We start from the raw sequence: 225161 nt of genomic DNA, 5'->3' as shown, positions 1-225161 counted from the left end.
CCCGCCTCTTCGGCCGGTAGCAAACCCAGCCCCACCGGCAAACCCAGCCCCGCCGACAAACCCGGCCCCACCGACAAACCCAGCCCCGCCGGCGTTTGAGGCGCGGGGGTCCGGGGGCAGCGCCCCCGCAACGGGCGCCGGACCCGACGGGGGCCGGGGCTCGCCCCCGGTGGGGGCACCTCCCGGCGGTAGCCGGGGGAGGAGAAAGGGCGGGGCGGGGAGACGGCCCCGCGCAGCGGCACCCACCTCCACCCCGGAGGGCCCCGGCATGGTGCCCTACCAGCCGGTAAGGCACCATGGGCCGCCCAGCCCACCCGCACCACCCCACCCCCATCTCGGAGGAACACATGGCCACCCCCAAGCCGGAGACCCTCGCCGCCTTCGAGGCCGCCAAGGGGTTCATGCCCGTACGCGAGGGCCTGGCCCTGTACGAGGCCGCCGCCGCGGCAGCGGCACTGGGGCTGCCCCTCCTGGAGGTCGGCACGTACTGCGGCCGCTCCACCATCCTGCTGGCCGACGCCGCCCGCGAGGCCGGCGTGGCCGCCATGACGGTCGACCACCACCGCGGCAGCGAGGAGCAGCAGCCCGGCTGGGAGTACCACGACCCGACCGTGGTGGACCCGGAGGTCGGGCTGATGGACACCCTCCCGACCTTCCGCCGCACCCTCCACCGGGCGGGCCTCGAGGACCACGTCATCGCGATCGTGGGCCGCTCCCCGCAGGTCGCCGCGGCCTGGGGCGGCAAGCTCGGCCTGGTCTTCATCGACGGCGGCCACACCGACGAGCACGCCACGGGCGACTACGAGGGCTGGGCCCCGCACGTCGCCGAGGGCGGCACGCTCGTCATCCACGACGTGTTCCCGGACCCGGCCGACGGCGGCCAGGCCCCGTACCGGATCTACCTGCGCGCCCTGGCCTCCGGCGCCTTCGAGGAGATCTCGGTGACCGACTCCCTCCGCGTCCTGCGCCGCACCGCCCCGGGCATCTGAGGACGGCGGGGCCGGCCCCAGGGGCCCGGAGGGCCAGGCCACCGACCCGCCAGGGTCATTCGGCATATCCGGCCATATAACGGGATAACCGCACCACGCCCCCGTATGGCCCACGGTCCGCGCCGCCGGCCGGCGGCCGGTCTAGCATCGCGACGTGCCCTACGACGACAGTCCCCCATCCCCCGAGTCCGCCTCCTCGGTCAGCCCGGAGCGGCGGTGGTTCGCACGCCGCTCCGGCCTCGCCGTCGGAGCCGCCGTGCTCGCCCCGACCGCCCTGGCGGGGTGGGTCCTCGTACAGGTGGCGACCGGGGCGGGGGCGGACGACGCCCGCCCGCCGCGGATCGTGATGCCGGCCGCCTCCCCCGCGGACGGCGCGGCGGCGACCCCGAGCTCCGCCCCCGCCGAGAGCCCCGCCGAAGGCCCCGCCAAGAGCCAGAGCCCCGCCAAGGGCCCGCTCGCCGGCAAGACCGTGGTCATCGACCCCGGCCACAACACCGGCAACTTCAAGCACACCTCCGAGATCGACAAGAAGGTCGACATCGGCACCAACCGCAAGGAGTGCGACACCACCGGCACCACCACCAACTCCGGCTACATGGAGGCCGAGTTCACCCTCGACGTGTCCCGCCGGCTGCGGACCGTCCTGGAGGCCAAGGGCCTGAAGGTGGTCCTCACCCACCAGGCCGACCGCCCCTTCGGCCCCTGCATCGACGAGCGCGCCCGCATCGGCAACGAGGCCACCGCCGACGCCGTGGTCTCGGTCCACGCGGACGGCGTCTCCGAGGGCAACCGCGGCTACCACATCATCCTCCCGGCCAAGGTCAAGAGCGGCGCCGCGGACACCGCCAAGATCGTCGGCCCCTCGCGGGACCTCGGCGAGCGGATCGCCTCGAACTTCGCCCGGACCACCGGCTCCGCCCCCGCCAACTACCTCGGCAGCGGCACCGGATTGGTCGTCCGCGACGATCTCGGCGGACTCAATCTCTCGACGCAGCCCAAGGTGTTCATCGAATGCGGCAACATGCGTGACGCCAAGGACGCGGCGCTGCTGACGAGTCCGGAGTGGCGGCAGAAGGCGGCCCAGGGCATCGCGGACGGCATCGTCGGCTTCTTGGGCGGGTAGTCCCACCGGGACAGCCTGCCGCCCCGATCCTCTCGGCCGCGGGGAACCTCCGTACCATGGTCCCGCCCGCCCCGCTCCTGAACGTGCGACCGCGGCACCACGAGACGACCGAGACCGAGAAGGACACCTAAGACGTGAACATCCGCTCCCTCACTCGAGGCGACGGCGTGGTGATCGGAGCAGCGGCGCTGCTGTTCATCGCCTCGTTCCTCGATTTCTACTCCGCGACCGGCCTCGACCTGCCGAGCGTGTGGGACACCGACGTCTACCGTCTGGCGCTTCCCACCATCTTCCTGCTCGGCTTCATCGCGGCCGGCCTGATCATCGCGGCCCGCTTCCAGCCGGAGACCCGGAAGCTCGCGGGCCTGCCCCTGGCCGCGTGGGGGACGGTTCTCGCGGTTGCCGCCGCCTGGTCCTCCCTGTGGTCCCTGATCACCAGCCCCAGCGGCGCCGACCTCGGCGCGGGCTGCATCATCGCCTTCCTGGCCACCCTCGCGCTGGCCGGTGTGGCCGTCGCGGGCAGCAAGGTCCCGGCGCTCGCCGGCGCGCTGGTGCCGGAGGCCAAGCCCGTCGCCCCCGCGCCGTACGGGGCGCAGCCCCAGCCCGGCACCGGGTACGGCTACCCGGGCGGCCAGCAGCCGCAGCCGTACGGGGCCGCCCCGCAGCCGGTCCCGCCGTACGGCGGCACCCCGGCCCCGGCCCCGGCGCCGGCGCCGCAGGACCAGGCGCCCGCCCCGGCGGGGGACTTCACCCCGTTCTGGTTCGCGGTGCCGGTGGCCCGCCCCCTCTTCCCCGAGGACGGCTCCCCCACCCCGATCGCCGAACTCGCGCCGGGCACCTGGTACCTGGCGGTGGACCAGCGCGGCCCCGCCACGCTGATCGCGCAGACCCAGGACGGCCGCCGCGGTGTCCTGAACGACACCTCGGGCATCCAGCGCGGCTGACCCCGCGCCCGACGGCCGGTGCAGCGCCCCGACGGCCCCCCGCCCTTCCGGGCGGGGGGCCGTTGCCCTACAGTCACCTGACGCATCGTCAGATATGGCTGTGGCGCGGCACGCACGGCGCCACCACGGCATCGCGGAGGGGACGTACATGCGCCTCGGACTCGCACTCGGCTACTGGGGCCGCGGCCCCGACCCGGCCCACCTCGACCTCGCCACCGAGGCCGAGAACCTCGGCTACGACTCGGTGTGGACCGCCGAAGCCTGGGGTTCGGACGCCTTCACCCCGCTCACCTGGATCGCCGCGCACACCTCGCGGATCCGCCTCGGCACCGCCATCGCGCAGATGGCCGCCCGCTCCCCCACCGCCACCGCCATGCACGCCCTGACCCTGGACCACCTCTCCGGCGGCCGGATGATGCTGGGCCTGGGCCTCTCCGGCCCCCAGGTGGTCGAGGGCTGGTACGGGCGCCCGTTCCCCTCGAGCCCGCTGACCGCGACCCGCGAGTACGTCGACGTCGTCCGCCAGGTGATGCGCCGCGAGGCCCCCGTCGCGCTCGACGGCCGCTTCCACCAGCACCCGTACCTCGGGGAGGACGGCACCGGCATCGGCAAACCGCTGAAGCCCATCACCCACCCGCTGCGCGCGGACCTGCCGCTCCTGCTGGGCGCGGAGGGCCCGAAGAACATCGCCCAGACGACCCGGATCGCGGACGGCTGGCTGCCCCTGTACTGGTCGCCGACCCGCACGGACGTCTACCAGGCGTCCCTGGCCGACGTCCCCAAGGGGTTCATGATCGCCCCGATGGCCCGGGCCAAGGTCTGCGACGACCTCGCCGAGGGGCTGCTGCCCGTCAAGGCGATGCTCGGCTTCTACATCGGCGGGATGGGCCACGCGGCCCGCAACTTCCACGCCGACCTGATGGCACGGATGGGCTACGAGGAGGAGGCCCGCCGCATCCAGGAGCTGTTCCTCGCCGGGCGCCGGGAGGAAGCGGTCCTCGCCGTCCCGGACGCGTTCGCCGACGAGATCTCCCTGATCGGCCCGCGCGAGCGGATCGCCGAACGCCTCGAGCTGTGGCGGGGGGGCCCGGTCACCGACCTCCTCCTGACAGCCCCGGACCCGCACACCCTGCGCGTCCTGGCAGACCTCAACGCCTAAGGCGCGTCCGTCTCCGCCTGCGGGACGGCCTCCAGCAGCTCCTGCAGGTCCAGCGGCATGACGGCGATCTCGATGCTGCCGCCGCCCTCGCCGGTCCCGCCGTCCCCGCCGGTCCCGTACGTGCACGCCACGATCCGCGATCCCGGGTTGATGGAGATGCCCTCCTTCACGGACGGCGCCCGCACCCCGGTGGCCCGGCCGCCGGGCAGCGGTACGGGCTCACCGCGCCGGGGCACCCAGCGGGCCCCGCCGGGGCCGGGGAACACCCGGCCCATCCGCCAGCGGCCCGCGCCGGCCGGGTGCCGGGCCATGCACGGGATCCCGTCCGGGCTCCCGGCGGCGACCCGCTGCCGGTGCCTGCGCCGGACGAGCCACCCGACGCCGACGGCGGCGGCCGCAAGGGCCAGGAACTCGATCATCCGCCCATTGAAGCAGGCGGGCAGACCGGCAGGCCGGACGGGCGGCGCTGCCCGGCCGGCCTGCGGCGTGAGAAGGGCCTATCCGCCGTTCAGCTGGGAGAGGCTCGGGACCTTGTCGGTCACCGTGGCGCCCGCACCCTGGCCCGCGTCCTTGACGCCGTTGATGACGTCCTCGAACGAGCTGATGTCGCCGTCGCCCGCATCGCCCTTGCGCAGCTTGGAGCCCAGGCCCTTGAGGGACGCGATGCCCGCCGTCAGCGGGGCCACCGCCTTCGACAGCAGCGGGTCGCCCTTGGCGTTGTCCGCCGCCGCCTTCAGCCGGTTGTACGCGAAGGCGCCTGCGAGGCCCGCCTTGATGAGCGCGAACGTACGGCCCTTGGCGCCCTTCTTGAACTTGCCCGCGCGGTACGGCTTGATGATCCACTGGTACGTCGCCCCGGCCGCGAGACCCGCATTGGCGACGAAGCGTGCCTTCGAGAACTTCTGCTTCTCCGCCGGGGTACTGGGCGTGGGCTCGGCGGCGGGCACCTCGTCGGTGACTTCCTGCGCGGCAACCGCCTCCGCGGCGAGCACCTGCGCGGCGAGCGCCTCGACGGCAACCGCCTGCTGCGCGGCCACGGATACGGGGACGGCCTCCCGCTGGCCCCTGCTGCCGCCGGCGCCGCTGCTGCTGCACGCGGTTCCTCCTGCGACCAGCGCGGTGGACACGAGCAGCGCCGTGAGGGCGCGGCGGAGCCGGGAAGTGCCGGGTATGGACACGCTGGGTATGGACTCGCTGGGTTTGGACACGTTGACCTCCGGGGAGTGAGGTGTCTCCCGCAGAGTCACCCGGGCCCCGGCGATCCGCCACTTGGGGGACCCGTTCGGGTTTGCTTCGCCCAGTCGGGGCAAGACGCGCAGCATGCGCACACACACCCGAGTACACGCCCGCGGAGGCGTTCAGGCCGGCCGGGTCGTCGCCGCGGTGGCAGACGTGCTGGCCTTCGTGATCGCCTTGTGGATCCTGCTGTATTTCCTCGACGCCAACCGGGGCAACGGCCTCGTGGAGTTCGTCCACGACGCCGCCACCTGGCTGGCCGGCTGGTCCTACGACCTGTTCACCTTCGACCGGGAGTGGGTCCAAGTGGTGGTGGGCTACGGCGTGGCGGCCGTGGCGTACCTCGTCATCGGCCACCTTGTCGCGGGCCGGCTCTACCGCCAGTGACCGCGAGTTCCCGTACGGGCAGGCCCCGTCCGCGGTGGCCTGCCCCCTTCTTGCCCGCAGCGCGCAGCGCGCGGCGCGCGGCGCGGCCTAGCGGCAGCAGTCCGGCTCGAGTCCGGACGGCAGCTCCAGCCCTCCGAACACCGCCCCGGTGGCCTCGTCGCCGCCCAGCGCGGCCACGGCCAGCAGCAGCGACCCGGCCGTCCAGGTCGTCTGCTCGACCGGCCACACCGCCTTGTCCTCGAAGACGTAGCCCGTCCAGTACATGCCGTTGTCGGCGCGCAGGTGCGTGATCGAGCGCAGGATGTCCAGCGCCCGGTCCGACTCGCCCGTCGCCCACAGGGCCAGGGCGAGCTCGCAGGACTCCCCGCCCGTCACCCACGGGTTCGGCAGGACGCAGCGCACTCCGAGGTCCGGGACGACGAACTCGTCCCAGCGCTCGTCGATCCGCGCCTTCGCGTCCGCGCCGGTGAGCGCGCCGCCCAGCACCGGGTAGTACCAGTCCATCGAGTAGCGGGACTTGTCCAGGAACCGCTCCGGGTGCCGCCGGATCGCGTGCCCGAGGGCACCCGCCGCCAGCTCCCAGTCCGGCTGGGGCTCCTCGCGGTGCTCGGCGATCGCCAGGGCGCACCGCAGCGCCTGGTGGATCGAGGAGGAGCCGGTGAGCAGCGCGTCCGTGACGGGGCTGCCGTCGGCCTCCCGCTTCCAGCCGATCTCGCCGCCCGGCTGCTGGAGCCCGAGCACGAACTCGGTCGCCGCGTAGACGACGGGCCACATGCGGTCCAGGAACGGGTCGTCGCCGGTGGCCAGGTAGTGGTGCCAGACCCCGACGGCTATGTACGCGACGAAGTTGCTCTCCAGGCTCGCGTCCTGCGGCTCGGCGGTGTCCACCCCGTCCGGCCGGTCGGCGTAGGCCGCGTACCAGGAGCCGTCGGCGTTCTGGTGCCGGGCCAGCCAGTCGTAGGCCCGCCCCGCCGCCTCGTGCTCGCCGGCCGCGTCCAGCGCCATCGCGGCCTCGGTGTGGTCCCACGGGTCGAGGTGGTGCCCGCGGAACCACGGGATGGCCCCGTCGGAGCGCTGCGCGGCGAGGATGCCGGCCACCGTCCCGGCGGCCTCCTCGGCGGTCAGCACCCCGTCCAGGACCAGGCGTTCGGTGCGCCCGGGCGAGCTCACTTCGCTGCGCCGACGGGAAGGTGCGGCTTCGTCGCGTACGCCACGAAGCTCTTGCCGATGAGCGGGTTGAGCGCCTGCTCCGCGAGCCGCGTGGCCAGCGGCTTCTTCATGATGTCCCAGACCAGCAGCTTGTGGTACGCCTTCACCGGCAGCGCCTGGTCGTTGTCGACGCCGAACGCGCACTTGAGCCACCAGTACGGGGAGTGCAGCCCGTGGGCGTGGTGCGTGCCGTACGGCTTGAGGCCCGCGGCCTTCATCTTGCCGAGCAGCTCGTCGGCCTTGTAGATGCGGATGTGGCCGCCCTCGACCTCGTGGTACGCGTCGGAGAGCGCCCAGCAGATCTTCTCCGGGCCGTAGCGCGGCACGGTGATGGCGATGCGGCCGCCCGGCTTGAGGACGCGGACCATCTCGGCGAGCACGCCCTTGTCGTCGGGGATGTGCTCCATCACCTCGGAGATGATGACGACGTCGAAGGAATCGTCGGGGAAGGGCAGGGCCAGCGCGTCGCCCTCCATGGCGGTGGCGGTGGCGCCGGCCGGGGCCTCACCGGCTTCCTTCATGGCGGCGAACCACTTGGCGACCTCGCGGATCTCCTCGCCGTTGCGGTCGACTGCGACCACCTGGGCGCCGCGCCGGTAGCACTCGAAGGCGTGCCGGCCGGCGCCGCAGCCCAGATCGAGCACACGGTCGCCTGCGGCGAGCGGGAACCGGGAGAAATCGACGGTCAGCACGGGGTCCTGCCTTCGCGGTCGCGGGGGTGTTCGGGGGTGGTGTGGAAAAGGCGGAAGGTCACCGCGCGCGGCGGGCGCGGCCGGCTGCCTGCTCGATGGCGGCGCGGTAGTGCGCGGCGGTGCCCTCGGCGGCTCTGGCCCAGGTGAACCGGGCCAGCACCCGCTCGCGTCCGGCGGCGCCGAGGCGGGCCCGCAGCGGCGCATCGCCCAGCAGCCGGCCCAGTGCGGCGGCCAGCGCGCCCGCGTCGCCGGGCGGCACCGCGAGGCAGGTCTCGCCGTCGGGGCCCGCGACCTCGGGGATCGCGCCGCCGGTGGTGGCGACCAGCGGGGTGCCGGTGGCCATGGCCTCGGCGGCGGGCAGCGAGAAGCCCTCGTACAGCGACGGCACGCAGGCGACCTGTGCGCTGCGCACCAGGTCGACGAGCTCGGCGTCGGTGATGCCCTTGACGAAGCGGACCGCGTCGTGGAGCCCGTACGAGTCGATCGCACGGGCGACCGGACCCTGCTCGGCGCGCTTGCCCACGACGACGAGGTGGGCGTCGGGCTGCTCGGTCCGCAGCTTCGCGAGCGCCTCGACGAGGTGGACGAGCCCCTTGAGCGGGACGTCGGCGCTGGAGGTGGTGACGATCCGCCCCGGTACCTCGGCGACGGACGCGTCGGGCGACCACAGGTCGGTGTCGGCGCCGATGTGGACGACGTGGATGCGCTCGTCCCGCACGCCCAGGTGCTCGGCGATCTCCTGCCGGGAGGATCCGGAGACGGTCAGTACGGAGGGCAGCCGGCGGGCGACCCGTCCCTGCATCCGCGTGAAGGCGTACCAGCGCCGGACGGAGAGCCGCTTCTTGCGGTCCTTGGCGGCGTCGAGGTCGAGCTTCCGGTCCACCGTGATGGGGTGGTGGATGGTGGTGACCAGCGGCGCGCCGAGGTCGGCCAGCAGGCCGTAGCCGAGCGTCTGGTTGTCGTGGATGACGTCGAACTCGCCCGCGCGGGCGGCGAGGTGGCGCCGGGCCCGCAGCGAGAAGGTCAGCGGCTCGGGGAATCCGCCGGTCCACATGGTGGCGACCTCGAGCGCGTCGATCCAGTCCCGGTACTCGTCGCGCTTCGGCGTACGGAACGGGTCGGGCTGCCGGTACAGGTCGAGGCTCGGCAGTTCGGTGAGCGTGGCGCCGGTGTCGAGGACCGGGTACGGCTGCGCGCCGATGACCTCGACGGAGTGCCCCAGCCTCACGAGCTCCCGCGAGAGGTGCCGGACGTAGACGCCCTGGCCGCCGCAGAACGGGTTCCCCTTATAGGTGAGGAGTGCGATGCGCAACGGGCGGTCGCCGTCGGTGGCGGAACCCGCGAAAGGGCTCGTCACCATGGCCTCAGCGGTCACTCTCGGCCCCCTTCTCCCTGCACTTTCGCCGGAGCGTAACCGCTCGCATAATGTAGAACAAGTTTCAGACTTGATCCGTCGAAGACCATTGAATCTACCGGCCGGAAACCACACCGTAAGAGGCGGAGCAGGTGATTCACGCCACGGCTCCGGCGCCTGACATGCTGGCTGTCGATCACCGGCCGATCGCCTGCCGATCACGATGTGAACAGCCCGGAAATCAGCACCGCAACGACACGGAACGCCATGGAACGGGACAGATGACAGCGGATGCGAAAGCCGTCGCCACGACGGCGTCCCCTCCCCTGACGGAGCGCCAGGAGGCGCGCCGCCGCCGGATCCTGCACGCCAGCGCCCAGCTGGCCAGCCGGGGCGGTTTCGACGCCGTCCAGATGCGGGAGGTCGCGGAGGCGGCCGGGGTCGCGCTGGGCACCCTGTACCGGTACTTCCCGTCCAAGGTGCACCTGCTCGTCGCGACGATGCAGGACCAGCTCCAGCACATGCACACGACGCTCCGCAAGCGGCCCCCGGCGGGCGACGACCCCGCGGCGCGGGTCGCGGAGACCCTGATGCGGGCCTTCCGCGCGCTGCAACGGGAGCCGCAGCTCGCCGATGCGATGGTCCGCGCCCTGACGTTCGCCGACCGGAGCGTGAGCCCCGAGGTGGACACGGTGTCCCGGCTGACCACGGCGATCATCCTGGACGCGATGGGCCTGGACGCCCCGCCGACCGCGGAGCAGCTCTCCGCGGTCCGGGTGATCGAGCACACCTGGCACTCGGCACTGATCACCTGGCTCTCGGGGCGCGCCTCGATCGCCCAGGTAAAGATCGACATCGAGACGGTGTGCCGCCTGATCGACATGACGGCGCCGCCGGGCGCGGGCGGGGCCGCCGGGACTGCCGGGACCGCGCGAAAGGCCTGATCCCGCCGTACGCACGCAGCGGCCCCGGGCAGCGGCCGGTGTCCGCCGCCGCCCGGGCCGCCGCTCGGCGCCTCTTCGGTCATTCCTCCGGGGGGAACACCGCCTCGCCGGTGGCCGCCAGGGTGATCATGATGGCCTCCACCGGGCAGCCCTCCGCCGCCGTCAGGACCGGCTCGTTCGCGTCCGTCTCCGGATCCCGCGGATGCGACTGGCGCGCCGAGTCCAGCACGAAGCCCTCCGGCGCGTGGTTCACGCACATGCCCGAGCCGATGCAGACCCCCCGGTCCACCTCGACCTGCCAGCGGTCCCCCATCAGGCACCCGCCGCGTAGCCCGCCGGCAGGTGGATCATCTTGTGCTCCAGGTACTCGCTCAGCCCCTCGGGCCCGAACTCCCGCCCCACACCGCTGTTCTTGTAGCCGCCGAACGGCCCCAGCATGTCCAGGCTGAAGGTGTTCACGTTGAACGTGCCCGTCCGCACCTGCCGCGCGAAGTCGATGCCGTGCTCGACGTCCCCCGTCCAGACGCTGCCGCTCAGCCCGAACTCCGAGTCGTTGGCGACCCGTACCGCCTCCGCCTCGTCCCCGTACGGGATCAGGCAGACGACCGGCCCGAAGATCTCCTCGCGGGCGATCCGCATCGAGTTGTCCACGTCCCCGAACAGCGTCGGCTCCACGTACCAGCCCCGCTCCAGCCCCGCCGGGCGGCCGCCGCCCGCCAGGACCTTCGCACCCTCCTCCTGGCCGATCCGGATGTAGTCCAGCGACCGCTGCTGCTGCCGCCTGGCCACCAGCGGCCCGAGCTGCGTCGCCGGGTCCAGCGGGTCGCCGACCACCAGCGCGCCGGCCGCGGCCGCGAGCGCCTCGGCGACCTCCTCGTACCGGCTGCGCGGGGCGAGCACCCGGGTCTGGGCCACACAGGCCTGCCCGTTGTTCATCCAGGCCGCCGGGACGATCCCGGCGATGGTGGACTCGAGGTCGGCGTCCGGCAGGATCACGGCGGCGGACTTGCCGCCGAGTTCGAGCGTGACCCGCGTCAGGTTGCGGGCGGCGACCTCCATCACGCGCCGGCCGGCCGCGACCGAGCCGGTGAACGCCACCTTGTCGACGCCGGGGTGGCCGACCAGGTACTCGCTGACCTCCCGGTCGGCGGGCAGGATCGACAGCACGCCCTCCGGCAGCCCGGCCTCGCGGGCGATGTCGGCGAGGATGTACGAGTCCAGCGGCGACTCGGGGGACGGTTTCAGGATCACCGTCGACCCCGTCAGCAGCGCCGGAGCCAGCTTCGCGGCGGCCACGAACTGCGGCACGTTCCACGGTATGACGGCCGCGACCACGCCCACCGGCTCCCGGCGCACCAGGATCGGCCCGAGCACCCCCTGGCGGTGCTCCTCGTACGGGTAGGCACGCGCGACCTGGATCGCGGCGTCGTAGACCATCATCGGGCCGAGCGCCTGCGCGAGGACGCTCCAGGAGTACGGGGACCCGTTCTGCGAGCTGATCGACCGGGCGATCTCCTCGTGCCGGACGGCGATCGCGTCCTTGATCCGGGTGACGACGGCGATCCGCTCGTCCAGGGACATCCGGGGCCAGGGGCCCTCGTCGAAGGCCCGGCGGGCGACCGCGACAGCGCGGTCCACGTCCGCGCGGGAGGCGTGCGGGACGCTGCCGATGACCTGCTCGGTGTGGGGGGAGACGATCTCGATCGTGTCGGTGCCCAGCGGATCCGTCCACTCCCCGCCGATGAACAGGTGTCCGTGTTCCACGAGCTCGGTCATGGCTGCTGCCTCCTGCGGCTTGGCGTTCCCGAACTGATACCAGTTCTAGTTCTAGGAGTCCACGGCCAGGACGGAACGGCCCGGAAGATCCAACGAGGGGTTACGACTAGTCAGAACGGGCAGCAGATGGTCGACTTGGGCGACTACTGCAACACGTTCTCGTAAGAGTGAGCCGGGCGGCGCAGGCGCGGCCGGGCGCAGACAGGGAGCCCTCATGCCGCAGGACACGCCGCCGCAGGCCGCACCGCCCACCGGACCCGGGGCCACGCCCCCCGTCACCCCGGCCGCCGCCCCGGCCATCACCCCGGCCGTCACCCCGCACGTCACCGACCACGGCGGCGGCGTCCACGCCATCAAGGTCCCGATCCCCGACAACCCGCTCGGCCACACCCTCGTCCACGTCCTCGACACCGACCGCGGCCCCGTCCTCGTCGACACCGGCTGGGACGACCCCCAGTCCTGGGACACCCTCGTCGCCGGCCTCGGCGCCCTCGGCATCCCGGTCGCCGACGTCCACGGCGTGGTCATCACCCACCACCACCCCGACCACCACGGCCTGTCCGGCCGGGTCCGCGAGGCCTCCGGCGCCTGGATCGCGATGCACGCCGCCGACACCGAGGTCGTCGTACGGACCCGCTCCGCCGAGCCCGGCACCTGGTTCGACTACATGAGCGAGAAGCTGGCCACCGCCGGAGCCCCCGAGGAGCACGTCGCACCCCTGAGGGCCGCCCGCGCGAGCGGCCGCATGCTCCCACACACACTTCGGCGTGGGAGGGGCCCCCACCTGCCGGGACTCCGGGCCGCCGTCCCCGACCGGGAGATCGTCCCCGGCGAGCTGCTCCCCCTCGCCGGGCGGCGGCTGCGCGCCATCTGGACCCCGGGGCACACCCCCGGCCACGTCTGCCTGCACCTGGAGGAACAGCACCCGGCGAACCTCCCCGGCAACGGCCGCCTCTTCTCCGGGGACCACCTGCTGCCCGGGATCTCCCCGCACATCGGCCTCTACGAGGACCCGTCGTCCGAGCGGGTCACCGACCCCCTCGGCGACTACCTCGACTCCCTCGAGCGGATCGGCCGCCTCGACCCCGCCGAGGTGCTCCCCGCCCACCAGCACGCCTTCACCGACGCCCCGGCCCGGGTCCGCGAACTGCTGCGCCACCACGAGGACCGGCTGACCGGGCTGTGGGAGCTGCTGGCCGAGCCGCTGACCCCGTGGAGGCTGGCGGAGCGCATGGAGTGGAACCGGCCCTGGGAGCAGATCCCGTACGGCTCACGCAACATCGCCGTCTCCGAAGCAGAGGCCCATCTGCGGCGGCTGGTGAAGCAGGGCCGGGCCGAGGCGGTCCCGGGCAGCGACCCGGTCACGTACCGCGCACTGTGACGGCAGGCCCGCCGGTAAGGGGCGCTGCGGGCCGACGCCACCCTTCCGGACTGCTACGGGCCGGTACAGTAAGCGCGTCGTCCACCCTTCCGTACGGGAAGAAGCCGGTGAAATTCCGGCGCTGACCCGCAACCGTGACCCGCCCCGGCCCCGCCGGGGCGGGGAGCCGGACCGCCCCGTACGCGAGGTGCGCGGCTCGCGCCGCCGGAGCCCCCGGCGGCCGGCACCGTCGAGGTAAACGGGGCCGGAGCCCGGTGCCCTGTGCGCGCCTGCCTCCTGCTCCCCAGCACGAGAGGCACCCGCCCCCATGAACGTCCGCCGCAGCGCCGCCGCGCTCGCCGCCTCCGCCGTGCTCTGCGTGGGCGCCGCCCCCGCAGCCCTCGCCGCGCCCTCCCCCTCCGCCCCGCCGGCCCCGGTGATCCCGTCCGGGCTGTTCGGCAAGAACGACCCGACGTACGACGGCGTGTGGCGGCAGTCCTTCGCGCTGCTGGCCCAGCAGACGGTCGGCGTCAAGCCGGCCAAGGAGGCCGTCGCCTGGCTCGTCGGCCAGCAGTGCGCGAACGGCGGCTTCGCCTCCTTCCGCGCGGAAGCGGGTACTGCCTGCGACGACAAGACGATGTTCGACACGAACGCCACCGCGATGGCCGTGCAGGCGCTGAAGGCGCTGGGCGGCCAGGACGCGGCGGTGAAGAAGGGCGTGGACTGGCTGAAGTCCGTCCAGAACGAGGACGGCGGCTGGGCCTTCGTCCCCGGCACCCCGAGCGAGGGCAACTCCACCTCCCTCGTGATCAGCGCGCTGGCCGTGGCGGGCGAGACGCCGGCCGAGGTGAAGTCGAAGGCCGGCAAGTCCGCGTACGAGGGCCTGCTCGCCTTCCAGCTGGGCTGCGCCGCCGAGCCGGCCGCCGACCGGGGTGCCTTCGGGTACCAGCCGGCCGACGGCAAGCTCCCGGCCAACGCCGACGCCACGGCCGCCGCGGTCCTGGCCGGCCTCGGCCAGGGGTCGCTCGTGGCCCCCGCCTCGACGGACACCCCCGCGACCGCCCTCGCCTGCCCGGCGGGCGTCACCGACCCGGCGACCGCCGCCCAGGGTGCGGCCGGCTACCTGGCCGAGACGCTGAAGAAGGACGGCCACCTCACGGCCGTCACCCCCGGCGCCGACCAGCCGACCGCGGACACCGGCAACACCGCCGACGCGGTGATCGCGCTGGCCGCGGCCGGGCACACGCAGTCCGCGGCGGGCGCGCTGGAGTGGCTGAAGGCCAACTCGGCGCAGTGGGCCCAGGGCAACCCGGCCGCGCTCGGCACCCTGGTGCTGGCCGCACACGCGACGGGCACGGACCCGAGGTCGTTCGGCGGCACGGACCTGGTGACCGCCCTGAACGCAACGGGCCCGGCCCAGCAGACGGGTGAGTCGGCAGCGCCGAAGCCCAAGGAGGACTCGAAGTCGTCCGACGGGAACGTGTGGTGGATCGTGGGCGCGGGCCTGGCCGCCGGCATGGGCATCGGCGTCCTCCTGAGCGGCCGCCGGAAGAAGAACCAGCTCTGATGCGCCGCAGCCTGACCCCGTCGGCCCTCGCGTTCGGCATCCTCCTGACCCTCTTGGCGACCTCGCCCGCGCTGGCGGCGGGCTACCGCTACTGGTCGTTCTGGGAGGGTTCGGGAGGCCAGTGGCAGTACGCCACGCAGGGCCCCTCGACGGCCCGCCCGGCGGACGGCGCGGCCCTGGGCTTCCGCTTCGCGGTGAGTCAGGACGCGGCGGCCGAGGCGGCGAAGCCACGCGCGGCGGCCGACTTCGCGTCGGTCTGCGCAGCCACCCCGCCCGTGGAGGGCCGCAAGCGGATCGCCGTGGTGGTCGACTCCGGCGTCCCGGCGGACGCCCCGGCGGGCGACACCCCGCCGCAGGACACCCCGCGCACGGCCTGCGCCCAGGTCGCCCCGGACGCCACGGCGGCCGAGGCCCTGGCGCAGGTCGCCAAGCCGCTCCGCTACAACAGCGCGGCGCTGCTGTGCGCGGTGTCGGGCTACCCGAAGCAGGGCTGCGGCGAACAGATCGCCGACGCGGAACCCACGCCGACGCAGACGGCGCCCAAGGACGGAGGCCCGTCGGCGGGCCTCCTGGCAGGCCTGGCGGCGGTGGCCGCCCTGGCGGCAGCCGCAGTCTGGCAATCCCGCCGCCGCCGGCGATGACCCCCGACACCCCCCACCCCACGGGCTCCGCCGGGGCCACCGCCCCGGGCGGGCCCCGCCGGATTGCGGCGCGGGCGGAGGGTGCGGGTCGGACCCGCCGGCCCGCAGTCGGCGACGTGATCCCGGCCGGGCCCGGGCCCGCCGGGGCGGGCGACCCCGGGTCCTGGCCGACGTACGGGAAAAGCCGGGTCCGCCGCGCGGCGGCGCCGCAGGCCCGTCGGGGGAACGCCCTGCACGCGGGAGCGTGGTGGCTCTGGGCGCTCGGCCTCGCCACGGCCGCTTCCCGCACCACCAATCCCCTTCTCCTCGGCCTGATCGTCGGCGTGGCCGGCTACGTCGTTGCCGCCCGCCGGACCTCCGCGCCCTGGGCGCGTTCCTACGGCGCCTTCCTCAAGCTCGGCCTGTTCGTCATCGGGCTCCGCCTCCTCTTCTCCGTGCTGCTCGGCTCCCCGATCCCCGGCGCGCACGTCCTGCTCACCCTCCCCGAGCTCCCGCTCCCCGGCTGGGCGGCCCAGGGCATCCGCATCGGCGGCCGCGTCACCGCCGAGCAGCTCGTCTTCGCCTTCTACGACGGCGCCAAGCTGGCCACCCTCCTCGTCTGCGTCGGCGCCGCGAACGCCCTCGCCAATCCGGCGCGGCTGCTGAAATCCCTCCCGGCCGCCCTCTACGAGGCCGGCGTCGCCGTCGTCGTCGCCATGACCTTCGCGCCGAACATGGTCGCCGACGTCGCCCGCCTGCGGACCGCCCGCCGCCTGCGCGGCCGCCCCACCGGCGGCGTCAAGGCGATCCTCCAGATCGGCCTGCCCGTCCTGGAGGGCGCCCTCGAGCGCTCCGTCGCCGTCGCCGCCTCGATGGACGCCCGCGGCTACGGCCGTACCGCGCAGGTCCCGCCCGCCGTCCGGCACACCACCAACGTCCTCACCCTCGGCGGCCTGCTCGGCATGTGCGCGGGCACGTACGGGCTGCTCGCCGCCGAGGGCGCCGCGTACGGGCTGCCGGTCCTGCTCATCGGCCTCTTCCTGGCCCTCGCGGGCCTGCACCTCGGCGGCCGGCGCAGCATCCGGACCCGCTACCGGCCCGACCGCTGGGGGTGGCGGGCGTGGCTGGTCGCCGGGTCGGGTGCGGCCGTCGCGGCCGTCCTCATCCATGCCGCGGCCGTGGACCCGGACGCCCTCCTCCCCGGCGTCGTCCCCCTGGTCGCCCCCACGCTCCCGCTGTGGCCGGCGACGGCGATCCTGATCGGCCTGCTCCCCGCCCTCGTGGCGCCCGTACCTCCGAAGGAAACAGCACTGTGATCCGCTTCGAGCAGGTGTCGGTCACGTACGACGGCGCGACGGAGCCCACCCTCCGCGACGCCGACCTGGTGATCCCGGAGGGCGAGCTCACGCTCCTGGTCGGCCCGTCGGGCGTCGGCAAGTCGACCCTCCTCGGTGCGGTATCCGGCCTGGTCCCGCATTTCACCGGGGGCACGCTGCGGGGCCGCGTCACCGTCGCCGGCCGCGACACCCGCACCCACGAGCCGCGCGAGCTCGCCGATGTCGTGGGCACGGTCGGCCAGGACCCGCTCGCGCACTTCGTGACGGACGTGGTCGAGGACGAGCTCGCCTACGGCATGGAGTCCCTCGGCCTGGCCCCGGCCGTCATGCGCCGCCGGGTCGAGGAGACCCTGGACCTGCTGGGCCTGAACGAACTGCGCGACCGCCCCATCGCCACCCTCTCCGGCGGCCAGCAGCAACGGGTCGCGATCGGCTCGGTCCTGACCCCGCACCCGAAGGTCCTGGTCCTGGACGAGCCCACGTCGGCGCTGGACCCGGCGGCCGCCGAGGAGGTCCTGGCGGTCCTCCAGCGCCTGGTCCACGACCTGGGCACGACGGTCCTGCTGGCGGAACACCGCCTGGAACGCGTCATCCAGTACGCGGACCAGGTCCTCCTCCTCCCGTCCCCCGGCGCGGCCCCGGTCCTCGGCAGCCCCTCCTCGATCATGGCCGTCTCCCCGGTCCACCCCCCGGTGGTGGCCCTGGGCCGCCTGGCGGACTGGTCCCCCCTCCCCCTCTCGATCCGCGACGCCCGCCGCCGGTCCGCTCCACTCCGCTCCCGCCTCACCCTCGCCACCTCCACCCCTCAATCACCGCCGGCACCGGCTCAACCGTCCCCACCCCCGCCCCGCCCGGCGTCCCTCCCCCCTCAGCCCGCCGTATCCCAACCGCCCTCCCCTCAGCCCGCCCCGGCCCAGCCGGAGTCCCCGATCCCGTCGGGCGCCCCGGCTCCGCCGCACCATCCAGCCCCGCCGGCGTTTGAGGCGCGGGGTCTGGGGCGGAGCCCCAGGATCGGGAAGGGGCGGGGTGGGGAAGAAGCCCCGCGCAGCGGCCCCGTCCCCCGCCCCGGCATCCTGGCCCGGCTGCTCCGCCGGAGCGAGCCGTCCCCCCGCCCCGCGACCGGGACCGGTCCCGCCACCGGAACCGGCAGCGCGCCCGCGCCCGGAGCCGGCACAGGCACCGGCACCGGCACCGCCGATCCGGCCCCCGTGGCCAAGGCCACCGCCCTCTCCCTCCGCCGCGGCCGCGCCGAAGTGCTCCACGGCATCGACCTCTCCGTGGCCCCCGGCGAGACCATCGCCCTCATGGGCCGCAACGGCGCCGGCAAGTCCACCCTCCTCGCCACCCTCATCGGAACGCTCGCCCCCACCACCGGCACGGTGGCCGTCGGCGGCCGCACCCCCCACCGCACCGCCCCGCAGGAGATGGTCCGCCGCGTCGGCCTCGTCCCGCAGGAACCCCGCGACCTCCTCTACGCCGACACCGTGTCCGCCGAGTGCTCCGCCGCCGACGCCGACGCCGGCGCGGCCCCCGGCACCTGCCGGGACCTCGTCTCCGCCCTGCTCCCGGACGTCCCCGACGACACCCATCCCCGGGACCTCTCCGAGGGCCAGCGCCTGGCCCTCGCCCTGGCCCTCGTACTCACCGGCCGCCCCGCGCTGCTCCTGCTCGACGAGCCCACCCGCGGTCTGGACTACGCCGCCAAAGCCCGCCTGATCGAGATCCTCCGCGGCCTCGCCGCCGACGGGCACGCCATCGTCCTCGCCACCCACGACGTGGAGCTCGCCGCCGAGCTGGCCCACCGGGTGGTGATCCTCGCCGGCGGCGAGATCGTCGCGGACGGCCCGACCGCCGAGGTCGTCGTGTCGTCCCCGGCCTTCGCCCCCCAGGTGGCCAAGATCCTGGCCCCGGGCCACTGGCTCACGGTGACCCAGGTCGCGAAAGCCCTGGCAGAAGCCGAGGCCAAGGCAGAGGCCGAAGCCGAAGCCGAGGCCGAAGCCGAAGCCGAGGCCGAGGCCGAAGCCGAGACCGAGGCCGAAGCCGAGACCACACCATGAGCACCCCCGCCCGCCCCCTCCGCATCGGCCCCCGCGCCGCCATCGCCCTGCTCCTCGTCACCCTCATCGGCATCGCGGCCTTCGGCTGGCCCCTCCTCGCCGACCGCCAGTCCGGCCTCGCCCACTCCCAGGACGCCCCCTGGCTCTTCGCGGCGCTGCTCCCCCTCCTCGTCGCCGTCGTCGTCGCGACCATCGCCGACCAGGGCATGGACGCCAAGGCGGTGGCGATGCTCGGCGTGCTCGCCGCGGTCGGAGCCGCCCTCAGACCGCTGGGCGCCGGCACGGCCGGCCTGGAGCCGATGTTCTTCCTGATGGTGCTCAGCGGCCGCGTCCTCGGCCCGGGCTTCGGCTTCGTCCTCGGCTCGGTCACGATGTTCGCCTCCGCCCTGCTCACGGGCGGGGTCGGGCCGTGGATGCCGTTCCAGATGCTGGCGATGGGCTGGTTCTCGCTGGGCGCCGGGCTGCTGCCCGGCGCGATGGGGGTCCCCCCTGCTCGAGCGAAGCCGAGAGCTTGGGGGAAGATCCGGGGCCGGGCGGAGCTGCTGATGCTGGCGGCGTACGGCTTCGTGGGCTCGTTCGCGTACGGCACGGTCATGAACCTGCAGGGCTGGGTGCTCCTGCAGGGCATGGGCCAGGGCATCTCCTTCCACCCGGGGGATCCGGTCGCCGCCAACCTGGCCCGCTTCGCCGCGTACTGCGCGGCGACCTCGCTGGGCTGGGACCTGGGCCGGGCCGCGCTGACCGTCGTACTGACGCTCGCGGTCGGCGGCACGCTGCTGAAGGCGCTGCGGCGGGCGGTGCGAAAAGCGGCGTTCGAGGCGCCCGTTTCCTTCGGTTCGGGTTGAAAGTGGCCCGGCGCACACACCATTTCGTGTAACGAACCACCACGGAAGGTGACATTCGGGCCTTGTCCCGGTGACTCACCCCATAGGACCCACGTCACATACGACGCGGGGTAGTAGCCCTCAAGGCCCCCTCCCTCGACCCGGAAACCGGCCCTCACCTGCGAGAACGCCGGCGCCCCCACCCCCGGCCCGACGGCCCCCGGCTGCGAGGGCGGCTAGTAATCGGGGTCGTTGCCAGAGCCTCGGGGACCTGGCTAACTGGTGTTGTCGCTACGGCGGCCGGGGTCTTCACCCCCCGCCCGACGAACCCCTCTCCTCTGCGTGAGTGGCTCACGCATGTCCCCGACATGCCCGCGACCGTCCCTGTCCCCTGCGGAAGGTTTCATCCGTGTCCCACGTCATCCGTCGCATCGCCGCCTCCAAGAAGGCCCTCGCCGGCTCCATCGTCGCCCTGGGCGTCGCCGGCACCATGCTCGCCACGGTTCCCGCTCAGGCGGCCCCGACGAGCGCCAAGGCGATCGCGCACCAGATGATCAAGGACCCGGCCCAGTTCGCCGCCTTCGACAAGATCATTTCCCACGAGAGCGGCTGGGACCACACCGCCACGAACGCCTCCTCGGGTGCGTACGGCCTGGCCCAGGCCCTGCCGGCCTCGAAGATGGCCTCCGCGGGCGCGGACTGGAAGACCAACCCGGCCACCCAGATCAAGTGGGGCCTGGACTACATGAACTCCCGCTACGGCAGCCCGGTCGGCGCCTGGAACTTCTGGCAGGCCAACCACTGGTACTAAGCCACCGGTAAGCGCTTTGCCGCACGAGCAGTGCGAAGGCCCCGGTGGCCGGACCTCCCCAGGTCCGGCCACCGGGGCCTTCTGTTTCCCATCCCACAGGGTTCAGGGCACGCGGTGCTCACCGCACGCGCTCACGCGCCGTACGCGCCGCCCGCGCTCACAGCCGCTGGATGATCGTCCCGGTCGCCAGCGCGCCGCCCGCGCACATGGTGATCAGCGCGAATTCCTTGTCGCGGCGCTCGAGCTCGTGCAGCGCGGTGGTGATCAGCCGGGCTCCGGTCGCGCCGACGGGGTGGCCGAGCGCGATGCCGCCGCCGTTGACGTTGACCTTCTCCAGGTCCTGCTCGAAGACCTGGGCCCAGCTGAGGACGACCGAGGCGAAGGCCTCGTTGATCTCGACCAGGTCGATGTCCCTGAGGGACATCCCGGCCTTGCCGAGCACGGCCCGCGTCGCGTCGATCGGCCCGTCGAGGTGGTAGTGCGGGTCGGCGCCGACCAGGGTCTGGGCGACGATCCGGGCGCGCGGCCTGAGCTTGAGCGCGCGGGCCATCTTGCGTGAGGCCCACATCACGGCGGCGGCCCCGTCGGATATCTGCGAGGAGTTCCCGGCGGTGTGCACGGCGGTCGGCATGACCGGCTTGAGCCGGGCCAGCGCCTCCATGCTGGTGTCGCGCAGCCCCTCGTCGCGGTCGACGAGCCGCCACATGCCCTGCCCTGCGGCCTGCTCCTCCTCCGTCGTCGGGACCTGGACGGCGAAGGTCTCCCGCTTGAACCGCTCCTCGGCCCATGCGGTGGCGGCCCGCTCCTGGGAGAGCAGCCCGAGCCGGTCGACGTCCTCGCGGGTCAGGCCCCGGTGGCGGGCGATCCGCTCGGCGGCCTCGAACTGGTTCGGGAGGTCGACGTTCCACTCGTCCGGGAAGGGCTTGCCGGGGCCGTGCTTGGAGCCGGAGCCCAGCGGCACCCGGCTCATCGCCTCGACGCCGCAGGCGATGCCGATGTCCATGACACCGCCGGAGATCATGTTGGCGACCATGTGGTTGGCCTGCTGGGAGCTGCCGCACTGGCAGTCCACCGTGGTCGCGGCGGTCTCGTACGGCAGGCCCATGGCGAGCCAGGCGTTGCGCGCCGGGTTCATGGACTGCTCGCCGGCGTGGGTGACGGTGCCCCCGACGATCTGCTCGACGCAGTCGGGCTGGATTCCGGTCCGGGCGAGGAGTTCGCGGTACGTCTCGCCGAGCAGGTAGGCGGGATGGAGGTTGGCGAGCGCGCCCCCGCGCTTGCCGATGGGGGTGCGTACGGCTTCGACGATGACGGGTTCCGCGGCCATGAGCTCGTCCTCTCCTGCACTGTGCCGGCGCGGCGGGCCGTCCCGGCGCCCCGCCCGAACTAGTACGCGTTCTAGTTCTCCTCGCAGTCTTATGACCCGGAGGCCCGGCACGCAAGGGTCTTGCACGCGGCTTACACGGATTCCACACGCAACAGTTGACGCGAGGGCCCTTGTCACTTCTGGAACTCGTTACTACCTTCAAGCCAACTTCTGATGGGCCGTCAGACTTTGGAGTCGCCCGATGCCCTGTCCCGCGCTGCCCGAAGGCTTCGACGCCACCGACCCCGACCTCCTCCAGGACCGGGTCCCCTTCCCCGAGTTCGCACAGCTGCGGCAGACCGCACCCGTGTGGTGGTGCCCCCAGCAGCGCGGCATCACCGGCTTCGACGACGAGGGCTACTGGGTCGTCACCCGGCACGCGGACGTCAAGTACGTATCCACGCACCCGGAGTTGTTCTCCTCCACCACCAACACGGCGATCATCCGCTTCAACGAGCACATCCAGCGCGAGCAGATAGATGCCCAGCGTCTGATCATGCTGAACATGGACCCGCCGGAACACACCCGCGTACGCCAGATCGTGCAGCGCGGTTTCACCCCGCGGGCCATCCGCGGCCTGGAGGAGGCCCTGCGCGACCGGGCCCGGAAGATCGTCGCGCAGGCGCTGGAAGCCTCGGCCGACGGCAGCTTCGACTTCGTCACGCAGGTCGCGTGCGAGCTCCCGCTGCAGGCCATCGCCGAACTGATCGGCGTACCGCAGGAGGACCGCCTGCGCATCTTCGACTGGTCGAACAAGATGATCGCGTACGACGACCCCGAATACGCGATCACCGAGGAGGTCGGCTCCAACGCGGCCGTGGAGCTCATCGGCTACGCCATGAACCTCTCCGCCGCCCGCAAGGAGTGCCCGGCCAAGGACATCGTCACGCAGCTGGTGGCGGCCGAGGGCCAGGGCAACCTGGGCTCCGACGAGTTCGGCTTCTTCGTGCTGCTGCTGGCGGTCGCCGGCAACGAGACCACGCGCAACGCCATCAGCCACGGCATGCACGCCTTCCTGACCCACCCCGACCAGTGGGAGCTGTACAAGGCGACGCGGCCGGCGACGGCCGCCGAGGAGATCGTCCGCTGGGCCACCCCGGTGGTGTCCTTCCAGCGCACCGCCACCCAGGACACCGAGCTGGGCGGGCAGAAGATCAAGGCGGGCGACCGGGTGGGGCTCTTCTACTCCTCCGCCAACCACGACCCCGAGGTGTTCACCGACCCCGACCGCTTCGACATCACCCGCGACCCGAACCCGCACCTGGGCTTCGGCGGCGGCGGCCCGCACTTCTGCCTCGGCAAGTCCCTGGCCATCATGGAGATCGACCTGATCTTCAACGCGCTGGCCGACACCCTGCCCGACCTGCGGCTGACCGGCGAGGAGCCGCGCCGGCTGCGCGCCGCCTGGCTCAACGGCATCAAGGAGCTCCGGGTCAGCCACGGTTGAGCACGTGTCGTCCGTGGCCGTACCGGTTCCGCGGCGGCAGGGGCCGCTCCTCCCACGCCCCGGCCCCTGCCGTCCACTGGAACGCCGCCGAGGGCGCGCCCGGCGTGCGGACGGGGCGCATCGGGGGCGCACGTATGCCGGATTGTTGACTTCCGGACCATTGTCCTGAGACCGGTGGGGCGTCACACTGCGCGGATGAACCTTCACGCTGCCGATACAGACACCGCTCACCGGGTGGATGCCCGCTGGCAGCGGCTGCCCACGACGTGGCGGCTGATCCAGGAGCGCGGCGGGCCCGAAACGCTCTGCCGAGGTGTCATCGAGCTCATCGAGGCCGCCTCCGCGCAGCCGCAGCTGCGCCGGCTGTACCCGTTCACCCGCCAGTGGACCCTGTGGTTCAGCTCCCGCACCCGCCACCCCTTCGACGTGGAGGCACCGGCCGTCGAGCCCATGCCCGACGGCCGCTTCCGGGTGCGCAGCCCCAGCCTGACCACCGTCATCGCCGAGACCGACACCGCCGAGGCCGCCATCGCGCTCGTCGTGGACCGGCTCTCCGCGGGCGGCGCGGCGGTCCGCTGATCGCCCCGGGTGGCGCAGGGGCCGCCGACGGCGGATCCTGACAGGACGCGGCGATCCACCGAAGGGGTGCCGGGGCGGGCACACGGCCTGCCCCGGCACCCCTTCGCGCTGCGGAATCCGCCCGTCGGGCGTGGCTGCTCAGGCCCGGCTGCTCAGGCCCGGCTGCGCGTGGCGGCGCCCACCCGCTCCGGCTCGCGCGGCCGCGGCACGCTCAGCCCGGCCGGCAGGACGGCGCCGCGCGGCCCCGACAGCACGTACACGAGCCCGAACCCGGCGCTGATGACGACCGCGCCGCCGACCGCGTCGAGCACCCAGTGGTTGGCGGTGGCGACGATCGCGCACACCGTGATCAGCGGGTGCAGCGCCCCGAGGAGCTTCTGCCAGCCCTTCGGCGCGAGCGTGATGATCACGATCCCGCACCACAGCGACCAGCCGAAGTGCAGCGAGGGCATCGCCGCGTACTGGTTGGAGATCGCGGTCATCGCCCCGTACTGCGGATGGGCCAGATCCTGCGGCCCGTGCACGGTGTCGATGAAGCCGAGTGCGGGCATCAGCCTCGGCGGCGCCAGCGGGTACAGCCAGAAGCCGACGAGCGCGAGGACGGTGGCCAGGCCCAGGGAGGCGCGGGCCCAGCGGTAGTCGCCCGGCCTGCGCCAGTACAGCACCGCCAGGATCGTCAGCGGCACCACGAAGTGGAACGACGTGTAGTAGAAGTTGAAGAACTTCTCCAGCCAGGGCAGGTTCACGACGGCGTGGTTGACGGCGTGCTCGATGTCGATGCCCAGCGCCCGCTCGACGGCGTGGATCTGACTCCCGTTCCCCTCGGCGACGCTGCGGCTGCTCGGCGCGGCGGCCCGGATGTGCGAATACAGCGAGTACCCCACCCGTATCAGCAGCAGCTCCAGCAACAGGTTGGGGCGCGACAGCACGCGCCGCCAGAACGGCATCAGCGGCACCCGCGACCACCGGGCGGCGGACGGCCGGCTGTACGCCGTCGCGACGGGCTCGCGCCAGTACGGCGAGGACCGCGGCAGGAACGGCACCGCGCAGGCCGCCGCCAGCGCGGCGAGCAGCAGTACGTTGTCCCGTACGGGGGCCAGCGCGGCCAGGTTGGGCAGCAGCACGTCGCTGGGCAGGGTCATGGCGAGCACCACGGCCACCGGCCACACGGGCCGGTCCGCCGCCCGCCTGCCGACCTTGCCGGCCACCGCGAGCAGCACCCACAGCAGCTGGTGGCGCCAGCCGGTCGGCGCCACGGCGACGGCCACGCAGCCGGTGACGGCCACGGCGAGCAGCAGCTGGCCGTCGCGGGCGTAGCGGGCCGCGCGGCGCAGGCCGACCCAGACGATCCCGGCCGCAAGGGCCACGTACAGCAGGATCTCGAGGGGGCCGCTCAGGCCGAGCCGCAGCAGCGCGCCGTGCACGGACTGGTTGGCGAGGCTGTCGGGGGCGCCGCCGAGGCCGGTGCCGGCCAGGTGGTGGACCCAGTACGTCCAGGAGTCGCGCGGCAGGGCCGCCCAGGACAGGGCGGTGGCCGCGGCGAACGTCACGGCGGCGGCCTTGGCGGTGGGGCGGCGGCCGGTCAGCCACAGCAGCGGCGCGAACAGCAGCAGGGCCGGCTGGAGCGCGGCGGCGAGGCCGACGAGGAAGCCGGCCGGGCGCTCGCCGGGCACCCGGAACACGGCCAGCAGCACCAGCAGCACGGGCAGGACTGCGGTCTGGCCCGGCGAGGCGGCCGCCCGGACGGGCAGCGACACCATCATCAGGCCGACCAGCACGGGCGCGGCGAGCAGCGCGGTGCGCCGCGGCACGGGGTCGGGCAGGCCGCGCGCGGCGACCAGCCCGACGGCGGCGACGAACAGCAGCGTCACACAGGTCCAGGCCACCTCCAGGGAGGGCGCCGCAAGCCCGAGGAACGGCCTCAGGACCATCCCCGCGAAGGGGGTCCCGGTGAACTGGCCGCCGTCGTAGAGCGAGCCGGGAAAACTGCTGGGGAGCTGGAACTCGCTGAGCCACTCGCCCGGTGGCACGCGCAGCACTGCGGCGGCCTGTCTGACGGCGAGGACACCGGCCAGCGCCCACAGGAGGAACCGCGCCGCCCCCAGCCTGCCGCTACCGCCTATGACCCCGGCATGTCCGTTCGCACCACCGTGCTCTGCCGCGTTAGCCACGCCTCGCCGGCCTCCCGCCCTGTTGACCGCAACCTTGACTTCGCCTGGCTGCCGCGTTTCGTGCACCACTTCATTACCTGGGAGGACGATATCCCGCACGGGATCCCTAGGATGGCGGGCATGAGCATCGTGAAGATCAACGCACTGACCGTGCCTGCCGAGCAGCGGGAAGTACTGGAGCAGCGGTTCGCCTCGCGGGCGGGCGCCGTGGAGGGTTCGGACGGGTTCGAGTGGTTCGAGCTGCTGCGTCCCGTCGAGGGGACGGACCAGTACCTGGTGTACACGCGGTGGCGGTCGGAGGAGGACTTCCAGGCGTGGATGGAGGGGCCCATGAAGGCGGCCCACCAGGGCGGCGGCGCGGGCGCGGGCTCAGGCACGGGTGAGCGGCCGAAGCCGGCGGCTTCCGGTTCGACGGTGTGGTCGTTCGAGGTCGTGCAGCAGGCGGCGCCGAAGCCGCAGGCCTGAACCGGGGCGGGGCGAGGAGGTCCGGGGATCAGCCCCAGAAGCGGTCCTCCTCGTCGATGTCCTGCGTGCACTGGTCGACGTCGGTGATCTTCCCGCCGACGATCGTGAAGAAGAGGCCGCCCTGGATCTCGATCCCGTGGTCGCCGCGGTCGCCGCGCGCCGTGTGGAAGGTCATGCCGTGGCCGCGCCCGTCGACCAACACCGAGTGCAGATCGACCTGGAAGGTGCCGTTCGTCTCCTCGCCGAACCTCCGGTACAGGTCGAGGACGGCTTCACGGCCCTTGTGGTGCCCCGAGAGCGGGTTGCTGCCGGGCACGTGGTGGATGACGTCGGCCGTCATCAGCGTGCCCAGCGTCTCCATGTCGCCCTTGCCGAAGGCCTCGTAACCGCGGCGGATCAGGGCAGCGTCAGGGTGCTCGGACATGGCGTTTCACGCCCTCCATCTGAGTGATATGCGTCTTTTCCTATCATCGGCCCGTACCTGTGGATATTCCACGCGGCGAGCCGCGCACGGACTCCACAATGGCGCCATGAACATCAACAGCACGAGCAACAGCTCCACCGTCGCCACACCCCGCGAGGCAGGCAACTGGACCGTCGTCGCCGAGCACTTCGCCACCGCCGACGCCACCACGCTGCGCCGCGCGTACTACGCGGAGGTCGCCGGCCGGTACTGGAAACGGTCCGTCACCGAGGCCGAGATCGACAAGGGCCTGCGGGATGACCCGGACGACGGGCTCGTCCCGCCGACGGGCCGGTTCGTGGTCGGCCGATTGGACGGCAGGCCTCTGGCCTGCGGCGGCATACGGCTGCTCGACCCCGTCACCGCCGAGCTCACCAGGGTGTACGTGGACCCTGCCGCCCGCGGCACCGGCGGCGGGGCGGCCCTGCTCGCCGCCCTGGAGGACGAGGCCCGCGCGCTGGGCGCCGAGCGGGTCCGGCTCGACACCCGGTCGGACCTGGTGGAAGCCCGGGCGTTGTACGCGCGGCACGGGTACGCGGAGATACCGGCGTACAACGCGGGCCCGTACGCGGAGCACTGGTTCGAGAAGCCCATGGTCTGAGCCCGGTCGGCGTCCTGCCTGCCCGCCCGTCGGGGTCAGTGCGCGGCGTGGTCCCGGCGCGGCGAGGAGTCGTAGGGCTCCTCGGCGTCGGATCCGCAGAGCTCCGCGTTGATCTCCTTGACCAGCTTGACCAGGTCGGTCGGGCGGTCCGGGCCCCACCAGTCGCCGAGCAGCTCGGCGAGCGACTCCTCGCGGGCCTCGGCCAGCTTCTCGGCGTGCTCCCGCCCGCGCCCGGTCAGGACCAGCGGCAGTCCGTCCCGTACGGCGAGTCCGCGCTCCTCGATCTGGCGGGCGGCGTCCGTGATCACCTTCAGCGGCACGGTGGTCCGTTCCGCGAGCATCGCGGGCTCGGCCGAGCCGTACTTCTTGATCCGCAGCAGCAGCCAGCTGGCCGCGGGCAGCAGGTCGAAGCCGGCCTTCTCGGTGATCTTCTCGTAGACGTGGCGGCGGCCCTCGCGGGTCCCGAGGACGGTCAGCGCGCGGGCGACCTCGTCGTGGGAGGAGCGGTGGACGGGGTTGGAGGCGAGGGTCTCGGTGACGTCGGGAGCGGTCACCGAGCCCCGGAGCACGTCCTCCTTCAGGAACCAGGCGACGACGAAGGCGACGAGGACGACGGGCACGGCGTAGAGGAAGACGTCGGTGATGGAAGAGGCGTACGCGTCGAGCACGCGGGGCCGCAGCTCGGCGGGCAGCCGTTCGATGGCCCGCGGATCGGCCTCCACCAGCGCGGCCGAACCGGGCGGCACCGGAAGCCCGGTGAAGGCGGTGGCGAGCTTGCCGTCGAGCCGGTTGGTGAAGACCGTTCCGAAGATCGCGACGCCGAAGGAGGCACCGATGGAGCGGAAGAACGTGGCGCCGGAGGTGGCGACGCCGAGATCGGCGTAGCTGACGGCGTTCTGTACGACCAGTACCAGCACCTGCATGACCAGACCCAGTCCGGTGCCGAAGACGAAGAAGTAGATGCTCATCTCCCAGGTGCCGCTGGTGCGCTGCAGCTGGTGCAGCAGGAGCAGCCCGATCGCGGTCACGGCCGTGCCCGCGATCGGGAAGACCTTCCACCGTCCGGTGCGGCTGACGATCTGGCCGGAGACGGTGGAGGAGATCAGCATGCCGAGCACCATCGGCAGCATGTGGACGCCGGACATGGTGGGCGAGACGCCCTGGACCACTTGGAGGAACGTCGGCAGGTAGACCATCGCGCCGAACATCGCGAAACCGACGACGAAGCTGATCACCGAGCAGAGGGTGAAGGTGCGGATCCTGAACAGCCCCAGCGGCAGGACGGGTTCGACGGCCCGCCGCTCGACGAAGAGGAAGACGGCGAGCAGTACGGCGCCGAGGACGGCCAGGCCGACGATCCGGGCCGAGCCCCAGCCCCACGTGCCGCCGAGGGAGGCGACGAGCACGAGGCAGGTGGCGACGCAGGCGATGAGGAACGTGCCGAGGTAGTCGATGACGTGCTTCAACCGCCGCACGGGGATGTGCAGGACCGCGGCGATGACGACGAGCGCGACGAGACCGATGGGGAGGTTGATGTAGAAGACCCAGCGCCAGGACAGGTTGTCGACGAACAGGCCGCCCAGCAGCGGTCCGAGGACACTGGTCGCACCGAAGACGGCGCCGAAGAGGCCTTGGTACTTGCCGCGCTCGCGGGGCGGGACGATGTCGCCGACGATCGCCATCGACAGCACGATGAGTCCGCCGCCGCCCAGGCCCTGCAGGGCGCGGAATCCGATGAGCTGCGGCATGTCCTGGGCGAGCCCGCACAGCGCCGATCCGATGAGGAAGAGCACGATGGCGCCCTGGAACAGCTTCTTGCGTCCGTACTGGTCGCCGAGCTTTCCCCACAGCGGCGTGGCGGCGGTGGCGGCCAGCATGTACGCGGTGACGACCCAGGACAGGTGAGCCATCCCGCCCAGCTCGCTGACGATCGTCGGCAGCGCCGTGGAAACGATCGTCTGGTCGAGGGCGGCGATGAGCAGGCCGAGCAGCAGGGCGCCGATGGAGACGAGAACCTCGCGGGAGGTGTGTTCGGCGGCCGGGCCGGACTTCTGCGGGTGGGGAGCGGGGTCCGCGGCGTCCGCGGTCACGTCCTGAGCCATCCGTTCCTCCTCGGGCCGGATCAACATGTCCATCCTGAGCGGTGTGGCCGGTTATGGCCTCTCGGGCGGGTTGGGCATGCCCCGGAGGGTCTGCATAATCGCAGGCAATGGCCAGGGAGGGATTCCAGTGAGCGCTGAGCGCTGTCCAGAATGCGGCGCCGTGGGCGTCGACTGCGGGTGCGCGCCGGTGGCCGGTTTCGAGCCACTGCGCATCCGTCCGTACGTGACGCTTCCCGACCCCGGCCAGTCCGACGCCCCGCCGCCCCCGCAGCCGGTGCGGGGCGTGGTGGCCGGTCCCGCGGGCGGGTACGCCCGTCCCGTCGAGACACCGCCGGGCGACGACACACCGGCGTACGGCATACCCGTGGCCTGGCCGGACGCGCCGCCGCAGGCGCTCTGGCCGGCCGAGACGGTCCAGCTCCGGGCAGCCACCCCGGCAACCGGTACGAGGGGCGGGGGGAGGGGAGGGGGAGGGGGCCCCGAGAAGCGGACCGGCCCGTCCCGCCGACGGCGGCTCCCGACGGTCCTGGCCGGCGCCGGCACGGTGGTCGCCGTCGGCACGGCGGCCCTGGCGCTGGGGATGCTCCCGCGCTCCGGTGACAGCGACACCGTCCTGCTGGACGCCAAGCCCTCCGCGCCCGCCGCGAGTCTGGCTCCGGCCGGCCCGACGCAGCCGGCCGCCACGAGCAGCCCGTCCCGCTCGGCTTCGCCGTCACCGAGCGCCTCCAAGTCGGCATCCCCCTCCGCCTCGCCCACCGCCTCCCGCACCTCGCCGCGCCCGTCCCCGACCCCGTCGGCGAGCGCGAGCAGCAGCAGCAGCAAGCCGAGCGCCCCGGCACCACCCCCGCAGGCACCGACGCTGCGGTACGGGGATACGGGCGCGGAGGTGGAGAAGATGCAGCGGCTCCTGGCGGGGCGGGGTTACTACCGCGGGAAGATCAACGGCAGGTTCGACAGCCGCACGGAGGACGCCGTCTCGGAATTCCAGTGGCAGAACTACATCGACGAGGACTGGGGCGTCTACGGTCCGCAGACGCGTCGGGCCCTGGAGGGCACGGGCTGATTCCTCGCGGAGTGGCGCGGACCGCCCCATGTTTTGTATCGTGTGGAAACAAAGTGGTTCCGCCCGCACTCCCTGACCGGTGGGCGGAACCGCTTGTTCTCTTTCCCGCCCCGTCTGGAGCACCGCCGATGTCGGCCAGCACCACCACCGCACCCGTCGTCCTCACCGCCAAGGCCCTGCTCCTGGACATGGACGGCACCATCGTCAACTCCGACGCGGTGGTCGAGCGTTGCTGGCGCGACTGGGCGGTGTCCCACGGGCTGGATCCGCAGGAGGCCCTGAAGGTGGTCCACGGCCGCCAGGGCTACGCCACGATGGCCATCCTCTTGCCGGAGCGCCCGATGGAGCTCAATTACGCCGAGAACACCGTGATGCTCGCCCGCGAGACCGCCGACACCGCCGGTGTGGTCCCGGTCGGCGGAGCCGCGGAGTTCATGGCTGCGATCGACGGACTGCCGCACGCCCTGGTCACCTCCGCCGACGCGGCCCTGGCCACGGCCCGGATGACCGCCGCCGCCCTGCCGATGCCCGAGGTACGGGTCACGGCCGAGTCGGTCCAGGCCAGCAAGCCCGACCCCGAGGGCTTCCTCAAGGGCGCCGCAGAACTGGGTATGGACCCCGCGGACTGCATCGTCTTCGAGGACTCCGCAGCAGGCATCGCCGCGGGCCTGGCTGCGGGCATGCGCGTGATCGGCATAGGCCCCCGGGCCGCGGCCCACGCCCCGACGGCCCACGTCCCCGACCTCACCTCGGTCCGCGTGACCACCACCCCGGACGGCTCGATCCACCTGACGCTGACGCCGGAGGCCTGAGCCGGGCTCGGCGTCGGGGTCGGCGTTCGGGGTCGGCGTTCGGGGTCGGCGCGAGCCGCTGACTCGGCGACGGAGAAGCCGGTGGGGGCTTCGGGGGTCGGTCCGCGTACGCCGCGTTGAAAGCCGGCGGGGCCTGCAGGGCCAGGGTCCATGTAATCCGGGCCGGGAAGGCCGGCCGGGGCCTCCGGGTCGAGGTCCGCACACTCCGCGCCGGGAAGGCCAGCCGGAAGATCCGGGGCAGGGTCGTTGCACTCCGCATCGGAGGTCCCGGCCGGGGCCTCCGGGTCGAGGTGCGCACACTCCACGTCGCAAGGGCCGGCCGGGACGCCGGGGTCGGGGTCCGCGCACTCGGCGTCGGGAGAGCGTCCGGGGGCGTCCCGCCAGTCCACCGTCCTTCCGGTGCGGTCCGGGCCGTCAAGGGCGCTCCTCCTTCGTCGTCGCGTCGCTTCGCGATGGCCTACGGCCACCCTTGACTGCCCGGCCCGCCCCGGAATGCCAAAGACTGTCGGGAAGCCCCCGAAGGATGGCCAGGGGGTTCAGGGTTCCGATAAGCCCCGATCAGAGATGCCGAGCAGGGGCCCCTGTCCATCCGCACCCGGACCACCGAGCCAGGCCAGTGACAGGGCCGCGGGGAGGGGCATGCCTCCCTGAAGGGCCCATATCTCAGGGGCCCCGGGGCAGAGCGGGGTCAACCTGCACCAGGCAGCGGCGAGATGACCAGACCGGTAGCCGTAGGCCCGCGGGCGCACCAAATCGCTACGCGCTTCGCCCGGCTTGGCGTCCGGCGACCGTCCGGGGCTGGTCATAAGCCGCCCACGATCTCCATTCCCACAAGCAGTCTCGCGGCGATCAGCCCACCTGGGGCCGGCCACAAGCCGCCCACACTCCGCGTGCCACCGGTCCGCCGGGCGCCCGACACCTTCCTTTCGGCCTACCCGACCCCCATCGCGGCCGGCCTGCCCCCACTTGGCGCCTGTACGGACGACGAAAGCCCGCCGCGGGGCGGCCCATGGCCCTCGCTACGCGACCCACAGCCGCCACCTGCCGACTTGGACCCCGCCTCGACCATCCACGTTCGGGGCGGATGGGCGCCCCATCTGCGGCCGCACGGGGGCCTCTCCAGCCTGTCGGGACGTTCCACGGACTCCACAGGGCGCCACAGAACCCATTCACCCTGCACCGGAGGCGAATCCAAGGGCAAGAAGGCGCCTGACGGAGTCTGGTGGGGGATTTCTCAGCCTCATGCTCCGGCAAGCGCCGAATCATCTCCCAACCGGGCGCCAAAATGGGACAAACATCCCGCAGTCGCATCGTCAGGGACGTCTGCAGCGATCGTGGGCGGTATATGTCCAGTCCCAGACGGGGCGGGGACGCCAAGCCGGGCGAAGCGCGTAGCGATCTGGCGCGTCCGCGGGCCCGGCTGCACCGCAGCGCCGTCTCATCGCCGTCTGGTGCGGCTTGACCCTGTCCGGGTCCGGAAAGGGTGCCACTGGGCCCTCGAGGGCCCGTGCCCTCCCCGCGGCCCTGTCACTGGCCTAGCTCGGTGGTCCTGGTGGGCTGGGTGCGGATGACAGGGGCTGCCGGGCGGCATCTCTGATCTGGGCAGGTCGGAATCCGAACCCCCCGGCCATCCTTCGGGGGCTTCCCGACAGTCTTTGTCTTTCCGGGGTGGGCCGGGCTGTCAAGGGTGGAGCGCAGCGACATCGCGAAGCGACGCGAACGAAGAGAGCGCCCTTGACGGGCCGGACCGCACCGGAAGGACAGTGGACTGACGGGACGCCCCCGTACCCACTCCCGATGCCGCCCGGCCGGAACCCCGCCCACCGAGACCCCATCCACCGCGACCCCGACCGGCCCGCTCACGCCGAGCACGCCAGACCCCGCCGCACCACGTATCGCACAGCCCCCAACCACCCCCTATTGCCCCACCCGCCCGTCGATCCGCTCGCGCAGGAAATCGGCATGGCCGTTGTGGCGGGCGTATTCCTCGATCATGTGGACCAGGACCTCGCGGAGCTCCATCGGCTGTCCGCCGCCGTCGCCCACAACGCCCAAGTCCGGGGCTTCGGCCACCAGCTGTTCCGCGAAGGCGACCTCGGTCCGCCAGGTGGCCCACGCGTCCGCGACCACCGCCGGGTCGGCCACCGCCTCCGTGAAGTCCGCCGCCGGATCCTGCGCCGAGCGGTAGTGCCGTCGTACGTCCTCGCCCGCCATCACCTGGCGGAACCAGTACTGCTCCACCCCCGCCAGGTGCCGTACGAGCCCCAGCAGGGAGAGGTTCGACGGCTCCACCGAGCGGCGGGCCATCGCCTCGGCGCCGAGTCCGGCGCACTTCAGCTCCAGCGTCAGTCGCTGGTCGCGCAGGTAACCGGCGAGGACGGCGCGTTCGCCCTGGAAGCCGCCATCAGTGCGGGTGTCCTCGTCGGGGTGGACGAACATGTTGGACCAGCCGAAGCGTCGGTCGGGTTCGGGCTCCCGCCCGGCCGTCGGCGGTACGGGTACAGGCCCGGGCGCGGACGCGGAGTCAGTGCTGTCGATCACGCCCGCGAGCGTGCCCCGTACGTCCGCCTCCCGCAACGGGATAGCCCCGCACCCTGTCCGCACCCGCGTACGCACCTCCGTCCGCACCCCCTCCGCACCCCCCTCAGCCCGCGATGGCCTCGTACAGCGAGAACGCGGCCAGCGCCGCCATCACGCCCGCCGCGACCTTCGTGATCAGGCGCAGCGGCACGTACTTCATGAGGGTCTTCCCGCCCAGGATTCCGATGCCCGCGACCGCCCACAGGGCGAGGACGGCGCCGATGCCGACCGAGACGGGGTTGTCGTAGCGTGCGGCGAGGTTGGCGGTCATGATCTGGGTCAGGTCACCGAACTCGGCCACCAGGATCAGCATGAATCCGGCACCGGAGACCTTCCAGAAGGACTGGTCGGCAGGCGCCTTGACCTCCTCGTCCCCGTCGCTCTTCTTCAGGAGCAGCATGGCCGCGCCCGCGAGGAAGAGGACTCCGACGACAGCCTGGACGAGCCGGTGCGGGAGGAGGGTGAGCACGCTGCCTGCCGCGATGGCAAGTGCGACGTGTACGGCGAAGGCGGCGGCGACGCCTGCGAAGACGTACGAGGCGCGGTAGCGGGTGCCGAGCATCAGGCCGGCGAGGGCCGTCTTGTCGGGGAGCTCCGCGAGGAAGACGACTCCGAAGGCGATCGCCGTGACGGTGATGCTGAAGGTGCTGCTGAACACGGGGGCGGAACCTCAATCGGTCGGGCAGGACGCCGTCGATACCGAGAGACCTGGGGTGTTTCAGGGGTCGCTTCGGCTCGGCGGCGCCCTGACTGCATCCACGCACCCGCGTGTGGACGGGTGCAGATGAACAGAAACAGGACACTGCGGCCGAAGGTCTCGCTGGCCGGCCGCTGCGTGCGGCCTGCCTCCGGGCGCCGGCTGGGGTGACCCAGCAGTATGTCGACGGTCCGGCGAAGAGCTACTCCCCTTCTGCTCCCCACAGAATACGCGACGGCCCCCGCCGCCCGAAATAGGCCCTTGGTCCCCTCTTGGCTCCGCCCCGCTCGCCACATCCGGCCCACCCGCTCGACAGCACACCCGGCCGCACCCGCTCCACCTCCACCCCACTTCCCGCCCGGAAGCATAACTTCCGCTTGATTCCGGGGAGTTGTCCGCACACAGACCTGACGTGCTCATGTCGCAATCCTGTAACCTTGCGCCCGCCGCCACGCAATCTGGCGCCGCCACCATGGCCGCGCCCCTCCGGGGCCGACCAGCCACATCCCCCCACCCAGGGAGCCCTCTCATGGCCCTCAAAACCCTCATATCCACTGTCTACGCGCGTCGAGTCGGCGTGCTCGCGTCAGCAGCCACGCTCGCCGCCCTCACCTCCCTCGTGAACGCGCCCGTCGCCCAGGCCGCCCCGCCCACCCCCATCAGCGCCGCGGCCGCCCGCTCCTACCTCGCCACGGTCACCCCGAAGACCGAGGGCTCCCTCAGCGGCTACAGCCGCAGCCTCTTCCCGCACTGGAGCACCGTCTCCGGAACCTGCAACACCCGCGAGACGGTCCTCAAGCGCGACGGCGTCAACGTCGTCACCGACTCGGCCTGCGCCTCCGTGAGCGGCAGCTGGTACTCCGAGTACGACGGCGCCACCTGGACCGCCGCCGGCGACCTCGACATCGACCACGTCGTCCCGCTCGCCGAGGCCTGGCGCTCCGGGGCCAGCTCCTGGACCACCTCCACGCGTCAGCAGTTCGCCAACGACCTCACCCGCCCGCAGCTCATCGCGGTCACCGACAACGTCAACCAGGCCAAGGGCGACCTCGACCCGGGCAAGTGGCTGCCGCCGCGGACCGCCTACCGCTGCACGTACGCCCGCATGTGGGTCCAGGTGAAGCAGTACTGGGCCCTGAGCATGGACTCCGGCGAGAAGACGGCCCTGGTGAACATCCTCAACGGCTGCTGATCCGCCGACGGGGCCGGGCCGAACCGGAATCCGACCGGAGGCCGAACCGGCCACCCGACCGGCTGCCGACCCCGCCGCCGACCAATCACCCGGCCTTTCCCCCGCCAGGGGGAGGCCACGCTCCCCCTCCCCGTCGTACCGTGATCGAAAGGGCTACGGAGGAGGGGGAGTTGCATGGCCGGATTGCGTCTGGGGCCGCTGCTTCGCTATGTCGACTGGGACACGGGCGGTTCGGCCACGATATGGGTCGAGGCCGACCGCCCGTGCACGGCCGAAGTGCGCTGCGCCGACGGGGCCGGCGGCAGCGTGCATACCTTCCAGGTCGCCGGGCACCACTACGCCCTGGTGCCGGTGACCGGCCTGACCCCGGGGAGCACCACGGCCTACGAGGTGCTGCTCGACGGCGCGCAGGTCTGGCCGCCGGCGGGGACGGCCTTTCCGCCGAGCACGATCACCACGCCCGCCGTCACGGCAGCCGGGCGGCCGGCCCCCGGGCTGCGGGTGACGTTCGGGTCGTGCCGACAGGCTGCGCCGCCGGCCGACCGGCACGGGCCGCACGGTCCGGATGCCCTCGACACCCTCGCGGCGCGGCTGGCCGCCGATCCGGACGAGGTGCGGCCGGATGTGCTGCTCCTGTTGGGCGACCAGGTGTACGCGGACCAGCTGTCGCGGGAGACCAGACAGTGGATCGCGGCCCGTCGGGACCTGCGGGATGCGCCCGGCGCGCAGGTCGCGGACTACGAGGAGTACACACGGCTGTACTACGAGTCCTGGCTCGACCCGGAGATCCGCTGGCTGCTCTCCACCGTCCCCAGCCTGCAGATGTTCGACGACCACGATGTCGTGGACGACTGGAACACCAGCGCGGCCTGGCTGGCGGAGATGCGGGCGACGCCGTGGTGGCAGGAGCGGGTGCTCAGCGGGCTGATGTCGTACTGGGTGTACCAGCACCTGGGCAATCTCTCGCCGGCCGAGCTCGCGGCCGACCCGTTGTACGAGGCCGTACGAAAGACCCCGGACGGCACGGATGCACTGCGGGCCTTCGCCGCCGCGGCGGATGCCGATCCGGGCTCGGTGCGCTGGAGCTACCGGCGCGACTTCGGCCGGTCGCGGCTGCTGATGGTGGACACGCGGGCGGCGCGGGTGCTCGCGGAGGACGGGCGGGCCATGCTCGATCCGGCGGAGCAGCAGTGGCTCCGCGACAACGCCCTCGCCGGGCACGGCGGTTACGACCACCTCCTCATAGGGTCGTCACTGCCGTGGCTGATGCCGCCGCTAATACACGACGCGGAGGTGTGGAATGCCGCGCTGTGCCGCGGTGAGCGGGGGCCGCGGTGGGCGCGGATCGGGGAGGATCTGCGGCGGCGCAGCGATCTGGAGCATTGGGCGGCGTTCCCGGCCTCGTTCTCGGCGCTCAGCGATCTGATCGAGGAGGTCGGGACGGGGCCGCGGGCGCCGGCGACGGTGTGTGTGCTGTCCGGGGACGTGCATCATGCGTATGTGGCCGAGCCCCGAATACCCAGTACGGCGCGGGTGTTCCAGTTGACGTGCTCGCCGGTGCACAACTCGATCCACACGGTGGTGAAGTGGGGCTTCCGGCTGGGCTGGTCACGGGCGGGGCGGTGGCTGGGGCGCGGGTTCTCGCGGCACGGGCGGACGGGGCGTCCGCCGCTGAGCTGGCGTCGTACGGGTGGGCCGTGGTTCGGGAACCAGCTGATGACGCTGGCGCTGGCGGGCCGGTCGGCCCGGCTGCGGCTGGACCAGGCGCACAAGGCCCGGAAGGGACAGCAGCGGGCCCGGCTCGTGACGGTCCTGGACCGAGAGCTGACGGCAGCGGACTGAATAAGGCAGGGGGCCGGTCGGCACGACCGGAACCGCCGGCGAAGCCGCACCGGAACTCACTGCCCGAGAAGGACAGACGGGGCTGACACACTGTGGGCCCGGGAAGCCCCCGGGCGTACGGCGCACCAACGCCAGGCGTACGCTGTATGGCTGTCAAGCCGCCCCTGCCGCTCCCCCGCGACGTCGCGGCGCTTCACGCCGAAGCACGTCAATCGGACTGGGGAGTCCCGCTTTGTTTGAGACTCTGGGGTCGCTGACCACGAGCCCATGGATCTACGCCGTGGTGGCGCTGTCCGTCGTGCTCGACGTCTTCCTGCCGGTACTGCCGAGCGGGGTCCTGGTGATCACCGCTGCGGCGGCTGCGGCAGCCGCCGGGGCGGCCGGGCCGGTGCCGGTTCCGGCACAGGTGCCGGACATCCTGGCGCTGTTGGTGATCGCCACGACCTCGTCGGTACTGGGTGACATGGCCGCGTTCCGGCTGGCCCGGCGCGGCGGGGCCCGGCTGGACCGCGCCATCGCCCGGTCCCGCCGCCTCACCCGGGCCCAGGAACGCCTGGGCGCGGCCCTGGCCCGCGGCGGCGGCGCCCTCGTGGTGATCGCCCGCTTCGCGCCGGCCGGCCGCTCGGTGGTGTCCCTGGGCGCGGGCAAGACCCACCGCAAGGCCATGGAGTTCCTGCCCTGGTCGGTCCTGGCCGGCATGGCCTGGGCCGGGTACAGCGTGGCTCTGGGCTACTTCGGCACCCAGTGGCTCGGCGCCGCCTGGCTCGGCACGGCGGTCTCCGTGATCGCCCTCTTCGCCGCGGGGGCCCTGGCGGCCTTCGTCGTCCGGCGTCCCGCCCCGACACCGGCGTAGCCCGCAGCCCGCTCGTACCCGATTCCCCCGGGCGGAGCAGCGGCTCACCCGTTCACCCGGCCCCGATCGCCGCCCCGGGCCCGGGCTCCTAGCGTCCACATCACGGTGCGCAACCGAATCCGCGTCACATCCGTGGCCTGGCCGTGCCGTTTCGAGGAGCCCGAGGAGTTCTCTCCATGCCCGCCAAGCCGCTCGCCCAGCTGCCGAACCACCGCCTCCTTGCGAGGGTCGCGGCCGCGACCCTCGTCCTCGCCGCGGCCACTCCCCTCACGGTCGCTTACGCCGCCTCCCCCTCCGCCGGCGTCTCCCCCACCGCCGTCGCCCCCGGCGGGCGGGTCAGCCTGAACGTCACCGGCTGCGGGACCAAGACCGGCCTTGCCTCGTCCAGCGCCTTCGGCGACGTACGTCTGACGCCGGGCAACCTCGAGGCCACGAACCTCTTCGGCAACGCCACCGTGTTCAGCAACGCCAACACCGGCGCGCACTCCGTCACTTTCGAGTGCGGCGGCGCCGGTGGCCAGCGCGTCACCGTCTCCCTCCAGGTCACCACGGGCGCGGCACGCGGCGGGCTGGGCGGCAGCATCGGCGCGATGAGCCCCGGCCGGATCGCCCTGGGCGGCGCGATGGCCGCAGGCGCGCTGGGCACCGGCATCTGGGTACTGCGCCGCCGCTCCCGCATGTCGTAACCCGGTCGGGGCGACACAGCCCCGAGCCCACGATGCCACTGCCGCCGGCGCACGCCGAGTCGTCCGTACGGGACCCGCACGGGCAAGCCGTACTCGGCGCCGCCCCGGACGACCACCACGGGGCGGGGCGAACCTAGGCGGTGGTGGCCGCCAACGCGCCTCTGACCTGCAGTCCGTCCAGCAGGTCCCGCGTGGCCTCGGCGATCGCCTCCACGGCGGCCTCGAAGACCTCCTGATTGTGCGCGGCGGGCGCCCGGAACCCGGACACCTTCCGTACGTACTGCAGCGCGGCGGCGCGGATCTCCTCCTCGGTGGCCTTCTCGGGGATGGCGGGCGGGCGCAGGGTCTTAATGGAACGGCACATACCCCCACTATCCCGCTACTGCGGCAGCTCGGCCCCGGACAGTTTCATGATCAAACCGGCTTGCAGCCGCGCCCGCAGCACGGGATCCGTGACCTCGTCGAGCAGCTCGACGGCCTGCTGCATGGCGGCGGCGGCCCGCCGGTCCTCGCGCAGGGAGGCGGTCTGATCGGCCATGTGCCTGAGCGCGATGTCGGCCCGCCGGTGGAACAGCTGGCCGACGAGCGTGACGACGACGCCGACCGAGCTCATCACCACGCCGAGGTACAGATCCCCACTGCTCTCGGCCTTCCACACGGCCAGCGCCACCCCGAGCAGCAGTATGGCGGCGCCGGCCCCGGCGAACCGCTGGCTGGTGGCGAAGCTGCTGCGCGCCTGCGTCAGCCCGTACGCGTAGTACTCCACGAGCACGGACGTGAATTCGGCGTCCGCGTGCCCCTCCCGCCCGGCCGGTATCCCCCCGACATCGGCGTACTTGGGATCCCCGACGACCGCCGCAGGCCCCGCCACCCGCGCCAGCAACCGCGCCCGCTCATCATCCCGCCGCTTCTCGAACCCTTCCCTGGCCATGCGGTCCAGTACGACGTACGCCACGCCGCCGGCCACGATCGCCAGCAGCCCTACACCCCCCACCACCCACTCACCCATCCCCCGACGATCGCACGGGCCCTCGACGGGCCGTCAAGACTCCCGCGGCAGTGAACTGTGCAGTGAGGGCTGGTGACTTCGCCGGTGCGACCACGCCGTGGCTCCGCACGGACCGGCCGGTCGGAGGGAACTGCCGTCGTTGATGTCACGTACGGACGTCAGGAAGGCGCTTGCCGGGTTCCCCGGAAATCTGCAACCTTCCTGGGCGGCGGGATCGCCGCCGCCATCGGCACGACGGTGACGCTGAACAGCACCCCGGTCACCGGCAACGACGTCACCAGTACCAACGGGCAGGGCGGCGGCATCGCGCAAGCCGGAACCATCACGCTGTACAGAAGCCAGGTCACGGGCAACACCGACACCGGTACCAATGCGACGGGCGGCGGCATCTACAACACTGTCGGCTCGGTGCAGCTCAACAGCAGCCCGGTCACCGACAACACTGCCAACGGCACGAACTCCCGCGGTGGCGGCATCTTCAATACGAGCGCCGGCACGGTGACTCTCACCGGTAGCTCGGTAACGAACAACCGGGCGCTGGGATCGGGTGCAAACGGTGGCGGCATCTTCAACGCCAGCGGCACGGTGACGCGGAGCGCCAGTCCCGTCACCGGCAACCAGCCCAACAACTGTGGTAGCCCCAGCACCGTACCCGGCTGCTCCTGATCGTCCGGGACACACAGTGCGAGGCGCTGCTCGGCGCGATCGTCCCTGACCGTCCCCGTTGATGTCAGATGGGGATGCCGAAGGCCCCCAACCGTGATCGGTTGGGGGCCTTCGTACTGGTGGGCGTGGACGGTTTCGAACCGCCGACATCTGCTTTGTAAGAGCAGCGCTCTACCCCTGAGCTACACACCCGTGGATGAGTGGACAGCCTACATGGCAGGCAGACCCCCCACGCAAACCCGCATCCGTGGGAGAGAATGGACCGGGGCATGGCGGAGGCGGTACGGGAGAGGGATTGTGACGACGGCATCCCGGCGGTGGTTCGGCGGGCGGGACGAGAGTCGGCGGGCGGATGCGCAGGCGGCGAAGGATGCCGCCGCGGCCGCGTTCTACGAGCTGGATACCGCACAGCGGGATCTGCGCATTTCCATGGAGACCATCGCGGCCGCCGACGGGTCGCCCGCGGCCCGGCAGGCCGGGGAGGGGTTCGCCGCGCTCGGGCAGCGGATCGACCAGGTCAGTCACGTGTACATCGAGGCTGTGGATGCGCACGACCTGGATCGCGTCGATCTCGAAGGGTCCGTCGCCGCGCGGGCGCGGGAGCAGCTGACGCGGGCGCGGGACGAGCTCGTACGGGTCAAGGGCGAGCTGGACCGATTCGCGCTGGGGCTGCAGCCGCTGCTGGACAAGGCCGAGACACAGCTGGCGCGGGTGGCGCCCGCCCGGGAGCGGGCCAGGGCCGCGCTGCTCGCGGCGAGCACGGCGCTGGACGACGTACGCGGCAAGGGGATGCGGGCGGACGAGTTCGCGGCGCGGCTGGCCGCGCTGGGGCCGGAACTGACCCTGCTGAACCAGGGTGCCGCGCAGCACGGGGTGCAGGAGACCGTGCAGCGCGCGGACCGGATCCTGCGTGACGCGGAGGCGATACGGGCCGAGGTGGCGCGGCTCCCGGAGCGGGCCGCGGAGATCGACCGGCGCCTGGTGAGCCTGCGGACCCGGGCGCAGGCGCTGCGCAACCGGGCGGACCGGGTGGATCCGGTCCTCAGCGAGCTGCGCCGGCGGTTCAGTGCCGCGTGCTGGCAGGACCTGCAGCAGGTGCCCGACCAGGCCGTACGGGACGTGGCGCGGGCCGAGGAGCAGCTGACGGAGGCCGCGCGGGCGCGGGAGGAGCAGCGCTGGGCGGACGTAGGGGCGCTGGTCGAGTCGGTCCGGGGTGCGCTGGATGCGACCGACGAGGCGGTGTCGGCCGCGCAGGACCGGCTGTCGCGGCTGGAGGCGGTGGCGCGGGACCCGCAGGCGGAGGTGCAGCGGACCCGCTTCGCGATCCGGGATGCGCAGCGGCTGGCGATGGAGGGCCGCAGTGTGCCCGATCCTCGGCATGCGCGGCCGCTGGACGAGTCGGTGGCCCGGATGGAGCGGGCGCTCGCCGGGCTGGAGGAGCGGCATCCCGACTACTGGCATTTCCTTCAGGAGATGGAGCAGGTGCGGGGAGATGTGGGGCGGGTCGTCTCCGATATCCGCGGCGGGCGCGGGAGCGGATGAGGCCGGCCCGCGGGAGCGGCTGAGGCCCGCGCTTGTCGCGGGGTGGGCATGGGCGGATGCTGGGAGGTGGCTGGAACAGAGCCTAGGAGGGCGTGATGGCTGCCCACATTTCGCATACGTCTCGTGCGTCCGGCGCACCCGGCGCGAGCGCACCCCCCGTGACCGCACCGCATGCGGCCTACGGGTGTCACGAGCCCCATGAGCACTACGCTCCGTACGTGTCCCATGCGCCGATCGAGCTCCCCGCACCGCACGTCCCCTACCTGGTGCGGCGCATCGCGCATCCCGTCAATGCCCGGCTCGACGAGCACCTGCCCTCCGACCACAAGCTCAGCAAGGTGTACCGGGTGGGCGCGGGCCTGACGGGTCTGCTGCTGGTCGTCTTCGGGATCCTCGGGCTCATAGACCAGATCGGGTTCTTCGACACCGGCGGCGACCGGGTGCTCACGCTGAACACCAACGGCGCGCTGAGCGTCCTGTCGATCTGCATCGGGCTGCTGCTCTTCGTCGGGATGGTGATCGGCGGGAACTTCGCCTCCACCCTCAACATCGTGCTGGGACTGGCTTTCATCGCCAGCGGGTTCGTGAACCTGGCCCTGCTGGACACCGGCCTGAACTTCCTGGCCTTCAGGATCCAGAACGTGCTGTTCAGCTTCATCGTCGGCGTGATGCTGATGTGGTTCGGGATGTACGGGCGGGTGGGCAGCGCCCTGCCGCACGACAATCCGTACTGGCGCGCCCGCAACCCCGAGCAGGCCGCACGGGAGGACCGGGCACGCGCCGCCGTCCTGCACGGGATCTGAGACTGCGGCGGGGCCGGCTCCGAGGGACTGCGGCGGGGCCGGCTCCGAGGCTGTGGCGGGGGCGTCCCGCTCTGTAGCCTTGGGCCATGCCTCGTTACGAATTCCGCTGCCGGACCTGCGACGACACCTTTGAGATCAGCCGGCCCATGGCCGAGTCGTCCGCTCCCGCCGACTGCCCGGCCGGGCACGCCGACACCGTCAAGCTGCTGTCCGCCGTCGCCGTGGGCGGGACCAGCAGCGCCCCCGCCCCGTCCGGCGGAGGCTGCTGCGGTGGTGGGGGCTGCTGCTGACCCGGCGCAACCGGCGCTACCGGCGCTTGCGCGACAGGGTGATGCCGTCCGAGATCGCCAGCAGGACCGACTCCATGCGGGAGTCGGCCGCGACGTGGTCGTTGTAGGCGCGCACGCCCGCCGCCGAGCCCTTGGCGGACTCGTCCAGGACCGTGCCGTGGAACAGCGTGTTGTCCGTGACGATCAGCCCGCCCGGGCGCAGCCGCGGAACGAGCTCCTCCCAGTACGCGATCTGGCTTTCCTTGTCCGCGTCCACGTACGCCATGTCGATGTGCGGCTCCTGCGGCATGGCGCGCAGGGTGTCCAGCGCCGGGGCGATCCGCAGGTCGATCCGGTCGGCGACGCCCGCCGCCTCCCAGGCCTCGCGGCCGTACGCGGTCCACTCCTCCGAGACGTCGCAGGCGACGAGCGTGCCGTCCGCAGGCAGTGCCTGGGCCATCGACAGGGTCGAGAAGCCGGTGAAGGTGCCGATCTCGACGATGTGCCGGGCGTCCGTCAGCCGGACCAGGAAGGCCAGCAGCGGGCCCTGCTCCTCCGCCGACTGCATGCCGGCCACGTCCGGGAACTTCTCGTACGTCGTCGCCACCAGCCCCCGCTGGATCTCGTCCAGCGGGGGGTTGTGGTCGAGCATGTAGCGGTACAGCTCGTCGGTGATCTTGGTGCTGTTGCCCTTGGTCATGCGCCCAGTGTGCCGACTTCGCCGCCCGGGCGGACACCCTGCCGGGCGACCGCCCGGGCGAATGCGCGCAGGATTTCCTCGCCCGCCAGGACGCCCGCCGTGGCCAGGGGCGTGACCGTCGGCGCGGTCCAGCCCGCGTCGGCCAGCTCGCCGTGGCCCGGGCGCCAGGACGCGTCCGCCGCCAGCAGCAGGTCCGCGTCCAGCAGGGAGTCGCCGGCGGCGAGGGTCGTGGACGCGCCGGTACGGCGGGCCACCTCGTGCATGGCCGCGCTCTTCGTCAGCGGGCGCGGCACGGCGTAGATCTTGCGGCCCTGGAGGGAGACCGTCCAGCCGCGGCCGTCGGCCCATTCCGTCAGCGCCTTGACCCACTCTTCCGGGACCAGGGCGCGTTCGACGACCAGGTACGCGAACAGGTCTTCCGCGACCCGCGCCTTGCGCAGCCACGCCGGGTCCGCCGTGGCCAGCAGGTGCCCGTGCACCTCCTCCAGCGGGGCGCACTCCTCGGCCAGCCGCGCGGCCACCTGGCGCCGCCAGTCCCGGTCCGGGACGCCGTCGACGAGCAGCTGCCCGCCGTTGGCGCAGATCGCGTACGTCGCCGGGCGCCCGGGGAAGCGGATGCGCTGGTACTGCTTGCGCGTACGGGTCGTGGTCGGGACGAACACCACCGCGGGATCGGCGGTCAGCTCGGCCAGCAGCGCCGCAGCCGTCTCCGTCATGAACGACAGCGGCTTGCTCTCGTGCACCTCGACGCACAGCAGCCGCGGGGCCACCGGGTCGGGCATGGTCAGGCCGAGCGCGGCCGCCGAGTAGATGAGCGTGCGGTCGAGATCACTGGCTACCAGGACAGTCACTTGGAGGCCACAGCCTTTCCGTCGGCGCCCGTGGCGCCGCGCGTGAACCGGGGATGGATGAGTCCTACACACGTGTAAGGGAGCCCGTCGACCTCTTCCACCGGCACGCCCCGCTGCTCGGCGAGCAGCCGTACGTGGTCCAGGTCGGCCCCGGCGCCGCGCTGCGCCAGGATCTTCCACGGCACGCGCCGCAGCAGCACCCGCGTCGTCTCGCCGACACCGGGCTTGACCAGGTTCACGTCGTGGATGCCGTACTCCTCGCTGATCCGCTCGACCGCCGCCCAGCCCTCCCAGGTGGGCGTGCGGTCGGCGGCGAGGAGCTCCTTGACCTCGGCGTCGACGGCCTCGGCCACCTCGCCGAAGCGGGCGGAGACGGCGTCGATGAAGCCGGTGGAGACATCGGCTCCGGCGAGCTCGCGGTAGAACTTCGCGCCGTGGAAGTCGGCGGGCCCGACCAGGTCGGACCTGAGCACCGTACGCGAGATCAGTCCGGACACGGTGGAATTGAGGCAGGCGGAGGGGATCAGGAAGTCCTCGCGGGTGCCGTACGTGCGCACGCAGGAGCCGGGGTCTGCGAGGACCACGATCTCCGGATCGAAGCCCGGGCCCCCTGCTTCCTTCCCATGGGCCGCCAGCGCCGCCGCCAGCTCGCGCGTGATGGCGCCCTTGCCCGTCCAGCCGTCCACGAAGACCACGTCGGCGGGGTCGTGGTGGGCGGCCAGCCAGCGCAGTGCGTTGGGGTCGATGCCGCGGCCGCGCACGATGGAGACGGCGTAGTGCGGCAGGTCCAGGCCGTGCCGGGCCTGGGCCCAGCGGCGCATGAGGACGCCGACGGGGGTGCCGGCGCGGGCGAGCGAGACGAGGACCGGGGAGGGGGACCGCTCGGCGAGGACCGTCTCGGTGACCGTGCCGACGGCCCGGGCCATGCGGGCGGCGGACGCGGCCAGCGCGCTCCGGTACAGCTCCTGGTACTGGGGGGACGGCTGGTACTCGACGGGCAGCGATTCTGCGTAGTGTGCGCCGCCCGCCTGGATGGCCTCCTCGCGCTCCTCGGTCGGGGCCTCGAGCGCCACGTCGGAGAGGTCCTGGAGCAGCCAGCCGCAGTCCTCGGCGGCGTACGAGGAGAAGGCGGGTCCGCGCAGGGGCTCGGGCAGGATCGGCTCGGGCATGATCGGCTCCCGCCGGTCGGAGGAAACGTCGGGGGTGTACGAGGGGACCACCGCGAGCAGGACCCGGCCGGTGTGCGGGGCGAGGCGGGCGAGGAGCCCGTCGGGGGCGTGCAGCGCACCGGTGTCCCCGTGGGTGTCGACGACGGCGACGACGGTGTCGAAGCCGGCGCCCGCGACGTTGTAGGCGTACCGGTCGCCGGGCCCGTCGGCCGGGGTGTCGTGGGCGGGGAAGACGAGCCGGGTGCGGATGGCGTAGCCGGGGTCGTCGACGGCGAGCACGGGCGAGCGGGTGGTGGTAGAGAACCGGACCCCGGCCGCGGCACCCGACTCCTCCAGGGCCCGCGCGAGGCGCAGCGGCGCGTACATCAGCTCCTCGTTGCCGAGTACGAGGACCCTCCCGGGCTCGGCTCCGAGTGCGTCGGCGAGCTGCCGGGCCAGCGCGGGCAGGGCCGCCTCGAGCCGGGCGCGGTGCTCGGGGGTGAACCCGTGCCGGCCGCCGTCGGGGACCCCGTCGGGCCAGTCGAGCGCAACACGCCCGACCGGAGCGGCAGCCGAAGTCGAAGCCGAAGCCGCCGCAACGGCCGTGGAGGAGCCCGCGCCCTGCTCCTCGTACTCCTCGACCAGCGCCTGCCCCTTGGCCAGGACCCCCTCGGGGAGGTGCACGGTGCCGGAGGCCAGGGCTATCAGGTCGACCCGCGCGCCGAGCTCGGCGGCGAAGGCGGTGAGCCGGTCGCGGTCGGCCGGGGAGCGCATGTCGACGAGGGCGACGACCACGTAGTGCCCGCGGGGGTGGCGGGCGTGCAGGTCGCGGATGGTGTTCAGGACCGTGTTGCCGGTGGAGAACTCGTCGTCGACGAGGACCAGCGGCCCGCTGCCGGCCAGCAGCTTCGGGTCCTCCGGCAGCAGCAGGTGCGAGGTGGCGTGCGAGTGGGCTTCCTCGAACCCGCCGGCGGGCTCCACGCCCGGCACGGGGCGGCGGGTGGAGTGCAGGTAGGGGGCCGCGCCGAGGCCGTCGGCCACGCAGTGGCCCAGCCCGGTCGCGGTCTCCGCGTACCCGAGGACCACCGCGGAGGCGGCTTCGTCGCCCAGCAGGGCGCGGACCCGCTCGCCGAGTCCGTGTCCGGCGGCGTAGACGGCCTCCGGGGACTGCGGGACGTGCTTGCCCAGCACCTGCGAGACCAGCAGGTGGGCCCGCTTCGGGTTGCGCCGCAGCGCCAGCCCGAGCAGCTGGTCCAGCCGTGGCGACCCCGGGTCGCCGGCCTCCTCCAGGCGTACGCCCAGCCGGTCCGCGACCCAGGTTCCCGACCACACCGCGTCGATCGTCTTGCCTCTCTCCGTGTTCGACCTGTTCAAGCCGTTCAAGCTGTTCAACGTGTACGAGGGACTCAAGGGCGGGCTCACACCTGAAGCCCGGCCGTGAGCAGGTCGACGAAGCCGACCTCCTCCTTCGCCACACCGAAGACCTCGGCGCGCAGCATGGTGCGCTCGGCCCAGGCCCGGTGGGGCTTCACTTCGTTCATCTTGTTCGTGTAGGCGGAGCGCATGACTCCGCCGCCGCCGCGCTCGGGGCGCAGGATGTCCTGGGCGTCGCTGAACTCCTCGTGGGAGACCACCGACAGTGCGTGGACGGGTGTGACGTGGGCGGGGTGGATGCAGGTCTTGCCGAGGAGTCCGTTGGCCCGGTCGAGTTCGATCTCGCGCAGCAGCCCGTCGAGGTCGTGCTCGATGAGGGTGGTGCGCAGTTCCTCGGCGCCTTCCTGGAGGAAGGGGCTGCGGCGCAGCTGGGGCTTGAAGAGGCGCTGCTGGCTGCGGAAGTACTCCCAGACGGGTCCGGTCACCGTGAAGCCGGTGCCGTCGGCGCGGCTGAGCACGTTCACCACGTCGGCGATCACTCCGGCGACGATCTGGACGTCGTAGGCGGTCATGTCCGGGGTGCGGCGCAGTCCGTAGACCGAGCAGAAGTCGGTGACGCCGAGGCGCAGGGCCAGGACGCGGTCGCGGTACCGGTTCACGGTGCGGGAGATGCCGGCGAGGGCTTCGACGCGGGTTTCGAGGTGGAGGAGGTCGGGGGTCTCCAGGACGGGCATCGCGTACAGCGGGTGGTGTCCGCTTTCCGCCTCGGCCTGGGCGACGGCATCGAGAAAGGCGGTTCCGCGCTTCTCGGTGAATTTGGGGAGTACGAATCCGGCCAGTCTTCGTGCGGAGCCGCCGAGGCGGTGCACGAGGTCGGGTATCTGCTCGGGGGTGCGGACCCGGATGAAGAGGAGCGGGAGCTCCCCGCCGTCGGCGTCGAGGGCGGCGAACTGCCGGACGAGGTTGTCCTCGGCGTCCGCGACCTCGGCGTCGCTGATGGAATCCTCCAGGCAGAGGACCATGGAGACGACTCCGCGGCCGGCCTGCTTGTGGACGTCCCCGGCGAGCTGGGGGCGGGTGGCGGGGCTGTAGAGGGTGGCACCGAGGGCGGCGGCGAGGATGCGGGCGGGCGAGGCGGCGGTGAACTCGGCCGGCTCCTGGTGGAAGAGGTCCTTACGGACGGTGGGCGATACGTGCCCAAAGTGACGCATGTGCTTCCCCCGTACTGCCTCGGCGGCCCAACTGGCATGGCCGGTAATAGTACGTACGAATATGAGTCAAGAGTTCCTCAAGCACATGAAGTTCAGGTAACCCTCTTGCACCATGCCCAGGTCTTTCGTCCGGGACAAGGCCCTGCGGGGGGCCGCGTTGTTCCGCGCCGCCCCGGGAGGGCAGGATGACGGGCATGACGCACGCGATGCAGAAGGGCTCGAACATCCCGGTGACCGCCGTGGCGGTCCGGGCGGTGCTGCGCTGGACCGGCGGCCCCGAGGTGCCGGACGTCGACGCCTCGGCGCTGCTCGTGGGCCCGGACGGGCGGGTGCGCTCGGACGAGGACTTCGTGTTCTACAACCAGCCCCGGCACCCCTCGGGATCCGTCTGGCGGCTCGGCAAGAAGCAGCTCGGCGACGGGATCACCGACGCCGTGCAGGCGGACCTGCGTGCGGTGCCGCCGGTCGTGGACCGGATCCTGGTGGTGGCCTCGGCCGAGGACGTGCCGTTCGAGCAGGTCCGGGACCTGCGGATCCTGCTGTACGACGCCACCGCGACCGGCGGCTCCGAGCCGCTGGCCTACTTCGACGTACGGCCCGAGACCGGCGCCGAGACGGCCCTGATCTGCGGGGAGCTGTACCGCCGCGGCGACGGGTGGAAGTTCCGCGCACTGGGCGAGGGCTACTCGAACGGCCTCGTCGGGCTGGCGACCGACCACGGGATCTCCGTCGACGAGAACGCCCCCGAGGCCTCGTCCGGGGCCGCCCCCGCCGCCGGGCCGACCGCCGAGCAGACGGCCGCGATGCGCCCGCCGACCCCGCCGGCGCCGCTGACGCAGGCCCCGCCGGCCGCGCAGCCGGCGTACGGGTACCCGCAGCCGGTGTCCCCGGCCCCGGTGCCGGTACCGGGCGGCGACCCGACGTTCCGGCTGCCGGTGCAGGGCCCGCAGTTCATCCGCCGCTGACGCGCGCCTGACCGGGGCCCGCACCGGGGCCCCCGCCCGGGCCCCCGCCCGGGGCCCCGCCCGGGGTCCCGGTCAGGCCTTGGCGCTCTTGTAGCCCCGCCCCCACTGCAGGCCCCACCCGTACAGCCGGTCCAGCTCGGCCTGGAACCCGTACACGAACTTCACCTCGCGCCGCACGATCAGCTCGCCCTTGACGTGCTCCAGGGTGAGCACCGCGCAGGAGCGGGCCTGCGGCTGCCGCTCCTCCAGCGGGATCTCGATCCGCGGACCGTTGATCGGGTACAGGGTGACCATGGCGTGCGTCCGGTCGAAGGCCGGGGTCTGGTCGTAGATGTAGACGAACACCAGCAGCCGCTTGATCTCTTCGGCGTGGTCGAGATTGACGAAGACCGTCTCCCCGGAGGGCGCCCCGAACCGGTCGTCGCCGCTGAGCTTCACGTACGGCGGGCTGTTGATGTCGCCGTGGAGGTTGCCCAGCGGCTGGACGACGCCCCGGGTGCCGTCGGCCAGCTCGTAGAGGCAGCCGAGGTCCAGGTCGACGTTGACCATGCCCTGGGTGTGCGCCTGCACCATGTCGGGCTTGAACAGCTTGAACGGGTGGCGCAGGAGCCGGCTGCCCTCGCCGCCGCTGCGGCCGCCGATGTCCGAGCTGCGCATGCGCCAGGACAGGTTGACCCGGAGGTTGCCGTGGACCGCCCCCTGTTTGGTGAGCGACACCGTCGGATGCCGCTTGGTCAGCTCGATCGCCGCCGAGGCGCCGCCCGAGTCGAACTGCAGGGCCCGGCTGCCCCTGATCCCGTCGAAGAATCCCATTCCCCTACCCCCCTCATGCTGTGCGGACAGCGCTTTGCGGACTGCGCGGCCTACGCGGACGGGGCGGCCGGAAGGTCCGCAGACCAGCCCGGCCGCCCCGCAGATGGAGCGTTCCGCATTACCGCCGTGATCATGCCTCGGCGGCGGAACCCTCCAGTTCCAACCGCTTGTTGCGGCGCACCGAGGACCAGAAGGACCAGGCGATGAGCAGCACGCCGACGAGGCCGGTGATGACCTCGTGGATCTCGTACTGGATGGTGACGAGCAGGATCACGGCGAGCGCGCCGATGGCGTAGTGCGCGCCGTGCTCCAGGTAGACGTAGTCGTCGAGGGTGCCCTGGCGGACCAGGTAGACCGTGAGCGACCGGACGTACATGGCACCGATGCCGAGGCCGAGGGCCATCAGCACGATGTCGTTGGTGATGGCGAAGGCGCCGATGACCCCGTCGAAGGAGAAGGAGGCGTCGAGGACTTCGAGGTAGAGGAACATGAAGAACGCGGCCTTGCCGGCCATCGCGACGGCCGTGACGGGCTTGCCGCTCTTCTTGGCCGCTTCCTCGGCCTCGTGCTCGGCCTCTTCCTCTTCTTCGAGGCGGTTCTCGAAGTAGCCGGAGAGACCACCGACGATCATGTACGTGATCAGGCCGGCGATGCCGGAGACCAGGACGGTCTCCGCCTTGTCCACGTGGGCCCCGCCGTGCTGGTGGGCGTTGACGGCGAAGGTCATGGACGTGATCAGCAGGGCGATCAGCGCGATGCACGCCGAGAGCATGTCGATCTTGCCGAGCTTGGCCAGCGGGCGCTCGAGCCACGCGAGCCACTTGATGTCCCGGTCCTCGAAGATGAAGTCGAGGAAGATCATCAGCAGGAACATGCCGCCGAAGGCCGCGATCGCCGGGTGGGCGTCCGTGACCAGCTGCTCGTACATCTCCTTGTCGTTCAGCGCCAGGTCGACGGCCTCGATGGGGCCGATGCCTGCGGTGATCGCGACGATCACGACGGGGAAGACCAGGCGCATGCCGAACACGGCGATCAGCACGCCGATCGTGAGGAAGATCTTCTGCCAGAAGGCATTCATCTTCTTCAGGATTCCGGCGTTGACCACCGCATTGTCGAAGGACAGCGAGATCTCAAGGATGGACAGGATCGCGACGATCCCGAATCCGGTCCACCCCCCGTAGAACACCGCTGCGACCAGACCGAGCGCAGTGACTGCGAACGACCAGCCGAAGGTTTTGAGAACCACTGGCACCCCATCGTCTTGTACGGCTTTACGAAACGTTGACCCCGAAGTCTAGAGCGATGCCCCGGAGCCCCGACGCGTACCCCTGCCCCACCGCTCGGAACTTCCATTCGCCGCCGTACCGGTAGACCTCGCCGAAGATCATCGCGGTCTCGCTGGAGGCGTCCTCGGTGAGGTCGTAACGGGCCAGCTCCTGGCCGTCCGATTCGTTCACCACGCGAATGAAGGCGTTGCTGACCTGGCCGAAGCTCTGGCGGCGGGCCTCCGCCTCGTGGATCGAGACCGGGAAGACGATCTTGTCGACCTCGACCGGCACCTTGGTCAGGTCGATGATGATCGATTCGTCGTCGCCCTCACCCTCGCCGGTGAGGTTGTCCCCCGTGTGTTCGACGGACCCCTCGGGGCTTTTCAGATTGTTGTAGAAGACGAAGTACGCGTCCCCCAGGACCCGGCCGTCGCGGCACAGCAGCGCGCTGGCGTCGAGGTCGAAATCGGCCCCCGTGGTCGAGCGCGCGTCCCAACCGAGACCGACCAGGACCCGGGTGAGGTTCGGTGCGGCCTTGGAGAGGGAGACGTTGCCCCCCTTGGCGAGTGTGACGCCCATGTTGTGGTCCTCCCCGGACGACGTGGTGATCGCGGCGCGCCCGCGTGGCGGGCCGGTGGTGCATCCCGGCCGGTGATCTCGGCCGGTGGATCGTTGCAAAGCACGTCCGGCGCCGTACACACAGTGCACGGCGCCGGACGGGTGACTGCTGGCGGGCTCGGCTCAGACGTTGACGCCGAAGTCCTGGGCGATGCCGCGCAGGCCGGAGGCGTAGCCCTGGCCGATGGCGCGGAACTTCCACTCCGCACCGTTGCGGTACAGCTCGCCGAAGACCATGGCGGTCTCGGTCGACGCGTCCTCGGAGAGGTCGTAGCGGGCGAGCTCGGAGTTGTCGGCCTGGTTCACCACGCGGATGTACGCGTTGCGGACCTGCCCGAAGCTCTGCTGGCGGCTCTCGGCCTCGTAGATCGAGACCGGGAAGACGATCTTGGCTACATCGGCCGGGACGCCGGCCAGGTTCACCTTGATGGCCTCGTCGTCGCCCTCGCCCTCACCGGTGGTGTTGTCACCGGTGTGCTCGACCGAGCCGTCCGGGCTCTTCAGGTTGTTGAAGAACACGAAGTTCGAGTCGCTGGCGACCTTGCCCTGGTCGTTGGTCAGGATCGCGCTGGCGTCGAGGTCGAAGTCGACGCCGGTGGTGGTGCGAGCGTCCCAGCCCAGACCGACGATGACCGCCGTCAGATTCGGCGCGGCCTTGGTCAGCGAGACGTTTCCGCCCTTGCTGAGGCTGACTCCCACGGGTCCTCCATTGGGTTCATGTGTGGGGCGGTGCCCCGTCGTGCGGTTTCTACCGGGATCAACGTTTCGATCCTAGTGACGGGTTCCCGCCTGCCGGCGTCTTTCCCGGTGAACAGCTGCCGGAACCCGCTGGAAGTGCACCAAGTGCCCGAGGTCCCCGACGGGGCTCGGAGGCCGACTCGGAGCCTGGCCCGGAGGCCGGCTCAGAGGCTGTCGAGGGCCTTGATGTACTCGTTCAGGTCACGCGCGTCGGGCAGGCCGTTGACGACCGTCCAGCGCACGATGCCGTCCTTGTCGATGATGAAGGTGCCGCGCACCGCGCAGCCCTTCTGCTCGTCGAAGACGCCGTACGCGCGGGAGGTCTCGCCGTGCGGCCAGAAGTCCGACAGCAGCGGGTAGTCCAGGTTCTCCTGCTCGCCGAAGACCCGCAGGGTCGGCACGGAGTCGTTGGAGACCGCGAGGAGCTGGACGTCCTCGTTCTGGAACCGCGGCAGCTGGTCGCGCAGCTCGCACAGCTCGCCGGTGCAGACCCCCGTGAAGGCGAACGGGTAGAAGAGCAGCACCACGGCCTTCTCCCCCCGGAAGTCGGAGAGCCGCACGGTCGCGCCGTGGTTGTCCTTGAGCTCGAAGTCCGGGGCCTTGCTGCCGACCTCGATCGCCATCTGTCGCATCCCTTCGTTCCTGCATCCCTGCATTGGGCTGTTCGGGTGGGTCCAGCCTATGGGGATCAGGTGCCCGGAACGCACGCACCCCGCCGACCGGGTTGGAATCCGGCCGACGGGGTGCGTGTCCGCTTGGCTGCGGGGCGCGGCTCAGCGCTTGGACTTGGCGGCCTTCGGCGTCACCAGCTTGGTGGAGGTCCACTCCTTGCCGACGGGCAGACCCTTGGCGAGGGAGAGGCCGGCGGTCTCGGCGGCCTCGCTGATGTCGCTGGCCTCGACGTAGCCGTCACGGCCCGTCTTGGGGGTCAGCAGCAGGATCAGTGCGCCGTCCTCGACCAGCTCGGTCGCATCGACCAGGGCGTCCGTCAGATCGCCGTCCTCGTCGCGGAACCACAGCAACACCGCGTCGGCGACGTCGTCGTAGTCCTCGTCGGCGAGATCGCTCACGAGCTTCTCGACGGTTTCACGGAATTCCTGATCGACGTCCTCGTCGTAGCCGATCTCCTGGACCACCTGTTCGGACTGGAAACCCAGCCGGGCGGCCAGGCTCTCCGCGTGGTCCGCGGTCGCGCTCACGGGGTGCCTCCTGCTCATGTTCGGTGAATGTCTTCGGCGGCGCGCGTACGCGCAGCATTGGGCGTAGTCCACACGGGCGCGGCGGATCGCGCAAGTACCCGGCCGCCGAGACCGTCGAAACGGTGACGATTACGGCCGTCTCGCCGCAACTTTCAGCCTTCCCGCGCGGACGTCTGGTGATTCATCCCACACCATTCCAGCTCATTCGGCATCATCGGCGACGCTAACGGCTTTCCTACCTGTTTGAGGGACGAACGGCCTTACGAACCCTCTGATCATCTTGGGCGTAGGGTTGCGGTTTGGCCGGACCGGCCGCCGACTGCGCCCCGAATCGCCGCGGACTCCGGTGATTACCCAGTGGTACAGGTGACGATTCCGACCGAGAGTAAGACGATGGGAGGCGGCGAAACCCCATGGCACGACTCCCCTGACAGCGAAGGAACAGCGTGGCTTCCGCATCCGATCGCAATCCGATCATCATTGGCGGCCTGCCGAGCCAGGTCCCGGACTTCGATCCGGAGGAGACGCAGGAGTGGCTCGACTCCCTGGACGCCGCCGTCGACGAGCGGGGCCGTGAGCGCGCCCGCTACCTGATGCTGCGGCTGATCGAGCGGGCCCGCGAGAAGCGCGTGGCCGTGCCCGAGATGCGCAGCTCGGACTACGTCAACACGATCGCCACCAAGGACGAGCCGTTCTTCCCCGGCAACGAGGAGATCGAGCGCAAGGTCCTGAACGCCACCCGGTGGAACGCGGCCGTCATGGTCTCGCGCGCCCAGCGTCCCGGGATCGGCGTCGGCGGCCACATCGCCACGTTCGCCTCCTCCGCCTCCCTCTACGACGTGGGCTTCAACCACTTCTTCCGGGGCAAGGACGAGGGCGACGGCGGCGACCAGATCTTCTTCCAGGGCCATGCCTCGCCCGGCATCTACGCGCGCGCCTACCTCCTGGACCGACTCTCCGAGCAGCAGCTCGACGCGTTCCGGCAGGAGAAGTCGAAGGCCCCGTACGGCCTGTCCAGCTACCCGCACCCGCGGCTGATGCCGGACTTCTGGGAGTTCCCGACCGTCTCGATGGGCCTCGGCCCGCTCGGCGCGATCTACCAGGCCCGGATGAACCGGTACATGGAGGCGCGCGGGATCGCCGACACCTCGAAGTCACACGTTTGGGCGTATCTCGGCGACGGCGAGATGGACGAGCCGGAGTCGCTCGGCCAGCTGTCGATCGCGGCGCGCGAGGGCCTGGACAACCTGACCTTCGTCGTGAACTGCAACCTGCAGCGGCTCGACGGCCCGGTGCGCGGCAACGGCAAGATCATCCAGGAGCTGGAGTCGCAGTTCCGCGGCGCCGGCTGGAACGTCATCAAGCTGATCTGGGACCGCTCCTGGGACCCGCTGCTGGCGCAGGACCGCGACGGCATCCTGGTCAACAAGATGAACTCGACGCCGGACGGCCAGTTCCAGACGTACGCCACCGAGACGGGCGCGTACATCCGCGACCACTTCTTCGGCGACGACCAGCGGCTGCGGGCGATGGTCGAGAACATGAGCGACCAGCAGCTGCTGCACCTGGGCCGCGGCGGCCACGACCACAAGAAGATCTACGCGGCGTACGCGGCGGCCAAGGCCCACAAGGGCCAGCCGACGGTGATCCTGGCGCAGACGGTCAAGGGCTGGACGCTCGGCCCGAACTTCGAGGGCCGCAACGCGACGCACCAGATGAAGAAGCTGACGGTCGACGACCTCAAGCGCTTCCGCGACCGCCTGCACATCCCGATCACGGACGCGCAGCTGGAGGACGGCGCCCCGCCGTACTACCACCCGGGCCCGGGTTCGCCGGAGATCCAGTACATGCACGACCGCCGCAGCTCGCTGGGCGGCTACGTGCCGACCCGCGTGGTGCGCGCGAAGCCGCTGCAGCTGCCGGACGACAAGACGTACGCGGCGGCCAAGAAGGGCTCGGGCCAGCAGTCGATCGCCACGACCATGGCGTTCGTGCGCATCCTGAAGGACCTGATGCGGGACAAGGAGATCGGCAGGCGCTTCGTGCTGATCGCCCCGGACGAGTACCGCACGTTCGGCATGGACGCGTTCTTCCCGAGCGCCAAGATCTACAACCCGCTGGGCCAGCAGTACGAGGCGGTCGACCGCGACCTGCTGCTCGCGTACAAGGAGTCGCCGACCGGCCAGATGCTGCACGACGGCATCTCGGAGGCGGGCTGCACGGCCTCGCTGATCGCCGCGGGTTCGGCGTACGCGACGCACGGCGAGCCGCTGATCCCGGTCTACGTCTTCTACTCGATGTTCGGTTTCCAGCGCACGGGTGACCAGTTCTGGCAGATGGCCGATCAGCTGGCGCGCGGTTTCGTGCTGGGTGCGACCGCCGGCCGGACCACCCTGACGGGTGAGGGCCTGCAGCACGCCGACGGTCACTCCCAGCTGCTGGCGTCGACCAACCCGGGCTGTGTGGCGTACGACCCGGCGTACGGGTACGAGATCGCGCACATCGTCCAGGACGGCCTGCGGCGGATGTACGGCCCGGAGTCCGAGGACGTCTTCTACTACCTGACCGTCTACAACGAGCCGATCCAGCACCCGGCCGAGCCGGCCGGTGTCGACGTGGACGGGATCCTCAAGGGCATCCACCGGGTGTCCACGGGCTCGGCGGGCTCCATCGGGGCGCAGATCATGGCCTCGGGCGTGGCGGTGCCGTGGGCGCTGGAGGCCCAGCGGATCCTGGCCGAGGAGTGGAACGTCCGGGCGGACGTCTGGTCGGCGACCTCCTGGAACGAGCTGCGCCGCGAGGCCGTCGAGGTGGAGGAGCACAACCTGCTCCACCCGGAGGAGGAGCAGCGCGTTCCGTACGTGACGCGGAAGCTGTCGGGCGGCGAGGGGCCGTTCGTGGCGGTCTCGGACTGGATGCGGTCCGTCCCGGACCAGATCTCGCGGTGGGTGCCCGGCGCGTACACCTCGCTGGGTGCGGACGGCTTCGGCTTCGCGGACACGCGCGGCGCGGCCCGGCGCTTCTTCCACATCGACGCGCAGTCGGTGGTGCTGGCGGTGCTGACCGAGCTGGCCAAGGAGGGCAAGATCGACCGTTCCGCGCTGAAGCAGGCCGTGGACCGGTACCGCCTGCTGGACGTCTCGGCGGCCGACCCGGGCGCGGCGGGCGGCGACGCGTAGCACGGCGCGGGCAAGCGTCAACGCGGGTCCTCGGCAGTGCCGGGGGCCCGCTTCGCTTTACCTGTTCCTTACGATGTTCCGTATGAAGGAACCCTCCCGCCAGCTGCGGTGGGAGCGGCGGAGCCAGACCCCGCTGCTCGTGCTCGCCGCGGCCTTCACCGTCGCGTACGCCGTACCGATCGTCGCGCCCGACGCGGACGCGGTCGTGCACCGGGCGTGCACGCTCACCGAGTGGGTGGTGTGGGGCGCGTTCGCCGCCGACTACCTGATGCGGCTGGGCCTGTCGACGGCGAAGAAGGCGTTCGTCCGGACCCACTGGCTGGACCTGGGCGCGGTGCTGCTGCCGATGCTCCAGCCGCTGCGGCTGCTGCGGCTGGTGTCCACGCTGCTGCTGGTGGGCCGGCGGGCCCGGATGGCCCCGCAGATCCGGCTGACCACGTACGTGGCCGGGGCGGTGGTCGGGCTGCTGATGTTCGGCTCGCTCGCCGTGCTGAGCGTGGAGCGGGACGCGCCCGACGGCAACATCAAGAACCTGGGCGATGCCGTGTGGTGGAGCTTCACCACGATGACGACCGTGGGGTACGGGGACCACTCCCCCACCACCGGGCTCGGCCGGGTGCTCGCGGTGGGGCTGATGCTGTCGGGGATCGCCCTGCTCGGTGTGGTCACCGCCAACATCGCGGCCTGGTTCATCTCCCGCTTCGAACGCGACGACCGGGTGGAGCGGGCGCAGACCGCCGCGATCGCCGAACTGGCCGCGGAGGTACGGGCGCTGCGCGCCGAGATCGGGCGCCTCGGCGCGGCGGCCGCCCCGGGCGCGGGAGCCGACGTACCGGCCCAGGTGCCCGAAACGGCCCCGGCGGCGGGCGCCTAGCGCTCCCACACCTTGAAGGCCCTGACCAGGTAGAGCGATTGGGGCAGCTGGACCCCGTCGCCCGGGTAGGTCTGGAACTCGCCGGTCTCGGCGCACTCGGCCGACTGGTAGGTGGTCACCGGCCGCCCGGTGCGGTTGACCAGCGACTGGGCGCTGGTCCCGGCGGGCAGTGCCGTACAGCTGTTGACGTCCATGGTGCTCAGCTCGTGGGCGTGGCGGGTGCCCTTGAACTCCGGCTTCGCCCACAGGCACAGCTGCCCGGCGGCGCAGGCGGGTGCCTTGCCCGGCGGCGGGCCGGCGGCGTGTGCGGTGCCTGCCGTGCTCGGGACGAACGCGGCGAGGGCCAGGACGGTCGCGGCGAGGGCGGTGGTGGACCGTGCGGGTGAACTCGTACGCATGACAGGTCAACTCCTTGTGGACCAGGGCTCCCCGGACCGGTTCCGGAGCGCCTCGGACCCCACGCTGACCTGCGAGGACGGCCGGGCGGAAGGGGCCGCGGGCGGGTCCACCCTGATAGGCGACGGCCCCGCCGGAACCGTCCCGCGGGGCTCTCGTACGGAGTCGGTTGACGCCTGTGCGGTGAGCTGTGGTGGCGGGGGCGGCTGCACCGGCTGCCGGCTTGTCCCCGATCGGGTTGCCGGCCGGGGCGGCCGCGGCGGCCGCTGCCCTCACCAACGGCTTAACGGGACGGTGGCTGCCAGGTCCGTCACGGGTAACCTGACCGCTCACTCGGCGTCGGATTCGGCATGCGGAGCATGCGGGAAGGACACCCCCGGTGATGACCGACGAGCGGCCGGTGCCGGCGCCCGGGCTGCGCGAACGCAAGAAGCGGCGCACCCGGGACGCGCTGCTGCGCGCCGCCCTCCTCCTCTTCGTCGCGCAGGGGTACGAACGCACCACCGTCGACGAGATCACCGACGCCGTGGACGTCTCCCAGCGGACCTTCTTCCGGTACTTCGCCAACAAGGAGGAGGCCGCCTTCGCCGTCCAGGACCTGGTCGAGTCGCACTTCGTCGCCGCGCTGCGCTCCCGGCCGCCCGCCGAGGGCCCGCTCGAGGCGCTGCGGGGCGCCGTGCTCGGCGCCTGGGACACCCTCGACGAGGCCCTGTGCGACGTGGTCCCGGTCGACCTCTACATGCGCACGTACCGGCTCATCGAGTCGACCCCGGCGCTGCTCGCCGTCCACCTGCGCCGCTCCACCGGGATGGAGGAGCGGATCGCCCGGCTGATCGCCGAGCGCGAGGGGCTGGACGTGGACACCGACCCGCGGCCGCGGCTGGCGGTCGCCGCGTTCTACGGAGTGATGAGGGTCACCGGGCGCCTGTGGGGGCAGGGAGAGGACGCCAGCGTGGCCTCGATCCGGCGGATGGCCGAGGCCTGCCTTGACCAGATCGGCCCGGCGCTGGCCGCGGACTGGCGCTGAACCTCCGTACGGGGTCCCACGGTCGGCCGTGAACCCGGTCACCCTGGGCGCCGTGCCCGGATCCGGTCTCCTACGCTGGTCCCAGTGAACCTGCCCGGCCTCGCCCACTCCCCCGCCGTCGGCGCCGACCCGCGCCCCGCCGCCCTGCGCACCCTGCTCGCGCTGGCGGTGGTCTTCATCATGCTGGCGACCACCGGCTGGACCGCCGTGCACCGGCCCGACGCCGGGACCTCCCTGCGTGCCGCCGCCCTCGCCTCCTGGTCCACGGCCCGGATCGACGGCCGGCCGGTGCCGCCCGCCGATGCCCCGGTACGGACCGTGGCCCGGTTCTTCGCCGAGCTCGACGGATCCCAGCGGGCCCGGCTCGCCGAGGGGTACCCCCTGGTCGTCGGGAACCTCGACGGGGCGCCGGCCGCACTGCGCTACCGGGCCAACCTGCGGGGCCTGGAGCAGGCCGAGCGCGTGGAGGAGGCCCGCAGCCGGGACGTCAGCCTGACCCCGGCCGACCGCACCACGGCCGGCCGGCGCTCCCACCGCTTCGCATCCCTGGCCCTGCCGGGCCGGCAGATCCTCGCCTTCGACCCCACCGGCGGCGGCCGCGTCGCCGAGGTGTTCGGCGACCTCGACCGGGCCGGCCGGATCTCGGTGGTCGTCCCCGGCGTCGACACCGACGTGCTCACCTTCGAGCGCACGCAGCGCCGCCTCACCGCGCCCGTCGGCATGGCGCAGTCGCTGTACGAGGCCCAGCGCGCGGCGGCTCCCGACAGCCGGACCGCGGTCATCGCCTGGGCCGGCTACACCGCTCCCACCGGGGTCGGCGTGGACGCGGCGACCGGCCGGATGGCGGTGGACGGGGCCGTACGGCTGGAGTCCCTGGCCGCCGCGCTGCCCGGCGACGCGAGCGTGGCGCTGTTCTGCCACAGCTACGGCTCGGTGGTGTGCGGGGTCGCCGCGCACGCGCTGCCGGAGCGGGTGACGGACGTGGTGGTGGCGGGCAGTCCCGGGATGCGCGCCGGCTCGGCGGCCGAGCTGCACACGTCGGCGCGGGTGTGGGCGACGCGGGACGCCGGGGACTGGATCGCCGACGTACCGCACCTGGAGGTCGGCGGGGTCGGCCACGGGGCGGACCCGGTGTCGCCGGACTTCGGGTCGCGGCTGCTGTCCTCGGCCGGGGCGAAGCTCCACACCGGCTATTTCGAGCCAGGTACGGGATCCCTGGACAACTTCGCCAAAATCGGAACCGGTGCGTTCGGTTCCGTCGTGTGCGCGACCGGCGACGATGCGTGCCGCCGTGGAATTTCCGGGACAGACGGGGACTGACACGTGTAGAGCCTCGGAAAACGGGCTCTGCATCGAGGGGGACGCGCAGGGGTACGTCCCCTTACGATGTGCCGCATGGGTGATGTACTGGCCGGAAACCATGCCGTCTGGGAGTTCGACTCGGACTCGGTGCTCATCCGCTTCGCACGGGGGATAAGAACGCCGAGGACTCCGAGACTCCTGCACGCCCTCGGGGCGCGGCGGATCCCCTTCGAGGCGTTGTCGGGGGTGAGCGTGAACGCGACCGGTTCCGGGGGGAAACGGGACGCGGTGGTCCTGCATGCCGTGCCGCGGACGGGCGCGGATCCGCTGATGGAGGCCGCCGCCGGGCAGTTGCGGGCGGCCTGCGATCCGTACCGGCTGGTGCTGCCGGGGGACCGGGCCGCGCAGGCGGCCGAGTTCGCGGACGCCGTACGGGCCCGGCTGGGCCCGGATGCCGCCGATCCGGCGGAACGTTTCCTCGTCGAGGTGCCGCAGCCGCCGCTGCAGCTGAAGGCGTACGACGCGCGGCTGGGTTTCGACGGCTCGGCCGTCACCTTCCACTGGTCGCGTACGGGCGCCACGAGCACCAAGTGGAAGGCGGGCGACCAGCGTTACCCGCTGTCCGCGCTGACGGGCCTCGAGTGGAGCTCGCCGGAGGCACCGGGCGGCCACCTGCGGCTGCTCCCGCGGGACGCCACCGGCGACCCTCGGCCCGACCACGACCTGGCGGCCGCGGTGTTCGGCGTCGGGTACGGGGCGGTGCACGAGTCGCTGCCGTTCGCGGCGGCCGTCCTCGCCGCCCTGCGCAGCCGCACCCCGGTGGCCACGGTCCCGGCGGCCCGCACGGACGAACGCCTGCACCACCTGAGCGAGCTGTACAGCGCGGGCCTGCTGACGGACGCGGAGTACGCCGCCCTGCGCGACCGCTTCGCCGCCGACGCCTGACCTCCGCCGGCCACCGCACCGGCCACCGCACCGGGGGGCACCCCGGCGCGGTGGCTGCGGGCTACTCCTCGCGGGCCGCCGAGGTCGAGCTCATGTCCGGGTAGCGGTCGCCCGCGACCTGGGCGGCGATCGGCTCCAGCAGGGCCAGCTCCGCCTGCGTCAGGGTGATCCGGGTCGCCGCGGTGTTCTCCGCGAGGCGGCTCGGCCTGCGGGTGCCGGGGATCGGGACCACCGTCAGCCCGTGCACCCGCGCCTGCTCGTGCACCCAGGCCAGCGCGATCTGCGCCGGGGTCGCCCCGTGCGCCTGCGCGATCTGCCGCACCGGCTCCAGCAGCGCCGCGTTGGCCTTGGCGTTGTCGCCGGTGAACCGCGGCTGGAAGGCGCGGAAGTCACCCGCCGACAGCTCCGCCGCGTCCGTGAACGCGCCGGTCAGGAAACCGCGCCCGAGCGGGGAGTACGGCACGAAGGCCACGCCCAGCTCCGCCGCCGCGCCCACCGCGCTGCGCTCCACGTCCCGGCTGAACAGCGACCACTCCGACTGGAGCGCCGCGATCGGGTGCACCGCGTACGCCTCGCGCAACTCGGCGCCGGTGACCTCGCTGAGCCCCAGGTGGCGCACCTTCCCCTCCTGCACCAGCTCGGCCATCGCGCCCACCGACTCGGCGAACGGCACGGCCGGGTCGCGCCGGTGCATGTAGTAGAGGTCGATCACCTCGGTCCCCAGCCGGCGCAGGCTGTCCTCCACGGCCCCGCGGATGTACGCGCGGTCGTTGCGGATGCCCCGGTACTGCGGGTCGTCGGTGCGCTCGATGGCGAACTTGGTGGCGAGGGTGATCCCGTCCCGGTGCGCGGCCACGAACGGCGCGAGGAACTCCTCGTTGCGGCCGCGCCCGTAGACGTCCGCGGTGTCGAAGAGGGTGACCCCGGCGGCGAGGGCCGCGTCCAGGGTCTCGCGGGCGGCTGCCTCGTCGGTGTCCCCGTAGAACTCGCTCATGCCCATGCAGCCGAGGCCCTGGACACCGACCCGCGGGCCGCCCTTGCCGAGTTCGGCCTGCTCGATGGTGGTGTTCTTCGTCATTGCTCTTTCGCCTTCCCCGCGGTCGTGACCGTGGCGTACATGCCGATCTTGAAGTCCAGTACGGCGAGCGCGTCGGTCAGCTCCGTGATGCGCGTGCGCACCTCGCGCCGCGTCTGCTCCAGCAGTTCGCGGCGCTGGTCGACGGTGTGCTCGCCCTCGCGCACGAGTTCCGCGTAGCGGACCATGTCGGCCACCGACATCCCGGTGGCGCGCAGCTTGCCCACGAAGGCCAGCCAGTGGAGGTCCTTGTCGGTGAACCGGCGCTGTCCCGAGTGAGAGCGGTCCACGTGCGGCATCAGGCCGATCCGCTCGTACCAGCGCAGGGTGTGCTGGGTCAGACCGGTCCGGGCCTCGACCTCGCTGATCGTGTACCGCGTCTGCGTCAGGCTCATGGCGACCACGCTAAAACCTTGGAGTGCACTCCAAGCAAGTAGGCTCGGCCGCATGGAGAGCGTGGAAACCCTGCAGAGCCTGCGGATCATCGAGAACTGGCCGGTTCCGACCGCCGCGGCGGCCGTCGTACGCGCCGACGGGAGCCTGGCCGGCTCCCACGGGCCCGTCGGCCACCGCTTCGCGCTGGCCTCGGTGACCAAGCCGCTCGCCGCGTACGCCGCACTCGTCGCGTACGAGGAGGGGGCGATCGAGCTGGACGAGCCGGCCGGCCCCGAGGGCTCGACGGTCCGTCACCTGCTCGCCCACACCAGCGGGCTGGCCTTCGACGAGCACCGCGCGATGGCGGCGCCCGGCACGCGCCGGCTGTACTCGAACGCCGGTTTCGAGGTGCTCGGCGACCACATCACCAAGGCCACCGGCATCCCCTTCGCGGAGTACGTGCACCAGGCGGTGTTCGAGCCGCTCGGCATGGCGTCGACGACGCTGGAGGGCTCGCCCGCCAAGGACGGCGTCTCGACCGTCTCCGACCTGGTCCGGTTCGCCGCCGAGCTCCAGGCGCCCCGGCTGCTCGACGTCCGTACGGTCGCGGAGGCCACCTCCGTCGTCCACCCGGGCCTCAAGGGCGTGCTCCCGGGGTACGGGATCCAGTCCCCCAACGACTGGGGGCTCGGCCTGGAGATCCGCGACGGCAAGGCCCCGCACTGGACGGGTGCCTCGTCCTCGCCGCGCACGTTCGGCCACTTCGGGCAGGCCGGCACCTTCCTGTGGGTGGACCCGGACGCGCGCGCCGCGTGTGTGGCACTGGCCGACCGCGCCTTCGGCCCGTGGGCCGTGGAGGCCTGGCCCGCGTTCACCGACGCGGTCCTCGCCGAGCTCGCCGGCCGCTGACCGGCCAGGGCTGCTCACCCTTAGGGCAGCTCCCAGATCAGCAGCTCCCCCGGGGATCCGGCGACGATCTCCAGGCCCGGCTCGCCGGTGATCCGCGCCGCGTCCCCGGGTCCGAGCTCCTCCCCGTCCAGGCGCAGGTCCCCGCGGACCACGTGCAGGTAGACCCGCTCCGCCGCCGGTACGGCGATCCGCTCGCCCGCGCCGGGCCTGCGGACGTGCAGGACGGCGCCGGCCGCGGGGACCTCGTACGGGGTGTCGTCGCAGATCCCGCGGACGAGCGTGTACGAGGGCTCCCCGCCGGAGGCGAGGGGCGCGAGCCACATCTGCACGAAGCGCAGCGGCACCGCGCCGTCGTTGCGCTCGATGTGCCGGGCGCCGGATCCGGCGCCGAGGTGCTGCACGTCGCCGGGCCGGACCACGGTGCTCTCTCCGGTGCTGCCCTTGTGCGTGAGCTCGCCCTGGACGACCCACGTCACGATCTCGGTGTGGCTGTGCGGGTGCTCGTCGAAGCCGGCGCCCGGGGGGAGGGTCTCCTCGTTGCAGGCCAGGACCGGGCCGAAGCGCACGTTGTCCGGGTCGTAGAACCGGCCGAAGGAGAAGGCGTGCAGGGTGGTGATCCCGCTGTCCGGATCCCCGCCCCCGTACCGGTCGGCCCCGCGGCGTACGTCAATCATGGGGGTCACCGTAGCCCCCCGGCGGAACGCCGCCGTGGGACCGGACTCCGCGCCGCCGTCCCGATAAGGCAGTCTTGTCCCGTGCCCCAAGCCGAACGTGAGCATTCCCCCGCGCATCCCGCTCCCGCCCATCCGCACGCCGCGACGCTGCGCCGACTGGAGAAGTCCTCCGGCCGGCTCGCCGCCAACGCGATCGCCCGCATGGACGAGACCCTGCCGTGGTACCGGGCGATGCCCCCGGAGAACCGGTCCTGGATCGGCCTGGTCGCCCAGGCCGGCATCGCCGCGTTCACCGAGTGGTTCCGGCACCCGGAGACCCCGCAGGCGATCTCGACGGACGTCTTCGGGACGGCTCCGCGCGAGCTGACCCGGGCGATCACGCTACGCCAGACCGTGGAGATGGTCCGTACGACGATCGAGGTCATGGAGGCCGCGATCGAGGAGGTCGCGGCCCCGGGCGACGAGTCGATCCTGCGCGAGGCGCTGCTGGTGTACGCCCGGGAGATCGCGTTCGCGACGGCCCAGGTGTACGCGCAGGCCGCCGAGGCGCGGGGGGCGTGGGACGCCCGCCTGGAGTCCCTCGTCGTGAACGCGGTGCTGTCCGGCGAGGCCGACGAGGGTGCGCTCTCGCGGGCCGCGGCGCTGGGCTGGAACTCGCCGGAGCACGTGTGCGTGGTGCTGGGCACCGCACCGGAGGGCGACAGCGAGCTGACGGTCGAGGCGATCCGGCGCGCGGCCCGGCACCACAAGCTGCAGGTCCTCACGGGTGTGCTCGGTGACCGCCTGGTCGTGATCGCGGGCGGCAGCGACAACCCGATCCAGGTGGCGAAGTCGCTGATCGGGCCGTTCGCGGCGGGTCCGGTGGTGGCGGGGCCGGTGGTTCCGGACCTGCTGAACGCCACCAAGTCCGCGCAGGCCGCGGCGGCCGGGCTGAAGGCGGGCACGGCCTGGCAGGACGCCCCGCGGCCGGTGCTTGCGGACGATCTCCTGCCGGAGCGAGCGATCGCCTCGGATCCCTCCGCCCGGGAGCAGTTGGTGGAGGAGATCTACAGACCGCTGGAAGAGGCGGGGTCGGCTCTGCTGGAGACGCTGAGCGTGTATCTGGAGCAGGCGAGCAGCCTGGAAGGGGCGGCGCGGATGTTGTTCGTGCACCCGAACACGGTGCGCTACCGGCTCCGACGTGTGACCGACGTCACCGGCTGGTCGCCGTCCGATGTCCGCTCCGCGTTCACGCTGCGGATCGCCTTGATCCTCGGGCGTCTGGCCGACGGCGATCAGCAGTCCTAGACTTTTGTCGGACATCAACAATTACCCCGACGGTTCTTCGTCCCTGTCCCCACGGGCGGGCGGGACCATCCACAAGAGAGAGTGTGAGGGTGCTCGTACTCGTCGCTCCCGGCCAAGGCGCACAGACGCCCGGCTTCCTGACTCCCTGGCTCGACCTCCCCGGCGCCGCTGACCGCGTCGCCGAGTGGTCCGACGCCATCGGGCTCGACCTTGCCCACTACGGCACGAAGGCCGACGCGGACGAGATCCGCGACACGGCGGTGGCCCAGCCCCTGCTGGTGGCCGCCGGTCTGCTGTCCGCTTCCGCGCTGGGCTCCCGTACGGCCTTCGGTGCCGTCGCGGGCCACAGCGTCGGTGAGATCACCGCCGCCGCGTACGCCGGTGTGCTGTCCGACGTTGACGCGCTGTCGTTCGTACGCACCCGGGGCCTGGCCATGGCCGAGGCCGCCGCCGTCACCGAGACGGGCATGGCCGCCGTACTCGGCGGCGACCAGGACGTGGTCGTCGCGCACCTGGAGAAGCTGGGGCTGACCCCGGCGAACATCAACGGTGCCGGCCAGATCGCGGCCGCGGGCACGATGGAGCAGATCGCGGCCCTGGTGGCCGAGAAGCCCGAGGGCTCCATCAAGGTCGTCGCCCTCAAGGTCGCGGGCGCCTTCCACACGCACCACATGGCTCCTGCGGTCGCCACGCTGGAGAAGGCCGCGCAGGCCCTCACCCCGGCCGACCCGGAGCTGACGTACGTCTCGAACAAGGACGGCCACGTCGTCACCGCGGGCGCCGACGTCGTCGCCCGCCTGGTCGGCCAGGTCGCGAACCCGGTCCGCTGGGACCTGTGCATGGAGAGGTTCCGCGAGCTGGGCGTCACCGGGATCATCGAGCTCAGCCCGGGTGGCACTCTGACGGGTCTGGCCAAGCGTGCGCTCAAGGGCGTACCGAACGTGGCCCTGAAGACGCCGGACGATCTCGAAAAGGCCGCGGCACTCATCGCCGAGCACGCGGCCTGAGAGAAGGAGCCCACACAGCATGTCGAAGATCAAGCCTGCCAAGGGCTCTCCGTACGCCCGTATCCTCGGCGTCGGCGGCTACCGCCCGACCCGCGTGGTCTCCAACGAGGTCATCCTCGAGACGATCGACTCGTCGGACGAGTGGATCCGCTCCCGCTCCGGCATCGCGACCCGGCACTGGGCCTCGCCCCAGGAGACCGTCGCCGCGATGTCCGTGGAGGCCTCCGGCAAGGCGCTGGCCGATGCGGGTGTCTCGCCGGAGCAGATCGGTGCCGTGATCGTCTCGACGGTCTCGCACTTCAAGCAGACCCCGGCCGTCGCGACCGAGATCGCGCACCGGGTCGGAGCGGTCAAGCCGGCCGCGTTCGACATCTCCGCGGGCTGCGCCGGCTTCGGATACGGACTGACGCTCGCCAAGGGCCTCGTGGTGGAAGGTTCCGCCCAGTACGTCCTCGTCATCGGCGTGGAGCGGCTGTCGGACCTGACCGACCTGGAGGACCGCGCGACGGCCTTCCTGTTCGGCGACGGCGCCGGCGCCGTGATCGTCGGCCCCTCGGACGAGCCGGCCATAGGCCCCACGGTGTGGGGTTCCGAGGGCGACAAGTCCGAGACGATCAAGCAGACCGTGCCGTGGGACGAGTACCTCGGCAAGGACGGCGGCGAGAAGTTCCCGGCCATCACGCAGGAGGGTCAGGCGGTCTTCCGCTGGGCCGTCTTCGAGATGGCCAAGGTGGCCCAGCAGGCGCTCGACGCCGCCGGGATCACCGCGGACGACCTGGACGTCTTCATTCCGCACCAGGCAAACATGCGGATCATCGACTCGATGGTGAAGACTCTGAAGCTGCCGGAGCACGTCACGGTCGCCCGTGACGTGGAGACCACCGGCAACACCTCGGCCGCCTCGATCCCGCTCGCTATGGAGCGGCTCCTGGCGACCGGAGCGGCGAAGAGCGGCGACACCGCGCTCGTCATCGGCTTCGGGGCGGGACTCGTCTACGCCGCGACGGTCGTTACCCTCCCCTAAGGCCCGGGATCCACATCCCGACCCTGCTTCACCCCAGTTAGCTATAGAAGGAGCGCCACATGGCCGCCACGCAGGAAGAGATCATCGCGGGCCTCGCGGAGATCGTCAACGAGATCGCCGGCATCCCCGTCGAGGACGTCGAGTTCGGGAAGTCCTTCACCGACGACCTGGACGTCGACTCGCTCTCCATGGTCGAGGTCGTCGTCGCCGCCGAAGAGCGCTTCGACGTCAAGATCCCGGACGAGGACGTCAAGAACCTCAAGACGGTCGGCGACGCCGCGGACTACATCCTGAAGCACCAGGCCTGAGCCTGACGAGCGTTTGTCGCCACCCGGCGGTGGCGCCGTGACAATTCAGCACCCCCTGAGACGTGGAGAAAGAATTCCTGTGAGCCCGACCAATCGCACCGTGGTCGTCACCGGTATCGGCGCAACCACTCCGCTGGGTGGCGACAGCGCTTCGACCTGGGAAGGTCTGCTCGCCGGTCGTTCCGGCGTCAAGCCCCTCGAGGGCGAGCGCTTCGCCGAACTCCCGGTCCGTATCGCCGCCCCGGTCGCCGTGGACCCGAGTGAGGTCCTGCCGCGCCCGCTGGCCCGCAAGCTGGACCGCTCGGCCCAGTTCGCCGTCATCGCCGCCCGTGAGGCCTGGGCGGATGCCGGCTACACCGCCCCGGCGGGCGAGGACGCGGCCATCGCGCCCGAGCGCCTGGGCACCGTGATCGCCTCCGGTATCGGCGGCGTCACCACCCTGCTCGACCAGTACGACGTACTGAAGGAAAAGGGTGTGCGCCGGGTCTCCCCGCACACCGTCCCCATGCTCATGCCGAACGGCCCGTCGGCCAACGTCGGCCTGGAGGTCAACGCCCAGGCGGGCGTGCACACTCCGGTCAGCGCGTGCGCCTCGGGCGCCGAGGCCATCGGCTACGCCGTCGAGATGATCCGTACCGGCCGCGCCGACGTGGTCGTCGCGGGCGGCACCGAGGCGGCGATCCACCCGCTGCCGATCGCCGCGTTCGCCAACATGATGGCGATGTCCAAGAACAACGAGAACCCCCAGCAGGCCTCCCGCCCGTACGACAAGGCCCGTGACGGCTTCGTCCTCGGCGAGGGCGCGGGCGTCGTCGTCCTGGAGTCCGCCGAGCACGCCGCGGCGCGCGGCGCCCGGGTCTACTGCGAGGTGCTGGGCCAGGGCCTGTCCGCGGACAGCCACCACATCGCGCAGCCTGAGCCGACCGGCCGCGGTGTCGCGGCGGCGGTGCAGAACCTGCTCGACAACACGGGTCTCGACCCGGCCGAACTGGTCCACCTCAACGCGCACGCCACGTCCACCCCGCAGGGTGACACGGCCGAGCTGAAGGCCCTGCGCAAGGTCCTGGGCGACGACCTCGACCACATCGCGATCTCCGCGACCAAGTCGATGACCGGTCACCTGCTGGGCGGCGCCGGCGGTATCGAGACCGTCGCGACCGTGCTCGCGCTGTACCACCGGATCGCCCCGGCGACCATCAACGTCGACGAGCTCGACGAGGGCATCGACGCGGACATCGTCGTCGGCGAGCCGCGCAAGCTGCCGGCCGAGGGCCCGATCTCCGCGATCAACAACTCGTTCGGCTTCGGCGGCCACAACGTGACGCTGGCCTTCCGTAGCGTCTAGTCGGCGAGGCAGTACGTACGAAAAGGCCCGCCCGGCACTCGCCGGGCGGGCCCTTTCCGTATGCCCCGAAACTCAGACGACCTGGTGGAGCCAGCGGACCGGGGCGCCCTCGCCCGCGTAGCGGAAGGGCTCCAGCTCGTCGTCCCAGGGCTTGCCGAGCAGTTTGGCGATCTCCGCCTCCAGGTCGGTCTCGCCGCGCGCCGACCGGGCGAGGGCCGCGCGCAGCCGGTCCTCGGGGATCAGGATGTCGCCGTGCATGCCGGTGACGGCGTGGAAGATGCCGAGCTCCGGGGTGGAGCTGTAGCGCTCGCCCTCGGCGGTCGGGCAGGGTTCCGCGGTCACCTCGAAGCGCAGCAGGTGCCAGCCGCGCAGCGCGGAGGCGAGCTTCGACGCGGTGCCCGCTTCGGCCTGCCAGGAGAACTCGGCTCTCCAGGTGCCGGGGGAGGCGGGCTGCCTGATCCAGTCGAGGTTCACCCGCACCCCGAGCACGCCCGCAACAGCCCATTCCACGTGCGGGCAGAGCGCGCGCGGTGCGGAATGCACGTACAGAACTCCACGTGTCGTCACCGGGACCTCCAGTGTGGGACGAGGTCGGGAATAAACTCCAGAAAACGGACAGTATGTGACGTGATGTAATGTAACGGAAATTATTTGACATTGCGCCACGGGACCTGCGGCCGAAACGCCACGGGAAAAAGCTACCGTGCGCCAGGGGTCATGGTGTGACGTACGGTCGGTCCGAGGCCGCCAAACACAGAGCATTCACTCAGCAGGACGCCCCCGGAGGACGTGGGGCGACGAGGAGGGGACCACCCGATGTGCACCACCGCCCTGCGCCGCCGCGCGCGCCGGACTCTCGCGGGCGCGGGCGCGGCGGCGGTCCTCCTGGCCGGGGCGCTGACCGGGTGTCAGTCGGGCGGGTCGGCCACGGAGGGTGAGCGGGGGGCGCAGGCAGGGCCGCGCTGGAACACCGCGCCCGCGTCGGTCGCCGCCGTCGGCGACTCCATCACACGGGGTTTCGACGCCTGTTCGGTCCTGGCGGACTGCCCGGAGGTCTCCTGGGCCACCGGCAACGACCCCGCCGTCCACTCCCTCGCCACCCGGCTGCTCGGGGAGGCCGAGGTGCCCGCGCGCAGCTGGAACTACGCGGTGACGGGCTCGCGGATGGCGGACCTGGCAGGTCAGCTGGCCTCGGCCGCGGAGCACAAGCCCGACCTGGTCACGGTGATGGTGGGCTCGAACGACGCCTGCCGCCCGTCGGCTTCTTCGATGACGCCGGTGGCGGATTTCCGTGCCGCGTTCGAGAAGGCCCTCGCGGGTCTGCGGGCGGCCTCCCCCGCGTCCCAGGTGTACGTCTCCAGCGTGCCGGACTTGCAGCGCTTGTGGGAGCAGGGCAAGGACAGCCCGATGGTGCGGCAGATCTGGAAGCTGGGGATCTGTCAGTCGATGCTGGCGGATCCGCTGTCGGCGGCGTCCGGGGCCACGGCCCGGCGCGAGCAGGTGCGGGCGCGGGTGGTCGAGTACAACGAGGTGCTCCGCGAGGTCTGCAAGAAGGACGCGCTGTGCCGCTACGACGGCGGTGCGGTGTTCCAGTACCCGTTCGCCGCAGACCAGTTGAGCCGCTGGGACTGGTTCCACCCGGGCAAGGACGGGCAGGCCCGGCTCGCGGAGCTGGCGCACCGCCAGGTGACGGCGGCCGAGCCGCCGCGCTGACGGACCGGCAGGGACGGCCGGGGACCGGGGGCGGGTGTCAGGGCCCGCCCCCGGTCCGGTTCATGGGTGATTTCCGGCCGGCCCTGGAGGTCTAAGCGGCCTCGGGGAGGCCGCTTAGACCTCCAGGGTCGCCGTGAGCCGCGTGTCGCCGTGGGCGCGGCTCGCGCGGACCTCGTACGCGCCGCCGATCCGCTGCCAGCCGCGGGCCTCCTCGTCCCAGATCTCGAAGGCCCGGGCGGGCAGGGCGATCTCGGCCTCGACGCTCTCCCCGGGGCCCGCCGCGACGCCCGCGAAGGCGGCCAGCCAGCTCGCCGGGCGTTCCACGGCCGCGCTCTGCGCGCTGCCGGACGCCGTGGCGACGGGGGCCAGGTAGAGCTGGACGACCTCACGGCCGGGCCGGGTGCCGGTGTTGGTGACGCGGACCCGGGCAGTGGTGCCGGTGACCTCGAGGGACTCGTACGCCCAGTCGGTGTAGCCGAGGCCGTGCCCGAACGGGAAGGCGGGGGCGACGCCCTGGGCCTCGTACGCCCGGTAGCCGATGAACAGCCCCTCGCGGTACTCCAGCCGGCCGTCGGTCGGGACGACCTCGGTGACGGGCGCGTCGGCGAACCGCGCGGGCCAGGTGGTGGGCAGCCGCCCGCCGGGCTCCGCGTGCCCGAGGAGTACGTCGGCCAGCGCGGCCCCGCCCTCCTGCCCGGGGAACCAGGTCAGGAGTACGGCGGCCACCTCGTCCCGCCACGGCAGTTCCACCGGGGATCCGGCGTTGACGACGACCACGGTGTTCGGGTTGGCGGCGGCGACGGCCCGCACGAGGTCGTCCTGACGGCCCGGCAGGGCGAGGTCCCGCCGGTCGAAGCCCTCGGACTCCACGCCCTCGGTGGTGGCGACGACCACGACGGCGGTGTCGGCGGCGCGGGCGGCGGCCACGGCCTCGGCGATCAGCTCGTCGGCGTCGCGCCGCGGGCCGAGGTGGAGCAGCGAGAACATGATCGCCTTGAGCGGCAGGGTGGTCATGTCGGGGACCTGGAAGGTCAGCGAGACCTCGACGGCCTCGCCCTCGGTGAGACCGACGCGGGCGCGCTCGCTGGGGGCGCCGAAGAAGGCCTCGAACGGGTCGGCCTCGTTGCCCATCGCCTGGACGCCCTCCCAGCGGGTCTCCCCGCCGACGGCGAGGGCGAAGGCGCCGAGTCCGCGGGTGCCGAAGGTGTGCTCGCCGCTCTCGCGCGGCACGAACGTACCCGTGACCTCGATGCTCGCCATGGTCTCGTACGAGACGCCCGCGGGCAGGTCGTCGCCGATCCACTGGACCTGGCCGGTCGGCAGGCTGCCCTCGCCGAGGACGGCGCCGGAGGCGTCGCGGCAGACCGCGCGGAGCTCGAAGCCCTTGTCGGCGGGGCCGGCTTCCTCGCTGGGGTCGGCTCCGACGGTGAAGGTCAGGGCCCCTTCCGGGAGGGCGGCGGTCAGCCCGTCCAGCGGGGAGACGATCCGCTCGGGGAACACGGTGGCCGAGCCGCCGCCGAGGACGCGGGCGTCGCGGCCGGCGGCCCCGATCAGGGCGACGGTGCGGCCGGGGGCGGCGTCCAGCGGCAGGGCGGGCCGCTCGCCGGACACGGTCTCGTTGCGGACGAGGACGAAGCCGCGGGCGGCGATCTCCCGGGCCAGTGCCTGGCCGTCGATCGGGGCCGGGATCTCGGTGACGGCGGCGAGGCGCAGGACGTTGCGCACGGCCTCGTCCACGGCGGACTCGGGGACCTCGCCGGACCGGACGGCCTCGGCGAGGGCGGGCCCGTAGACGGTCTGCGGCCCGGGCATGGCGACGTCGAGGCCGCCGAGGATGTCGCCGGTGGTGGAGCGGGCGGCCATCCAGTCGGAGACGTTGTACCCGTCGAAGCCCCATTCGCCGCGCAGGACTTCGTTCACGAGGTAGCGGTGCTCGCTCATCGTCGTGCCGTTGACCTGGTTGTACGCCGTCATGATGCCCCAGGGGTGGGCGTTCGCGACGATGGCCTCGAAGGGGGCCAGGTACAACTCGCGCAGCGGGCGCGGGGTGATGACGCTGTCGACGGTGAACCGCTCGGTTTCGGCGTCGTTGCCGACGAAGTGCTTGACGGTGGTGCCGACGCCGCCGTCCTGGACGCCGTTCACGTAGCCGGTTCCGATGGCGCCGGTGAGGTACGGGTCCTCGGAGTAGCACTCGAAGTGCCGGCCGCCGAGCGGGGAGCGGTGCAGGTTGACGGTGGGGGCGAGGAGTACGTGGACGCCCTTGCGGCGGGCCTCCTGGGCGAGGAGGCGGCCGGCGCGGCGGGCGAGCGCGGGGTCCCAGGCGGCGGCGAGCGCGGTCGGGGAGGGCAGGGCGATCGAGGGGTCGTCGGCGGTCCAGCGCACGCCGCGGACGCCGATGGGGCCGTCGGACATGACGAGGGACTCGAGCCCGATCCCGGGGACGGCGGGCAGGGACCACATGTCCTGGCCGGCCAGCAGCCGGGCCTTGGTGTCGAGGTCGAGTTTGCCGAGCGCCGCCTCTACGGCGTCGTTGCGGACCTGATCGGCATCGGTCACGGCCGTGCCTCCTCGTTGAGTGCGTGCGGGTGCATGCGGCGGGGTGTGGTGCGGGTGCCGCGGGGGTGCCCCCATCGTGGACCCGATACCGGTAGAGCGGTAGGGTTCGTAATGTGTTCGTGATATTCCGATAACGTACGGAGGGCGCCGCCGACGAGGCGGGCACGGCGTGAACGGGAGAGGTGCCGGGGCGATGGCCAGGGCGAGAAGTGAGGAGCGGCGCGGCGACATCGTGCGCGCGGCGGTCGAGGTGATCGCGGAGCGCGGCTACCGCGGTGCGTCGCTGGGCGCGGTGGCCGAGCGCGTCGGCCTGACCCAGCAGGGGCTGCTGCACTACTTCCCGACCAAGGAGGCGCTGCTGGTCGCGGTGCTGGAGGAGCGCGACCGCTGGGACACCGGCGGCGGCTCGCGCGCCTCGGCCGGCGCCTGGCGCCTGGACCTGCTGGCCTCGCTGGTCGAGTACAACGCCATGCGCCCCGGGATCGTGCAGACCTTCTCGGCGCTGCTGGGCGAGAGCGTCACCGACGGGCATCCGGCGCGGGAGTTCTTCACCGAGCGCTACGCCCAGGTACGCGCCGAGATGACGCAGGTGCTGCGCGCCGAGTTCGGCGACCGGCTCCCCTCGGGCCTGACCCCGGAGCAGGCGGCCCCGCTGCTGACCGCGGTCATGGACGGGCTTCAGTACCAGTGGCTGCTCGCGCCGGAATCGGTGGACATGCCGGCCGCCTTCCGCTCGTTCCTGACCCTGCTGCGGGGGCCGGAAGCGGGCTGACCGCGGCCCAGGGGGCGTCGTCGAAGTAGCGCCGGCCGCCCGTGCGGGCGGGGCCGGCCCCGCCGGCCTGGGGGCACCTCCCAGCGGTAGCTGGGGGAGGGGCTTTGACGAAACTCCCTAGGGGCGACCCAGGAGCGGGTCGTGGACCGCGCAGGGCGGGCGCCGGGCGGGGGCGGGGATCCGGTAGTAGACCCGGTCGCGCAGGCGTCCCGTCCAGGGCTCCTGCTCCGAGCGCCGCTTGACCAGGAGGTGGCGGCTGCTGCCCGCCTGCAGGTGGGTGCGGTAGGCGTCGAGCAGCGGGTCCGCGGGGCCGAGGAAATCCCGGATCTGATCCTCCACCAGGCAGAACGGGCAGTCCGGTCCGGGCACGAGGTGGAACTGGCGGCCCTCGGGGTGGGCGTCGTCGGCGAAGGCGGTGAGGGCGAGCGAGCCGCTGAACATGACGCACACGCCCACCACCTGGGGGCCGGGGGCGTTCGCCGCCTGGAGGACCAGGCCGCGGAAGGCTTCGGCGTCGACCCGCTGGATCCGGGCCATCAGGGTCCGCATCGCCGCGAGCAGGCCGTGGACGGCGGCCACCAGGGACACGAGGGCGACCGCGACGACGCCCCAGGGCGGGCCGGTGGCCGCGAGCAGCCACAGCACGCCGGCGTTCAGGACGGCCATGAGGAGCACCGCCACCCGCAGCCCTGCCCCGCTCGTGCGGACCACGCGGTACGACACGACCAGGAAGGCGCCGGCGAGGACCGGTTGGATCCAGTCGGGCATCAGCCGATCCTCCGTCAACTCCGGTGAGCAAGCGGGCCGTTACAGCATCACCCCGGCCCCGCTCCCCCGTCGACCCCCGGGTGGACGTAGGAGCGGCCGACCGGCCTGGCATCCTGGACCCGTGAAGATCGCCGCAGCCCAGCTCACCTGCATCCCGGCCGACATACCCGCCAACACGCAGCGGAGCCTCGCCCTCGCCGCGGAGGCCCGGGAGCAGGGCGCCGAGCTCGTCGTGTTCCCCGAGTTCACGCTCACCGGCTACGAGCTGGAGGCCATGGCCGCCGACCCCGGCCTGTGGATGGCGGACGCCGACGATCCCCGCCTGGATCCGCTGCGCTCCGCCGGTATCGCCGTCGCGGTCAATGTCGCGCTGCGCACCGCCGGGCCGCTGCCCGCCATCGCGACCCTGGTCTACGGCGCGGACGGTCGGCACGTGACGACGTACGCCAAGCAGCACCTGTACGGGCACGAGCAGGGCGGCTTCGCGGCCGGCGAGAGCCAGGGCCGCTTCGAGCTCGGCGGGATCCGCTTCTCCCTCGGCGTCTGCTACGACAACCACTTCGCACGGCTCACCGGCCGCGCGGCGGCGGACGGCTGCCGGGTGCACCTGGCGAGCTCCCTGTACGGGACGGGCGACGGGATCCGGGAGCGGGCCACCGTGTACCCCGGGATCGCCGAGGAGCACGGCCTGTACGTCGTCCTCGGCAACCACGTGGGGCCGGCGGGCCCGTGGACCGGCTGCGGCCGCGCCGCGGTCTGGGCCCCGGGCGGCGCGCTGCTGGCCGAGGCGGACGACCGTACGCCCTGCGTGGTGACGGCCGAGGTCGGCGCCTGACGGCCCGGCAGTCGGCCCCGCCACCCGGGGTCGACCGGGGTCAGCCGATCGCCGGCACCTTCGAGTGCCGTCCCGAGCGCGTGCTGCCGTTCCGCTCCGCGGGATCCTCCCCCGGAGCCGGCTCGCGGTCCCGCACCAGCGCCGGCAGCACCAGGGCGAACGCCGCCGCCGTGTACACGCCGGTCCACAGCATCCAGCCGCCGGGCGGGACCCAGTGCGCCGAGAACGGCACCCAGGAGCCACTGGTGCCGACGGCGAAGCGCCGCAGCGTCCAGAAGAACGCCGCCGCGTTCGCCAGCGCGAGCCCGGCCGCACCGAAGCCGGCCAGCCTGCGCCACGGGAAACCCTGCTCGGGCGCCCGGCTCGCGCAGATCAGCACCGCCATCAGCGGCAGGCCCACGGCGAACGGCAGCAGGTAGCGGCCCTGCCAGACCATGCCGAGCTTCTCCGCCTGCGAGGCCTGGGCGACCACCGGCACCACCACGATCGCCACCAGCATGCCGATCAGCGCCACCGCCTCGCGCAGCCGGCCGTACGCCAGTCCCAGCGCGGTGAGCACCGCGATCACGCCGAGCCAGACCAGCCAGGTGAAGGCGGGTGCGGGGGTGTCCAGCCAGCCGAAGTAGCCGAGCATCTGGTGGACGTACGTCTCGGCGTTGCCGAAGGTCTGCCGGGCGGCTTCCTTGGCGGTGAGCGTCTTGGGCGTGTTGATCACCGAGTTGTCGGGGTGCGCCCCGGCCCAGAGCAGCGCACCGGCCGTGGCCACGCCGAGCAGCGCCGTCCAGACCCACAGGGCCCTGCGGCGCAGCACCGAGCGCAGGACGCCGCGGTGGGCGAGCAGCAGGCCGAAGAAGACCGCGCCGGAGAACCAGATCAGCCCGAGCGGGCGGATGTTGATCAGCACCAGTCCGCCGATGCCCACCCGGGCCAGCCGCCGGTTCAGCAGCCGTGCATCGGGCGACATGAGGATCGACAGCAGGGCGGTCCAGACGAGGATGCCGGCGGCGATCTCACCGCCGCTGGGGTTGACCATGCCGGCCATGTACAAGGTCATCGGCGTGGCCGCGGTGAACACGCCGAGCAGCGCCACCGAGCGACGGCGCCGCCACTCGGCGGCCGTGACCACTGCGCTTGCCAGCAGCGCCGAGCAGAGCGCGGCCGACATCAGCCGCATCAGGTACAGCCCGTGCGGGCCCTTGACCAGCAGGCTCGGCCAGCCGGTCGCCAGGTAGTAGGCCGGGTGGTAGCGGCCGGCAGCGGTGGTGACCTGGACGGTCTTCTCGGAGTGCCCGAGCTTCGGCGCGCAGGAGGCGGGCTTCTCCTCGTGCCAGGCGTAGCACTCGTGCTGCTTGGGGAGCTGCTTGTACCACTCCGGGAGCTGCACCCCGGTCTCGGCGAACTGGCCCTCGATGCCCGCCACCATGTGCGGAACCATCACCTCGGGGCCGCCGATCTGGCCCCGGGCGACGGCGGCCGCGCGGATGAAGTGGGCGTGCTCGTCGGGGGAGCCGCCGAGCGGGGTGGCTGCGGACCAGGAGGCCGCGAGCGTGAAGAACAGCGCGAAGGCGATGGCCCAGAGCCGCTTGGGGGTCCGGGCCGACCAGTCGGCCAGGCGCTTCAGTGCGGAGATCATCGCTTCCCTCTGATCATCGGATGTAGCTCAGCCAGCTCTGGTCGCCGTCCTTGGAGCACTCGCCCTTGGGCGCGAACTTCGGGCACTTCCCGTCCTGCTGCCGGATGGTGTGCGAGACCCAGGGCAGGATCCGGTAGGTGCCGTCCTGCGCGGGCATGTAGCGGTCGGACATCGAGGAGGAGACCGTGCCGAGCAGCAGCAGGAGGGCGCAGAGGGTTCCGATCACGGCGCCCTCGCGGCCGGGGAAGCCGGTACGGCCCGTGGCGGGCGCGGACGCCTCGGATGCCTCGGATGCAGGTGCGGCTGCCTCGGGCGCCGTGCGCCGCTCGGCCAGCTTCAGCGAGACCAGGTGCGCCACCAGCGCGCAGAGGATCAGACCGCAGTAGAGCAGCTGGTTGTTGGTGCGCGTGTACAGCTGGACCGTCTGCGTCTCGTACATGTGCGAGGCGATGTACATGCGCATCACCCACGCGCTGATGAACATCGCGGCGATGGTGACGACCAGCGGCTTGCGCAGGCCCAGCCAGATCGCGGCGCCCAGGCAGAGGAAGGTCACGAGGGCGAACAGCCCGACCCCGCCGAACTCCCCCGGCGGCGGCCAGTCGCCCACCTTGCCGGGCATGTCCGTACGCCACATCAGGTAGTAGGCAGGGTCGGTGAAGTTGTCGAAGCGGAAGTTGTAGTCCTTGGTGGTCTGCCCTTCCTTCAGCATGACCATCAGGTAGCGCCCGGCCACCACGAGGAAGGCCGCCAGGGTCGTGCCCATGAACGCCGCGCCCTTGAGCCGGCCGGTCTTCCAGGGGAAGTACAGCAGCGCGGCGAACAGCACGCCGGCCGCACTCCACAGGAACCAGCCCGAGTACGTGAGGAACAGCACGCCCAGCAGCACGCCGAACCCGGCGCCCTTGAGCAGCAGCGGCCGCCAGCCCTCCGTGCCGCTGCGGCGCAGCGCCAGCACCATCGCCACCAGCACCGGGACCAGCAGCACGAGCACCGTCTGGCTGTACGGCTTGTACGAGTCGATCAGCGCGAACGCGGGCACGACACCGAAGGCGAGCGCCCGGACCGGGCTCAGCAGCATCCGCCAGGCGAGGTAGACCAGCGGCCCGAAGGCGGCGGCGCCGAGGATCTGCAGGTCCTTGAAGGCGTACGCGGTGTTGCCGCCGTGGAACCACTCGGCGTAGTAGCCGAGGGTGTAGAGCGGCATCGGCGGGTAGACCGGCGAACCCGAGGGCTGCCCGTTCGCGACGGCGTGGGCCCATTCGACGATCCGGCCGCTGTCTCCGTTGAGGCCGAACATCGGCCACGGCGTGCCCAGCAGCGCGACGACCGCGCCCGCCGCGACGAAGCCGCTGGCCAGGCCGGCGATGGCCGCGGCGGCAAGACGGGTGGCCAGGTCGAAGTGGCGCCCGCCGCGCAGCCGCATCGCCAGCACCACGGCGGCGACGAACAGCAGCCCGATCAGCGCGAACCGCAGCTGGATCGCGGCCAGGCCGCTGACCTGCGCGATCCGGTTAAGCGGGTTGAGCCTCATGCCGCGCGCCAGGAGCGGGAGGACCAGTGCCGCGGCGAACGCCACGGCGGCCTCCAGCAGCAGGAGCCCGCTGCGGGAGCGCAGTGCGCGCCGCGGGGCCGGGTCCGAGGATCCGGAGCTGCCGGGGGCGTGTGCGGCCGGTCCGCTCGGGGGGCCCGGGCGCACGGCCGCCGACCCCTCGGTACTGACTGTCACTGACGGTGTCCCTACTGCTGGTCGGTACTCGGCGCGACGGCCGGTCGTCGTTCTCGGCAAGCCACTGCCCGGCTCCGGGCCCGCAGGTCCGGAGATCGGACGCGGGCGGCGGACTCAAGGACGGTGTGGGACAGCCTCGGCTCTTGCCGCCACGCATACTATCGGGCCGCCTGTGGCGAGCGGGGGTCCCGTGACGGCGGCCGGGACCGCCCGGGAACGGCCCGCGGCCCGGTGTGAGGCGCAGGTCAGTCGAGGGCCCCGAAGCCGGCGAGCAGGAAGAGCAGCACCCAGCCGCCCAACGACAGCCAGCCGAGCACCAGGCCGATCGTCGCGGGCCCGGCGCCCTCGTCGCCGCGCGCCCGGATCTGCGCCTTGGCGATGTGCCCGGTGATCACGGCGCCCAGGCCCGCGGCGCCGAGCGTCGGCAGGCTGAGCACACCCAGCGCGAGCGAGGTGATCGCCATCCCGTTGACCGGGCGGGGCGGCACGGGCATGGGCAGCGGCCCCGGCGGCGGGCCATAGCCGGGCGGCAGCACCGGTACCGCGGCGCCGAACGGGGCCACCATCGGCCCGGCCGGCAGGTCCGCGACCAGCTGCGCGAGCTGCCCGTACGTCTGTGCCTTGTACGCCGCGTCGAAGCGCTGCCCGTACTCCTCGCGGGAGAGCCGGCCCTCCGCGAAGGCGGCCTTGAGCACGTCCACCGTCCGGTCGCGGTCGGTGTGCGAGGCGCGCATCGCGGACTGCGGGGTGTGCGCGGGCTGCCACGGCTGCCCGTAGGACTGCTGCTGTGGGCGGACCGGGTACGGCTGCCCCCACGGCTGTTCTGCCATCCGGCCACCTCCGAAGCGCCTGCGCGCGGTGCGCGTCCGTCCAGGATGGAGGACGAACGGGCAACGGCGATGGTTGCGGTGCCCCCGGCCGACAGCTGTGACGAGACCAATGCCTGCGCCGCGGGCGGCGGGTGCGATGGCGGATGTGATGAGGTGGCGGGCATGACCGACTTCGAGACGATCACGGTTCCGGCCCACCTGTGCGGATATCCCGGGGTGGCCTTCGGCGGCTACGTGGCCGGGGTGCTGGCCGCGCGGGCGGCCGCGGAGACCGTACGGGTGGACTTCCGCCGACCGGTGCCCACGGACGCCCCGGTCCGGCTCGCCCCGACCGCCGACGGCGGCGTCCGGCTGGTGGACGGCGAGCTCCTGCTGGCGGCGGCGGCCCCCGCCGATCCGGCCGTCGAGGCCCCCGAACCGCCGTCCTGGGAGCAGGCCCGGGCGGCGGCCGACGCCTACCGGGCGGCGCCTCCGGACGGGATGGTCGACTGCTTCGGCTGCGGTCTGCACCGCACGCCCGCCACGGGCCTGCGCCTGCACTGCGGCCCGGTGCCCGGCAGCGCCCTGGTGGCCGCCGCCTGGACCCCCGGTCCCGGACTCGGCGGCGCGGACGGACTGCTGCCGCCCGAGCTGGTGTGGGGCGCGCTGGACTGCCCGGGCAACGCCGCCGGCCGGCTGCTCGACGACCGGCGGGCCGGTGCGGTCACGGCCGCCCTGACCGCGCGGCTGCTGCGGCCGGTGCCGGTCGGCGCGGGCCTCGTCTCGTACGCCTGGCTGCTCGGCAGCGAGGGCCGCAAGTACCGCGTGGGCACGGCCCTGGCCACCGCCGGAGGCGATCTGTGCGCGGTCGGCGAGGCCCTGTGGGTGGAACCCCGCACCCAGGCCCAGCCCCAGCCCTAGCCCCGGATCGAGACCTGGACCTGGACCGAGACCTGGGCCGACTGCTGAGCCGGCCCGGGGACACGGTGCTTGGTCCCCCATGCCCCCAGGGCTTCCAGGGCCGTGTTGAGCTCCTGGCCCGGCGGGGTCAGCGAGTACTCCACGCGCGGCGGGACCTCGTCGTAGACCTCGCGGTGGACTATGCCGTCCGTCTCCAGTTCACGCAGCTGGGCCGCGAGCACCTTCTCCGAGATCCCCGGGACCAGCCGGCGCAGTTCCCCGAAGCGGCGCGGCCGCTGCTCCAGCTCCCACAGGAGCGACACCTTCCACTTGCCGTCGATCACGGACATCGCCGCGGCCACACCGCAGTGATCCGCCCCGGGCCTTCGCGTCACCGACATCGCGCACCCCTCCCCACCTGCTCGCTCACCTGGGAGTAACCACCCACTCCGAAGTGCGTACTTGAGCGCCTCTCGGCCTGCCACCAGGCTAAACGGCATGACCGACAACACCGTGACGAAGCACCCGCTGACCCTGCTCGGCCTCGGCGACATGGGCACCGCACTCGCCCGCACCTGGCTCGCCGCCGGGCATCCCCTCACCGTCTGGAACCGCACCGCCGCCAAGGCCGAGGCGCTCGCCGCCGAAGGCGCCGCCGTCGCCGCGAGCCCCGCCGAGGCGGTGGCGGCGAACACCCTGGTCGTGCTCTGCCTGCTGGACGACGCCAGCGTCGGCTCGGCCCTGGACGGCATCGACCTGACCGGCAAGGACCTGGTCGACCTCACCACCGGTACGCCCGCCGAGGGCCGGAGGCGCGCCGCCTGGGCCGAGGCGCGCGGGGCCCGGTTCGTGGACGGCGGGATCATGGGCACCCCGGCGATGATCGGCGTCCCCGCATCCGGCGCGTACGTCTTCCACAGCGGCTCCCGCGCCCTGTTCGACACCCACCGCGCCGCCCTGCAGGTCCCGGCCGGTGCCCGGTTCGTCGGCGAGGACCCCGGCCACGCCGCGCTGTTCGACATGGCTCTGCTGAGCGGGATGTACGGGCTGTTCGCCGGTATTTCGCACGCCTACGCGCTGATCGAGGGCGAGGACATCGCACCGAAGGAACTGGCGCCGCTGCTGTCCGAGTGGCTGGGCGCGATGGGGTTCTTCGTGGGCAACGCGGCCGACCGGCTGACCTCCGGGGACTTCACCACCGGCGTCGTGTCGAACCTGGCCATGCAGGTCGCGGGCAGCGGAACCCTGCTGCGCACCGCCGAGGAGCAGGGCGTCAGCGCCGAGCTGATCACCCCGTACCTCGAGCTGATGCGGCGCCGGCTGGCCGCCGACCCGGTCGCGCACGCAGGCGAGGACACGGTCGGCGCGATCACCCTGCTGAAGCGGTAGCCCCGCGGGACCGGCGATCTACGAGCGAGCGGTCTACGACGAGCGGTCTACGAGTACGCGGGCGGCGGCGGTCCGAAGCCTTCGGCCGCACCCCCGGCCGGAGCCTGTGCGTCCCCGGAGGCGGCCGCGTCGGTGTCGGTCTTCGGGTCGGCGGCCCCGGCCGCCTGGGCCTCGTCCTCCCCGGTCAGGTCCCGGACCATCAGGGTCGCCCCGGCCACCGCACCCGGCATCAGGAACACCGCCACCAGCGGCACCAGGAACGCCAGCACCAGCGGGACGCCGAAGCCGAGCACCAGCATCCGCCGCGTCCGCAGCAGGGTGAGCCGGTCGGCGAGTTCCACCCCGCGCCGCTGCAGCGCGACGGCGGTGAGCTCCTCGGCGAGGAAGAACCCGGACACGCAGAACCCGATCGCCGGGATCACGGTCTGCCCGATCACCGGGATGAACCCGAGCCCGAAGAGCAGGATCCCGTACAGCAGCACGCGGACCAGCACCTTCAGGCTGTCCCGGGCCGAGATCCACAGCTCCCGCCAGAGCGGGAGCCCGGACTCCCGGGCGTCGCCGCCCTCGCTGCGGTCGACCTGCTCCGAGAGGGACTCGTAGAACGGCTGGCCGATCAGCAGGGTCACGGCGGTGAAGGTGATGACCGCCACGAAGAGCCCGAGGCTGAAGAGCAGGGCGGTGAGGAAGCCCCGGAACAGCCCGAGCCACGGCGAGGACCAGCCGTCGGCGAAGGGGGTGGCCCAGGCGGTCAGGTCGTCGGCGCCGTAGCCGAGCCCGACCAGTGCGCCGGCGTACAGCACCAGCGAGACCAGCCCCGGCAGCAGGCCGAAGCCCAGCCAGCGGCCGTGTCGCAGCACCCATCTCTGTCCGGCCAGCAGGTAGCCGAATCCCCCCGCAAGATCACGCATGGGTCCAGTCTAGGACCGGCCGCACACGGCGAAGGCCGCACCCCGGGATCGGGGTGCGGCCTTCGCGGAGCGCGAGCCGGATCAGACGGCGAGCTCGACCGTGATGTTGCCGCGGGTCGCCTTGGAGTACGGGCAGACCTGGTGGGCCTTCTCGATCAGGTCCTTGGCGGTGGCGGCGTCCACGTTCGGGATCACGGCGGAGATCTTGACGATGATGCCGAAGCCCTCGTCGTTCTTGCCGATGCCGACCTCGGCGGTGACGGTGGCACCGGAGACGTCCGCGTTCTCGTTGCGGGCGACGACGCCGAGGGCGCCCTGGAAGCAGGCGCTGTAGCCGGCGGCGAACAGCTGCTCCGGGTTGGTGCCGGCGCCGCTGCCGCCCATCTCCTTCGGCGGGTTCACGACGACGTCGAGCTGGCCGTCGTTGGTCGCGACGCGGCCGTCACGGCCGTTCTCGGCGGTGGCGACAGCGGTGTAGAGAACGTCGGTCTGCTGGATGGACATGTGAAGAGATCCTCCTGGTAATCGCCGTGACTCGCGCCCACGATCACGACGGTGTGCAGTGAGCCTAACCGGTGAAGGAAACGATCATCTTTCCGGTGTTGTCGCCGCGCAGCATGCCGAGGAAGGCCTCGGTCGCGTTCTCCACGCCCTCGACCACGGTCTCGTCGGCCACGAGCTCGCCGGAGCGCAGCCAGCCCGCGACGTCCTGGACGAACTGCGGCTGGAGCCCGGCGTGGTCGCCGACCAGAACGCCCTGCAGGCGCAGCCGCTTGCCGATGACCAGGGCCAGGTTGCGCGGGCCGGGGGTCGGCTCGGTGGCGTTGTACTGGGCGATCGCCCCGCACAGGGTGGCGCGGCCGTGCACGTTCAGGGAGGAGATGGCGGCCTCCAGGTGGTCACCGCCGACGTTGTCGAAGTAGACGTCGATGCCCTCGGGGGCGGCTGCCTTCAGCTGCTCGCCGACGGGGCCGTTCTTGTAGTTGAACGCGGCGTCGAAGCCGTACTTCTCCGTGAGGAGCGTCACCTTCTCGTCCGAGCCGGCCGAGCCGATCACTCGAGCGGCGCCCTTGATCTTCGCGAACTGACCGACGAGGCTGCCGACCGCACCCGCCGCGCCGGAGACGAAGACGGAGTCGCCCTCCTTGAAGGACGCCACCTCGAAGAGGCCGGCGTAGGCGGTCAGGCCCGGCATGCCGAGCACGCCGAGGTAGGAGGAGAGCGGCGCGAGCGAGGCGTCGACCTTGGTGGCGTGCTTGGCGTCCCCTGTGGCGTACTCGCGCCAGCCGAGGCCGTGCAGCACGTGGTCGCCGACCTCGAAGCCCTCGGCGGCGGAGGCCACGACCTCGCCGACCGCGCCGCCGTCCATCGGCTTGTCGAGCTGGAAGGGCGGGATGTAGGACTTCACGTCGTTCATCCGGCCGCGCATGTACGGGTCCACGGACATGTACAGGTTGCGCACCAGGATCTGGCCGGGGGCCGGGGCCTTGACCTCGACCTCGCGCAGGGCGAAGTCCTCGGCGACGGGCCAGCCCTGCGGACGGCGGACGAGGTGCCACTCGCGGCTGACGGCAGGGATCTCAGACATGTGCGCTCCCGAATCGAGGAATCGACGAATACTTCAGTAGGTGAAACAACCATGCGCCTGGATATTTCATGTTGTCAAGTAAATGGGTACTCTGGATCCATGCCCAGTCGTCGTGCAGATCCCCTGACCCTTGAGGTTGTCGAGCTCATCGGCTCCGTCGTGGCCCGCTACCACGAGGAATACGAGCACGCGGCAGCCAGCCACCAGCTCACCGGCGCCCAGGCCCGGGTGCTGAACCTGCTGTCCCTGGAGCCGATGCCGATGCGGCGGATCGCGCAGCAGCTGAAGTGCGAGCCCTCGAACATCACGGGCATCGTGGACCGGCTGGAGTCGCGCGGCCTGGTCGAGCGCAGGCCGGACCCGGCGGACCGCCGGGTCAAGCTGGCCGCGCCGACGGAGGAGGGCCTGCAGACCGCGGACCGGCTGCGCGAGTCGCTGGACTTCGCGCGCGAACCGCTGGCCGGGCTGTCCACGGCCGAACGGGCGGTCCTGCGGGACCTGCTCAAGCGGATGCTGGGCTAGACGTCCGATCGCTCAGCGGATGCCGGACCAGGCGTCCGGTCGCTCAGCAGAAGAACCAGAGGAAACAGCCCTGGGTCGGCGACGGGCTCGGGCTCGGCGTCGGGGACGGCGGCTGCGCCGTCCGGGAAGCGCTCGGCGAGGGCTTCCCCGACTGACCGGGCTTTACGGACGGCCCGTGCCCGGTGACACCCTTCGTCGGCCCCGTCTTGCCCGACGCGGAGGCCGACGCCGACGGACCCGGCTCCGGCGTCCCCTCGGCAGACGCCCCGGGTCCGGCCGACTGCGTTCCGCCCGCGGTGGCCTTCGCGGACCCCGAGGCCTTCACCGGCTTCAGCGCCGAAGGCGCGCCGGGAGTCCCTTTGCCGCTCGGCAGCGGAGCCGGGTCCTGCGGGCCGTTCCCGTCGGTGAGCACCACCTCGGCGGCCCGGTCGGTCTTCTGCCCCTCGGTGACGACCCGTGCGAGCACGACCGTGCCGCCGACCGCGAGCACCAGGCCCAGCCCGACCGTCAGCATGGTCCGGCGGCGCCGGCGGTGCGTGGAACGGCGCCGCGCACCGGCCCGGCCGCCGTGCGCTCCGGACAGCACGACGATCGAGTCCGCGAACGGGTCGGCGGGCTCTTCCGGCCGTGCGGAGCCGTATGGGGCTGCGGGCACGGGAGGCCCACCGGCGGCGGCGGGCGGCAGGTACTCGACAGGGGTTCCGCACCCGGCGCACGCCAGGGCTCCGTTGAGGTGCCTCCGACAGGCGTGGCAGTAGTCCATGACGTCCGCACGCTACGTGGTTCCACGCAACATCCGTATCGCGGGTTCGTGGAGGTCCTGTGTGGAATCGTTTCCTCCATGACTGCGTCAACGCCCTCGGGACCCTTCGGTCCGGCCGCCTTCCAGCTGGTGCTGCTGCGCCGGATGGCGGACTTCCGGCCGGACCTCGCCGAGGAGGCGCGACGGCGGCTCGGCGCCTCGCTCGCCGAGCAGCGGGAGGCGAACAAGCGCTGGCAGGCGATGGTCCGGTCCCCCCGCGCCCGCGGGGCGCTGGCCCGCTACCGCTCGGTGCTCGGCCCGCCGGAGTCCACGGCCGCCCGCACCATCGGCGACCTGGAGTGCGAGGCCCTGCTGTGGCCGGTGCCGCTCTGGCCGGACCTGCGCTTCGAGGTGCTGGCCGCGCCGGACGGGGCGGTGTGGAACGAGTGGCTGGTACGGGCCCCGGGCGCGCGGGGGCCCGTACTGGAGACGCCCGAGGACCTGCGGCCCTGGTCGGCCACGGTGGACGAGGTGGCGCGGGCCTTCGCCCCGGTGCGCCCGATGGAGGGCACCGCGCCGACCCGGTGGCGGCTCGCGTTCACCGCGCAGGGCCGGCCGTGCGTGGCGGAGTTCACGTACGGCCTGCTCCAGCGCGTCGCGGTCGACGGGGTCGAGGTCTGAGCGGGAGGGTCCGGGCCGCGAGTTCTACGAGGCGAGGAAGGACCGGACGCCCGCCGAGGTGGCGTCGTCCCCCAGCAGGTCGTTGTGCCGGAGGCAGCCGACCGGCGTGTTGGCGGCCCCGGCGAGCGGGACGCTGTTGTCCGGATTGACGACCTCGTCGCAGTTCGACCAGAAGGTCGCGTACTTCACCGCGCCCGGGGTCTCGTCCCCCGCGTTCAGGTTCTTCACGACGTACGAACCGGGCGTCATGTCCCGGCACGCCTGGTCCCACAGGGCGCAGGCCCACGCGGTGGAGGTGCCGTGGCTGGGTCCGGCCAGCGAGACCCAGTGGTCCACGGTCGCGGCGCCGCCGCCGAACTTCAGGTACCAGCGGCCGACGAGCGAGCCTAAGGAGTGCGTCACGATGTCGACCTGCGCGGCGCCGGTCTGCCGGCGGACCTGGTCGACGTACGCGCCGAGCTGCCCGGCCAGCACCTCGTTGACGGACCGGTGCGTGTCGTAACCCCAGGAGAAGAGCTCCGAGTCGGTGTACCCGGCGGCGCGCAGGTCCTCGCGCAGGCCGCCCCAGACGCCCGGGTCGGCGTTGTAGCCGTGGACGAAGACCACCGGGTTGTGCGGCTGCACAGCGGCGGCGGCCTGCGCCGGAAGGGGCGCGAGGAGCGCCAGGCAGAGCGTCACGAGCGCCAACAGTCTCTGGCGGGGCGTCAGCATGGGGTCCCCTTTACCTTGTTACGCACGAGTAGCGCGGACGGTGCGGGCATCGTGGTGCCTGTCGGTACAGAAATCCACCCCCGTGCAGCACCTCTCACCCCGTGCGCCACACCCGGCCGGAGCAGCCCAACGGGCGATATGCACCATTCGCCCGAGAAGATATGAAGTGCAACCGGCAGTCGCCGGTCTTCTTGCGCCAGCGCTCTCGGGAGGATCTGCCGTGACCGTCAGTCTTGAGCAGTTGCGCCGCTGCCACGTCGCCGTCGACCTGGGAGCAGCCAGGACCCGTGTGTACGTCAAGGGCGCCGGCCTGGTCGTCGACGAGCCCAGCGTCGCCGCCGTGAACACCCGCACCGGTGCACTCATCGCGGTCGGGTCCTTCGCCGAACGGATGACGGGCCGCACGCCCGACTACATCCGCGTCGTACGCCCCGTCTCCGGCGGCACCGTCGTCGACATCGAGATGGCCCAGCGGATGCTGCGCCACCTGCTCGGCGAGAAGCTGCGGCGCGCCCTGCGCCGCAAGCCCCGGCTGCGGGCCGCCGCCTGCACCCCGCACGACGCCGACCCGCTCGCCCAGCGCGCCGCGGTGGAGACGATGGTCGGGCTCGGGGCCCGGCGCGTCGAACTCGTCGACACCCTGATCGCGGCGGCCGTCGGCTGCGGCCTGCCCGTGGAGCAGCCGACCGCGACGATGATCATGGTGTGCGGGGCCGCCGCCACCCAGATCGCCGTCCTCTCCCTCGGCTCGATCGTCACCGCCCAGCGGATCCCGGTCGGCGGCGAGGCCATCGACCACGCCGTCGTCCAGCACCTGCGCCACGCGCACGAGCTGATGCTGCCCAGCCAGGCCGTCCGGCCGCTCCAGGTCGCACTGCACGGCAACGGCATCACCGGCGGGGGCCCCACCTCCACGCTCATCCACGGCCGTGACGTGGCCACCGGACTGGCCCGCTCGGTCCACGTCGACACCGCCGCCGTACGGGATGCCATCCACACCCCGCTGACCGCCGTGCTCGACGGCATCGGCAAGGTGCTGCGGGACTGCCCGCCGGACCTGGTCGCCGACCTGACGGACCGGGGGATCATGATGGTGGGAGGCAGCGCCCTGCTGCCGGGCCTGGACCAGATGCTGCGCGACGCCACCGGCATGCCCGTCGCCATCGCGGAACGGCCGGACGTGTGCGCCGTGCTCGGTCTCGGCATGATGCTCGAAGGGAAGATCGCCCCGATGGTCCTCAACCCGCTGGCCGAATGACGAACGCGGTGCCCGAGCCCGCCGGTCCGGACGGTCCCGGGCAACGGGCCCGGCTGCCCGTACTCCTGGAGGCGGTGCTCAGCGTCGGCTCCGAACTGGAGCGGCAGACCACCCTCCAGCACATCGTGGACTCGGCGAGCGAGCTGTGCACGGCCCGGTACGGAGCGCTCGGGGTCGTCGACCCCGAGCGCCTGCGCCTGACCGAGCTGTACACGGCCGGGCTGAGCGAGGCGGAGCGCGCCGCGATCCCCCGCCTGCCCGACGGGCGTTCGGGCCTGATCGGCGCGCTGGTCACCGATCCGCGCCCGCTGATGCTGAAGGACCTGTCGAAGGATCCGCGCTCGGCGGGGTTCCCGCCGGGCCATCCCCCCATGCGCAGCTTCCTGGGCGTCCCGATCCGGGTCCACAAGGAGGTCTTCGGCAACCTCTACCTCACCGAGAAGGTGGGCGGCGGGCCGTTCACCGAGGAGGACCTCGCCCTCGTACGCGTCCTGGCCTCGCAGGCGGGGATAGCGATCGGCAACGCCCGGCTGTACGAGACCGCGCGCCGCCGGGAGCGCTGGATCGAGGGCGCCGCCGCCGTCACCACGACCCTGCTGGCAGGCCGGCCGGCCATGGACGCGCTGATGTGCGTGGCCGAACGGGCCCGGCTGCTCGCCGACGCGGCGGCCGGCGTGGTCCTCCAGCCGACTCCCGAGGGCGGCATGGAGATCGTGGCCGCCTCCACGCACGGGGACCCCGGGGACCTGGTCGGGACGGCGATCGCCCCCGGTTCGCCGGTGCTGGAACAACTCCTCGGCGGGGAGCCGGTCTTCATAGAGGACTCGGCCACCGACCCCCGGATGACCACACACGTCCGCGAGCGCTTCGGCCCGAGCATGATGCTCCCGCTCCAGAGCGGCGGCCAGCTGATCGGCACCCTCGCCCTGCCGCGCGCCCGCGGCGGGCGCCCGTACGACGCCGTGGACCGGCTGCTGGCCTCACAGTTCGCCTCCCAGGCCGCGCTGGCCCTCGTACTGGCGGACGCGCAGCACGACCGGGAGCAGCTGGCGGTCTACGAGGACCGCGACCGGATCGCGCGGGACCTGCACGATCTGGTGGTCCAGCGGCTGTTCGCGACGGAGATGATGCTGGAGAGCACGAAGAAGCGGTCGGCGGCCGCGCCGTCCGGGGACACCGTGGGCGACGAACTCGGCCGGGCGGTGGACGAGCTCGACTCCACCATCCAGGAGGTCCGCACAGCCATCTTCGCCCTCCAGCAGCCGCCGACGGATGCCCCGACGACGTTCCGCGGCCGGGTCCTCCGGGAAACGGGCGGGGCGGCGGTCCTGCTGGGCTTCCAGCCGTCGGTCCACTTCGCGGGCGCGGTGGACGCCCTGCTCCGCGAGCCGGTGGCCGGCGACCTCCTGTCCGCCCTGCGCGGCGCCCTGGCCGCGGCCCACCGCCGCTCGGAGGTCACCTCGATCCAGGTCGAGGTGGACGCCGCCCCGACCCGGGCCCGCCTGAAGGTCACGGACGACGGCCGCACGGAGTCGGGCACGCGGGGGACGACCCTGCGCTGGGAGTCGGCGCTCTAGGGGGCGCCCGGCGGCCGGTGGGCCGCCGCTGCCCGCAAGGCGATCCGGGTGCTGGACTGAGCCACCCCGGCCTCCCGCTTGAGCCGGCGCAGCAGCGCGTCGAGCGCGGCGGGGTCGGCGGCCCGGGCCCGTACGAGGTAGTCGTACTCCCCGGTCACATGCACCACTTCGGTGATCCCGGCAAACGTGGCGACTTTCCGCTCGAACTCGTCGTTGGAGGTGTCCTGCCGCAGGCTCAGATCGATGAAGACCACGAGCCCGCCCCGGGTGTCGGCGGCCGGATCCACGATGACGGTGAACCCGCGGATCACCCCGTCCCGCCGCATCCGGCGCACCCGGTCGGCGGTGGCGTTGGCACTGAGCCCGACGCTGACTCCGAGATCGCGGTACGAGATCCGCGCATCCTGCTGCAGGATGCCGAGGATTTCCCTGTCGAGGCGGTCCATACCGCGATTCTCGCAGTCAGTGCCGATATACGCCGCTGCGCGGACGCCCCCACCCCTCACCCTCCCGTTCCATGAACGAATTCCTCTCCCCCGCCTTGTCGGGCGCGGTCGCGGGCCTGGGCGTGGCGATGCCGATGGGTGCCATGAGCGTGCTGCTGCTCCAGGAGGCGATGCGGAACCGCCGCACGGCGATGGCCGCGGCGGCGGGCATCGCCACGGTCGACCTCGCCTACGCGGCCCTGGCCACGGCGCTGGGCCCCTGGGTGGCCTCCCACGTCACCCCGATCGAGGCCTGGATCCGCCTGGCCTCGGCGGCAGTCCTCCTCGCGATCGCGGCCCACGGCCTCCGCAACTCCGCGGCGTCGACCCCACCGCCACTCGCGGCACCGCACCCGGCCCACACCTCCGCCCCACGGCCGCTCGCGCCCCGAGGCCCGGGCCACGGCCACGGCCACGACCCTTCGGACCCGTCACCCCTTCAGACGCCCGATCCGGGGCGCAGCCCCGAACCCTCAGCCCCGCCGACGCTTGAGGCACGGGGTCCGGGGCGGAGCCCCGGTTTCGGGAAGGGGCGGGGTGGGGAACTGCCGCCCGCAGGGCCCGAACCCACCGACCGGCCTGACCCTCGGCCCGCGCCACACCCCCTGGCCGGAGCCATGGCGGGGACCGGGCTCGAGCCACGGGCCGGAGCCGGAGCCGTCGGGGCGTTCGGGCGGTTTGTTGGGCTTACCGCCGTCAATCCCACCACCGCCCTCTACTTCGCCGCCCTCACCACCGCCCAGGCCTCCACCCTCACCACCCCCACCACCGCCGCCGCCTTCCTCATCGGCGTCGCCGCCGCCTCCCTCCTCTGGCAGCAGACCCTCGTGGCCCTCGGCGCCTTCGCCGGCCGCAAGGTCTCCCCTGCCGCCCGCGCCTGGACCTTCCGCCTCGGCTACGGCCTCGTCGCGGCCTACGCCCTGAAGATCGCCCTCCCCCTCCCCCACCTGACGTGACCGGGCCCAAAGGGGCCTCCCCCGCCCGACAGCCACCCCCTAGGGTGATTCCGTGACGACGACCCGCCTCTCGGCCCGCGCAGCCATCGCCTCCGTGACCGACTCCGGCAGCTTCGCCGAACTCCCCACCCCTCACCGGGAATCGGCCCCCGACGGGCCTCTCACCTGGGCCGGCTACGACGACTCCCGCGCCCGCGCCGCCGCACGCACCGGCGAGGAGGAGTCCGTCGTCACCGGAACCGCCCTCATCGGCGGCCGGCAAGCCGCCGTGATCTCCTTCGAGTTCGGCTTCCTCGGCGGTTCCCTCGGCGAACGCACCGGAGACCGGCTCGAAGCCGCCTACACGTACGCACGCGAACACCGCCTCCCCCTCGTGTCCCTGATCGCCACCGGCGGCTCCCGCATGCAGGAGGGCATGCTCGCACTGACCCAACTCCAGCGTGTGGCCCGCCAGTCCGTCCTGACCCGCGCCGCCGGGCTCCCGCAGATCGCCGTCCTCCGCGATCCCACCACCGGCGGCGGCTGGGCCACGCTCGGCGCCGGGGCGGACGTCGTGCTCGCACTCCCGGGTGCGCAGGTCGGCTTCGCGGGCTCCCGGGTCCGGCCGGCGGACGCGGACCCGGCGGCGTACACCGCCGAGGGCCAGTACGCAGCCGGGCACGTCGACGCCGTCGTCCCCGCCGCCGAGCTGCCCGCGACCCTGGCCGGCTGGCTCCGCGTCCTGGCCGCGCCCCGCTCCGTCGAGCCGGTCGAGCCGCCGGCGGCACTGTCGGACGTACCACCCCCGGCCGGCGGCTGGGACGCCGTCCGGCAGGCCCGCCACCCGGACCGGCCACGCGCCGAGGCGTACCTCGACGCGTACTTCGCGCTCCGCCTCCCCCTCTCCGGGGACCGGGCGGGCGGCACGGACCCCGGGATGCTGTGCGGATTCGGGCTGCGGGAGGGGCGGGCCGTCGCGTACGCCGCCCAGTGCGGCACGGCGACCCGTCCGGCGGGCTACCGTACGGCGGCCCGCGTGATCCGCCTCGCGGACCGCCTCGGCATCCCCGTACTCACCCTGGTGGACACCCCCGGCGCGGCCAACGACGCCGCGGCGGAACACGCCGGCGCCGGAGCGGCCATCGCCGACACCTTCGCGGCGGTCGCGGCTGCCGGGGTCCCGGTGACCACCCTCCTGATCGGCGAGGGGGGCTCGGGCGGCGCCCTTGCGCTGGCCGCGCCGGGGAACACCTGGGTCACCCCGGACAGCTACTTCTCGGTGATCGCCCCCGAGCTGGCGGCGGCCATCCTCAAGCGCCCCCCGTCCGAGGCGCCGTCCACGGCGGACCAGCTCCGCATCCGCCCCCAGGACCTGGTCACCCTCGGCGTCGCACGCGGCGTGGTCGGGCCCGCCTGAGCGAACCGCCGTCGCCGGCCCCCGCGTTGTCAGAGGCATCGGCCAGGATGTCCGTCATGACGGACGGAATAACCTGGCTGGCAGCCCCGCATTCGATCGCCTTCGGCGGATACAGCGTGGTGATGGCGCGCGGACTCACCCCGGAGCAACTCGTCGGGCGGCTCACCGAGACCGTGCTCGGCCCCCAGCACACGGCCGTACCGGTCGGGGACCTCACCGGAGACGGCCTCCTCGAGCTCATGGTCGACAGGCACGGGAGCGAGTGGGACTCCATCGGTCTGCGCTACGGCCGGTGCGGCGACTGGTCTTACACGGTCGCCTACGGGGGCTGGATGGGCGAGTTCGGCGGCGGGCCGCCGCTCTCCCGCGGCGGCGTGGACATCTGCCACCTGGAGTTCGAGGAGGAGAACGGCAAGCCGGTCCCGCCTCAGTTCGCCTACGTCCACGACGAGGTCGTGCTGAGCGCCTTCAACCTGCACCTGGACGGCTCTTGGGGCTACGACGGTGTTGTCGGCGAGCCCGAGGTGGCCTCCCGCGTCCAGGCCGAGCTGACCGCCGCCGGCCTCCCGGACGAGGAAGCGGACCACAGGGACGTCCACCTCACCGCCCTGGGGATCGTGGAGCGCCACTTCGGCCTCTCGCTGCCCCGGGACGCGATCGTGACCGGCACGCTTCCGGCCGTACTCCTGGAGCGGGCGTAGCTCCCTGACCGGCCGCCGCTTCCGCCGGCTCCCGTTCACACCCGCCCGGACCGTGCGAACCGTGCCGGACTGATCCCCACGTACCGCCCGAAGTGCCGCGTCAGATGCGCCTGGTCGTAGAATCCGGCAGCCACGGCCGCCGCGGCCGGACGCATCCCTGCCAGCAGCAGCCGCCGCGCCCGGGCCACCCGCCGCCCGGTCAGGTACGCGTGCGGCGGCAGCCCGTACGCCTTCCGGAAGCTGCGGATCAGGTGCGTGGGATGTACGTGTCCCAGCACCGCCGACGCCTCCTCCAGGGTGATCCCCTCGACCACCCGCGCGTCGAGCAGCTCGCGCAGCCGTACGGCGAGCCCCGCGCCCGGCGCGCCGCCGGGGGCGGCCTCCCGGCCCGCCAGCCGGATCCACAGCCGCTCCCGAACGAAAGCCAGCCGCGATTCCGCCTCGAAGCCCTCCGCCGGCGACTGCTGCGAACCCAGCGCCAGGTGCAGCCCGTGTACGCGCTCCAGCAGCGCGCGGTCGAACAGCAGCGGCGTGCCGACGGCGGCGCCGGTCAGGTGCTCCGGGAGGACGGAGGTGTCGAGGTAGAGCACCCGCTTGCGGAATCCGGCCTCGGTGACGGTTCGTCCGTCGTGCGCGACCCCGGGCGGCAGCAGGACCACCGCGTCCGAGACCCCGACGCCGTGCCGCTCCCGGTCGAGCGCGAAGTCGACGCGGCCGCCGTCCAGGATCATCAGCGCCCAGGTGTCGTGGACATGGGCCGGGTACGCGTGGTCGGTGAAACGGGCGTGGAAGACCTCGGCGATGCCGGCAACCGACGGCTGCCAGGCGGAGACGGTGCTGCGCGGACGGATCGCGGCCATGCCAGGAACGTACAAGACGGCCCCCGCCCCCTCCGGCAGTCTCTCCCCATGACAACGCACCCGATGCACCCCGTGAACATCGCGCGGAAGCTGTCCGCGTTCGACGAGCAGTGGGCCCCGCGCCGCATCGCCCGGATCAACGACTACGAGGTCAAGGCCGCCAAGCTCCAGGGCGAGTTCGTGTGGCACACCCACGAGGACACCGACGAGATGTTCCTCGTCGTCAGCGGGACCCTCACGATCCGCCTCCGCGACGGGGACGTGGTCGTCGGCCCGGGCGAGCTGTACGTCGTACCGCGCGGGGTCGAGCACTGCCCGGCGGCGGACGAAGAGGTCTCGATCCTGCTGTTCGAGCCGACCGGCACGGCCAACACGGGCGATGCGGGCGGCGAGCGCACCCGGGAGCCGGTCGACGCCTGAGCCGTCCCGGGGCCTCACGCGTCATGCGGCACACATCACGGGGCATGCATCGGGCTGCACGCATCAAGCCTCGTGCATCATGCCTGCGGCGACCTCGCGTCGTACCGGGCGAACCCGCGCCAGCGCAGGGCCAGCAGGAGCAGCACCAGCACGCACCCGAGCCCGCCGCCCGTGATCGCCATGGTCGGGGAGGTCCGGTCGGCGACGGTCCCGGCGAGGAAGTCCCCGAGCCGGGGCCCGCCCGCGACGACCACGATGAACACGCCCTGCAGGCGGCCGCGCATCTCGTCCGGCGTCGCGGCCTGCATCATCGTGGACCGGAACACCATGGAGATGGTGTCGGCGCAGCCGGCCAGTGCCAGGAAGAACAGCCCGAGCCACAGGTTCCGGGTGAGTCCGAAGACGGCGATGGCCAGCCCCCAGGCGGCCACGGAGATCAGGATGGCCAGCCCGTGCCGGCGGATCCGGCCCTGCCAGCCGGAGAACAGCCCGCCCAGCAGCGCCCCGACGGCCGGCGCGGCCACCAGCAGGCCGACGGTCTTGGCGTCGCCGCCGTACCAGAGCACGGCGATGGCCGGGAACAGCGCCTTCGGCTGGGCCAGCACCATGGCGGCCATGTCGGAGAAGAAGGTCATCCGGATGTTCGGCCGCGTCCCGAGGAAGCGCAGCCCGTCCAGTACCGAGGCCCGCCCCCGCTTGCCGCCCTCCCGCTCGGGCAGCATCGCGGGCAGCCGCCACATCGCGTAGAGGGCGGCGCAGAACGTGACGGCGTCGACCAGGTAGGCGGCCTGGTAGCCCCACCAGCCGACGATGAGCCCGCCGAGCACCGGGCCGATCATCGTCCCGGAGGTCATCGTCACCGAGTTCAGCGCGTTGGCGGCGGGCAGCTGCTCGGCCGGCAGCAGCCGCGGGATCATCGCGGACCGGGCGGGCCCGTTGAGGGCGCCGCAGACCGCCTGGAGCGCGACGACCGTGTACAGCAGCCAGACCCGGTGGTAGTCGAGGAGCGCTGCGCCGGCCAGCGCGACCGACAGGGCCGTCAGGCCGAGGGAGCTGTACAGGCCGAGCTTGCGCCGGTCCACGGTGTCGGCGATGGCCCCGCCGTAGAGCCCGAAGACGACGAGCGGGACGAGGGAGAAGAGTCCGACGAGCCCGACCGAGAAGCTGGACCGGGTGATGTCGTAGACCTGGAGCGAGATCGCGAGGGCGGTCATCGCCTGGCCCATCCAGGAGATGGTGCCGCCGACCCACAGCCGCCGGTAGTCCGGGGACGTGCGCAGCGGGGTCAGGTCCGCGAAAATCCGCGTCGCGCGTCGGGTGGGGGTGGTGGGCGTGGGGGTGCTCGTACCGGTCACAGCGGATGATAACCGGCGGCCGTTCGGCGGCCCCAGGCATTAATCGGACCTGAACCGGGCCTGAGCCGGGCCGTCCCCCCGGCACGAGCCCGTCCCCGCACCCCGTCCCCGCACCCCGTCCGCACCCGGTCCGCACCCCGGCCGGTTCCCGCACGCGCACCAGTCGCCCCACCCGGATCCGCGGTCTCAGACCGGGCCGGGCCTTGCCGGTAACTCGCCACTGTCACAGGACATTTGACTGAATCGGCGTGCGCTCCTCGCCTCGTGTTCAGCTCATGATGAAAAGACTCGTATGTCCAGGGAGGCGTAGTGATCGAACCTGGCAACAGCACCACGAGCACCGGCAGCGGGGACAACGGCGTCCACGCGACCCCTCTCACGGCCCCGCTGACCGTCGGCGTCGAGGAGGAGTTCCTCCTCGTCGACGCCCGCACCTTCCGGGTGGTCCCGGCCGCCCCGCTCGTCCTGGCCACCGCCGCGGGCCTGCCCCACGAAGTGCACCCCGAGGGCACCCGCTACCAGGTGGAGATCTCCACCCCGGTCGCCGATTCGGCGCCCGTCCTGCGCGAGGAGCTCGCCATCCTGCGGCGCACCCTCGCCCGGGCGGCCCGCGCCCACGGCTGCCGGCTGCTGGCCGCGCCCTCGCCGGTCGTGGCCGTGGAAGGGCCGCTGCACCTGACCGACGACGAGCCGCGCCAGCGCGAGCAGCACCGCCGCTTCGGCGCGCTCACCGACACCCTCGTCAGCTGCGGCCGCCACATCCACATCGGCACCCTCGACGTGGACACGGCGGTGGCGGTGTCGAACCGGGTCAGACCATGGCTGCCCACGCTGATCGCGCTGGCCGCCAACTCGCCGTTCTGGGGCGGCCGTGACACCGGTCACGCCAGCTGGCGGGCGATGGCCTGGTCGGGCTGGCCCTCGGCGGGCCTGCCCCCGCACTTCACGTCCACGGCCCACTTCCGGCGCTCGGTGCAGACCCTGCTCGGCTCCGGGGCGGCCCTGGACACGAAGATGGTCTATTGGGACCTCCGCCCGTCCGGGCACTGGCCGACGCTCGAGATCCGGGCGCCCGACATGTCCCCGGACATCGACACGGCGATCCTCCAGGCCGAGCTGGTCCGCGCCCTGGTGGCGACCATCCTGCGGGACATCGCGGAGCAGCGTCCCGAACCTGCGCTGCGGGACGACGTACTGCGTCTCGCGCGCTGGCGGGCGGCCCACGACGGGCTGGAGGGCTTCGGCCTCGACCCGTACACGGGGGCCGAACTCCCGGCGGCGGACCTGGCGGAGGCCCTGCTGGAACTGGTCGCCCCGGAACTGGCGGCGTCGGGCGAGCTCGACCACGCGGCCAAGACCCTGGCAGGCCTCTTGCGCGACGGCTCGGGCGCCCACCGCCAACGCGCGGCATTCGCCCGCCGCCAGGACCTGAACGACGTACTGCGCCACTTGGCGGACGAAACGGAGAACTTCTAGCCCCGGCAGACGCCCCGGCAGACGCACCCGGCTCCGGCCCGTTGCGGACCCCGGGGCCTCTGCCCGGTCTCACCACAGGACGTGGAGCCGTTCGGGAACCCTTTTGATGTTGCCCGTCCGCCAGACCAGCTGGTCGACGGGCAGCGCCAGCCGCAGCCCGGGCAGGCGTTCCAGGAGCGCGCCGAGGGCCTCTGCCGCGTGCACGCGGGAGATGGCCGAGGCCGGGCAGTAGTGGCGGCCGGCGCCGAAGGACAGATGGGCGTTGGGTGCGCGGTCGATGTCGAACGTGTCGGCGTCCTCGAACCGATCCGGGTCACCAACCAGCCAACATGGATGACTACGCTTCGGACACTTCTGAGATTGACCTCCGGCAGGTGGCGGACGAGATTCACGAATTCCTGACCCTCAACGAATCGGATCAACTGCTCAAGAAGTCGGCGGCGACGCTTGGGCTCAGCATTCTCCCGCCACAGGGCGTGCGGCTGCGTCAATGGCTTACGGATGTGCGGCAGGATCTTCTCCACGAATCCCAGCGATGAGCCGCGAGTGGACACGGCTTACCCGCAGACCCGGTGCGCGAGGGATTCACGCACCGAGCCTGCTCCGGGGGTGCCGTGTTCTCGCCTCTCGGTCACCGGGGCGGCGGCGTGCTGTCGCTCTCGTCGAGGCCGTGGCGCTGCCGGCCTCGCTGGACCGCGTTGGCCAGGAGCCGGGCCGCGACACCGAGCAGCAGCAGATTCAGCGTGATCTGTCCCGTCGTCAGCAGCCGGGCGGTTTCGCTGCGCGCGGTGATGTCCCCGAACCCGACCGTGCTGAACACGGTCATCGCGAAGTACAGCGCGTCGGTGCGCGACAGGGGTTCGCTGAAGCTGCCGGGCTCGCTGTGCTCCAGCAGGAAGCAGGCCGTGGCGTACAGCAGGACGAACAGCGGCACGGTGATCGCCATGGCCTCCATGGCTTTCAGCCCGGGCCGCGGGGACAGCGTGATCCTGTGGATCTGCAGGGCCAGGAGCACTGCCACAGCCGCGATACCGATGACGAGAGCGAGGACGGTGGTGGCCGTGAAGGCCGAGTCCATGGGCATCAGGTAGTAGGCGGTGACGAGGAGTGTTGCCGTCACCAGCGAGCGCACCGAGGCCAGCAGTGCCTGCCGTCGGCGACCACGCGAGTTCCCGTTCACGACTCCACCCCGACCTCGGCACATGCCCTGACTTCAATCTCTCCGCTGCTACGGGTGCTGCGCGGCAGGCGCACCAGGAGGTCACCGGCATGGCCGCGCGCCTGTCCGCAGCCCATCGGCGCGGCAAGTGTTCGGGTGGGGCCACAAGGGTGGCCGCGAGAGGAACCGGAAGGGGCGCACGGTGTCGCGAACCGGGTCCGGGGCGATCCGGGTCCGATCATAAGAACGGCCCGTACGGCCCCGTAGTCACCGAGGAGTGGGTGATGACCGCTTCCGGCTCCAGCCACCGGAAACCATCGACCGGCGGGTGGGACGTCCGCCTGTACCGGCGGTGGATCGGCTACAACACGCTCGCCTTCATCACCGTCCTGACCGTCGGGTTCCTGCTGGTCCTGCTGGGCAACGACGTCCTCCACATGAACCTGGCCAGCCACAACGTGATCCTCGCGCTCGTGATCGCGACCCTGGGCGCCGCGCTGTTCGGCGGGGTCCTGGGAGCACTGCAATGGCTGGTCGTCAGGGAGCGGGTCCCCGTGCCCCGCAAGGTGTGGGTCACCTCCAACGTCGGTCCGGCGCTGCTCGCATGGCTGGTGGTGATCATGCCCGCCGTGATCGGCGCGCAGGACTCCCACCAGACGGTCTCGACGGCGTACCTGCTGGCCGCCAGTCAGAGTCTGGCCCTGGGGCCACTGCTGGGCCTGTCGCAGTCACTGGTCCTCCGCAAGGTCACCACGCGCTGGAAGTGGTGGATCGGAGCGAACCTCGCCTCCTGGCTCATCGTCGACGCCGTCATCTTCCTGCTCTCCCGATGGGCCGCCGATCTCAATGTCCTCACCGGCGACGGATCGCTGATCGAGGTCTACCTGACCCTGATCGCCACCACGCCCCTGACCGGCAGGGCCCTGCTGTGGGTACTGGCCCCCTCGGCCCTCACCACCGCCCGCCCAGCACAGTCACCGTGACCACACCCAAGCCGGAACAAATCCGGGTTCACCGGGCCGCCGACGCCTGTCCCCTGGCTCGTCCCCTGGCTCGTCCCCTGGGGGGCGATGGCGCCCGAGTCGCGGCCACAACCCCTTCGCCACCGACTGACAGCAAACAAAAAAACCCAGGTCAGAACGTTTCTTCTGACCTGGGGTGCAGTGGGGCGGGTGGGACTCGAACCCACGGCCGACGGATTATGAGTCCGCTGCTCTAACCGGCTGAGCTACCGCCCCTTCACGGCGTGGCGCGTACATGTGTGCGCGCCGTCTGCCGCAGCATAGCCGCTCATACGATCTCCTGCCTCGGATGCCTCGCATGATCGGCTTCGCCTGCTGAGGGAGACCGTTCTGAGGGCTGCCCGGTTCCAGGACCAGGGCAAAAAGAAAGAGGACCCGCACGAGGTCCTCTTCTTTCACGCTCCCCCGACTGGACTCGAACCAGTAACCTGCCGGTTAACAGCCGGCTGCTCTGCCAATTGAGCTACAGGGGACTGCGCTCCCCCGACTGGACTCGAACCAGTAACCTGCCGGTTAACAGCCGGCTGCTCTGCCAATTGAGCTACAGGGGATTGCTGCGGTGCGCCGAACAGCCCACCTCCGGCCTTGCCGGGGGGCGAGCGCCCGTTGCGAGTCATAGATTAGCGCAAGCAGGGGGGTGCTCCGCCAATCGGTATCGCCAGCCGGCCGGGCACCACACGACGAAGGGTGGCAGGCATGCGGTACAAGGTCACGTTCGTGGTCGGACTGGCCCTCGGGTACGTGCTCGGAACCCGCGCGGGGCGCGAGCGCTACGAGCAGATGAAGAAGTCCGCGCGGGAGATCGCGCAGAACCCGGCGGTGCGCAATGCCGCCGAGTCCGCCGGCCAGACGGGCCGCGAGTACGCCGGGAAGGCCTTCGCCGCCGTGAGCGACAAGGTCGGCAACGCGGTCCCCGCCTCCCTGGCCGGGCGGGTACGGGGTCTGCGCGACCGGGCCGGCGGCGGCTCCGAGGACGACTGGGGCACCAGCAACACCTGAGCCGGAAGGTTCCCCTGGAGCCGGACGGGATCCGGCGCCTCCGGGCGGCGGATCCCGGCCCGGCGTGCGGCAGAATTCTCCGTATGGGGATAGTCGCCGGGCTGGACAGTTCTTCCGCCTTCACTCGCATCGTCGTCTGTGACACCGACACGGGTGCCGTGCTGCGCCAGGGGTACGCACCCCATCCGCAGCCGGCGGGCGATCCCGAGAGCGTCCACGCCCACGAGACCGACCCGCAGGCCTGGCTGCTCTCCCTCGGCGAGGCCGCCGGCGGCGGGCTCCTCGAAGGGGTCCAGGCCATAGGGGTCTCCGCGCAGCAGCACGGACTGCTGCCCCTGGACCAGCAGGGCGCCCTCGTACGTCCGGCCCTCGTCGGCAACGACAAGCGCGGCCAGGTCGCCGCCGCCGACCTCATCGAGGCGCTCGGCGGCCGGCACGCCTGGGCCGAGGCCGTGGGGTCCGTCCCGCAGTCCGCGCAGCCGGTGGCGAAGCTGGCCTGGCTGGCCCGCGCCGAGCCGGAGGCGGCCCGGCGGGTGGCCGTGCTGATGTCCGCGCACGACTGGCTGGTCTGGCAGCTGCTGGGCCGCCCCGCCCGGCGGACCACCGACCGGGGCGGCGCCTCGGGCACCGGGTACTGGTCGGCGGCCACCGGTTCGTACCGCCCCGACCTGGTCGAGCTGGCGCTCGGGCACATGGCGCTGCTGCCCGAGGTGCTCGGGCCGGCCGAGGCCGCCGGGATGACCCCGGAGGGGCTGCTGATCTCCGCGGGCACCGGGGAGACCATGGCCGCCGCGCTCGGTCTGGGCCTCGGGCCCGGCGACGCGGTCGTCTCGCTGGGCGCCTCCGGCTCGGTGATGGCCGTGCACCACGAGGCGCTGTCGGAGCCGGGCGGGCTGATCACCTCGCTGGCCGACGCCAGCGGCATGCACCTGCCGGTGGTGAACACCTCCAATGCCGTACGGGCCCTGCGCGGCACCGCCGAGCTGCTGGGCACCGATCTCGAGGGGCTGTCCGCGCTCGCGCTCAAGTCGACGCCGGGCGCGCACGGGCTCGTACTCCTCCCGTACCTGGAGGGTGAGCGCACGCCCAACCTGCCGCACACCGCCGGGACCCTGTCCGGGCTGCGCCGGGACTCGATGAAGCCGGAGCACCTGGCCCGGGCCGCGTTCGAGGGCATGCTGTGCGGGCTGGTCGATGCACTGGACGTGCTGCGTTCGCGCGGGGTCGAGATCCGCAGGGTGTTCCTGCTGGGCGCGGCGGCCGAGCTGCCCGCCGTACAGACGGCAGCTCCGGGGCTGTTCGGCACGCAGATCGTCGTTCCGGCGCCGGCCGACTACGCGGCGCTGGGCGCTGCGCGCCAGGCGGCCTGGGCTCTCGGGGTGCAGCAGGGCACGCTGGCCCCGCACAACCCGCCGGTGTGGCCGGGCCCGGCGGCACAGGTCTTCGAGCCGGGCGAGGAGTACCCGGCCTGGCAGGCGGTGCGCCAGCAGTACATCGCGACGCGGGAGCAGATCCACCCCGGGGCATTCCAGGGGTAGAGCCGTCCTCCTCTCGGGCGCTGGTCCTACTGCCGTCGCAGTAGGACCCGCGGCCGGTCTACTCCTTTTGACCGGCCTTTGCGAAAAGCGGTGGGGATCGGAGCCGGGGTGGCCGAAGATGGGGTGAACCCCACGAACTGCCGACCGGAGCCTGCGCGTGCTCATACGACTTCTGCGGACCCATCTGAGTCCGTATCGGAAACCGATCGCCCTCCTGGTCCTGCTGCAACTGCTGCAGACCAGTGCGAGCCTCTACCTCCCCACGCTGAACGCGGACATCATCGACAACGGTGTCGTCAGCGGGGACACCGGCTACATCCTGCGCTTCGGCGCCCTGATGCTCGGCGTCTCCCTCGTCCAGCTCGGGTGCAACATCGGCGCCGTCTACTTCGGCGCCCGTACCGCCGCCTCCGTCGGCCGCGACATCCGCGCGTCCGTCTTCGACCGGGTGCAGAGCTTCTCCGCGCGGGAGCTCGGCCAGTTCGGTGCGCCCTCGCTGATCACCCGTACGACGAACGACGTGCAGCAGATCCAGATGCTCGTGCTGATGACCTTCACGCTGATGGTCTCCGCGCCGATCATGTGCATCGGCGGCATCGCCATGGCCCTCTCGCTCGACGTGAAGCTGTCGGGCGTCCTGCTGGCCGTGGTCCCCGTCCTCGGCCTGTCGGTCGGCGCGATCGTCTTCAGGACGCGGCCGCTGTTCCGGAAGATGCAGGTCCGCCTGGACACCGTGAACCGGGTGCTGCGCGAGCAGATCACCGGCAACCGCGTCATCCGCGCGTTCGTCCGCGACGAGTACGAGAAGGACCGGTTCCGGGATGCCAACGCGGACCTGACCGGGGTCTCCCTCGCAGCCGGCAAGCTGCTCGCGCTGATGTTCCCGACCGTGATCGTGGTCGTGAACATCTCCAGCGTCGCCGTCATCTGGTTCGGCGCGATGCGCATCGACAGCGGCGGCATGGAGATCGGCCAGCTGACGGCCTTCCTCGCCTACCTGATGCAGATCGTCATGTCCGTGATGATGGCCACCTTCATGTTCATGATGGTGCCGCGCGCCGAGGTCTGCGCCGAGCGCGTCCAGGAGGTCCTGGACACCGAGTCCAGTGTGGTCCCGCCCGTCGACCCGGTCCGGGGGCTCCTCGCCCGCGGGCAGCTGGAGCTGCGCGGCGCCGACTTCCGCTACCCGGGCGCCGAGGCCCCGGTGCTGCGCGGGGTGGACCTGGTGGCCCGCCCCGGCGAGACCACGGCGGTGATCGGCTCCACCGGCAGCGGCAAGTCCACGCTGCTGGGCCTGGTTCCCCGGCTGTTCGACGCGACCGGCGGCCACGTGCTCGTCGACGGGGAGGACGTCCGCCGCATCGAGCCGGAGCTACTGGCGAAGACGGTGGGCATGGTCCCGCAGAAGCCGTACCTCTTCTCCGGAACCGTCGCCTCCAACCTGCGGTACGGGCGTCCCGACGCCACCGACGAGGAGCTGTGGCACGCGCTCGAGGTGGCGCAGGCGAGGGACTTCGTGTCCGAACTGGAGGGCGGTCTGGACGCGCCCGTCACCCAGGGCGGAACGAACGTCTCCGGAGGCCAGCGCCAGCGCCTGGCCATCGCCCGCACGCTGGTGCAGAGCCCGGAGATCTATCTCTTCGACGACTCCTTCTCGGCCCTGGACTACGCGACGGACGCGGCGCTGCGCGCGGCGCTCGCCCGCGAGACCGAGGACGCGACGGTGGTCATCGTCGCGCAGCGGGTCTCCACGATCCGCGACGCCGACCGGATCATCGTGCTGGACGAGGGCCAGGTCGTGGGCGAGGGGCGCCACCACGAGCTGATGGCCGACAACGAGACCTACCGGGAGATCGTGCTCTCCCAGCTGACGGAGGCGGAGGCCGCATGAGCGGGCCCGGAGGACGGATGATGATGGGGCCGGCCGAGCGGTCCCTGGATTTCAAGGGCTCGGGCAAACGGCTGCTGCGCCAGATCGCGCACGACCGGGCCAAGCTGTGGGGCATGGTCGTCGCCGTCGTCGGCAGCGTCGGCTGCTCGGTCATCGGCCCGAAGATCCTCGGCGAGGCCACCGACCTGGTGTTCGCGGGCATCGTCGGCCGGCAGATGCCGGCCGGGATCACCAAGCAGCAGGCGCTGGACGGGCTGCGTGCCAAGGGCGAGGGCGGCACGGCGGACATGCTGTCCGGCACCGACTTCACCCCCGGCGAGGGCATCGACTTCGGTGCCGTCGGGGTCGTGGCGATCTGGGCGCTGGTGGTCTTCACCCTCGCCGGTCTGCTGATGCTGGTCGCGACGCGGCTGTCGAACCACATCATGAACGGCACCGTGTACCGGATGCGCGAGGAGCTGCAGGGGAAGCTGTCGCGGCTGCCGCTGTCGTACTTCGACCGGCAGAAGCGCGGTGAGGTGCTCAGCCGGGCCACCAACGACATCGACAACATCGGGCAGACGCTGCAGCAGACGATGGGTCAGCTGCTCAACTCGCTGCTGACGATCGTCGGCGTGCTGGCGATGATGCTCTGGATCTCTCCGCTGCTGGCGCTGGTCGCCCTGCTGACCATTCCGGTCTCGGTCTTCGTCGCGGCGAAGATCGGCAAGAAGTCGCAGCCGCAGTTCGTGGCGCAGTGGAAGTCCACGGGCGCGCTCAACGCGCACATCGAGGAGATGTACTCGGGCCACGCGCTGGTCAAGGTCTTCGGCCGGCAGAAGGAGTCCGCGGCCGTCTTCGCCGAGCAGAACGAGGCGCTGTACCGGGCCTCGTTCAAGGCGCAGCTGGTCAGCGGGATCATGCAGCCGGTGATGTTCTTCATCTCGAACATCAACTACGTGCTGGTGGCGGTCGTCGGCGGTCTGCGGGTGGCCTCGGGCACCCTGTCGATCGGTGACGTGCAGGCCTTCATCCAGTACTCGCGCCAATTCTCGATGCCGCTGACGCAGGTCGCGTCGATGGCGAACCTGGTCCAGTCCGGTGTCGCCTCGGCGGAGCGGGTGTACGAGCTGCTGGACGCGGAGGAGCAGGAGCCGGACGCCGAGGTGCCGGAGCAGCCGGAGCAGCTGCGCGGCCAGGTCACGCTCGACAAGGTGGCCTTCCGGTACGAGCCGGACAAGCCGCTGATCGAGAACCTGTCGCTGAGCGTCGAGCCCGGCCACACGGTCGCGATCGTCGGCCCGACGGGCGCCGGCAAGACCACGCTGGTCAACCTGCTGATGCGGTTCTACGAGGTCACGGGCGGCGAGATCGCCCTCGACGGGGTGGACATCGCGAAGATGACCCGCGAGGAACTGCGCAGCGGCATCGGCATGGTGCTCCAGGACACGTGGCTGTTCGGCGGCACCATCGCGGAGAACATCGCCTACGGTGCGTCGCGCGAGGTCACGCGCGCCGAGATCGAGGAGGCGGCGCGGGCCGCCCACGCGGACCGGTTCATCCGCACCCTGCCGGACGGCTACGACACCGTGCTGGACGACGAGGGCGCGGGCGTCAGCGCGGGCGAGAAGCAGCTGATCACCATCGCCCGGGCGTTCCTGTCGGACCCGGTGATCCTGGTGCTCGACGAGGCGACGAGCTCGGTGGACACCCGTACCGAGGTGCTGATCCAGAAGGCGATGGCCCGACTCGCGCACGGCCGTACGTCCTTCGTGATCGCGCACCGGCTGTCCACGATCCGCGATGCGGACGTGATCCTGGTGATGGAGAACGGCTCGATCGTGGAGCAGGGCACGCACGAGGAGCTGCTGGCGGCGGACGGCGCGTACGCGCGGCTGTACGCGGCGCAGTTCGCGCAGGCGGTGGCCGAGGTCGACTAGCGTCGGCCGTCGTGCCGTTCGCCGGTGGTGCCAGGGGGTGCCCTCTCAACAGGGGGCACCCCTTCTCCGTACTCAGTCCAGGTAGCCGCGGAGCTGGTCGGCGAAGGCGTGGTCGCGCAGCTTGTTGAGCGTCTTGGACTCGATCTGCCGGATCCGCTCGCGCGTCACGCCGAAGATCCGTCCGATCTCCTCCAGGGTGCGGGGCCGGCCGTCGGCCAGGCCGTAGCGCAGCTGCACGACCTTGCGCTCGCGCTCGCCGAGCGTCGACAGCACGGCTTCCAGGTGCTCGCGGAGCAGGAAGAACGCCGCGGACTCCATGGGCGAGGCCGCATCCCCGTCCTCGATCAGATCGCCGAGGGCGACATCGTCCTCCTCGCCGACCGGCGCGTGGAGCGACACCGGCTCCTGGGCAAGGCGCAGCACCTCCAGGACCCGCTCGGGGGTCAGCTCGAGGTGGACGGCGACCTCTTCGGCGGTGGGCTCGTACCCGCGTTCCTGGAGCATGCGGCGCTGTACGCGCACGACGCGGTTGATCAGCTCCACGACATGCACGGGCACGCGGATGGTGCGGGCCTGATCGGCGAGGGCCCGCGACATGGCCTGCCGGATCCACCAGGTGGCGTAGGTGGAGAACTTGTACCCGCGGGCGTAGTCGAACTTCTCAACGGCCCGGATGAGCCCGAGGTTCCCCTCCTGCACGAGGTCGAGCATGGTGAGCCCGCGGCCCACGTAGCGCTTCGCGACGGAGACGACGAGCCGCAGGTTCGACTCGATGAGCCGCCTCTTGGCCATGCGCCCCATGACGACGAGCTTGTCGAGGTCGAGGGCGAGCCGCAGGTCGAGGCCGGGGGTGTTGCCCAGCTTCTCCTCGGCGAAGAGTCCGGCTTCGACGCGGCGCGCGAGCTCGACCTCCTCGGCGGCGGAGAGCAGCGGGATCCTGCCTATCTCGCGCAGGTACTGCCGGAACAGGTCGGCGGAAGGGCTCGCTCCGCCGCTGTCCGCGCGCCGGCGCGGCTCGGGCACCTGCTCGGTCAGCTCCAGCACCTCGGGCTCTTCGGGCTCCTCGTCCACGGCGTCGACCTCGGGCTCTTCACCCGCAGTGGCCTCGGGGTCATGGGCGGGCGGGCTCACGTTGACGGTCAGGATCTGGGTCTGCACGGGGGCGACCTCCAGGGCTCCGAGGACGGGGGCACCGCACCTCAGTGTGGGGTACGACACATCACTGCCACGAGGGGCGTGCGAGCACTTTCTGAGTCCGGTGCGTGACCGGATGGTTACCCCCCGCCGGGAATCCCGATGCGGACCGGACGCATGTCCGAGAAGATCGATACCCCGCACGGTGCCCACCTGTCGTGGAACGCGCGGCGGGTCCTGGCCGGGGGCGCGCACGAGCGGTTCGTGACCCAGCGGTGGCGCGGCACGGCGGCGGGGGCGACGGCGGCGTGCGACGCGCTGGCCGCTGCGCTCGGCTCGGCCGGGTACGAAATCCACTCGGAGGAGCGGGAGTTCGTGCTGTACGACAGCAACCTGTCGGTGGACGACGGCTGGATCGTGGAGGGGGCAGCCGCATGAGCGGCGGGGCCATGGGAACGGGAGCGCGATGAGTACGCGGCTCAGCGCGCGGATGCTGGACGGCATTGCAACGGCGGCCGACGGGCGTGCCGGGGTCTCGGCGTCGGTGCGGTCTGCGAGGACATCTGGACGTACGACCGGGTGCCGGGGCGGCGGATGGTGCCTGCCCTGGTCCGTGCCGGGGCTGCCGGCCGGGCAGGTACAGCCGGACTTCGTGTTCAACGAGCACCTCCCGGCGGAGCCGGTGCCGGTCGAACTCGACTGCGGGGCCCTCGTACCGGCTGCGTCGCCCGCGCTCTCGCCGGCCTGGAAGCTGCTGTGGATCCTCAGTGACGGGCATCCACAGGGCAAGGACCTCTACGACGCGGTCCTGCCGGCCGAGTGGTGCCCGCTGCCTTACGGGCTGCTCCAGGACGTGTTCCGGCTGGCGGGCGAATGGCCGATGCCCAACCGGGAGGTGGAGCTGCAGGACTTCGCGAACCTGGCCGAGGCCGCGTACCCCGGCACGGAGTGGGAGCACTTCGAGACCGAGTACCCCCACCCGGCATCGGCCGGCGAGGCGGCCTTCGTGGAGCGGCTGGTCGAGGCGCTGCGCCGCCCGGCATTCGGCTAGGTGCCCTCCTGCGCCGGCTCGACGCGGACCGCGCAGACCTTGAATTCCGGCATGCGGGAGATGGGGTCCAGGGCCGAGTTGGTCAGGGAGTTGGCGCGGCCCTCGCCCGGCCAGTGGAACGGCATGAAGACCGTGTCCGCGCGGATGGTGTCCGTGATGCGGGCCGGGGCCACGGCGCGGCCGCGGCGGGAGACGACCGCGAGCGGGGCGCCGTCGACCACGCCGATACGGGACGCCAGGCGCGGGTGGAGTTCCACGAAGGCCCCGGGGGCGGCCGCATTGAGCTCGTCCACGCGGCGGGTCTGGGCACCCGACTGGTACTGGGCGACCACGCGGCCGGTGGTGAGCAGGACGGGGTACTCGGCGTCCGGGATCTCGGCCGCGTCGCGGTGGGAGACGGGGACGAAGCGGGCCCGGCCGTCGTCGGTGGCGAACCGGTCGAGGAACAGGCGCGGGGTGCCGGCGTGGGAGTCGTCCGGGCAGGGCCAGAAGACGCCCTGTTCGGCCTCGATGCGGGCGTAGGAGATGCCCGAGTAGTCCGCGGGGCCGCCGGCCGAGGCGCGGCGGAGCTCCTCGAAGACCTCCTCGGGGGCGGTGGGGAAGCCTTTCTCGATACCGAGGCGGGATGCCAGCCCGTGCAGGACCTCCAGGTCGGTGCGCACCCCCGGCGGCGGGGTCAGGGCGCGGCGGCGCAGCAGGACGCGGCCCTCCAGGTTGGTGGTGGTGCCGGTCTCCTCCGCCCACTGGGTGACGGGGAGGACCACGTCGGCGAGGGCCGCCGTCTCGGAGAGGACCACGTCCGCCACCGCCAGGAAGTCCAGGGAGCGGATGCGGTCCTCGATGTGGGCGGCGCGGGGGGCCGAGACCACCGGGTTGGAGCCCATGAGGAGGAGGGCCTTCACCTCTGTGCCGAGGGCGTCGAGGAGTTCGTACGCACTGCGGCCGGGGGCGGGCAGGCTGTCGGGGTCGACGCCCCAGACCTCGGCTACGTGCGCCCGCGCCGCGGGGTCGGTGAGCTTGCGGTAGCCGGGGAGCTGGTCGGCCTTCTGGCCGTGCTCGCGGCCACCCTGGCCGTTGCCCTGGCCGGTGAGGCAGCCGTACCCGGAGAGCGGGCGGCCGGCGCGGCCGGTGGCCAGGCACAGGTTGATCCACGCGCCGACGGTGTCGGTGCCCTTGGACTGCTGCTCGGGCCCGCGGGCGGTCAGGACCATCGCGGAGGACGGTGCGCAGAACAGCGAGACCGCCTCGCGGAGTTTCGGAACGGGCACACCGGTGATCCGCTCCACCAGCTCCGGCCAGTGCGCCATCGCCGCGGCCCGGGCCTCCTCCCAGCCGGTGGTCCGCTCGGCGATGAACTCCTCGTCGGTGCGGCCTTCGGAGACGACCAGGTGCAGCAGGCCCAGCGCGAGGGCCAGGTCCGTCCCGGGGCGGGGGGCGAGGTGCAGGTCGGCCTGCTCGGCGGTCCGGGTCCGGCGCGGGTCGATGACGATCAGCGTGCCGCCGTTCGCCTTGAGCTCGGTGAGGTAGCGCAGGGCGGGCGGCATGGTCTCGGCGAGGTTCGAGCCGACGAGGATGACGCAGCCGGTCCGCGGGATGTCCTCCAGGGGGAAGGGGAGTCCGCGGTCCAGTCCGAAGGCGCGCTGGTGGGCTGCTGCGGCCGAGGACATGCAGAAGCGGCCGTTGTAGTCGATCTGCGAGGTCCGCAGGGCGACCCGGGCGAACTTGCCGAGCGCGTAGGCCTTCTCGTTGGTCAGCCCGCCGCCGCCGAACACGCCGACGGCGTCGGGCCCGTGCGTACGGCCCGTGCGCGCGAGGCCCTCGGCGACGGTGTCGAGGGCCTCCTCCCAGGTGGCCGGCTCCAGCCGTCCGGCGTGGGTGCGGACGAGCGGCCCGGTCAGGCGCACCCGGGAGGAGAGCACGGCGGGGGCGGTACGCCCCTTGCCGCACAGCGCACCCCGGTTCACGGGGAAATCCGCCCGCTCCTCCACCACGACGCTCGCGCCGCCCGGCTCGGGGCGGAGGTTCATCCCGCACTGCAGCGCGCAGTACGGGCAGTGCGTGGCGGTGGCGGAGTCCGGGGTGTGCATACGGCCCAGCCTGCGGCGGCGGTGTTACGCGGGCCGCCGCCTCCGGTTACACCTCCCGTACGGGCACCTCAGCGTGCCCGCGGACGCCCGGTGAGGCCCGCCGGACAGCCGTGAGGGCCGCCGTCGCCCGGTCGACGCCCACCGCTGCCTGCCGCTGCCTCCCGGCGGAGCCGGCCGCGTCCGGTCGGGGCCGCTGCTACTGGCCGGTGAGGGTCCGGACGGTCAGGCCGGCGGTCCAGCCGCCGTCCACCGCGAGTTCGGCGCCGGTCATGTACGCGGCGGCGTCGGACAGGAGGAAGGCGACCGCCGCGGCTATCTCCTCCGGGGCGCCCACGCGGCCCATCGGGGCGCCGGGGAAGTTGCCCTCGCCCGGCTGGATGCCGACCGGGGCGGTCATCGGGGTCAGCGTCATCCCCGGGTGCACCGAGTTGACCCGGATCCTCGCCTCGGCGAGCTCGACCGCGCCGATCTTCGACAGGCCGCGCACGCCCCACTTGGAGGCCCCGTACCCCGCGGTGAGCGCCAGACCGGTGAGCCCGGCCGCGGACGAGATGTTGACGACGGAGCCGCCGCCGTTCGCCCGCAGCAGCGGTATCGCGGTCTTGATGCCGATGAAGGTGCCGACCAGGTTGATCTCGACGACCCGGCGGAAGTGTTCGACGCTCTCGTGCTCCAGGAGCTGCCCGGTGGGTATGCCGGCGTTGTTCACGAGCCCGTCGATCCGGCCGAACTCGGCCACCGCGTGGTCGAGGGCGGCCTGCCAGTCGGCCTCGCTCGTGACGTCGTGCTGCAGGAACCGCGCCGCGCCGCCCAGCTTCTCGGCCGTCTCCGCGCCCTCCGCCTCCAGCACGTCGGTGATCAGCACACTGCCGCCGCCGTCCACGACGGCCTGCGCTGCCGCCGCGCCCAGCCCCCGGGCTCCCCCGGTGATGACGACGGCCTTGCCGCTCAGATCCACAACAGCCACGGTTCCACACCCCTGACAGCGAGACGGACCCACTCGTGTATGACTAATCGGCATAGACAGCCGACGGCGCGTCAGTTTGCCAGAGCACCCAGGGCCCGCGACACCCCCGGTTCCTTCGGCCCCATGAACCGCGGTTCCGGCTTGAAGGCCGCGTCCAGCACTGCCTTGCCGGCCGCGAAGACCTCGCGCGTGCCGCCGTAGTACCAGGTCGAGTCGTGCTCGTCGTCCACCCCGACCCCGTACGCCTCCACGCCCGCCGCATCGCACAGCGCGACGGCCCGGCGTATGTGGAAGCCCTGGCTGATCAGCACGGCCCGCTTCACCCCGAAGATCTCCTTGGCCCGGACACAGGAGTCCCACGTGTCGAAGCCGGCGTAGTCGCTGACGATCCGGTCGCCCGGCACCCCGTGGGCGGTCAGGTACGTCCGCATCGCGTCGGGCTCGTCGTACTCGGTGCGGCTGTTGTCCCCGGTGACGAGCACGACCTTGGCCTTGCCGGTCCGGTACAGCTCGGCCGCCGCATCGAGCCGTCTGGCCAGATACGGGGTCGGCCGCCCGTTCCACAGCCCCGCCCCGAACACCACCGCCACCTCGGTGGCCGGCGCATCGGCCGTGCTCCGCAGCCGGTCCGCGGCCACCGCATGCGTCCATGCCGACGGCAGCAGCGCCAGCACGAACGCGGCCACCACCGCCTGGACGGCCCGCCGCCGCCCCGCCACCGCCCCCGTCCAGCCCGGCATCAGCTTCAGCTTCATGGTCGATCCCCCCGTTGCGCCACACGTCGTTCGCACACATTGACGATCTACGCCCGGCCCCCAGTTCCCCCTCCCCCGCCTTTCACTCGGACGAATGAGCGGGTGAGCACACGGAAAACACCCGTCACCCCCGCGCAATGCCCACGCAACCTCCGGCCCGCAGGATCGGTTCATGACGGAGCTGGTGCACCCTCCCGAGTCCCTGTCCTTCCCCTTTCCCCCCGCCACGGCCACGGAGCTGCTGACCCGGATCACCACCCAACTCGGCATGCAGCTCAGCGGACTGCGCCCATGGCACACCGCGGGGGGCCGGTCCGACGGAGTCCGCCCATGCAGCCCACCCTCGTCGCCGTCGCCCACGGCAGCCGCGACCCCCGCGCCCTCCCCACCGTCCTGGCCCTCCTCGACCGGATCCGCGAGCTCCGGCCCCGCCTCGACGTCCGGCTCGGACACGTCGAACTGAACCGGCCGCTGCTCGGCGAGACCCTCGCGGACACCACCGGCGCGGCCGTGCTCGTCCCGCTGCTCCTCGGCCGCGGCCACCACGTCAAGCGGGACCTCCCTGCGGCGGCCGCCCGCGCCGCCCACCTCGACACCCGCGTCGCCGCCCCGCTCGGCCCGCATCCCTTGCTGGTCGAGGCCCTGTACGAGCGCCTCATCGAGGCCGGCTGGGCCCCCGGCGCGAGTACGGCCGTCGTACTCGCCGCCGCCGGCTCCCGCGACCCCGAGTCGGCGGCCGACACCCGCCGCACCGCCGCCCTGCTCTCCGAACGCCTGGGCGGCGCGGCCGTCGTACCGGCCTACGCCTCCGCCGCGGCCCCCACCGTCCCCGACGCCGTCCGCGCCCTCGCCGCCCGCGGCCACCACCGGATCGCCGTGGCCTCGTACTTCACCGCCCCCGGCCGCTTCGCCGCGCAGAGCGCCGCCGCCGCGCCCGGCCCGGCGGCCGCCCCGCTGGGCGACCACCCGGCCCTGGCCCGCCTCGTACTCCAGCGCTACGACGAGGCGCTGGCCCGGCAGCAGAGCCCCCTGGCCGCCCCGGCCGCCCTGACCCCCCTGAAACTGGCCACCGCATAAAGACCGCGTTGGCGCGGATTGCTCAGATTGGTCGCATTGTCGGTGCTTCCGGTTACCGTCTGAGCATGGAAGGCATGGAAGGCACCGCCAGCGCACCCGTCCGTCACCTCGACCCGAACGGCCCTTACGACGCTTCCGACACCGAGCGCTGGGCCGCCGAGCCCGACAAACGGCCCGGCCGGACCGCCTTCCAGCGCGACCGGGCCCGTGTACTGCACTCCGCCGCGCTGCGCCGCCTCGCCGGGAAGACCCAGGTGGTCACCCCCGGCAGCCGCTCGTACGACTGGGACGCCAGCCCGCGCACCCGGCTGACGCACTCCCTGGAGTGCGCCCAGGTCGGCCGCGAGCTCGGCGCGGCCCTCGGCTGCGATCCCGACCTCGTCGAGGCCGCCTGCCTCTCGCACGACATGGGCCACCCGCCCTTCGGGCACAACGGCGAGGAGGCGCTGAACGAGTTCGCCAAGGACTGCGGCGGCTTCGAGGGCAACGCCCAGTCGCTGCGCCTGCTGACCCGCCTGGAGCCGAAGCGGTTCGTGCCGGACCCGACCACCGGCGAGCTCGTCAGCGTCGGGCTCAACCTCACGCGGGCCTGCCTGGACGCCGCCACCAAGTACCCGTGGGCCCGCGGCGGCCACCCCACCGACCCCGACTCGGTCAAGTTCGGCGCGTACGACGACGACCTGCCGGTCTTCGAGTGGCTGCGGCGCGGCGCGCCCGCGGACCGCAAGTGCTTCGAGGCCCAGGTGATGGACTGGTCTGACGACGTGGCCTACTCCGTCCATGACTTCGAGGACGGCCTGCACGCCGGACACCTCGACCCCAACCTCCTCTTCGCCGAACCCGAGCGCACCGCCATCTGGCGGGTCGCGATCGGCCGTTACGTGCCGGCCGACACCGAGCCGGAGGAGCTGCGCGAGGCTCTCGACCGGCTGATGGAGCAGGAGTGGTGGCCGCACGGGTACGACGGATCGGCCGTCGCCCAGGCCCGTCTCAAGGACGCCACCAGCCAGCTGATCGGCCGGTTCTGCCTGGCCGCCGAGGGCGCCACCCGCGAGGCGTACGGGTCCGGCCGGCTGACCCGGTACGCGGCCGAGCTGGTCGTCCCGCGCGAGGCGCGCAACGAGTGCGCGGTCCTCAAGGCCGTCGCCGATCTGTACGTGATGCAGCGCGACGAGCAGGAGCGGCTGCGCGCCGACCAGCGCATCGTCCTGGCCGAACTCGCCGAGGCGCTCAGCGCCCGCGCACCCGAGGGACTGGACCCGCAGTTCCGGGCGATCTTCGACACCGCGCCCGACGACAGAGCCCGCAAACGCGCGGTCATCGACCAGATCGCGGCGCTCACGGACGCCTCTGCGCGCTCCCTGCACGCCCGGCTCACGCGGCGCACGCGCCGGTCCGAAGGGTGAGCCGATCGGGCCACTCCCCCTTCACGCGGCAGGCTCAGTGCGGGACGCTCGCATGTGGTCGCATGTGGCGGAAAGGTTATGAGGAGGCATCAGGTGGTCGACGCACACCGGACATTCGTCATCGTCGGCGCAGGGCTTGCCGGAGCTAAGGCGGCCGAGACGCTGAGGTCCGAGGGGTTCACCGGGCGGGTGATCCTGATCGGCGACGAGCGCGACCATCCCTACGAACGGCCCCCGCTGTCCAAGGGGTACCTCCAGGGCAAGGAGGAGCGCGACAGCGTCTTCGTCCACGAGCCGTCCTGGTACGCCCGGGCCGATGTCGAGCTGCACCTCGGCCAGCCCGCGGTCCACCTGGACCGGGAGGCCAGGAAGGTGGTCCTCGGCGACGGCACGGCGCTGCACTACGACAAGCTGCTGCTGGCCACCGGGGCCGAGCCGCGCCGCCTCGACATCCCCGGAACGGGCCTGGCCGGGGTGCACCACCTGCGCCGGCTCGCCCACGCCGAGCGGCTGAAGGGCGTACTGGCCACCCTCGGCCGGGACAACGGGCATCTGCTGATCGCCGGGGCCGGCTGGATCGGTCTGGAGGTCGCCGCCGCGGCCCGCGGATACGGGGCCGAGGTCACCGTGGTCGAGTCGCTGGCCACCCCGCTGCACGCGGTGCTCGGCCCGGAGATCGGCCGGCTCTTCGGGGACCTGCACGCCGAGCACGGGGTCCGCTTCCACTTCGGTTCGCGGCTCACCGAGATCATCGGGCACGACGGCATGGTGCTCGCGGCCCGGACCGACGACGGGGAGGAGCACCCGGCGCACGCCGTGCTGGCGGCGATCGGGGCGGCGCCGCGGACCGCGCTCGCCGAGACCTCCGGGCTGGCCCTGGTCGACCGGCAGCACGGCGGAGGCATCGCCGTGGACGCCTCGCTGCGGACCAACGACCCGAACGTGTTCGCCGTCGGGGACGTGGCCGCCGCGCACCACCCGCTGCTCGGGACCCGGCTGCGGGTCGAGCACTGGGCGAACGCGCTCAACGGCGGCCCCGCCGCGGCGCGGGCGATGCTGGGGCAGGAGGTGTCGTACGACCGGGTGCCGTACTTCTTCTCCGACCAGTACGACGTGGGCCTCGAGTACTCCGGGTACGCCCCGGTGGGCGGCTACGACCAGGTGCTGATCCGCGGCGACGCGGCCAAGCGGGAGTTCATCGCGTTCTGGCTGTCGGACGGGCGGGTGCTGGCCGGAATGAACGTGAATGTGTGGGATGTCACGGAGCACATCCAGGCCCTGATCCGGTCGAAGGCACAGGTCAACCGCGAGGCGCTGGCGGACCCATCGATTCCGCTTGACTCCCTGCTGCCGGCCGAGGGGGCCTGACGGGTTTGCCGGCGCCCGGCCGTAGACTTCACGGGTGGCAGGACGGATCAACGACGACGACGTGAAGGCGGTACGGGACGCGGTCCCGATCGACGCCGTGGTCTCCGACTACCTCCAACTGCGCAACGCGGGCGGCGGCAACCTCAAGGGCCTCTGCCCCTTCCACGACGAGAAGTCCCCGTCCTTCCAGGTCAGCCCCAGCAAGGGTCTCTACCACTGCTTCGGCTGCCAGGCGGGCGGGGACACCCTCGACTTCATCATGAAGATCGACCACCTGTCGTTCTCGGAGGCGGTCGAGCGCCTCGCGGGGCAGGCCGGCATCACCCTGCGGTACGAGGAGGGCGGCTACACCGCCGGCACCAGCGGGCGCGGCGAGCGCATCCGGCTCGTCGAGGCGCACAAGGCGGCCGCCCAGTTCTACGTCGAGCAGCTGGGCAGCGCCGAGGCGGAGATCGGCCGCAGGTTCCTGGCGGAGCGCGGCTTCGACCAGGCCGCCGCCGAGCACTTCAGCGTCGGGTACAGCCCGGCCGGCTGGGACCACCTGACCCGCTTCCTGCGCGGCAAGGGCTTCAGCGACAAGGAGCTGATCACCTCCGGCCTGGCCCAGGACAGCCGCAGCGGCAAGCCCATCGACCGCTTCCGCGGCCGGCTGATGTGGCCGATCCGCGACATCAGCGGCGAGGTGGTCGGCTTCGGCGCCCGCAAGCTGCGCGACGACGACAACGGGCCGAAGTACCTGAACACGCCGGAGACGGCGATCTACAAGAAGTCCCAGGTGCTGTACGGCATCGACCTGGCGAAGAAGGAGATCGCGAAGACCTCGCGGGCCGTGGTGGTCGAGGGCTACACGGACGTGATGGCCTGCCACATGGCGGGCGTGACGACCGCGATCGCGACCTGTGGCACCGCCTTCGGCGGCGACCACATCAAGATCCTGCGCCGCCTGCTGATGGACAACGCGACGGCCGAGGTGATCTTCACCTTCGACGGCGACGCGGCCGGCCAGAAGGCCGCGCTGCGCGCCTTCGAGGACGACCAGAAGTTCGCCGCCGAAACCTCCATCACCATCGCCCCCGGTGGCATGGACCCGTGCGACCTGCGCCTGGCGCAGGGGGACGCGGCGGTGTCCGGGCTGGTGGAGGCGCGGACCCCGCTGTTCGAGTTCGCGCTGCGGCACATCGTGGCCCGGCACAACCTGGAGAACCCGGCGGGCCGGGCGGCCGCGCTGGACGAGGCGGCCCCGGTCGTCGCCAACATCAAGAACATCGCGATCCAGCACGAGTCGGCGGTCCAGCTCGCGGGGATGCTGGGCATCCGGGACGAGCAGTTCGTCGTCAAGCGGGTCGCACAGCTGGCGCGCTGGGCGCGGGACCGGGGCAACCAGCCCGGCGGGCAGCAGCAGGGCCGCGGCCGGTCCTCGCACGCGCCGTACGAGGCTGCGCCGGCGCCCTCCGGCCCGGCTGTGGGCGGACCGGCGCTGAACCTGCGCAGCCCGGCACACCGCACCGAGCGTGAGCTGCTCAAGCTGGCGCTGCAGCGGCCGGCCCTGGTCTCGCCGGCCTTCGACGCGTACGGGGTGGACGAGTTCACCGCCCCTCCGTACGGGGCGGTCCGCGAGGCCATCCAGGCCGCGGGCGGCGCCTCCCTGGGCACCGACGACTACCTGGCCCGGGTCCGCGACGCCGCGCCGAACGACACGGTCCGCGCGCTCGTCACCGAGCTGGCGGTCGAGGCCATCCACACCAAGACGGTGGACGAGGTGTACGCGGGGGTCCAGCTGGTCCAGGTCCGGCTGCGCGCTGTCGACCGCCGGGTCCACGAGATCCAGGGCACGATGTCGCGCCTGGGCTCCCAGGCCCCGCCGGAGCAACTGGCGGCGGTCCAGGAGGAGCTCTGGGTGCTCCAGCAGTACGGCCAGCGCCTGCGCAACCGCGGCGCCGAGGGCCTGTAGAGCTCTCCTCAGCTCCGTCTGAACCAGTCGCCGCCCGCTATCTCGGTGCCGGACTCGCGCAGCCGGCGGGCCAGCAGCGGGGCCGCCAGGTAGACCCAGGCGGGGGTCCGGGTGCCGTCCGGGCGGACCGCGTTCCGGCGGACCCGGTCGTAGACGTTCAGCGGCCGGTCGGGGCCGTGGTACTCCTCCAGCCGGTCCAGTTCGGCCAGCAGCCTCTCGTACGCGCCGGGCGCCGGGGTGACCAGCTCGCCGACGATCTCCGATCCCGGGTGCTGGACGGCGTACGGGTAGCCGGGACCGTCGTACAGGAGCGCATCCGGGAGCCGCGCGGGCTCCTCGGCGGCCGTGCGGCCCCGCAGAAACAGGGCGTGGTTGACCTCCCCGGGGCGCAGGGTCCCGTACACGAAGAAGGGGAGCTCGGCGGTCATCCGGCCGTCACCTCCTGCGCGACCCACGCCAGGTAGTCCGCGCTGCCCTGCACCACCGGGGTGGCGATGATCTCCGGCGTGTCGTACGGGTGCCCGGCGGTCAACCGGGCCTCCAGGGCCGGGTAGGCGGCCGTGGTGGTCTTGAACAGCACCTGCCACTCCCGGGAGGTCTCCAGCGCGTCCTTCCAGTGGTAGACGGAGGTCACCGGCCCGGAGATCTGCGCGCAGGCGGCCAGCCGCGACTCCACCGCGGCGCGGGCGAGCGCCCCGGCCGCCTCCGCCGAATCGACCGTCGTCAGGACGGTGAGCACCCCGAGCACCGGATGCACCGGATGCACCGGATCCAGTGGCGGCTGCGGCGGCGATGGCCGATCGGCTGATGTCACGGGAGCCCTCCCTCGGTCACGGCGAACAGCGTGCGGTCCGGGACTTTGGTCCCGAGTCTGCCTGCGCCCTTCCACCGTACGCACCGCTGTTACACAACCTCCCGGTGGCCGTGACCGTCGCCCTCTACCGTCGGTTTGTCCTCCCTCAGACCCCTTTGGCCCGGCCCCTCATGAAGCGACCCACCCGACAGCTCGCCGCCGTCCTCCTGTGCGCCTGTACCTGTGCACTCGCCGTCGGCGGCTGCGCCGCGCCCGGAGGGCTCGGCGCCGGTGAGCCCGCGCCGCCCGTGTCGGCCCAGCCGCAGCCCGAGTCGCTCTGGCCGCTGTGGACCGACCACACCCCTGCGGCGCCCGGTAAGCCGGTCGGCACCCGGGAGCCCCCGCCGCAGCCGCTGAAGAACGCGCCGGAGGTGGGGCCCGGCGGGCTGCCCGCGGTCGACGTGAAGGACGTCGTACAAGCCGACAAGCAGATGAAGCCGTTCGCCTCGAAGGGGTGGATCGACGCGCCCGGCAAGGTCGGGATCCGCCCGCCCCTGTACCGCGACCTCACGGGCGACGGGAAGCCGGAGCTGATCGTCGCCGCCGACGCGCAGACCGGGCGCACCGCGCTGACCGTGTACACCGCGGAAGGCACCCGGATCGTCCCCATCCTGTTCACCGTCGGCCGACGGATGGCCGCCGAGTCCATCGGCGGCGACCTGCTGCTGCGCACCGCCGCCGACGACGGCTCCGAGCAGGCCGTCCGCTACCACTGGGACGGCGAGCGGATGCGGGTCGTCAGCGACGAGCGGCGCTACAGCAAGTCCGAGGCGCACTGCGACAGCGGGCAGGTCCCCCGGCCGAAGCGCACCGACAGGTTCGGGGAGGTGTGTGAGTGAAGCCCGGCCTGATCCGCTGCCGCCACCTCCTGCGGGCCCTCGGCCTGCGCTGGAAGATCTCCGCCCTGCTCGCGGCCGGCTGCTCGCTCGTCGCGGTGACCATCGGCGTGCTGATCCACGAGGCGCGGGCCCGGCAGGTGGGCGAGGCCGCGCGGGAGAGCGCCGTCGCCCAGCTGATCCGCGTACGCCAGGTGTACGAGCTCACCGGGCGGCTGGACGACGACAAGGTCGGCGAGGCCGATGCGTGGATCGACTGCCCCGGCCTGCCGGAGCCGCTGCGCCGGGCGGCCCTCGCGGGGCAGCGCACCACCTACCTCGACCTGTCCGGGTCCGATCCGGCGGTGTGGGCCGCGCGCCCGGTCGGCGGCGACCACGTGCTGTCCGTACGCCGGTCGCTGGCCGGCGAGCAGGCCGAACTGGCCGATCTGGACAAGCAGCTGGCGGCTTCCGGGGCCGGTGTCGTGACGCTCGCGGCGATCGGCGGGGCGCTGCTGGCGAGCCGGCTGAGCAAGGACCTGCGGACGGCGGCCGAGACGGCCCGCCGGATCAGCGAGGGCGAGCTGGACGCGCGCATCGGGGCGTCGGGCGTGCCGGGAACCCGGAACGAGGTCGCCGAACTGTCCTCGGCGGTCGACACGATGGCGGCCAGTCTGCAGCAGCGGCTGGAGGCGGAGCAGCGGTTCACGGCCGATGTGGCGCACGAGCTGCGGACACCGCTGACGGGGCTGCACACCGCGGCCGAGCTGCTGCCGGCGGGGCGGCCGACGGAGCTGGTCCGGGACCGGGTCGCGGCGCTGCGGACGCTGACCGAGGACCTGCTGGAGGTCGCACGGCTGGACGCGCGCCGGGAGGAGGCGCAGCTGGCGGTGCACGCGCTGGGTCCGCTGGTCGCGACGATCACCCGGCGGGCGGGGGTGGCGGCGGAGGTGGTCGGGGCGGACTGCCCGGCCCCGGTCCGTACGGACGTCCGCCGCCTGGAGCGGATCCTGACGAACCTGCTGGTCAACGCCCGCCGCCACGGCGGTGACCCGGTCACGGTGATGGTCTGCGGGAACTCGGTGACCGTACGGGACTGCGGTCCGGGCTTCCCGGCGAAGCTGCTGCGGGAGGGGCCGCAGCGGTTCCTGACGGGTGCGGCCGAACGGGGTCAGGGGACGGGGCTGGGTCTGACCATCGCCTTCGGCCAGGCGCAGGTGATCGGCGCGCGGGTGACGCTGTCCAACCCGGCCCCGGCGGGCGCGGCGGCGACGGTGACGCTCCCTGCGGGCTGAGCCCCGGCCCGGGCCCGGCCCGAGCCCCGTACGACCCCCGTACGAGCCCCGTACGAGCCCCGGCCCGGGCCCGGCCTCACCCGGACGGGGTGGGTCACCTGAACGGCCGAAACCAGGGGCCGTGACCTGCGGCAAAGGTCGCCCGCCGGGCAGATCTGACGAAACATCAGCAGGCGGGCCGCGGCCCGGCCGGGTTTCCTCGGGAACACGACCCCGCGTCTCCAGGAGTCCCCATGCGCCGACGCACCGCCCACGTGCTCACCGCCACCGCGCTGACCGCCGCCGCGTTCACGGGCCCGGTCGCCGGCGCGGTGGCCGCCGCGGAACTCGGCACGGCGGCCTTCGCGCCCGGCGACTTCGCGAAGCTGGAGGTGTGGCCGAAATCCGCCGCCCCCGGGGCGAGCGTCACCGTGAACACCACCGCGTGCGGCTCGGGCAGCCATGCCGACGGCGATGCCACCACGGTCGGCGGCGGCCGCTTCAAGCTGGTGCCCGGCACCCACAAAGAGGTGGTCATCGGGCAGTTCCAGATCGCCCGCGGCACCCGCCCCGGCACCTACAACATCGGCGCGACCTGCGCCGACGGCAAGTTCGCCACCGGCGACCTGGTCGTCACCGAACGCGGCCCGCAGGGCCACGTCCGCACCGGGGTGGGTGGCGGGACGACCACCACCGTCGACCCCACCAAGATCACGGCGGGAGCGGCCGTGCTGGCCGCCGCCGCCGTCGGCGGTACCTGGCTCCTGCGTCGCCGGGCGAGCGGCACGCGGAGCTGACGGGCGCCCACCGCGGCTGCGGCCGCGGTCCGACCGGTACCGTCCCCCGTCGCCCGCCCCGCGAGGTCCCCCCGTTCGCGGGGCCGGGCGACGGCCTGCCACACGGAACACGGACCCGGAACACAGCCAGGGGGCACCCATGGGCAGAGGCCAGGCCGGCCGCGGCGGGCTCGTCGCGCTCACCGCCTGTGTCGGCATCTGGCTCGTCGGCAGCGGATCCGGCCAGTCCGTCGGGCCTCCGCTGCCCTCCCCCGCAGAGGCGCTGAGCGGCCGGGCGAGCTACCCCGGCAGCATCGCCCCGCTCCCCGGATCCCCGCCGACCCGGATCCGGATCCCGTCCATCCGGGTCGACGCCCCGCTGACCGGGCTGGGTCTGGGGCGTGACGGCAGCATCGAGGTGCCCCCGCCCGCGCGCCGCGACCTGGCGGGCTGGTACCGGGACGGCACCACCCCCGGCGCCGTCGGCACCGCCGTCGTCGTCGGGCACGTCGACCACGCCGCCGGCCCGGCGGTCTTCTACCACCTCGGCGCACTGCGCCGCGGAGCCGCGATCGAGGTGCCGCGCGCGGACGGACGTACCGCCGTGTTCACCGTGCACGCGGTCGAGGTCTACGAAGCCGACCACTTTCCGGACACCCGCGTGTACGGGCCCTCGCCGCGCGCCGAGCTCCGGGTGATCACCTGCGGCGGGGGCTTCTCGCCGCGTACCGGCTACCAGGGCAACGTGGTCGTCTTCGCCCACCTCACCGGCACGTACTAGCGGGGAGCGGCGAGCGGGGACCGGTCGGACCGGTCAGCCCCACTGCTCCAGACCGAGCTTGATCACCAGCGCGCCGACCACGGTCAGCAGCACGCCACGGACGAACCCGCTCCCCTTCTTCAGCGCCATCCGGGCCCCGATCATGCCGCCGGCCAGGTTGAACACCGCCATCAGCGCGGCCAGCTGCCACAGCACCATGCCCTGGTACGCGAACATCGCGAGCGCCCCGGCGTTCGTGCAGCAGTTGACGATCTTGGCGGTGGCGGAGGCGGTGACCAGGTCGAGGTGGAGCAGCGCGGTGAGGGCGAGCACCAGGAAGGTGCCGGTTCCGGGCCCGATGAGCCCGTCGTAGAAGCCGATGCCGAGGCCCGCGAGCCCGATGGCGAGCAGCACCCGCTGCCGGCTGACCGGCGCGGTCGACGGTGCGGTGCCGAAGCCCGGCTTGAAGATCACGATGCCCGCGACGACCACGAGCACCCCCATGATCAGCGGGCGGAGGGCGTCCTTGCTGATCCCGCCGGCCAGCGCGGCACCGCCCATGGATCCGGCGAGCGCGGCCAGGCCGATCCGGACGGCGATCTTCACGTCCACCGGGGCCTTGCGTACGTACGTCACCGCCGCGCCCGCGGTGCCGACGATGGCCACGGCCTTGTTGGTGCCGAGCACGGCGGCGGGGTGGGCGTTCGGCAGGCCGAGGAGCAGGGCGGGCAGGAGCAGCAGCCCGCCGCCGCCCACCACCGCGTCGATCCAGCCGGCCGCGGCGGCGGCCACGCACAGCACGATGATCATCGTCATAGATATGTCAGGCACGCCCACGACCCTATGAAGCCGATCGGTGCAGGACCCATCAATCCCCGGAAACTTGCGCAAAGGTTGAGCTTTCCCGGGCCGGCACCCGGTCCGGAGCCACCGGAGCCGCCGGGTCCACCGTCGCCGTCAGCACGGTCGCGGCCAGCACGCTGGCCAGCCCCAGCCCGGCGGCGAGCCGTCGCGGGGCGGTACGGAGGCCAGCGCGGCGGCGCCCGCCCGCAGCGCGGAGGGCCGGCGCGGCTTGCGGTGCCGGGCCTGCGCCCTGCGGGCCGACGGAACGGGAGCGGCGAATGCAGCGGCCCCGACCGGTACGGACAGGGGAACGTGCAGCGGGTGACGCATGGCGCGGCGGCCTCTCGGAAGCAGGTCGGGGTCAGAAGCTGAAGCACTCGGAATGGATGCGTCCGGCCGGTACCCCGGCCCGCAGCAGCGCGCTCTGCGTCGCCTCGGCCATCCCCGGCGGCCCGCAGAGGTACACGTCGTGCTCGGCCAGGTCCGGCACCAGCGCGAGCAGCGCCTGCGGGGCCAGTGGATCGTATGCAGCATCCGAGGACCCGAGCAGGTAGTGCAGCCCGGCCTGCCGCTCGGCGGCGATGGCCTCCAGCTCGGACCGCAGTACGAGGTGCTCCTCGGCCCCGGCCCGGTAGAGCAGGGTGATCTCCCCCGGCCCGCCGGGCAGCGTCTCGAACAGCGCCCGCATCGGGGTGATGCCGACTCCGCCCGCGATCAGCAGCACCTTGGGCCGGGTCCGCCGGGCGGCGGTGAGCGCCCCGAACGGCCCGGTGGCGATGACCCTGGTCCCGGGGCGCAGCCGGCGGATCCGGCGGGAGTGCCCGCCGAGCGCCTTGACGGTGATCCGCAGGGCGTGGCCTTGGACCGGCGCGGACAGCGAGAACGGCAGGGCGGTGTGCCACAGCCGCCTGTGCTGGGGGCACCTCCCAGCGGTAGCTGGGGGAGAACCGCCAGCGCAGGAACTGGCCCGGCTCCGCGCGCAGTTCCGCCAGTCGCTCCCCGTACACGACGACGGAGACGACCCCGGGCCCCTCGACCCGTACCTCGCCCACCCGCAGCGCATGCCGCAGGGCCTGCCGTACGGGGACCACTGCCCGGTACCAGAGCAGCAGGACGGCGACGGTGGCGTGGGCGAGGGCCCAGAACCAGCCCGCCAGGGCGAGATCGGGCCCGGCGAGCTGGTGGCCGAAGCCAGGGAGGCGGCGAGATAGACGAGAAGGTGCACTCCGCGCCAGGTTTCGTGGCTGACCCGGCGGCGTACGGCCCGGGCGGAGCTCACCCCGACGGCGGTCAGCAGGGCGGTCCCGGCGAAGGCGGCGGCCACCGCGGGGTAGCCGAACAGCTCCCGGACGGCGGAGACCACGTCGACGCCCTGGTGGGCGGCGTATCCGCACAGGGCGAAGAGCGCGTGCCCGAAGCAGAGCAGCAGCACGTGCCGGCCGCCCAGCGCGTGCCAGCGGGCGAGCCGGTCGGCGCCGACCCCGTGCTCGACGGCGGGCACCCGGGCCATCAGGCAGAGCAGCACCAGCACCCCGTACCCGGCGAGCAGGCCGGTCAGCTGGGCGGCGGTCGCGAACAGCGCGTCGAGCCGGGCGGAGGGACGCACCTGGGCGGCCCACAGCACCGCCACCACCCCCGCCCCGCCGAGCATCCCGCCCCTGACCCGCACCGCCGCATCTCGCATGCGGATCACGCTAAGGGCGGCCCGAGGGCCGCTGAGCTGCCCGAACCGATCCTTAAGCCGCCCTTGAGGGACGCCTCACCGACCCTTAACCAGGGCGCTGAGGTGCGCGTTCCGTCCGGGTAACAACGGCGATGCGGCGGGGAAACAGCGGCCGCGCACGCTCATGCCATGACATCGGAGCAGCAGCGTGTGGTGGTGATCGGCGGCGGCCTCGCGGGCCTGCGGCTCGCTGCGCGGCTGGGCGCGGGTACGGGTACGGGTACGGGTACGGGTGCCGGTACGGGTGCCGGTACGGATGTGACGGTCCTCGGCGAGGAGCCGCACGTCCCGTACAACCGGGTCCTGCTGGCGGACGTGCTGGCGGGCCGGTACGCACCGGAGGTGACCGCCCTCCCGGCCCCCGGGCCGGCGCTGCGGCGCGGTGTCCGGGCGGTCCGCATCGACCGCGCCGACCGGACGGTCCACTGCGACGACGGCAGCACGGAGCGGTACGACACGCTGGTCCTGGCCACGGGCTCCAACGCGGTCCTCCCGCCGCTGCGCGGACTGTTCGAACCCGAGGGGCGGGAACTGCCCGACGGGGTCCACGCGTTCCGCACCATGGACGACTGCCTGGCCCTGTCGGCCGCCGTGGCCGTACGGGACGGCGTGCGCGCGGTGGTGATCGGCGGCGGCCTCCTCGGCGTCTCCGCGGCCCGCGCCCTGGCCGAACGCGGCGCCCAGGTGGTCCTGGCCCAGCAGGGCGAACGGCTGATGGAACGCCAGCTGGACGCGGACGCCTCGGCGCTGCTGCACACGCACCTCACCGCCCTCGGCATCGAGATCCACACGGAATGCCGGGTCCGTGGCCTGACGACAGCGCAGGACACCGGCCGGCGGCAGGTCACCGGGGTCGAGTTCGCCGACGGGTACCGGCTCGATGCCGATGTCGTCGTGCTCGCCTGCGGCGTAAGGCCCCGGACCGGGCTCGCGCTCGCCGCCGGGCTCGAGGTGCGCACCGGGATCGTCGTGGACGACCGGCTGCGGACCGGCGACCCCCGTATCCACGCCATCGGCGACTGCGCCGAGCACGCCGGCCGGGTGTACGGCCTCGCGGGCCCCGCGCTGGAGCAGGCCGACGCCCTCGCCGCGCAGCTGACCGGCACCACCGGTACCACCACCGCCGCCGCCCCCCGATACACCGGAACCCGCGCCCTCACCCGCCTCACCCTCACCACCGCCGGAGGCACCGGAACCGGAACCGGCCCCCTCGATCTCGCCGCCTTCGGCGAGACCACCCCGCTCCCCGGCGACGACGTGGTCCGCCTCGCCGACGCCACCCGCCGGACCTACCGGAAGGTCGTCGTCCGCGGCGACCGCCTCGTCGGCGGCGTCCTCCTCGGCGAACTCTCCAGCGTGGGCGCCCTCGCCCGCAGCTGGGAGGACCAGGAGGACCTGACCGACCTGTTCCACCTGCTCACCGACGACGGAGGCTCCTGATCATGGCCGCAGCCACGCCCACGCCCACTCCCGCCATCGTGCTCATCGGCCACGGCATGGTCGGCCAGCGCTACCTCGAGGCACTCGCCGAGCGCGGGGCCACGGCCACGCACCGGATCACCGTGCTCTGCGAGGAGCCCCGGCCGGCCTACGACCGCGTTCACCTCACCTCGTACTTCTCCGGAAGCACCCCCGAGGACCTCTCCCTCACCCCCGCCGGCTTCATGGAGCAGCACGGGATCGAGCTGCACCTCGGCGACCCCGCCGAGTCCATAGACCGCGAGGCCCGTACCGTCACCTCCCGCTCCGGGCAGGTGTTCCCGTACGACGTGCTCGTCCTGGCGACCGGCAGCTACCCCTTCGTGCCGCCCGTCCCCGGCAAGGACGCCCCCGGCTGCTTCGTCTACCGCACCATCGAGGACCTGTTCGCGATCGAGGAGTACGCGAAGACCCGCACCAGCGGCGCCGTCGTCGGCGGCGGCCTCCTCGGGCTCGAGGCCGCCGGCGCCCTCCAGGGCCTCGGCCTCGCCACCCGCATCGTGGAGTTCGCCCCGCGCCTGATGCCCGTCCAGATCGACGACGGCGGCGGCGCCGCCCTGCTGCGCACCATCGAGTCGATGGGGCTGACGGTCCACACCGGCGTCGGCACCCAGGAGGTCGTCACCGGCGAGGACGGCCACGTCAGCGGAATGCGGCTCTCCGACGGCTCCACCGTCGACACCGACCTCGTCGTCTTCTCCGCCGGGGTCCGCCCCCGCGACCAGCTCGCCCGCGACGCGGGCCTGACCGTCGGCGAGCGCGGCGGCATCAGCGTCGACGCCCGCTGCCGCACCTCCGACCCGCGCGTCTACGCGATCGGCGAGTGCGCACTGGCCACCGACGGCCGCGTCTACGGACTGGTCGCCCCCGGCTACGAGATGGCCGAGACCGCCGCCGAGGACCTCCTGGGCCGCGACAAGGAGTTCACCGGAGCCGACCTCTCCACCAAGCTCAAGCTGCTCGGCGTGGACGTGGCCTCCTTCGGCGACGCCCACGGCGCCACCCAGGGCAGCCTCGACGTCGTCTACTCCGACTCCCGCTCCGGCGTCTACAAGAAGCTGGTCGTCTCCCCCGACGGGGTACTGCTCGGCGGGGTCCTGGTCGGCGACGCCGACTCGTACGGCCTGCTGCGACCGCTCACCGGCAGCGTCCCGCCCGTCAGTCCCGACCAGCTGGTCCTGCCCGCCGGCCTCGGCGCGCCCGTGGCGCTCGGCCCGTCGGCGCTCCCCGACTCCGCGGTGATCTGCTCCTGCCACAACGTCACCAAGAAGGCGATCACCGCCTGCGCCACGCTCCCCGAGGTCAAGCAGTGCACGAAGGCGGGCACCGGCTGCGGCAGCTGCCTCAAGGTGATCGGCCAGCTGCTGCCCGCGGCCGCCGACAAAGGGCTGTGCGACTGCTTCCCCTTCACCCGCGCCGAGCTCTACGAGATCGTCCGTACCCGTCGGCTGACCTCGTACGAGCAGCTCCTCGACGGCCACGGCCGGGAGGCGGCCCGCGGCGGCGACGGCTGCGAGGTCTGCAAGCCGACCGTCGGCTCGATCATCGCCTCGCTCGCCCCCACCCTCGGCGCGAGCGGTTACGTCCTCGACGGGGAGCAGGCCGCCCTCCAGGACACCAACGACCACTTCCTCGCGAACCTCCAGCGCAACGGCTCGTACTCGGTCGTCCCGCGCATCCCCGGTGGTGAGATCACCCCCGACAAGCTCATCGTGATCGGCGAGGTCGCCCGCGACTTCGGGCTCTACACGAAGATCACCGGCGGCCAGCGCATCGACCTCTTCGGCGCCAGCGTCGACCAGCTCCCGCGGATCTGGGCCCGGCTCGTCGAGGCCGGGTTCGAGTCCGGCCACGCGTACGGGAAGGCCCTGCGCACGGTGAAGTCCTGCGTCGGCCAGACCTGGTGCCGGTACGGGGTCCAGGACAGCGTGCGGATGGCCATCGACCTGGAGCTGCGCTACCGGGGCCTGCGCGCCCCGCACAAGCTCAAGTCGGCGGTGTCCGGCTGCGCGCGCGAGTGCGCGGAGGCGCAGAGCAAGGACTTCGGGGTGATCGCGACGGCGAACGGCTGGAACCTGTACGTCGGCGGGAACGGCGGGGCCACCCCGCGCCACGCGGACCTGCTGGCCCAGGACCTGTCCGACGCCGAACTGGTCCGGCTCATCGACCGGTTCCTGATGTTCTACATCCGCACGGCGGACCGGCTGGAGCGCACCTCGACCTGGCTGGACCGGCTGGAGGGCGGCCTGGACCACCTGCGGGACGTGGTCGTGCACGACTCGCTCGGGCTGTGCGCGGAGCTGGAGTCGCTGATGGCCGACCACGTGTCGCACTACCGCGACGAATGGGCCGAAACGCTCCAGGACCCGGAGCGGCTGCGCCGGTTCGTGTCCTTCGTCAACGCGCCGGGCGCCCCCGACCCGACCGTGAAGTTCGTTCCCGAACGCGACCAGGTCAAGCCCGACCTGACCATTCTCAACATCCGGCCCCTGGAGGCCGTGGGAGGCACCCGATGACCGTGGAACTGCATGTGACCGAAGGCTGGCTGACGGTGTGCGAGCTGTCCGACCTGACCCCCGGACGGGGGGTGGCGGTCCTGCTGCCCGACGGGAGCCAGGCTGCGGTGTTCATCGGCCGCTCGGGCGGTATGTACGCCATCGACAACCAGGACCCGTTCACCGGGGCGGCCGTGCTCTCGCGGGGGCTGGTCGGATGCATCGACGGCAAGCCGTTCGTGGCCTCGCCGCTGCTGAAGCAGCGCTTCGACCTCGCCACGGGGCGCTGTCTGGACGACGAGGAGGCGGCGGTCCGGACCTATCCGGTGCGGACCGCCGTGACCTCCGGCGCGGTGGCGTAGCAAGGGCGTGGGGCGGACTTGGCGGGTGCGTGGCGGGGCGTCAGCCCTGGACGGCCGCCGGGTCCATCCAGACGTACTCCCAGACGTGGCCCTCCAGGTCCTCGAAGGCGCGGCCGTACATGAAGCCGAGGTCCTGGGCCGGGCGGGGCTCGGTGCCGCCCGCCGCGAGGGCGGCGTCGACCACCTCGTCGACCTTCTCCCGGCTGTCCGCGCTCAGGGCGAGCATGACCTCGGTGCTCTTGGTGGCGTCCGCCACCTCCTTGGTGGCGAAGTCCTTGAACCGGGCCTCGGTCATCAGCATCGCGAAGATCGTGTCGCTGATGACGAGGCAGCCGGTCGACTCGTCGCTGAACTGGGGGTTGAAGGAGTAGCCGAGCTTGCCCCAGAACGCCTTGGCGGCATCGATGTCCTTGACCGGCAGGTTGACGAAGATCATGGTGGGCATCTCGGTCCCTCTTCTCTCGTGTGGTGTGCTTTCGAGAGATAGACCGGGGGCGCCGGGAAAACTCATCGCTCCCGCGAAAACTTTTCCGATGATCTCCGGGGGCGGCCAGCCGAGGCCCGTCACCGCAGGTCAGGCCGTGGAGCGGAGCTCCAGCGCGGCCAGCGGTACGAACCCGCAGGCGTCCTCCCTCCGGAGCAGCGCGGGATCCGGCCCGGCCAGCCGCCGGTGCAGGGCCAGCGCGATCCGCTCGCCGGTCGCCTTCGCCCGCTCCGCGGTCGGCCCCCGGTGCAGGCCGTCGACGGTGGCGTGCCACAGCTGCACCCAGCGCCCGAAGTCCTCGGCGGTCAGCGCCCGCGCCGCGTGCAGGGCGGCGTGCGGGGCGAAGGCGTCGCGCCGGTAGTCGGCCGTGCGGAACAGGGCCCGCTCCCAGAAGTCGGTGATCCGGGACAGGTGGACCTCGAGGTCCGTCCCGGCGATCTCGGTGAAGAACGGCCCGATGCGCCGGTCGGCGAAGGCGGCGGTGTAGAAGCGGCGCAGCACGACGGCGAGGTCGGCGCGGCCGGAGATGTCGTTGTCCGCGGCGAACTGGTTCATTGCTTCACCATCCTTGCCGAAGCGGCGTCCCTCCAGGGCGGAAAGTCCCGCGGTTCGTCACATCGTGCGGAGCGAAACATCGTGCGGATCGAACGCAAACCGGTCGCCCCCGCGTCACGCCGCGTTGAGGCTGCGGCAATTCGGCCCTCGTAGGGTCCTGTGCGCGTGCGACTCCGCGCCTGACCGGGTGCGGTGCCCCTCCTCCCACAGGAGTGACCGTGGAACGTCGTACCTTCCTGCGCGGCGCCGTCATCGGCTCCTCGGCCGCCGCCTTCGGCGGCACGCTGACGCACGGGGCCGCCTACGCGGCGCCCGCCCAGCCCGGCGCGGGGCCCTACGGGGCCCTCGGCGCGGCGGACGCGAACGGCATCCAGCTGCCCACGGGCTTCAGCAGCCGGGTGATCGCCCGGTCCGGCCAGAACGTCGGCCCCACGAGCTACAAGTGGCACAGCGCCCCCGACGGCGGCGCCTGTTTCACGGACGGCACCGGCTGGATCTACGTCTCCAACTCCGAGATCAACCCGTCCGGCGGCGCGAGCGCGGTGAAGCTGAACTCCTCCGGGGCGGTCACCGGCGCCTACCGGATCCTCTCCGGCACCCGGCAGAACTGCGCCGGCGGCAAAACCCCGTGGAACACGTGGCTGTCCTGCGAGGAGGTGAGCCTGGGCTACGTCTACGAGACCGACCCGTACGGGGTGAACGCGGCCGTGCAGCGGCCGGCTCTGGGCCGGTTCAAGCACGAGGCCGCGGCCGCCGACCCGGTGCGCCAGGCGATCTACCTGACCGAGGACGAGACCAACGGCTGCTTCTACCGGTTCCTGCCCACGGCCTGGGGCAACCTGTCCTCCGGCACCCTCCAGGTGCTGGTGGCCGGCACCGCCACCTCCGGCTCCTTCACCTGGGCGAACGTGCCCGACCCGGACGGCTCGCCGACCACGACCCGCACCCAGGTTTCCGGTGCCAAGCACTTCAACGGCGGCGAGGGCTGCCACTACGCCGGCGACATGGTCTGGTTCACCACCAAGGGCGACAACCGGGTCTGGCAGGTCGACCTGGCGAGCGGCACGTACGAACTGGCCTACGACGACTCGCTCGTGCCCGGCGGCGCGGCCCCGCTGACAGGCGTGGACAACGTCACCGGGTCCTCGTACGGGGACCTGTACGTGGCCGAGGACGGCGGCAACATGGAGATCTGCGTGATCACCCCGGACGACGTGGTCGCCCCGTTCCTGCGGATCACCGGCCAGTCCTCCTCGGAGATCACCGGCCCGGCCTTCTCCCCCGACGGCACCCGGCTGTACTTCTCGAGCCAGCGCGGCACGACGGGCAGCTCCTCCGGCGGCATCACGTACGAGGTGACCGGACCCTTCCGGGTCTGACGGTGGCCCTCCCCACGGCCCCGGACCGCGATTGCCGGTCCGGGGCCCGCGGGCGGCTACGAGGCCACCGCGCCTCCCTTGAGGAGCGCGGCCCCCAGCGGGGTCACCGTGTGCAGGACGGCGTTGCCCCGGCGCAGGGTGGTGACCAGGCCCGCCTCGCGCATCACGCAGGCGTGCTGGCTCGCGGAGGCCAGCGAGACCCCGGCCCGGCGGGCCAGCTCGCTGGTGGTGGCGCCGTCGCCGATGGCCCGCAGCACCACCGAGCGGGTGTGCCCGACGAGCTTGCCCAGCGTGCGCTGGCGCTGCTCCTCCAGGGGCCGAATCGATTCGCCGCCGGTGGGCGCCGAGGCAAGCTGCGCGGCGGCCGGGTAGACCAGCACCGGGGGCAGCTCCGGGTCGTGCAGGGTCACCGCGGTCTTCCGGCAGAAGAACGACGGCTGGAGCAGCAGCCCGCGCCCCCGCAGCCGTACGTCGCGGTCCACGGGGTAGTCGCACTCCAGGACCGGAGCCCGCCAGCGCAGCATCGGCGGCAGCGAGGCCAGCAGCTCGTCGGCGCCGCCGTCGAGGAGGGCCCGGCCGCGTGCGGCCCGCTCGGCCTCGATCTGGGCCTGGATCTGCGTCCAGTACGGCTCCACGGCCGCCCGGTGGTAGCCGCGCAGCTCGCCCAGCAGCCTCGGCAGGTGCTTGGTGCCGCCGTCCATGAAGTCCCGCAGCCGCCGCGGGACCGGCGCGTCGGCGCCTCCGCTCACGGCCGAGGGCATGCCGAACGCGGCCCCCACGCCCGTGCCCGCGCCCAGCAGCGTCAGCTCGCGCCGCATCCGCTCGGGGCGGATCCCGCGCAGGGCGTCGAGTCCCACGTCCCACCCGTACTGCCCCTCCACAGGGGTCAGGAAATCGGGAAAATACCCGCGACTCGGTATGAGCGCACCAAGTAAACGTGTTTCACTATTCAACCTGCTCCGGGTTTCCGTACGCCATTCACCGAAGAGCCGGGCATCGCGCCGGTCTCTTAAGCGGTGAAAACTCAGAATCGTTTCCCACAACGCATCGGGACGCCCTGCCATCCGTACGCGTGCCAGGTCCACTCCAGTGAAATGGATACGCAGCACCGAACCCCCACCTGTGCAACCGCAATCCCCCCGCCCCATGAGTATGCATGCCGTCACACGACGTCACCACGCCCTTTCGGCCACAGTTGAAACCCCTTTCGGCGGGGGCGTGACAACCGAAATCCTGTACTCCGCCAGGGACACTCCAGTGCGACCGAAACGCTCCGTGAAGGCCGTGGGGGGCTTTGCGGGGCCTGGCGGTCGGTCGCACCGGGAAGCGCCGACGTGCCTGGCAGATTGACAGCAGGCGGTGGACGGGTGGGGATCCGTCCACCGCCTGCTGGCGTAAAGATTTGTTGAACAACAAAAAATGGGCGCGTCCGCCCTCGGGGGTCAGGGAACCCGGGGGCGGACGCGCAGTCAGCAGGCCCTGTCAGGGCCGTGGAGGGGTCAGCGGCTGTCGCTGCCCTTCGCCTCGGCGGCGGCCCGGCCGGCCTCCAGGCGCGCCACCGGAATCCGGAAGGGCGAGCAGGAGACGTAGTCGAGACCGACCTCGTGGAAGAAGTGGACGGACTCCGGGTCGCCGCCGTGCTCGCCGCAGACGCCGAGCTTGAGGTCGGGGCGGGTGGCCCGGCCGGCCTGGACCGCACTGCGGACCAGCGCGCCGACACCGTCCTTGTCGATGGTCTCGAACGGCGAGACCCCGAAGATGCCCTTCTCCAGGTACGCGGTGAAGAAGCTGGCCTCGACGTCGTCGCGGGAGAAGCCCCACACCGTCTGGGTCAGGTCGTTCGTGCCGAAGGAGAAGAACTGCGCCGCCTCGGCGATCTGCCCGGCCGTGAGGGCGGCGCGGGGCAGCTCGATCATCGTGCCGATGGTCAGCTTGAGGCTGGTGCCGGTCGCGGCCTCGACCTCGGCGATGACCGCGTCGGCCTCCTCGCGGACGATCTCCAGCTCCTGGACGGTGCCCACGAGCGGGACCATGATCTCGGCGCGCGGGTCGCCCTTGGCGTTCTTGCGCTCGGCGGCGGCCTCGGCGATCGCCCGGACCTGCATGGCGAACAGACCGGGGATGACCAGGCCGAGACGGACACCGCGCAGACCCAGCATCGGGTTCTGCTCGTGCAGCTTGTGCACGGCCTGGAGCAGGCGCAGGTCGTTCTCGTTGGCGTCCTTGCGGGCCTCGGCGAGGGCGACGCGCACCGACAGCTCGGTGATGTCGGGCAGGAACTCGTGCAGCGGCGGGTCGAGGAGGCGGACGGTGACGGGCAGGCCGTCCATCGCCTCGAACAGCTCGACGAAGTCCTTCTTCTGCAGCGGCAGGAGGGCGCTCAGTGCCGCCTCGCGCTCCTTGTCGGTGTCCGCGAGGATCAGGTGCTCCACCAGCTCGCGGCGCTCACCGAGGAACATGTGCTCGGTACGGCACAGGCCGATGCCCTGGGCGCCGAAGCGGCGGGCGCGCAGCGCGTCCTCGGCGTTGTCGGCGTTGGCACGCACCCGCAGCCGGCGGACGCGGTCCGCGTACGCCATGATCCGGTGCACGGCGGCGACCAGCTCGTCGGCGTCGTCGGCGCCGGCGTGCATGCGGCCCTCGAAGTACTCGACGACCGGGGACGGTACGACGGGTACCTCACCGAGGTAGACCTTGCCGGTGGAGCCGTCGATGGAGACGACGTCGCCCTCTTCGACGACCGTTCCGCCGACCGTCATGCGGCGGCGCTTGGTGTCGACCTCGAGGTCCTCGGCGCCGCAGACACAGGTCTTGCCCATGCCGCGGGCGACGACGGCGGCGTGCGAGGTCTTGCCGCCGCGGGAGGTCAGGATGCCCTCGGAGGCGATCATGCCGTCCAGGTCGTCGGGGTTGGTCTCGCGGCGGATCAGGATGACCTTCTCGCCGGAGCGGGACCACTTGACGGCCGTGTACGAGTCGAAGACGGCCTTGCCGACCGCCGCACCCGGGGAGGCGGCGATACCGCGGCCGAGCAGGGTCGTCTTGGCGCCCTCGTCGAAGCGCGGGAACATCAGCTGCGCCAGCTGGGCGCCGTTGACGCGCTGGAGGGCCTCGGCCTCGTCGATCAGGCCCTGGTCGACGAGCTGGGTGGCGATCCGGAAGGCGGCACCGGCGGTGCGCTTGCCGACGCGGGTCTGCAGCATCCACAGCTGGCCGCGCTCGATGGTGAACTCGATGTCGCAGAGATCCTTGTAGTGGGTCTCCAGCGTCGTCATGATCGTCATGAGCTGGTCGTAGGAGGCCTTGTCGATCGCCTCGAGGTCCGCCAGCGGGACGGTGTTGCGGATGCCCGCGACGACGTCCTCGCCTTGGGCGTTCTGCAGGTAGTCGCCGTACACGCCGGCGTGGCCGCTGGCGGGGTCGCGGGTGAACGCGACGCCGGTGCCGGAGTCGGGGCCGAGGTTGCCGAAGACCATGGAGCAGATGTTGACCGCGGTGCCCAGGTCGCTCGGGATGCGCTCCTGGCGGCGGTAGAGCTTGGCGCGGTCGGTGTTCCACGAGTTGAAGACCGCCTCGACGGCGAGGTCCAGCTGCTCGCGGGCGTCCTGCGGGAACTCGCGGCCGGCCTGCTTGGCGACGATCTTCTTGAAGCGGGCGACCAGCTTCTTCAGGTCGGCGGCGTCGAGGTCGGTGTCGACGGTGACCTTCTTGGCGGCCTTGGCCTCGTCGAGGGCTTCCTCGAAGAGCTCGCCCTCGACCCCGAGGACGGTCTTGCCGAACATCTGGATGAGGCGGCGGTACGAGTCCCACGCGAAGCGCTCGTTGCCGGCCTGGGAGGCGAGGCCGACGACGGACTCGTCGGAGAGGCCGATGTTGAGGACCGTGTCCATCATGCCGGGCATGGAGAACTTGGCACCGGAGCGCACGGAGACCAGCAGCGGGTCGTCCGACTGGCCGAGCTTCTTGCCCATCTTCGCCTCGAGGGCGGCCAGGTGGGCGCTGACCTCGTCGCGCAGCGCGGCCGGGGCCTCACCGCTGGCGAGGTAGACCTTGCAGGCCTCGGTGGTGATGGTGAAGCCGGGAGGGACCGGCAGACCCAGGTTGGTCATCTCGGCGAGGTTGGCCCCCTTGCCGCCGAGAAGGTCCTTGAGGTCGCGGTTTCCCTCGGTGAAGTCGTAGACGAACTTCTGATCTTTGTTTTCCGACACGGGTCTCGACTCCTCGAGGACTCGGTGGCTGCCCTGACGGCCAGGAACATACCCAGATCGAAGGCTTCTGGGTACGTCCACTTGGTCGTCATACGGCTGTAACCACTCGTGCGCCAGCAGATCGAAAGTAACCGATGAGTAGCCAGAACCTACGAAGAGCGTTCACCTCCCGAAGGATCAAGAGCCTCTTGAGGCTTGTTTCCGCTCGGATGAGCGATCATCGATACATTTGCGTTCAAGTCTTGAACAAACAAAGGGTGGCACCCAGTGCCACCCTTTGGAAGTCTTACCCGTGATTTTCGCGCTCATGTGAGCGCAACCCCACCCATGCGTGGCGTATGTCACGCCGCCGGCGGCATAATTTGTCAGCTGTTTCTCAGCCTCCGGACGTGTCCAGTTCGGCGTCCTCGCTCACCCCGGCACAGTCGTACGGATCCTTCAGCCAGCCGTCCGGCAGGACAACCCGGTTGTTTCCGGACGTCCGGCCGCGGGGGCCGTCCGCGCTGTCGGGCCACGGCTGGTCCAGGTCGAGCTCGCTCAGATGAGCATCCAGCTCGGCCAGGGACGAGGTGACCGCCAGCCTCTTCCGCATCTCGGAACCCACCGAGAAGCCCTTGAGGTACCAGGCCACGTGCTTACGGAAGTCGATCACCCCGCGCGCCTCGTCGCCGATCCACTCGCCCAGCAGCTCGGCGTGCCGGTGCATGGTGGCCGCGACCTCGCGCAGCGTGGGCTTGTGGAAGTCTTCGGGGCGCCCCTCGAAGGCCGCCACCAGGTCGTTGAACAGCCACGGGCGGCCCAGGCAGCCGCGCCCGACGACCACGCCGTCGCAGCCGGTCTCGCGGACCATGCGCAGCGCGTCCTCGGCGCACCAGATGTCGCCGTTGCCGAGCACGGGGATCTCGGGCACGTGCTCCTTGAGCCGCGCGATGGCGTCCCAGTCGGCGGTCCCGCCGTAGTGCTGGGCGGTGGTGCGCCCGTGCAGGGCGATGGCGGTGACGCCCTCCTCGACGGCGATCCGGCCGGCGTCCAGGTAGGTGAGGTGGTCGTCGTTGATGCCCTTGCGCATCTTCATGGTGACCGGCAGGTCGCCGGCGCCCGCGACGGCCTCGCGCAGGATCGCGCGCAGCAGGTTCCGCTTGTACGGGAGCGCGGAGCCGCCGCCCTTGCGGGTCACCTTGGGGACCGGGCAGCCGAAGTTCAGGTCGATGTGGTCGGCCCGGTCCTCTTCGACGATCATGCGGACCGCCTTGCCGACCGTCGCCGGGTCGACTCCGTACAGCTGGATCGAACGAGGCTTCTCGGTCTCGTCGAAGTGGATCAGCTGCATGGTCTTCTCGTTGCGCTCGACCAGGGCGCGGGTCGTGATCATCTCGCTCACGAACAGCCCCTTGCCGCCGCTGAACTCGCGGCAGAGGGTACGGAACGGGGCATTGGTGATGCCGGCCATGGGGGCGAGCACCACGGGGGGCTGCACGGTGTGCGGGCCGATCGCGAGCGGCGGGGGGAGCGTGGTCATCCCCCCATTGTCGCTTAGCCGAAGCACAGCACGCATTTCTTTAGTTAGGCGTACTATCGTAAGCATGTCCGAACCGAGCCGCCGCAGGAGGATGCTGGTTCTGGCGATCTGCTGCATGAGCCTGCTCATCGTCAGCCTCGACGTGACCGTCCTCAATGTCGCCCTGCCCTCGATGCGCCGTGAGCTGGACGCCTCCGTCGCCGGTATGCAGTGGACGATCGACGCGTACACGCTGGTCCTGGCCTCACTGCTGATGCTGGCGGGCTCCACGGCGGACCGGATCGGGCGCCGCAAGGTCTTCGCCGCGGGGCTCGTCGTCTTCACGGCGGGTTCGCTGCTCTGCTCGCTGGCGCCGACCTTGGAGTGGCTGATCGCCTTCCGGATGGTCCAGGCCGTGGGCGGCTCGATGCTCAACCCGGTCGCCATGTCGATCATCACCAACACCTTCACGGCTCCGCGCGAGCGGGCCCGCGCCATCGGCGTCTGGGGCGCGGTGGTCGGCATCTCCATGGCCGTGGGCCCGCTGATCGGCGGGCTGCTCGTGGATTCGGTCGGCTGGCGCTCCATCTTCTGGATCAACCTCCCGGTCGGGCTGCTGGCCTTCGCGCTGACCCTGCGGTTCGTCCCGGAGTCGCGGGCCGGACACCCGCGCCGCCCGGACCCGGTGGGCCAGCTGCTGGTCATGGCCCTGCTGGGGTCCGTGACGTACGGGATCATCGAGGCGCCGACCGCCGGCTGGAGCTCGCCGGTGATCCTCGGCTGCACGGCCCTGGCCGTGGCCTCGCTGGCCGGGCTGCTGTTCCACGAGCCGCGGCGGCCGGAGCCGCTGATCGACCCGCGGTTCTTCCGGAGCGCTCCGTTCAGCGGCGCGACGGTGATAGCGATCAGTTCCTTTGCCGCGCTGTCCGGGTTCCTGTTCCTGAACACCCTGTACCTGCAGGACGTACGGGGGCTCAGCGCGCTCGACGCCGGGCTCTACATGCTGCCGATGGCCCTGATGACGTTCCTCTGCGCACCGCTGTCGGGCCGACTGGTCGGCAATCGGGGGCCGCGGCCCTCGCTGCTGATCGCGGGGACGGCGATGGCGGCGAGCGGGGTGCTGTTCGCCGCCTTCTCCGCGGAGACCTCGACACCGCTGCTGTTCACCGCGTACGTGCTGTTCGGGCTAGGCTTCGGCATGGTGAACGCGCCCATCACCAACACGGCGGTCTCCGGGATGCCCCGGGCCCAGGCGGGGGTCGCGGCCGCGGTCGCCTCCACCAGCAGGCAGACCGGCGGCACGCTGGGCGTGGCCGTGATCGGCGCGGTCCTGGCGGCCGGGACGGCGGGCGGCGCCGATTTCGTCGAGGCGACCCGGCCGGCCTGGTGGATCATCACGGGCTGCGGGCTGCTCGCACTCGTCGTGGGCGCCGCTACCAGTGGCCGGTGGGCCATGGGGACGGCGGCGCGGACCGCCCGGACGCTGGAGCGGACGGCCATGGCGTCCTCGCAGGCGGCCGGAACTCCGCCGCGCGGCTGACGACCGGGCAGGCTGTCCAGGAGGCCGTCTACTCGCCGCAGTTGAAGTCGTCGGCGTTCGAGTCGATCCGGGCCAGCAGGCCGCGCAGTGCGTCCTGGTCCTGCGGCGAGAGCGCGGCGAACATGGAGAGTTCGACCTCGTCGAGGGCCGCGTTCGTCTTGGCGAGGGCGGCCGATCCGGCCTCGGTGATGGCCACGTTGTGGCGGCGGCGGTCGGCCGGATCCCGGCGGCGCAAGGCGAGGCCCTCGCCCTCCAGGTCGTTGAGGATGCCGACCAGCACGCTCGGGTCCACCTCGAGCTGCTCGGCGAGTGCCCGCTGGCCGATGGGGCCGTCCTCCAGGCGCATCAGCGTCATCGCGTGCCGTGGGGGGAGCCCGGCCGCGCTGAGCGCCTTCTTCATGCGGGTCTCGGTGATCGAGCCGTGCCAGGCCAGCAGCAGGCCCAGCCGCTGCGGTGGGTGCGGAGACTCCTGAGCTGCCGTCATATCAGACATCGTAACAACCGGGGAATGGTTGCGTAGGCTCGATCGTTGATGCTATTCAATGATTTGACACCCCCGATCGTTGGAGCTCCTCATGTTCATTGCGTACGCCGTCGTCGCCAGCCTGCTCGCACTCGTCCTGGTCGCGTCCGCCACGCTCACGCTCCGGCGCAACGACGCGATCGTGGCGAGCATGCAGAAGGTCCGGGTCCCCGACGCCTGGCTGCCCCGGCTGGCCACCCTGAAGGCGGCCGGCGCGACAGGCCTGGTCGCAGGCCTTTGGGTGACTCCGCTGGGCGTGGCCGCGGCGGTCGGCGTGACCCTCTACTTCATCGGCGCGGTCATCAGCCACCTGCGCGTGAAGGACTTCGAACTGGCCCCGGCGGCCATCCTCGCCCTGGTCGCCGCGGCGGCGCTCGCCCTGCGGGTGGCGGCCCAGTAACCCTGACGGGTGACAGATATTGAAATCTGTCACCCGTCATGCCATGGTTGTTCCATGACCAAGAACGAGAACACCCGCACCCTCGGCTCGACCGGCCCCTCCGTCTTCCCCCTGGGGCTGGGCTGCATGGGCATGTCCGCCCTGTACGGGGAGGCCGACCGCACCGAGTCGATCGCGACCATCCACGCCTACCTGGACGCCGTGCCCACCGGCGCGAGTGCGCTGCTCGACACCGGCGACTTCTACGGCATGGGGCACAACGAGATGCTCATCGGCGAGGCCCTGCGCACCGCGCCCGCCGCTGCCCGGGAGCAGGCACTGGTCAGCGTGAAGTTCGGTGCCCTGCGCACCGTCGAGGGCGGATTCACCGGCTACGACGGCCGCCCCGAGGCCGTCAAGAACTTCCTGGCCTACTCGCTCCAGCGCCTGGGCCGGGACCACATCGACATCTACCGGATCGCCCGTGTCGACCCGGCCGTCCCGATCGAGGAGACCATCGGCGCCATCGCCGAGGCCGTCGAGGCCGGGCACGTGCGGCACATCGGCCTCTCCGAGGTCGGCGCGGACACGCTGCGCAGAGCGGCGGCCGTGGCCCCGATCGCGGACCTCCAGATCGAGTACTCGCTGATCTCCCGCGGCATCGAGGAGGAGATCCTGCCGACCGCCCGCGAGCTGGGCATCGGCGTCACGGCGTACGGGGTACTGAGCCGCGGTCTGATCAGCGGGCACTTCAGCCGCGACCGGGAGCTGGCGCCGGGCGACTTCCGCGGGATGAGCCCCCGATTCCAGGGCGAGAACCTGCAGCGCAACCTCGATCTGGTCGACGCCCTGCGCAAGGTCGCGGAGGACAAGGGGGTCAGCGTCGCCCAGACCGCGATCGCCTGGGTGCTCTCGCGCGGCGAGGACATCGTGCCGCTGGTGGGCGCCCGCCGCCGGGACCGGCTGTCCGAGGCACTGGGTGCCATGGACGTGGAGCTGACCCCTGCGGACCTGGCGGCCGTCGAGGAGGCGGTCCCGGCGGGAGCCGCGGCCGGCGAGCGGTACCCGGAAGCGCAGATGGCCCACCTCGACAGCGAGCACTGAGCGGGCGGTACGGTCGTACTCATGCCCCCCGCAGCTGCCGAGCCCCTGACACCCGAGCGCATCCTCGAGACCACCGAGGAGGTGCTGCGCCGCTACGGCCCCACCAAGGCGACCGTGGTGGACGTGGCCCGCGCCCTGGGCGTCAGCCACGGCAGCGTGTACCGGCACTTCCCGTCGAAGGCGGCGCTGCGCGAGGCCGTCACCGACCGCTGGCTCGCCAAGAGCGTCGTCCGCCTGGATGAGATCGCCTCCGCCCCCGGCGCGGCCGCGCCCTCCAAACTGGAGGCCTGGCTGGAGGCGTTGTTCGAGGCCAAGCGGCACAAGGCCGGTGACGACCCGGAGCTGTTCGCGACGTACACGGTGCTGCTCGCCGAGAACAGCGGTGTGGTGGACCACCACCTGAGCCAGCTGATCGACCAGTTGGGCCGGATCATCTCCGAGGGTGTCGAGGCAGGCGCGCTCAGTGCGCCCGACGTGCCGGCCGCCGCCCGGGCGGTGTTCGACGCCACCGGCCGTTTCCACGATCCGCAGTACGCGGCCGACTGGCTCTCGCCCACGATCATCACGGAGTTCGAGGCCGTCACCGCCCTCGTGATCCGGGGCCTGCGCGCCTGACCGGGTCGGCAACGCACGCAACGCAACGTCCGGAACCAGCCGCTCCGGACAGCTTGATGATCATTTTGGGCGCGTCTGGCTTGTCTGTCCCCCGTCAAACTCCATACGGTCCCCCTACCGCACTTCATCAGGCACGTTCCAGGGGGAACCTTGTCCGCTCAAGCAACTCAGGCAGTGCAGCCCGGGCCTCCGGCCCGTTCGGGTGGCGCCGCCGCCCTCGGCTGGATTCTGACCATCGGCCTCAACGTGGTCGCGCCGATCCTCACGTACAACCAACTGCACGACCACGGCTGGAGCGAGTTCGGCGCGCTGCTGGCCAGTGGCGCCTGGCCGCTGCTCGACAGCGCCATCATGGTGGCCTGGCGGCGCAAGCTCGACGAAATCGCCATCATCACCCTGGTGTTCCTGGTGATCACTGCCGTGGTCCCCTTCGTGGGCGCCCAGTCCGCCCAGGCCCTGCTGGTCAAGGACTCCTTCGTCACGGGCCTGTTCGGGCTCATGTGCCTGGGGACGCTGCTCGCGCCGCGGCCGCTGATGTTCTACTTCGGCCGGAAGTTCGGCACGGACGGCACCCCTGCGGGCGTGGCGTACTACAACGGCCTGTGGCGGTTCGAGGGCTTCCGCACCGCCCAGCGCCGCATGACCCTGGTCTGGGGCGTGGTCTACCTCATCGAGGCGGCGGTCCGGATCGTCCTGTCGTTCGTCCTGGACACCTCCACCATGGTGGCCCTCAGCCCCTTCATGATCTACGGGACGCTCGGCGGCCTGGCCCTCTGGACGGTCCGCTTCGTCAAGCGCACCAAGGCGGAGGGTGAGAAGCGGGCCGCCGCCGCGGCCGAGCAGGCCGGGGGCTCCGCGGCCTGACCGGGCCGTCCGCGCTACACGTGAAAAGACCGGTGGCCCGGTGCGCGATCAGCGCACCGGGCCACCGGTCTTTTCAGGCGGGACCTAGCAGCCGAGCAGGCGGCTGCCGAGGTAGCTCTGGATCTGGTCCAGGGAGACGCGCTCCTGCTTCATGGTGTCGCGCTCGCGCACGGTCACCGCGTTGTCGTCCAGGGTGTCGAAGTCGACGGTGACGCAGAACGGCGTACCGATCTCGTCCTGGCGGCGGTAGCGGCGGCCGATGGCGCCCGCGTCGTCGAACTCGATGTTCCAGAACTTGCGCAGGTCGGCGGCGAGGCCCTTGGCCTTCGGCGACAGCTGCGCGTTGCGGGACAGCGGGAGCACGGCGACCTTGATCGGGGCCAGGCGCGGGTCGAAGCGCATCACGGTGCGCTTCTCCATGACGCCCTTGGCGTTCGGGGCCTCGTCCTCGTTGAACGCGTCGAGCATGAAGGCGAGCATGGCGCGGTTGACACCGGCCGCCGGCTCGATGACGTACGGGGTGTAGCGCTCCTTGGACTCCTGGTCGAAGTACACGAGGTCCTGGCCGGAGGCGGCGGAGTGGGCCTTGAGGTCGAAGTCGGTGCGGTTGGCCACGCCTTCGAGCTCGGAGAACTCACTGCCGCCGAAGTTGAAGCGGTACTCGATGTCGGCGGTGCGCTTCGAGTAGTGGGACAGCTTCTCCTTCGGGTGGTCGTACCAGCGGATGTTCTCCTCGCGGATGCCGAGGTCGCGGTACCAGTTCCACCGCTCCTGCATCCAGTACTCCTGCCACTGCTCGTCCTCGCCCGGCTTGACGAAGAACTCCATCTCCATCTGCTCGAACTCGCGCGTGCGGAAGATGAAGTTGCCCGGCGTGATCTCGTTGCGGAAGGACTTGCCCATCTGCGCGATACCGAACGGGGGCTTCTTGCGCGAGGTGGTCTGCACCTGGGCGAAGTTGGTGAAGATGCCCTGGGCGGTCTCGGGGCGCAGGTACGCCTTCGAGCCGGTGTCCTGCGTCGGGCCGAGGTGGGTCTCCAGCATGCCGGAGAACTGCTTCGGCTCGGTGAACTGGCCCTTTACGCCGCAGTTGGGGCAGTTGATGTCGGCGAGACCGTTGGCGGGCACGCGGCCGTGCTTGGCCTCGTACGCCTCTTCCAGGTGGTCGGCGCGGTGGCGCTTGTGGCAGGAGGTGCACTCGGTCAGCGGGTCCGAGAAGGTCGCGACGTGGCCGGAGGCCACCCAGACCTCGGGGGCCAGGATCACGGACGAGTCGATACCGACGATGTCCTCACGCCCGGTGACCATCGCCTTCCACCACTGGCGCTTGATGTTCTCCTTGAGCTCGACACCGAGCGGGCCGTAGTCCCAGGCGGCCTTGGTGCCGCCGTAGATCTCACTGCACGGGAAAACGAAGCCACGGCGCTTGCTCAGGCTGACGATGGTTTCGATCTTGTCGGCGGCCACGGTGCTCTCTTCATTACGAGGACGAACGGCGAAGACTCAAGGTTACCGGCGCCCGCACCCCCCCTTTCAAATCGGGACCCCCTTCCACGGCCCCTCCCCCGGGCCCCTCACCTGGGTTTTTGACAACCGTTTCCATCTTTGATGAAAATGGATGTCATGAACGTACGACGCCTCATACCCGCCGCCGCTCTCGCCGGAGCCGTCACCCTCGGCGCGACGGCCCTCACCGCCTGCTCCGGAGCCTCGGCCGCCGGGGGCGGCAAGGACGGCAAGCTCGACGTCATGTCGTCGTTCTACCCGATGCAGTTCCTCGCCGAACAGATCGGCAAGGACCACGTGAAGGTCGCCACCCTGACCAAGCCGGGCGTCGAACCGCACGACCTGGAGATCACCCCGAAGCAGACCGGGCAGCTCGGCGAGTCCGACGTGGTCCTCTACCTCAAGGGCCTCCAGCCCGCCGTCGACAAGGCCGTCGCCCAGTCCGGCGTGAAGCACGTCGTCGACGCCGCCAAGCTCACCAGGCTGGAGGTCCACGGTTCCTCGGGCCACGACCACGCCCACGAGGGCGAGGAGGGCCACGCCGAGGGCGAGGAGGGCCACGACCACGGCCACGGCGAGGCCGGCGAGGACCCGCACGTCTGGCTCGACCCGGTGAAGTACGCCGAGGTCGCCAAGGGCGTCGGCGCGACCCTCGAGAAGGCCGACCCCGAGCACGCGGCCGACTACCGCAAGAACACCGACGACCTGGTCGGCAAGCTGGCCGCGCTCGACGCGGAGTTCAAGGACGGCCTGAAGAACACCGCGTCCAAGACCTTCATCACCACGCACTCCGCCTTCGGCTACCTCGCCGAGCGCTACGGCCTCGACCAGGAGGGCATCTCCGGCGTCGACCCCGAGTCCGAGCCGAGCCCGGCCCGGATGAAGGAACTCCAGGCCGTCGCGAAGAAGGACAATGTCTCGACGGTGTTCTTCGAGAGCCTGGCCAGCGACAAGACGGCCAAGACGCTCGCCGCCGACACGGGCCTGAAGACCGACGTCCTCGACCCGCTCGAGGGAATCACCGACAAGTCCCAGGGCGCTGACTACTTCGAGGTCATGCGGTCCAACCTGAAGAACCTGCAGAAGGCGCTCGGTAGCAAGTAATGGCAGTAACGGAGGCGCGTGCCATGGAGTCCCAGCCCGCCGAGGCGGCGGACCAGCCCGTCATATCCCTGCGCGGGGCCACCGCCTCGCTCGGCTCGCGCCCCGTGCTGCGCGGGGTCGACCTCACCGTCCGGCGCGGCGAGGTCGTCGCCCTGCTCGGCGCCAACGGCTCCGGCAAGTCCACGGCCGTACGCGCCGTCGTCGGCCAGGTCCCGCTGTCCGACGGCGAACTGGCGCTGTTCGGCACCGACTTCAAGCACTTCCGCGCCTGGTCGCGCATCGGGTACGTCCCGCAGCGCACCACCGCCGCCAGCGGCGTCCCGGCCACCGTCCGCGAGGTCGTCTCCTCCGGCCGGCTCGCCCGCTCCCGCTTCGGCATCCTCCGCAAGGCGGACAAGGCGGCCGTCGAGCGGGCCCTCGCCCTCGTCGACATGGGCCCGTACGCCGACGCCTCCGTCAATGCCCTCTCCGGCGGACAGCACCAGCGCGTGCTCATCGCGCGGGCGCTCGCCGTGGAACCCGAACTGCTGATCATGGACGAGCCGATGGCCGGCGTGGACCTCGCCAACCAGGAGGTCCTCGCGAACGCCCTGCGCGAGCAGGTCGCCGCCGGCACGACCGTCCTGCTCGTCCTGCACGAGCTGGGCCCGCTGGAGCCGCTGATCGACCGCGCCGTCGTGCTGCGCGACGGCTGCGTCGTCCACGACGGCGCGCCCCCGGAGGCCGTGGGCCAGCACGCCCTGCCCGGCCACGACCACGTACACCCCCACGCGGCGCACGACGCCGAGCCGCTTCGGACGGGACTGCTGAGCTGATGGGCCTCCTCACCTACGCCTTCATGCAGCGGGCCCTCCTCGCAGCCGTCCTGGTCGGCGTCACCGCCCCCGCGATCGGCACGTACCTCGTGCAGCGCCGCCAGGCCGTCATGGGCGACGGCATCGGGCACGTGGCCATGACCGGTGTCGCGCTCGGTTTCCTGCTCAACACGAGCCCGGTGTGGATGGCGACCCTGGTCGCGGTCATCGGCGCGGTCGGCATGGAGCTGATCCGCTCCCGCGGCAAGACCAGCGGCGACATCGCGCTCGCCATGCTCTTCTACGGCGGCCTGGCAGGCGGCGTGATGATCATCAACCTGGCTCCGGGCGGCTCGACGGCCAATCTGACCAGCTACCTCTTCGGCTCGATCACCACGGTCTCGGCCGAGGACGTCACCGCGGTCGTGATCCTCGCGGCGTTCGTGATCGCCGTCACCCTCGGCCTGCGCCGCCAGCTGTTCGCCGTCTGCCAGGACGAGGAGTTCGCCCGGGTCACCGGCCTGCCGGTGCGCTTCCTGAACCTGCTGATAGCGGTCACCGCCGCCGTCACCGTGACCGTGGCCATGCGGATCGTCGGCCTGCTGCTGGTCAGCGCCATGATGGTGATCCCGGTCGCGGCGGCGCAGCGCGTCACCCGCGGGTTCACCGCCACCCTGTCGGTGGCGATGGTGATCGGCGTGCTGGTCTCGCTCTCCGGCACGGTCGCGACCTACTACATCGACGCCCCCTCCGGCGGCACCATCGTGCTGCTCGCCATCGGCGTCTTCATGGTGATGACCGCACTGTCCACCCCGCTGGCCCGGCGCCGGGCGAATGCGGCGCGTGCCGCCGAAGAGGTCTGCACGCGCGATGATGTGAAGGTCTAAGGAAGTCGGCCGCCTGGCACAATGGGCCGAGGCCGATACGAGGAGGAACCGGTGGCGACTGCGCCTGGCGAGATGAATACCGCGCCAGTACGAGGACGATCCACCCGGCAGCGGGCAGCCGTGGCGGCGGCGCTGGACGAGGTGGACGAGTTCCGCAGCGCCCAGGAGCTGCACGACATGCTCAAGCACCGCGGTGATTCCGTGGGCCTGACGACCGTGTACCGCACCCTCCAGTCGCTCGCCGACGCCGGCGAGGTCGACGTGCTGCGCACCAGCGACGGCGAGTCGGTCTACCGGCGCTGCTCCACCGGGGACCACCACCATCACCTGGTCTGCCGCAAGTGCGGCAAGGCCGTCGAGGTGGAGGGCCCGGCGGTGGAGAGGTGGGCGGAGTCGATCGCGGCGGAGCACGGCTTCGTGAACGTCGCCCACACGGTGGAGATCTTCGGCACCTGCGCCGACTGCGCAGCCGCTGCCGCCTCCGCCTAAGAGCGGCCCAGACCCAGGACACACATGACGAACCCGGCGGTGATCAGCACCGCCGGGTTCGACTCATGAAGCGGAGAGCTCAGGGGATCAGGCCTTGGGACCCGGCTCCGCCTGGTTCGGGACGGCGCCGCCGAAGCGGCGGTCGCGCTGGGCGTACTCCAGGCAGGCCGCCCACAGGTTGCGGCGGTCGAAGTCCGGCCACAGCACGTCCTGGAAGACCATCTCGGCGTACGCGCTCTGCCAGAGCAGGTAGTTGGAGGTCCGCTGCTCGCCGCTCGGCCGCAGGAACAGGTCCACGTCCGGCATGTCCGGGTAGTACATGTACTTCGCGAAGGTCTTCTCATTGACCTTCGACGGGTCCAGCCTGCCCGCGGCCACGTCCCGCGCGATCGCCTGCGCCGCGTCCGCGATCTCCGCGCGGCCGCCGTAGTTCACGCAGAAGTACAAGGTCATCGCGTCGTTGTCGACGGTCTGCTCCTGGGCGACCTGGAGCTCCTGGACGACCGACTTCCACATCTTCGGCATGCGGCCGACCCAGCGGATCCGGATGCCCAGCTCGTTCATCTCGTCGCGGCGGCGCCGGATGACGTCGCGGTTGAAGTTCATCAGGAAGCGGACCTCGTCGGGCGAGCGCTTCCAGTTCTCCGTCGAGAAGGCGTACAGGGACAGGTTCTTGACGCCCATCTCCAGGCAGCCCTTGAGCACGTCGAGTACGACGCCCTCGCCGACCTTGTGGCCCTCGGTGCGCGGCAGGCCGCGCTCCTTGGCCCAGCGGCCGTTGCCGTCCATGACCACGGCGACGTGGTTCGGGACGAGCTCGCCGGGGATCTTCGGCGGGCGCTCACCGGACGGGTGCGGCTCGGGAACCTTGTACTCCCGGCGAGAGCGTCCCAGAATCCCGCGTCGTGCCATGTGCCCAGCTCCTATTTCTCGACGTATCGCAGGGAGCGTAGCCCGCGCTCCAGATGCCAGTGCAAATAGGCGGAGACCAGCCCGCTGCCCTCCCGCACGTACCGCGCCTCGCAGGCGTCCGCATGCCCCCAGTCGCCCGTCAGCAGCGCACTGAGCAGGGCGATGGCCTCAGACGAGGGTACGACGCTGCCGGCCACCCGGCAGTCCCCGCAGACGACCCCGCCCGCGGCGACCGAGAAGTGCCGGTTGGGGCCGTGGATCCCGCACTTCGCGCAGTCCGTGAAGCTGGGCGCGTAGCCGTTGACGGCGAGCGAGCGCAGCAGGAACGCGTCGAGGATGAGGTTCGGCTCGTGCTCCCCGCGCGAGAGCGTGCGCAGGGCGCCGATCAGCAGCAGGTACTGCTGTACGGCGGGCTCGCCCTCGTTCTCGGTGAACCGCTCGGCGGTCTCCAGCATCGCGGTGCCGGCGGTGTAGCGGGCGTAGTCGGTGACGATGCCGTTGCCGTACGGGGAGATGATCTCGGTCTGGGTGCAGAGCGGGAGGCTGCGGCCGATCAGCTCGCTGCCCCGGGCGAAGAACTGCACGTCGGCGTGGGAGAAAGGTTCCAGCCCGGCGCCGAACTTGGACTTCGTCCGGCGCACTCCGCGGGCGACGGCCCGCACCCGTCCGTGGCCTCGGGTCAGCAGCGTGATGATGCGGTCCGCCTCACCCAGCTTCTGGGTGCGCAGCACGATGCCGTCGTCGCGGAACAGACTCATGCGCCCATTGTCGCCTGTGCCGGGACGACGGAAGGCCCTCCGTTCGGACCCGGGTCCGGACGGAGGGCCTTCGCCCCTTGGGAGGGTCAGGAGGCGGACGCGGCCTCTTCGTCCGCGTCCGTCTTCGGCGCCCCGGCGGCGACTGCGGTCACGGCGGCGCCGACCGTGGCCTCGGCCACCGTCTCGGCCTCGGACGCCGTCTTCGCCTCGGAGGCCTCGGGGACCTCGAGGACCTCGGACGCTTCGTCCGCCGCGGCCGTCGCGGTGTCGGCAGGGCCCACCGCCTGGGCGGGCACCACGGCCGCCACGGCGCTGTGCGCATCATCCTTGCCCAGGCCGTTGAAGATCAGGTTGAGCGCGATCGCGGCCGTGGCACCGAGCGTCACACCGCTGTTGAGGAGCGAGGAGAGGTCCGCGTCCATGTGGTCCTTGAAGAGCACCGGGACGGTGGCCGGGAGCAGCGCGAAGGCCAGGGAGACACCCACGACCAGCGCGTTCTTCTCCTCCTTGAGGTCGACCTTGGCCAGGGTCTGGATGCCCGCCAGGGCCACCATCGCGAACATCACCGTCGCCGCGCCGCCGAGCACTCCGTGCGGGACCGCGGCGACGATCGCGGCGGCCTTCGGGATCAGCCCGAGCACGATCATGAAGACGCCCGCGGCGACCACGACGAACCGGCTCTTGACCTTGGTCATGCGGACCAGGCCGACGTTCTCGGCGAAGGCCACGTACGGGAAGGAGTTGAGGACGCCGCCGAGGGCGGTCGCGGCGCCGTCGGCGCGCAGCGCGCGGGCCACGGTCTCGCTGTCGATCTCCTTGCCGACGATGTCGCCGACGGCGTACGTGTCGCCGGTGGTCTCGACCATGGTGATCAGCATGACGATGAGCATCAGCAGGATCGGGAACCAGGCGAACTTCGGCGCTCCGTAGTGGAACGGGGTGGTGATGCCGATCCAGTCCGAGTTGCTCACGTCGCCGAACTTCGCGTCGCCGAGCAGGAAGGCGACGGCGGTGCCGCCGACCAGGCCGAGCAGGATGGAGATGCTGGAGAGGAAGGGCTTGCCGAGCTTCATCAGGACGAGGATGAAGAGCATCGTGCCGCCGGCGTACGCGAAGTTCTTCGGGTCGCCGAAGTCGGGGCTGCCGACGCCGCCCGCGGCGTCGTTCAGGCCGACGGGGATCAGCACGATGCCGAGGACGGTGATCACCGTGCCGGTGACGACCGGCGGGAACAGCCTCATGATCGTACGGAAGGCCTTGGGGGGAAGCCAGGCGAAGGCGAAGGTGGCGATGCCGGCCGTGATCACCGCACCGTAGATGACGAGCAGGCCCGCCGTTCCGCCGCCTGCTCCGAGCCCGATGGCGATCATCGGGGAGACCGCGGTGAAGGTGACGCCCTGGATCAGGGGCAGGCGCGCACCGATCCGGCCGATGCCCCACGCCTGGATGATCGAGGCGATACCGCAGGTGAACAGGTCGGCATTGATCAGGTAGACCAGCTGCTCGGTGGTCAGGCCGAGGGCACCGCCCACGATGATCGGGACGATCACCGCACCGGCGTAGAACGCGAGTACGTGCTGGAAGCCGTACAGCGCGAGCTTGGGGAGGGGGAGCACCTCGTCGACCGGGTGCGTGCTGGGCTCTCCGCTGTCGGTGAGCCGGGCGGCGACACGTGCCATCTCTGCCTTGCCCTTCAAGAGGTAGGTAAACGAGAGGAATCTGGTTATCCCTGGGCGGAGTGGGTCGCTATCCCGTTGGTCCGCCAGGGTTGTCAGTGCGTTCACGTGAATCGAAGCCCCGCTGTGTTACTGGCGGCGACTCGTCGTGTGACCGGAATTGAACGCCTGTGGGGGTGCTCACAGATATCGTGGACTTCTACAAAGTGTTGACGTCTGAGGATGTCAGATCTGTAGATATCTCCAGTGGCGGATGTCTCCGCAAGGGCGTAAAGCCGAGGGCCACAGAGTCCGTATGCGCAGGTCACGGGTCCGTACGGGTGTCCAATGGGTGGACGGCCGGGGCCGGAACGCACGAATCCCCCCTTCACGCAGAGTGTGAAGGGGGGCGGATTCAGTCGCGTGAGGCCGGATCGTTACCTCGGCGAAGGCGTACCGAGCCCGTACCGAGGCCGTACCGAGGCCGTTTCGGTCAGGTTCACGGCGCCCGGACCGCCGACAGCAGCCGGGTCACCTCGTCGGAAGCCATCCGCAGCGCGGCGCCGACCGTGGCGAGCACCTCGCGCTCGGCGGGGGTGTACGGGCCGTCCGCGAGGGCGATCCGGGCGCCCTGCAGCAGGATCGATTCACGCCCGGGCGCGGCCAGGTGCGGAGCCAGCGGTTCCAGCGCCTCGTGGAGCTCTATCGCCAGCGCGGCGCCGCAGCATTCGGGGCCGTCGTACAGCCCGAGCCGGCCCTCGTCGGTGGCGAGCGCCTCCACGAGGGACTCCAGCTGCTCCTCCGTGCAGTCCTGGAAGCCCGCCGCCCGTACGGCCGACACCGCGGCCTCCAGCGCGCCGCGCGAGGCGGTTCCGCCCGCCGCGAGGACGGCCAGCGTCACGGTGTGCACGGCGTCGCGCAGCAGCGCCGAGAAGCGGGTGGTGGTCAGGTGGTCGAGGACCTCGGTCTCGAAGCGCTCCCGGCAGCCCTGGCACTCGATGACGGGCCCGGCCGCTCCGCGCGGCAGCAGCGGGACGCCGAGGACCGTGAACCGGCGGCGCCCGGTGCGCCTGCGGTAGTTGCGGTCGCCACCGCAGTCGGGGCAGAAGAACTCCCCGTCGCCCACGGTGCTCCAGGTGGTACGGATGCCCCAGACCGTCAGCTTCCGGCCGTCCCCACCCCGAACTGGCAGCACGTCGCACCTCCGTCACTCCCCCGTGGCCCTGCGGGCACGGGCGGGAACCCCAGGCAGCTTCGCCGGGTTGGCGTGATGTTAGCCACATCGGTGAGGATGCGTCAGTCGTGTGACAAGACAACATGTCCCGCCGCCCGCACTTGGCCGGTCTGCATCCCTGCCGCCGCGCCCGCGGACGTCGCGTTTTCCCTACGCTCGCCCGCGTGAACAACAAATCCTGTCTGGTCACGGGCGCGGCGAGCGGGATCGGCCGGGCCACCGCCCGGCTGCTGGCCCGCTCCGGCGCCCTCGTGACCGCGGCTGACATCAATGGCCCCGGCGTCGAGGAACTGCGTACGGAACTGGCCGCCGAGGGGTACGACATCACGGCCGTGGCCGGTGACGTCGCCGATCCGGAGGCCAACCGCGCGATGGTCGGGGCCGCGCTCGGGGCATACGGACGGCTCGACGTCGCCGTGGCGAACGCCGGAGTGCTCCCTCTTTCGGATGTACGGGAGACCAGCCCGGACGACTGGGACCGGGTCATGGCGATCGACGGCCGGGGGATGTTCCTGACCTGCAAGTACGCCATCGAGGCGATGCTGGCGCAACCGGACCCCGGCGGGGCTCTGGTCTGCGTGTCCTCGGTGTCGGGGGTGGCCGGGCAGGCCCGGCAGGCGGCGTACGGGCCGGCGAAGTTCGTGGCGTCGGGGCTGACGAAGCACCTGGCGGTGGAGTGGGCGGCGCACGGGATCCGGGTCAACGCGGTGGCCCCCGGCACCATCCGTACGGAGCGGGTGCTGGCGCTGAAGGACGAGCCGGGCGGGCCGGAGTACCTGGCGGAGGTCTCCGCGGCCCATCCGATGGGGCGGCTCGGCGAGCCGGAAGAGGTGGCCCGGGTCATCGCCTTCCTGGCCTCCGACGCGGCCTCGTTCGTGACGGGCGCGATCCTGCCGGTGGACGGCGGCTACCTGGCCCGCTGAATCCGGGAACGACGGAACCCCGCCCCTCCGCAGGGAGGGACGGGGTTCTCGTACGAACGGTCAGCGGCCCGCGCGGTTGACGGCGGAGATGACCGCCTTCAGGGAGGCGCGGGTGGTGTTGGCGTCGATGCCGATGCCCCACAGGACGCGGCCGTCGATCGCGCACTCGATGTACGAGGCGGCCACGGCGGAGGCGCCCTCGCTCATCGTGTGCTCGGTGTAGTCCAGCAGGCGGGCGTCGACGCCGATGCCGGCCAGCGCGTCGAAGAAGGCCGAGATCGGGCCGTTGCCGGTGCCGTTCAGGACCGCCTCCACGCCGTCCACGACCGCCTCGACGTTCAGCGTGTCCGTACCGTCCTTGTCCGTGGCCGTCGAGCCCGAGCGCAGCTGGATGCGGCCCCACGGGTTCTCGGGGTTGGGCAGGTACTCGTCGCTGAAGACGTCCCAGATCGCCTTCGGCGTGACCTCGCCGCCCTCGGCGTCGGTCTTGGCCTGGATGATCCGCGAGAACTCGATCTGCATGCGGCGCGGCAGGTCCAGCTTGTGGTCGTTCTTCAGGACGTACGCGATGCCGCCCTTGCCGGACTGCGAGTTGACGCGGATGACCGCCTCGTAGGAGCGGCCGACGTCCTTCGGGTCGATCGGCAGGTACGGGACCGCCCACTCGATGTCGTCGACGGTCTTGCCGGCGGCGGCCGCGTCGGCCTCCATGGCGTCGAAGCCCTTCTTGATGGCGTCCTGGTGGGAGCCGGAGAAGGCGGTGTAGACCAGGTCGCCCGCGTAGGGGTGGCGCGGGTGGACCTCCATCTGGTTGCAGTACTCGCTGGTGCGACGGATCTCGTCGATCTGCGAGAAGTCGATCTGCGGGTCGATGCCCTGGGAGAACAGGTTCATGCCCAGCGTGATCAGGTCGACGTTGCCGGTGCGCTCGCCCTGCCCGAACAGGCAGCCCTCGATGCGGTCGGCGCCGGCCATCAGGGCCAGCTCGGCGGCGGCGACGGCGGTGCCGCGGTCGTTGTGCGGGTGCACGGAGATGCAGATGTGCTCGCGGCGGGTCAGGTTGCGGGCCATCCACTCGAAGCGGTCCGCGTGCGTGGACGGCGTCGAACGCTCCACGGTGGCGGGCAGGTTCAGGATGATCTCGCGGCCTTCGGACGGCTGCCACACGTCGCAGACGGCCTCGCAGACCTCCAGGGCGAAGTCCAGCTCGGTGTCCGTGAAGATCTCCGGGCTGTACTGGTAGCCGAAGGCGGTCTCCGGGCCCAGCAGCTTCTCGGCGTACTCCATGACCAGGCGGGTGCCGTCGACGGCGATCTGCTTGATCTGCTCCTTGGAGCCGCGGAAGACGACCCGGCGGAAGGTCGGGGCGGTCGCGTTGTACAGGTGCACGGTGGCGCGCTTGGCGCCGATCAGCGACTCGACGGTCCGCTCGATCAGGTCCTCGCGGGCCTGGGTCAGGACGGAGATGGTGACGTCGTCCGGGATCGCGCCCTCTTCGATGATGGAGCGTACGAAGGCGAAGTCGGTCTCGCCGGAGGACGGGAAGCCGACCTCGATCTCCTTGTAGCCCATGCGCACCAGCAGGTCGAACATCTCGCGCTTGCGGGCGGGGGTCATCGGGTCGATCAGCGACTGGTTGCCGTCGCGCAGGTCGGTGGAGAGCCAGCGAGGGGCCTGGGTGACGCGGGCCTGCGGCCAGGTGCGGTCCGGGATGTCCACCTGCTCGTACCGGCCGTACTTGTGGATCGGCATCCCGGAGGTCTTCTGGGTGTGGGTCGCGTTCGTGATGGGCGTGGGGCGACCGACAAAAGGCTGCTGGCTCATGGCGTTGGGCTCCTCGCGTGTCCGCGTGTAGTTCGCTGGGACGGCCGACGGCGGTCGTAAGAACCGCAACACCAAACTCCGCGGGGAGGGGGTCGGCCTACGACTACAGGCCCTCGCCGCGGCAGCTAAGGAGAAGCAGCCCGAAACGCATGATGGGCCGAGCCTAACCGAGCCGCCCCGTAACGCGAGGACCTGTTTCAGTATGCAAGACCCCGGTGTCCGATTTATACCGAATGTGGGGTCCGTCTCGTTCCTCCGCTACAGGTCCGGTCGAACCGTCAACGCGGCGCGACGGCTTTCAGACAACTGAATGAATCATGGTTGCAGGTAGTGACACGAGCGTGACCCACTGCCACATTGCCGGGATGGATGCCTCCCACGCTCACCACCACCCCGTCTTCTGCACGGTGGTCCCGCCCCACCTGCTCGACAAGATCGCCCAGTCCGAGAACACCCGGCGCGCCGACGCCGCCCAGCGCACCCTCGAGCAGGACTCCCTCCTGCGCACCCGGCGCCGGGTCACCACCGTCCGCGGGATCGCCCCTGCGCTCGGGACGCCCGTCTCCGACGAGCCCCGCCGGACGATCTACGACACCCAGCACCGCACCCGGCTGCCCGGGAAGAAGGTGCGCGGCGAGGGCGAGGCGGCGTCCAAGGACGCCACCGTCAACCGCGCGTACGCGGGGCTCGGCGCCACGTACGAGCTGTTCCTGAAGGGTTTCGGCCGGCACTCGATCGACGGTTCCGGGCTGGCGCTCGACGCGAGCGTCCACTACGGCGAGGACTACAACAACGCCTTCTGGGACGGGCAGCAGATGGTCTTCGGCGACGGGGACGGGGATCTCTTCCTCGACTTCACCGTGTCGGTGGACGTCATCGGCCACGAGCTCACGCACGGGGTCACCCAGTACACGGCGAACCTGCAGTACCACGGGCAGTCGGGCGCGCTGAACGAGTCGATGTCCGACGTCTTCGGCTCGCTGATCAAGCAGTACTCGCTCGACCAGACGGCCGAGGACGCGGACTGGCTGATCGGCGCCGGCCTGCTGGGCCCGAACGTCAGCGGGGTCGCGCTGCGCTCGATGAAGGCGCCGGGCACGGCGTACGACGACGACGAGCTCGGCAAGGACCCGCAGCCGGCGACGATGGACGACTACGTGGACACCGCGCGGGACAACGGCGGGGTGCACATCAACTCCGGGATCCCGAACCACGCGTTCTACCTCGCGGCCACCGAACTCGGCGGCAAGGCGTGGGAGCGGGCCGGGCTGATCTGGTACGACACGCTGACGGGCGGCGAGCTGGCCTCGGACGCGGACTTCAAGGACTTCGCCCGGCTGTCGGTGGCCGCCGCGGTGGCCCGGTACGGGGACGGCGGCGCGGAGCACCAGGCACTGCAGAAGGCGTGGTCGACGGTCGGGCTCGGATAGCCGGCCCTTCCGGGGCGGAAAGGCGGGCATGCGGATTCTGGTGGTGCGGACGGGCGGCTTCGCGGGCATCGAGCGCCGGGCCGAGGTGGACACCTCGGGCCGGCCCGACGAGGACGAGTGGCAGGCCCTGGCCCAGCTGGCGCTGCGGCCCGTCCCGGCCGCGCCCGGGTCGGACCGGGTCCGGGACGGGTTCTCGTACCGGATCACCGTCGACGGACGGACGGTCTCCTGCCAGGAGCCGAACCTGTCGGAGGCGCAGCGGACGCTGATCTCCCGGCTGCTGAAGGAAGGCGCCTGAGCCGGGCGCCTTCACCTTCGGACGGGTGGCCGGAACCAGCCCTCGGCGGTCACGGGCGTCCCGCCCGGTTTGCCGGATCGGCAACAAGGTTTGCCCGCCGGGCGGGGCGGGCGCAGCATCGGTCGCATCGGCACCCGTACCGGAAGAGGAAGCCATGACCGAGCACGCGCACGCACACACGCACTCCCCCCACTCCCCCCACTCCCCCGCAGCCGGGGCCTCGGCGGGCGAGGAGTTCTGGGACGGCCGCTACGGCGAGAGCGACCGCATCTGGAGCGGCGAGGCCAACGCCATGCTGGTGCACGAGGTGTCCGGCCTCGCCCCCGGGCGGGCCCTGGACCTCGGCTGCGGGGAGGGCGCCGACGCCGTCTGGCTGGCCCGCCGCGGGTGGACCGTCACCGGGACCGACATCTCCGGGGTCGCCCTCGGCCGGGCCGCCGAGCACGCGGCGGACGCCGGGGTCGCGGACCGCGCCACCTGGGCGCGGCACGACCTGACCGAGTCCTTCCCGGAGGGGGAGTTCGACCTCGTCTCGGCCTGCTTCCTGCACAACTACGGGGACTTCCCCCGCGACCGCGTCCTGCGCAGCGCCGCCGCGGCCGTGGCGCCCGGCGGCACCCTGCTGGTCGTCGGCCACGCGGGCTGGGCGCCCTGGCAGGAAGACCGGGAGGAGGCGTACTTCCCGACGCCGCCGGAGGTCGTCGCGCAGCTGGAGCCGGTCACGGCGGGCTGGGAGGTCCTGCGGGCCGAGGAGACCGAGCGGATCCAGAACCAGCCCGACGGCACGCCCGGGACCCGCACGGACAATGTGGTGCGGATGCGCCGCCCGGCGTGAACAGGCCGGCCCGGCCCCCTGCCGGGGTGCCGGGCCGAGCCGTGCCGGCGGCGCGTCAAGCGGATCAGAAGCCGAGCTTGCGCAGCTGCTTGGGGTCGCGCTGCCAGTCCTTCGCGACCTTCACGTGCAGGTCGAGGAAGACCGGGGTGCCGAGCAGCGCCTCGATGTGCTTGCGCGACTTCATCCCGACCTCCTTCAGCCGGGAGCCCTTCGGGCCGATGATGATGCCCTTCTGGCTCGGCCGCTCGATGTAGACGTTCGCGTGGATGTCCAGCAGCGGCCGGTCCGCCGGGCGGTTCTCCCGCGGGATCATCTCCTCGACGACCACGGCGATGGAGTGCGGGAGCTCGTCCCGTACGCCCTCCAGCGCGGCCTCGCGGATCAGCTCCGCCACCATCACCATCTCGGGCTCGTCGGTGAGGTCGCCCTCCGGGTACAGCGGCGGGCTCTCGGGCAGCAGCGGCGCGATCAGGTCGGCCAGCAGCTGGATCTGGGTGTCGCCGACCGCCGAGACGGGGACGATCTCGGCCCATTCGAAGCCGAGCTCCGCGCCGAGCTGGTGGACGGCGAGGAGCTGCTCGGCCAGCTGCTTGGACTCGACGAGGTCGGTCTTCGTGATGATGGCGATCTTGGGGGTCTTCTTGATCCCCGCGAGCTCCTTCGCGATGAACTTGTCGCCGGGGCCGAGCTTCTGGTCGGCGGGCAGGCAGAAGCCGATGACGTCGACCTCGGCCCAGGTGGTCCGTACGACGTCGTTCAGCCGCTCGCCGAGGAGGGTGCGCGGCTTGTGGAGACCGGGCGTGTCGACCAGTACGAGCTGGGCGTCGGGGCGGTGCACGATGCCGCGGACGGTGTGGCGGGTGGTCTGCGGCCGGTTGGAGGTGATCGCGACCTTGGTGCCCACGAGTGCGTTGGTCAGGGTCGACTTCCCCGCGTTGGGGCGGCCGACGAAGCAGGCGAAGCCCGCACGGTGCGGGCTGGTGGACTCGGGGGAACGATCGCTCATACGGGCCATTCTCCCCGATGCGGGTCCCAGCGCCGACCAGGCTGCCGCGACGAGGGCCAGGGCGCCCGCGAGCACGGCCGTCAGCGGGGGCCGGGCGGAGTAGGACGCGGCGGCCCGGGCAGCGGCTCCCGCGGCCTCGGCGCGCACCGTGACCTCGGCCCATTCGACGGCGGGCGGGTGCTCCCACCTGGTGCTCAGCCGGACTTCCTGGCCGGGCAGCAGCTCGGCGGGCAGCCCGGTGAGCTCACGGCCAGAGGAGGCGCCGGCCGAGGGCCCCGGAGGCGGAGAGGGCGGCGCGGGGGCGCAGGGTGACGTTGCCGAGGTTGTGGAGCGTGTACGAGACCCCGGTCCCAGAGGCCCGCAGGTCCTCGACGGCCGGCGCGGGGGCGGGGGCGGTGGGGCCGGCCACCCGCAGGTACAGCCGGACCAGCCGGTACGGGGCGGAGCCCCGGGAAACGGAGAAAGGGCCGGGCGGGGAGAAGGCCCCGCGCAGCGGGACCCGCGGAGCGGGGTGGCTCACGAGAGGGTCAGGGTCAGGACCGCCCGGTACGCACCCGGCGGGGTGTACGGCGGCACCGTGAGGGCGACCGTCGCATCGATCGTGAACGTCCCGCCCACCAGCTCCGCATCCGGCGTCGACGCCAGCACCGCACCCTCCGGCCCGACCACCCCCGCGCTGCCCGCCACGCACCGGCTCGGGCTGCCCTGCGCGGCCGTGCACGACGGGGTCCAGCTCAGCGAGGCCCCCGGGATCACGACCCCGCCCGGGCCCGTGAAGTCCGTGACCTTGCCGATCAGCGACCACCCCGCCGGTCCGCCCCGCGCGTCCTTGACCGTGACCGTGCCGATCCGGCCGGGTGCCGCGCCGCCCTCCCCGTACGGGAACGCGCCCAGCGCGATCGACGCGCCCGCTTGGGTCATCGACAGGGCCCCCGGCTCCACCACCGCCGTCACCTTCTGCGTGCCCGAAGGCGTAGCCGCGATCACCGTGTACGCCGCCGGCCCCGAGCCCTCCTGCCCCGACCACGCCGCGCCCTCGTACGCCACCACCGCCGTCGTCGCCCTGTCCGTGACCGGCAGCTCCGCCATGACCTCGCCCCGCTCGTCCGCCGTGGCCTCCACCCGGTCCGCGGTCTCGGCGGCGCCCGCCCGGCCGGTCACCGTCACGGCCGCGCCCGGGGCGAAGCCGACGCCCGTGACCTTGACCTCGGCGCCCGGCTTCCCGTACGCCGTGCCCAGCGCGACCGACCGCAGGTTGGCCCGGGGCAGCGGGGTCGCGGTGAGCCGCTCGGACACCGGCGCCCCGGTGACGGCGCAGGCGGTGTCCAGGTCCAGCAGGTGGCCGGTGTGCAGCGTGTAGCTGCCCGGGGCCAGGGTGATCATGCCGGGCGCGGTCACGGTGAACGTGCCGGTCATGGTGACGGCGGGCAGCCCCGCACCCGCCTGGACGGGGTCGTTCCGCTTCGCTCCCACGACGGTGACCTCACCGCTCTGCGCACCTCCCAGCAGGATCCGCCCGGTCGGGGTCAGCGCGTCCGCCGGGAGTTCGGCGCCGAGCGGGTTCACGGCAGGCGTCCGGGCCACCTGGTAGGTCACGGTGACCGTGTCGCCGACCTTCGGCGCCGGGTCGTCGACGGTGATCCGGGCCGTGGTCGGCCCGTCGGCGGGCGGCAGACCGGCTTCCTGCGGCGGCAGGCAGTGCGTCGGGAACTCCACCTGCCCGGACGGCGCCTCCCCTTCCGCCGCGGCGGGCGGGCTCAGCGCACCCCCGGTCGTGGCCGCGAGCACCGCCACGCCGACGGCCGCCGACCATCTCCTGCTGCCCGCCCGTGTTCGCACGGCCCGCCCCCTGGGTTCCCTCGCGCCGACAGGGGGCCATTCACGAGCGGGCGGCGGGAGAAGTCAATGCACGGACCCGGCATCAACTGATGACCCATCAGGAGATGGCAGGCTCCCCGCGGGCTCCCCAAGTCCACCGGTCGCGCGGAACGTACGCCGGTACGCCGTCGGGCTCACCCCCAGCGCCGCCTGCAGGTGCTTGCGCAGCGACTGCGCCGTCCCGAACCCCGTCTCCCGCGCCACCTGTTCCATCGGCAGATCCGTCCGCTCCAGCAGCCGCCGGGCCCGTTCCACCCGCTGGCCGACGATCCACTCGCCGGGGCTGACCCCCGACTCCTCCCGGAACCGGCGCGTGAACGTCCGTACCGACATGGCCTCCTGTCGGGCCAGGTCGACCAGCCGCACCGGCTCGTGCAGCCGGTCCATCACCCACGCGCGGGCCGCCGCAGTACTGGCCTGCTGCGGCTGCGGCACCGGGCGGTCGACGAACTGGGCCTGCCCGCCGTCCCGGTGGGGAGGTACGACGGTCCGCCGGGCCACGTCGTTGGCGACGGCCGCGCCGTGGTCGCGGCGCACGATGTGCAGGCACAGGTCGATGCCGGCGGCGACCCCGGCCGAGGTCAGCACGTCCCCGTCGTCGGTGTAGAGCACGCCGGCGTCCACCCGTACGGCCGGGAAGAGCCGCTGGAAGTGCTCGGCGTGGGCCCAGTGCGTGGTGGCGGGGCGGCCGTCCAGGAATCCGGCTGCGGCCAGGACGTACCCGCCCGTGCAGATGGAGACGAGCCGCGTCCCGGGCCGGATGTGCGCGAGCGCCGCGGCGAGCGCGTCGCTCAGCCTGCCCTCCTCGTACACGGGGCCCAGCTCGTACGAGGCGGGCACCACCACGGTGTCGGCCGTGGCCAGCAGCTCGGGGCCGTGCTCGACCTGGACCGCGAAGTCGGCGTCGGTGCGCACCGGCCCGGGGGCGAGGGCGCAGGTGAGGATCTCGTACAGCGGCTCTCCGGCGGGATCCTTGGCGCGGCCGAAGATCCGGTGCGGGATGCCGAGCTCGAAGGGCAGCAGCCCGGTGAGCGCGAGGACGACGACACGGTGAGGGGCCATGGCCCAATCGTATCGAAGGGTGTCGGTCAGGCCACTGTCGTACGGGGCACCGCGGGCCGGAAGCTGTCTGCGTGACGCAGACAGCCCCCAACCCCGCCCCCACCGCCCCGGCCCCGGCCCCCACTCCGACCGGGCGCATCCACCGCGCCTGGTTCGTCGCGGCCGTCGCCTTCGTGACGATCATCGGCGCCGCAGCCTTCGCCTCCCTGCCCGGACTGCTCATCGAGCCGCTGCACGAGGAGTTCGACTGGTCGCGCGGCACGATCGGCCTCGCCGTCTCGGTGAACCTCGCGCTGTACGGGCTCACCGCGCCCTTCGCCGCCGCCCTGATGGACCGCTTCGGCATCCGCAAGGTGGTGGCCCTGGCCCTGCTGGTCATATCCGGCGGCACCGTGGCCACCTTGTGGATGACGGCGTCCTGGCAGCTGGTGCTGTTCTGGGGCGTGCTGGTGGGGCTGGGCAGCGGCTCCATGGCCCTGGCCTTCGCGGCGACGGTGACCAACCGCTGGTTCACCGCCCGGCGCGGGCTCGTCACCGGCATCCTGACCGCCGCCGGGGCCTCCGGTCAGCTGATCTTCCTGCCGCTGCTGTCCTGGCTGGTGGAGCACCACGGCTGGCGTCCGGCGGCGGTGACTGTCTCGCTGGCGGCCCTGGCCGTCGTCCCGTTCGTGTGGCTGCTGCTGCGCGACCACCCGGCGGACATGGGCCTCGCGCCGTACGGGGGCACGTACGCGGAACGGCCCGCCCCGGTGACGGGCGCGGCGCGGCGGACGGTGGCGGTGCTGTTCAAGGCGGCCCGCACCGGCCCGTTCTGGCTGCTGGCGGGCACCTTCGCGATCTGCGGGGCCTCGACGAACGGGCTGGTCAAGACCCACTTCGTACCGGCTGCGCACGATCACGGCATGCCGGTGACCGCAGCGGCCGGGCTGCTGGCGGTGATCGGCGTCTTCGACGTGATCGGCACCATCGCCTCCGGCTGGTTCACGGACCGCTTCGAGGCGCGCCGCCTGCTGGCTGTGTACTACGCCCTGCGCGGGATCTCGCTGCTCTTCCTGCCGATGCTGCTGGCACCGTCCGTGCACCCGCCGATGGTCTTCTTCATCGTCTTCTACGGGCTGGACTGGGTCGCGACCGTCCCGCCGACCATCGCGCTCTGCCGTGAGCACTACGGCGAGGACAGTGCGATCGTCTTCGGCTGGGTGCTGGCCTCGCACCAGGTGGGCGCGGCGTTGGTGGCCTTCCTGGGCGGCCTGGCCCGCGACGTCTTCGGCTCGTACGACCTGGTCTGGTACGCGTCGGGCGCGCTGTGCGCGATGGCGGCGCTGATGGCGATGGTGATCCGCCGTCGCGGAAATGATCAACTCGCCGTGTGACGACGACACTGACGCAGCGCGCCTTCGCGGCGGTCGGCCGGTTCAACGACGCGCACCCCTGGGACCACAACGCCCACTACCACCGCTGGATCCTGCGGCAGCTGCCCGGGCGGTTCGGCCGGGCGCTGGACGTCGGCTCGGGCAGCGGCGACCTGGCACGGCTCTTGGCCGGCCGGGCCGGGTCGGTGCACGCCGTCGACGCCGATGCTGCGATCGTCGCCCGGGCACGACAACTGACCGCGCCGGACGCCCCGGTGGCGCTCTCCGTGGGGGACGCGCTGACGGAGCTCCCGCCGGGGCCGTACGACGTCATCACCTGCGTCGCCACGATCCACCACCTGCCGTTCGGCGAGGCCCTGCGCCTCTTCCGCCGGCACCTGGCGCCGGGCGGAACCCTGGTCGTCATCGGTCTCGCGCAGGCGCAGACCCCGGGCGGCACCCTGGTCTGGCGCGAAGCCTGACGGGCGGGCACCTGCCGGGTCAGGCGCCTGCCGGGGTGGCGGACTTGAGGGTGCCGTCCGGGCCCGCCAGCAGGACCGGGGTGTCCGGGCCGCCGAGGTCGCGGACCGCCGCGCGGTCGGCGTCGGCCACCGCCTCCGCCGAGCTGACCACGGCCGCGGCCTCCAGGGACTCGGCCCCGCTCGCCACCGCCATCGCGACCGCCGTCTGCAGCGCGCTCAGCTTCAGGGACTCGAGCTCCACCGTGCCGGCGACGTACGTACGGCCCGTCTCGTCCCGCACCGCCGCGCCCTCGGGCACCCCGTTGCGGGCCCGGGCGCTGCGCGCCAGCGTGATGATCTTGCTGTCCTCGGGGTTGATCCCGGTGGTGTCGGTCATGGGCGAAAGCATATGGAGCGTCTCGGCAGGGCCGCACAACGGCCCTGCCGAGACGCCCTCCCCTCCGTCCCCCGGGATCTTGTGCCACGCGGGATCAAACCCAAGCGCTCCATAAGGAAGTCCTGTGATCCAAAGGTCACAGAGCGCCGGGACCTTCGTCCCGTCCCCGTTCCGCCCTCACGGCCGGTCGAGCCGCAGCCGCTCCGCCCTCGGCAGGCCCGCGACCACCAGGTCGTACGAGTCCTCGATCAGCTCCCGCACCAGTGCGTCGGGCAGCCCGCCGACCGTCACCGTGTTCCAGTGCCGCTTGTTCATGTGCCAGCCGGGCGCGATCGCCTCGTGCTCCTCCCGCAGCCGCACCGCCAGCTCCGGTTCGCACTTGAGGTTGACCTTCAGCGGGTCGGCGTCCAGCGCGGTCAGCGCGAACATCTTCCCCAGCACCTTGAACACCGAGGTCTCGGGCGTGAAGGGGAACTCCTCCACCGCCGCGTTGAAACCCAGGCAGAACGCGCGCAGCTCCGCCGGCGTCATTCGCCCTCCTCGCCCTCGCCCGACGCCGGGACCACCGGCTCCACCAGTACCGTCACGATCTTGTTCCGCCGGCCTGCCGGGGACTCGGCCGTCAGCCGCAGCGGCCGCCCGTCCGGCAGCTCCACGACCGCCGAGGCGCCCGCGATCGGCACCCGGCCGAGCGCCTTCGCCAGCAGCCCGCCGACCGTCTCCACGTCCTCGTCGTCGTAGTCCTCGACCTTGAACAGCTCACCGAGGTCGGTGATGTCGAGCCGCGCCGTCACCCGGTAGCGGTCCTCGCCCAGGTCCTCGACGGGCGCGAGCTCGCGGTCGTACTCGTCGGTGATCTCGCCGACGATCTCCTCGAGGATGTCCTCGATGGTGACGATGCCCGCCGTGCCGCCGTACTCGTCGATGACCACGGCCACGTGGTTGCGCACCTGCTGCATCTCCCGCAGCAGATCGCCCGCGTTCTTGGTGTCCGGTACGAACACCGCCGGCCGCATCGCCGTCGTCACCAGGTCGGCCTCCGCCTCCCGGCTGATGTGCGTCTTGCGGACCATGTCCTTCAGGTACACGATGCCGACGATGTCGTCCTCGTTCTCACCGGTCACCGGGATGCGCGAGAAACCCGACCGCAGCGCCAGCGTCGTCGCCTGACGGACCGTCTTGTACCGCTCGATGCAGACCAGGTCGGTGCGCGGCACCATCACCTCGCGCACGAGGGTGTCGCCGAGCTCGAAGACCTGGTGCACCATCCGGCGCTCCTCGTCCTCGATCAGCGACTCCTTCTCCGCCAGGTCGACCATCGCGCGCAGCTCGGCCTCGGAGGCGAACGGCCCCTTTCGGAAGCCCTTTCCGGGCGTGAGCGCGTTGCCGATGAGGATCAGCAGCTGCGGAATGGGCCCCATGACACGGGCGAGCGGGACCAGGACGTACGAGGCCGCCGTCGCCGTGTTGAGGGGGTGCTGGCGGCCGATGGTGCGCGGGGAGACGCCGACGGCCACGAAGGACACGAGCACCATCACCGCGATCGCGATGAGCAGTGCCTTCCAGTTGTCGCCGAACTCGTCGAGGCAGACGTACGTGACGAGCACGCCGGCCGCCATCTCGCAGGTGACCCGCACGAGCAGCGCCACGTTGAGGTAGCGGGTGGGGTCGGCGGCGACCTGCGCGAGCTTCGCGCTGCCGCGCCGGCCCTCCCGTACGGCCTGCTCGGCGCGGAAGCTCGAGATCCGGGCGATCCCGGACTCGGCGCACGCCGCGAACCAGGCCACCACCACCAGCAGCACCGCGCCGGTGATCAGCTGCGGGGCGGTCACGAGACGGTCGGGGCCGGGGACGGACCGGTCATGCCGCGCTCACCGCGCCAGCCGTCGACGATGGCCGCCTGGAGGCCGAACATCTCGGCCTTCTCGTCCGGCTCCTCGTGGTCGTACCCGAGCAGGTGCAGCACCCCGTGGACGGTCAGGAGCTGGAGCTCCTCGTCCATGGAGTGCTGCGTCGGGGCGTCCTCGCCCTGCTTCTTCGCCACCTCGGGGCAGAGCACGATGTCGCCGAGGAGCCCCTGCGGGGGCTCCTCTTCGTCCTTCGCCGGCGGACGGAGCTCGTCCATCGGGAAGGACATGACGTCGGTGGGTCCGGGCAGGTCCATCCACTGGATGTGGAGCTGCTCCATGGCGTCCTCGTCGACGACGATGACGGACAGCTCGGACAGCGGGTGGATCCGCATCCGGGTGAGTGCGTAGCGGGCGATGTCGAGGATCGCCCGCTCGTCGACCTCGGTTCCGGACTCGTTGTTGACGTCGATCGACATGGTGCGCTGGGTTCTACTTCCGCTGGTAGCCGTTCCGGGACTGCTGGGCGTCCTGGCTGTCGTCGTACTTCTCGTACGCATCGACGATACGGCCGACCAGCTTGTGCCGGACGACATCCTCGGACGTGAGCCGCGAGAAGTGGATGTCGGGGAGCCCTTCGAGGATCGCCTGGACCTGACGCAGGCCGGACTTGGCGCCTCCGGGCAGGTCGACCTGGGTGATGTCACCGGTGACGACGATCTTCGAATCGAAGCCGAGCCGGGTCAGGAACATCTTCATCTGCTCGGCGGTCGTGTTCTGCGCCTCGTCGAGGACGACAAAAGCGTCATTGAGGGTCCTGCCACGCATGTACGCCAGCGGGGCCACCTCGATGGTTCCGGCGGCCATCAGGCGCGGGATCGAGTCCGGGTCGATCATGTCGTGCAGCGCGTCGTACAGGGGGCGCAGGTACGGGTCGATCTTGTCGAAGAGCGTGCCGGGCAGGAAACCGAGCCGCTCTCCGGCCTCGACGGCGGGGCGGGTCAGGATGATCCGGCTGACCTGCTTGGACTGCAGGGCCTGGACCGCCTTGGCCATGGCGAGGTAGGTCTTGCCGGTACCGGCGGGGCCGATGCCGAACACGATCGTGTTCTTGTCGATCGCGTCGACGTACCGCTTCTGGTTGAGGGTCTTGGGGCGGATGGTGCGGCCGCGGCTGGAGAGGATGTTCTGGGTGAGCACCTCTGCGGGCGTCTCGTCCGGGCCGTTGCCGTTGCCGCTCGCCTTGAGCATGGCGATCGAGCGTTCCACTGCGTCCTCCGTCATCGGCTGCCCGGTGCGGAGCACCAGCATCATCTCGTCGAACAGGCGCTGGACCAGGGCGACTTCCGTCGCGTCGCCGACCGCGCTGACCTGATTGCCCCGAACATGGATGTCGGCCTTCGGGAAGGCCTTCTCGATCACGCGCAACAGGGCGTCACCTGAGCCGAGCACCGCGACCATCGGGTGCCTGGCCGGAACGGTGAAGTGGGCTCGCGCCTGCCCCGGCGCCGGTGTCTGGGCTGTGGGTGTCTGAGTCATGGGCCGGCACTGTGGCCTGCACATACCTCCCGCTGAGGGGCCGCGCCGATCGACGACCTCCGGAGTACCAAGGGTACGACTCCGCCGTGCCATCCCCGAGGGGTTTTCCGGCGCCCTCGGAACCCCCCGAAGGCCCGCCCGCTAGGCCGGGTGGCGGAAGCCGATGGTCGGGACCGCTCTGCGGCGGGAGGCCGGCTCGGTACCCGGCGGGACCAGCGCGTCCAGGAAGCCGTAGCGCGGCCGCAGGGCCTCGGGGGCCGCGCGCCACCAGTGGGCCACCTCCGGCCAGCCCGGGGCCGACAGCGAGCCGCCGAACTCCTGGACCGACAGGGCCGCCGTCAGGCCCGCGAAGGCCAGCCGGTCCGCCAGCGGCCACCCCGCCAGGGCGCCGGTGACGAAGCCCGCCACGAAGACGTCCCCCGCCCCCGTCGGGTCCAGCGCGTCCACCGTGATCCCGGGGACCTCCGCCTCCTCGCCGGTCCGCCCGTCCACCGCGTACGCGCCCTCCGGGCCCATCGTCACCACCGCGAGGGGCACCTTCTGCGCCAGCGCCCGCGCCGCCGCCCTCGGGCAGTCGGTCCGCGTGTACCGCATGGCCTCCCCCGCGTTCGGCAGAAAGGCCTCGCAGTGCTCCAGGTCCGGCAGGTCCCCCAGGTCCCAGCGCCCGCTCTCGTCCCACCCCACGTCCGCGAAGATCCGCGATCCGCGCCGCGCCGCCTCCGCGATCCACGGGTCCGTCCGCCCCGGGCCCAGCGAGGCCACGGCCGCCCGGGTGCGCGGCGGGCACTGCGGGAACGGCCCGGGGGCCGCCGGGGGCGGGGCCTCGTGGCCGTGCGAGACCATCGTGCGCTCGCCCTCGTACGCCATCGAGACCGTGACCGGGCTGTGCCAGCCGGGGATGGTCCGCGACATCGACAGGTCGATGCCCTCGCCCTGCTCGAGCGCGTCCCAGCAGTACTCGCCGTAGTGGTCGTCGCCGAACGCCGCGGCCAGCGAGGTGCGCAGGCCGAGCCGGGCCAGCGCGGTGGCCATGTTGGCCACTCCCCCGGGGCTGGAGCCCATGCCGCGCGCCCAGGACTCCGTACCGCGCACCGGGGCCGAGTCGAGGCCTGTGAAGATGATGTCGAGGAAGACCGTGCCGGTCAGGAACACGTCGCACCACGGCTCCTGCGGGTCCCGCAGGGGACCGAGCGGGTCCACGGCCGGGGTGAGACTGGTGGTGCTGTCCCGACTGGTCACGGTGTACTCCCCGTTTTTGCGAAGGGTCGTTTCTGCGCGCGGGCATGCGGTGGGAAGCCGGCAACCTTGCCCTCCCCCGGCAGGCCCAAACACAGTGTGTCGCAGATCACGATCGGGTCGCTCTTCTCCGCATCGTGAACCACTTGATAGACAAAGGCGCCGCGGCTCCGCGGATCCTCTCGCCGCACCTGCGCACCACCGGGAACAGCCGTGTCCGACAACACCTCCGCGCCGCCCGCCGCCTGGCCCCTGGTGGCCCTCTTCACGGCCGGTTACCTCGCCCCCTACCTGCTTCCCACCGTCGTCGGACGGCTCGACGCCCATCTCCCGCTGAGTCCCGCGCAGGCGGGGTTCGTCGGCACGGCCCTGCTCCTCGGCTCCGCCGCGGCCGGCCTCACCCTGGCCTCCCGCATCCCCCGCCACGGGCAGCGCCCGCTGGCCCGGCTCGGACTGCTGCTCGCCGCCCTCGGCTACGGCACGGCGGCCGCGACCACGCTGCTCCCGCTCGTGGTCGCGGGCGTGGTGGTCGGCGGCTTCGGCTCCGGTACGGCCACCGCCGTGGCCGCCTCGGGGATCGCCGGGCAGCGCGATCCGCACCGCGTCTCGTCCCTCGGGCTGCTGTCGGTCTCGGCCACCGCGGGGGCCCTGTACCTGACCCTGCCGCGCCTCGGCGGCGGACACGCGCTGCCGTTCGCGGCCATCGCCCTGGTCGCGGCCCTGGCCTGGCCCGCGACCGGCCGCCTCGGCGGGCCCACCCGCCCGGGTCCCGCCGTACGGGGCTCCGGGCGGCTGCCGTACCCGCGCGCCGGGGCGGTGCTGGCTGGCTGCCTGCTGCTCTGGTCGCTGACCCAGGAGGCCCTGTGGGGCGTCAGCGGCCGGATCGGCGCCGAGCAGGCGGGCCTGCCCGAGGCCACGCTCGGCGTCGTCTTCGCGGTGGCGCTGGGCGCGGGCCTGCTCGGGGTCACGGCCGCCTCCGCGTTCGGGGCCCGGCTGGGGCGGGCGGTCCCGATCGGCGCGGGCACGGCGGCCATCGCCGGCTGCGTCGTGCTGACCGCCTCCGCGGACGGGCTCGCCGGGTTCGCCGCCGGGGAGATCCTGTGGAACGCGGTCTACCCGGTGGTCCTCTCGTACGTGATCGGCCTCGCGGCGGCCCTGGACGCGCGCGGCCGCTGGGCGGTGCTCGCCGGCTCCGCCTCCTCGCTGGGCACGGCCTGCGGGCCCGTGGCCGGCAGCCTGCTCGCCGAGGGGTTCGGCTTCCGGGGCATGGGGCTGGTGCTGGGCGCGCTGCTGCTGGTGGTGGCCGGGCCGATGACCGCGGTCGCGCTGCGCGCCGGCGGGCACGGGCCGGCTCCGGCCGAGGGGCCGGTCCGCCGCGGCGGCGCCCCGGCCACGGCGGTCCGGCCCGACCCCGCGACCGGACCGCAGCCGGCGGGCGCGCCCGTCCGCGTACGCCGCACCCCGCGCCGGGTGCTGCTGCTCTCTCCGGCGGCCCGTCGCTCCCGGAACCAGGAGCGGGCCTCGGAGCAGGGCCAGGAGCGAGCCGGGATCCTCGGGGGCTAGCCGCGCTTCGGCAGGGGGACCCGTGCGAGGTCCGCGGCGATCGTCAGTTCGCCCTCGAAGCCGGCCGCGCGGGCCTGGCGTTCGAACTCCTGCGGGTCCGTATAGCGCTGCGAGAAGTGCGTCAGCACCAGGTGCCGTACGCCCGCGTCGCGCGCGACCCGGGCCGCCTGGCCGGCGGTGAGGTGCCCGTGGTCGGTGGCCAGCGCCTCGTCCTCGTCGAGGAACGTGGACTCGATCACCAGCATGTCGCAGCCCGCGGCCAGCGCGTCCACGCCGGGACACAGCCGGGTGTCCATGACGAAGGCGAAGCTCTGCCCCGGCTTGTGCTCGCTGACGTCGTCGAGCGTGACCCCGCCCAGCTGCCCCTCGCGCTGGATCCGGCCCACGTCGGGCCCCTTGATCCCATGCTGCGCGAGCAGTTCGGGCACCATCCGGCGCCCGTCGGGCTCGGTGAGCCGGTAGCCGAAGGACTCGACCGGGTGCGAGAGCCGGCGGGCCTCGAGGGTGTACGAGGGCCCCTGGGCCAGCGTCCCGTCCTCGGCCACGGGTTCCTCGCGGAGCGGGACGGTCTCCCGGTAGGCGGTGGCGTACCGGAGCCGTTCGAAGAACTTCTGCCCGGAGGCCGGGTAGTGCGCGGTGACGGGGTGCGGGACCCGGTCCAGGTTGATGCGCTGGATCACCCCGGCGAGGCCGAGGCTGTGGTCACCGTGGAAGTGGGTGATGCAGATCCGGTTGATGTCGTGCGCGGCCACCCCGGCGCGGAGCATCTGACGCTGGGTGCCCTCGCCCGGGTCGAAGAGGATGCCCTCGCCGTCCCAGCGCAGGAGGTAGCCGTTGTGGTTGCGGTGGCGGGTGGGCACCTGACTGGCGGTACCCAGCACCACGAACTCTCGTACGGACACGGCTTATCCGGGGGGCCACTGGAGGCCGCGCCCGCCGAGGACGTGCGCGTGCGCGTGGAACACGGTCTGGCCGGCGCCGGCGCCGGTGTTGAACACGATCCGGTAGCCGTGGCCGTCGATCTTCTCCTCGGCGGCGATCTCGCCGGCCACGCGCAGCAGGTCGGCGGCGACGGCCGGTTCGGCGGCGGCGAGCGCGGAGGCGTCCGGGTAGTGCACGCGCGGGATCACGAGGACGTGGGTGGGCGCCTGCGGGTTGATGTCCCGGAAGGCGAACGTCGTCTCGGTCTCCCGGACCACGGTCGCCGGGATGTTCCCCGCGACGATCTTGCAGAACAGGCAGTCCGCCTGCGGTTCCCCGGCCATTGCTCCGCCTTCCGTGACAGTGGCGCCGACGGGCCGTCGACGCCGACGTTGATCAGCTCCGGCATCGTAACCGGCGCCGTCGGCGGCCTCGTACGCGTTTTCAGGACCAGCGGCCGGTGCGCGCCAGCAGGACCGCCGTCGCCGCGGTGCCGGCGGTGGAGGTGCGCAGGACCGAGTGGCCCAGGCGGTAGGGGTGCGCGCCGGCTTCCGCGAAGACGGCCAGCTCCTCCGGGGAGACCCCGCCCTCGGGTCCGACGACCAGGACGACGGAGCCGCCGGCCGGGAGCTCGGCCGTGGCCAGGGCCCCCGAGGGCGCGCCCCGGTCCTCGTGCAGGACCATCGCCAGGTCGGCGCCGGCCAGCAGCGCCGCGACCTGCTTCGTGGACATGGCCTCCGCCACCTCGGGGAAGCGGACCCGGCGGGACTGCTTGCCCGCCTCCCGGGCCGTGGCCCGCCACTTGGCCAGGGACTTGGCGCCGCGGTCGCCGCGCCACTGGGTGATGCAGCGCGAGGCCTGCCAGGGGACGATCGCGTCCACGCCGGTCTCGGTCATGGTCTCGACGGCGAGCTCGCCGCGGTCCCCCTTGGGCAGGGCCTGGACGACCGTGATCCGGACGGCCGGCTCCGGCTCCTCCTCGATGGCGTGCAGGTCCATGACGACCAGCCGGTCCTTGCCCTCGGCGGCCTTGACCACGCCCTCCGTCCAGTGACCGCGCCCGTCGGTGAGGACCACGTCCTCGCCCGGGTTCAGCCGTTTCACGGAGACCGCGTGCCGGCCCTCCGGGCCGTCGAGCACGAACTCCGGCCCCGCGGGGACCTCTTCGACCACGAACACGGGGGCGGTCATGACGTACTCCTCTTCTGCATTGCCTTCAACGCGCTCTGGGCCTCGGCCAGTTCGGCCGCCAGCACCTCCACCAGCTCCCCCGCCGGAAGCGCCCGCGCCAGCCGGTGCCCCTGGCCCGCCCACAGGGCCATGCCCTGCGGGTCCCCGGCCGCGGCGGCGGCCTTGCGCAGCCCCGCGGTCATGTGGTGGATCTGCGGGTAAGCGGCCGGGGCGTACGGCCCGTGCTCCCGCATGAACCGGTTCACCAGGCCCCGGGCCGGACGCCCCGAGAACGCCCTGGTCAGCTCCGTGTGGGCGAACAGGGGGTCCGTGAGGGCCTTCTTGTGCAGCGGGTGCGCGCCCGATTCGGGGCAGGCCAGGAACGCGGTGCCGAGCTGCGCCGCCTCCGCGCCCGCCGCCAGCAGCGCCGCGATCTGCGAGCCGCGCATCAGACCGCCCGCCGCGATGATCGGGAGGCCCACGGCCTCCCGTACCTGCGCGACCAGCGCGAGCAGGCCCACGCCCGCCGTGCCGTCGGCCTGCGGGTCGTCGCGGTGGGTGCCCTGGTGGCCGCCGGCCTCCACGCCCTGGACGCAGACGGAGTCGGCGCCCGCGGCCTGTGCGGCGCGGGCCTCGTCGACCGAGGTGACGGTGACGACCGAGTACGTGCCCGCCTTGCGCAGGGCGGCGAGGACCACGGGCGTGGGGCAGCCGAAGGTGAACGAGACGACGGGAACGGGGTCTTCGAGGAGGATCGCGAGCTTGGCGTCGTAGCCGTCGTCGCTGGTGCCGATGATGTCCTCGTCGGCCAGGGAGAGCTCGTACCAGCTGGCCTCGCCGGCCAGCTGCCCGCGGTACGCCTCCACGGCGGCCGGGTCCACGTACCCCGTCTGCGGCATGAAGAGGTTCACGCCGAACGGGCGCCGGGTGAGCGCGCGCAGCCGTTTGATCTCCTGGTACATGCCGTCGGCGGTCTTGTAGCCGCCGGCCAGGAAGCCCAGCCCGCCCGCCTCGCACACGGCGGCGGCGAGCGGCGGACAGCTGGCGCCGCCCGCCATCGGAGCCTGCACGATCGGATACGGGGAGAGACCGTTCGGTGCGGAGGACATGCACTGCATCGTGCCATGTCCCGCTCACCGGGCCGAATCACGGCATTCGCCTGGCATAGTCCGCTTCAGCGGGCGCGTCCGGATCAATGCGCCGAGCCCGGTCCGGGGCATCCCCGGACCGGGCTCGTACGGGTGCTCGCGGGCCGGTCAGCGGCCGTTGAAGGCATCCTTCAGGCGGCTGAACAGGCCTTGCTGACCCGGCGCGAACTGGCCCATGGGCCGCTCCTCGCCGCGCAGCTTGGCGAGCTGGCGCAGCAGCTCCTCCTGCTGGGGGTCCAGCTTGCCCGGGGTGGTGACCTCGACGTGGACGATCAGGTCGCCGCGGCCGCCGCCGCGCAGGTGCGTGACGCCGCGCCCGTGCAGCGGGATCGACTGGCCCGACCCGGTGCCGGGACGGATGTCGATCTCCTCCATGCCGTCCAGCGTCTCCAGCGGGCACTTGGTGCCGAGGGCCGCGGCCGTCATGGGGATGGTCACCGTGCAGTGCAGGTCGTCCCCGCGCCGCTGGAAGGTCGGGTGCGACAGCTCGTGGATCTCCACGTACAGGTCACCGGCGGGGCCGCCGCCGGGGCCGACCTCGCCCTCGCCCGCGAGCTGGATCCGGGTGCCGTTCTCGACACCCGCCGGGATCTTGACCGTGAGGCTGCGTCGGGAGCGGACCCGGCCGTCACCCGCGCACTCGGGGCACGGGGTCGGCACCACGGTGCCGAAGCCCTGGCACTGGGGGCAGGGGCGCGAGGTCATGACCTGGCCCAGGAAGGACCGGGTGACCTGCGACACCTCACCGCGACCACGGCACATGTCACACGTCTGCGCCGAGGTGCCGGGGGCGGCACCCTCACCGGAGCAGGTGGTGCAGACGACGGCCGTGTCGACCTGGATGTCCTTGGTCGTGCCGAAGGCGGCCTCGTCCAGCTCCAGGTCGAGGCGGATCATGGCGTCCTGGCCGCGGCGGGTCCGCGAGCGCGGTCCGCGCTGCGAGGCCTGGCCGAAGAAGGCGTCCATGATGTCGGAGAAGTTGCCGAAGCCGCCCGCTCCGAAGCCGCCCGCTCCGCCGCCGCCCGAGGAGGACAGCGGGTCGCCGCCGAGGTCGTAGACCTGCTTCTTCTGCGGGTCCGAGAGCACCTCGTAGGCCGCGTTGATCTCCTTGAAGCGCTCCTGCGTCTTCGGGTCCGGATTCACGTCCGGGTGGAGTTCGCGCGCGAGGCGGCGGAAGGCCTTCTTGATCTCGTCCTGCGATGCGTCGCGGCGCACGCCGAGAACGGCGTAGTAGTCCGTGGCCACTTACGACTCCGCCAGGATCTGTCCGACGTAACGTGCCACTGCGCGTACCGCTCCCATCGTTCCGGGGTAGTCCATGCGGGTCGGTCCGACCACGCCGAGTTTGGCGACTGCTTCGCCGCCCGAACCGTAGCCGACCGAGACGACGGACGTGGAGTTCAGTCCCTCGTAGGCATTCTCATGCCCGATCCGTACGGCCATTCCCGACTCGCTGGCCTCGCCGAGCAGCTTGAGGAGCACGACCTGCTCCTCCAGCGCCTCGAGCACCGGCCTGATCGTCAGGGGAAAATCGTGTCCGAAGCGCGTGAGATTGGCGGTTCCGCCGATCATCAGCCGCTCCTCGGCCTCCTCGACCAGCGTCTCCAGCAGGGTCGCGAGCACGGTCGACACCGTGCTGCGGTCATCCGGATCGAACGATTCCGGCAGGTCCTGCACGAGCTGCGGCACGTCCGTGAACCGGCGGCCGACGACCCGGCTGTTGAGCCGCGCCCGCAGATCGGCGAGCGAGGTCTCGCCGAACGGAGTCTGACAGTCCACGAGCCGCTGCTCGACCCGTCCTGTATCGGTGATCAGCACGAGCATGAGCCGGGCCGGAGCGAGCGACAGCAGCTCGACGTGCCGGACCGTGGACCGGGTCAGGCTCGGGTACTGGACGACGGCGACCTGCCGGGTGAGCTGCGCGAGCAGCCGAACCGTACGGCCTACCACGTCGTCGAGGTCGACGGCCCCGTCGAGGAAGTTCTGGATGGCCCGGCGCTCGGGCGTCGACAGCGGCTTGACCCCGGCCAGCTTGTCGACGAAGAGCCGGTAGCCCTTGTCCGTGGGGATCCGGCCGGCGCTGGTGTGGGGCTGCGCGATGTAGCCCTCGTCCTCCAGCACGGCCATGTCGTTGCGCACGGTGGCGGGCGAGACGCCGAGCCGGTGCCGCTCGGTGAGCGCCTTGGAGCCGACCGGCTCCTCCGTCCCGACGTAGTCCTGGACGATGGCGCGCAGCACTTCGAGTCTGCGTTCGCTGAGCATCGCGCACACCTCCAGCTCTGGTCCGTTGTCTTGGTCGTTGCTTGTCGACTGGCACTCTGATCGTTCGAGTGCCAGAGATCCCCCGCTCAGTGTACGGCCGGGTAGTAAGACCCTGGCAAGGGAGGCCGCCAGGGTAGCGTCGCGGCATGGACGTGCGTTGGGAAGAGGCGGGCTGGGAGCGGCTGACCGGGCGGACCGGACGGCGACGACTCCCGGTGTGGGACTGCACCGTGGGACTGGTGGTGGGGGACGAGTCGGTGCTCCTGATCGATCCGGGTTCGTGCGTACGCGAGGGCGCGCAGCTGCGGGCCGAGGCGGAGCTGCTGACGGGCCGGCGCGTGACGCACATCGCATTCACGCACGGACATTTCGATCACGTACTGGGCGTGTCCGCGTTCGCCGGGGCCGAGGTGTACGGGGCGGTCGGGCTGGACGCGGAGCTGTCGACCGGCCGGGAGGAGCTGCGCGCCGACGCGGTCCGGCAGGGGCTGGCGGAGGCGGAGGCCGCCGAGGCGGTGGACCGGCTGGTGGTGCCGAGGCACTCCGTGTCGGGCGAATGGACGCTGGAGCTGGGCGGGGTGCAGGTGCTGCTGGCCAACGTCGGGCCCGGGCACACCCGGCACGACCTGGCGGTGTTCGTTCCCGGCGAGCGCGAGACGGTGTTCTGCGGGGACCTCGTCGAGGAGTCGGGCGAACCGCAGGCGGGCAGCGACGCGGTGCCGGCGCAGTGGCCGGCGGCGCTGGACCGGCTGCTGTCGCTGGGCGGGGACGACGCGCTGTACGTGCCGGGTCACGGAGCGGTGGTCGATGCGGGCTTCGTGCGTGCGCAACGCGCCACACTGGCCGCCCGTTTCGGCGTGTCGGAGGCGTGATCGGCGCGCCTCTCCTAGTGTCGGCCGGATGCGCGAGTACTCCCCCGACCTGACCCCGCAGTGGAAGCGCCCCAAGGCCGTACCGGAGGTGGCGGCCGAGCCGGACCTGGTGGTCGAGGTGGCCGGTACGGACTTCTGCGGCGCGGTGGTGGCCTGCGAGGCGGGCACGGTGACCCTGGAGGACCGCTTCGGCAAGCGGCGGGTGTTCCCGCTGGAGCCGCGGGGGTTCCTGCTGGAGGGCGCCGTGGTGACCCTGACCCGCCCCTCACGGGCCCCTGCGGCGCCCTTGCGCACGGCGTCGGGCTCGGTGGCCGTCCCCGGGGCGCGCGCCCGCGTGGCGCGCGCCGGGCGGATCTACGTCGAGGGCCGGCACGACGCCGAGCTGGTGGAGCGGGTCTGGGGCGACGACCTGCGGATCGAGGGCGTGGTGGTGGAGTACCTGGAGGGCATCGACGACCTCCCCGCGGTGGTCGCGGACTTCGCCCCGGCCCCGGACGCCCGTCTGGGGATCCTGGTGGACCACCTGGTCCCGGGCTCGAAGGAGTCCCGTATCGCGGCGTCGGTGACCTCGTCGGACGTCCTGATCGTCGGCCACCCGTACGTGGACGTCTGGCAGGCGGTGAAGCCGTCCGCTCTGGGCATCGCCGCGTGGCCGGTGGTCCCGCCGGGCCAGGACTGGAAGACGGGCGTCTGCAGGGCGCTGGGCTGGCCGGAGAACACCGGGGCCGCCTGGCAGCACATCCTGTCCCGCGTGCGGTCCTACAAGGACTTGGAGCCGGTCCTGCTGGGCCGCGTGGAGGAACTGATCGACTTCGTCACGGCGCCTTGACCCGAGCTACGGCAGAGTGCCGAAGTCAGCGGTGTCGAGCATGACGCCGAGGACATCGAGCGGGACAGGCTCACCGAACTTGCCGGTCCACGTGCCGCGGTAGTCGGCCTCTTCTCCGGCACCGAAGGGTTCGGTGAGCACCACGCACTTGGCTTGGAAGGGGTCGATGATCAGATAGGTGGGGATGCCGCCGGCCGCGTAGATGGAGCGCTTCGTCACGTAGTCGCGCAACTTGCTGGTCTTGGAGACGACCTCGACCACCATCGTCAGGGCCCCGGCGGGTACCAGACGCCCCGACTCCGGCGCCGCCTCGGAGGGCAGGACCACCAGATCCGGCTGCGGCTCGGACGACTCCGCCGGAATGTCCACGTCCTGCGTCTGTAGCGGGTACCAGCGGTCCATGGGAATCTGGCGCTGCACGAACATGACGATCAGGTTGTGGACAAGGTCCGGCCCCGCCATCATCACGATTTCCCCCCTGAGGAGCTCGACCTTGACCCCCTCGGGAGCCTCGAAGCTCTCGAAGTACTCAGTCATCCGGCGATCGTCCACAGCGGTCATCTCCGTGCCCTCCACTTCTGTCGCCGGGTATGCGACAGAAGGCTACGAACAGGCTAGGCCGCACCTGCCCGTATCCGCATGGATTCACTCCTCCGAGTGATCAGTCCACCAAGTCCCGGACCACCGCGTCGGCCAGCAGCCGCCCGCGCAGGGTCAGCACCGCCCGCCCCGCCTCGTACGGGGCGGCCTCCAGGAGGCCGTCGGACAGGGCGCGGCGGGAGGCCGCGAGGCCTGCCGGGGCCAGCAGGGACAGCGGGACGCCGTCCACCAGGCGCAGCTCCAGCAGGATCCGCTCCACCCGGCGGTCCTCCTCGGAGAGGAGCTCGCGACCCGCGCCCGGGGAGCGGCCCTCGGCCAGCGCTGCCGCGTAGGCGCCCGGGTGCTTCACGTTCCACCAGCGGACCCCGCCGACGTGGGAGTGGGCGCCGGGCCCGGCGCCCCACCAGTCGGCGCCGCGCCAGTACAGCTCGTTGTGCAGGCAGCGGCCCGCCTCCGAGGTGGCCCAGTTCGAGACCTCGTACCAGGAGTACCCGGCCTCGGCCATCACCGAGTCCGCGATCAGGTACCGGTCGGCGTGCACGTCGTCGTCCGTCATCGGGACCTCGCCCCGCCGGATCCGCCGCGCCAGCTGGGTGCCCTCCTCCACGATCAGCGCGTAGGCGCTGATGTGGTCCGGGCCGGCGCCGAGGGCGGCGGCCAGGGAGGCCCGCCAGTCCTCGTCCGACTCCCCCGGGGTGCCGTAGATCAGGTCGAGGTTCACGTGCTCGAAGCCCGCCGCCCGCGCCTCCGCGACGCACGCCTCCGGCCGGCCCGGCGTGTGTGTGCGGTCGAGCACCTTCAGGACGTGCTGCTTCGCGCTCTGCATGCCGAAGGAGACCCGGTTGAAGCCCCCGGCCCGCAGCTCCGCCAGGTACTCCGGGTTCACCGACTCCGGATTGGCCTCCGTGGTGATCTCGGCGTCCTCGGCCAGGCCGAATTCGTCCCGGATCGCCGCGAGCATCCGTACGAGGTCGCCGGCGGGCAGCAGCGTCGGCGTACCGCCGCCGACGAACACCGTCCGCACGGCCCGCGGGTCGTCGCCGAGCACCTTGCGGGCGAGGCGGACCTCGTCGATCAGGGTGTCGGCGTAGTTCTCCCGGGAGGCGAGCACGCCGCCGGTGCCGCGCAGCTCGGTCGCGGTGTAGGTGTTGAAGTCGCAGTACCCGCACCGCGTGGCGCAGTACGGGACGTGCAGGTAGAACCCGAGCGGCCGGTCCCCGGCACCCGCCAGGGCATGCGACGGCAGCGAGCCGTCTTCGGGCATGGGTTCACCGTCGGGCAGTGCGGAAGGCATGCAGCCATTGTCCCGCACCCGCCACCGCGCCCGCCCCGGCTCGCGTCGTGCGAGACCGCGGCAGGCGCCGTGGCGGGCGCTGCGCCTCGTGCTACGCCTCGCGCGAGCCCTCGTACATCTCGTCGATCAGGTGCTTGAACTCACGCTCGACGGCCGGCCGCTTCAGCTTCAGGCTGGGCGTGAGGTCGCCGTGCTCCACGTCGAGGTCGCGGGGCAGGATCCGGAACTTCTTGACCGTCTGCCAGCGCTGCAGGCCCTCGTTCAGGGTCTGGATGTACGTCTCGATCAGCCGGTTCGTCTCCGCCGCGGCCAGGACCTCGGCGTACGTCTTGCCCTCGAGCCCGTTCTCGGCGGCCCAGCCCATGATCGACGGCTCGTCGAGCGCGACCAGGGCGGCGCAGAAGTTCCGGTCGGCGCCGTGCACCACGATGCTCGACACGTACGGGCAGATCGCCTTGAACCGGCCCTCGATCTCGGCCGGGGCGACGTACTTGCCGTTCGAGGTCTTGATCAGGTCCTTCTTGCGGTCCGTGATGCGCAGGTAGCCGTCGGGCGAGAGCTCGCCGATGTCGCCCGTGTGCAGCCAGCCGTCCTCCTCCAGCACCTCGGTGGTCTTCTCCGGCTGCAGGTGGTAGCCCTGCATGATGCCGGGGCCGCGCAGCAGGATCTCGCCGTCGTCGGCGATGCGGACCTCGGTGCCGGGGAGCGGCTTGCCGACGGTGCCGGTGCGGTAGGCCTCGCCGGGGTTGACGAAGGAGGCGGCGCTGGACTCGGTGAGGCCGTAGCCCTCGAGGATGTGGATGCCGGCGCCGGCGAAGAAGTAGCCGATCTCGGGGGCCAGGGCGGAGGCGCCGGAGACGGCGGCGCGCAGCCGGCCGCCGAAGGCCTCGCGGAGCTTGGAGTAGACGAGCGCGTCGGCGATCTTGTGCTTGGTGGCCAGGCCGAAGGGGGCCGTGGCGCTGCCGGTGCGCCGGTAGTTGTCCTGGGTGACCTTGGCGTACTCGCGGGCGACGCCGACCGACCACTGGAAGATCTTGTACTTGGCGCCGCCGCCGGCCCGGGCCTTGGCGGCCACGCCGTTGTAGACCTTCTCGAAGATGCGCGGGACGGCCGCCATGTAGGTCGGCTGGACGACCGGCAGGTTCTCGATGATCTTGTCGATCCGGCCGTCGACGGCGGTGACGTGGCCGACCTCGATCTGACCGGAGGTCAGGACCTTGCCGAAGACGTGCGCGAGCGGCAGCCACAGGTACTGGACGTCGTCGCTGTGGATCATGCCGGTGGCGACGGTGGCCTTGGCCATGTACGACCAGTTGTCGTGCGGGAGCCGTACGCCCTTGGGGCGGCCGGTCGTGCCGGAGGTGTAGATCAGCGTGGCGAGCTGGTCGGCGGTGATGGCCGCGATCCGCTCCTTGATCGCCTCGGGGTGCTTGGCGAGGTACTCCTTGCCGCGCGCCTCCAGGTCGGCGAGGGAGAGCACCCAGCCCTCCGGGTCACCCTCGGCCGGTACCGCGCCGGCGGACTCCAGGACCACCACGTGGGCGAGCTCGGGCAGGTCGGCTCGGCGCTCGCGGGCCTTGGCCAGCTGGGCGGCGTCCTCGGCGATCAGCACGCGGCTGGCCGAGTCGGCGAGGATGAACGCCGACTCCTCGGCGTTGGTGCTCGGGTAGATCGTGGTCACGGCGCCGCCGGCGCACATGACGCCCAGGTCGGAGAGGATCCACTCGACGCGGGTGTTGGAGGCGAGCGCGACCCGCTCCTCGGGCTGCAGGCCGAGGTCCAGCAGGCCCGCGGCGATACCGAAGACGCGCTCGGCCGCCTGGCCCCAGCTCAGCGACTTCCAGTCGTCGGGGCCTCTGCCGTCGGCCGCGGGCACCGGGAACCGGTAGGCCTCGGCGTTCGGCGTGGCGGCGACACGCTCAAGGAAGAGTGCCGCCACGGTGGGCGGGCGGTTCTCGATCAAGGTCTGTGTGTCGCTCACGGACGTCCTCCGGACCACGCGGCAGGGCCTGTCATCCAAGGCGGTGGATGACGGCTTCCAACAGGGCTTGCAACCAGCGCTTGTAACTGGCGAGTAACCAACGGGCAGTGATCAGACTAGGGGGCCTCCGCCTGGCGCGTAAGAGCCCTTGAGACGCCGATTCATAACGAAACAGGCCCCCGCGCTGCTGCACGGGGGCCTGTTCCGTATACGGATCAAGGCGCTTCACGGCCGTTCACGGCCGGGGGCTACTTCTTCTTGCCGCCGGACTCGTCGCTCGAGAGGACGGCGATGAAGGCCTCCTGGGGCACCTCCACCGAGCCGACCATCTTCATGCGCTTCTTGCCTTCCTTCTGCTTCTCCAGCAGCTTCCGCTTACGGGAGATGTCACCGCCGTAGCACTTGGCGAGGACGTCCTTCCGGATGGCGCGGATGGTCTCGCGGGCGATGACGCGGGAGCCGATGGCCGCCTGGATCGGGATCTCGAAGGCCTGCCGCGGGATGAGCTCGCGCAGCTTGGCGACCAGGCGCACACCGTAGGCGTAGGCGGCGTCCTTGTGCGTGACGGCGGAGAAGGCGTCGACCTTGTCGCCGTGCAGCAGGATGTCGACCTTGACCAGGCCGGAGGCCTGCTCGCCGGTGGGCTCGTAGTCGAGGGAGGCGTAACCGCGCGTCTTGGACTTCAGCTGGTCGAAGAAGTCGAAGACGATCTCGGCGAGCGGGAGGGTGTAGCGGATCTCGACCCGGTCCTCGGAGAGGTAGTCCATCCCGAGGAGGGTGCCGCGGCGCTGCTGGCAGAGCTCCATGATCGCGCCGATGAACTCGGAAGGCGCGAGCAGGGTGGCCCGGACGACCGGCTCGAAGACGTCCTTGATCTTGCCCTCGGGGAACTCGCTCGGGTTGGTGACGGTCACCTCCTTGCCGTCCTCCAGGACGACGCGGTAGACCACGTTCGGCGCGGTGGCGATCAGGTCGAGGCCGAACTCGCGCTCCAGCCGCTCGCGGACGACGTCCAGGTGCAGCAGGCCGAGGAAGCCGACGCGGAAGCCGAAGCCCAGCGCCGCCGAGGTCTCCGGCTCGTAGACGAGCGCGGCGTCGTTGAGCTGGAGCTTGTCCAGGGCCTCGCGCAGGTCGGGATAGTCCGAGCCGTCGAGCGGGTACAGGCCGGAGAAGACCATCGGGCGCGGGTCCTTGTAGCCGCCGAGGGCCTCGGTCGCGCCGTTGTGCAGGCTGGTGATGGTGTCACCGACCTTGGACTGACGCACGTCCTTCACGCCGGTGATGATGTAGCCCACCTCGCCGACGCCGAGGCCGTCGGAAGGGGTCATCTCCGGGGAGGAGACGCCGATCTCCAGCAGCTCGTGGGTGGCGCCGGTCGACATCATCCGGATGCGCTCGCGCTTGTTGAGCTGGCCGTCCACGACACGGACGTAGGTGACGACACCGCGGTACGAGTCGTAGACCGAGTCGAAGATCATCGCGCGGGCCGGGGCGTCCTTGGGGCCGACCGGGGCCGGGACCGTGGCGACGATCTTGTCGAGCAGCGCGTCCACTCCGAGACCGGTCTTCGCCGAGACGCGAAGGACGTCCTCCGGCTGGCAGCCGACCAGGTTCGCGAGCTCCTCGGCGAACTTCTCCGGCTGGGCGGCCGGCAGGTCGATCTTGTTCAGGACCGGGACGATCGCGAGGTCCTTCTCCATCGCCAGGTAGAGGTTGGCGAGGGTCTGCGCCTCGATGCCCTGGGCGGCGTCCACCAGGAGGACCGTGCCCTCGCAGGCGGCGAGGGAACGCGAGACCTCGTACGTGAAGTCGACGTGCCCGGGGGTGTCGATCATGTTGAGGATGTGCGTCTGGCCCTGACCCTCACCCACAGTGGGCGCCCAGGGCAGTCGGACCGCCTGGGACTTGATCGTGATGCCACGCTCACGCTCGATGTCCATGCGGTCGAGGTACTGGGCACGCATCTGCCGCTGGTCGACGACACCGGTGAGCTGGAGCATCCGGTCGGCGAGCGTCGACTTGCCGTGGTCGATGTGCGCGATGATGCAGAAATTGCGGATCAGCGCCGGGTCGGTACGGCTCGGCTCGGGCACGTGGCTGGGGATCGCGGGCACGCAGTGTCCTGATTCTCGGGTCGCAGTCGGAAGCGTTTCCGGCTCTCGTCGGATCTGTACGCAGGTTCCCATGGTCCCATGGACGGGGCGATGCGCTCGGTTTGGGCCGGTCGGAGCGTGCCTGGTAGCCTGGGCAGCTGTGTCTCGTATGCCCTCTCAGCTGTCGGGACACAATCCGAAGATCAAACTCTGAACCTGAAAAGGCTCTTTCGTGGCGAACATCAAGTCCCAGATCAAGCGGAACAAGACGAACGAGAAGGCGCGCCTGCGCAACAAGGCCGTCAAGTCTTCGCTCAAGACCGCGATCCGCAAGGCCCGCGAGGCCGTCCTCGCCGGTGACGTCGAGAAGGCCACCGTGGCTTCTCGCGCCGCCGCGCGTGCGCTCGACAAGGCTGTCTCGAAGGGTGTCATCCACAAGAACGCCGCCGCCAACAAGAAGTCGGCGCTGGCCACCAAGGTTGCCTCCCTCCAGGGCTGAGCTCTGATGTGATCGCCGGAACGGATCCAGCGGGCCCTCTCTCCCGCTCCTGACCGGCACCCCGCGCCGCACACGAAGCGTTCGCCACGCGGGTGCGGTGCAAACAAGAAGTAACCGAAGGCCCCGGCGCCCCCCTTCCCCAGGGCGGCCCCGGGGCCTTCGCTTTCCCCACAGCGCCCCCGCCGACCCATCCAGCCTCGCCGGCGTTTGAGGCGCGGGGGTTCGGGGCGGCGCCCCCGGCGGCGGCGCGGCAGCCGAACGATCCGGGGCGGAGCCCCGGGTGGGTGCACCTCCCAGCGGTTCGGCCGGCCGGAGGCTAGCGGCGCTGAGGCCGAGCCGCCCTCGCCACCGCGACAACGGCCTTCTCGAGCGCGTACCCGGGATCATCGCCCCCGCCCTTGACGCCGGCATCGGCCGCAGCCACGGCCCGCAGCGCCTCCGAGACCCCGTCCGCCGACCAGCCCCGCATCTGCTGACGCACCCGGTCGATCTTCCACGGCGGCATGCCCAGATCCCGCGCCAGGTCCCCCGGCCGGGCCCCCCGCGGCGCGGAGGCGAGCTTGCCGATCGCCCGGACCGCCTGTGCCAGCGCACTGGTGATCAGGACGGGCGCCACCCCCGTGGACAGCGACCACCGCAGCGCCTCGAGGGCCTCCGCCGCCCGCCCCTCGACCGCCCGGTCGGCGACCGTGAAGCTGGAGGCCTCGGCCCGGCCGGTGTAGTAGCGGCCGACCACGGCCTCGTCGATCGTGCCCTCGACGTCCGCGCACAGCTGCGCGGCCGCACTCGCCAGCTCCCGCAGATCGCTCCCGATCGCGTCGACCAGCGTCTGGCACGCCTCCGGGGTGGCCGACCGGCCCAGCGTGCGGAACTCGCCCCGCACGAACGCCAGCCGGTCCGCCGCCTTCGTCATCTTCGGGCAGGCGATCTCCCGCGCCCCGGCCTTGCGGGCCGCGTCCAGCAGCCCCTTGCCCTTGACACCGCCCGCGTGGAGGAGCACGAAGATGATCTCCTCGAACGGCGACGCGAGGTACGCCTTGACCTCCTTGACCGTGTCCGCGGACAGGTCCTGCGCATTGCGTACGACCAGCACCTTGCGCTCGGAGAAGAGCGACGGGCTGGTCAGCTCGGCGAGCGTGCCGGGCTGGAGCTGCTCGGGGGCGAGGTCCCGCACGTCCGTGTCGGCGTCGGCGGCCCGGGCGGCCGCCACCACCTCCCGTACGACGCGGTCGAGCAGCAGGTCCTCCTGCCCCACCGCGAGGGTGAGCGGGGCGAGCGGATCGTCGGTGGGGTTCTTCCTGGTGGCCATCGCGTCCAGCATCCCATGCCGCACTGACAGCCCCCCGCACCGCGGGCCCCCTCGCCCCGTACCCGAGAATGGCCGCGTGAACGTGCGACATGTACTGGTGCTGCCCGACCGCGACACCGCCGAGGAGGTGGCCCAGGAGGCCGTCGACCGCTTCGGCCTCCCCGAGGAACCGCAGCTGGTCCGCGATGCGCTGGCCGGCGAGGACGACGCCGAGGACGCCCAGTGGCTGGTGGTCGTCGAGGACCCGCAGGCACGGCTCGACGCCACGGTGCTGGACGGCCTCGCCGCCGAGTACGAGGGCTGGTTGGAAACCCCGTAACACCCCGCCGGCCCGCGCTCGGGGATGCCCGGCTAGGCCTTGTGCACGATCTGGATGTCCAGCGCCACTTCCACGCTCGAGCCGATCGCGGCTATCCCGTGGGCCAGCACGGACTGCCAGTTCAGGGTGAAGTCCTCGCGGTGCAGCTCGGTGGTGGCCCGGCAGGCCGCGCGCGGTTCGCCCTCCAACCCGGTGCCGAGGCCCAGGTACTCGGTGTCCAGGGTCACCGAGCGGCTGACCCCGTGCAGGGTCAGGGCGCCCGCGACGGTCCAGCGGCTGCCGCTGCGGTGGATGAACCGCTCGCTGTAGAACTCGACCGTCGAATGCCGTGCCGCGTCCAGGAAGTCGCCGGACCGCAGGTGGTCGTCCCGCAACCGCAAACCGGTGTCGATGCTTGCCGCGTCGATGATCACATGCATGGAGGAGTCCTCCATGCGGTCGGCTATCCGTACCGCCCCGGCGAACGTGTTGAACCGGCCGCGGATCCGGGCGAAGCCGATGTGCTGGGCCGTGAAGGCGATGGACGAATGCGCCGGGTCGAGTTCCCAGTGGCCGGGCGCCGGCAGCAGCGGCGGCTCCACGGCGTCGAGGACGATCTCCCCGGTGCCGGGCTGCGCCGGATCCCCCACCAGCGTCGCCCCATGGAAGGGGGCGTAGCCCTCGGCGGTGACGGAGAGCCGGTACTCGCCCTCCGGAACGGCCGCGGTGAACCCGCCGTACGGGTCGGTCTCGCCGCTGACGATGCGTCGGCCGATCGGGTCGGTGACCTCGAACTTGGCCTGTCTGACCGGCTGGTGGACGGTGTCGAGGACACGACAGCTGAGCAGCCGCGCCGTATGAGGCAGCGTCAGCGTCGCGGATGTGTGGGGACTGGCGCTTCCGGCCGTCTCCATCCCCCTTCGGCGACTGAACATGGTTGATGCACCCCCGTGCTGTGTGGACTTGTACCGCTCTGGCGAAGACGCATTCGATCATGCTGTCGGGTTGTGGGCAAACAGAAAGACGGTGTCCGGTATGCCCGTGTCGGCGCCGCCCCCGACGGGAGGGGAAAGCCTGCATCCGCGCGCCGCTCCCGGCGACGGCGATCGAGCCGTCGATGTCGGTGCGCAGTACGGTCGCGCCCAGGCTCCGCAGGTGCGCGAGCGTACCCGGTGCGGGGTGCCCGTAGCGGTTGCCCGCGCCGACCGGGACGATCGCGATCCGGGGCCGGACCTTCGCCTGCAGGCCGGGGTCCTGGTGTGCGGAACCGTGGTGGGCGACTTTGAGGACGTCCACCGGTCCAAGTTCCGGATGGGCCGTCAGAAGCGCCTGCTGCGAAGGCGGTTCGAGATCGCCGAGCAGGAGCAGGGTCAGGCTTGCGCCGCGGACCAGCAGGGCGACGCTGGCGTCGTTGGGCCCCTCCGGCCGCGGGCCGTCGGGCGAGGGCCACAGCACCTGCCACTCCAGCGGTCCGGCCCGGCGCCGCTCCCCTGCCGCGGCCGCCACGACGGGTACACGGGCGGCCGCCGCGGTCCTGCGGACGAACTCGGCCTGACCGGCCGGCTCTTCCAGTGTGGTGGTCTGAATCACACCCACGGCCCGCCCCCGCAGCACCCCGGACAGGCCGCCGACGTGGTCGGCGTGAAAGTGCGTCAGCAGGAGCAGCGGCACCCGGCTCACCCCCAGGGCTCGCAGGCATGCGTCCACCGGGCCCGGTTCGGGGCCGGCGTCCACCACCACGGCCGTGCCCGGGCCGGCGGCGAGTACGGCGGCGTCGCCCTGGCCCACCGCGCACTGGACGTAGCTCCAGTCGGGCGGCGGCCAGCGGGTGAGCGTACGGGTGAGCTGCGGCGGCCTCAGTACGGCCAGGAGCAGCAGCACGGCCAGGGCGGAGCACACCCACGGCCGGCGCCGGATCCGTGCGCCGACCGCCACGACGGCCAGGGTGGCAGCGGCCATCAGCAGTCCCCCGGTGAGCCCGCCCGGCCAGGCCAGCTCCGCGCCGGGCAGCCGCGCCCCGGCCCGCGCCACGGCGGCGATCCACCCGGCCGGCACCCCCGCGCAGCGGGCGAGCAGCTCCGCGACGGGCAGGGACAGCGGCGCCGCCGCGAGCGCCGCGAAACCGAGGACGGTCGCCGGACCCGCCGCGAGCTCGGCGAGCAGATTGCAGGGCACCGCGACCAGGCCCACCCGGGCCGAGAGCACGGCGACCACCGGCGCGCAGACCGCCTGCGCGGCCGCGGCGGCACCCAGCGCCTCGGCGAACCGGGGCCGCATCCCGCGCCGTTGCAGGGCTTCGCTCCAGCGCGGGCCGAGCGTGAGCAGGGACCCGGTGGCCAGGACCGAGAGCAGGAAGCCGGGGCTGCGGGCGAGCCACGGGTCGTAGAGCACCAGCAGCAGTACGGCGGCCGCCAGGGCGGGGACCAGGGATCTGCGCCGCCCGGTGGCGATGGCCAGCAGGGTGATCGCCCCGCACGCCGCGGCCCGCAGCACGCTCGGCTCCGGCCGGCACACCACCACGAACGCCAGCGTCAGCGCCGTCCCGCACAGAGCCGTCGCCCGCAGGGACAGCCCGAGGCGGGGTGCGAGCCCGCCCCGCTCGGCGCGCTGCGCGGAGGCGGGCGAGCCGATGAGCAGGAACAGCACCACGGTCAGGTTCGACCCGGACACGGCCAGCAGGTGCAGCAGGTCGGTGGACCGGAACGCCGCCTCCAGGTCGGGTGGCACCCGGGAGGTGTCCCCGACCACCAGCCCCGGCAGCAGGGCCCGGGCATCCGGGGCGAGCCCCTCGGTGGCCTCGCGCAGCCCGGCCCGCAGCCTCCCGGCCAGCCGCTGGACGGTACCGGGGCCGCCCGTCACCCGGGGCGGGGTGTCCGCGGCAGGCCGCAGCAGCGCCACGGCCCGCTCCCCGCCCCGGCCCGGGGCCAGCCGGGCGACAACCGCAACCCGGGTGGAAGGTTGCAGCCGGGCCCACTGCGGATGCCCGGCCAGCACCCGTACGGGGGTCTCGACGCGGGTCTGCTTCCCGTCGGGTCCGGTCACCCGGGTCGCCACCGCATCCAGGACGACCACGGGCGGGCCGCTCCCGCTGCGCGCGGGCCGCGGGTCGGAACCGACGGTGAGCTCGGCGAGGACCCGGGCGTGCTCCCCGGCCAGGCCCACGACCGGCCCGGCCCGCGCCTCGGCCCGCTGGAGGCCCGCCACCCCGGCACCGGCGGCCGCGCAGAGCAGGACGGCGGCCGCGGCCGTGCCGACCCGCCACAGCGACTCCGGACGCCGGCACCCGGCCAGGAGCAGCAGCCCCGCGCCGAGGACCGCGAGCCCGGCCCCGGCGGCGGCCCAGCCGGGCGGTGCGTCGAGGGCGAGGGCGGCCGCCGCCCAGGCGGCCAGCGCCGGTACCGCGAGGCGCAGATCCAGCGGGCCCGCGCCCTCGGGGCGGTTCACGGCCGGACCAGCTTGCGCAGGTCGGCGAACCGCCGCTCGCCGATGCCGTCGACCTGCCGGAGCTCCTCCACCGAGCGGAAGCCTCCGCGGGCGGTCCGGAACTCCACGATGTGCTGCGCCAGGACCGGGCCGACCCCGGGCAGGCCGTCCAGCTGCTCCACCGTGGCCGTGCCGAGGCTCAGCGGGCCGGAAGCGGAGCCGGGGCCGGCACCGGAACCCGGCACACCCGGAGCGGGCTGCGCCGGGGCGCCCACCACCACCTGCTCGCCGTCGAGCAGGACCCGGGCCCGGTTGAGCCCGGTGGTGTCCGTACCGGGCCGTACTCCCCCGGCGGCCGCCAGCGCGTCCTCGACCCGCGAGCCGGCGGGCAGCCGCCGCACGCCGGGATCGCGGACCTTGCCGCTGACGTCCACCACGATCCGTGTGCCGGCCCCTCCGGCGGCGACGGGAGGTCCGGGGCTCGGCGCCGACGACGGTGCCGTCGCCGGTGTGACCACCGAGGGCGCGGTCACGGGTTCCGGCCGGGCCGTCCAGTACTGCTGCGCACCGAAGGCGACGGCGGCGACCAGCACCACGGCCACGGCGGCCACCGTGCGCGGCTCCACGCCGCACCGGGCCTGCAGCCACATCGGCAGCCGCTCCCGCACGGCGAGCCGGAGCGCGACTCCGCCGGACAGCGGCGTCCCCCCGGGCGGCGGATCGGCCACGGACCGGATCCCGGACCCCGGACTCGACACCGCCGCCGGAGGCGGCACGTCCCGTGGCGGCACGTCCCGTGGCGGCACCTCCCCTGGCGGGGCCCCTCGTAGCGGCGCCTGCGGCGGCGGCGCCTGCGGCGGGCCGCTGCCGCCGAGCAGGGCTTCGGCCCGGCGGCGCACCGCCGCGGGCTCGGGGTGGTGCGGGCGGGCGCGGCCCCGCCGGTGGCGCAGCCGCCCGTCGGAGAGACGGGAACGGCCAGGTCCGCTGGTGGCTCCGGAAGGGTGCGAGGTACGTGTGCGAAGAGTCATGTCACGACGGTAGGGACGAATCCCGGCCGCGGTCCGGATTTATCAATTCCGGTGGATATCCCGATCGTTGTGGATAACCGGGCCACTCTTTCCGGTGATCAGCGGGGCGAGACGACCGCCGCCAGCAGCCCCGGCCCCGTGTGCGCGCCGATCACCGCACCGACCTCGCTGACGTGCAGCTCGACCAGGCCGGGGATGCGCTCACGGAGCCGCTGCGCGAGCTTCTCGGCCCGCTCGGGCGCCGCGAGGTGGTGCACGGCCACGTCGACGCTGCCCGCCCCGGCCCGCTCGACGGCCAGCTCCTCGAGGCGGGCGATGGCCTTGGAGGCCGTACGGACCTTCTCCAGCATCTCGATCCGCCCGCCCTCCAGCGTGAGCAGCGGCTTGACGGCGAGGGCCGAGCCCAGGAGGGCCTGGGCGGCCCCGATGCGGCCTCCGCGGCGCAGATAGTCGAGGGTGTCCACGTAGAAGTACGCCGACATGTTCGCGGCCCGCTTCTCGGCGGCGGCCACGGCTTCGTCCACGGAACCGCCGGCTTCGGCCGCCTCGGCGGCGGCGAGGGCACAGAACCCGAGGGCCATCGCGACCATGCCGGTGTCGACGACGCGGACGGGGACCGGGGCGGTCTTGGCTGCGACCACGGCGGCGTCGTAGGTGCCGGAGAACTCGGCGGACAGGTGCAGGCTGACGATGCCGGTCGCGCCGGCCTCTGCGGCCGCCCGGTAGGCCCGTACGAACTCCTCCGGGCTGGGGCGGGAGGTGGTGACCGGCCGCCGCTTCTGCAGGGCCAGGGCGAGGCTGCGGGCCGAGATCTCGGTGCCCTCCTCGAGGGCCTCGTCGCCGAGCACCACGGTCAGCGGGACGGAGGTGATTCCGTGCCGCGACATGGCCGGTTGGGGCAGGTAGGCCGTGGAATCGGTGACGATCGCGACATGGCGGGACATGAGCCGGAGGTTACCGCCAGTGGGGGTGCGACGGCAGCCCAGCCCCTGGCCGGGGGGACGGAGCGGCTGCTGCGCCGCCGCTCGGGCCCCGCGTTGCGCACGGCCCGGCATCCCACCCGCCCACTCGTTCGAGGAGCGGGCACAAGGCAGATCCGGCGCCGCCCCGGAGCCGTCGGCGTCTGCACCGGCGTGCGCCCGGCAGACCGACCGCGGGCCGGCCACGCGCGCCCGCCCCGGTCAGCGGTTGCGGCTCAGGTCGTCGTCTCCGGCCGCGGGGCCTTCTGCCACGGGTGGCGGGTCGGCGGGGCCGACGGGTTCAGGGCCGCCGGCTGCACGTCCTGGGTGCGCCCAGGGCGCCCCGCCGGGGGCTCCGGAGAACGGTCGACAGGCCCGGCCGTGGACGCCTGCCGGGCGTCCCACGCCGCTGCCGCCGCCGCGAGGTCGTCCACCGATTCGCGGGACCAGTCCCGCAGCGCCCCCGATTCGACCTCGATCTGCTCCGACAGCGTCGACAGGTCGTCCTCCGCGAAGCGCCGGGCCCGGTCGCGGGCCGCCCACCGCAGCGAGTCCGCGGCCTGCGTGATCTTGGCCGTCCGCTCCTTCAGCTCCGGCAGCATCCCGCTGATCCGCCCCCGGTCCGGCTCCTGCTCCAGCCGCTTCAGCTCGTCGTCCAGCTCGTGCCCGTGCGCGCTCAGCCGCTCGAACAGCCCGATCGACTCCTTCAGCGAGGCATCCGCCTGAACCCCCTGGTACAGCGCCTGCTGCGTGGCCCGCATCGACGTCCGCAGGTCCAGCCGCAGCTGCGCCAGTGCCCCGGCCACGCCCACCTGCCCGAAGCTCTTCGCCTTCAGCGCGGTGTCCTCCACGGTCCGGCGGGCCTGCGTGAGGGTGCGGTCCACGCCGCGCTTCGCCGCGCCGACGACCTTCACCGTGGCCCAGGCACCCAGCCCCAGGAAGGCGAACAGCACCAACAGGGCAAAGATGATGATCAACGCGCCCGCCTCCATGAGAGGCTCCCTTCCCCTGCCGATACCGTCCCCTCCACCGTAAACGCCACGGGCAGGTCGGGGGTTCCAAACGAACCCCCAACCTGCCCGTACGGGAACACCCCTAGATCAACCGGATCGACCGGATCGGATCGGCCCGACCGGATCAGGGGCACGGCGCGTCAGACGACGATGTTCACCAGCTTCGGCGCGCGCACGATCACCTTGCGGATCTCGGCCCCGCCCAGCGCCGCCACGACCGCCTCGTCGGCCAGCGCCAGCTGCTCCAGATCACCCTCGGAGATCGCCGGCGACACCTCCAGGCGGGCCTTGACCTTGCCCTTGATCTGGACGACGCAGGTCACGCTCTCGTCCACGACGTACGCCGGGTCCGCGACCGGGAAGTCCCGGTGGACCACCGAGTCGCTGTGGCCCAGGCGGTGCCACAGCTCCTCCGCGATGTGCGGGGCCAGCGGGGCGATCAGCAGGACCAGCCGCTCCGCGACCGAGCGCTCCAGCGGGCGGCCGGCCTTGGTCAGCGCGTTGTTCAGCTCGGTGATCTTCGCGATGGCGGTGTTGAAGCGCAGCCCCGCCATGTCCGCACCGGCCCCGTCGATCGCCTTGTGCAGCGCGCGCAGGGTGTCCTCGCCCGGCTCGCCGTCCACGACGGTGACCGCGCCGGACTCCTCGTCCACGATGTTGCGCCACAGTCGCTGCAGCAGCCGGTACTGGCCCACCACGGCCCGGGTGTCCCACGGACGCGAGACGTCCAGCGGGCCCATCGCCATCTCGTACAGGCGCAGGGTGTCCGCGCCGTACTCCTCGCAGATCTCGTCCGGCGTGACGGCGTTCTTCAGGGACTTGCCCATCTTGCCGTGCTCGCGCTTGACGGGCTCGCCCTGGTAGAAGTAGCCGCCGTCGCGCTCCTCGACCTCGGCAGCCGGCACGTACACACCGCGCGCGTCGGTGTACGCGTACGCCTGGATCATGCCCTGGTTGAACAGCTTGTGGAACGGCTCGGCCGACGAGACGTGGCCCAGGTCGAACAGCACCTTCGACCAGAAGCGCGCGTACAGCAGGTGCAGCACCGCGTGCTCGGCGCCGCCGACGTACAGGTCGACGCCGCCGTGCGGAGCGCCCTCGCGCGGCCCCATCCAGTACTGCTCGATCTCCGGGTCGACCAGCGCGGACCCGTTGCGCGGGTCCAGGTAGCGCAGCTCGTACCAGCAGGAACCGGCCCAGTTGGGCATGGTGTTGGTCTCGCGGCGGTACGGGCGCACCCCGCGGCCGTCGCCCAGGTCCAGCTCGACGCCGACCCACTCTTCGTTCCGCGACAGCGGGGTCTCCGGCTTGGAGGTGGCGTCGTCCGGCTCGAACGTGCGCGGCGAGTAGTCCTCGACCTCGGGCAGTTCCAGCGGCAGCATCGACTCGGGCAGCGCGTGCGCGACGCCGTCCTCGTCGTAGACGATCGGGAAGGGCTCGCCCCAGTAGCGCTGGCGGCTGAACAGCCAGTCGCGCAGGCGGAAGTTGACGGTGCCCTCACCGATGCCCTGCTCGGCCAGCCACGCGGTGATGGCGGCCTTCGCCTCGACGACGCCCAGGCCGTCCAGGGAGACGCCCTCGCCCGTCGAGTTCACGATGGTGCCGTCGTACGAGGAGAACGCGTCGTCCCACTCGGCCGGGTCGGCGTCGCGGTCGTCCGAGGGCTCCACGACGCAGCGCATCGGCAGCTCGAAGGCGCGCGCGAACTCGAAGTCGCGGCTGTCGTGCGCCGGGACGGCCATGATCGCGCCGGTGCCGTAGCCCATCAGCACGTAGTCCGCGATGAAGACGGGGACCTGGTCGCCGCTGACCGGGTTGATCGCGTACGCGCCGGTGAAGACACCGGTCTTGTCCTTGGCCTCGGCCTGGCGCTCGACGTCCGACTTCCCGGCGGCCTGCTTGCGGTACGCGTCGACGGCCTCGCCGGGGGTCGCGGCGCCGCCGGTCCACACCTGGTGCGTGCCCTCGGGCCACTCGGCGGGGACGACCTTCTCGACCAGCTCGTGCTCGGGCGCCAGCACCATGTAGGTGGCGCCGAACAGGGTGTCGGGACGCGTGGTGAACACCGTGATGGCGTCGTCGCCGACCGCGAAGTCGACGCGTGCGCCCTCGCTGCGGCCGATCCAGTTCCGCTGCTGCAGCTTGATGGCCTCGGGCCAGTCCAGCGCGTCCAGGTCGTCCAGCAGCCGGTCGGCGTACGCGGTGATCCGCATGTTCCACTGGCTCAGCTTGGCCTTGAAGACCGGGAAGTTGCCGCGCTCGGAGCGGCCGTCCGCGGTGACCTCCTCGTTGGCCAGTACGGTGCCCAGCCCGGGGCACCAGTTCACGGGCGCGTCCGAGGCGTACGCCAGCCGGTACTCGTTCAGCACGCCGGCGCGCTCGCCCGCGGTCAGGTCGGCCCAGGCGCGGCCCCCGGGAACCTCACGGGAGCCGTCCTCGAAGGCGGCGACCAGCTCGGCGATCGGGCGGGCCTTGGCCACGTCCGCGTCGTACCAGGAGTTGTAGACCTGCAGGAAGATCCACTGGGTCCACTTGTAGTAGTCCGGGTCGATCGTCGCGAACGAGCGGCGCTTGTCGTGGCCCAGGCCCAGCCGGCGCAGCTGGAGCTTCATGTTCTCGATGTTCGCCTCGGTGGACACGCGCGGGTGCGTGCCGGTCTGCACGGCGTACTGCTCGGCCGGCAGGCCGAAGGCGTCGAATCCCAGGGTGTGCAGGACGTTGTGGCCGGTCATCCGCTGGTGGCGGGCGAAGACGTCGGTGGCGATGTACCCCAGCGGGTGACCGACGTGCAGGCCCGCACCGGACGGGTACGGGAACATGTCCATGATGAACTTCTTGGGCCGCGCGACGACCGCCGCGTCCCCGGCCAGGTCACCGGTCGGGTTGGGGGCCTCGTAGGTGCCCTGCGCGTCCCATACGTCCTGCCAGCGTGCCTCGATGTCGGCGGCCATGGCAGCCGTGTAACGGTGCGCCTCGGCCGCCTCGGGGGCCGGGGTGTTCGTCTCGCTCATGATTTCTGAAGCTCCATCGATCGTCTCTGCCGTCTCTGCCTGCCCAAACGAAAAAACCCCTCGCACAGGAGGGGGCGCCGCGCCGATGCCGACCGTCTCGAAGGGTCGGCACTGATCAGCGCGGCTCGGTAAGCAGAAGGCGTACGGCACGCATGGCGCCAGGGTACCGCAGCGGGTCCGGCGGCCGCTCGACCGTTCCGCACAACGAGAAACGGACCACCCGATCCGGGTGGTCCGTTTCTCTTCTGTGGAGCTAAGGAGAATTGAACTCCTGACCTCCTGCATGCCATGCAGGCGCTCTACCAACTGAGCTATAGCCCCTTGCTTCTCTGCCGCCGGGCCCCTGCTCGGTTTCCCTTGCCGGTTCCCCCTGGCGACATCGAGAACATTACACGGTCATGGCCCAGGTCCAAAAATCGATTTCCGGGCGTTCGGCTTCGCCCGGTTCATCCCGTTCCGGACTCTGTTCCAGACCCCGCTCCTCATCCCTGTTCCGCGCCGCGGCTCTAGGCTCTGGCGAACTGGTAGAACCGCTTGAGCGTGCAGTGCTCGTCGAGCAGCCGGCCGTAGATCGGCTCCCCCTCCAGCTCGCGGTACGTCTCGATCGGGTCGCCTTTTATGATCAGCGCCCGCGCGCATTCCTCGCACCAGTACTGGTAGTCGGGGTTGACCGGGTCCATGTCCCGCACGATCGGCGTGCCGTTGTTGCACCAGTCGCACCGCCGCCGGTGTGCACCCATCCGTCAGCGACTCCCTCCCGCATCGGGCCGTCGACTCACCCCTCCGGCGGTCCGATTCTGCCACGCGGGTACGGGGCAGGTCAGCAGGCACCGAAGGAACAAACGGAAGGATCCCGCCCCCTGTTGGGGACGGGATCCTGATTGTGGAGCTAAGGAGAATTGAACTCCTGACCTCCTGCATGCCATGCAGGCGCTCTACCAACTGAGCTATAGCCCCGCTCTCCGCTGCGCTCCCCCCGTTTCCGGTGTTCTGCGCTGCGAACAAGAAGAACTCTAGCCTGCGACCAGCCGGAAAGTGAAATCCGGGTGGGAGCCGCCCTGAGGCGGTCTCAGTCGTCGTCGCCGAGCACCGGTTCCGGCAGCGTGCCGGCGTTGTGCTCCATCAGACGCCAGCCGCGCGCGCCCTCGCCGAGGACGGACCAGCAGCAGTTGGAGAGCCCGCCCAGGCTCTCCCAGTCGTACGCCTCCAGGCCCAGCAGACGGCCGATGGTCGTACGGATGGTCCCGCCGTGGCTGACCACGACGAGCGTGCCGCCCTCCGGCAGCCGGCCGGCGTGCTCGAGCACCACCGGCGCCGCCCGGTCGGCGACCTCGGTCTCCAGCTCGCCGCCGCCTCGGCGGACGGGCTCGCCGCGCTTCCACGCCGCGTACTGCTCGCCGTACTTCTCGATGATCTCGTCGTGCGTGAGGCCCTGCCACTCACCGGCGTACGTCTCGCGCAGCGCGGCGTCGTGGGTCACGGCCAGGCCCGTGACGGCGACCAGCTCGGCGGCCGTGGCGGCGGCCCGTTTCAGGTCGGAGGCCACGATGGCGTCCGGCTGCAGCGAGGCGAGCAGCCGGGCGGCGCGGCGCGCCTGCGCCACACCCGTCTCGGTCAGCTCGATGTCCGTGGAGCCCTGGAAGCGGCGCTCCAGGTTCCACGAGGTCTGGCCGTGTCGCCAGAGGACGATCTTCCGGCCGGTCTTCCCGGTGGCGGTCGCGCTCAGAACAGATCACCGTCCAGGTCGTCGTCGCCCGCCGCCTCGCGCAGCTTGGCGTGCTCCTCCGCCTTGCCCTTGGTGAGCTTGGCGTCCTCGGGCAGCTCGATCTCGGGGCAGTCCTTCCACAGGCGCTCCAGCGCGTAGAAGACCCGCTCCTCGCTGTGCTGCACGTGGACGACGATGTCGATGTAGTCGAGCAGGATCCAGCGGGCGTCGCGGTCGCCCTCGCGGCGCACCGGCTTGGCGCCGAGCTCCTTGAGCAGGCGCTCCTCGATCTCGTCGACGATCGACTTGACCTGGCGGTCGTTGGGCGCCGAGGCGAGCAGGAAGGCATCGGTGATCGACAGCACGTCGCTGACGTCGTACGCGATGATGTCGTGCGCGAGCCGGTCGGCCGCGGCCTGGGCGGCGGCGGTGATGAGCTCGATGGAGCGGTCCGTGGCGGTCACTGGCCATGCTTTCGGGTTGGCGGGCAGATCCTTACAAGGGTCTCATGTACCGCCGACCCCGCCCGCGCGCAGCGTCCCGCGCGGGCCGGGGCACTCCCCGAAGGCCTGGTCAGGCCCGGGTCAGGACGGTTTGTAGTCCTTGCCCAGGGTCACCACGACGTCGGCGTTCACGGCGTTCTCGCCCTTCTTCACGGCGGTCTCCGGCAGGCCCAGCGTCTTGGCGACCTCGACCGCCTTGGCCCGCTGCGCGTCGTCCTGGTACGTGATCTGCGTGGCGGGCTGGGTCTTGTCGGCCTTGCCGCCGTCCACGAAGGTGTAGCCGCCGTTCAGCAGGGCCGCCTTCGCCGCGACCTGCGTCTTGTCGTCGCCGGTGGCGTCCTTGAGGCCGACGCGCGGCGCGGTGCCGGCCTGGGCCGCCGTGAAGCTGCCGCCGAGGACCTCCTTGACGACGTTCTTGTTGGCGTCGTCGGTGAGCGTGCCGTCCGGCTTCACCGCGAGGACGTCCGTGCGGTACGCGTCGGCGCCCTCCTTGGCGTGCTCGCCGAGCCTGGCCAGCAGGGCGCCGAGGGCCTGGGCGTTCAGGGAGGGGTCGAGGATCTGGCCCATGCTCTCGACGGTGACGGTCGCCGACTTCGCGTCGCCGGGGATCTTGCGCAGCACGCCGTAGAGGACCTTGCCGAGGCGGTCCAGCTGCTTGGCCTCGGGCTCGCCCTGGGCGCGGTGGGTGGCGTACGCGACGGCCATCGCACCGCTGAGGTGCTGCTTCTGGCCCTGGGCCACGGCCGGGGTCTTGGCGGCGTCGTCGGCCGGGACCGCGGTGTCGGTGTCGGTCTCGATGCCGCCGACCAGCTCGACCAGGTTCTCCAGGAAGGGGGTGTCCAGGCGCCAGGTGCCGCCGATGTGGGTGCCGAGCACCGAGTCGAGGGAGTCCCGTACGCCCACGCCGCCGTCCTCGACCGCCTTGCCGAGGCCCGCGGCGGTGCCGTCGTCCTTGGGGACGCCCAGCGTGTTCGGCAGCAGGACGGTGGCGCCCTTCTTGGTGGTGACGTTGTCGACGAGCAGCGCCGTGGAGGTGCCGCCCTTCTTGGTGTTGTGCAGGTGGACGACGATCATGTCGCGCTTCTGCGGTCCGGCGGCGGCCGCGGAGTCCTTCTTCTGCCCGGGGCCGTCGAGGAACGGCAGCTTGCCCGCGTACCAGAGGTAGCCGACGCCGCCGACGGCGAAGAGGGCGAGGACGACGATCAGGGCGACCACCCGGTTGCGGCCGCGGCGGCGGGCCTCCTCGCGGCGCTCGGTCCGGCTCTCGGTGAACTTGAGCCAGTCGATGACGTCCTCGGAGTCCTCGTCCGGCTGGTCGATGAACGCGAACTGCTCGGTGCGGTAGTCGGGCGCGGACTGCCCGTCCTCCTCGGCCCGGCGCGGTTCGGGGACCTGGGCGGGGCGCGGGGGCTGCGGCTCGGCCGCGGGGGCCGGGGCGGGGGGCTCGGAGGCGGCCTGCTGCGGGATCCACTGCTGGGTCTGCTGCGTGTGCTGGGTGTCGTACCCGTAGCCGGGGGCCTGGGTGTACTCCTGCCGGCCGTAGTCAGGAGCGGCCGGCTGCTGCGGCTGCTGCTGGTAGTACGCCTGCTGGCCGTAGCCCTGGTGGTCGTAGCCGTACTGCTGCTCGTACGCCTGCTCGTACTGGGCGGGCTGCGCGGGCACCTGGCCGTACACCGGCCGCCCGTACGCGTCGTAGCCGATGAGCTGCTGCTCCTGTGCTGCGCCCGAATCGTACCGGTCGTACGGATCCTGTCGGTCGTTCACCGCGGGGCCCCTCTCTCCGGAAGCTCAGGCTCCCCGGTACAGCTCACGCTTGTCGATGTAGCGCACCACACCGTCGGGCACCAAATACCAGACAGGATCCCCCTGGGCGACCCGTGCGCGGCAGTCCGTGGACGAAATCGCCAGCGCGGGCACCTGCACCAGCGAGACGCCGTCCTCGGGGAGCCCGTCGTCGGTGAGCACGTGGCCCGGCCGGGTCACTCCGATGAAGTGGGCGAGCGAGAAGAGCTCGTCGGCATTCCGCCAGGTCAGGATCTGGGCGAGGGCGTCGGCGCCGGTGATGAAGAAGAGGTCGGCGTCTTCGTTGAGCGCGCTCAGATCCCGCAGGGTGTCGATCGTGTACGTCGGCCCGCCGCGGTCGATGTCGATGCGGCTCACCGAGAACTGGGGGTTCGAGGCCGTCGCGATGACCGTCATCAGATAGCGGTCCTCGGCGGGGGACACGGCGCGCTGCGACTTCTGCCACGGCTGGCCGGTCGGTACGAACACCACCTCGTCGAGGTGGAACAGGGCGGCCACTTCACTGGCGGCCACCAGGTGTCCGTGGTGGATCGGGTCGAATGTCCCGCCCATCACGCCGAGCCGGCGCTTGACCGGGCCGGTAGGCATCTCCTGCTCTCCCATGAGCGCAGAGCCTACTGGCCCGGCGGAGCGGCGTGGACCCGCATTCGAGCGTGTGCGCGAGCGCGGGTTCAGCGGTCGCGGTTCAGGCGCGTGGTCACCCAGAGCATCAGCAGCAGGATGAACAGCGCGCCGCCACCGGTCAGGTACGGGTTCAGGCTGTCGTGGTTGCCGCCGTGCTGCTCGGCGCCCTCCGACGCGAGAACGACCAGGTTGTGGGCGGTGGTGGAGAGGCTCATCAGGCAGATACCTATCGAGTCGGGGAGCGGGCGGAGACTTCGCTCACATCGTATGCGGGGGCCTGGGGCACGCTCACGCCGACTCAGGCGTTGGAGAGGATAGACGCAGAAGCGCACAGGCCGATCAAGGGGGAGGGCGTTATGACGGAGACCGGGTTCGAGAAGGTACCGGCGCGGGACCGCAGGAGGTTTCCCGGAATTTCCTCGCGCGCGTACGAGCACCCGGCTGACCGCTCGGCGCTGGTGGCGCTGCGCAAGCTGAGCGGGTTCGACACCGTGTTCAAGGCCCTGAGCGGGCTGCTTCCGGAGCGGAGCCTGCGCCTGCTCTTCCTGTCGGAATCCGTCCGGGTGGGCGAGACGCAGTTCCCGCACCTGTACGAGATGCTGCGCGACGCCTGTTACATCCTGGACCTGGAGAGGGTCCCGCAGATGTACGTGCAGCAGGACCCGAAGCCGAACGCGATGTGCATCGGGCTGGACGAGCCGATCATCGTGGTGACGACGGGCCTGGTCGAGCTGCTCGACGAGGAGGAGATGCGGGCGGTCGTGGGCCACGAGGTGGGCCATGCGCTGTCGGGGCACGCGGTGTACCGCACGATCCTGCTGTTCCTGACGGGTCTGGCGCTGAAGGTGGCGTGGATCCCGCTGGGCAATGTGGCGATCATGGCGATCGTGACCGCGCTGCGGGAGTGGTTCCGCAAGTCGGAGCTGTCCGCGGACCGGGCGGGGCTGCTGGTCGGGCAGGACGTGAACGCGTCGATGCGGGGCCTGATGAAGATCGCGGGCGGCAACCACCTCCACGAGATGAACGTGGACTCCTTCCTGGCCCAGGCCGAGGAGTACGAGTCGAGCGGCGATCTGCGCGACTCGGTGCTGAAGATCCTCAATGTGCTGCCGCGGACGCATCCCTTCACCACCGTGCGGGCGGCCGAGCTGAAGAAGTGGTCGCAGAACCGGGACTACCAGCGGATCATGGACGGCCACTACCCGCGGCGGGACGAGGACAAGGACACCTCGGTCACGGACTCCTTCCGGGAGTCGGCCTCGCACTACGCGGACGCCGTGCGCAGCAGCAAGGACCCGCTGTTCAAGCTGGTCGGCGACATCGCGGGCGGCGCGGCCGACGTCGGCGGCAAGCTGCGCGACAAGTTCACGGGCGCGGCCGGCGGCGCCGGTACGGGCTCGGGCGCCGAGAACAAGGGCGGCCCCGCTACGGAGCAGGGCTGACGGGGGCGGTCCCGGCGGCCGTGGGCGGCGCCAGTACCCCGCACAGCCCGGCGGTGCGCCGCGGGGTGCCGCTGGTGTACGGGTCGCTCGCGGCCGGGCCGACCGTGGTGGGTCCCGCCCCGGCCAGGACCGGACGGAAGCCTTCGGCGGGATCGGTGGAGCAGTCCTGTGGACCGGCCATCACGTAGGCCGAGACGAGCTCCGCCCGCCGGGCCGCCAGGTCTTCCCGGTCGAAGCGCAGCCGCAGCTCGCGCCGGACGGTGAAGAGCGAGGCTCCGTCGGCCGCGGCCGGGGATCCGGTGGCGGGGCGCACGGCGTACACGAAGGTGTGGTCGCCGGTCACCTCGAGCACGTCCGCGGAGACCTCCTCGAAGGCGAGGGCTCCGCTCACCCGGACCCGGGTGTCGGCGACGACGGCCGTGCCCGGGTCGAAGCGGACCAGCCAGCCGGTGGAGGCGTGCCGCCCGTCGCCGGAGGGCGAGGTCATGCTGCGGTCGAACTGCGCCAGCTGGTCGGGGTCGAGCAGGACGCGCACGGGCCGGGTGGCGGCGCCGGCCAGGACGTCGGGGTCCAGCGAAGACTGCACCAGGTAGTCCTTGGCGATCGACAGGGCGGTGACGACCTGCCCCTCGGTGAAGTGGTGGGTGCGGCGCACGGCCGGCAGGGTGATCCCGGCCGCCCCGACGCGGTACTCGGCCGCCGGGCTCTTCGCGTACAGGTCGACGGGCCGCCCGCCGGGCACGGCGGTGCTCGGCGCGAGGGGCACGACCGTACTGCTCAGCGGATCGGTCCGACCGGTGGACGGGGGTACGGCCGGGTTGCTCAGGCCCATGTAGACGGCCGCGGCGAAGGCCACGGCGATGAGCAGCACCAGCAGCATGCCCTGGCGGGCTCCCCGGCCGGGCGTGCTGGTCCGGGGCCGGGAGGAGCCGCCGCCGGACCAGACGGACCGGCTGCGGACGGCCCGCGCATGCTCGCCCATCCGCTCCTGGGCGGAGAACTCCTGGAGCCGGGCAGCCCGGACGAAGTCCTCGTCGAACACGACCGATCGGTACTCGTCCGACCGGAACTCCTCGTCGCCCCCGCCGATGCCCTCGGGGGTGCCGTCGGGTGGATCTCCTGGCACGGCCATTGCTTCTCCCCGCTGTCCCCGCTTCAGAGAAGCCCCCAGCTCCGGCGAACGCGAGTGGGGTCGTACCTTCAGGGTTGGCGGCCGACGGGGTACATAAACGCTCCGGCGCCGCTGACTTCCGTCAGCGGGGTGCTGGCGGGCGCGGGAGCGTGGTCCGCGTCGCTCGAGGCGCTGCGGTAGACGGCGCTGAAGGCGAGGGCGACCATGCCGAGGCCCATCACGAAGGCGAGCACCCAGGCGACCGGGCGCAGCCAGGGCGAGCGGCCCCGGTAGGGGCGCAGGGCGCCGCCGTAGGCCCCGTACGGGCCTTCCGCGTAGCCGGCGCCGTGTTCCCAGCCGGGTTCGTCGATGCCGTACCCGTCGGGGCGGCCGTAGCCGTAGCCGTCGTAGTCGTCGTCGGAGGTCCAGCCGCCGGCGACGGCGCGGGCGGCTTCCGCCTCCGCGCGCGCCCGGTCGGCGGCCCGCTGGCGCTCTGCGGCGCTCGGTTCATGAATCTCGGCGTTCCGGACGAAGTCCTCGTCGAACACCACGGAGGCGAAGTCGTGATCCGCGCCTCCGCGGTCGTCGTTGTCGGGCTCCCCGTCGTCCGGGAACTTGCCCCCCACGTCGTCCGGCACAGCAACAGCCTAGACCTGGGGGGCTGCTTTGGGCAGGGTGTGCGCCGAAATCCGGCCACCCGGCGTTCGAGGTCCGACTACCGAACGTGACCGTCGCCCGTGACGATGTACTTGGTGGAGGTGAGCTCCGGGAGGCCCATCGGGCCGCGGGCGTGCAGTTTCTGCGTGGAGATCCCGATCTCGGCGCCGAAGCCGAACTGGCCACCGTCGGTGAACCGGGTGGAGGCATTTACGGCGACCGTGGTCGAGTCGACCAGCTGGGTGAAGCGGCGGGCGGCGGCCTGCGAGGTGGTGACGATCGCCTCGGTGTGGCCGGAGGTCCAGCGGCGGATGTGGGCGACGGCGTCGTCGAGGGAGTCCACGACGCCGGCGGCGATGTCGTAGGAGAGGTACTCGGCGGCCCAGTCCTCGTCGGTGGCGGGGAGCGCGGTGGCCTTGGAGTTCTCGGCGGCCGCGAGGACACGGGCGTCGCCGTGGACGGTGACGCCGGCGTCGGCGAGGGCGTCGAGGGCGCGCGGCAGGAAGGCGTCGGCGATGTCGCGGTGGACGAGGAGCGTCTCGGCGGAGTTGCAGACGGACGGCCGCTGCGCCTTGGAGTTGATGAGGATGTCCACGGCCATGTCGAGGTCGGCCTGGGCGTCCACGTAGACGTGGCAGTTGCCGGTACCGGTCTCGATGACCGGGACGATGGACTCCTCGACGACGGTCTTGATGAGGGAGGCGCCGCCGCGCGGGATGAGGACGTCGACGAGGCCGCGGGCGCGCATCAGCTCGCGGACGGAGTCGCGGGACTCGCCGGGGACCAGCTGGATCGCGTCGGCGGGCAGGCCTGCGCTCTCGACGGCGTCGCGCAGGATGGCGACGAGGGCGGTGTTGGAGGCGTAGGCGGAGGAGCTGCCGCGCAGCAGGACCGCGTTGCCGGACTTGAGGCAGAGGGCGGCGGCGTCGACGGTGACGTTGGGGCGGGCCTCGTAGATGATGCCGACGACGCCGAGCGGGACGCGGATCTGGCGCAGGTCGATCCCGTTGGGGAGGGTCGAGCCGCGGACGACCTCGCCGACGGGGTCGGGGAGGGCGGCGACGTCGCGCACGTCGGAGGCGATGGCGCGGACGCGCTCGGGGGTGAGCGTGAGGCGGTCGATGACGGTCTCGCTGGTGCCGGCGGCGCGCGCCTTGTCGGTGTCGACGGCGTTGGCGGTGACGATCTCGGCCGTACGGGCCTCCAGGGCGTCCGCGATGGCCAGCAGCGCGGTGTCCTTGGCGGACCGCGGGAGGGGGGCGATGGCCGCGGCGGCGGTGCGGGCCGCTTGCGCGGTGGCGATCACGGGCGAGACGGGGGCGTCGAGCGAGGTCATGCCGCCCAGGGTAGTCCCCGGCCCCGCCCCGGCCGACGGGGTTCCATCCCGCGAGATGCCCTTGTTCGATGCACTGGCCGGGGTGCGGCTTGTGGGCCCTGCGGGGCTCGTCCCCTACCCGCCCTTCCACCGTTCCCCGGGCTCCGCCCCGGACCCCGGAAGACCCGGGGCTCCGCCCCGGATCCCGCGCCTCAAACGCCGACGGGGCTGGATGGTGCCGGTGGGCCGGATGCGGCTAGTACGGGTGGACACCCACCGGGTGCGCGGGAGGTGGGCCGTAGCCCTCCGCCACTCGGAGGTGGTACGTCGCGCGGTCGATGACCTCCAGGCCGACGATCTCCCACGGCGGGAGCTGCGCCGAGGAGCGGTGTTCGCCCCACAGGCGCAGGGCGACGGCCGCGGCGTCGTGAAGGTCTCGGGCCTCCTCCCAGTACCGGATCTCCGCATGGTCGTCGGCGTACCGGCTGGTGAGGAGGAACGGGTGGTCGTGCGCCAGCTGTTCCAGCCCGCGTCGGACCTCCGACAGCGGCGCCGGCCTGCCCGAGACGCTCAGGGTGACGTGCCAGAGGCGGGAGGCTTCGTCCTGCTCGCCGTCCCCGCCGCCGCTGATGCTGGTCAGCGCTCGTCTCACCAGCCCGCCTCCTGTCTGCGCCATGCCTGTCCGCCCCTCACAGTTGACCAGTCCCCGGCCCGCCGCGCGGCGGTTTTACCGAACCTCAGCCCTGCAGCAGGACCAGATCGTCGCGGTGTACGACCTCGCGCTCGTACTCCGGGCCGAGTTCCTTCGCAAGCTCCCGGGTGGAGCGGCCGAGGAGCTGCGGGAGTTCCTTGGCGTCGAAGTTGACCAGCCCGCGGGCCACGGCGCGGCCGTCGGGCGCGCGCAGTTCCACCGGGTCGCCGGCGACGAACTCTCCCTCGACGGCTGCGATCCCGGCGGGCAGCAGGGAGCTGCCGCGCTCGGTCACCGCGCGTACGGCGCCCTCGTCCAGGACCAGGTGCCCCTGTGGGGTCGAGGCGTGCTGGAGCCACAGCAGCCGGTCCGCCGAGCGGCGGCCGGTGGCGTGGAAGTGCGTACCGGTAGGCCGCCCGGCCAGGGCGTCCGCGGCCTGGCTCGCCGAGGTGAGGACGACCGGGATGCCGGCCGCCGCCGCGATCCGCGCCGCCTCGACCTTGGTGACCATGCCCCCGGTGCCCACGCCCGCCTTGCCGGCGCTGCCGATGGAGACGTGCGCGATGTCCTCGGGGCCGTGCACCTCGTCGATGCGGGTGGTGCCGGGCAGTGACGGGTCGCCGTCGTACAGGCCGTCCACGTCGGACAGGAGAACGAGGAGGTCGGCGCGGACCAGGTGGGCGACGAGGGCCGCGAGCCGGTCGTTGTCGCCGAAGCGGATCTCGTCCGTGGCGACGGTGTCGTTCTCGTTGACCACCGGCAGGGCGCCCATGGCCAGGAGCTGGTCCAAGGTCCGGTACGCGTTGCGGTAGTGGGCGCGCCGGCTGGTGTCGTCGCTGGTCAGCAGCACCTGGCCGACGCGGACTCCGTACCGGGCGAAGGAGGCGGTGTACCGGGCGACCAGCAGCCCCTGCCCGACGCTGGCGGCGGCCTGCTGCCGGGCCAGGTCCGTGGGGCGTCGGCGCAGGCCGAGCGGGGAGAGTCCGGCGGCGATGGCTCCGCTGGAGACGAGGACGATCTCCTTCTCGCCGCCGCTGCGGGCCTTGGCCAGTACGTCGACCAGGGCGTCCACCCGATCGGCGTCGAGTCCGCCGGCCGCGGTGGTCAAGGAGGAGGAACCGACCTTGACCACGATCCTGCGGGCGTCCACGACACTTTGCCTAGCCGCTGACACGTCTGTCCCCTTGCCCCTTGCCGGTACGTCTGCCACCTCAATCTACGGGGTGCCCCGGAGCGGCCGCTCAGGGGTTTCAGACGGTGGACTCAGCCCGCGGACCCGCTGCGGGCCGGCTCCGGGTTCTCGGCCGCGGCTGCCGCGCCCGGGACCAGGATCTTGCGGGACAGCAGGTACGTGAACGGGATCGCCACGACGGCGGCGACGAGCGGGGCGATCCGGGTGTCGAGCCCGGCCCAGGTCACCAGGGCGTAGAGCCCGGCGGACTGGATCACGTAGTTCGTGACGTTCGTCAGGGGGAAGAGGAGGAACTTCTTCCAGGTGGGCTTGGTCCGGTAGGTGAAGTAGGTGTTCATGAAGAACGAGCCGACCATCGCCAGCAGGAAGGCGAGGGTGTAGGCGAGGAAGTACGGCATCCACGGGTGCAGGAGCAGGTAGATGGCGAAGAAGGTGCCGGTGTTGACCGCGCCGACGAGGCCGAAGCGGAGGATCTGGCCCAGCTGGGTTCGCATGGTTCAGCGCACCTCGCGCTCGGCGGAGACCGTGAGGCGCGCGGCGGACAGGCCGCCGCGTTCGCGTTCCGGCTGGACCCGGGTGGTGTCGGGCCGGGCCTGCGCGTCCGCGCCGTGCGCCTCCTTGACCAGGAAGTGCGGGCGGCGCTTGGTCTCGTAGTAGATGCGGCCGATGTACTCGCCGATCAGACCCAGCATGATCATCTGAACGCCGCCGATGCCGACGATGATCGCCACGAGGGTGACGTAACCGGGTGCGTCGACCCCGTGGGTCATGGCCATGACCGCGATGTACACGGCGTACAGGGCGGTCAGCGCCACCAGGGACACGCCGGCCCAGATGCCGATGCGCAGCGGCCGGTTGTTGAAGGAGATCAGCCCGTCCATGGCGTAGTTCAGCAGGGAGCCGAACTTCCACTTCGTCTCGCCGGCCTCGCGCTGGGCGTTGCGGTAGTCGAAGTGGACGGTGTCGAAGCCGATCCAGGAGAAGAGGCCCTTGGAGAAGCGGTTGTACTCCGGCAGCGACAGCAGCGCGTCCACGGCCGGCCGGGACAGCAGACGGAAGTCCCCGACGCCGTCGGTGAGCTCCACGTCCACCCAGCGGTTGACGCCCCGGTAGTAGAGGCGGCTGAGCGCGGAGCGGACCTTCTTGTCGCCCTCGCGGGTGCGGCGGGCGATGATCTGGTCGTGGCCCTGCCGGTAGTAGTCGAGCATGGTGGCGATGAGCTCCGGCGGGTGCTGGAGATCGGCGTCCATGATCACGACGGCGTCGCCGGTGGCCTCGCGCAGACCGGCGAGCATGCCGGCCTCCTTGCCGAAGTTGCGGCTGAAGGAGACGTACCGGGTGCGGTCACCGTGTTCGGCGGCGATCTTGCGGAGCTTGGCGAGGGTCCCGTCGCGGCTGCCGTCGTCGACGTAGCAGACCTCGTACTCGACGGGCAGGGAGTCCAGGACCCTGCGGATCTCCACGTCGAAGCTGTCGATCACGGCTTCTTCGTTGTAGCAAGGGACGACTACGGACAGCTTCGTCATGAACACTTCCTGCTGGGTCCGAACGGGTGATTGCCGGCGACCGGACCCGCCGCACACCTCTTCCTTAGAAGTATGCACGTCGAGGGTCGGCCTGCCGGATCCGAGCGCGGCACAGGGTAGCTTTGACGGGTTAAGCGGAATGGAACGAAGGGATCGAGGTGCACGTGCCTGACGTCTCCGTGGTCGTCATCGTCTACAACGACGCAGAGCGTCTGCCGACAGCAGTCCAGTCGGTTTTGGACCAGACCCTGCACGGGGTCGAAGTCGTGATCGTCGACGACTGCAGCAAGGACCGGTCGTACGCGATCGCCCAGGAGCTCGAAGCTGCGCACCCGGGGAGGGTGCGCGCCTTCCGGCTGCCCGAGAACAGCGGAGGCTGCGGCGCCCCGCGCAACCATGGCATCCAGCAGGCCACCGGCACGTACGTCATGTTCCTGGACAGTGACGACGTGCTGGAGCGAAACGCCTGCCGGAACATGCTGGCCGCGGCCGAGCGGACCGGCTCCGACCTGGTCTCCGGCATGTGCGTGCGCGTGCACCTCGACAACCGGTGGGGCAAGACCACCGAGTGGTACCCCTGGATCTACTCCCGCACCCGCACGCTGGAGTCGATCACCGAGGACCCCGACCTGCTGGTCTACGACACGCTCTCCACGAACAAGTGCTACCGGCGCGCGTTCCTGCTGGAGCAGGGCCTGGAGTTCCCGGTCGGCATCCACTACGAGGACCTGCTGTTCTCCGCGCAGGCCTACGTCGCCGCCCGCCGCATCACGCTGATCCCGAACCACGTCTACTACTGGAACGTGGTCGAGAAGGCCTCGGCGAAATCGATCAGCAACCGGCGCCACGAGATCGCGAACTTCGTCCACCGGATGGAGATCCACCGCCGCGTCGACGAGCTGCTGGCCGCCAAGGGCCACACGGACATCAAGTCCGCGAAGGACGCCAAGTTCCTCAAGCACGACCTGGTGCTGCACCTGCGCGACCTGCCCCTGCTGGGCGATGCGTACCGCCAGGAGTTCGCCCGCCTCGCCAACGGCTACCTGGCCGGCATCGACCCGGCGGCGTACGAGCACGTCACGTACCTCCAGGCGATCTGCGCCTACCTGCTGGGCAAGGAGGACTGGGACAACCTGCTCCCGGCCGCCGACGCCATGACCAACAAGGGCCGGCTGTCCTCGCCGCTCGCGGAGCGCGACGGGCGCGTCTACTGGTGCGCGCAGCACATCGACGACCCCGACGGCGCCGAGGCCGCCGAGGCCCGCCGGATACTGGACGTCACCGAGCAGGGCTTCCACACCACCCCGCTCACCTCCCTCGCGCTGGGCAACCGGCTCACCTCGTACGAGGACGACGGGCGCGGCACCGTCACGCTCTCGGGCGCCGTGGTGAACCCGCTGGGCCGGATCAGCCCGGAAGCGGAACTGGGGGCCACGCTGGAGTTCCGGGCCCGCCGGCAGATCGGCGTGCGCTCTTTCAGCTTCCCGGTGGCAACCGTGCGCCACGCCGGTGACACGATCGAGTGGACCGCCACGGCCGACATCGCCGGCACCGTCCGCCCCCTCGGCATCATCGACGCCGTCTGGGACGTCCGACTGAAGCTGACCGCCGGCGGCGAGCGCCTCACCACCCGCGTCTCCGTCGGCGGAGTCGACATGGAGTCGGCGGCCCGCCTGCGCGTGCGCCCGCGGCTGACCCGGCTGGTCTCCGACCGCTTCGAGCCGGAGGTGACCAAGAAGGGGAACCTCTCCTACGTCCTGACCGCCGAGGGCGCCGCCGCCGTCCGCACCCAGACGCTGATCGGCAGCGCGATGCACGGCAAGGCCGCCGGCGTGGTCAAGCGGGGCCTGCGCAAGGCCCTGCGGGCCCGCCGCAACCTCGGCTCGGGCGAGCAGAAGGTGAAGGTCTACCACGAGGTCTTCTCGAAGCTGCCCATCAAGAAGGGCACGGTCGTCTTCGAGAGCCACATGGGCAAGCAGTACAGCGACAGCCCGAAGGCGATCTACGAGGAGATGGTCCGCCAGGGCGTCCCGTTCGAGGCGATCTGGTCGTACGCGGGCGGCAAGCCCACCGGCTTCCCCAAGGAGGCCACCCTGGTGCGCCGCTGGAGCTGGCCGTACCTGCGCGCGCTGGCGCAGGCCGAGTTCTGGGTCGACAACCAGGGCTTCCCCCTCGCCCTGACCAAGCGCGAGGGAACCACGTACATCCAGACCTGGCACGGCTCCGCGCTCAAGCGCATGGGCTTCCACGAGCCCCGCACCAAGGCGCAGGGCAAGGCCGGCCAGGACCGCTTCCAGGCGGCCGTCAACCGCTTCGACCACTTCCTGATCCGCTCCGAGCACGACACCCGCACCCTCGCCAAGGGCTTCCGGCTGCGCGACGAGGTGCTGCTGCGCACGGGCTACCCGCGCAACGACGCCCTGGTCGAGGCGCAGCGGGCCGAGGCGCAGAGCGGGGAGCGGGTGCGCGGGCCGCTCGCCGCCGAGCTGGGCATCGACCCCGGGAAGAAGGTGCTGCTGTACGCGCCGACCTTCCGGGCGAACGCGGACGGCGCGGTGGAGGGCTTCGAGTTCCCCTTCGACGTGGAGGAGTTCGCCGAGCGGCTCGGCGACCGTTTCACGCTGCTGGTGCGCACCCACTACCTCAACAGCGTCTCGCTGCCGCCGTCGGTCGCGGGCCGGGTCGTCGACGTGTCCCGGCACCACGACATCACCCCGCTGCTGGCGCTCGCCGACGGGCTGATCACCGACTACTCGTCCGTGATGTTCGACTATTCGGTGCTGGACCGGCCGATGCTGTTCTTCGCGTACGACTACGAGAAGTACGCGACCGACATCCGCGGCACGTACTTCGACCTGAAGGAGAAGGCCCCCGGCCCGGTGGTGGCCACGGCCGACGAACTCCTCCAGGCCCTCGCCGCCTTCGACGAGGCGGACGCCAAGTACGCGGAGGCGCGGCAGCGCTTCCTCACCGAGTTCGGCGAGTACGACCGCGGGGACGCGGCCCGCCAGATCGTCGAGAAGTTCTTCACCAGGAGCGGCAAGTGAGCCAGCAGACCGCCGAGTCCGGCGCGCGCGACGAACAGTCTGGCAGCCGTGACGTCTTCATCGTGTCCAACAGCGTCGACGAGCTCGGCGGCGTGACGACCTGGTCGCACCAGATGGCCCGGCTGTTCACCGACCGCGGTCACCGGGTGCACATCGTCGGCATCGCCCCGGTCGCCGAGGAGATCCGGCAGAAGCTGCCGCAGGACCTGCCGTACGCGATGACCACCCTGTACGACGCCCACCCGCCGAAGGCCCGCCGCCTGCGCGGGATCAAGGGCCGGCTGAACGCCCCCGAGCGGCGCCGCCAGGCGGCCCGGCGGGCGAAGATGCGGGCCAAGGCGGAGACGCTGAACGAGCTGTTCCGTGCGGCCCGCCCCGGGGCCGTCGTGATCGTCACGCAGGTCTGGGCGATGGAGTGGGTGGCGCTCGCCGACACCAAGGGGCTCGGCGTCATCGGCATGAGCCACGAGTCGTTCGAGGCCAGCCAGAAGTCCACCCGCGGCGAGCGGGTCCGCCGGTACTACCCCGAGGTCGACCGGCTGCTGGTGCTGACCCCCGAGGACGCGGACCTGTGGATCCGGGCCGGCATGGAGAACGTGGGCAGCATGCCGAACCCGCTGCCGTTCATGCCGGACTCCCCCGCCCCCCGCACGGAGAAGGTCGTCGCCAGCGTCGGCCGCCTCGCCTTCGAGAAGGGCGTGGACCTGCTGCTCGACGCGTGGGCGGAAGCCGCCCCGCAGCACCCCGACTGGGTCCTGCGGATCTACGGAGCGGGCGTGGAGGAGCCGGCGCTGCAGGCGCACGCGACCGCACTGGGGCTGGAGACCTCCGTCCAGTGGATGGGCAGCACCGACGACGTGCTGGGCGCGCTGCGCGGGGCCTCGGTCTTCGCGCAGGCCTCGCGGGCCGAGGGCTTCCCGATCACCCTGCTGGAGGCGATGGCGACGGGCCTGCCCGTCGCCGCCTTCGACTGCGCGCCGGGCGTACGGGAGATCGTCGAGCACGGCGAGGACGGGCTGCTGGCCCGGCTGGGCAACACGATGGAGCTGGCCGGGCACCTCGACGTGCTGATGTCGGACCGCGAGCTGCGCGACCGGCTCGGCGACAACGCCTTCCGCAGTGTGCAGCGCTACTCCAGCGCCGAGATCACCGACCGCTGGGAAGAGCTCTTCACGTTCTTGGAGCGCTGAGCCTTGGAGCGCTGAGCCCTGGAGCGCTGAGCCCGCGTACGCAGCACGAAGCCGCCCGCCCCGGAACGCATCCGGGGCGGGCGGCTTCGCGTCGTTCGCTGCGGCGTGCGGGCTCAGCGCGCGACGTGCGGCAGTTCGCCCTTGCGGTTGGCCTCCCAGCCCGCCCAGGCCGAGGTGATCATCTCGCGGACATCGTGCTTGGCCTTCCAGCCCAGCTCCGCGGCGATCTTGTCGGCCGAGGCCACGACCTTCGCCGGGTCACCGGGGCGCCGCGGGACGACGACGGGCTCGTAGGTGTGCCCGGTGCCCTCGTTCAGCAGCTGCGCCATCTCCCGTACGGAGACGCCCTCGCCGCGGCCGATGTTGACGGTGAGGTCCTTGTAGTCCCCGGTCGCGCCCCACTCGACGAGCTTGCGGGCCGCCACCACGTGGGCCTCGGCGAGGTCCTCGACGTGGATGTAGTCGCGGATGCAGGTGCCGTCCGGGGTCGCGTAGTCGTCGCCGAAGATACGGGCGCCCTCACCCTTGTCGAAGCGCTCGAAGACCATCGGGACCAGGTTGTAGACCCCGGTGTCCGCGAGCTCGGGGGCGGCCGCGCCCGCCACGTTGAAGTAGCGCAGGCAGGCGGTGGAGATGCCGTGCGCCTTGCCCGCCGCGCGGACCAGCCACTCACCGGCCAGCTTCGTCTCGCCGTACGGGCTCAGCGGCGCGCACGGGGTCTCCTCCGTGACGAGCTCCACGTCGGGCATGCCGTACACGGAGGCGGAGGAGGAGAACAGGAAGTTGCGGACGCCGGCCGCGGCCACCGCGCCCAGCAGGACCTGAAGGCCCTCCACGTTCTCGTGGTAGTAGAACAGCGGCTTCTCGACGGACTCGCCGACCTGCTTCTTGCCCGCCAGGTGCACCACACCGGTGATCTTGTAGCGCCGGAGGGTCTCGTCCAGGTTCAGCCGGTCCAGGACCGAGCCGATCACCAGCGGGACGCCCTCCGGGACGCGGTCCTCGTTGCCCGTGGAGAGGTCGTCGAAGACGACGACCTTCTCACCTGCGGCGAGCATCGCGCGGACGACGTGGGAGCCGATGTAGCCGGCGCCACCAGTGATCAGAAAAGTCATGCGTATCTCCCTGGGGTCCCCGGACCGGTCCGGGGTCCTGTCCGAAATCTCGGGCGACCTTGCGATCGCCGCCTGTCTTCACTCCGATCCGCGGCCTGCCCGGGCCCGGTGGAGACGGTTGCGTACGAGGCTCAGCGCGCCCGCGGCACCCGGCGCGAGCCGCAGGGCCAGCGAGCCTCCACCCGTGCGGAACGGCTGCGCCAGCAGAACACCGTACCTGCTGCTGGGCAGCGCCCGGCGGTGGAGGAGGTCGTCGAGGGGGCGCGGGGAGGTGACCAGGGAGCTCCCGTCGGCGAACTCCACGCCCACCTGGACGCCCCACGCCTGCATGCCGCGGCGACCCTGGCGGCGCCCGGCGGCGGCCACGCCGGTGAGCCGGAACGGCAGCGCGGCGGTCCAGCCGTCACCGTCGGCGGCGGGGCGCAGCTCCACGGGCCGGTCGAGGACGGGCTCCCCGCCCGAGCGCGGTACGAAGCGCAGCCGGGCGGTGCGGGGTCCGGCCTCGGCGAGGCGCCCGTACAGGTCGCGCACCCGGATCCGGAGCCGGCCCGCGCCGACCGGTTCGGCGTCGATGCTGACGGGCAGATCGGCGACCGGCAGCCCGGCCAGCCCGTCCAGGACCACCGGGAGCTCCTCGCTCCACACGGGCAGCCCGCCCGGGCCGGTCGCGTACGGGGGCAGCAGCCGCGGCGGCTCGGCGGCGAAGCGGGTGAGCCGCTCCACGTCGGCGGGCGGGGCCGGGGTCGCCAGCAGCAGCCGGACGATCCAGCGGGCGTGCGCCCCGGCGGCCTCGATCGCGGCCTCGTCGAACCCGGCGAGGTAGTCGCGGGTCAGCGTCCACCAGGCGGCCTGGTACTCGGGGTCCTTGCCGAGCTCGCGCAGGTACATGCGCAGGTCGTACTCCAGGAACTTCACCTGGCAGGCGAGGCCCAGCTGCGGGGAGGAGCCGGTGATGATCCGGCAGGCCGTGCGGTGGGCCTCGATCCGGGAGCGCCAGTTGCCGACGTCCTTGCGGTCCAGGGAGATCGACACCTGGGCGGCACTGCGGCGCACGTGCCAGACGTAGACGAGGTCGCCGATGACGGCGATGCGGGGCGCGGCGGCCAGCACGCGCGCGGTGAAGACGAAGTCCTCGTAGACGAACCGGCCGTCGGGAAAGCGGATCGCATGCTTTTCCAGGAAGGACCGGTCGTACAGCTTGTTGACGCAGAGGGTGTCGCGGACCAGCTCGGGCCGGTCCGCGGGCCGCTCGATCACATCGCCCGCGGTGTACAGCCCGGGCATCCAGGGCACGTCGTGGTACTGCGGCAGCTCACGGCGTACGCACGCGCCGACGGTCACCGGCGCGCGGTGCTCCTCGGCGGCCCGTACGAGGGCGTCGGCCGCCCCCGGGGGCAGGACGTCGTCGCTGTCGAGGAAGAGGACGTACGGCGAGGTCGCACGCGCGATCCCGTCGTTGCGCGGGGTACCGCATCCGCCGCTGTTCTCCGTGCGGTGCACGACCTCGAGGCGGGGATGGGCGGCGGCCAGCTCGTCGAGCACCCGCGCGGTGCCGTCGGACGAGGCGTCGTTCACGGCGATCACCTCGGCGACCACCGGGCCCTGGGCGAGAGCCGAAGCCACGGCCTCGCCCACGAGCACGGCGTCGTTGTACGCGATCACCACGACGGAAACGCTGGGAGTGTTGGTGCTGCTCACCCAGTGGATCCTAGGCGACCGGGGTAAACATCACTTCAACTCCGCCGTCCGGGGCACAAAAACGGCAAACCAGCAGATCAGAAGGGCCGGAATTCGTCGTACTCCTGCTGCACCGAGTCCCCGCGCTTGGCTTCCTTCTCCTTGCGGCGGGTGGTGGCCGGACGCGGAGCCTCCAGGCGGTGGTCCTCACCGCGGCGGCCCAGCATCTCGGCGCCGGCCATCATGGTCGGCTCCCAGTCGAAGACGACCGCGTTCTCGTCGGAGCCGATGGCGACGCCGTCACCGGCACGGGCACCGGCCTTCTTCAGCGCGTCCTCGACACCGAGGCGGTTGAGGCGGTCGGCCAGGTAGCCCACGGCCTCGTCGTTGTTGAAGTCGGTCTGGCGGACCCAGCGCTCCGGCTTCTCGCCGCGCACCTTGTAGACGTCCTCGACCTCGTCGTAGGTGATGGTGAACCCGGAGTCGTCCACGGCCTTCGGGCGGATGACGATACGGGTCGCCTCCTCCTTCGGCTTGCGGGCGCGGGCCTTGGCGATGACCTCGGCGAGGAAGTAGGAGAGCTCCTTGAGGCCCGTACGGGCGACCGCCGAGACCTCGAAGACCTTGTAGCCGCGCGCCTCCAGGTCGGGGCGGACCATGTCGGCGAGCTCTTGGCCGTCCGGGATGTCGACCTTGTTCAGGACGACGAGGCGCGGGCGCTTCTCCAGGCCGCCGCCATAGAGCTTGAGCTCCTCCTCGATGACGTCGAGGTCGGCGATCGGGTCACGGTCGGACTCCAGGGTGGCGGTGTCCAGCACGTGCACGAGCACCGAGCAGCGCTCGACGTGGCGCAGGAACTCAAGGCCGAGGCCCTTGCCCTGGCTGGCGCCGGGGATCAGGCCCGGGACATCGGCGATCGTGTAGACCGTCGAGCCCGCGGTGACGACGCCCAGGTTCGGGACGAGGGTGGTGAAGGGGTAGTCCGCGATCTTCGGCTTGGCAGAGGAGAGCACCGAGATCAGCGAGGACTTGCCGGCGCTCGGGAAGCCGACCAGCGCCACGTCGGCGACGGTCTTGAGCTCCAGAACGATGTCGCCGGCGGTGCCGGGGACGCCGAGGAGCGCGAAGCCGGGGGCCTTGCGGCGGGCGGAGGACAGCGCGGCGTTGCCGAGGCCGCCGCGGCCGCCCTGGCCCGCGATGAAGGTGGTGCCCTGGCCGACCAGGTCGGCGAGGACGTTGCCCTCCTTGTCGAGGACGACGGTGCCGTCCGGCACGGGCAGGATCAGGTCCTGGCCGTCCTTGCCGGAGCGGTTGTCGCCGGCGCCGGGCTGGCCGTTGGTGGCCTTGCGGTGCGGGCTGTGGTGGTAGTCCAGCAGGGTGGTGATCGCCTGCTCCACCACCAGGATGACGTCGCCGCCACGGCCGCCGTTGCCGCCGTCGGGGCCGCCGAGCGGCTTGAACTTCTCCCGGTGAACGGAGGCGCAGCCGTGGCCCCCGTTACCCGCGGCGACATGCAGCTCGACGCGGTCCACGAAGGTGGTCATGGTTGTTCCTCCAGATACATACGGGAATGTCCCGGGCAGGCCTTGCTGCCCATTAAACGTGCCTAAGCGTTCCTATGTGCCAACGCGCCGAGGGCGGACCTCTCTTCCCGGCTTGCGCCGGAAAGAGTTGAGATCCGCCCTCGGGAAGTTACGTACCGCTGATCAGCAGAAGCTGGATCAGGCGGCCGGAACGATGTTGACGACCTTGCGGCCACGGTGCGTGCCGAACTGGACCGAACCGGCCTGCAGCGCGAACAGCGTGTCGTCGCCACCACGACCGACACCCGAACCCGGGTGGAAGTGGGTGCCGCGCTGGCGGACGAGGATCTCACCAGCGGAAACGACCTGACCGCCGAAGCGCTTCACGCCGAGCCGCTGGGCATTGGAGTCGCGCCCGTTCCGGGTGGACGATGCGCCCTTCTTGTGTGCCATGTCTCAGTCCCTCTTACTTCGCAGCCGTGGGGATACCGGTGACCTTGATCGCCGTGTACTGCTGGCGGTGACCCTGGCGACGGCGGTAGCCGGTCTTGTTCTTGTAGCGCAGGATGTCGATCTTGGCGCCCTTGTGGTGGTCCACGATCTCGGCCTGGACCTTGATCCCGGCCAGCACCCACGGGTCGCTGGTCACGGCGTCGCCGTCGACAACGAGCAGGGTCGAGAGCTCGACCGTGTCGCCAACCTTGGCAGTGGAAATCTTGTCAACCTCAACGATGTCACCAACAGCAACCTTGTGCTGGCGACCACCGCTGCGCACGATGGCGTACACGCGGATCTCTCTCTCACTCGGGACGGATGCTCCTGAAGCCAGCCGCTCAGACGGGCCTGGGGCCCGTACGGATCCGGATTGGACGAGCGGCCTCTCCTGCGGGCGGTGCCCGGCCGGAGGAAGGTGCTCAGGAGCGCGACGCGCACTAGACGTAAACCATCTAGGACATGCCGACGGTCTAGGTTACGGGGCCGGTTCCGGAGGGTCAAACCGGGCCCCGTGCGGCCGTGGGCCCCGCCTCTCGGCGGGGCCCACGGCCGTGCAGCGGATCAGGCTTCGGTCGGAGCCGAGACGGACGGCTGCGACTGCTGCTCGGCCGCCGCGGTCTTCTTCGTCGCCCGCTTCGCCACGGTCTTCTTGGCCGTCGCCTTCTTCGCGACGGTCTTCTTGGCGGCCGTCGCCTTCTTGGCGGCGGTGGCCTTCTTCGCCGGGGCCTTCTTGGCGGCCGTCTTGCGGACCGCCTTCTTGGCCGCCGGGGCGGCCTCCTCGGCCTCTGCGGCCTCCGCTGCCTCGGCCGGGGCCGGGGCGGCCTCGGGCTCGGCGGCGGGGGTCTCGACGACCAGTACGGCAGCCTCCGCCGCGCCTGCCGGGGAACCGGCGGGTGCGGTGGCCTTACGGGTGGCACGCCGACGCGGACGGGCCGGTGCGGCCTCCGCCACGGGGGCCTCCTCGACCGGCGCCTCGGCGACGGGCTCGGGCTCCGCCTCCACGACGGGCTCGGGGGCGGCCTCGACGACCGGCTCGGGCTCCGGGGCGGCCTCGGCCGCAGCCGGGGCACCCGCCGGGGCGGTGGCCTTACGGGTGGCACGGCGACGCGTGCGGCCCTTGGGCGCGGCCTCGACCGTCCCGTCGGCCTCCACGGCCTCGGCGACGACCTCGGAGACCGGCTCGAGCACCGTGTCGGCCGCCTCGGTCACCGGCTCGGCCACCGGCTCCGCCACCGGGGCGGCGACGGGCTCGGCCTCGGCCACGGGGGCCGGAGCCGGGACGGCCGGAGCCGCCTGGGCTGCCGCACCGCGCGGGGCACCCGCCGGAGCGGTCGCCTTGCGGGTGGCACGGCGGCGGTTGCGACGGCCGCTCAGGCCGGCCGCGGCCTCCGCCTCCGCCGGGCTGCCGTAGAGCTCCTCGTCCGCGACGAACGCCGGCTCGGGCAGCGCCACCGGCGCCGCGAGCTCGGCGGCCACCTCGGCCTCGGTCTCGGCTTCGAGCGCCTCGTGCTCGACGGTCGCAGCGCCCTCGATCTCGTGGTCGTGCTCGTGGCCGCGGCCGCCGCGGCGCTTCGCGCGCTTGCCGTTGCCACCGCCGCCGATCGCGGTCGGCGTCTCCATGTGCACGATCACACCGCGCCCGTTGCAGTGGACACAGGTCTCGGAGAAGGACTCCAGCAGGCCCTGGCCCACCCGCTTGCGGGTCATCTGGACCAGACCCAGCGAGGTCACCTCGGCGACCTGGTGCTTCGTACGGTCGCGGCCCAGGCACTCCAGCATGCGCCGCAGGACCAGGTCGCGGTTCGACTCCAGGACCATGTCGATGAAGTCGATGACGACGATGCCGCCGAGGTCGCGCAGCCGCAGCTGGCGCACGATCTCCTCGGCCGCCTCCAGGTTGTTCCTGGTGACGGTCTCTTCGAGGTTGCCGCCCTGACCGGTGAACTTGCCGGTGTTGACGTCGATGACGATCATCGCCTCGGTCTTGTCGATCACGAGGGAACCGCCCGAGGGCAGCCACACCTTGCGGTCGAGCGCCTTGGCGAGCTGCTCGTCGATCCGGTACGTCGCGAAGACGTCCACCTCGGAGGTCCAGCGCGACAGCCGGTCGGCCAGGTCCGGGGCCACGTGGTTCACGTAGCCGTGGATGGTCTCCCAGGCGCTGTCACCGCTGACGATGACCTTCGAGAAGTCCTCGTTGAAGATGTCGCGCACGACGCGGACGGTCATGTCCGGCTCGCCGTACAGGAGGCTCGGCGAAGAGGTCGAGATCTGCTTCGACTTCTTCTGGATGTCCTCCCACTGGGCCTGCAGACGCTCGACGTCGCGGCGCAGCTCGTCCTCGCTCGCACCCTCGGCGGCGGTGCGCACGATGACGCCCGCGTCCTCGGGGACGATCTTCTTGAGGATGGTCTTCAGGCGCGCGCGCTCGGTGTCGGGCAGCTTGCGGCTGATACCGGTCATCGAGCCCTCGGGCACGTAGACCAGGTAGCGGCCGGGCAGCGAGACCTGGCTGGTCAGGCGGGCGCCCTTGTGGCCGATCGGGTCCTTGGTGACCTGCACCAGGACCGACTGGCCGGACTTGAGGGCGGACTCGATGCGGCGCGGCCCGTTGGCCATGCCGAGCGCTTCGAAGTTGACCTCGCCGGCGTACAGGACGGCGTTGCGGCCCTTGCCGATGTCGATGAAGGCGGCCTCCATCGACGGCAGCACGTTCTGGACCTTGCCCAGGTAGACGTTGCCGACGTACGAGGTGGCTTCTTCCTTGTTGACGTAGTGCTCGACGAGCACGTTGTCCTCGAGGACGCCGATCTGGGTGCGCTCGCCGGCCTGGCGGACGACCATCACGCGCTCGACGGCCTCACGGCGGGCCAGGAACTCGGCCTCGGTGATGATCGGCACGCGGCGGCGGCCCTGCTCGCGGCCCTCGCGGCGGCGCTGCTTCTTCGCCTCCAGACGGGTCGAGCCCTTGATGGACTGCACCTCGTCGGACGGCTCGGCCTTCTCGCGCGCCGGGCGCGGCTCGCGGACCTTGACGACGGTGCGTACGCCGTCGTCCTCGCCCGCTTCACCCTCGGCCGTGGCGTCGGAGGGCTCACCGCTGCGGCGGCGACGGCGACGGCGGCGACGGCTGGAGCTGGAGCCCAGGGCGCCGGTCTCCTCGTCCTCTTCGGCCTCTTCCTCTTCCGCCTCCTGCTCGGCGGCCTCCTCGGCCTCGTCCTCGGCGGACTCGTCCAGGTCGGCGGCCTCGCCGCGGCGACGGCGACGGCCGCCACGACGGCGACGGCGGGACGGGCGCTCGCCCGTCTCGTCGCCCTCTTCGAACTCGGCGGCCTCTTCGTCGAGCTCGGCGGCCTCGGCCTCGTCCTCGACACGCTCCACGTCGGCCAGCGACACCGGCGCGGATTCGGCGGCCGGGGCGGCCTCGACCGCACCGCGGCCACGGCGGCGGCGACGGCCGGCCGGCTGCGGGGCGGGGGCCTGGACGGCTTCGGCCTCGGCCTCGAGCTCGTCCTCCTCCTCGACCTCTTCCGCCTCGCCGGCTGCGGCGGCGGCCGCGGCGGCCATGGCGGCGGTCTCCGGGGTCTGGAACATCGGCTCGGCGAAGACCGGAGCCTGGAACACGGCCACGGCGGGGCGCGCGGCGCGGCGGCCACGAGCCGGAGCGGCGGGCTCCTCCTCGGCGGCGGGCTCCACCGGAGCGGCCTGGGCGGCCGGAGCGGCGGACGCTGCGGAGCGGGTGGCGCGGCGGCGGCCGCCGCGCTTCGGGGAGTCCACGGCGTCGGCGACGGTGACGGTGGCCTTGGGAGCGGCCTCCTCCACGACGGCCTCGGCGGCGGGCGCCTCGGGAGCGGCGACGGCGCGGGTGGCACGGCGGCGGGCACGCGGCGCGGGAGCCGCAGCCTCCTCGGCAACCGGAGCGGCCGGGGCGGCCGGGGCGGCAGCCTCTACGACGACCTCGGCAGCGGCCGGAGCCTCCGGAGCGGCCACGGCGCGGGTGGCACGGCGGCGGGCACGCGGCGCGGGAGCCGCAGCCTCCTCGACAACCGGAGCGACGGGGGCGGCAGCCTCCACGACGGCCTCGGCAGCAGCCGGAGCCTCCGGAGCGGCCACAGCGCGGGTCGCACGACGACGGGCACGCGGCGCGGGAGCCGCAGCCTCCTCGACAACCGGAGCAGCGGGGGCGGCAGCCTCCACGACGGCCTCGGCAGCAGCCGGAGCCTCCGGAGCGGCCACGGCACGGGTCGCACGGCGACGAGCGCGCGGCGCGGGAGCAGCGGCCTCCTCGGCGGCCGGGGCGACCTCGGCGGCAGGGGTCTCGGTGGCGGCCACGGCGCGGGTCGCGCGGCGGCGGGTACGGGCCGGTGCGGCGGCCGGAGCGGCCTCCTCGACGGCGGCGGCGGGGGCGGCCGGAGCGGCCTCGGTCACCTCGGCGGCCGGGGTGGCGGTCGCGCCGGGCGGGCCGGCGGGCCGCGACGCGGCACGGCGACGCCTGCGCGGAGGCAGGTTGTCGCTCGGGCTGCCGCTGTCGGCGCCACCGGTGGTGTTGTTGGTTTCGTTGTTGAGCATGCGGGCGGTTCTCCCGTCACGCTCCCGGGCGCCGCGGCTGACTTCCGGTCCGGCACGGCCCCGCGCGATCAGCGCGGAACCGGCCTCCGGGGCGCGTTCGCCACACGGGAGCTGTAGTCCATGGCCGCCGGTTCCGTACGTCTTGTCCGTACGGCCTGGCGGAAGTCTTCAGGTGAGTGCGCGGCCCGACCCAGGTGGCTCCCGAGTGCCAGGGCTGCGCGACGACGACGATCCCTACGCGGCGGGACCTTCCGGCGCCTTCGCGTCGGCGGCTACGGCGGCCGTGGGTGGGGCGGCCGTGACAGCCTCGCGGTCGGGCGCGAGCGGGTCGGTCACCGTGCCGGACTCCTCGTCGAAGAGCCCCTGCGCCAGCCTGGTCACCGCTGCGGGGACCGGCGGCGCCAGGTCGGCCACAGCTCGGAGACCGGACAGGACGTCGTCGGGTCGCACGGCAGGTGTCAGATGCCGAACAACCAGCCGCAGTATCGCACAGGCATTGTCCAGCGGCCTATCAGCCGGGGTAGGAACCGCCTCGAGGCTCACTACGGCGCCCCGGGTGTCGAAGCTGCGCATGCCGTTCTTGGTGCGGCGCTGCACCTCGACCGCCTCGGCGGCCAGGAAGGCCTCGACCGCGCGCTCGGCGTCGGCGACCTCCACGCCGTCCAGCCGCAGCTCCCACACGGAGGCCGTCAGCCGGTCGGCGAGCCCGGAGGTACGGGCCTCGACGGCCTCGATGATGTCGAGCCCGACCGGCATCGATTCGTCGAGCAGCTCGCGGAGCTTCTCGGGGTCGCGGGGCTCGGCGAGGGCGATCTCGAGGTACTCGGCCTCGCTGCCGGTGCCGGTCGGCGCGGCGTTCGCGTACGAGACGCGGGGGTGCGGGGTGAAACCGGCCGAGTACGCCATGGGCACCTCGGAGCGGCGCAGGGCCCGCTCGAACGCGCGCTGGAAGTCTCGGTGGCTGGTGAACCGGAGGCGGCCGCGCTTGGTGTAGCGCAGTCGGATGCGCTGCACCACCGGTGCGGGGGGTGGGCCTTCGGGCTGTCGCTTGCCCAGTGGTTCTTCTCCTTGTGCGGGGCTCCGCGGCTCGCGCGTCGCCCTGAGGTCTGGTGAGCCTGCCGGCCACACCGTGCCCTCCGGCTCACCCCTGCTTCTGTTCGTGCAGGGAGATCTCGGGGGCGGGCGCGTTTTTGCCTGCGGCTTTCGTACTACCCAGACTACGCGCCCGTGACCTCGCCGGTTCCCGGCCGGGGCCCCCGAACAGCACCCTTCGCACATCGGCCCGGACCTCGCGGACGGTGGCGCGGACGGTGCGCCACACCTCCCGTACGACATGTCCGACCGGCGTCAGCACGTGCCGGTACACCTGCGACACGGGCCAGCCTACGAGCACCCACCCGACCAGCCGGACTCCCCGCCACACGGCCCGCACGATCCGCCCGGCGACGTGCCAGGCCCAGACGAGCACCTGCCACAGGGGCACGAGTACGTACCGGTACACCCCGACCCCCACGGGCCGCAGCAGATACCGGTAGACCACGGACCCGATCGCGGCCAGTCCATGCCCGACCGGGGTGAGCACGTACCGGTAGAACGCCCCGGCCACCCACAGCAGCCCCCGCCCGACGGGCGCGAGCACGTACCGCCACAGCCCCACCCAGGGCCAGACGAACAGGGTCATGCAGAGCGCCCACACGAGCCACATCACACCCTTGGCCAGCGGAGCGAGCAGATACCGCATCCCGCCACGCCCGGCCCAGGCCAGCGCCTCACCGAGCGGGCGCAGGAGGTACGCGTACAGAGCCCGCCCGACGGGAGCGACGAGATGCGCGTACACGGGCTGGAGCAGATACCGCCACAACCCGACCCAAGGCCAGACGAACACCAGCTTGAGCAGCACGGTCAGCACCCGGCCGATCCCGCGCAGCACCGGCTGGAGGACGTACACGGAGAAGGGCCCCAGCACATGGCGCGCAGCGGCCTGCCCGAACGCGACGAGCAGATCCCAAACCACCCGTACGGGCAGTACGACGATCAGCGCCACGATCTTGACGGGTATCCGGACGACCCCCACGAGGCAGCCCTCGCCACTCCCCCCGTCCTGCGGCTTCTCAAGTTCCATACCCGTAAGGACACCCAGAACCCCCCGACCGTTGCGGCAGAAGCCCTCCGGTCAGTCGACCGACCCGGGCTCGGCCAGCCACCGGGTGCGGAGGTCGATGTGCTTGGCGAGAGTCTCGAAATCCCGGTCGTAGTGGAGCACCGTCAGGCGGTGCCTCGCCGCAGTGACCGCGACCACGAGGTCGACCACTCCCGCGGAGCGCACGCAGCCGGCCTCGGCCAGGGCCTGCTGCGCGGCCCCGACGCGGACCCACACGTCGTCCGGGATCCCCTGCCACACGTAGAGGTCCGCGAACGCCTGCCGCATCGCTACGTATTGGGCGGCCGACCGGGCGGAGTACAGTGCCTCGGCCTGCGTCGCCGCGCACATGCCGATGCGTCCGGCGGCGAGCGTCGGCCGCCAGGTGGAGAACGGCCCCGGGAGCGTGATGCGGTGGGCGGCGGAAGTGTCGATGAGGAACGCGCCCTCGGTCAGCTCCCCCATCAGCCCCGCACCTCTTCCTTGAAGCCGGGTTCCCGCCCCTTGTCGAAGGCGCCGTCCTCATCGAGCGCAATGAGTGCTTCGAGTGCACGCTCGCGGCGCAGCCGTGCTCCTATTTCTTCGAGCGCGGCGTTGACCGTGTCCTTCTTGGTCGTGGTGCCGAGGACCTCGGCGGCCAACGCGAGCGCTTCCTCGTTGATGTCGATCACGGTCTTGGCCATACCGGCCACCTCCTGGCAGCTGGGGCGGAGTATTGCTCCACGCTCACGCTAAGGATATCCACGCGATGCCACCGCAGAAACCTTCAACCGGCACTCGAATGAATATGCCCCCCACCGTTCCCGGTGAGGGGCATGTTCGAGGCGCGCGCGGCGTCAGCCGGGGGTCACTTCACGACCGACAGCGGGAGCAGCTTCTGACCCGTCGGCCCGATCTGGATGTTCGTCCCGAGCTCCGGGCACACGCCGCAGTCGAAGCACGGGGTCCAGCGGCAGTCCTCGACCTCTGTTTCGTCGAGGGCGTCCTGCCAGTCCTCCCAGAGCCAGTCCTTGTCGAGACCGGAGTCCAGGTGGTCCCAGGGCAGGACCTCCTCGTACGTACGCTCACGCGTTGTGTACCAGGCCACGTCCACGCCGTACGCCGGCAGCGCCTTCTCCGCGGCCTCCATCCAGCGGTCGTACGAGAAGTGCTCGCGCCAGCCGTCGAAGCGGCCGCCCGACTCGTACACGGCGCGGATCACGTCGCCGATGCGGCGGTCGCCGCGCGAGAGGAGGCCCTCGACGATGCCCGGCTTGCCGTCGTGGTAGCGGAAGCCGATGGAGCGGCCGTACTTCTTGTCGCCGCGGAGCTTGTCGCGGAGCTTGCCC

At 72.1% G+C, this 225161-nt stretch carries 212 protein-coding genes, 6 tRNA genes and 2 pseudogenes (2 of these 220 cut by a window edge); 97 read left to right on the top strand and 123 right to left on the bottom strand.

Translation table 11 applies throughout. The features are described from left to right. From OHT74_RS26660 to OHT74_RS26640, 5 genes are all read left to right on the top strand, one after another. Positions 1–20 carry the final stretch of a serine/threonine-protein kinase gene (locus OHT74_RS26660; protein ID WP_328621608.1) on the top strand. 1807 nt of this gene lie to the left of the window's left edge, so 20 of the gene's 1827 nt are visible here — the last part of the coding sequence; its start codon lies beyond the left edge, outside the window; its stop codon occupies positions 18–20. Positions 21–347: 327 nt separating this feature from the next. Further along, the gene (locus OHT74_RS26655; RefSeq protein WP_266667440.1) at positions 348–989 is read left to right on the top strand and encodes a class I SAM-dependent methyltransferase; all 642 of its coding nucleotides are present in this window, start codon (positions 348–350) and stop codon (positions 987–989) included. 154 nt (positions 990–1143) lie between these two features. Further along, complete coding sequence (locus OHT74_RS26650; protein ID WP_266667438.1) at positions 1144–2112, top strand: N-acetylmuramoyl-L-alanine amidase; 969 nt, start codon at positions 1144–1146, stop codon at positions 2110–2112. Between the two features lie 134 nt (positions 2113–2246). Further along, on the top strand, positions 2247–3056 hold the full coding sequence (locus tag OHT74_RS26645) for a hypothetical protein (RefSeq protein WP_266667436.1): 810 nt from the start codon (positions 2247–2249) through the stop codon (positions 3054–3056). A gap of 148 nt (positions 3057–3204) precedes the next feature. Further along, positions 3205–4215 (top strand): LLM class F420-dependent oxidoreductase, encoded by a 1011-nt coding sequence (locus OHT74_RS26640; protein WP_328623398.1) that lies wholly within the window; start codon positions 3205–3207, stop codon positions 4213–4215. Here OHT74_RS26640 and OHT74_RS26635 read toward each other — a convergent pair. Continuing rightward, complete coding sequence (locus tag OHT74_RS26635) at positions 4212–4634, bottom strand: hypothetical protein (protein ID WP_266667434.1); 423 nt, start codon at positions 4632–4634, stop codon at positions 4212–4214. The two genes, OHT74_RS26640 and OHT74_RS26635, sit on opposite strands and share 4 nt — an antisense overlap. 78 nt (positions 4635–4712) lie before the next feature. Beyond that, the gene (locus OHT74_RS26630; RefSeq protein WP_443047568.1) at positions 4713–5423 is read right to left on the bottom strand and encodes a hypothetical protein; all 711 of its coding nucleotides are present in this window, start codon (positions 5421–5423) and stop codon (positions 4713–4715) included. Positions 5424–5535: 112 nt separating this feature from the next. On the opposite strand from OHT74_RS26630, the gene OHT74_RS26625 reads away from it, so the two are divergent. Then, positions 5536–5838: a hypothetical protein gene (locus tag OHT74_RS26625; RefSeq protein WP_266629662.1), complete on the top strand. Its 303-nt coding sequence runs from the start codon at positions 5536–5538 to the stop codon at positions 5836–5838. Between the two features lie 87 nt (positions 5839–5925). Here the strand turns inward: OHT74_RS26625 and OHT74_RS26620 are convergent, their stop codons facing one another. From OHT74_RS26620 to OHT74_RS26610, 3 genes are read right to left on the bottom strand one after another with little or no spacing between them, the layout of a single operon-like run. Next, entirely contained in the window at positions 5926–7008 is a 1083-nt protein-coding gene (locus OHT74_RS26620) for a prenyltransferase (protein WP_328621607.1), read from the bottom strand. Further along, the gene (locus OHT74_RS26615; RefSeq protein WP_266629658.1) at positions 7005–7739 is read right to left on the bottom strand and encodes a class I SAM-dependent methyltransferase; all 735 of its coding nucleotides are present in this window, start codon (positions 7737–7739) and stop codon (positions 7005–7007) included. The genes OHT74_RS26620 and OHT74_RS26615 overlap by 4 nt, the downstream gene beginning before the upstream one ends. A gap of 58 nt (positions 7740–7797) precedes the next feature. Continuing rightward, a complete protein-coding gene (locus OHT74_RS26610) occupies positions 7798–9114 on the bottom strand; it encodes a glycosyltransferase family 4 protein (RefSeq protein ID WP_266667429.1) in 1317 nt (438 codons plus the stop codon). 260 nt (positions 9115–9374) lie between these two features. Here OHT74_RS26610 and OHT74_RS26605 point away from each other — a divergent pair, with 260 nt between their 5' ends. Next, entirely contained in the window at positions 9375–10037 is a 663-nt protein-coding gene (locus tag OHT74_RS26605) for a TetR family transcriptional regulator (protein WP_266667427.1), read from the top strand. 79 nt (positions 10038–10116) lie between these two features. On the opposite strand, the gene OHT74_RS26600 is transcribed toward OHT74_RS26605, so the two are convergent. Further along, the gene (locus tag OHT74_RS26600; protein ID WP_266667425.1) at positions 10117–10350 is read right to left on the bottom strand and encodes a ferredoxin; all 234 of its coding nucleotides are present in this window, start codon (positions 10348–10350) and stop codon (positions 10117–10119) included. Next, on the bottom strand, positions 10350–11813 hold the full coding sequence (locus tag OHT74_RS26595; protein WP_266629650.1) for an aldehyde dehydrogenase: 1464 nt from the start codon (positions 11811–11813) through the stop codon (positions 10350–10352). Before OHT74_RS26595 ends, OHT74_RS26600 begins: the two co-directional genes overlap by 1 nt. Positions 11814–12027: 214 nt before the next feature. On the opposite strand from OHT74_RS26595, the gene OHT74_RS26590 reads away from it, so the two are divergent. From OHT74_RS26590 to OHT74_RS26560, 7 genes are all read left to right on the top strand, one after another. Beyond that, positions 12028–13194, top strand: coding sequence for an MBL fold metallo-hydrolase (locus OHT74_RS26590; RefSeq protein ID WP_328621606.1), 1167 nt, complete (start codon positions 12028–12030; stop codon positions 13192–13194). A gap of 307 nt (positions 13195–13501) precedes the next feature. Continuing rightward, positions 13502–14740: a prenyltransferase/squalene oxidase repeat-containing protein gene (locus OHT74_RS26585; protein ID WP_328621605.1), complete on the top strand. Its 1239-nt coding sequence runs from the start codon at positions 13502–13504 to the stop codon at positions 14738–14740. Next, on the top strand, positions 14740–15381 hold the full coding sequence (locus tag OHT74_RS26580; RefSeq protein WP_328621604.1) for an SCO2322 family protein: 642 nt from the start codon (positions 14740–14742) through the stop codon (positions 15379–15381). Before OHT74_RS26585 ends, OHT74_RS26580 begins: the two co-directional genes overlap by 1 nt. Positions 15382–15500: 119 nt before the next feature. After that, complete coding sequence (locus OHT74_RS26575; protein ID WP_443047731.1) at positions 15501–16676, top strand: energy-coupling factor transporter transmembrane protein EcfT; 1176 nt, start codon at positions 15501–15503, stop codon at positions 16674–16676. After that, positions 16673–18754 (top strand): ABC transporter ATP-binding protein, encoded by a 2082-nt coding sequence (locus OHT74_RS26570; RefSeq protein WP_328621602.1) that lies wholly within the window; start codon positions 16673–16675, stop codon positions 18752–18754. The genes OHT74_RS26575 and OHT74_RS26570 overlap by 4 nt, the downstream gene beginning before the upstream one ends. After that, positions 18751–19599 (top strand): ECF transporter S component, encoded by an 849-nt coding sequence (locus OHT74_RS26565; protein WP_328621601.1) that lies wholly within the window; start codon positions 18751–18753, stop codon positions 19597–19599. The genes OHT74_RS26570 and OHT74_RS26565 overlap by 4 nt, the downstream gene beginning before the upstream one ends. A gap of 388 nt (positions 19600–19987) precedes the next feature. Further along, complete coding sequence (locus tag OHT74_RS26560) at positions 19988–20389, top strand: transglycosylase SLT domain-containing protein (RefSeq protein WP_266667409.1); 402 nt, start codon at positions 19988–19990, stop codon at positions 20387–20389. 157 nt (positions 20390–20546) lie between these two features. On the opposite strand, the gene OHT74_RS26555 is transcribed toward OHT74_RS26560, so the two are convergent. Further along, on the bottom strand, positions 20547–21716 hold the full coding sequence (locus tag OHT74_RS26555) for a steroid 3-ketoacyl-CoA thiolase (protein WP_266667407.1): 1170 nt from the start codon (positions 21714–21716) through the stop codon (positions 20547–20549). Positions 21717–21957: 241 nt separating this feature from the next. Here OHT74_RS26555 and OHT74_RS26550 point away from each other — a divergent pair, with 241 nt between their 5' ends. Both OHT74_RS26550 and OHT74_RS26545 read left to right on the top strand, forming a co-directional pair. Next, positions 21958–23202: a cytochrome P450 gene (locus tag OHT74_RS26550; RefSeq protein ID WP_266667405.1), complete on the top strand. Its 1245-nt coding sequence runs from the start codon at positions 21958–21960 to the stop codon at positions 23200–23202. 195 nt (positions 23203–23397) lie between these two features. Continuing rightward, positions 23398–23781 (top strand): DUF6193 family natural product biosynthesis protein, encoded by a 384-nt coding sequence (locus OHT74_RS26545; protein WP_266667403.1) that lies wholly within the window; start codon positions 23398–23400, stop codon positions 23779–23781. Positions 23782–23933: 152 nt separating this feature from the next. Here the strand turns inward: OHT74_RS26545 and OHT74_RS26540 are convergent, their stop codons facing one another. After that, a complete protein-coding gene (locus tag OHT74_RS26540; protein ID WP_328621600.1) occupies positions 23934–25952 on the bottom strand; it encodes a bifunctional glycosyltransferase 87/phosphatase PAP2 family protein in 2019 nt (672 codons plus the stop codon). A gap of 120 nt (positions 25953–26072) precedes the next feature. Between OHT74_RS26540 and OHT74_RS26535 the strand changes: the two genes are divergently transcribed. After that, complete coding sequence (locus tag OHT74_RS26535) at positions 26073–26417, top strand: antibiotic biosynthesis monooxygenase family protein (protein ID WP_266667399.1); 345 nt, start codon at positions 26073–26075, stop codon at positions 26415–26417. 28 nt (positions 26418–26445) lie between these two features. Here the strand turns inward: OHT74_RS26535 and OHT74_RS26530 are convergent, their stop codons facing one another. Then, positions 26446–26841, bottom strand: a complete 396-nt coding sequence (locus OHT74_RS26530) for a nuclear transport factor 2 family protein (protein ID WP_266667397.1) — start codon at positions 26839–26841, stop codon at positions 26446–26448. A gap of 106 nt (positions 26842–26947) precedes the next feature. Between OHT74_RS26530 and OHT74_RS26525 the strand changes: the two genes are divergently transcribed. Then, the gene (locus OHT74_RS26525) at positions 26948–27481 is read left to right on the top strand and encodes a GNAT family N-acetyltransferase (protein ID WP_328621599.1); all 534 of its coding nucleotides are present in this window, start codon (positions 26948–26950) and stop codon (positions 27479–27481) included. 35 nt (positions 27482–27516) lie between these two features. On the opposite strand, the gene OHT74_RS26520 is transcribed toward OHT74_RS26525, so the two are convergent. Further along, positions 27517–29583 carry an MFS transporter gene (locus OHT74_RS26520; protein ID WP_328621598.1) on the bottom strand — a complete coding sequence of 689 codons (2067 nt, stop codon included), beginning with the start codon at positions 29581–29583 and terminating at the stop codon, positions 27517–27519. A gap of 187 nt (positions 29584–29770) precedes the next feature. Between OHT74_RS26520 and OHT74_RS26515 the strand changes: the two genes are divergently transcribed. Beyond that, positions 29771–30646 (top strand): peptidoglycan-binding domain-containing protein, encoded by an 876-nt coding sequence (locus OHT74_RS26515; protein ID WP_328621597.1) that lies wholly within the window; start codon positions 29771–29773, stop codon positions 30644–30646. A gap of 128 nt (positions 30647–30774) precedes the next feature. Continuing rightward, positions 30775–31458 (top strand): HAD-IA family hydrolase, encoded by a 684-nt coding sequence (locus OHT74_RS26510; protein ID WP_328621596.1) that lies wholly within the window; start codon positions 30775–30777, stop codon positions 31456–31458. A gap of 1917 nt (positions 31459–33375) precedes the next feature. On the opposite strand, the gene OHT74_RS26505 is transcribed toward OHT74_RS26510, so the two are convergent. Together OHT74_RS26505 and OHT74_RS26500 are read right to left on the bottom strand one after the other, a co-directional pair. Beyond that, positions 33376–33897 (bottom strand): DinB family protein, encoded by a 522-nt coding sequence (locus tag OHT74_RS26505; RefSeq protein ID WP_328623396.1) that lies wholly within the window; start codon positions 33895–33897, stop codon positions 33376–33378. Between the two features lie 205 nt (positions 33898–34102). Next, entirely contained in the window at positions 34103–34696 is a 594-nt protein-coding gene (locus OHT74_RS26500) for a TMEM165/GDT1 family protein (RefSeq protein ID WP_133898149.1), read from the bottom strand. 586 nt (positions 34697–35282) lie between these two features. Here OHT74_RS26500 and OHT74_RS26495 point away from each other — a divergent pair. The 4 genes from OHT74_RS26495 (at position 35283) to OHT74_RS26480 (ending at position 39308) form a co-directional block, all read left to right on the top strand. After that, complete coding sequence (locus tag OHT74_RS26495; RefSeq protein ID WP_266673068.1) at positions 35283–35927, top strand: GmrSD restriction endonuclease domain-containing protein; 645 nt, start codon at positions 35283–35285, stop codon at positions 35925–35927. A 174-nt stretch (positions 35928–36101) separates the two neighbouring features. Then, the gene (locus OHT74_RS26490; protein WP_328621595.1) at positions 36102–37769 is read left to right on the top strand and encodes a DUF7800 domain-containing protein; all 1668 of its coding nucleotides are present in this window, start codon (positions 36102–36104) and stop codon (positions 37767–37769) included. Between the two features lie 232 nt (positions 37770–38001). Next, positions 38002–38622 carry a DedA family protein gene (locus OHT74_RS26485; protein WP_328621594.1) on the top strand — a complete coding sequence of 207 codons (621 nt, stop codon included), beginning with the start codon at positions 38002–38004 and terminating at the stop codon, positions 38620–38622. Between the two features lie 176 nt (positions 38623–38798). Then, positions 38799–39308, top strand: coding sequence for a hypothetical protein (locus OHT74_RS26480; protein ID WP_328621593.1), 510 nt, complete (start codon positions 38799–38801; stop codon positions 39306–39308). A gap of 133 nt (positions 39309–39441) precedes the next feature. On the opposite strand, the gene OHT74_RS26475 is transcribed toward OHT74_RS26480, so the two are convergent. Further along, positions 39442–39672 (bottom strand): DUF2277 domain-containing protein, encoded by a 231-nt coding sequence (locus OHT74_RS26475; protein ID WP_328621592.1) that lies wholly within the window; start codon positions 39670–39672, stop codon positions 39442–39444. A gap of 15 nt (positions 39673–39687) precedes the next feature. Continuing rightward, positions 39688–40317, bottom strand: coding sequence for a TRADD-N-associated membrane domain-containing protein (locus OHT74_RS26470; protein WP_328621591.1), 630 nt, complete (start codon positions 40315–40317; stop codon positions 39688–39690). A 237-nt stretch (positions 40318–40554) separates the two neighbouring features. Here OHT74_RS26470 and OHT74_RS26465 point away from each other — a divergent pair, with 237 nt between their 5' ends. Continuing rightward, positions 40555–40983, top strand: a complete 429-nt coding sequence (locus OHT74_RS26465; RefSeq protein WP_328621590.1) for a hypothetical protein — start codon at positions 40555–40557, stop codon at positions 40981–40983. Positions 40984–41100: 117 nt separating this feature from the next. Here OHT74_RS26465 and OHT74_RS26460 read toward each other — a convergent pair. Continuing rightward, positions 41101–41175 (bottom strand) — tRNA-Val (locus OHT74_RS26460). A 105-nt stretch (positions 41176–41280) separates the two neighbouring features. On the opposite strand from OHT74_RS26460, the gene OHT74_RS26455 reads away from it, so the two are divergent. From OHT74_RS26455 to OHT74_RS26445, 3 genes are all read left to right on the top strand, one after another. Next, positions 41281–42525, top strand: coding sequence for a hypothetical protein (locus tag OHT74_RS26455; protein WP_328621589.1), 1245 nt, complete (start codon positions 41281–41283; stop codon positions 42523–42525). Between the two features lie 95 nt (positions 42526–42620). Then, positions 42621–43328, top strand: coding sequence for a DUF4383 domain-containing protein (locus OHT74_RS26450; RefSeq protein WP_443047567.1), 708 nt, complete (start codon positions 42621–42623; stop codon positions 43326–43328). An 86-nt stretch (positions 43329–43414) separates the two neighbouring features. Further along, the gene (locus OHT74_RS26445; protein ID WP_266667372.1) at positions 43415–43618 is read left to right on the top strand and encodes an FmdB family zinc ribbon protein; all 204 of its coding nucleotides are present in this window, start codon (positions 43415–43417) and stop codon (positions 43616–43618) included. 16 nt (positions 43619–43634) lie between these two features. Here OHT74_RS26445 and OHT74_RS26440 read toward each other — a convergent pair whose 3' ends face one another. The 4 genes from OHT74_RS26440 to OHT74_RS26425 form a co-directional block, all read right to left on the bottom strand. Continuing rightward, positions 43635–44297: an O-methyltransferase gene (locus tag OHT74_RS26440; protein WP_328621587.1), complete on the bottom strand. Its 663-nt coding sequence runs from the start codon at positions 44295–44297 to the stop codon at positions 43635–43637. Further along, positions 44294–45148, bottom strand: a complete 855-nt coding sequence (locus tag OHT74_RS26435) for an HAD family hydrolase (RefSeq protein ID WP_266994260.1) — start codon at positions 45146–45148, stop codon at positions 44294–44296. The genes OHT74_RS26440 and OHT74_RS26435 overlap by 4 nt, the downstream gene beginning before the upstream one ends. Next, positions 45145–47637: a phosphoribosyltransferase gene (locus OHT74_RS26430; RefSeq protein ID WP_328623395.1), complete on the bottom strand. Its 2493-nt coding sequence runs from the start codon at positions 47635–47637 to the stop codon at positions 45145–45147. The genes OHT74_RS26435 and OHT74_RS26430 overlap by 4 nt, the downstream gene beginning before the upstream one ends. Positions 47638–47714: 77 nt before the next feature. Continuing rightward, entirely contained in the window at positions 47715–48881 is a 1167-nt protein-coding gene (locus OHT74_RS26425; RefSeq protein WP_328621586.1) for an HpcH/HpaI aldolase/citrate lyase family protein, read from the bottom strand. A 194-nt stretch (positions 48882–49075) separates the two neighbouring features. Between OHT74_RS26425 and OHT74_RS26420 the strand changes: the two genes are divergently transcribed. Continuing rightward, complete coding sequence (locus OHT74_RS26420; protein ID WP_328621585.1) at positions 49076–49846, top strand: TerD family protein; 771 nt, start codon at positions 49076–49078, stop codon at positions 49844–49846. A gap of 72 nt (positions 49847–49918) precedes the next feature. Here the strand turns inward: OHT74_RS26420 and OHT74_RS26415 are convergent, their stop codons facing one another. The 6 genes from OHT74_RS26415 to OHT74_RS26390 form a co-directional block, all read right to left on the bottom strand. Continuing rightward, positions 49919–50659 carry a TerD family protein gene (locus tag OHT74_RS26415; protein WP_266667362.1) on the bottom strand — a complete coding sequence of 247 codons (741 nt, stop codon included), beginning with the start codon at positions 50657–50659 and terminating at the stop codon, positions 49919–49921. A 130-nt stretch (positions 50660–50789) separates the two neighbouring features. Beyond that, positions 50790–51905: a DUF475 domain-containing protein gene (locus tag OHT74_RS26410; RefSeq protein WP_266667360.1), complete on the bottom strand. Its 1116-nt coding sequence runs from the start codon at positions 51903–51905 to the stop codon at positions 50790–50792. A 25-nt stretch (positions 51906–51930) separates the two neighbouring features. Then, a complete protein-coding gene (locus OHT74_RS26405; RefSeq protein ID WP_053688414.1) occupies positions 51931–52506 on the bottom strand; it encodes a TerD family protein in 576 nt (191 codons plus the stop codon). A 162-nt stretch (positions 52507–52668) separates the two neighbouring features. Continuing rightward, entirely contained in the window at positions 52669–53244 is a 576-nt protein-coding gene (locus OHT74_RS26400; protein ID WP_266667357.1) for a TerD family protein, read from the bottom strand. 203 nt (positions 53245–53447) lie between these two features. Then, positions 53448–53906 carry a peroxiredoxin gene (locus tag OHT74_RS26395; RefSeq protein WP_266633570.1) on the bottom strand — a complete coding sequence of 153 codons (459 nt, stop codon included), beginning with the start codon at positions 53904–53906 and terminating at the stop codon, positions 53448–53450. 150 nt (positions 53907–54056) lie between these two features. After that, a complete protein-coding gene (locus OHT74_RS26390) occupies positions 54057–54482 on the bottom strand; it encodes a DUF3052 domain-containing protein (RefSeq protein WP_266667355.1) in 426 nt (141 codons plus the stop codon). 446 nt (positions 54483–54928) lie between these two features. Between OHT74_RS26390 and aceE the strand changes: the two genes are divergently transcribed. Both aceE and OHT74_RS26380 read left to right on the top strand, forming a co-directional pair. After that, positions 54929–57661, top strand: coding sequence for a pyruvate dehydrogenase (acetyl-transferring), homodimeric type (aceE, locus tag OHT74_RS26385; protein ID WP_266667353.1), 2733 nt, complete (start codon positions 54929–54931; stop codon positions 57659–57661). Positions 57662–57743: 82 nt separating this feature from the next. Further along, positions 57744–58535 (top strand): potassium channel family protein, encoded by a 792-nt coding sequence (locus OHT74_RS26380; protein WP_266667351.1) that lies wholly within the window; start codon positions 57744–57746, stop codon positions 58533–58535. Here OHT74_RS26380 and OHT74_RS26375 read toward each other — a convergent pair. Next, entirely contained in the window at positions 58532–58933 is a 402-nt protein-coding gene (locus OHT74_RS26375) for a peptidase inhibitor family I36 protein (RefSeq protein WP_328621584.1), read from the bottom strand. The two genes, OHT74_RS26380 and OHT74_RS26375, sit on opposite strands and share 4 nt — an antisense overlap. 380 nt (positions 58934–59313) lie before the next feature. Between OHT74_RS26375 and OHT74_RS26370 the strand changes: the two genes are divergently transcribed. From OHT74_RS26370 to OHT74_RS26360, 3 genes are all read left to right on the top strand, one after another. Next, on the top strand, positions 59314–59958 hold the full coding sequence (locus tag OHT74_RS26370) for a TetR/AcrR family transcriptional regulator (protein ID WP_328621583.1): 645 nt from the start codon (positions 59314–59316) through the stop codon (positions 59956–59958). Positions 59959–60138: 180 nt separating this feature from the next. After that, a complete protein-coding gene (locus OHT74_RS26365) occupies positions 60139–61278 on the top strand; it encodes an alpha/beta hydrolase (protein WP_328623394.1) in 1140 nt (379 codons plus the stop codon). A 75-nt stretch (positions 61279–61353) separates the two neighbouring features. Next, on the top strand, positions 61354–62205 hold the full coding sequence (locus OHT74_RS26360) for a DUF4429 domain-containing protein (RefSeq protein ID WP_266667346.1): 852 nt from the start codon (positions 61354–61356) through the stop codon (positions 62203–62205). A 61-nt stretch (positions 62206–62266) separates the two neighbouring features. Here OHT74_RS26360 and OHT74_RS26355 read toward each other — a convergent pair whose 3' ends face one another. Next, positions 62267–63283, bottom strand: coding sequence for an aldo/keto reductase (locus OHT74_RS26355; RefSeq protein ID WP_266667344.1), 1017 nt, complete (start codon positions 63281–63283; stop codon positions 62267–62269). Next, positions 63280–63675, bottom strand: a complete 396-nt coding sequence (locus OHT74_RS26350) for a MerR family transcriptional regulator (RefSeq protein WP_266667342.1) — start codon at positions 63673–63675, stop codon at positions 63280–63282. The genes OHT74_RS26355 and OHT74_RS26350 overlap by 4 nt, the downstream gene beginning before the upstream one ends. 70 nt (positions 63676–63745) lie before the next feature. Between OHT74_RS26350 and OHT74_RS26345 the strand changes: the two genes are divergently transcribed. Then, a complete protein-coding gene (locus tag OHT74_RS26345; RefSeq protein ID WP_266673064.1) occupies positions 63746–64564 on the top strand; it encodes a serine hydrolase domain-containing protein in 819 nt (272 codons plus the stop codon). Between the two features lie 20 nt (positions 64565–64584). Here the strand turns inward: OHT74_RS26345 and OHT74_RS26340 are convergent, their stop codons facing one another. Next, complete coding sequence (locus tag OHT74_RS26340) at positions 64585–65238, bottom strand: pirin family protein (RefSeq protein ID WP_328621582.1); 654 nt, start codon at positions 65236–65238, stop codon at positions 64585–64587. Between the two features lie 81 nt (positions 65239–65319). Between OHT74_RS26340 and OHT74_RS26335 the strand changes: the two genes are divergently transcribed. The 5 genes from OHT74_RS26335 to fabF all read left to right on the top strand — a co-directional run bounded on the left by OHT74_RS26335 (position 65320) and on the right by fabF (position 70209). Then, positions 65320–66525, top strand: coding sequence for a PucR family transcriptional regulator (locus OHT74_RS26335; protein WP_266667338.1), 1206 nt, complete (start codon positions 65320–65322; stop codon positions 66523–66525). 89 nt (positions 66526–66614) lie between these two features. Beyond that, positions 66615–67532, top strand: coding sequence for an ACP S-malonyltransferase (locus OHT74_RS26330; protein ID WP_266667336.1), 918 nt, complete (start codon positions 66615–66617; stop codon positions 67530–67532). Positions 67533–67551: 19 nt separating this feature from the next. Beyond that, positions 67552–68556, top strand: a complete 1005-nt coding sequence (locus OHT74_RS26325; RefSeq protein WP_266667334.1) for a ketoacyl-ACP synthase III — start codon at positions 67552–67554, stop codon at positions 68554–68556. Positions 68557–68615: 59 nt separating this feature from the next. Continuing rightward, on the top strand, positions 68616–68864 hold the full coding sequence (locus tag OHT74_RS26320) for an acyl carrier protein (protein ID WP_266667332.1): 249 nt from the start codon (positions 68616–68618) through the stop codon (positions 68862–68864). A 79-nt stretch (positions 68865–68943) separates the two neighbouring features. Further along, entirely contained in the window at positions 68944–70209 is a 1266-nt protein-coding gene (gene fabF, locus OHT74_RS26315) for a beta-ketoacyl-ACP synthase II (protein WP_266667330.1), read from the top strand. A 72-nt stretch (positions 70210–70281) separates the two neighbouring features. Here the strand turns inward: fabF and OHT74_RS26310 are convergent, their stop codons facing one another. Then, a complete protein-coding gene (locus OHT74_RS26310) occupies positions 70282–70776 on the bottom strand; it encodes a DUF3145 domain-containing protein (protein WP_030160508.1) in 495 nt (164 codons plus the stop codon). A 249-nt stretch (positions 70777–71025) separates the two neighbouring features. Between OHT74_RS26310 and OHT74_RS26305 the strand changes: the two genes are divergently transcribed. Next, positions 71026–71922 (top strand): SGNH/GDSL hydrolase family protein, encoded by an 897-nt coding sequence (locus tag OHT74_RS26305; protein ID WP_328621581.1) that lies wholly within the window; start codon positions 71026–71028, stop codon positions 71920–71922. A 114-nt stretch (positions 71923–72036) separates the two neighbouring features. Here OHT74_RS26305 and OHT74_RS26300 read toward each other — a convergent pair whose 3' ends face one another. After that, positions 72037–74556 carry a beta-glucosidase family protein gene (locus OHT74_RS26300; protein WP_443047563.1) on the bottom strand — a complete coding sequence of 840 codons (2520 nt, stop codon included), beginning with the start codon at positions 74554–74556 and terminating at the stop codon, positions 72037–72039. A 118-nt stretch (positions 74557–74674) separates the two neighbouring features. Between OHT74_RS26300 and OHT74_RS26295 the strand changes: the two genes are divergently transcribed. Then, positions 74675–75253, top strand: a complete 579-nt coding sequence (locus OHT74_RS26295; RefSeq protein ID WP_328621579.1) for a TetR/AcrR family transcriptional regulator — start codon at positions 74675–74677, stop codon at positions 75251–75253. 117 nt (positions 75254–75370) lie between these two features. Here the strand turns inward: OHT74_RS26295 and OHT74_RS26290 are convergent, their stop codons facing one another. After that, positions 75371–76021: a hypothetical protein gene (locus OHT74_RS26290; protein WP_328621578.1), complete on the bottom strand. Its 651-nt coding sequence runs from the start codon at positions 76019–76021 to the stop codon at positions 75371–75373. A 121-nt stretch (positions 76022–76142) separates the two neighbouring features. On the opposite strand from OHT74_RS26290, the gene OHT74_RS26285 reads away from it, so the two are divergent. Next, on the top strand, positions 76143–76856 hold the full coding sequence (locus OHT74_RS26285) for a carbon-nitrogen hydrolase family protein (RefSeq protein ID WP_328621577.1): 714 nt from the start codon (positions 76143–76145) through the stop codon (positions 76854–76856). 40 nt (positions 76857–76896) lie between these two features. Here the strand turns inward: OHT74_RS26285 and OHT74_RS26280 are convergent, their stop codons facing one another. The 3 genes from OHT74_RS26280 to OHT74_RS26270 form a co-directional block, all read right to left on the bottom strand. Beyond that, positions 76897–78489: a DUF2142 domain-containing protein gene (locus tag OHT74_RS26280; RefSeq protein WP_328621576.1), complete on the bottom strand. Its 1593-nt coding sequence runs from the start codon at positions 78487–78489 to the stop codon at positions 76897–76899. Between the two features lie 13 nt (positions 78490–78502). Further along, positions 78503–80218, bottom strand: a complete 1716-nt coding sequence (locus tag OHT74_RS26275; RefSeq protein ID WP_328621575.1) for a hypothetical protein — start codon at positions 80216–80218, stop codon at positions 78503–78505. Between the two features lie 245 nt (positions 80219–80463). After that, positions 80464–81048 (bottom strand): DUF1707 and DUF4190 domain-containing protein, encoded by a 585-nt coding sequence (locus tag OHT74_RS26270; protein ID WP_328621574.1) that lies wholly within the window; start codon positions 81046–81048, stop codon positions 80464–80466. Between the two features lie 162 nt (positions 81049–81210). On the opposite strand from OHT74_RS26270, the gene OHT74_RS26265 reads away from it, so the two are divergent. Beyond that, positions 81211–81948 (top strand): hotdog fold domain-containing protein, encoded by a 738-nt coding sequence (locus OHT74_RS26265; RefSeq protein WP_328621573.1) that lies wholly within the window; start codon positions 81211–81213, stop codon positions 81946–81948. On the opposite strand, the gene OHT74_RS26260 is transcribed toward OHT74_RS26265, so the two are convergent. Then, positions 81945–82328, bottom strand: a complete 384-nt coding sequence (locus tag OHT74_RS26260; RefSeq protein ID WP_328621572.1) for a winged helix-turn-helix transcriptional regulator — start codon at positions 82326–82328, stop codon at positions 81945–81947. The two genes, OHT74_RS26265 and OHT74_RS26260, sit on opposite strands and share 4 nt — an antisense overlap. A 97-nt stretch (positions 82329–82425) precedes the next feature. Between OHT74_RS26260 and OHT74_RS26255 the strand changes: the two genes are divergently transcribed. Further along, positions 82426–83316: an imine reductase family protein gene (locus tag OHT74_RS26255; RefSeq protein ID WP_328621571.1), complete on the top strand. Its 891-nt coding sequence runs from the start codon at positions 82426–82428 to the stop codon at positions 83314–83316. 47 nt (positions 83317–83363) lie between these two features. Here OHT74_RS26255 and OHT74_RS26250 read toward each other — a convergent pair whose 3' ends face one another. From OHT74_RS26250 to OHT74_RS26240, 3 genes are all read right to left on the bottom strand, one after another. Continuing rightward, positions 83364–84227, bottom strand: a complete 864-nt coding sequence (locus tag OHT74_RS26250) for an EI24 domain-containing protein (RefSeq protein ID WP_328621570.1) — start codon at positions 84225–84227, stop codon at positions 83364–83366. 81 nt (positions 84228–84308) lie between these two features. Beyond that, positions 84309–84731, bottom strand: a complete 423-nt coding sequence (locus OHT74_RS26245; protein WP_266667305.1) for an organic hydroperoxide resistance protein — start codon at positions 84729–84731, stop codon at positions 84309–84311. A gap of 64 nt (positions 84732–84795) precedes the next feature. Continuing rightward, complete coding sequence (locus OHT74_RS26240; RefSeq protein ID WP_266667303.1) at positions 84796–85815, bottom strand: NADP-dependent oxidoreductase; 1020 nt, start codon at positions 85813–85815, stop codon at positions 84796–84798. A gap of 99 nt (positions 85816–85914) precedes the next feature. Between OHT74_RS26240 and OHT74_RS26235 the strand changes: the two genes are divergently transcribed. Then, positions 85915–86337 (top strand): MarR family winged helix-turn-helix transcriptional regulator, encoded by a 423-nt coding sequence (locus OHT74_RS26235; protein WP_054222898.1) that lies wholly within the window; start codon positions 85915–85917, stop codon positions 86335–86337. Between the two features lie 43 nt (positions 86338–86380). On the opposite strand, the gene OHT74_RS26230 is transcribed toward OHT74_RS26235, so the two are convergent. Beyond that, positions 86381–87100, bottom strand: a complete 720-nt coding sequence (locus OHT74_RS26230) for an SCO2400 family protein (protein ID WP_443047560.1) — start codon at positions 87098–87100, stop codon at positions 86381–86383. 78 nt (positions 87101–87178) lie between these two features. Here OHT74_RS26230 and OHT74_RS26225 point away from each other — a divergent pair, with 78 nt between their 5' ends. Beyond that, positions 87179–87760: a hypothetical protein gene (locus OHT74_RS26225; RefSeq protein WP_266667298.1), complete on the top strand. Its 582-nt coding sequence runs from the start codon at positions 87179–87181 to the stop codon at positions 87758–87760. A gap of 24 nt (positions 87761–87784) precedes the next feature. Here the strand turns inward: OHT74_RS26225 and OHT74_RS26220 are convergent, their stop codons facing one another. Then, the gene (locus OHT74_RS26220; protein ID WP_328621568.1) at positions 87785–88471 is read right to left on the bottom strand and encodes an esterase/lipase family protein; all 687 of its coding nucleotides are present in this window, start codon (positions 88469–88471) and stop codon (positions 87785–87787) included. A gap of 220 nt (positions 88472–88691) precedes the next feature. Here OHT74_RS26220 and OHT74_RS26215 point away from each other — a divergent pair, with 220 nt between their 5' ends. Together OHT74_RS26215 and OHT74_RS26210 are read left to right on the top strand one after the other, a co-directional pair. Beyond that, positions 88692–89729 carry a rod shape-determining protein gene (locus OHT74_RS26215; RefSeq protein ID WP_266629506.1) on the top strand — a complete coding sequence of 346 codons (1038 nt, stop codon included), beginning with the start codon at positions 88692–88694 and terminating at the stop codon, positions 89727–89729. Next, on the top strand, positions 89726–91306 hold the full coding sequence (locus OHT74_RS26210; protein WP_266667294.1) for a sensor histidine kinase: 1581 nt from the start codon (positions 89726–89728) through the stop codon (positions 91304–91306). The genes OHT74_RS26215 and OHT74_RS26210 overlap by 4 nt, the downstream gene beginning before the upstream one ends. On the opposite strand, the gene OHT74_RS26205 is transcribed toward OHT74_RS26210, so the two are convergent. Further along, positions 91303–91752, bottom strand: coding sequence for an Lrp/AsnC family transcriptional regulator (locus OHT74_RS26205; RefSeq protein WP_266667292.1), 450 nt, complete (start codon positions 91750–91752; stop codon positions 91303–91305). The genes OHT74_RS26210 and OHT74_RS26205 overlap by 4 nt on opposite strands. Before the next feature lie 71 nt (positions 91753–91823). On the opposite strand from OHT74_RS26205, the gene OHT74_RS26200 reads away from it, so the two are divergent. From OHT74_RS26200 to OHT74_RS26190, 3 genes are read left to right on the top strand one after another with little or no spacing between them, the layout of a single operon-like run. Continuing rightward, positions 91824–92747: a LysE family transporter gene (locus OHT74_RS26200; RefSeq protein WP_328621567.1), complete on the top strand. Its 924-nt coding sequence runs from the start codon at positions 91824–91826 to the stop codon at positions 92745–92747. A gap of 52 nt (positions 92748–92799) precedes the next feature. Continuing rightward, positions 92800–94143: a carboxyl transferase domain-containing protein gene (locus tag OHT74_RS26195; RefSeq protein ID WP_328621566.1), complete on the top strand. Its 1344-nt coding sequence runs from the start codon at positions 92800–92802 to the stop codon at positions 94141–94143. A gap of 56 nt (positions 94144–94199) precedes the next feature. Then, positions 94200–94844, top strand: coding sequence for a hypothetical protein (locus tag OHT74_RS26190; RefSeq protein WP_328621565.1), 645 nt, complete (start codon positions 94200–94202; stop codon positions 94842–94844). 35 nt (positions 94845–94879) lie between these two features. On the opposite strand, the gene OHT74_RS26185 is transcribed toward OHT74_RS26190, so the two are convergent. Continuing rightward, positions 94880–95704, bottom strand: a complete 825-nt coding sequence (locus OHT74_RS26185) for an AraC family transcriptional regulator (protein ID WP_328621564.1) — start codon at positions 95702–95704, stop codon at positions 94880–94882. 48 nt (positions 95705–95752) lie between these two features. Here OHT74_RS26185 and OHT74_RS26180 point away from each other — a divergent pair, with 48 nt between their 5' ends. After that, complete coding sequence (locus OHT74_RS26180; RefSeq protein WP_328621563.1) at positions 95753–96124, top strand: cupin domain-containing protein; 372 nt, start codon at positions 95753–95755, stop codon at positions 96122–96124. Positions 96125–96201: 77 nt separating this feature from the next. Here OHT74_RS26180 and OHT74_RS26175 read toward each other — a convergent pair whose 3' ends face one another. Continuing rightward, on the bottom strand, positions 96202–97479 hold the full coding sequence (locus OHT74_RS26175) for an MFS transporter (RefSeq protein ID WP_266667280.1): 1278 nt from the start codon (positions 97477–97479) through the stop codon (positions 96202–96204). A gap of 309 nt (positions 97480–97788) precedes the next feature. On the opposite strand from OHT74_RS26175, the gene OHT74_RS26170 reads away from it, so the two are divergent. Further along, on the top strand, positions 97789–98955 hold the full coding sequence (locus tag OHT74_RS26170; protein WP_266667278.1) for a carboxylate-amine ligase: 1167 nt from the start codon (positions 97789–97791) through the stop codon (positions 98953–98955). Positions 98956–99024: 69 nt separating this feature from the next. On the opposite strand, the gene OHT74_RS26165 is transcribed toward OHT74_RS26170, so the two are convergent. Continuing rightward, positions 99025–99159 carry a hypothetical protein gene (locus OHT74_RS26165; protein WP_266994314.1) on the bottom strand — a complete coding sequence of 45 codons (135 nt, stop codon included), beginning with the start codon at positions 99157–99159 and terminating at the stop codon, positions 99025–99027. Between the two features lie 125 nt (positions 99160–99284). Here OHT74_RS26165 and OHT74_RS26160 point away from each other — a divergent pair, with 125 nt between their 5' ends. Next, positions 99285–99494 (top strand): contact-dependent growth inhibition system immunity protein, encoded by a 210-nt coding sequence (locus OHT74_RS26160; RefSeq protein WP_328621562.1) that lies wholly within the window; start codon positions 99285–99287, stop codon positions 99492–99494. A gap of 92 nt (positions 99495–99586) precedes the next feature. Here OHT74_RS26160 and OHT74_RS26155 read toward each other — a convergent pair whose 3' ends face one another. Further along, positions 99587–100135 (bottom strand): potassium channel family protein, encoded by a 549-nt coding sequence (locus OHT74_RS26155; protein WP_328621561.1) that lies wholly within the window; start codon positions 100133–100135, stop codon positions 99587–99589. Between the two features lie 263 nt (positions 100136–100398). Between OHT74_RS26155 and OHT74_RS26150 the strand changes: the two genes are divergently transcribed. Continuing rightward, positions 100399–101097 carry a hypothetical protein gene (locus tag OHT74_RS26150; protein ID WP_328621560.1) on the top strand — a complete coding sequence of 233 codons (699 nt, stop codon included), beginning with the start codon at positions 100399–100401 and terminating at the stop codon, positions 101095–101097. Positions 101098–101278: 181 nt separating this feature from the next. Here OHT74_RS26150 and OHT74_RS26145 read toward each other — a convergent pair. The 3 genes from OHT74_RS26145 to OHT74_RS26135 all read right to left on the bottom strand — a co-directional run bounded on the left by OHT74_RS26145 (position 101279) and on the right by OHT74_RS26135 (position 101687). Continuing rightward, positions 101279–101352: transfer RNA gene (locus tag OHT74_RS26145), tRNA-Ile, on the bottom strand. A gap of 184 nt (positions 101353–101536) precedes the next feature. After that, a tRNA-Asn gene (locus OHT74_RS26140) sits at positions 101537–101609 on the bottom strand. Positions 101610–101614: 5 nt separating this feature from the next. Beyond that, positions 101615–101687 (bottom strand) — tRNA-Asn (locus OHT74_RS26135). 145 nt (positions 101688–101832) lie between these two features. Here OHT74_RS26135 and OHT74_RS26130 point away from each other — a divergent pair. The 4 genes from OHT74_RS26130 to OHT74_RS26115 all read left to right on the top strand — a co-directional run bounded on the left by OHT74_RS26130 (position 101833) and on the right by OHT74_RS26115 (position 107483). Further along, positions 101833–102135 (top strand): YtxH domain-containing protein, encoded by a 303-nt coding sequence (locus OHT74_RS26130; RefSeq protein WP_266667268.1) that lies wholly within the window; start codon positions 101833–101835, stop codon positions 102133–102135. Positions 102136–102218: 83 nt separating this feature from the next. Further along, positions 102219–103673, top strand: a complete 1455-nt coding sequence (locus OHT74_RS26125) for an FGGY family carbohydrate kinase (protein ID WP_328621559.1) — start codon at positions 102219–102221, stop codon at positions 103671–103673. Positions 103674–103830: 157 nt separating this feature from the next. After that, positions 103831–105564 (top strand): ABC transporter ATP-binding protein, encoded by a 1734-nt coding sequence (locus OHT74_RS26120; RefSeq protein ID WP_266667264.1) that lies wholly within the window; start codon positions 103831–103833, stop codon positions 105562–105564. After that, entirely contained in the window at positions 105561–107483 is a 1923-nt protein-coding gene (locus tag OHT74_RS26115) for an ABC transporter ATP-binding protein (protein WP_328621558.1), read from the top strand. The genes OHT74_RS26120 and OHT74_RS26115 overlap by 4 nt, the downstream gene beginning before the upstream one ends. A 72-nt stretch (positions 107484–107555) precedes the next feature. Here OHT74_RS26115 and OHT74_RS26110 read toward each other — a convergent pair whose 3' ends face one another. After that, positions 107556–108701 carry an RNA polymerase sigma factor gene (locus OHT74_RS26110; RefSeq protein ID WP_443047556.1) on the bottom strand — a complete coding sequence of 382 codons (1146 nt, stop codon included), beginning with the start codon at positions 108699–108701 and terminating at the stop codon, positions 107556–107558. Between the two features lie 93 nt (positions 108702–108794). On the opposite strand from OHT74_RS26110, the gene OHT74_RS26105 reads away from it, so the two are divergent. Both OHT74_RS26105 and OHT74_RS26100 read left to right on the top strand, forming a co-directional pair. Next, the gene (locus OHT74_RS26105; RefSeq protein WP_328621557.1) at positions 108795–109055 is read left to right on the top strand and encodes a hypothetical protein; all 261 of its coding nucleotides are present in this window, start codon (positions 108795–108797) and stop codon (positions 109053–109055) included. A 28-nt stretch (positions 109056–109083) separates the two neighbouring features. Further along, a complete protein-coding gene (locus OHT74_RS26100) occupies positions 109084–109668 on the top strand; it encodes a hypothetical protein (protein ID WP_328621556.1) in 585 nt (194 codons plus the stop codon). On the opposite strand, the gene OHT74_RS26095 is transcribed toward OHT74_RS26100, so the two are convergent. The 3 genes from OHT74_RS26095 to OHT74_RS26085 form a co-directional block, all read right to left on the bottom strand. Beyond that, positions 109665–111755: a molybdopterin oxidoreductase family protein gene (locus tag OHT74_RS26095; RefSeq protein WP_328621555.1), complete on the bottom strand. Its 2091-nt coding sequence runs from the start codon at positions 111753–111755 to the stop codon at positions 109665–109667. The genes OHT74_RS26100 and OHT74_RS26095 overlap by 4 nt on opposite strands. A 196-nt stretch (positions 111756–111951) precedes the next feature. After that, positions 111952–112722, bottom strand: coding sequence for a glucose 1-dehydrogenase (locus OHT74_RS26090; RefSeq protein WP_443047554.1), 771 nt, complete (start codon positions 112720–112722; stop codon positions 111952–111954). A 71-nt stretch (positions 112723–112793) separates the two neighbouring features. Further along, entirely contained in the window at positions 112794–113477 is a 684-nt protein-coding gene (locus OHT74_RS26085) for a SanA/YdcF family protein (RefSeq protein ID WP_328621553.1), read from the bottom strand. A gap of 291 nt (positions 113478–113768) precedes the next feature. Between OHT74_RS26085 and OHT74_RS26080 the strand changes: the two genes are divergently transcribed. The 4 genes from OHT74_RS26080 (at position 113769) to dnaG (ending at position 119279) form a co-directional block, all read left to right on the top strand. Further along, positions 113769–114554, top strand: coding sequence for a sirohydrochlorin chelatase (locus OHT74_RS26080; RefSeq protein WP_266667252.1), 786 nt, complete (start codon positions 113769–113771; stop codon positions 114552–114554). Between the two features lie 65 nt (positions 114555–114619). After that, positions 114620–115960 (top strand): deoxyguanosinetriphosphate triphosphohydrolase, encoded by a 1341-nt coding sequence (locus OHT74_RS26075; protein WP_266667250.1) that lies wholly within the window; start codon positions 114620–114622, stop codon positions 115958–115960. A 93-nt stretch (positions 115961–116053) separates the two neighbouring features. Next, entirely contained in the window at positions 116054–117328 is a 1275-nt protein-coding gene (locus OHT74_RS26070; protein WP_328621552.1) for an NAD(P)/FAD-dependent oxidoreductase, read from the top strand. A gap of 34 nt (positions 117329–117362) precedes the next feature. After that, positions 117363–119279: a DNA primase gene (gene dnaG / locus OHT74_RS26065; protein WP_328621551.1), complete on the top strand. Its 1917-nt coding sequence runs from the start codon at positions 117363–117365 to the stop codon at positions 119277–119279. A gap of 8 nt (positions 119280–119287) precedes the next feature. Here the strand turns inward: dnaG and OHT74_RS26060 are convergent, their stop codons facing one another. After that, complete coding sequence (locus tag OHT74_RS26060; RefSeq protein WP_328621550.1) at positions 119288–119707, bottom strand: gamma-glutamylcyclotransferase family protein; 420 nt, start codon at positions 119705–119707, stop codon at positions 119288–119290. Further along, positions 119704–120027 carry a divalent-cation tolerance protein CutA gene (gene cutA, locus OHT74_RS26055; RefSeq protein WP_266673061.1) on the bottom strand — a complete coding sequence of 108 codons (324 nt, stop codon included), beginning with the start codon at positions 120025–120027 and terminating at the stop codon, positions 119704–119706. Before cutA ends, OHT74_RS26060 begins: the two co-directional genes overlap by 4 nt. Before the next feature lie 236 nt (positions 120028–120263). Between cutA and OHT74_RS26050 the strand changes: the two genes are divergently transcribed. From OHT74_RS26050 to OHT74_RS26035, 4 genes are all read left to right on the top strand, one after another. Next, positions 120264–120971: a hypothetical protein gene (locus OHT74_RS26050; RefSeq protein ID WP_328621549.1), complete on the top strand. Its 708-nt coding sequence runs from the start codon at positions 120264–120266 to the stop codon at positions 120969–120971. Then, the gene (locus OHT74_RS26045; RefSeq protein WP_328621548.1) at positions 120968–122242 is read left to right on the top strand and encodes a HAMP domain-containing sensor histidine kinase; all 1275 of its coding nucleotides are present in this window, start codon (positions 120968–120970) and stop codon (positions 122240–122242) included. Before OHT74_RS26050 ends, OHT74_RS26045 begins: the two co-directional genes overlap by 4 nt. Before the next feature lie 233 nt (positions 122243–122475). Further along, positions 122476–123018, top strand: coding sequence for a hypothetical protein (locus OHT74_RS26040; protein WP_328621547.1), 543 nt, complete (start codon positions 122476–122478; stop codon positions 123016–123018). Positions 123019–123157: 139 nt separating this feature from the next. Next, positions 123158–123778 carry a class F sortase gene (locus OHT74_RS26035; protein WP_266667238.1) on the top strand — a complete coding sequence of 207 codons (621 nt, stop codon included), beginning with the start codon at positions 123158–123160 and terminating at the stop codon, positions 123776–123778. Between the two features lie 33 nt (positions 123779–123811). Here OHT74_RS26035 and OHT74_RS26030 read toward each other — a convergent pair whose 3' ends face one another. After that, positions 123812–124588: a sulfite exporter TauE/SafE family protein gene (locus OHT74_RS26030; protein ID WP_266667236.1), complete on the bottom strand. Its 777-nt coding sequence runs from the start codon at positions 124586–124588 to the stop codon at positions 123812–123814. 373 nt (positions 124589–124961) lie between these two features. Then, complete coding sequence (locus OHT74_RS26025) at positions 124962–126284, bottom strand: ferredoxin reductase family protein (RefSeq protein ID WP_328621546.1); 1323 nt, start codon at positions 126282–126284, stop codon at positions 124962–124964. 168 nt (positions 126285–126452) lie between these two features. On the opposite strand from OHT74_RS26025, the gene OHT74_RS26020 reads away from it, so the two are divergent. The 3 genes from OHT74_RS26020 to nirD are packed head-to-tail and all read left to right on the top strand — an operon-like array spanning position 126453 to position 130659. Next, on the top strand, positions 126453–127763 hold the full coding sequence (locus tag OHT74_RS26020; protein ID WP_328621545.1) for an NAD(P)/FAD-dependent oxidoreductase: 1311 nt from the start codon (positions 126453–126455) through the stop codon (positions 127761–127763). Between the two features lie 2 nt (positions 127764–127765). After that, positions 127766–130318 carry a nitrite reductase large subunit NirB gene (gene nirB, locus OHT74_RS26015; protein WP_328621544.1) on the top strand — a complete coding sequence of 851 codons (2553 nt, stop codon included), beginning with the start codon at positions 127766–127768 and terminating at the stop codon, positions 130316–130318. Then, positions 130315–130659: a nitrite reductase small subunit NirD gene (nirD, locus tag OHT74_RS26010; protein ID WP_328621543.1), complete on the top strand. Its 345-nt coding sequence runs from the start codon at positions 130315–130317 to the stop codon at positions 130657–130659. Before nirB ends, nirD begins: the two co-directional genes overlap by 4 nt. 40 nt (positions 130660–130699) lie before the next feature. Here the strand turns inward: nirD and OHT74_RS26005 are convergent, their stop codons facing one another. Beyond that, positions 130700–131104, bottom strand: coding sequence for a VOC family protein (locus tag OHT74_RS26005; protein ID WP_266629432.1), 405 nt, complete (start codon positions 131102–131104; stop codon positions 130700–130702). 129 nt (positions 131105–131233) lie between these two features. Then, positions 131234–131698, bottom strand: a complete 465-nt coding sequence (locus OHT74_RS26000) for a group III truncated hemoglobin (protein ID WP_266994356.1) — start codon at positions 131696–131698, stop codon at positions 131234–131236. A gap of 218 nt (positions 131699–131916) precedes the next feature. Here OHT74_RS26000 and OHT74_RS25995 point away from each other — a divergent pair, with 218 nt between their 5' ends. After that, positions 131917–133077, top strand: coding sequence for an alkaline phosphatase PhoX (locus OHT74_RS25995; protein WP_328621542.1), 1161 nt, complete (start codon positions 131917–131919; stop codon positions 133075–133077). 56 nt (positions 133078–133133) lie between these two features. Here OHT74_RS25995 and OHT74_RS25990 read toward each other — a convergent pair whose 3' ends face one another. The 3 genes from OHT74_RS25990 to dusB all read right to left on the bottom strand — a co-directional run bounded on the left by OHT74_RS25990 (position 133134) and on the right by dusB (position 138804). Beyond that, positions 133134–134186: an ArsR/SmtB family transcription factor gene (locus OHT74_RS25990; RefSeq protein ID WP_328621541.1), complete on the bottom strand. Its 1053-nt coding sequence runs from the start codon at positions 134184–134186 to the stop codon at positions 133134–133136. Between the two features lie 390 nt (positions 134187–134576). Beyond that, on the bottom strand, positions 134577–137285 hold the full coding sequence (ppdK, locus tag OHT74_RS25985; protein WP_328621540.1) for a pyruvate, phosphate dikinase: 2709 nt from the start codon (positions 137283–137285) through the stop codon (positions 134577–134579). A 376-nt stretch (positions 137286–137661) separates the two neighbouring features. After that, positions 137662–138804, bottom strand: a complete 1143-nt coding sequence (gene dusB / locus OHT74_RS25980; RefSeq protein ID WP_328621539.1) for a tRNA dihydrouridine synthase DusB — start codon at positions 138802–138804, stop codon at positions 137662–137664. 64 nt (positions 138805–138868) lie between these two features. Here dusB and OHT74_RS25975 point away from each other — a divergent pair, with 64 nt between their 5' ends. Then, positions 138869–140323 (top strand): MFS transporter, encoded by a 1455-nt coding sequence (locus OHT74_RS25975; RefSeq protein WP_266667212.1) that lies wholly within the window; start codon positions 138869–138871, stop codon positions 140321–140323. A gap of 28 nt (positions 140324–140351) precedes the next feature. Here the strand turns inward: OHT74_RS25975 and OHT74_RS25970 are convergent, their stop codons facing one another. Then, complete coding sequence (locus tag OHT74_RS25970) at positions 140352–140807, bottom strand: MarR family winged helix-turn-helix transcriptional regulator (RefSeq protein ID WP_266667210.1); 456 nt, start codon at positions 140805–140807, stop codon at positions 140352–140354. Between the two features lie 91 nt (positions 140808–140898). Here OHT74_RS25970 and OHT74_RS25965 point away from each other — a divergent pair, with 91 nt between their 5' ends. From OHT74_RS25965 to OHT74_RS25950, 4 genes are all read left to right on the top strand, one after another. Then, the gene (locus OHT74_RS25965) at positions 140899–141246 is read left to right on the top strand and encodes a DoxX family protein (protein ID WP_328621538.1); all 348 of its coding nucleotides are present in this window, start codon (positions 140899–140901) and stop codon (positions 141244–141246) included. 54 nt (positions 141247–141300) lie between these two features. Then, positions 141301–142329, top strand: coding sequence for an aldo/keto reductase (locus OHT74_RS25960; RefSeq protein WP_328621537.1), 1029 nt, complete (start codon positions 141301–141303; stop codon positions 142327–142329). 21 nt (positions 142330–142350) lie between these two features. Next, a complete protein-coding gene (locus OHT74_RS25955; RefSeq protein WP_266667204.1) occupies positions 142351–142944 on the top strand; it encodes a TetR/AcrR family transcriptional regulator in 594 nt (197 codons plus the stop codon). 150 nt (positions 142945–143094) lie between these two features. Continuing rightward, positions 143095–143808 carry a VC0807 family protein gene (locus OHT74_RS25950; RefSeq protein WP_266667203.1) on the top strand — a complete coding sequence of 238 codons (714 nt, stop codon included), beginning with the start codon at positions 143095–143097 and terminating at the stop codon, positions 143806–143808. Positions 143809–143892: 84 nt separating this feature from the next. Here the strand turns inward: OHT74_RS25950 and OHT74_RS25945 are convergent, their stop codons facing one another. After that, the gene (locus OHT74_RS25945; protein WP_266667201.1) at positions 143893–145275 is read right to left on the bottom strand and encodes a glycine--tRNA ligase; all 1383 of its coding nucleotides are present in this window, start codon (positions 145273–145275) and stop codon (positions 143893–143895) included. Between the two features lie 156 nt (positions 145276–145431). Between OHT74_RS25945 and OHT74_RS25940 the strand changes: the two genes are divergently transcribed. From OHT74_RS25940 to OHT74_RS25925, 4 genes are read left to right on the top strand one after another with little or no spacing between them, the layout of a single operon-like run. After that, positions 145432–146418, top strand: coding sequence for a metal ABC transporter substrate-binding protein (locus tag OHT74_RS25940; RefSeq protein ID WP_328621536.1), 987 nt, complete (start codon positions 145432–145434; stop codon positions 146416–146418). 23 nt (positions 146419–146441) lie between these two features. Further along, complete coding sequence (locus tag OHT74_RS25935) at positions 146442–147233, top strand: metal ABC transporter ATP-binding protein (protein ID WP_328621535.1); 792 nt, start codon at positions 146442–146444, stop codon at positions 147231–147233. Beyond that, entirely contained in the window at positions 147233–148099 is an 867-nt protein-coding gene (locus OHT74_RS25930) for a metal ABC transporter permease (RefSeq protein WP_328621534.1), read from the top strand. The genes OHT74_RS25935 and OHT74_RS25930 overlap by 1 nt, the downstream gene beginning before the upstream one ends. Positions 148100–148150: 51 nt before the next feature. After that, on the top strand, positions 148151–148588 hold the full coding sequence (locus OHT74_RS25925) for a Fur family transcriptional regulator (protein WP_323139595.1): 438 nt from the start codon (positions 148151–148153) through the stop codon (positions 148586–148588). An 87-nt stretch (positions 148589–148675) separates the two neighbouring features. On the opposite strand, the gene OHT74_RS25920 is transcribed toward OHT74_RS25925, so the two are convergent. The 4 genes from OHT74_RS25920 to OHT74_RS25905 form a co-directional block, all read right to left on the bottom strand. Next, positions 148676–149500 (bottom strand): isoprenyl transferase, encoded by an 825-nt coding sequence (locus OHT74_RS25920; RefSeq protein WP_266667195.1) that lies wholly within the window; start codon positions 149498–149500, stop codon positions 148676–148678. A gap of 11 nt (positions 149501–149511) precedes the next feature. Next, entirely contained in the window at positions 149512–150258 is a 747-nt protein-coding gene (gene recO, locus OHT74_RS25915; RefSeq protein ID WP_266667193.1) for a DNA repair protein RecO, read from the bottom strand. Between the two features lie 86 nt (positions 150259–150344). Next, positions 150345–151937, bottom strand: a complete 1593-nt coding sequence (locus OHT74_RS25910) for a nucleobase:cation symporter-2 family protein (protein WP_328621533.1) — start codon at positions 151935–151937, stop codon at positions 150345–150347. 475 nt (positions 151938–152412) lie between these two features. Continuing rightward, positions 152413–153108: a TerB family tellurite resistance protein gene (locus OHT74_RS25905; protein ID WP_266667189.1), complete on the bottom strand. Its 696-nt coding sequence runs from the start codon at positions 153106–153108 to the stop codon at positions 152413–152415. 203 nt (positions 153109–153311) lie between these two features. Between OHT74_RS25905 and OHT74_RS25900 the strand changes: the two genes are divergently transcribed. Continuing rightward, a complete protein-coding gene (locus tag OHT74_RS25900) occupies positions 153312–154070 on the top strand; it encodes an SDR family NAD(P)-dependent oxidoreductase (RefSeq protein ID WP_266667187.1) in 759 nt (252 codons plus the stop codon). A 60-nt stretch (positions 154071–154130) separates the two neighbouring features. Here the strand turns inward: OHT74_RS25900 and leuA are convergent, their stop codons facing one another. Then, positions 154131–155894 (bottom strand): 2-isopropylmalate synthase, encoded by a 1764-nt coding sequence (gene leuA, locus OHT74_RS25895; RefSeq protein ID WP_266667185.1) that lies wholly within the window; start codon positions 155892–155894, stop codon positions 154131–154133. Positions 155895–156259: 365 nt separating this feature from the next. On the opposite strand from leuA, the gene OHT74_RS25890 reads away from it, so the two are divergent. From OHT74_RS25890 to OHT74_RS25880, 3 genes are all read left to right on the top strand, one after another. Then, positions 156260–157324 (top strand): M4 family metallopeptidase, encoded by a 1065-nt coding sequence (locus OHT74_RS25890; protein ID WP_328621532.1) that lies wholly within the window; start codon positions 156260–156262, stop codon positions 157322–157324. Between the two features lie 28 nt (positions 157325–157352). Continuing rightward, on the top strand, positions 157353–157622 hold the full coding sequence (locus OHT74_RS25885) for a protealysin inhibitor emfourin (RefSeq protein ID WP_053785361.1): 270 nt from the start codon (positions 157353–157355) through the stop codon (positions 157620–157622). Between the two features lie 154 nt (positions 157623–157776). Further along, positions 157777–158457, top strand: coding sequence for a class I SAM-dependent methyltransferase (locus tag OHT74_RS25880; RefSeq protein ID WP_328621531.1), 681 nt, complete (start codon positions 157777–157779; stop codon positions 158455–158457). Positions 158458–158521: 64 nt separating this feature from the next. On the opposite strand, the gene era is transcribed toward OHT74_RS25880, so the two are convergent. The 4 genes from era to OHT74_RS25860 all read right to left on the bottom strand — a co-directional run bounded on the left by era (position 158522) and on the right by OHT74_RS25860 (position 162403). Then, on the bottom strand, positions 158522–159472 hold the full coding sequence (gene era / locus OHT74_RS25875; protein ID WP_266673057.1) for a GTPase Era: 951 nt from the start codon (positions 159470–159472) through the stop codon (positions 158522–158524). A 235-nt stretch (positions 159473–159707) separates the two neighbouring features. Beyond that, positions 159708–159983 carry a hypothetical protein gene (locus OHT74_RS25870; RefSeq protein WP_328621530.1) on the bottom strand — a complete coding sequence of 92 codons (276 nt, stop codon included), beginning with the start codon at positions 159981–159983 and terminating at the stop codon, positions 159708–159710. Beyond that, on the bottom strand, positions 159980–161302 hold the full coding sequence (locus OHT74_RS25865; RefSeq protein ID WP_328621529.1) for a beta-xylosidase: 1323 nt from the start codon (positions 161300–161302) through the stop codon (positions 159980–159982). The genes OHT74_RS25870 and OHT74_RS25865 overlap by 4 nt, the downstream gene beginning before the upstream one ends. 63 nt (positions 161303–161365) lie before the next feature. Further along, positions 161366–162403, bottom strand: coding sequence for a GlxA family transcriptional regulator (locus OHT74_RS25860; protein ID WP_328621528.1), 1038 nt, complete (start codon positions 162401–162403; stop codon positions 161366–161368). A gap of 71 nt (positions 162404–162474) precedes the next feature. Between OHT74_RS25860 and OHT74_RS25855 the strand changes: the two genes are divergently transcribed. Together OHT74_RS25855 and OHT74_RS25850 are read left to right on the top strand one after the other, a co-directional pair. After that, positions 162475–163776 carry an MFS transporter gene (locus OHT74_RS25855; RefSeq protein WP_443047549.1) on the top strand — a complete coding sequence of 434 codons (1302 nt, stop codon included), beginning with the start codon at positions 162475–162477 and terminating at the stop codon, positions 163774–163776. An 8-nt stretch (positions 163777–163784) separates the two neighbouring features. Next, positions 163785–164207, top strand: a pseudogene (locus tag OHT74_RS25850) (class I SAM-dependent methyltransferase); the annotation flags it as partial. 49 nt (positions 164208–164256) lie between these two features. Here the strand turns inward: OHT74_RS25850 and OHT74_RS25845 are convergent. The 6 genes from OHT74_RS25845 to OHT74_RS25820 all read right to left on the bottom strand — a co-directional run bounded on the left by OHT74_RS25845 (position 164257) and on the right by OHT74_RS25820 (position 169238). Then, entirely contained in the window at positions 164257–164613 is a 357-nt protein-coding gene (locus OHT74_RS25845) for a cytidine deaminase (protein ID WP_266667175.1), read from the bottom strand. A gap of 177 nt (positions 164614–164790) precedes the next feature. After that, positions 164791–165144 (bottom strand): MmcQ/YjbR family DNA-binding protein, encoded by a 354-nt coding sequence (locus tag OHT74_RS25840; protein ID WP_266667173.1) that lies wholly within the window; start codon positions 165142–165144, stop codon positions 164791–164793. Continuing rightward, positions 165141–166445, bottom strand: a complete 1305-nt coding sequence (locus OHT74_RS25835; RefSeq protein WP_266667171.1) for a hemolysin family protein — start codon at positions 166443–166445, stop codon at positions 165141–165143. Before OHT74_RS25835 ends, OHT74_RS25840 begins: the two co-directional genes overlap by 4 nt. Continuing rightward, positions 166442–166939: an rRNA maturation RNase YbeY gene (gene ybeY, locus OHT74_RS25830; protein ID WP_266667169.1), complete on the bottom strand. Its 498-nt coding sequence runs from the start codon at positions 166937–166939 to the stop codon at positions 166442–166444. The genes OHT74_RS25835 and ybeY overlap by 4 nt, the downstream gene beginning before the upstream one ends. Positions 166940–166952: 13 nt before the next feature. Next, positions 166953–167999, bottom strand: a complete 1047-nt coding sequence (locus tag OHT74_RS25825; protein ID WP_328621527.1) for a PhoH family protein — start codon at positions 167997–167999, stop codon at positions 166953–166955. A gap of 141 nt (positions 168000–168140) precedes the next feature. Continuing rightward, complete coding sequence (locus tag OHT74_RS25820; RefSeq protein ID WP_328621526.1) at positions 168141–169238, bottom strand: carbohydrate kinase family protein; 1098 nt, start codon at positions 169236–169238, stop codon at positions 168141–168143. A gap of 210 nt (positions 169239–169448) precedes the next feature. Between OHT74_RS25820 and OHT74_RS25815 the strand changes: the two genes are divergently transcribed. Further along, positions 169449–170798, top strand: a complete 1350-nt coding sequence (locus tag OHT74_RS25815) for an MFS transporter (RefSeq protein ID WP_328621525.1) — start codon at positions 169449–169451, stop codon at positions 170796–170798. Here the strand turns inward: OHT74_RS25815 and OHT74_RS25810 are convergent. The 6 genes from OHT74_RS25810 to hrcA all read right to left on the bottom strand — a co-directional run bounded on the left by OHT74_RS25810 (position 170795) and on the right by hrcA (position 176299). Then, positions 170795–171700: a ribonuclease Z gene (locus OHT74_RS25810; protein ID WP_266667161.1), complete on the bottom strand. Its 906-nt coding sequence runs from the start codon at positions 171698–171700 to the stop codon at positions 170795–170797. The two genes, OHT74_RS25815 and OHT74_RS25810, sit on opposite strands and share 4 nt — an antisense overlap. A gap of 3 nt (positions 171701–171703) precedes the next feature. Further along, entirely contained in the window at positions 171704–172063 is a 360-nt protein-coding gene (locus OHT74_RS25805) for a histidine triad nucleotide-binding protein (RefSeq protein ID WP_266994400.1), read from the bottom strand. 100 nt (positions 172064–172163) lie between these two features. Further along, positions 172164–172910, bottom strand: coding sequence for a 16S rRNA (uracil(1498)-N(3))-methyltransferase (locus OHT74_RS25800; RefSeq protein WP_328621524.1), 747 nt, complete (start codon positions 172908–172910; stop codon positions 172164–172166). Beyond that, positions 172907–173998 (bottom strand): nitronate monooxygenase, encoded by a 1092-nt coding sequence (locus OHT74_RS25795; RefSeq protein WP_266667155.1) that lies wholly within the window; start codon positions 173996–173998, stop codon positions 172907–172909. The genes OHT74_RS25800 and OHT74_RS25795 overlap by 4 nt, the downstream gene beginning before the upstream one ends. Before the next feature lie 147 nt (positions 173999–174145). Continuing rightward, positions 174146–175282: a molecular chaperone DnaJ gene (gene dnaJ / locus OHT74_RS25790; protein ID WP_266629358.1), complete on the bottom strand. Its 1137-nt coding sequence runs from the start codon at positions 175280–175282 to the stop codon at positions 174146–174148. Beyond that, positions 175283–176299, bottom strand: a complete 1017-nt coding sequence (gene hrcA, locus OHT74_RS25785; RefSeq protein WP_266667153.1) for a heat-inducible transcriptional repressor HrcA — start codon at positions 176297–176299, stop codon at positions 175283–175285. A 146-nt stretch (positions 176300–176445) separates the two neighbouring features. On the opposite strand from hrcA, the gene OHT74_RS25780 reads away from it, so the two are divergent. Continuing rightward, positions 176446–177171: an MBL fold metallo-hydrolase gene (locus OHT74_RS25780; protein WP_328621523.1), complete on the top strand. Its 726-nt coding sequence runs from the start codon at positions 176446–176448 to the stop codon at positions 177169–177171. 28 nt (positions 177172–177199) lie between these two features. Next, entirely contained in the window at positions 177200–178000 is an 801-nt protein-coding gene (locus OHT74_RS25775; RefSeq protein ID WP_328621522.1) for a DUF3097 domain-containing protein, read from the top strand. Between the two features lie 6 nt (positions 178001–178006). Here the strand turns inward: OHT74_RS25775 and OHT74_RS25770 are convergent, their stop codons facing one another. The 4 genes from OHT74_RS25770 to lepA form a co-directional block, all read right to left on the bottom strand. Beyond that, the gene (locus OHT74_RS25770) at positions 178007–178561 is read right to left on the bottom strand and encodes a Uma2 family endonuclease (protein WP_266667147.1); all 555 of its coding nucleotides are present in this window, start codon (positions 178559–178561) and stop codon (positions 178007–178009) included. A 100-nt stretch (positions 178562–178661) separates the two neighbouring features. After that, positions 178662–179894 (bottom strand): radical SAM family heme chaperone HemW, encoded by a 1233-nt coding sequence (gene hemW, locus OHT74_RS25765; RefSeq protein WP_328621521.1) that lies wholly within the window; start codon positions 179892–179894, stop codon positions 178662–178664. 91 nt (positions 179895–179985) lie between these two features. Further along, a complete protein-coding gene (locus OHT74_RS25760) occupies positions 179986–181875 on the bottom strand; it encodes an AMP-dependent synthetase/ligase (RefSeq protein WP_266994413.1) in 1890 nt (629 codons plus the stop codon). Positions 181876–182123: 248 nt separating this feature from the next. Continuing rightward, entirely contained in the window at positions 182124–183989 is a 1866-nt protein-coding gene (lepA, locus tag OHT74_RS25755; RefSeq protein WP_266667141.1) for a translation elongation factor 4, read from the bottom strand. Between the two features lie 211 nt (positions 183990–184200). Here lepA and rpsT point away from each other — a divergent pair, with 211 nt between their 5' ends. After that, positions 184201–184467: a 30S ribosomal protein S20 gene (rpsT, locus tag OHT74_RS25750; RefSeq protein WP_030010251.1), complete on the top strand. Its 267-nt coding sequence runs from the start codon at positions 184201–184203 to the stop codon at positions 184465–184467. A gap of 316 nt (positions 184468–184783) precedes the next feature. Here the strand turns inward: rpsT and holA are convergent, their stop codons facing one another. Further along, the gene (gene holA / locus OHT74_RS25745) at positions 184784–185776 is read right to left on the bottom strand and encodes a DNA polymerase III subunit delta (RefSeq protein ID WP_328621520.1); all 993 of its coding nucleotides are present in this window, start codon (positions 185774–185776) and stop codon (positions 184784–184786) included. 76 nt (positions 185777–185852) lie between these two features. Between holA and OHT74_RS25740 the strand changes: the two genes are divergently transcribed. After that, entirely contained in the window at positions 185853–186095 is a 243-nt protein-coding gene (locus OHT74_RS25740) for a hypothetical protein (RefSeq protein ID WP_266667137.1), read from the top strand. Between the two features lie 32 nt (positions 186096–186127). On the opposite strand, the gene OHT74_RS25735 is transcribed toward OHT74_RS25740, so the two are convergent. The 14 genes and pseudogenes from OHT74_RS25735 to OHT74_RS25670 form a co-directional block, all read right to left on the bottom strand. Further along, positions 186128–186988 (bottom strand): YceI family protein, encoded by an 861-nt coding sequence (locus OHT74_RS25735; protein WP_266673053.1) that lies wholly within the window; start codon positions 186986–186988, stop codon positions 186128–186130. Positions 186989–187145: 157 nt separating this feature from the next. Then, a pseudogene (locus OHT74_RS25730) lies at positions 187146–189518 on the bottom strand (ComEC/Rec2 family competence protein); the annotation flags it as partial. Beyond that, on the bottom strand, positions 189515–190525 hold the full coding sequence (locus OHT74_RS25725; RefSeq protein WP_328621519.1) for a ComEA family DNA-binding protein: 1011 nt from the start codon (positions 190523–190525) through the stop codon (positions 189515–189517). The gene OHT74_RS25725 and the pseudogene OHT74_RS25730, both read right to left, overlap by 4 nt. Positions 190526–190623: 98 nt before the next feature. Next, positions 190624–191469 (bottom strand): DegV family protein, encoded by an 846-nt coding sequence (locus OHT74_RS25720; RefSeq protein WP_266667133.1) that lies wholly within the window; start codon positions 191467–191469, stop codon positions 190624–190626. A 251-nt stretch (positions 191470–191720) separates the two neighbouring features. After that, positions 191721–192476 (bottom strand): hypothetical protein, encoded by a 756-nt coding sequence (locus tag OHT74_RS25715; protein ID WP_266667131.1) that lies wholly within the window; start codon positions 192474–192476, stop codon positions 191721–191723. 161 nt (positions 192477–192637) lie between these two features. Then, the gene (leuS, locus tag OHT74_RS25710) at positions 192638–195508 is read right to left on the bottom strand and encodes a leucine--tRNA ligase (RefSeq protein ID WP_328621518.1); all 2871 of its coding nucleotides are present in this window, start codon (positions 195506–195508) and stop codon (positions 192638–192640) included. A gap of 248 nt (positions 195509–195756) precedes the next feature. Further along, positions 195757–195829, bottom strand: a tRNA-Ala gene (locus OHT74_RS25705). 185 nt (positions 195830–196014) lie between these two features. Further along, complete coding sequence (locus OHT74_RS25700) at positions 196015–196248, bottom strand: hypothetical protein (protein WP_008738908.1); 234 nt, start codon at positions 196246–196248, stop codon at positions 196015–196017. A gap of 144 nt (positions 196249–196392) precedes the next feature. Further along, positions 196393–196465, bottom strand: a tRNA-Ala gene (locus OHT74_RS25695). Between the two features lie 112 nt (positions 196466–196577). Then, positions 196578–197234, bottom strand: a complete 657-nt coding sequence (locus OHT74_RS25690; protein WP_266673051.1) for a histidine phosphatase family protein — start codon at positions 197232–197234, stop codon at positions 196578–196580. Next, complete coding sequence (gene rsfS, locus OHT74_RS25685; protein ID WP_053786810.1) at positions 197231–197677, bottom strand: ribosome silencing factor; 447 nt, start codon at positions 197675–197677, stop codon at positions 197231–197233. Before rsfS ends, OHT74_RS25690 begins: the two co-directional genes overlap by 4 nt. 120 nt (positions 197678–197797) lie before the next feature. Continuing rightward, a complete protein-coding gene (locus OHT74_RS25680; RefSeq protein WP_328621517.1) occupies positions 197798–199480 on the bottom strand; it encodes an LCP family protein in 1683 nt (560 codons plus the stop codon). A gap of 24 nt (positions 199481–199504) precedes the next feature. Further along, entirely contained in the window at positions 199505–200122 is a 618-nt protein-coding gene (nadD, locus tag OHT74_RS25675) for a nicotinate-nucleotide adenylyltransferase (RefSeq protein WP_030297205.1), read from the bottom strand. A gap of 68 nt (positions 200123–200190) precedes the next feature. Then, the gene (locus OHT74_RS25670; protein ID WP_037635354.1) at positions 200191–200358 is read right to left on the bottom strand and encodes a hypothetical protein; all 168 of its coding nucleotides are present in this window, start codon (positions 200356–200358) and stop codon (positions 200191–200193) included. Between the two features lie 141 nt (positions 200359–200499). On the opposite strand from OHT74_RS25670, the gene OHT74_RS25665 reads away from it, so the two are divergent. After that, positions 200500–201585 carry a M48 family metallopeptidase gene (locus OHT74_RS25665; protein ID WP_266667119.1) on the top strand — a complete coding sequence of 362 codons (1086 nt, stop codon included), beginning with the start codon at positions 200500–200502 and terminating at the stop codon, positions 201583–201585. Here the strand turns inward: OHT74_RS25665 and OHT74_RS25660 are convergent. From OHT74_RS25660 to OHT74_RS25630, 7 genes are all read right to left on the bottom strand, one after another. After that, positions 201569–202717, bottom strand: coding sequence for an SCO2583 family membrane protein (locus tag OHT74_RS25660; RefSeq protein ID WP_328621516.1), 1149 nt, complete (start codon positions 202715–202717; stop codon positions 201569–201571). The genes OHT74_RS25665 and OHT74_RS25660 overlap by 17 nt on opposite strands. Before the next feature lie 68 nt (positions 202718–202785). Continuing rightward, positions 202786–203334 (bottom strand): SCO2584 family spore wall biosynthesis protein, encoded by a 549-nt coding sequence (locus OHT74_RS25655; RefSeq protein WP_266667115.1) that lies wholly within the window; start codon positions 203332–203334, stop codon positions 202786–202788. A 77-nt stretch (positions 203335–203411) separates the two neighbouring features. Beyond that, on the bottom strand, positions 203412–204689 hold the full coding sequence (locus OHT74_RS25650; protein WP_328621515.1) for a glutamate-5-semialdehyde dehydrogenase: 1278 nt from the start codon (positions 204687–204689) through the stop codon (positions 203412–203414). A gap of 235 nt (positions 204690–204924) precedes the next feature. Next, positions 204925–205344, bottom strand: coding sequence for a hypothetical protein (locus tag OHT74_RS25645; protein ID WP_443047543.1), 420 nt, complete (start codon positions 205342–205344; stop codon positions 204925–204927). 61 nt (positions 205345–205405) lie between these two features. Continuing rightward, positions 205406–206533, bottom strand: coding sequence for a glutamate 5-kinase (gene proB, locus OHT74_RS25640; RefSeq protein ID WP_328621514.1), 1128 nt, complete (start codon positions 206531–206533; stop codon positions 205406–205408). An 89-nt stretch (positions 206534–206622) separates the two neighbouring features. Further along, complete coding sequence (locus OHT74_RS25635; RefSeq protein WP_266667107.1) at positions 206623–207045, bottom strand: GtrA family protein; 423 nt, start codon at positions 207043–207045, stop codon at positions 206623–206625. 3 nt (positions 207046–207048) lie between these two features. After that, entirely contained in the window at positions 207049–208077 is a 1029-nt protein-coding gene (locus tag OHT74_RS25630) for a glycosyltransferase family 2 protein (protein ID WP_266994431.1), read from the bottom strand. A gap of 158 nt (positions 208078–208235) precedes the next feature. Here OHT74_RS25630 and OHT74_RS25625 point away from each other — a divergent pair, with 158 nt between their 5' ends. Both OHT74_RS25625 and OHT74_RS25620 read left to right on the top strand, forming a co-directional pair. Beyond that, on the top strand, positions 208236–211124 hold the full coding sequence (locus OHT74_RS25625) for a bifunctional glycosyltransferase/CDP-glycerol:glycerophosphate glycerophosphotransferase (protein WP_328621513.1): 2889 nt from the start codon (positions 208236–208238) through the stop codon (positions 211122–211124). Next, positions 211121–212314 (top strand): glycosyltransferase, encoded by a 1194-nt coding sequence (locus tag OHT74_RS25620; RefSeq protein ID WP_266667101.1) that lies wholly within the window; start codon positions 211121–211123, stop codon positions 212312–212314. Before OHT74_RS25625 ends, OHT74_RS25620 begins: the two co-directional genes overlap by 4 nt. 113 nt (positions 212315–212427) lie before the next feature. Here the strand turns inward: OHT74_RS25620 and galE are convergent, their stop codons facing one another. The 11 genes from galE to OHT74_RS25565 form a co-directional block, all read right to left on the bottom strand. After that, the gene (gene galE / locus OHT74_RS25615) at positions 212428–213429 is read right to left on the bottom strand and encodes a UDP-glucose 4-epimerase GalE (protein ID WP_266667099.1); all 1002 of its coding nucleotides are present in this window, start codon (positions 213427–213429) and stop codon (positions 212428–212430) included. A 78-nt stretch (positions 213430–213507) separates the two neighbouring features. Then, on the bottom strand, positions 213508–215127 hold the full coding sequence (locus OHT74_RS25610; protein WP_328621512.1) for a glycosyltransferase family 2 protein: 1620 nt from the start codon (positions 215125–215127) through the stop codon (positions 213508–213510). A 77-nt stretch (positions 215128–215204) separates the two neighbouring features. Continuing rightward, positions 215205–216650, bottom strand: coding sequence for a GTPase ObgE (gene obgE, locus OHT74_RS25605; protein WP_266994436.1), 1446 nt, complete (start codon positions 216648–216650; stop codon positions 215205–215207). Positions 216651–216827: 177 nt separating this feature from the next. Next, positions 216828–217082 carry a 50S ribosomal protein L27 gene (gene rpmA / locus OHT74_RS25600; protein WP_030840805.1) on the bottom strand — a complete coding sequence of 85 codons (255 nt, stop codon included), beginning with the start codon at positions 217080–217082 and terminating at the stop codon, positions 216828–216830. 13 nt (positions 217083–217095) lie between these two features. Continuing rightward, positions 217096–217416 carry a 50S ribosomal protein L21 gene (rplU, locus tag OHT74_RS25595; RefSeq protein ID WP_030159347.1) on the bottom strand — a complete coding sequence of 107 codons (321 nt, stop codon included), beginning with the start codon at positions 217414–217416 and terminating at the stop codon, positions 217096–217098. Between the two features lie 269 nt (positions 217417–217685). Then, complete coding sequence (locus tag OHT74_RS25590) at positions 217686–221693, bottom strand: Rne/Rng family ribonuclease (RefSeq protein ID WP_328621511.1); 4008 nt, start codon at positions 221691–221693, stop codon at positions 217686–217688. Between the two features lie 234 nt (positions 221694–221927). Further along, positions 221928–222707, bottom strand: a complete 780-nt coding sequence (locus OHT74_RS25585; RefSeq protein ID WP_266673049.1) for a TIGR03936 family radical SAM-associated protein — start codon at positions 222705–222707, stop codon at positions 221928–221930. 127 nt (positions 222708–222834) lie between these two features. Continuing rightward, positions 222835–223815 carry a hypothetical protein gene (locus OHT74_RS25580; protein WP_328621510.1) on the bottom strand — a complete coding sequence of 327 codons (981 nt, stop codon included), beginning with the start codon at positions 223813–223815 and terminating at the stop codon, positions 222835–222837. Positions 223816–223866: 51 nt separating this feature from the next. Beyond that, positions 223867–224298: a PIN domain-containing protein gene (locus OHT74_RS25575; RefSeq protein ID WP_328621509.1), complete on the bottom strand. Its 432-nt coding sequence runs from the start codon at positions 224296–224298 to the stop codon at positions 223867–223869. Continuing rightward, positions 224298–224516, bottom strand: coding sequence for a type II toxin-antitoxin system VapB family antitoxin (locus OHT74_RS25570; protein ID WP_266667087.1), 219 nt, complete (start codon positions 224514–224516; stop codon positions 224298–224300). The genes OHT74_RS25575 and OHT74_RS25570 overlap by 1 nt, the downstream gene beginning before the upstream one ends. A 164-nt stretch (positions 224517–224680) precedes the next feature. After that, positions 224681–225161: the 3' portion of a TIGR03960 family B12-binding radical SAM protein gene (locus OHT74_RS25565; RefSeq protein ID WP_328621508.1), read on the bottom strand. Its footprint extends 1445 nt past the window's final position; only the last 481 of its 1926 coding nucleotides appear in the window; its start codon lies beyond the right edge, outside the window; it ends in the stop codon at positions 224681–224683.

Origin of the sequence: Streptomyces sp. NBC_00354 (assembly GCF_036106915.1) — a bacterium.
Lineage (GTDB): Bacteria > Actinomycetota > Actinomycetes > Streptomycetales > Streptomycetaceae > Streptomyces.
The sequence above is the reverse complement of the archived record's forward strand: the minus strand, read 5'-3'. Positions and strand labels throughout refer to the sequence as shown.

What these genes read in the sequence shown, in the direction of transcription:
- OHT74_RS25860 (WP_328621528.1), bottom strand. Translation starts at nt 162,403, where the DNA reads ATGGCCCCTCACCGTGTCGTCGTCCTCGCGCTCACCGGGCTGCTGCCC.
- OHT74_RS26505 (WP_328623396.1), bottom strand. Translation starts at nt 33,897, where the DNA reads ATGTTCGTCCACCCCGACGAGGACACCCGCACTGATGGCGGCTTCCAG.
- OHT74_RS26225 (WP_266667298.1), top strand. Translation starts at nt 87,179, where the DNA reads ATGACTGCGTCAACGCCCTCGGGACCCTTCGGTCCGGCCGCCTTCCAG.
- obgE (WP_266994436.1), bottom strand. Translation starts at nt 216,650, where the DNA reads ATGACCACCTTCGTGGACCGCGTCGAGCTGCATGTCGCCGCGGGTAAC.
- dusB (WP_328621539.1), bottom strand. Translation starts at nt 138,804, where the DNA reads ATGACCACGCTCCCCCCGCCGCTCGCGATCGGCCCGCACACCGTGCAG.
- ybeY (WP_266667169.1), bottom strand. Translation starts at nt 166,939, where the DNA reads ATGTCGATCGACGTCAACAACGAGTCCGGAACCGAGGTCGACGAGCGG.
- OHT74_RS26370 (WP_328621583.1), top strand. Translation starts at nt 59,314, where the DNA reads ATGACCGACGAGCGGCCGGTGCCGGCGCCCGGGCTGCGCGAACGCAAG.
- OHT74_RS26530 (WP_266667397.1), bottom strand. Translation starts at nt 26,841, where the DNA reads ATGTCCGAGCACCCTGACGCTGCCCTGATCCGCCGCGGTTACGAGGCC.
- OHT74_RS26490 (WP_328621595.1), top strand. Translation starts at nt 36,102, where the DNA reads ATGGCCGGATTGCGTCTGGGGCCGCTGCTTCGCTATGTCGACTGGGAC.
- OHT74_RS25670 (WP_037635354.1), bottom strand. Translation starts at nt 200,358, where the DNA reads ATGAGCCTCTCCACCACCGCCCACAACCTGGTCGTTCTCGCGTCGGAG.
- OHT74_RS26535 (WP_266667399.1), top strand. Translation starts at nt 26,073, where the DNA reads ATGAGCATCGTGAAGATCAACGCACTGACCGTGCCTGCCGAGCAGCGG.
- OHT74_RS25805 (WP_266994400.1), bottom strand. Translation starts at nt 172,063, where the DNA reads ATGGCCGGGGAACCGCAGGCGGACTGCCTGTTCTGCAAGATCGTCGCG.
- OHT74_RS26095 (WP_328621555.1), bottom strand. Translation starts at nt 111,755, where the DNA reads ATGCACACCCCGGACTCCGCCACCGCCACGCACTGCCCGTACTGCGCG.
- galE (WP_266667099.1), bottom strand. Translation starts at nt 213,429, where the DNA reads ATGACTTTTCTGATCACTGGTGGCGCCGGCTACATCGGCTCCCACGTC.
- OHT74_RS26280 (WP_328621576.1), bottom strand. Translation starts at nt 78,489, where the DNA reads ATGATCTCCGCACTGAAGCGCCTGGCCGACTGGTCGGCCCGGACCCCC.
- OHT74_RS26060 (WP_328621550.1), bottom strand. Translation starts at nt 119,707, where the DNA reads ATGACCGCCGAGCTCCCCTTCTTCGTGTACGGGACCCTGCGCCCCGGG.
- OHT74_RS25890 (WP_328621532.1), top strand. Translation starts at nt 156,260, where the DNA reads ATGGATGCCTCCCACGCTCACCACCACCCCGTCTTCTGCACGGTGGTC.
- OHT74_RS26365 (WP_328623394.1), top strand. Translation starts at nt 60,139, where the DNA reads ATGCTGGCGACCACCGGCTGGACCGCCGTGCACCGGCCCGACGCCGGG.
- OHT74_RS26025 (WP_328621546.1), bottom strand. Translation starts at nt 126,284, where the DNA reads ATGCGAGATGCGGCGGTGCGGGTCAGGGGCGGGATGCTCGGCGGGGCG.
- OHT74_RS26125 (WP_328621559.1), top strand. Translation starts at nt 102,219, where the DNA reads ATGGGGATAGTCGCCGGGCTGGACAGTTCTTCCGCCTTCACTCGCATC.
- OHT74_RS26220 (WP_328621568.1), bottom strand. Translation starts at nt 88,471, where the DNA reads ATGCTGACGCCCCGCCAGAGACTGTTGGCGCTCGTGACGCTCTGCCTG.
- OHT74_RS26380 (WP_266667351.1), top strand. Translation starts at nt 57,744, where the DNA reads ATGAAGGAACCCTCCCGCCAGCTGCGGTGGGAGCGGCGGAGCCAGACC.
- holA (WP_328621520.1), bottom strand. Translation starts at nt 185,776, where the DNA reads ATGGCCACCAGGAAGAACCCCACCGACGATCCGCTCGCCCCGCTCACC.
- recO (WP_266667193.1), bottom strand. Translation starts at nt 150,258, where the DNA reads ATGAGTCTGTTCCGCGACGACGGCATCGTGCTGCGCACCCAGAAGCTG.
- OHT74_RS25575 (WP_328621509.1), bottom strand. Translation starts at nt 224,298, where the DNA reads ATGGGGGAGCTGACCGAGGGCGCGTTCCTCATCGACACTTCCGCCGCC.
- OHT74_RS26260 (WP_328621572.1), bottom strand. Translation starts at nt 82,328, where the DNA reads ATGTCGGTGACGCGAAGGCCCGGGGCGGATCACTGCGGTGTGGCCGCG.
- OHT74_RS25800 (WP_328621524.1), bottom strand. Translation starts at nt 172,910, where the DNA reads ATGACCGCCCCCGTGTTCGTGGTCGAAGAGGTCCCCGCGGGGCCGGAG.
- OHT74_RS25635 (WP_266667107.1), bottom strand. Translation starts at nt 207,045, where the DNA reads ATGCGAACCCAGCTGGGCCAGATCCTCCGCTTCGGCCTCGTCGGCGCG.
- OHT74_RS26585 (WP_328621605.1), top strand. Translation starts at nt 13,502, where the DNA reads ATGAACGTCCGCCGCAGCGCCGCCGCGCTCGCCGCCTCCGCCGTGCTC.
- OHT74_RS26470 (WP_328621591.1), bottom strand. Translation starts at nt 40,317, where the DNA reads ATGGGTGAGTGGGTGGTGGGGGGTGTAGGGCTGCTGGCGATCGTGGCC.
- OHT74_RS26105 (WP_328621557.1), top strand. Translation starts at nt 108,795, where the DNA reads ATGTCCGAGAAGATCGATACCCCGCACGGTGCCCACCTGTCGTGGAAC.
- OHT74_RS26100 (WP_328621556.1), top strand. Translation starts at nt 109,084, where the DNA reads ATGAGTACGCGGCTCAGCGCGCGGATGCTGGACGGCATTGCAACGGCG.
- OHT74_RS26210 (WP_266667294.1), top strand. Translation starts at nt 89,726, where the DNA reads ATGACGAACGCGGTGCCCGAGCCCGCCGGTCCGGACGGTCCCGGGCAA.
- rpmA (WP_030840805.1), bottom strand. Translation starts at nt 217,082, where the DNA reads ATGGCACACAAGAAGGGCGCATCGTCCACCCGGAACGGGCGCGACTCC.
- OHT74_RS26395 (WP_266633570.1), bottom strand. Translation starts at nt 53,906, where the DNA reads ATGGCGATCGAGGTCGGCAGCAAGGCCCCGGACTTCGAGCTCAAGGAC.
- OHT74_RS25910 (WP_328621533.1), bottom strand. Translation starts at nt 151,937, where the DNA reads ATGGCACGTGTCGCCGCCCGGCTCACCGACAGCGGAGAGCCCAGCACG.
- hemW (WP_328621521.1), bottom strand. Translation starts at nt 179,894, where the DNA reads ATGCCTTCCGCACTGCCCGACGGTGAACCCATGCCCGAAGACGGCTCG.
- era (WP_266673057.1), bottom strand. Translation starts at nt 159,472, where the DNA reads ATGGCCCGTATGAGCGATCGTTCCCCCGAGTCCACCAGCCCGCACCGT.
- OHT74_RS25725 (WP_328621519.1), bottom strand. Translation starts at nt 190,525, where the DNA reads ATGACTCTTCGCACACGTACCTCGCACCCTTCCGGAGCCACCAGCGGA.
- OHT74_RS26440 (WP_328621587.1), bottom strand. Translation starts at nt 44,297, where the DNA reads ATGACCAAGGGCAACAGCACCAAGATCACCGACGAGCTGTACCGCTAC.
- OHT74_RS26605 (WP_266667427.1), top strand. Translation starts at nt 9,375, where the DNA reads ATGACAGCGGATGCGAAAGCCGTCGCCACGACGGCGTCCCCTCCCCTG.
- OHT74_RS25930 (WP_328621534.1), top strand. Translation starts at nt 147,233, where the DNA reads ATGGGCCTCCTCACCTACGCCTTCATGCAGCGGGCCCTCCTCGCAGCC.
- OHT74_RS25960 (WP_328621537.1), top strand. Translation starts at nt 141,301, where the DNA reads ATGACCAAGAACGAGAACACCCGCACCCTCGGCTCGACCGGCCCCTCC.
- OHT74_RS26375 (WP_328621584.1), bottom strand. Translation starts at nt 58,933, where the DNA reads ATGCGTACGAGTTCACCCGCACGGTCCACCACCGCCCTCGCCGCGACC.
- nirD (WP_328621543.1), top strand. Translation starts at nt 130,315, where the DNA reads ATGACCGTGGAACTGCATGTGACCGAAGGCTGGCTGACGGTGTGCGAG.
- OHT74_RS26325 (WP_266667334.1), top strand. Translation starts at nt 67,552, where the DNA reads ATGTCGAAGATCAAGCCTGCCAAGGGCTCTCCGTACGCCCGTATCCTC.
- OHT74_RS25630 (WP_266994431.1), bottom strand. Translation starts at nt 208,077, where the DNA reads ATGACGAAGCTGTCCGTAGTCGTCCCTTGCTACAACGAAGAAGCCGTG.
- OHT74_RS26180 (WP_328621563.1), top strand. Translation starts at nt 95,753, where the DNA reads ATGACAACGCACCCGATGCACCCCGTGAACATCGCGCGGAAGCTGTCC.
- OHT74_RS26235 (WP_054222898.1), top strand. Translation starts at nt 85,915, where the DNA reads ATGCCCAGTCGTCGTGCAGATCCCCTGACCCTTGAGGTTGTCGAGCTC.
- OHT74_RS25735 (WP_266673053.1), bottom strand. Translation starts at nt 186,988, where the DNA reads ATGGAGACGGCCGGAAGCGCCAGTCCCCACACATCCGCGACGCTGACG.
- OHT74_RS25825 (WP_328621527.1), bottom strand. Translation starts at nt 167,999, where the DNA reads ATGACTCAGACACCCACAGCCCAGACACCGGCGCCGGGGCAGGCGCGA.
- OHT74_RS25665 (WP_266667119.1), top strand. Translation starts at nt 200,500, where the DNA reads ATGACGGAGACCGGGTTCGAGAAGGTACCGGCGCGGGACCGCAGGAGG.
- OHT74_RS26510 (WP_328621596.1), top strand. Translation starts at nt 30,775, where the DNA reads ATGTCGGCCAGCACCACCACCGCACCCGTCGTCCTCACCGCCAAGGCC.
- OHT74_RS25700 (WP_008738908.1), bottom strand. Translation starts at nt 196,248, where the DNA reads ATGGGTGCACACCGGCGGCGGTGCGACTGGTGCAACAACGGCACGCCG.
- OHT74_RS26085 (WP_328621553.1), bottom strand. Translation starts at nt 113,477, where the DNA reads ATGAAGCTGAAGCTGATGCCGGGCTGGACGGGGGCGGTGGCGGGGCGG.
- OHT74_RS25650 (WP_328621515.1), bottom strand. Translation starts at nt 204,689, where the DNA reads ATGACCTCGCTCGACGCCCCCGTCTCGCCCGTGATCGCCACCGCGCAA.
- OHT74_RS26160 (WP_328621562.1), top strand. Translation starts at nt 99,285, where the DNA reads ATGGATGACTACGCTTCGGACACTTCTGAGATTGACCTCCGGCAGGTG.
- OHT74_RS25940 (WP_328621536.1), top strand. Translation starts at nt 145,432, where the DNA reads ATGAACGTACGACGCCTCATACCCGCCGCCGCTCTCGCCGGAGCCGTC.
- OHT74_RS25880 (WP_328621531.1), top strand. Translation starts at nt 157,777, where the DNA reads ATGACCGAGCACGCGCACGCACACACGCACTCCCCCCACTCCCCCCAC.
- OHT74_RS26340 (WP_328621582.1), bottom strand. Translation starts at nt 65,238, where the DNA reads ATGATTGACGTACGCCGCGGGGCCGACCGGTACGGGGGCGGGGATCCG.
- OHT74_RS26245 (WP_266667305.1), bottom strand. Translation starts at nt 84,731, where the DNA reads ATGTCCATCCAGCAGACCGACGTTCTCTACACCGCTGTCGCCACCGCC.
- OHT74_RS26595 (WP_266629650.1), bottom strand. Translation starts at nt 11,813, where the DNA reads ATGACCGAGCTCGTGGAACACGGACACCTGTTCATCGGCGGGGAGTGG.
- OHT74_RS26350 (WP_266667342.1), bottom strand. Translation starts at nt 63,675, where the DNA reads ATGAGCCTGACGCAGACGCGGTACACGATCAGCGAGGTCGAGGCCCGG.
- OHT74_RS26305 (WP_328621581.1), top strand. Translation starts at nt 71,026, where the DNA reads ATGTGCACCACCGCCCTGCGCCGCCGCGCGCGCCGGACTCTCGCGGGC.
- OHT74_RS26190 (WP_328621565.1), top strand. Translation starts at nt 94,200, where the DNA reads ATGACGGACGGAATAACCTGGCTGGCAGCCCCGCATTCGATCGCCTTC.
- OHT74_RS26295 (WP_328621579.1), top strand. Translation starts at nt 74,675, where the DNA reads ATGGCCAGGGCGAGAAGTGAGGAGCGGCGCGGCGACATCGTGCGCGCG.
- OHT74_RS25590 (WP_328621511.1), bottom strand. Translation starts at nt 221,693, where the DNA reads ATGCTCAACAACGAAACCAACAACACCACCGGTGGCGCCGACAGCGGC.
- OHT74_RS25970 (WP_266667210.1), bottom strand. Translation starts at nt 140,807, where the DNA reads ATGACGGCAGCTCAGGAGTCTCCGCACCCACCGCAGCGGCTGGGCCTG.
- leuS (WP_328621518.1), bottom strand. Translation starts at nt 195,508, where the DNA reads ATGAGCGAGACGAACACCCCGGCCCCCGAGGCGGCCGAGGCGCACCGT.
- OHT74_RS26655 (WP_266667440.1), top strand. Translation starts at nt 348, where the DNA reads ATGGCCACCCCCAAGCCGGAGACCCTCGCCGCCTTCGAGGCCGCCAAG.
- OHT74_RS26130 (WP_266667268.1), top strand. Translation starts at nt 101,833, where the DNA reads ATGCGGTACAAGGTCACGTTCGTGGTCGGACTGGCCCTCGGGTACGTG.
- OHT74_RS25775 (WP_328621522.1), top strand. Translation starts at nt 177,200, where the DNA reads ATGCGCGAGTACTCCCCCGACCTGACCCCGCAGTGGAAGCGCCCCAAG.
- nirB (WP_328621544.1), top strand. Translation starts at nt 127,766, where the DNA reads ATGGCCGCAGCCACGCCCACGCCCACTCCCGCCATCGTGCTCATCGGC.
- OHT74_RS26635 (WP_266667434.1), bottom strand. Translation starts at nt 4,634, where the DNA reads ATGATCGAGTTCCTGGCCCTTGCGGCCGCCGCCGTCGGCGTCGGGTGG.
- OHT74_RS26080 (WP_266667252.1), top strand. Translation starts at nt 113,769, where the DNA reads ATGGCACACCGCGGGGGGCCGGTCCGACGGAGTCCGCCCATGCAGCCC.
- OHT74_RS26355 (WP_266667344.1), bottom strand. Translation starts at nt 63,283, where the DNA reads ATGACGAAGAACACCACCATCGAGCAGGCCGAACTCGGCAAGGGCGGC.
- OHT74_RS26640 (WP_328623398.1), top strand. Translation starts at nt 3,205, where the DNA reads ATGCGCCTCGGACTCGCACTCGGCTACTGGGGCCGCGGCCCCGACCCG.
- OHT74_RS25935 (WP_328621535.1), top strand. Translation starts at nt 146,442, where the DNA reads ATGGAGTCCCAGCCCGCCGAGGCGGCGGACCAGCCCGTCATATCCCTG.
- OHT74_RS26600 (WP_266667425.1), bottom strand. Translation starts at nt 10,350, where the DNA reads ATGGGGGACCGCTGGCAGGTCGAGGTGGACCGGGGGGTCTGCATCGGC.
- OHT74_RS26050 (WP_328621549.1), top strand. Translation starts at nt 120,264, where the DNA reads ATGAAGCGACCCACCCGACAGCTCGCCGCCGTCCTCCTGTGCGCCTGT.
- OHT74_RS25955 (WP_266667204.1), top strand. Translation starts at nt 142,351, where the DNA reads ATGCCCCCCGCAGCTGCCGAGCCCCTGACACCCGAGCGCATCCTCGAG.
- OHT74_RS26270 (WP_328621574.1), bottom strand. Translation starts at nt 81,048, where the DNA reads ATGGCAGAACAGCCGTGGGGGCAGCCGTACCCGGTCCGCCCACAGCAG.
- leuA (WP_266667185.1), bottom strand. Translation starts at nt 155,894, where the DNA reads ATGAGCCAGCAGCCTTTTGTCGGTCGCCCCACGCCCATCACGAACGCG.
- OHT74_RS26035 (WP_266667238.1), top strand. Translation starts at nt 123,158, where the DNA reads ATGGGCAGAGGCCAGGCCGGCCGCGGCGGGCTCGTCGCGCTCACCGCC.
- OHT74_RS26360 (WP_266667346.1), top strand. Translation starts at nt 61,354, where the DNA reads ATGGGTGATGTACTGGCCGGAAACCATGCCGTCTGGGAGTTCGACTCG.
- OHT74_RS26550 (WP_266667405.1), top strand. Translation starts at nt 21,958, where the DNA reads ATGCCCTGTCCCGCGCTGCCCGAAGGCTTCGACGCCACCGACCCCGAC.
- OHT74_RS26565 (WP_328621601.1), top strand. Translation starts at nt 18,751, where the DNA reads ATGAGCACCCCCGCCCGCCCCCTCCGCATCGGCCCCCGCGCCGCCATC.
- OHT74_RS26450 (WP_443047567.1), top strand. Translation starts at nt 42,621, where the DNA reads ATGGCTGCCCACATTTCGCATACGTCTCGTGCGTCCGGCGCACCCGGC.
- OHT74_RS25840 (WP_266667173.1), bottom strand. Translation starts at nt 165,144, where the DNA reads ATGACGCCGGCGGAGCTGCGCGCGTTCTGCCTGGGTTTCAACGCGGCG.
- OHT74_RS26005 (WP_266629432.1), bottom strand. Translation starts at nt 131,104, where the DNA reads ATGCCCACCATGATCTTCGTCAACCTGCCGGTCAAGGACATCGATGCC.
- OHT74_RS26625 (WP_266629662.1), top strand. Translation starts at nt 5,536, where the DNA reads ATGCGCACACACACCCGAGTACACGCCCGCGGAGGCGTTCAGGCCGGC.
- OHT74_RS25845 (WP_266667175.1), bottom strand. Translation starts at nt 164,613, where the DNA reads ATGACCGACACCACCGGGATCAACCCCGAGGACAGCAAGATCATCACG.
- OHT74_RS26205 (WP_266667292.1), bottom strand. Translation starts at nt 91,752, where the DNA reads ATGGACCGCCTCGACAGGGAAATCCTCGGCATCCTGCAGCAGGATGCG.
- OHT74_RS26185 (WP_328621564.1), bottom strand. Translation starts at nt 95,704, where the DNA reads ATGGCCGCGATCCGTCCGCGCAGCACCGTCTCCGCCTGGCAGCCGTCG.
- OHT74_RS25720 (WP_266667133.1), bottom strand. Translation starts at nt 191,469, where the DNA reads ATGTCCCGCCATGTCGCGATCGTCACCGATTCCACGGCCTACCTGCCC.
- OHT74_RS26230 (WP_443047560.1), bottom strand. Translation starts at nt 87,100, where the DNA reads ATGGACTACTGCCACGCCTGTCGGAGGCACCTCAACGGAGCCCTGGCG.
- OHT74_RS26475 (WP_328621592.1), bottom strand. Translation starts at nt 39,672, where the DNA reads ATGTGCCGTTCCATTAAGACCCTGCGCCCGCCCGCCATCCCCGAGAAG.
- OHT74_RS25580 (WP_328621510.1), bottom strand. Translation starts at nt 223,815, where the DNA reads ATGGAACTTGAGAAGCCGCAGGACGGGGGGAGTGGCGAGGGCTGCCTC.
- OHT74_RS25570 (WP_266667087.1), bottom strand. Translation starts at nt 224,516, where the DNA reads ATGGCCAAGACCGTGATCGACATCAACGAGGAAGCGCTCGCGTTGGCC.
- OHT74_RS25920 (WP_266667195.1), bottom strand. Translation starts at nt 149,500, where the DNA reads ATGGCACGACGCGGGATTCTGGGACGCTCTCGCCGGGAGTACAAGGTT.
- OHT74_RS26290 (WP_328621578.1), bottom strand. Translation starts at nt 76,021, where the DNA reads ATGCCCGACTGGATCCAACCGGTCCTCGCCGGCGCCTTCCTGGTCGTG.
- OHT74_RS26420 (WP_328621585.1), top strand. Translation starts at nt 49,076, where the DNA reads ATGACGCACGCGATGCAGAAGGGCTCGAACATCCCGGTGACCGCCGTG.
- OHT74_RS26020 (WP_328621545.1), top strand. Translation starts at nt 126,453, where the DNA reads ATGACATCGGAGCAGCAGCGTGTGGTGGTGATCGGCGGCGGCCTCGCG.
- OHT74_RS26240 (WP_266667303.1), bottom strand. Translation starts at nt 85,815, where the DNA reads ATGTCTGAGATCCCTGCCGTCAGCCGCGAGTGGCACCTCGTCCGCCGT.
- OHT74_RS25975 (WP_266667212.1), top strand. Translation starts at nt 138,869, where the DNA reads ATGTCCGAACCGAGCCGCCGCAGGAGGATGCTGGTTCTGGCGATCTGC.
- OHT74_RS26320 (WP_266667332.1), top strand. Translation starts at nt 68,616, where the DNA reads ATGGCCGCCACGCAGGAAGAGATCATCGCGGGCCTCGCGGAGATCGTC.
- OHT74_RS25965 (WP_328621538.1), top strand. Translation starts at nt 140,899, where the DNA reads ATGTTCATTGCGTACGCCGTCGTCGCCAGCCTGCTCGCACTCGTCCTG.
- OHT74_RS26200 (WP_328621567.1), top strand. Translation starts at nt 91,824, where the DNA reads ATGAACGAATTCCTCTCCCCCGCCTTGTCGGGCGCGGTCGCGGGCCTG.
- OHT74_RS25780 (WP_328621523.1), top strand. Translation starts at nt 176,446, where the DNA reads ATGGACGTGCGTTGGGAAGAGGCGGGCTGGGAGCGGCTGACCGGGCGG.
- OHT74_RS25770 (WP_266667147.1), bottom strand. Translation starts at nt 178,561, where the DNA reads ATGACCGCTGTGGACGATCGCCGGATGACTGAGTACTTCGAGAGCTTC.
- nadD (WP_030297205.1), bottom strand. Translation starts at nt 200,122, where the DNA reads ATGGGAGAGCAGGAGATGCCTACCGGCCCGGTCAAGCGCCGGCTCGGC.
- OHT74_RS26075 (WP_266667250.1), top strand. Translation starts at nt 114,620, where the DNA reads ATGGAAGGCATGGAAGGCACCGCCAGCGCACCCGTCCGTCACCTCGAC.
- OHT74_RS25715 (WP_266667131.1), bottom strand. Translation starts at nt 192,476, where the DNA reads ATGGAGGCGGGCGCGTTGATCATCATCTTTGCCCTGTTGGTGCTGTTC.
- OHT74_RS26520 (WP_328621598.1), bottom strand. Translation starts at nt 29,583, where the DNA reads ATGGCTCAGGACGTGACCGCGGACGCCGCGGACCCCGCTCCCCACCCG.
- OHT74_RS26000 (WP_266994356.1), bottom strand. Translation starts at nt 131,698, where the DNA reads ATGAACCAGTTCGCCGCGGACAACGACATCTCCGGCCGCGCCGACCTC.
- OHT74_RS26115 (WP_328621558.1), top strand. Translation starts at nt 105,561, where the DNA reads ATGAGCGGGCCCGGAGGACGGATGATGATGGGGCCGGCCGAGCGGTCC.
- OHT74_RS26555 (WP_266667407.1), bottom strand. Translation starts at nt 21,716, where the DNA reads ATGGCCGCGGAACCCGTCATCGTCGAAGCCGTACGCACCCCCATCGGC.
- OHT74_RS26590 (WP_328621606.1), top strand. Translation starts at nt 12,028, where the DNA reads ATGCCGCAGGACACGCCGCCGCAGGCCGCACCGCCCACCGGACCCGGG.
- OHT74_RS26265 (WP_328621573.1), top strand. Translation starts at nt 81,211, where the DNA reads ATGACCGACTTCGAGACGATCACGGTTCCGGCCCACCTGTGCGGATAT.
- OHT74_RS25660 (WP_328621516.1), bottom strand. Translation starts at nt 202,717, where the DNA reads ATGGCCGTGCCAGGAGATCCACCCGACGGCACCCCCGAGGGCATCGGC.
- OHT74_RS26300 (WP_443047563.1), bottom strand. Translation starts at nt 74,556, where the DNA reads ATGGGGGCACCCCCGCGGCACCCGCACCACACCCCGCCGCATGCACCC.
- OHT74_RS26415 (WP_266667362.1), bottom strand. Translation starts at nt 50,659, where the DNA reads ATGGGATTCTTCGACGGGATCAGGGGCAGCCGGGCCCTGCAGTTCGAC.
- OHT74_RS26525 (WP_328621599.1), top strand. Translation starts at nt 26,948, where the DNA reads ATGAACATCAACAGCACGAGCAACAGCTCCACCGTCGCCACACCCCGC.
- OHT74_RS26250 (WP_328621570.1), bottom strand. Translation starts at nt 84,227, where the DNA reads ATGCGTGATCTTGCGGGGGGATTCGGCTACCTGCTGGCCGGACAGAGA.
- OHT74_RS26445 (WP_266667372.1), top strand. Translation starts at nt 43,415, where the DNA reads ATGCCTCGTTACGAATTCCGCTGCCGGACCTGCGACGACACCTTTGAG.
- OHT74_RS25795 (WP_266667155.1), bottom strand. Translation starts at nt 173,998, where the DNA reads ATGTCCTCCGCACCGAACGGTCTCTCCCCGTATCCGATCGTGCAGGCT.
- OHT74_RS26040 (WP_328621547.1), top strand. Translation starts at nt 122,476, where the DNA reads ATGCGCCGACGCACCGCCCACGTGCTCACCGCCACCGCGCTGACCGCC.
- OHT74_RS26255 (WP_328621571.1), top strand. Translation starts at nt 82,426, where the DNA reads ATGACCGACAACACCGTGACGAAGCACCCGCTGACCCTGCTCGGCCTC.
- hrcA (WP_266667153.1), bottom strand. Translation starts at nt 176,299, where the DNA reads ATGCTCAGCGAACGCAGACTCGAAGTGCTGCGCGCCATCGTCCAGGAC.
- OHT74_RS26405 (WP_053688414.1), bottom strand. Translation starts at nt 52,506, where the DNA reads ATGGGCGTCACACTCGCCAAGGGGGGCAACGTCTCCCTCTCCAAGGCC.
- OHT74_RS25885 (WP_053785361.1), top strand. Translation starts at nt 157,353, where the DNA reads ATGCGGATTCTGGTGGTGCGGACGGGCGGCTTCGCGGGCATCGAGCGC.
- OHT74_RS26545 (WP_266667403.1), top strand. Translation starts at nt 23,398, where the DNA reads ATGAACCTTCACGCTGCCGATACAGACACCGCTCACCGGGTGGATGCC.
- OHT74_RS26580 (WP_328621604.1), top strand. Translation starts at nt 14,740, where the DNA reads ATGCGCCGCAGCCTGACCCCGTCGGCCCTCGCGTTCGGCATCCTCCTG.
- OHT74_RS26425 (WP_328621586.1), bottom strand. Translation starts at nt 48,881, where the DNA reads ATGCGTCACTTTGGGCACGTATCGCCCACCGTCCGTAAGGACCTCTTC.
- OHT74_RS25645 (WP_443047543.1), bottom strand. Translation starts at nt 205,344, where the DNA reads ATGGCGCAGACAGGAGGCGGGCTGGTGAGACGAGCGCTGACCAGCATC.
- OHT74_RS26150 (WP_328621560.1), top strand. Translation starts at nt 100,399, where the DNA reads ATGACCGCTTCCGGCTCCAGCCACCGGAAACCATCGACCGGCGGGTGG.
- OHT74_RS26480 (WP_328621593.1), top strand. Translation starts at nt 38,799, where the DNA reads ATGCCCGCCAAGCCGCTCGCCCAGCTGCCGAACCACCGCCTCCTTGCG.